Consider the following 230686-nt stretch of genomic DNA (forward strand, 5'->3'; position numbering starts at 1 on the left):
TTTAGATTTTGTGTATTCGTGGCTGTTTTAGATTGATTGGCACTTGGCGCATGTACGAAAAGGACTACAGACCACTGCCATTCGACGAGGCTTTCAACTGCAACGTCCTGCAACAGCCGTCCCGTCTTCCTTCCGAGATCACCGTGTTGCCCGACATACCTGCGCGGCGACGCTTGGCATCCTTTTGCGTCTGTTTTCAACAATGCGGAAGATCCGATGAGCCAGCTGAAACCTGCCGACACGCAAGACCCGAAAATCGATTCGTTGCTGGGGGAGTTGGGCGAACTGATTCGCCAGGCGCGGCAAAAAGTGCTGCGTGCCGTCGACACGATTCAAGTCCAGACCTGCTGGCAGATTGGCCGACATATTGTCGAATTCGAACAGCAAGGCGCGCAGCGGGCAGGCTATGGCAAGCAGTTGCTGGCCCTGTTGGCGAAGGATCTGACGGCGCAGTTCGGGAAGGGCTTTGATGATCGAAATCTGCGCTATATGCGCAGCTTTTATCAGTTGTTTCCAATTTGGAACACAGTGCGTTCCGAATTGAGCTGGAGCCACTATCGGCGGCTGTTACGGGTTGCAAACGAAAAAGCGCGCCATTGGTACATGGAAGAATGCGCCAACCTCAACTGGTCCAGCCGCGCCCTCGATCGCCAGATCCTCACGCTCTACTACGAGCGGCTTCTCATGAGTCCGGACAAGGCCGATGTGATTGAAGAAGACAGCACCCACATCGCAGCAATGAAATGCACACCACGGGAATTCATTCGTGATCCGGTCATGCTCGAGTTTCTCGGTCTGCCCTCGGCGGGCAAGGTCAGGGAAAGTGGTCTTGAACAAGCCCTGATCGACCACCTGCAAGGCTTTCTTCTGGAGCTGGGCAAAGGCTTTTCCTTTGTCGCTCGCCAGCAACGCATCAGTACCGATGGCGTCGATCTGTATATCGACCTGGTGTTCTACAACTACCTGCTCAAATGCTTTGTGATCATCGACCTCAAACGCGGCAAGCTCAGCGCCCGCGATGTCGGACAGATGGACATGTATGTGCGCATGTACGACGAGCTCAAGCGCAGCGAGGGTGACAAGCCGACCGTCGGGATTATTCTGTGTGCCGAAAGCAGCGACTCCGTGGCGCGCTATTCAATGCTCAAGGGCAATGAGCAACTGTTCGCCAGCAGTTACAAGACGATACTGCCGAGTGAGGAAGAGTTACGCGCCGAACTCAATCGCGAACAGGCTTTGATCGAAGAACGCATGCTCACTCAATCCACTGAATAGAATTGTTCCCGCACGCTGTGCGGACTATCGTTGGCAACTTACCCGCCAAGGTCGAGCGTCATGAGCTGTCAGGACACGCCCGCGAGGCAACACAGTCAGTCAACGTCGCCGACTTCGACGGCAGTGCAAGGTGAGCCCTTCAAGGAAGCCGCCGCCGACGGCTTTGTACTTGGCGGTTTCACATGGCGTCAGGCGTTGCCTGATATCCAGCGCCCGGCGGTCATCATCAACGCAGCCACTTCGGTGCGCTGTCGCCACTACTCACGCTTCGCAGCCTATTTGTTCGGCAATGGGTTCGACGTGATCATCTACGACTACCGCGGCATCGGCGAATCACGGCCCGACTCGCTAAAAGGGCTGCAGGCGTCGTGGACCGATTGGGGCGCACTGGATTTCGAAGCGATGCTCATGCGTGCGCAACGGGAATTCCCCGGGCAGCCAATCGACGTGGTCGGCCACAGTTTTGGCGGTTGCGCGGCGGGGCTGGGCGAATCCGGGCAGGTCATTCGTCGGTTGGTGACGGTCGGCGCGCAGTTCGCTTACTGGCGTGACTATGCGCCCGAGCAGCGTTGGCGGATGTTCGGCAAATGGCATCTGTTGATGCCGCTGATGACGCGGATCTGTGGTTACTTTCCCGGCAAACGCCTCGGCTGGCTGGAAGACACGCCCGCCGGTGTCGTGCACGACTGGAGCACGCCCACCGCACGATATGAGCGGCGTCCAAGCGGTCGGGCGCTGATCAAGAAAACCGGCAGCCTGCCCTTCGCCAACGTTCGCGCCCAGACCCTGGCAATCAGCATCAGCGATGATCCTTACGGCACCATTGCAGCCATCGAACGCCTGCTCGCCTGCTTCAGCAACGCACCGAAAACCCACCTGCGCATCGAACCGCAGGACATCGGCGAACAACAAGTCGGACATTTCGCCTTTTTTCGCAGCGCATACCAAGCCACACTATGGCCCATCGCTCTGACCTGGCTGCACACCGGCGCACTGGCCCCCGACACACCCGGGCGGACTGTGCCGCGCAGCTGAGCCCTTTCAACGCACGACGGAACACACCATGGCCTCCGCCAACAAACAGCAAAAACGCGCCGCCCGGGCCAAGACCAAGGCCAAGCAGAACCGCACCAAACGCGCCGAAGCGCCGGTGGAACTGGACCCGAACGACGATCGCATCGACTTCGAATCGGTGGACCTGACCGAGCTGTTCAAGAAAATGATCGACGCCGAGAAGATCAGCCAGCAAGCCCTGTGCACCGCGTTCCTCGAAGACCCGTTGCTGGAGCTGGTCTTTGAGCAGGAAGGCGAAGAAGGCGCGATGGACTTCATCCTCGCCGCGCTGATCGAGTACCGCCAGTGGTCGCAAGAAACCGATGAAGCCGGCGCGCTGGCGTGGATCGAATCCCCGGCCTTCCAGGCCGACTATGTGGCGGCGTCCGACGCGATCGCCGCGCAAACCCAACAGAAGAACTGAGTTCCCATGGCATCCCTGAACAAGCAACAGAAACGCGCCAAACGCGCCAAGGCCAAAGCCAAGCACATCCGCATGGTCGGGCGTAAGCCACTGGAGCAGGACGACGATCTCGGCCACCTCGCCGAGCCGATCCCGGATTACACCCTGGCAATGTTCAGCAAAATGCGCGACGCCGAAGCCGTCAGCCGCAACGAGATGCTGCTGACGCTGCTGCGTGAACTGGCGTTCATCATCGTTGACCATCCAGAACTGCTGGACATGGAAAACGCTGAAAACGAAGGCATGGCCGCCACCCACCTGGCCGCCGACATGCTGATCGACTACCGCATGTGGGCCGACGGCATGGACATCGAAACCGCCCAGGCCTGGCTGAACGAGCCGCAGTTCATCACCGATTTCGGGGTTGCGCTGGATACTTATGGCAAGTCGATGGACACGCAGGAAGACAAGAGCGAATAAACCCCGCTGCCAAACAAAAACGGCCGCTCGTCATCACTGACAGCGGCCGTTTTGCATTACGCGCTACGGATCAGTTGAGCACCACCGCACCACGTTTTTCCAGCTTGCGACGGCGGGCCACCAGCAGGCCGGCAGCCACCACTAACAGGCTCAGCAGGCCGGTCGCAAGGATTTCCACGCGGTGCGCTTCCTGGAACAGCATGATGGTCAGGGCCGCGACGATGAAGATGATCACCGCGTAGGTCAGGCCCGGGAACAGCCACATGCTGAAGACGATTTTCTCGCCACGGGCCATGCGCTGTTTGCGCATACGCAGTTGCGAGAACGCGATCACTAGGTACACCAGCAGCGCAATGGCGCCGGAGCTGGCCAGCAGGAACTCGAACACCGCAGCCGGTGCCACATAGTTGGCGAAGGTGCACAGGAACGCTGCGCCAGTGGACAGCATGACCGCCCAGTAAGGCGTACCGCTTTTATTGGTGCGGGTCGACATGGCCGGGGCGTCGCCACGCTTGCCGAGGGAGAACAGCATCCGCGACGAGGTGTACAGCGCCGAGTTCAGGCAACTGGTTACAGCAACCAGCACCACGATGTCGACGATCATCTTGGCGTTCGGGATGCCCATGCGCTCAAGCACGGTCTGGTAGGAGCCCAGGTTAGCCAGCGTAGGATCGTTCCACGGCACCAGGGCCACGACGATGAAGATCGACACGAGGTAGAACAGACCGATCCGCCAGATCACCGAGTTGGTGGCCTTGGAGATCTGCTTGCCCGGGTTCTTCGACTCCGCGGCCGCGATGGTCACGATTTCGGTACCCATGAACGAGAACATGGTAGTCAGGATCGCGCCCAGTACCGCGCCCATGCCGTTGGGCAGGAAGCCGCCGGAGTCGAACAGATGCGAAACACCGCTGACCTGGCTGTTCGGCAGAAAGCCGAAGATCGCCGCAAGGCCGAGGATGATGAAGCCGATGATTGCCAGCACTTTGATCAGTGCGAACCAGAATTCGAACTCGCCGTAATTCTTTACGCTGAACAGGTTGGTGACGGTCAACAACAGGGTGATGACCAGCGCGAACGCCCAGATGCCGACATCAGGGAACCACGCGTGCAGGATGGTTGCGGCGGCGTTGGCTTCCAGTGGAATCACCAAGACCCAGAACCACCAGTACAGCCAGCCGATGGTGAAACCGGCCCAGTGCCCGATGGCACGGTCGGCGTACGTCGAGAAGGAGCCAGTGTCCGGCGAGGCAACGGCCATTTCGCCGAGCATGCGCATCACTAAAACCACCAGGGTGCCGGCGGCGGCGTAGGCCAGCAGCACGGCAGGGCCGGCGGCAGCGATGGCGTGGCCGGAGCCAACGAACAGACCGGCGCCGATTACACCGGCGATCGACAACATGGTCACATGACGCGGTTTGAGCCCCTGTTCGAGGCTATTGGAGCTTGGGGTACTGCTCATCGAAACTACCTTTGCAAGGAAAGCGATTGCGTCCGGCCCGTCTGGCATTTTCTTTCTCGTAAAAAGAAACCAACGGGGCGTTCCTTATTCTGCACGCAAGTTTTGCGCCAAAATGTTTCAAACTCTTCTGTGCTGCGGCTTTGCGCGCGACCGGACAGTCATCGCAAGTCCTTGGATTTAATGGCAATCCGCCAGAGCGTTACCCTGCGACTCACTTTTCAAACGAAACAGCGCACCAGAAACACACTGAAAAAGTGTGGGATGCACAATAAAAGGGCAATTGAGGAACGTTCGGCCGGATAGCGCTTCCAACACCCCGCCAAAGCTGGCAACATCGCGCCTTTTTTTACGCGACGCCCAAAGGTTTGCACGATCAAACACCCGTTCGGTTGTTGATGGGGCGACAGTCTGCTGTGCCGATGCGACAACCTGCCACACGCCATCCGCTTACCGCTCGTAGCGCTGTTGGCTGCCATTGAAACGCTATGCTAGCTTGGCCGCCTCGCCAGGAAGGCCCGCCAACAGCAGGAGCGCAAAATATATGAGGAACGCACATGGCTGAGGCCACGCCCGCGCTTGAAATCCGCAACTTGCACAAACGCTACGGACAGCTTGAGGTGCTCAAAGGCATCTCGCTGACCGCCCGCGACGGCGATGTGATCTCGATCCTCGGTTCCTCCGGTTCCGGCAAGTCCACGTTCCTGCGTTGCATCAACCTGTTGGAAAACCCGCACCAGGGCCAGATTCTGGTGGCGGGTGAAGAACTCAAGCTCAAGCCCGCCAAAAATGGCGAACTGGTTGCCGCTGATGGCAAGCAGATCAATCGCCTGCGTTCCGAGATTGGTTTTGTGTTTCAAAACTTTAATCTGTGGCCGCACATGAGCGTGCTCGACAACATCATCGAAGCCCCGCGCCGCGTACTCGGCCAGAGCAAGGCCGAAGCGATCGAAGTCGCCGAAGCACTGCTGGCCAAGGTCGGCATCGCCGACAAGCGCCACGCGTATCCGTCGCAGCTGTCCGGTGGTCAGCAGCAACGCGCGGCCATCGCCCGCACCCTGGCGATGCAGCCGAAGGTGATTCTGTTCGACGAGCCCACCTCCGCCCTTGACCCGGAAATGGTTCAGGAAGTACTTAGTGTCATCCGCGCACTGGCCGAAGAAGGCCGCACCATGCTGCTCGTGACCCACGAAATGGGTTTCGCCCGTCAGGTCTCCAGCGAAGTGGTGTTCCTTCATCAGGGCCTTATAGAAGAGCAAGGATCGCCTCAGCAGGTGTTCGAAAACCCGCTTTCGGCGCGCTGCAAACAATTCATGTCCAGCAACCGCTAACGGAGCAACATGCATGCAGAATTTTAAAAAGGTCTTCCTGGCCGCCGCCGTCACCCTCGCGTTCAGCGCCGGTGCCATGGCCGAGACCCTGAAGATGGGCATCGAAGCGGCTTACCCGCCGTTCAACAACAAAGACGCCAGCGGCAACGTGGTCGGCTTCGACAAAGACATCGGCGACGCCCTGTGCGCGAAGATGAAAGTCGAGTGCACCGTAGTCACTTCCGACTGGGACGGCATCATCCCGGCCCTGAACGCGAAGAAGTTCGACTTCCTGATCTCCTCGCTGTCGATCACCGACGAGCGCAAGGGCGCGGTGGATTTCACCGACCCGTACTACTCGAACAAGCTGCAGTTCATTGCACCGAAAAACGTCGACTTCAAAACCGACAAGGACTCGCTGAAGGGCAAGTCCATCGGTACCCAGCGCGCCACGCTGGCCGGCACCTGGCTGGAAGACAACTACGGCAGCGATCTCAACGTCAAACTCTATGACACCCAGGAAAACGCCTACCTCGACCTGACCTCCGGTCGTGTCGACGCGATCCTCGCCGACAAGTACGCCAACTACGACTGGCTGAAAACCGATGCTGGCAAAGCCTACGAGTTCAAGGGCGACCCGGTCGTGGAAAGCGACAAGATCGGCATCGCTGTACGTAAAGGCGATCCGCTGCGTGAGAAGCTGAACGCCGCCCTGAAGGAAATCGTCGCCGACGGTACCTACAAGAAGATCAACGACAAGTACTTCCCGTTCAGCATCTACTGATCTGACCTGCGGGACCGGCGCCGTGATTCGACGGCGCCGACTCCCGGCCTTGCCTGCCGCGATTTGAAAAGAAATCCATGATTATCGACCTCTACGGATTCGGCCCGGCCCTCGCCGCCGGTGCGCTGATGACCGTCAAACTGGCGCTGACGGCCCTGTGCCTGGGACTGGTACTCGGTCTGCTCGGCGCCTTGGCCAAGACATCCCCGTACAAGCCGCTGCAGTGGCTTGGCGGCACGTATTCGACCCTGGTGCGTGGCGTCCCGGAACTGCTTTGGGTTCTGCTGATCTACTTCGGTACGGTCAACCTGATGCGCAGCCTCGGTGAATTTTTCGGCAACCCCGACCTGCAACTCAGCGCCTTCGCCGCTGGTGTTATTGCTTTGGGCCTGTGCTTCGGCGCGTATGCCACGGAAGTGTTTCGCGGCGCGATCCTCGCCATTCCCAAGGGCCACCGTGAGGCCGGCGTGGCCCTGGGCCTGTCGAAATGGCGGATCTTCACCAAACTGATCATGCCGCAGATGTGGCGTATCGCCCTGCCGGGCCTGGGCAACCTGTTCATGATCCTGATGAAGGACACCGCGCTGGTGTCGGTCATCGGCCTGGAAGAAATCATGCGCCACGCGCAGATCGGCGTGACCGTGTCGAAACAGCCGTTCACCTTCTATCTGGTGGCCGCGGTCATGTACCTGGGCCTCACCGTGCTGGCGATGACCGGCATGCACTTCCTGGAAAAACGCGCCGCTCGCGGCTTTGCGAGGAGCACTTCATGAACTGGGAAGTGATCATCAAGTGGCTGCCGAAACTGGCGCAGGGCGCGACCCTGACCTTGGAACTGGTAGCGATTGCGGTAATTGCCGGTCTGTTACTGGCCATTCCGCTGGGCATCGCTCGCTCCTCGAAGCTGTGGTACGTGCGCGCTTTACCCTACGCCTACATCTTCTTTTTCCGTGGCACGCCGTTGCTGGTGCAACTGTTCCTCGTCTATTACGGCCTGGCGCAGTTCGACGCGGTCCGTAGCAGCGCGCTGTGGCCGTACCTGCGCGATCCATTCTGGTGTACCACCGCGACCATGACCCTGCACACCGCGGCGTACATCGCCGAGATCCTGCGCGGTGCGATCCAGGCGATTCCCCCCGGAGAAATCGAAGCGGCGCGGGCGCTGGGCATGTCCAAACCCAAGGCGATGTTCTACATCATGCTGCCGCGTGCGGCGCGCATCGGCCTGCCGGCCTACAGCAACGAAGTGATCCTGATGCTCAAGGCCAGCGCGCTGGCGAGCACCGTGACCCTGCTGGAGCTGACCGGCATGGCCCGCACGATCATCGCCCGTACCTACCTGCCGGTGGAAATCTTCTTCGCCGCCGGTGTGTTCTATCTGCTGATGTCCTACGTGCTGGTGCGCGGCTTCAAGCTGCTGGAGCGCTGGCTGCGCGTCGATGCCTGCCAGGGGCGCTGAAACTTCCCACGTGCTGACGGGCGAGGCGCTACTCGCCCGCTTCACGGCGCTGGATAGCTTTCTTACGGCGCAACAGGCGCTGTGGAAACCCCGACCGTTCACTCATCTGCAGCTTCCCTGGGAATCCTCCTACCCCGAACTGGCCGCATGGCTACGCGGGCGTTCACTGGAAGAGGCGGAAAACGCTCACAACTTCCCCGCTGATCTCCTCGGTGCACCAGAGCCTTTCGCTTCACTGGCGGTGTTGTCAGCTCAATTAAGTGCCGTCGGCGAGTTACCGGGCCATGCGCTGGAAGCGGCAGGTCACCGCTTGAACGTCGATGTGCCGGGGCGCAAGTGGCAGCAGATCGAGGCGTTTGCCAGCCGATTGTCCTTCGCTTCAACCCCCACGCATTGGCTGGACTGGTGTTCGGGCAAGGGGCATCTGGGGCGGCGCTTGCTCAGCGAAGGACAAGACCTGACGTGTGTTGAGTACGATCCGTTGCTGGTCGCCAGCGGTCAGGCATTGAGTCAGCGCCATCATCTGAACGCCTTGCATGTCGAGCAGGATGTCATGACAGCGGACGCAGCAGCGCTATTGGATGCCACCCACACCCCCGTCGCCCTCCACGCATGTGGCGATCTGCACGTGCGATTGATGCAGTTGGCCAGCACCACCGGTTGCCGACAACTGGCAATCGCGCCGTGTTGCTACAACCGCATCCGCCATCACGAATATCAGCCGTTGTCCGCAGCGGGGTCGGGATCGCTCCTCCAGCTCTCGCTGGAAGATCTGGCACTGCCGTTGAGCGAAACCGTCACCGCCGGTGCACGCGTCCGACGTCAGCGCGACAAATCTATGGCCCGACGGCTGGCTTTCGACCTGCTGCAACGGCAACTGCGCGGAGTCGACGAATACCTGCCCACGCCATCACTTCCAAGCGCCTGGCTGGACAAGCCGCTCGCTGACTACTGCCGCGATCTGGCGGCCCTCAAAGAGTTATCCCCAGTCGGCTCGCCAGATTGGTCGGCACTGGAAGCTGCCGCCTGGCAGCGTCTGGCCGAGGTGCGCAACCTGGAATTGCTGCGCGGACTGTTCCGGCGGCCGCTGGAGCTTTGGCTCAATCTCGATCGCGCACTGTTCCTCGTCCAACAGGGATATGCCGTGCGCCTTGGCACCTTTTGCAATAGCCCATTGACCCCGCGCAATTTGATGCTGCTCGCTGAGCGCCTTTAAACTTTACAGCCTGTGGATAAGTCTGTTGATGGATTTGCTACGGATCCAATATTTACGGCCGTCGCAGCCCCTTAACCGGCTTGGTCATTTTTTGTTCACATAAATAAAAAACCTGTAAAACAGGGATTTGCGAACAAAATGAGAACGCGTCCACAAAATCCCCGCCACACCGCGCTACGCTGCTTCCCGTTGTGCATAAGCCTCAGATCGAAATGACATAACCGCCGAATCACGGACCGTTTCAGCGGGAAATTGCGCCTGCCCTTCACCCTTGTTATACAGGCTCACACCGTGCAGGCAGCACACAGACGAACAAGAACAATCCGACCAGCAGGGAGTGACCGTGACTTTCATTTCATACGCACAGAACTTCGAGGATATTCGCCTGTGGCGTGCGTTCAAATTCTTTGAAAACGGCTTCTATATCGATGTCGGCGCCAATGATCCGGTTCACGACTCGGTGACCAAAGCCTTCTATGACCGCGGCTGGAGCGGCGTCAACATCGAGCCGATGCAAAACTACCACGATGCCCTGTGCCAACAGCGCCCGCGCGACACAACCCTGCAATGCATTGCCAGTGATGCGCCCGGCGAAGTGACGTTCTACGCCATCCCTGACACCGGCCTGTCCACCGCCGACCCGCTGGTCGCTCAGGAGCGCAAGGATGCCGGCCTCGAAGTACAGAGCCTGACGGTAAAAGCCCGCACCCTGACATCAATCTGCGAAGAACACGCCGCCGACCGGGACATCCACTTCCTGAAAATCGACGTCGAAGGCCACGAAGAAACCGTGCTGCGCGGCATGGACTTCAGCCGCTTCCGCCCGTGGATCCTCATCATCGAAACCCCGTTCGAGCGCGACCACACCTGGGAACACCTGGTCACTGATGCCGGCTATCAATCGTTCCTGTTCGATGGCCTCAACACGTGGTTCCTCGCCGAAGAACACCTGAACCTCAAGCCCGCCTTCGACCTCCCACCCTGCAACCTCGACAACTTCCAGCTGTGCTTCGGCCACCTCTTCGCCCACCCCGTCAGCCCCGGCGAAGCCGACGCCCGTAAACAAATCAACGCCGCCATACAACGCGCCGAACGCGCCGAAGCCCAGCTTCTCGCCATGCAGAACAGCCGCACCTGGCGCGCCCTGCACACGCTACGCAACGTCCTGCGCCGGGCCTGATCCGACCCGGCGCAAAAATAGTCTGAATTCAGGGGTTTACAGAACCAACCCAATCGCTATAATCGTCGCCCACACGCCGGTATAGCTCAGTTGGTAGAGCAACTGACTTGTAATCAGTAGGTCCCGGGTTCGACTCCTGGTGCCGGCACCATACAAAACAAAGCCCCTGCAGAAATGCAGGGGCTTTGTTGTTTCTGGCGTTTGGGACTCCCTGGAAGCTTCCACATTGCTGCGACAAGACCAGCGACGCCTTATCTCAATCAACAGACCGAACTCTACCCCCCGCGCCTCGAGCCGTTACAACTTCACATCAGTCCAACATTGACGGGCTCTTGCACCTACCTATAATGCACCCCAACACACCCGCCAAGCCTAGGTTGACCCGGTCAGCAAGCTCAAATCGTGCGGGTTTTTTTTGCCCGGAGAAAACTACATGAGGCCCTTCGACAAGCCGGCCCTCAGCGTAGAACAGCAATTGGAACTGCTAAAGCAACGAGGCCTGCAAGTCGCAAACGACGACCGCGCCCTGCGTTTCCTGGAAGTGGTCACGCTGTTTCGCCTGAGCCCCTACATGCGCCCTTTTCAGGAAACAAACCCTGAACACACCTTCAAGCCTGGTAGCACTCTGAAAGCAGTCGTCGACATCTACCGTTTCGACGGTTCGTTGCGACGCATAACCATGGATGCTATCGAACGTGTCGAAGTCGCCATACGAGCGACTATCAGCAATCACATGTGCCCTAAGTACGGGCCTGACTGGATAGCTGATGCGTCAATCTTCTCTTCGTCATATTCACATTCTGATTTATTGCGGCCCCTGCGAGATCAACTGAGCAAGGAACGTAACAAACTTGGACGTGAGATTGATCGTATAAAAAAGAGCAGCCGAGCTGATCAGGTCCAGCAGCAGCGAATTGAAAATCGCACGCGCGATAACTATTTTCGATTCTACGGATCAACCTATTCCCATCCCGAGTTGCCGCCCGCCTGGGCTGTTCTGGAAGAACTTAGCCTTGGAACGGTGTCCACCCTGTTCAATGCCATAGGCAAAAGCGTCGACAAGAAAGCGATCGCGAGCAGATTCAATCTCCCCTTCGAAGTGCTGGCCTCCTGGCTCCACACTCTGACCTTCATTCGAAACTGCTGCGCCCACCACTCACGACTATGGAACAGAGAGCTCTCGATTCGACCATCCTTACCTAAAGAATGGATCATCCAAAATGCTCCTGGCGACCGGCCTCAACCCAAACAGCGGCTATATATAGTGCTAACGATGCTGGCGTATCTAACCGATTTGATCAGCCCAGACAGTCAGTGGAAACTTCACCTGGCCGAAATGATGGACCAAAGGGAATCGGTTTTTTTGAAACTCATGGGATTTCCAGATGACTGGAAAAGCCAACCGCAATGGTGTTTGGGGTAAGGGAAGCCAGAAGTCTTGTTTTTTGCCATTGCGCCCGGAGAAGTATCAGGAGCGAACGCTTGCCTAAAGCAAATGTGGTGCGTAAAGCCCAGATTGCCAACGGTGGGTAATTTCATGCAAAGCCGCAGAACTCCCAAAAACTCGAACCCTGATCCGAATTATCCACAGGCGTAGAAAAGATCGGGGAAAGCGCTGTCGTCGACAGCAACCCAGATAGCCAGAACCTTTAAGGCTACGCCACACCGTGGTGGTTCTCCCAAAGTGCGATTAGCGTCCGGCGGCTCGCACAGTCACAGCGATGTGATGGATGCCTACTTTTATCAGTGCGCCCACTGCGGCAACTCATCCCCTTTCATAGCTGCCCTGCAGCAACCTATCCGCTCGGCCATTTCATTGCGCCAACCTGCGCCCGTCTCTTTCTCCCGGAAAGAGACAGGCGCTCGTACCACTGCTGCAGCCCAGCTCGTACAAGGCTTTGCGGCATTCCCCCTAGTGACAATCGGCGTGACAAACACCGAAGTCGCCAGCAACAGTGATGCAGATGATGGTGCCGCAGCCCAAGGAATGGACTGCACCTGACTGACAGTCAGGCATGCCCCGGTCATCGCATTACTGCCTTCACCCGACTCAGGATCTCGCGGCGTTAGTCTCGTCAGCCTGTGCAGCCTCCACCCGCGCACCTCTTCGGAGGTGTTCAGGAGGCCAGATCATGAGATGCCCAAGCTCCCGGTCGTAAAGAGACGCCAGTCCTGCGTTAGTGGACAACCCTCACAGGTCGCAGGGGCCTTGATCCCTGATAACACTCAACATTCTTGGTGGGATGACGTGGGGACAGCTTGATCAGGAGATTGTGCAAGGATATGTCGGCTCCCAGGCAAAACGCATTCTAACGGTTTGAGAGATGGAAATAGCCCTACATATTGCAACCCAAGGTGGAGACCTCTATTTACTAAAATCATGGCAACCGCTAAATTGTCATAGTGGCAATATGCCAAGCGGGCCGTTTTATGCAAAACGAATCATCCAAACGGATGCAGCCAACCATTGAAAACGCTGTTATGGGCACGAAAAAACAAAAACTTAACAGTATGATTTTATAAAAGAGAGCAATCACTTTGAACTGGGAAAATGCAATTAAAGTAGGTGGGCCGTCAGTTATAGCTACGTTTGTTTTCCAGCACCTAATTACCACCTATTTAGACAAGTCAGAAATATTTAAAAATAGCCTGACATTAAACTTAGTTCTAATCGCTACAATATTTGCATTCTGCATAGCAATGGGCTGGATTTGGGTAAAATCCGACCAGAAAAAAAGCACCAACAGCAAGTCAATTGCCAAAAACACGATAGAAGAAAACAAAGTAGATGGCAACTTCAAAATCGGAAACTCATCGGATATTACAGATAACAAAATCAATAAAAATAAAGTTAAAGGCGACTTCAGCATTGGCGGCAAAGATTAACAACGCCGTGCGCGAGCAAGGGAGTCGTGAAATGGTGTCAGTTTCTGGAAATGAGATCCATAGCAATGAGATCCAAGGCGATCTTAATATTGGGTCAACCGTAATAAAGATTCCCTCTTTTGACGTTACGGTAGGTGCAGAAGCCTTAAAAAAGCTTATAGCTCAGCACGAATTACTTAAAGAAAGCGACCCTATCTATCAGATGGTATTAGAGGAGCTAGAGAGCAAAATCAAAAGCTCTCCTTCGAGGACTGTCATTGGATTAGAAGCGAAATTAGAGATTGCAGGACGAGAGGTATATCTCAACCAAGCGCTCATCTCTAGCCAGAAAGCTGCGAAGATGATATCTAAGCTTCAACATGTAAAGTCTTATCAGATTATATTTAACCATCTCTTGGGACTCATACTAACAAGATTTAACGCCCACATCCTACCAATGCTTAAAAACGGCCAAGGCGACATCACGATTCGCTCTGCAATTAACGCCACCATCATAGAACCACTCTATCATGAAGTTACGTTGGCTGGCGGCTTTGTAACCAGCGATCTTGTCGAAGGAATGCTGTATTTCTTAACCGAAAAATGTCACGTGGAGTGGACGTGATGGTAATTTATCACCCAGGTTATGATGTAAACCACTGTGTTTATCGAATATTGAATATCTTAAATTCAATAGATAATCATGAAACTCAGAAAGACGCATTACGCCTTATAGATTTTTATTATCTGTATCCTCATCTTTTAAAGTCAGTCAACCTGCCTCGACCGCTCAATCGATACAAAGATATAATTTCTAGCACGCCCGACCCATTTGAAGTAACACCAAACCCCAGAAGTTTATTCTATGAGCTTTCTCGCATTCAAGATTCGGCGATGCTCGCCCTACAACAAAAATCAATCATAAAGCTAACAGCGAGCACCATTACATTACTTTCTGACTCTCTACCAGACGACTTAATAAAGACTTTCAACAACGATTCCTTTTCAAAAAGCGAATTATTTAAAGGCCTGATTTCCGCATTACCGAAAGTCAAGCTCGAAGGAAAAACAGGCTTTAAATTCAAAAGCGGATTAATGGAATATCGCTATGATTAAATCGACACTTTCTATTGAGCGCTTCATAGTAAAGAAATCCGGATTTAGCGTTTACGATGAAAAATTCCACACAGGAATAAATGTAATTCGCGGCGATCACTCTGTCGGAAAAACCACTATTCTTGAATTGATCTTTTATATCTTAGGGGGAGAGATCAAGGATAATCAATGGTTATACCCAGCAGACAAATGTGACTATGTGTGCTGCCAAGTCAATATAAATGGAAATTCTTTTACTATAAAAAGAAATATTGAGAAAGGAAAGATACCTCCAATCTCAATACGCTCTGGCAGTTATGATGAAGAAACTAGTGATGTAGAGGCTTGGGGCAATTACGGCCCACGTCGAAGTGACGAAAAAATGTCCTTCTCTCAGAAATTTTTTGAGCTTCTTGGATGGGGAGGTCACAAGACAGAAGATTACGCCAATCTTACAATGCATCAGATTCTAAGATTTTTGTATGTTGACCAAGAAACTGCTTCTACAAAAATTTTTAGAGCAGAGGACAACCCACGTGCAGACAGCGAAGGTACTCGCTTGGCAATTGCTGAGTTCCTCTTAGGGCTCGACAACTTAGATACACATCAACTACGCCAAGAGCTTTTGATAGCTGAAAGAGAGTACGAACGCGTCGCTTCAGATCTTGCCGCAATGTATAAAATATTGGGGGAGGACTCTGCTGTCACGCTGCAGACACTGCAACTCAATATCGCATCAAATATTGCTGAAATAATTAAATTAAGAAGTACTCCACCAGAAACGATTGTCAGCTCAAATGCTGATCAAACCAGAATTTTAGAATTTCAACGTATAAAATCTTACATAGACACCTACATCAGACAGCTGCAAAGCTTTCAATCAGATCTATTTTTGGTAAATGGTGAAATTGTAGATTGTCAGCTATTCGAAAAATCGCTCCAATTTAGAAAAAAATCTTTACTAGAGTCCAAGGCAGCATATGAAACAGTTGGACTCCTTAAATACTCACAATGCCCATGCTGCCTAAATGAAGTCGTGACATCAGACCTCTCCGAAACCTCTGCAAATTGCCATCTTTGCAAGTCCCCGATTGAAGGAGACAAGCACAACTCTAACTATATGGAACTTCTTAACGAGCTAGACTTCCAACTACTCAGCAACAAGAAAGTTTTACAGGACCATATCGAACATAAAATTGGCTTGGAATCCTCCATTGAAATTTGTAAATTGAATTTGGCGAATGCACAAAGCAAAATTTCTGAATTCACTGGATTGTTCGACCCTGCGTCTCATGCCGCACTGGAGCGAGCACAAAAAATTGGATTCTTAGAGTCTGAAAATATAAACCATGAGAAAAAAGTTAGAATCATCACTGATTTGGATGCACACAAACTAAAAAAGCTAGACTTAATCGCCGACATATCAAAAATTAAAGAACTTATTCAAAGCGCATCTGCTGCAAATAAAAAAAGGCGCGAAACCGTATACCATGGAATTGCAGAAAACGTCGTAAGCATTCTACAACCTGAGCGCCGGGTCAATGGTGAACCTTATGAGGAGGAATTCGCTGAATCCAGCACTGGAGAGGTGGAGATCGACTTCGCAAAGGACCGAATGCTCATAAATGGAAGGGTGAAGTTCTCTGGCAGTTCCAATTACATCAAAAAAAACTCGCTCCACATTTCAGCGCTTTTAGAGTCACTGGATGATCCAAATTATCGACTACCGCGCTTTTTGCTGGTTGATGCAATTGAAAATGGAGGCATGAAAGAATATCGCAGTCACAACTTTCAGCGAGCCCTAATAAACTGCTTCAAGGATCGTTCTGATTTCCAGCTTATTTTTTGCACCTCTATGGTTCTAGATGAACTTAATAACGAAAAATTTGGGGTTGGGCCATTCTATTCCGGAAACGTTCTTAATATATAAACACACTAAGGCCCTGAGATCTGTCTGATCGACATCTAGAAGGCTAGCGAAATGCCCCTAAAAGGATACTTTTAGGGGTAGTCGAAAAAAATTTGTATTAGTTCTTGATCTCCACCAATAGGTTAGCTGTGATTTCGACTCCTGGTGCCGGCACCATATTCAAAGCCCCGCAATGCGGGGCTTTGTCGTTTCTGGACCAAAAAAACACTTCACGTCAAATCGTGAAAACGTCCACAAAGTGTCCACACGTGGAAAATTTCAGCCTGCGGTAACTTGTCACTTAGGCGTCGGTGGTTTCTTCGGATCCGTGAGCGAATGGCCGATTTCCAGAGCCATCGCAAGCAGATCGGCAGTTTCCTTGTACTCTTCAGAGCTGTCAGTTCCACTGGCCAAGCCACCTCCGGCAGTAACATCAATCCGGACGCTGTCGGCTAACTGATGAAAACGAACAATCTGTTTCGCCTCATCAGCGGTCAGCACTCCCAACTTTGAAACGTTGGCTTGATAGACACGGTTAAAGTGACTGTCGATACGAACTTCGAACGATTCCGGATCTCTCCTAAAAGCTGCTGCGGCGGAACTACTCCGAAAAGCGAGCAACCGCTGCTTTTCCCGTAGAGCAGGCAAAAAACCCCGACGTTCAACAATTTCCACAAGTGCCGCGACTTCAGCCAACAGTCCAGCTCTAACACTCGAGCTTTCTCGTTTCGATTGTCTGTACCAAAGAAATAATGGGCCAACTATCGCCGCAACACCCGGTATCACCGGAACCAAGATGGCGGTCCAATTGGCCTGGGCAAGCGCGTCAATCACTGGCCCCCAATCATTTACTCCAGTCATGTCTCATCCTCCCTCCCAACCAAACCAAACCAAACGAAAGCGGGATTCAAATTCACAACCTCCGCCAAATGCCCAGCGGGAAATAAGAGCCAGACCACGTTTTCAACTGAATCAGTGGTCTGGCCCTATTTTTCCACCACCCTATTTTTCTCGTGTTTCTACGGAGCTTACGTAGGCGAAACGCGTTGAGAAACACCGGCCTTCCTTTGTTCTTCAGTAGCCGCCGAGAGCGGCACTTGCGTTACGCGCGCGGCCTTTCCAGCCTTCATATGACGTACAGATTCCAGCAAGTCCGTCTGAAATCGCTCTAGTTCATCTGCTATGCCTTTCTTCGCCTTCAGCTACTTTCTCCAACGCTCGCTTGCTGAACTTATGCAGCTTCCACCGAAAGCGAAATCCGCCGTCCAAGCTGTTGCAACGCACGCTCAACGTTCTCGATCTTGGAGTGATGCAGGAAATCAACCAGGCGATCTACCTGAGGCCGTTGCACGCCGAGACGCCGTGCCAGCTCTGCTTTGCTCACACCAGACTCCAGAAGCGTATTCCACAGCGCAACCTTCGCAGCAGTCAGCGCAGGTAAACGCAGTACGACGTCACTCTTCTGTTCTCCTGCCTGACCGGTCGGAATCAACCGGCGATCATCAACGTATATCGAGAGCGCCGTCTCGATTGCATCAATGGCGGTGTCCAACGCTTGCTCAAGGGTGTCGCCAGCGGCGTGCATCTCAGGAATTTCTGCGCAGGACAACCAGACACTGTCTGGCTCTTCATGAACTTCCAACGCATATTCGAACATCACGATTCCTCTCATGGGGTACAACTGAGCCTCAATCCTTGAGGCCCAGCTGTTTGATTATCGATTTTCTCAACCCTTCGCCCATTTCCTTGGCTCCATGGTCGGGAAACACAGTTGATTTGCCATTCAAGGAAACCTTGAAGTGGCTGCCCTTGCCGTTTTGAAACTCAACGCCTTGGGCTTTCAACCATCGCCGAAACTCGCTGTACTTCATGTGCATCACTCGCCGTTTCGGTAAAGCGAATGTGCAACATATTTGCTACGCATGCAACATAAGTGTTGCACCATAAAAAAACACCAACAGCCACCACCTGGCCACGATTGCGCATCCGTCCTCCCCAAGCTAACGTCAAACCCGTCGCTGCCAACTCAGCGACCGGGCCTGAGAACCCGCGTAAGATACAGGCGCACCAGCGCCCCAAATCACGATTGCCGGCGCTTTTTTGTGCCCGCATCAAAGTGTAATGGCGGCTGTGCGTGGGAGACCTTCGGGTCTGCCGGGTTCCTGTATCTCCGGTTTCTCAGCCTGCGCATAGCTGCCACCCTTTCGCCTGAGAACGAAAATGGCGGCTCTCATTTGATACAGGGAGTTCACAAATGAATGCCATTGATCCATCAGCAATTCACAGAGTTGCAGAAACGGTCACCTCACGACACTTCCTTACGGCAGGTGAAGCGAAATGACCGACTACCTCGATTTGAAAACCCCAGGCCTCACGCACTTTTCCTTCCAGGCCAATCAAGCGCTGTTCCGCACCAATCGTGGCGTTCCAGTGATCGCCGCTCTCTCGCACGCCTCACGTTTGCTTCACATCTCCAAGCTACTGACCGCAGATTCCACAGTCTCGCGTGATCCTGATCTTCACGCTTATGCCTCGCAGTATTTGCAGGAGTTAAGTAAAGCGTTGATCGATGATGTCGTGAAAGTAATGGATGCGCCGCCGGACAAGCCGTTGATGTAAACACCGGTGTAAGGCCCTCGCTGATGCGAGGGCTTTGGCGTTTCAAACCTGACTGATCTCAAACACAAACGAAATCCTGCGCTGGCTCGCACTCCACACATAGCGCAGATGCTTGCCCTGCTTTGGAATCGAAACCGCCGGCGGCCGGAACGCGGCGACACATTCGTGGCCCGGCAGACGGACGCTGTTGTAGAGCAGGCCCCAGGACTCAGAATCGCGCAGTTGACGGGCAAACGCCTGGGACGGGCCATAGGCGTCTGGATCAGGTTGATGCAAATGCGGGAAGTCGTGACGAACATCATGCAGTGGCTTGACCACTCGATTGACGTAAGTACGCAGGGTCAACTCAAGATCCGCTTCGTGGGTGGCCGCGAGAAACCGTTCCTGGTGATAGCAGGTTTCGGCGATGGCGGCGGCCTGGCTGCTGGCGGCGTAGTAGACGCCGAAGGTGCCGTCGGTGAAACGGCTGCTTTTGCCGATGTGGGTAAACGCCGCCATCACCGGGGTTGAACCGGGGCCGGAGAGTCGGTCTTCGGGGCGCACGCGGGCGAGGACGCCGGCCTGTTCGATCAGGCGATCGTTGGTCAGCGCTTCCAGCGCGTAGGCGATTTCCAGGTCTTCGGGATCGAGCACATCTTCAAACAGCGCAATCGGCGGGAAGCTGCTGTTGACGATCCGATAAGCCTTGGGCCATTGCGGCTCGGCCAGCGGCGGGGCCTTCAACCGCGCACCCCGTCGAGGTAACGGCGCACGTCGGCGATGTCGACCACCCTGCCCGCCAGCATGTAATCCAGCGCCGTTCGGCCATTGAATGGCGCAGCCGTATTTGGGCTGCTGACCCACGTGTAGGCGCGCTCGCGGCTGTTGCTGAAGATGATGCTCAACGCCTTGTGAATGCCCATCAGGTACGAGATACGCTCCAGCGTGTCGTGTGGCAGGCGAATGTTCGGCGGCAGGTGTTTGTACTTGTAGAACGTGGTGTTGCCGACGCCGCCCAGCAACGTGCGCTGTTGCTCGGCGTTGCAGCCCCAGCGCTCCATGAGGTTGAAAAAGAACTTCAACGCAACACGCCCGGCTTCGGGGACGTCGAGTTGTTCACGCGGGGTTAGGGCTGGGGATGAGGTAGGCATCTTCGTCCTTCTTAGCTGGTCCGCAAATTGAGCTTAGTACACATCTGAATATTTCCAATAAATTTATTCGTATACGAACAAAAACCCTCAAACCTCAGGTTGACACTTCAATGTTCCGTGGCAGAGAATCTTGCTCAAGAGCGCGAAACCGACTGCCTTCAGGTGGCGATAGTCGGCGTTAGGAACCCCGTTGATGACCTGAAAATCAGCGCTCGGGTGAGACCTCTTCTCCCCTGCTTGAGGGAGCACAATATCAAGCACATTCACGTGAAGGGCAGCCTGAGAAGGTTGCCTTTTTTTGTTTGAGCTATCGGTAACGTCGATATAACAGATCACCATGCCGATGCTTGTTCAGGCCTTTCTTTTCACAGTTCATAAAATTCCAGAGTACGTTGCCGTGCTCAACATGAATCACCACCAGCATCTGATATCTCGCGTTGTAAGCACCGATGAAGGAAAGTCTAAACGAGGCATCATCGTAGGAAACCCGCCATATCTCTAACGGCTTCGTCAGGGTATCTCGGGCAAATTCGGTGAATCGTTCACGGGCATTCGAGCGCTTTTCCACCGTGTGACGCAAATGTTCACGCTTCACTAAAATCGGCGCATAAGGTGTTTCGATCAGAACAGCGTCATGACCGGGATCAAGTCCGAAGCCGTTGGCAACTTGCTCCCACGCTGCATTGAGGCTCGACGCACCTGGAAGCTCTCTGACCGCAGAAGTCAGAAGCCTGGGGTCAATATCGCGAATATCCGGTAACCCCAGATCTTTCCAGTTTTGTTGGTCGGGTAACGCCCTGCTCCCCTGCAAACTCATGGCATCGACTCGCTAGCTTCGCGGATGCCGGCATTGCCTGGATATCCATGGCCTCGGACTAAACGTCCCGAAAATAACTGCCCGATATTTCAGCTACTTGTGGTTTGGAGGTAAATCAGCCCGTTCGCTCTGTTCTATAGGAGGCTTCCGACAACGGTGAAAAATAGTGGCGTTTCGGCGTGGGAAACAACTCGAAATGCTGTAGTCCGGAGGCATAAACATCTGCCCGACTCTTCCAAGTAGGGCACTTTTCTTGACCCCAATCACCCCCATGTCACCAAAAATCCCGATCCTGTGTCAGCTTCCAGCCATCGGCAGGGACATCAATTCGCTACTAAATCCGCGACAACTATGCTCAGGTACAGGAATATAGCCGGCATATGGCGCCGGATCGGCAGTCTCGTAAACAACAATACCCAGCCCACTTCAGAGGGCATTACCCATGGATAGCAGAACCTTACGCAACCTCATGCGCATCGTGCAGACCGGCTCCTTGTCGGCCGCAGCCGAGCATTCGTGCCTGACTGTGCAGGCGTTGGCCGCGCAGTTGAACAAGGTCGAAGAGCAGTTCGGTTTCCGCTTGTTTCGACGTTCCAACAAAGGTCTTACGCTGACGCCGCAAGGCACCGAGCTCACGCCGTATATGGACAGAGTGCTGATCGCCACGCGACAGATGGAAGAAAAAGTCGAGGCACTCAAGGTGCCAGGCCAGCGCCCCTTGAAGGTCGCGTTGAACAACACGTTATCGGCTGACTTCAACCGGCGCATGATCGGACGCCTGATCGAAGTATTTCCCGATTACCAGATGGAATTCAGCTACGCCGAGTCGATGGAAAACCTCAGCAAGCTGAAGAATGAGGACTTCGATCTGGCGGTGTTGATCGGCCCGCAGCGCCCGGGGTTGCCGAGCATCGTCCTGCCGGATGTGCAGGTGCAGGTGGTCGGTGCGCATTGCGGCCAGGAAAACGATCCACTGACGTTACTGGGCAACAAGTTTCAGGTACGTCCCGCGGAGGATTGTCCGTATTCCCACAGTTTTTTGCGTTTTCTCGACGCCGGTCTGGGCAATCACGAGAACGGCCAGCGCATGGTCTATTCGTGCAGCGAAACCCTGACGTTGTCGCTGATCACGCAAATGGATGCGGTCGGCATGGTCTCGCGCGAGGCCGCGCAAAAGAACGGCCTGACGATTTTCCCCGGGTTCGAGGATTTCCTCGAAGTGCGCCTGGCGGTGAACAATCCGGAGTTGTCGAGCCAGGCACTCAACGATGTCGTCGATCTGCCGCTACATGAACGAGCCGAGCGCAATGTACGCAGCCGTCCCAACCGCCACACTGAGAAAGAGGTTTTTGCTGAAATACGCACATAACAGCGTCGGAATCGCGGCATAAAATTCCGGGCGATCGAGCTGTATGTGCTGATCCTTGATCAACAGGGGTGTCAGGCTGATCGCAGCGACGATCGCCACCGGCAAGTATTCCAGCGCCCGCGCCACGAAGGGTGGCCAGTGCTCGGTGTTGACTTGCAGCGGCAAGGCGCGCGGCAGAAAGGTCACGGCCATCATCAGCGCGACCACCAGAATCAGGAACGTTTGGTCAGGCATACACCCACTCCGCAGCCCACAAACGTGGCGATAAACACATTGAACGGCGAACTGCCGACCAGGCTCAGCGCGCCCATGCAGACGACGGCAGCCGCGGCGGCGATGAGTTTGTTGCGGGTGTTGCACAGCGACACCAGCACGTAGAGCATCATCGCGGTCAGTGCGTAGTCGAGCTGGTATTTGATCAGGTGCGACGCATATTGCGCACACACCGCACCCAACAGCCCACCCAGCACCCACGAGGTGTGGCAGAACAGGTTGAAGCCGATCAGGTAACGGATGTTGACCGGCGCGCCAGTGCCGAGTTTGACGCTGTGAAACGCAAAAGACTCGTCAGTGAGGCCACCAGCGTAAGCCCAGCGCTCCATGCGGCTCAAACCGAGGGCGCGCAGGGCCTTGGCCATGTACACCGACATCAGCATGTGTCGCGCGTTGATCAGGAAGGTGGTCAGCACGATGGTGGTCAGCGAGGCGCCGCTGGAGATCAGTGCCAGCGCCGCGAATTGCGAAGCACCGGCGTAGACGAACAAGCACATCGCCACCGGTAGCCACATCGGCAGGCCAGCGTTGACGGCCATCAGTCCGAACACGAACGACACCGTGAAGTATCCGGCAACCACGGGGCTGGCTTCGGCAAACGTGCGCGACGGCTGAGGGGTGACCATCAGCGGCGCACTGCCGGACGTTTCATTCATAGATCCCTCTCAAATGTCCGCTCGCCGTGAGGTTCGCAAAAACCCTGGGCTGCCCAGAATCGCTTGCCCGCGAGGTTAGCATCATCGACGAACAGGAACATCCGCAGCACACCGACCCGCTTCATGTCGGAAGACGCCGCTTCAACCAGACGCTGACCGACACCCTGACTGCGGTAGCGCGGGCTGACGGCCAGATGGTTGATTGTGCCGCGACTGCCGAGCATGCCGCCCAACACCGCCCCGACGATTTCGCCGGCGACGTCGAAGGCCAGATAGGCCGTGGTGGTTTTCTGGATCAACACGCCGCGCAGGCACTTGGCGTCCTGCCATTCGCAAAAGGACACTTCGTCGAACTGGCGGAAGAAGCGCTCCATGCGCTGCGCATCCTTGGCCGTGGCGCGTCGCAGCACCACCGGCGTCGAGCATTCAACGCCGTCGATTGGGGTGATCTGATTAGCGAACAATGTCGAAAGCGGTCCCGGGCCGCGAGAAGGAGATCGCCAGAATCTGCCGGTACGCCATGGCATGGGTGTGGGTGTTGCGGGCCGGCGTGACGTAGTGGCGCATGTCGCGATCGAGGAAGTAGGTGGTGTCGAGAATTTCCTTGTAGGTCGTCGACGCCAATTGATTCTCATGGATGTCGTACAAACGACTTTCCGCGCCCTCGACATTGTTGCGACCCCAGAAGTGCACACCGCTGAACGGATAACCGTCGCAGTGAATCCCTTCCGGCGTAATCTCAAGTTGCTTGCCGGGTTTGATTTCGATGCGGATCTGATGAATCTGGCATTGCCAGATTTCATCGTGCAGCTCTTCCGGCAGCACACTTTTGTACACTTCGAAATCGGTGTCGATCAGGCTGCGCATCACCGGCGAAGTAATCACTTCATCGGAGAAGTCCTGGAAGTGGCGAACCACGCCGCCAACGTAGGCGTTGTTTTCTTTGGACTGCACGTAGGCGCGATGCTCGAGTTGCTTCAGCTCGCGGGTTTTCGGGTTGTACTCAAAGTCGCTGTAACGACGGTAACGCATGCCGGCTTCGGCCTGACCGTAGTAACTGTCAGGCTCCATGTTTTCCCAACTTTTGGTCAGTCTGACGAAGTCGGCGAAATGACCGTAGAGATTGAAGTCACCACCCTGGACGTTGACATATTTGTCGCGCCGTAGCGATTCGCCCACTTCTCTGTTCAAAACGATCATTACCAAAATCTCCGCTGCATTGAGCGGCCTAATCTATTAGGTGGAGATTTTGCGTCCATGAGAAAGAATTTCAGGCATTTAAAGCGCTGATTGAAACGGCGTTTGAAGCGACTTAAAAACAACTTTTACATGACAAAAACACGGGTTTTTCCTGCTTTTCAGCGAAAAACCGCTCAAAAAAAACCCCGAGCCAGTCGGGGTTTTTCTCATGTGTGTTACACCGTAGCGAACATCAGAAGATGTTGATCGGGTAGTCCACGAACACACGCACTTCGTTGCCGCCTACGTTGTATTCGCTGGATTTCTGCGACACACGCAGGATCGAGCTGCGCAACTTCACGCTCAGGTCTTTGGCCGGACCGCTTTGCACGACGTACTTGAACTGGTTGAAGATTTCGCGCTCGGTGCCGCCTTCGCTGGTGGACGTGGTGATGTTGTCGCCACGCACGTAAGCGAAGTTGTAGCTCAGACCCGGTACGCCGAATGCGCCGAAGTCCAGGCCGTAGCCCAGTTGCCAGCTGCGTTCGTCTTCAGCGTTGAAGTCGGACCAGTAGGAGTTGGCCAGGTAGATGGTGTTGCCACCGTCACCAACACGGTTTTGATCTTTCTGGTAGCCGCCGTAGGCGTAGCCCAGGTTGCTGTCGCCGGTGGAGCGCTGGTGCGCCACGGTGAACGAGTGCGGACCGGTGGCGAAAGTGGCTGCCAGGCTCCAGATCTTGTTGTCGTCGCCGGTAGCGCCACTTTCGCGGACGTAGGAATCGTCCAGCTTGGTGCGATAGCCGTTGAAGTCCAGGGTCAGCGACTGATCCTTGTCGATCGGGAACACGTAGTTGGCGTTCACGTATTGCTTCTTCAGCACGTCTTCGACGTCGGACGCGTACAGCGCCGCCTTGAACTGCTCGGTGAACTGGTAGCTACCGCCCAACACGTTGATCGACTTCAGGCCACCGCTGTCACGGCCTTCATCGCTCTTGCGCGATTCGGCGGTGAAACGACCGGCGTTCAGTTCCAGGCCTTTGATCTCTTTGGAAGTGATCAGGGTCCCGGTGTAGCTTTCCGGCAGCAGACGCGAATTGTCGTAGTTCAGCACCGGCAGGGCCGGCATCTGGTCACCGTAGGTCAGCACGGTATTGGAGATACGGAACTTCACCGCAGCGCCGCCCTTGGCCAGATCGTCAGCCGGGTTGCCGCTGTTGTCTTGCTTGAAGAAGTCGATGCCACCGGCGCCGCTGCGGCCCTTGCCACCGTCCAGGCGCAGTGCGTACAGACCGAACGCGTCAACACCCACACCAACGGTGCCTTGGGTGAAACCGGACGAGAACGTACCGATGGCCGCTTGACCCCATTCGGCCTTGTCTTTGTTACCGTCTTTGTAATCACGATTGATGTAGGCATTGCGCAGCAGCACTTTCAGGCTGCTGTCTTCAACAAAACCCTTGGACTCGGCCTGGTCGTTAGCCATGGCCTGTGTAGCACTCAACATCCCCAGTGCGATCAGACTGATCCGCTTGTTCAACATTTTGTTTTCCTTATTACGGGTTGAAACGCGCTGTGTCGAACGGCTGAAACGGCGCTTTTGCACTCTTGTATTCACCCCGAAACAAAAAGACCCGCCCACAACCAAGTCATGGCGGGCCTGCTCCTTATTTTGAGTCATGGCGGTTGGCCACAGGCGTTGGGGCCGAATCGTAGCCGCGCCCTGAACAATGTGTCAATTTCAAGAATCGTCTTTAAATAGGCAGAAAACGTCTAAAAAACGTAAATTTTGCGCTGAGTCCTTGCACGGAAACGCCGCCAGCCAGTGAATCAATACTCGATCAGGCGCAACCGTCGAGGCCGCAGGACAACGAGGACTCGCCCGTGCCATCGACCGCGACCGCCTGCCCCAACCATTCGGCAAACGCCTGCGGCTTGCCCAACCAGGGACTGATGTCGAGCAACGTGAATTGGCCGTCCTGTTCCAGGGCAAACGTTGGAAAGCCCTGCCCGCCCACCTGAGCGAGCAACTGGCGCGTGGCTTTTATATGGGCTTCGGTGGCCACGGACTTTGATGCTGCGCGGAAGTCTTCCGCGTCATAACCAAGCTCGACCGCCAACGCCGAAAGCACCGACGCATCGGCAATCCGCCGCCCCTCTACATAGTGTGCTGTCTGCAAGCGGCCAAGCATCTGCAGACCGCGCCCGTCGATGGCCTCGGACGCCAGCACGGCAGCGATCGGCGGGGTCGAATCGAAGACAGCCGAGTGATCGCGCAGCAAGCCTTCGAAATATGCCTCGCCGAAAGGCTGCCCGGTATATTCGGCGATGCGCCGGTCATGGGGCATCACGTAATTGCGCAACTGCGGCGAAACGTTCTGGCGGTTGGCGCCGCTCATCATGCCGCCCGCATGGGCCATCACTGGCAGCACCTGCTGCGCCGCTTGCACCAGAGGCTTGGCGCCGTAGCACCAGCCGCATAAGGGGTCGTAAATGTAGTGAAGAATCATCGGTAAGCTCCGCTAAATCAGAAAAAGTCGATGCCGGCAGATTAATTCCCGGGACGTTGCGGAAAAACGCCGGAACAGCTTTCAGTCTGTTGCGCCAATCGGTCGAATCGGTCGAGCGTTCCGCGTGTATCGACGCAGACACAAATAGAAACAATCAGACAAGGGAACTTATAAAGAATAATTAACGAGAGCAAATGCAAAGCATTACCATTCGCGCACTCGAATTCTTCCACCCTTCCGGATGCGCTTTTCAATGCCTGCCCCGTTCCGTCTTACGCCCGTCACGCTTGGGCTTTCTGCCTTTCTGTCCAGCGGTTTCGCCTGTGCGGCAACCGAATTACCCGCCACCGCGATCAGCGCCGAAGCACTGGCCGATGACCCGCGCGTGAAGATCAGCAGCACCGCGACTCGCACCTCGACCCCGCTGCGCTACGTGCCCCAGGCCATTGATTCGATCAAGACGTCGAACGTCGCCAACTACGGCACCAATGACATCGGCGACGCCTTGAGCGGCATGCCCAACGTCAGCAGCAGCGCCGATACGCGCTTCGACAGCCTGCGCATTCGCGGTTTCGACGCCAGCAACGACTTCTACCTGGACGGCATCCGCGACGACAGCCAGTACAAACGCGATTTGCATAACATCGAGCGCGTCGAAGTGCTCAAGGGCCCGGCCGCAGTGCTGTATGGCCGCGGCAGTCAGGGCGGGATCGTCAACCGCGTCAGCAAGATGCCGGAATTCGGTCGCCGCTCGACCCTCGAGGCCCAGCTCGGCAGTGAAGACCTGCGCAGCCTGTACGCCGATCTCAGCACCGATCCTAGCGAAAACCTCAGCCTGCGCCTGAACATGGGCAACATGGATGAAAACAGTTTCCGCGATGGCGTCAGCGGCAACCGCCAACTGTTCGCGCCGTCGATGAGCTGGCAACTGACGCCCGACCTGAACTGGCTGGTGCAGTACGAATACAGCCGCTACAACCGCACCCCGGATCGCGGTATCCCCGGCATCAACGGCCGCCCGGCCGATGTCGGTCGCGACACGACTTACGGCAACGGCCACGACTTCATCGACGACAAGTCCCAATCGCTGCGCTCAAAACTCACCTACGCAATCAACGACAACTGGCAACTGCGCCAGACCCTCGGCGTGTTCAAGCTCGACAGCGATTTCGACAACACCTACCTCACCGGTTTCGACAAGAAAACCAACAAGGTCACGCGCCAGCACTGGCAGCAGGACCTGACCACCCGCAATGTCTATAACAACGTCGAACTGGAAGGTGGATTCGATACGTTCGGGCTCGAGCATCGCCTGCTGACCGGGATCGAGATCGGCAACCAGCGTCGCGATCCGACGCTGTATAACGCCGCTACGTCCGGCCCCGGCAGTTCCGCAGTGCCGGCACTCGACCTGAACAACCCCGACCGCAATCTGCGCCACACCGGTCGCATGCAGGTGTCCAGCGACAGCCACACCGAGGTCGAAAGCCGCGCGGTGTACGTGCAGGATCAACTGCGCCTCAACGATCAATGGCAACTGCTCGCCGGCTTGCGCTACGACACTTTCGATATCGAATCGACCAACAAGCTGCGCAACATTTCCGAAGACCGTGACAGCCACAGCACCAGCCCGCGCGTGGGCCTGGTCTGGACGCCGCTGCAGAATCACTCCTTCTACGCGTCCTGGTCCAAGACCTTCTCGCCGGTGGGCGGTGGTCTGATCGGCATCACCCCGGGCGCGGCCGGCAACAGCAATGACCTGAGCCCGGAGTTGACCAGACAGAAAGAGATCGGCGTGAAGAGTGACTGGCTCGATGATCGCCTCAGTACCACGCTGGCAATCTATGACCTGGAGCTCTACAACCGCCGCACGACGGATCCGAACGATCCGACCCTGACCATCATGACCGGCGTTCAGCGTTCACGGGGTATCGAGTTGACCGCCACCGGCAACATCGTCGGCCACTGGTACATGCGCGGCGGCGTCGGTATGCAGGACGCGAAGATCGAGAAGGACAACAACGGTCTTGAGGGCAAGCGCATCAACAACGTTGCCAAACACAACGCCAGCCTGTTCCTGACCTGGAAGCCGGAAATGGGCTGGTACGGTGAAACCGGTCTGACCCTGGTCGGCCAGCGCTACGCCGACAATGCCAACACCACGGTGCTGCCGGGTTACGGCCGCTGGGATGCCTTGGCCGGTTATCGCTTCAAGGATTGGGATGTACGTGCGGCGTTGAACAACATCACCGATCGCGAGTATTACGATTCGGCGACCAGCCAGTATCAGATCCAGCCTGGTGCACCGCGCAGCGTCGTGATGACCGGCACGTATTCCTTCTGATTCAACGCAACACCTGCAGGCTCACTCCTACAATATTTTTGTACCGTGCATAAAAAAGCGCTGCCATCCCGGCAGCGCTTTTACCAATCCCTGTTGTTTTTCTTATCCTTCCAGTACAGCCCACAACGCATCCAGCTCGGCCTCGCTGAACAGACCAGCGGGGTAACGCTCGATCATCATCCGGCGCGGATCAGGTTCCCTGATCTGACGCGTTCCATTGGATTTCAACCAGTGCGCGACAATCTGGAGCGATTCGCTGTTTACGGCCATGGGATGCAAAGTCCGCTCGCTGACTACGTTCACTTCGGCGTTCATTTCAGCGCTCTCTCCCCGTTCGTGAGCGGCTACGTTATCCAAGGTTTATGACAGAACTGTTGAAGTTCTCCCCCCTCCCTAGTGTCCTTTGTCGGATACAAGAGCTATGCCAAGGTTTCTGATCTGTCGACAAGCGGATACAAAAAAGCCCGCAGTCCAATCGGGCTGCGGGCTTGTGCAAGTGCATAGCGAGCTAATCGTTTTCCGGCTGATTTGCTAATCAACTCAAGCTGTTACGACTCAACTCACTCTTTGTGCGGCGCGGGTTGCTGTTGGGTAAGGCAGTGGATATTGCCGCCCCCCAGTAACAGTTCGCGGCCCGGCACCATCACCACTTCATGCTGCGGAAACAGGTTCTGCAGAATTTCCCGGGCCGGGGCGTCCATCGGGTCGTCGAAACTCGGCGCGATGATGCCGCCGTTGACGATCAGGAAGTTCACGTAGGAACCGGCCAGACGCACGGACGGGTTACGCTCCTGCGTACCGTCCACCGGATCGACCCCGGCGCACTCTTCTTCGGTCGCATACAGCGGGCCCGGAATCGGCATTTTGTGCACCGTGAACGAGCGCCCCTTGGCATCGGTGCTGTTTTGCAGCACGTTCATCGCCGCCTGGCAGCGCGGGTAGTTCGGATCCTGCGGATCGTCGGTCCACGCCAGCAATACTTCGCCCGGACGCACATAGCAGCAGAAGTTATCCACATGGCCGTCGGTTTCATCGTTGAACAGACCGTCCGGCAGCCAGATGATCTTATCCACAGCCAGGTTGGCGCTCAGCACCGCTTCGATTTCTTCGCGGCCCAGATGCGGATTGCGATTGCGGTTGAGCAGGCATTCTTCGGTGGTGATCAGCGTGCCTTCGCCGTCGACGTGAATCGAACCGCCTTCGAGCACAAAACCTTCAGTGCGGTAACGCGGGCTGCGTTCGATCTCGAGGATCTTGCCACCGACCTGCGAATCACGGTTCCACGGCGAGTACAGGCCACCGTCGAAACCGCCCCAGGCATTGAAGTCCCAGTTCACACCGCGCACTTCACCGCTGTTGTTGATGACGAAGGTCGGACCGCTGTCGCGCACCCAGGCGTCATCGCTGGACATCTCGACCACGCGGATGTTGGGCACGTCGAGGCGGGCGCGGGCGTTTTCATACTGGCCGGCGGAAACGGCAACGGTCACCGGTTCGAAACGGGCAATGGCTTTGGCCACGGCTGCGTGTGCGGCTTGCGCCGGCTTGCCGCCCAGACGCCAGTTGTCCGGGCGCTCGGGCCAGATCATCCAGGTTTGCGTTTGCGGCGCCCACTCGGCCGGCATGTAGAAGCCATCGGCGCGCGGGGTACTTTTCAAGGTGGTCATCGGGATCAGGACTCCAGGGAACCGTCGAGGGTTTTCAACGCGCCGTACAGATTCGGCCGGCGGTCACGGAACGAACCCCACGCGCTGCGAATATGTTCGAGCTCGTCGAGGTTGAAAGTGTGCACAAGAATACCTTCTTCGGTTTTATTCAGCTCCTGCACTTTTTCGCCGAACTGGTTGGCGATGAACGAAGAGCCATAGAACGTGATGTCGTAGCCGTCCTGTTCTTCGTTGCCGATGCGGTTACTGGCGATCAACGGCATCAGGTTGGCACCGGCATGCCCCTGCTGCACACGCTGCCAGTGATCACGCGACGAAATGGTTTTGTCGTGCGGTTCACTACCAATAGCCGTTGGATAGAAGAGGATTTCCGCACCTTGCAGCGCCATGCTGCGCGCAGCCTCTGGAAACCACTGATCCCAGCAGATGCCCACGCCGATCTTCGCGTAGCGGGTGTTCCACACCTTGAAACCGGTGTCGCCCGGGTTGAAGTAATACTTCTCGTGGTAACCCGGGCCGTCCGGAATGTGGCTTTTGCGATAAATCCCGAGGTTGCTGCCGTCGGCATCGAGGATCGCAATGCTGTTGAAACGCGCACGGCCGGCACGCTCGTAGAAGCTGATCGGCAATACCACTTGCAGCTCTTTGGCGACCTTCTGGAAATGCTTGATCGCAACGTTCTCTTCTACGGTCGTGGCCAGTTGCAGATAGTCCGGATTCGGCTTCTGGCAGAAGTACGGCGCCTCGAACAGCTCCTGGATCAGGATGATCTGCGCGCCTTTGGCGGCGGCTTCGCGCACCAGTTTTTCGGCGGTTTCGAGGTTGGCTTCCAGATCCCACGAACAGGCCATCTGCGTGGCGGCGACGGTAACGATACGGCTCATGAATCCTCTCCGGGCAAGTGCTTTGACGGTCGAGAATTCGACCGAAAGAAAAAACGCGCGCACCGGAATGAGATCGCATGCCGGAGCAATGGCGACTTTATAACCGATAAATATCGACTTTAGAAGCCAATAGAATGCCGCTCATCGACATTTACGCAATTAAAGTCGATATAAATCGAATTTAAGCCTGAAATAAATGTGGGAGCGGGCTTGCCCGCGAAAGCACTGGATCAGTCACCAAACAGGCCGACTGACACACCGCGTTCGCGAGCAATCCCGCTCCCACAGGGAGGATCTGCAGCGTTTACAAGCCTTCAGCGAGGACCCGATCAAGCATGTCGACGAAGAAATCCACGCTCTGACGTGAAGTCACCATCGGCGGTTTGATCTTGAGGACGTTGAGGTAGTCGCCGGTCGGTTGCATGAAAATCCCCAGTTCACGCAGGCGATCACACAGCCGCGCGGTTTCCTCGGTTGCCGGTTCCAGCGTCTCGCGGTGACGGACCAACTCCAGCCCCAGATAAAACCCGGAACCATGCACCGCGCCCACCAGCGGATGTTTATCGATCAACGCTTCGAGCCGTGCCTTGAAATGGCCACCGACCGTCCGGGCGTTTTCCCAGAGTTTTTCTTCTTCCATTACATCGAGCACTGCCATGCCGATCTGGCAACTCACCGGGCTGCCACCGGCCGAGGAGAAGAAATAACCTTCCGCTTCCAGCGCTTCAGCGATGTCCCGACGCGTGATCACCGCGCCCAGTGGCTGGCCGTTACCCATGCCCTTGGCCATGCAGATGATGTCCGGCACGACGCCCTGTTCTTCGAAGCCCCAGAAGAAATGGCCCATGCGCCCGTAACCGACCTGCACCTCATCGGCGATGCACACTCCACCACGGGCTCGCACCAGTGCATAGACCTGTTTCAGATAACCCGGTGGCAGCGAGATACCGCCGGCATTGCCGTACACCGGCTCGCAGATGAACCCGGCCAATTGGCGTTGTTGCCCGGCAATTTTCTCAAGCTGATGTTCGACGCTGCGCACGTAGTCAGGGGCTGAATCGAGGCCGCGGAATTCACCGCGATAGACGTTCGGCGCGGTCACCGGATGAACCCAGTCCGGACGACTTTCCAGGGCCTTCGGGTTGTCGGCAATCGAGGTCGACACGGCATCGGCACCGACCGTCCAGCCGTGGTAACCCTCCAGCACGCTGAGTATGTCGCGCCCACCGCTGTAGGCCCACGCCAGACGAATCGCGAGGTCATTGGCCTCGCTGCCGCTGTTGACCAGAAACACCCGATCCATGCCCTCCGGTGCCAGTTTCAGCAAGCGCTCGGAAAACTCGGCGACCGCCGCGTAGTTGAACCGGGAGTTGGTATTGAGCAGCGACCATTGCCGGCTCGCCACCGCCGCCATGCGCGGATGGCCATGCCCCAGCACCGCGACATTATTGAGCATGTCGAGGTAAGAGCGGCCCTGCATGTCGATCAGGTGATTGCGCCAGCCGCGCTCGATGCGCGGCGGGTCGACGTAATAGTGTTTTTGCGTGCGGGCGAAACTGGCGTCACGCCGCGCCAGCAGGGTTTTCGCATCCAGCTCCGGCTCGGCATCACAGGCCAGCCCGAGCAACGCGGCCGGCGACGGACACAATGCCTGCCACGCCGCCGCCCGGGCCGGCGTGCAGAACAGCGGGGCCGCCAGCTGCGCACCGCGACACAACTGCACGAGCAACGGGCCACTGACCGCGCCCAGCACCTGCCCCTTGACCAGCGCTGCGCCGCTTTGCAGCGAGGGCGTGACACCCCACAAGCGCACGCTGAGTTGCGGGCCGTCCAGCTGCAGTGCTCCCCCGGCCGTTTGATGCAACACACCGGCAAACGGCGATTCCACCGCAGTGCCGTTCGGTACACGCAACTCGACATGCAACGGGAAAGTGTCCGGTTCGTCGGCACTGTCAGGGCGGGTGCGCGACAAACGGTATTGCCCGTAACGGCTTGCCGCCAGGCCATGGGCCGTCGCCGCTTCCGTCAGCAACCGCTGGTCAATACCGTCCTGTTCCCAGTTACCCGCTTCGAAATGCGGGCTCAGCACTCCCAGATCGATCAGCGCGAATTCCCGCCCGACCAGGCCCGGCAACAACGGCGCAAAACCTTCACTGTCGATAACCGGCAAGGCCTGGCCGACGGCGCTGAGGATCGCCGCCTCCATCAGCGCCAGCGGTACCGAAGTGGCGACGTGGAAGATTTCCCACTCATGGACAAGGTTGTCGCGGCTGTAATGGTTGCCGGGGTCGATGCTGACCTGCTGTTCGCCACTGAGCACCAGCACCGCCGCGCGGGCCACGATCAAGGGCCACAACGCCTGAAGTTCTTCGTGTTGCAGCGGATTGACCGCGTGATAGGCCTGAACCGCCGGCAAGATGACAAAAGGATCGCCACCGGCGTGATGCAATAGCGCGGCGCAGGTCACCGACAGATCGGTGATGCGCCAGGTGCGCACCAGATCGCCGAAGTCGATCACCCCCTGCAATTGCCAGTGCCGCTGCGCATCGCGCTGCCAGACGGCGTTGTCGTCAGTGATGTCCATGTGGATCGCCTGCACCGGCAGCTTGTCCTGCAATGGCTGCAGTCGGCGTTCGGCCTGTTCGGCGGCGTCGGCGATCAGGGCACGCTGCGATTCGTCCTTGATCACCGGCAACAAATGACTGATCAACGCACTGGCGTGGCGGGCGTCCCATTGCAGCGTGCGCGCCAGCCCCGGATGGTCGAACCCGGCCAGCGCCAGATCCATCTCGCCGCAGAGCCGGCCAAACCCGGCCACCACGTCCTGCCCCAAATGATCGAGATGGGTCAGCGGCTGGCCTTCGATGTAGTCCAGCAGGCGCACATGGACCGCTTCGCCACCGGCTTCCAGCGTCAGCAGATCCTGACCGTCATTGGCTGCAATCACCCGTGGCACATTCACCGCAGAATGCGCCGCGAGGTAGTTGAGGCCGGCATGCTGCGCCTGCAACTCCACGAGGGCGTAATCGCCCCGGCAGATTTTCAGGACGAAGCGCCCGCGCGCGCTGTCCACACGAAAATTAAGATCCTGCTGGCTACCGAGGGGGTGCAGCGTACCGCTGAGCCCGTAATGGTCTGCCAGCCATTGTCGGGCCTGCTCCTGAGAAACCTGCGGGCTGGGCAGACTGGCGCGATGGATCAACGTGGCGAGCGGCATGAAACGACCCCTGAAATTTTATTAGACGCCTATATCGCCATTGCTTCGGCAGATGCGCAACCCCCGCCCTTGCGGCAAGACACAAGTACTTGCGCGGGAACACTCGCGCCCTTTGGCACTTTGCGCAAGAATGGCGCCCATTCACCCCTTTCACTGGAAAACTTCATGAATGTAATCACCACCGAACTGCCCGGTGTTCTGATCATCGAACCCAAGGTATTTGGTGACGAGCGCGGCTTTTTTTACGAGAGCTTCAATGCCAGGGCTTTCCAGGAACTGACCGGGCTGACCCCGCACTTCGTTCAGGACAACCATTCGCGCTCGGAGAAAGGTGTCCTGCGGGGCCTGCATTACCAACTGGAAAACACTCAGGGCAAACTGGTGCGGGTCACGGCTGGTGAGGTACTGGATGTTGCCGTGGACATCCGTCGCAGCTCACCGCACTTCGGCCAGTGGGTGGCGGTTCGTCTGTCTGCCGCCAACCACCGTCAGATGTGGGTCCCGGAAGGTTTTGCGCATGGCTTCGTGGTCCTGAGCGAGTTCGCCGAATTCCTCTACAAGACCACCGACTTCTACACGCCTGCAGCCGAACGAAGCATTCGCTGGGACGACCCGGACCTGGCCATCGACTGGCAACTCGACGAAGCGCCGAAACTGTCGGTAAAGGATCAGGCAGCGGTGTTCTTCAAGGACGCTGACGTCTTTTCCTGAGCGTGGGCATAATGCGCCTGTCATTACAGGCGCATCCGGCACATGAAACCATCTCTCCCCCGCAGACCCCGCTGGCGCAGCCTCGCCCTGCTGGCCCTGTGCCTGGCGCCGCTGCTGTGGCCGCTGGAGCATCTGGCCGAGCGTTATTACCGCAGCGAACTCGCCGGACAAAACCGCCAGACCCTCGATCTCTACGTCGCCAACCTGCTGGGCACCCTGCACCGCTATGAAGTGCTGCCGCAGATTCTCGGCGACCTGCCGGCCCTGCGCGCCGTACTCGGAGCGCCGGACGACGGCGTCACCCAGGGCAATGCCAATCGCCTGCTGAAAAACATCGCCGCCCAGACCGGCGCCGAAGTCATGTACCTGATGGACACCAGCGGCCAGACACTGGCGGCGTCGAACTGGGACAAGCACGACAGTTTCGTCGGGCGCAATTTCTCGTTTCGTCCGTATTTCAGCGAAGCCATGGCCGGGCGTCTGGGGCGTTTCTTCGGCCTCGGCACGACCTCGGCCAAACGTGGTTACTTCTTCGCCGCCGCCGTGCGCAACGGCGAAAAGATCATCGGCGTACTGGTGATCAAGGTCGACCTCGACCACACCGAAAGCCTCTGGGGCAAAACCCCGGAACAACTGCTGGTAACCGACCATAACGGGGTAGTCATCCTGACCTCGCGTCCTGAATGGCGCTTTCGCTCCACGCGCGTCCTGAGCGATACCGAGCGCTCGGCTATCACGGCCATTCAACCGTACCCGACCCGCGAGCCGCGCCCGCTGAATCTCAGCCCTGACGCGTGGCTGACGCAAACCCATGACATCGCCGAAACCGGCTGGAGCGTGAGCATTCTCGCCCCGCGCACGCTGATCGACCGCCCGGTGCGCACGGTGGTCGCCATCGGGGGGGCGACGCTGTTGGTGGTGATGCTGTTGCTCGGTTTGATGATGCAACGCCGCCGGCATTATCTGGAACGCATCGCCTTCGAAGCCAAGGCCCGCCGCGAACTGGAAGGCCGGGTCGCCGAGCGCACCAGCGATCTGGAAGGCCTCAACCGCCGCCTGAAGCAGGAAGTGCTCGAGCGCGAACAGGCGCAACAGGAATTGGTGCGTGCGCAGGACGATCTGGTCCAGGCCGGCAAACTGTCGGCGCTGGGCACGATGTCGGCGAGTATCAGCCACGAACTCAATCAACCGCTGGCGGCGATCCGCAGCTACGCCGAGAACGCCGAAGTGCTGCTCGATCATCAGCGCACCGACGATGCTCGCGGCAATCTCAAACTGATCAGCGAACTGACCGGACGCATGGCCTCGATCATCGCCCACCTGCGCGCCTTCGCCCGCCGCGACCGGCATGCCCCGGAAAGCGTGGCGCTGCAACCGGCACTGGACGATGCACTGGCGCTACTCGCCAAACGCCGCCGAAGCATGGAAGTCGAACTGATCCGCGACCTGCCCGCCGCCACCCTGTGGGTCGAAGCCGGGGAAACCCGCCTGCGCCAGGTGCTCGGCAACCTGCTGGCCAACGCCCTCGATGCGCTGACCGAAAAAGGCCCGCCGCGCAAACTGTGGCTGAGTGCCGAATCCACCGCCGACGGCGTCAATCTGTACATTCGCGACAACGGCCCGGGGTTCTGCATGGAAGCCCTCGGTCGCGCCAGCGAGCCCTTCTACACCACCAAGACCCGCACCCAGGGCCTTGGGCTGGGGCTGGCGATCTGTGAAACCCTGATGCGCGCCTTCGGTGGTGAACTGTCGTTCGCCAACCACAAGCAAGGTGGCGCCTTGATTACCCTGCGACTGCGCGCCGGCGCACCCGGGGTCAGCCTGCAACCGTCCGAGGATCGAAGTGCATGACCATCGACAATCGCATTCAGGTGGTGTTGATCGACGACGATCCGCACTTGCGTCAGGCCCTTGGCCAGACACTGGATCTGGCCGGCCTGAAAATCCTGCCACTGGCCGAAGCCAAAGGCCTGGCCGGGCAGCTTGAACGCGACTGGCCAGGCGTGGTGGTCAGCGACATTCGCATGCCCGGCATGGACGGCCTGGAACTGTTGAGCGAGCTGCACGCGCAGGACCCTGAGTTACCCGTGCTGTTGATCACCGGCCACGGCGACGTGCCGTTGGCGGTGCAGGCGATGCGCGCCGGTGCCTATGATTTCCTGGAAAAACCGTTCGCCAGCGATGCGCTGCTCGACAGCGTGCGCCGCGCCCTGGCCCTGCGCCGCCTGGTGCTGGACAACCGCAGCCTGCGCCTGGCCCTCAGCGACCGCAATGAACTGAGCGCACGACTGGTCGGCCACTCGGCCCCCATGTTGCGCCTGCGCGAACAGATCGGCGCACTGGCCGCAACCAAGGCCGACGTGCTGATTCTCGGCGAAACCGGCGCCGGCAAAGAAGTCGTCGCCCGTGCGTTGCACGACCTGTCGAGCCGGCGCAACGGCCCGTTCGTGGCGATCAATGCCGGGGCACTGGCCGAGTCGGTGGTCGAGAGCGAACTGTTCGGCCACGAACCCGGTGCGTTCACTGGCGCGCAGAAACGCCGGATCGGCAAATTCGAATTCGCCAACGGCGGCACGCTGTTCCTCGATGAAATCGAAAGCATGAGCATGGATGTGCAGGTGAAGTTACTGCGCATGCTGCAAGAGCGCGTGGTCGAACGCCTGGGCGGCAATCAGCTGATCCCGCTGGACATCCGCGTCATCGCCGCGACCAAGGAAGACCTGCGCCAGGCCGCTGATCAGGGTCGATTCCGTGCCGACTTGTATTACCGCCTCAACGTCGCACCGCTGCGCATTCCGCCGTTGCGCGAACGCGGTGAAGACGCGCTGGTGCTGTTCCAGCATTACGCCGATGAAGCCAGCGCCCGCCACGGTCTGCCCCCCCACGAACTGCAGCCGGCACAACGTGCCTTGCTGCTGCGGCACACCTGGCCGGGCAACGTCCGTGAATTGCAGAACGCTGCCGAACGTTTCGCCCTCGGCCTGGAGCTGGCGCTGGACAACGGTGGCACCGATGGCGGTGGCAGCGCCGTGGAGGTCATCAGCGGCGGCCTGAGCGAGCAAGTGGAAAACTTCGAGAAATCGTTGATCGCCGCTGAGCTGGCCCGCGCTCACAGTTCGGTGCGCAGCCTCGCCGAAGCCCTGGGCATTCCGCGCAAGACCCTGCACGACAAACTGCGCAAGCACGGGTTGAATTTCGCCGACAGTAATGCCCACGGAGACGAAGCCGAATGAACCGCGACAGCCGCTATCTGGAATCGGTGCTGCATCACGACATTCCGCTGACCCGCGAGATGGGACTCAAGGTACTCGACTGGCGCGAGCAACAGTTGAGTCTGCACTTGCCGCTGGAGCCGAACGTCAATCACAAGAGCACCATGTTCGGCGGCAGCCTCTACTGCGGCGCGGTGCTGGCGGGCTGGGGCTGGCTGCATTTGCGCCTGAAGGAGGAAGGCATCGAAGACGGGCACATCGTGATTCAGGAAGGCCAGATCAGTTATCCAGTGCCGGTCACCGGTGATGCCACGGCGATTTGCCCGGCACCGGAAGCGCTGGTCTGGAAGAAGTTTTTGGCGATGTATCAGCGCTATGGGCGCGCACGGTTGACGCTCAATACGCGGATCGTCAACGCGGGAAGTGATGAGGATGCTGTGACATTTACCGGGCAGTACGTTTTGCACCGTTAAAGATCAAAGTCCCCTCACCCTGGCCCTCTCCCGGAGGGAGAGGGGACTGACCGAGAGGTCTTGCGTCAGACATCGACCTGAAAGATCGGCAGCGATTATGGATTCAGTAAAGCTGGCTCAAGCCGGTGAATCTCTCCAACATCCCCCAATCGGCCCCCTCTCCCTCCGGGAGAGGGCTGGGGTGAGGTGCCTTGCGTCAGACATCGACCTGAAAGATCGGCAGCGATTATGGATTCAGTAAAGCCGGCTCAAGTCGGTGAATCTCTCCAGCATCCCCCAATCGGCCACCTCTCCCTCCGGGAGAGGGCTGGGGTGAGGTGTCTTGCGTCAGACATCGACCTGAAAGATCGGCAGCGATTATGGATTCAGTAAAACTGGCTCAAGCTGGTGAACCTCTCCAACATCCCCCAATCGGCCCCCTCTCCCTCCGGGAGAGGGCTGGGGTGAGGTGTCTTGCGTCAGACATCGACCTGAAAGATCGGCAGCGATTATGGATTCAGTAAAGCTGGCTCAAGCCGGTGAATCTCTCCAGCATCCACCAATCGGCCCCCTCTCCCTCCGGGAGAGGGCTGGGGTGAGGGGAATCGAGAGTCCGCCCACTTACCCCCGAGCCAGCTCCAGCAATCTGGAACGCCACGCCGCTTTCGCCGGCAGCGCAAGAAAGAATTCATTGAGCAGCGATTCCCGCGCGGGATAACAGAACGCTTCGCCCTGCAGATCCAGCACCTCGCCGCCGGCACCCTCAAGCACGCCCTGTGCCGCTGCGGTGTCCCATTGCGACGTCGGCGCCAGGCGCGGGTAGCAATCCGCCGCGCCTTCGGCCAGCAGGCAAAACTTCAACGAACTGCCGATATTCGCCAGTTGCAGCTCGCCCAGGCTCGCACTCAACCCGGCCAGCAACCGCTCTTGCTCAGGGCTCGAATGCCGACGACTGGCGACCACCGTAAAGGCCTCGCCCGGCCCTGGTACATCGCGCACCTGAATCGACACCGGCGTCCCATCCTTGTCGCAACGCCAGGCACCCAGCCCGGCGCCGCCGACGTAGAAGCGACCATTGGTCGGCATCGACACCACGCCAAACACCACGCGACCGTTTTCGATCAGCGCGATGTTGACGGTGAATTCTTCGCTGCCGCTGATGAACTCCTTGGTCCCATCCAGCGGATCGACCAGCCACCAGCGCTGCCATCCGGCGCGCACGGCTTGCGGAATATCGGCGTCCTCTTCGGACAACACCGGAATGTCCGGATCGAGCGCCGTCAGCCCGGCGACGATCAGATGATGCGCCGCCAGATCCGCAGCGGTCACCGGCGAATCATCGGACTTGGCACTGACTTCAACGCCGACGCGCCAGAACGGCAAAATCGCCTCGCCGGCCTGCAAGGCGAGTTCGACCACCGGCGCCATCAATGGATGGGGAAAATTCATCGACACCTCACTCATGACGTAAAGTACCCGCGCTGCGTCAACAGATCACGGGTCAGATAAAGCGCGGCCAGCGCGCGGCCTTCGGAGAATTGCGGGTTTTGCGCCAGCGCCGACAGTTCACGCAGATTGATCTTGTCGACGCGCATCGGCTCGGGCTCATCACCCTCCAGACGCTCTTCGTACAGATCGGTGGCAAGCACCACCTGGATTTTCTGGCTCATGTAACCGGGCGACAATGACAGCTCGGTCAGGTGCTCCAGTTGGCGTGCGCCGAAACCGGCCTCTTCCTTGAGCTCACGCTCGGCCGCCGCCAGCACATCCTCACCCGGTTCGATCAAGCCTTTGGGCAGCGACAATTCGTATTCGTCAGTGCCGCCGCAATATTCTTCGACCAGCACCGCGTGTTCGGCATCGAGCATCGCCACAATCATCACCGCGCCGTAGCCCGCACCTTTGCCGACCAAACGCTCGTAGGTACGCTCCACACCATTGGAGAAACGCAGCTTCAGTTCTTCGACACAAAACAGGCGACTGGTGGCGACGATCTCGCGGGCAAGTACGGTGGGTTTCTGGCGCATGCAAAGCTCCTTGGCGTGAACGCGCTACTATAACGCGGCTTTCCCGATTGTTTATGTCGGATATCTTTCTACCGCTCGAGACGTTGCCATGCCTTCTTTACCGTGGTCTGACATTGATACCGTTCTGCTGGACATGGACGGTACGTTGCTGGATCTGCACTTCGACAATCATTTCTGGCTGGAACACCTGCCCCAGCGTTACGCCGACCTGCACGGGGTGAGCCGGACGATGGCCGAGATGGAATTGCAGCCGCTGTTCGAACGCCACGCCGGCCAGTTGCAATGGTATTGCCTGGATTTCTGGAGTGCCGAGCTGAAACTATCGGTGCGTGAACTGAAGTTGGAAACCGCGCATTTGATCGCGTTGCGCCCGGATGCCGACACCTTTCTGCAAGCGATCAAAAACGCTGGCAAGCGGGTGATCATGATCACCAACGCCCACCGTGATTCGCTGTCGCTGAAACTGGAACGGATCGAGCTGGCGCCGTATTTCGAACGGCTGATCAGCTCCCACGATTACGGTTTCCCCAAGGAAAATCCGCAGTTCTGGGATGCCTTGCAGGCAGATATCGACTTTGATCCGGCACGCAGCCTGTTTATCGACGATACGTTGCCGATTCTGCGCAGTGCGCGGCGTTTTGGCGTGGCGCATCTGCTGGCGGTCAAGGAGCCGGACAGCCGCAAAGGGCCGAAGGACACCGCCGAGTTTGCGGCGGTCGAGGATTACCGCGACCTGATCTCAGGCTTGTAAATCCATTGTGGCGATGAAGCTTGCTCCCTCTGGGGGCCGTTGCGCGGCCCAACGGGAGCAAGCGTCCTCGCCACAAAGGTTTGGCTTTACTTCGGAATACGAAGCTTCTGTCCTGGATAAATCTTGTTCACATCCTTGAGCATCGGTTTGTTGGCTTCGAAGATTTTCTGGTATTGGTTGGCGTTGCCGTAAACCCGCAACGAGATCGCACTGAGCGTGTCACCGGCCTTCACTTCGACAAACTCGGCGGCCACGACCACCGGCCCGGTCACGGTGATCTGGTCCTCCACACTGCCGATACCGGCAATGTTACCCACGGCCAGCAAAATCTTTTCCTTTTCCTCCTGGCTCGCCACTTCACCGGTGACCGTGACCTTGTCACCGTCGACGGTGGCCTGCACATTCGGATTGCCCAGCCCGACCTTGCTGATGTGTTCCTTCAACTGCTCGCTGGCATTGGCATTACCCGGGGTCAGCAGATCAATCAGCTTCTCGCCGGCTTCTTTCACAAAGCTCAACAGACTCATAGCGCACACTCCTTGATTGGGGATCCAGACGTTCAAGCCTAGACCACATCAGCCACACCCGGTTCCAGGCCGACCAATGACCCTGGCCCCGCGCAAGCGCTAGAATCGCCACCCCTGCCAACACTCACCGGAGCGAAGATGGACATCAAACAGCTGAAATTCCTCATCGCCCTCGACGAAACCCGCCACTTCGGCCAGGCCGCCGCCCGCTGCCACATCACGCAACCGACGTTGTCGATGCGTCTACGCAGCCTTGAAGAAGAGCTCGACCTGCCGCTGGTCAATCGCGGTCAGCGCTTTGAGGGTTTTACCGCGCCGGGCGAGCGAGTGCTGGCGTGGGCGCGTTCCGTGATGGCGGCTTACGACGGACTGCAGGCGGAAGCGGCGGCGTGTCGCGGCAACCTCATCGGCACGTTGCGGCTGGGTGTCGTGCCGCTGTCGAGTTTTGATCCGCTGCCACTGATGCAACGTTTGCATGCGGCGCACCCGAACCTGCGTTTCGAAATGTCGGCGCTGAGTTCCGAGCAGATCCTCGAACACCTGGCGAACAACCGCATCGACCTCGGTGTGTCCTACCTCGATCGCCTGGATCATGAACGTTTCGAATCACTGGCTTTCAGCGAGACCCGCATGGGGCTGCTGTATGACCAGCGCAGTTTTTCCTTCGGCGAGGCAGCGTTGAGTTGGGAAGCGTTGATCGAACTGCCGCTGGGCATGCTGACCAGCGGGATGCATTTTCGTCAGTCCATCGACCACAATTTCCACAGCCGTGGCCTGACCCCGCAGCCACTGTTACAAACCGATGCCGTCCATCAATTGTTACAGGCTGTGCACGGCGGCTTTTGCTGCGCGATCATGCCGCTGGACGGTGGCCTGGAAAAACTCACCGATCACCTGCGCCTGCAACCGATTGAAAACGCCCAGACCCTCGCCCCAATGGGCCTGATCATGCGCCGTGGCGCCCCGCGTTCAGCGCTGGCCGAGGCCTGTTTCGCGCTGTATCAGAAATCACCGGCAAGCACTTGATCGACGACATCTATCAATAGATCGACAGTAGCGATTAGACGCGACAAGTTGCCGCGCCTAGTCTTAACGTTGATCAATCCGTTGGTGATGCCATGAACGCCAAGCGCCCAGCCTGCGCGGCGCCTGCTCTCGAAACGCCCGCGCCCGCCGCCAGCCAGACGTACAGTTACAGCGATCTACCCCTTGTGGAATCGGCCAGCACCGCGCTGGCCGAGGAAGTCGCGTTGGCGATCGCCTACAACGGCATCAGCCAGGCGGTGATGCTGGTGACACCGACGGATCTGGAAGACTTCATCGTCGGCTTCAGCCTCGGCAGCGGCATCATCGAGGACGCCAGCGATATCTATGACCTGCAACTGAGCGGCGCCGGCTCGGCGCAATATGCGCAAGTGACCATTGCCAACCGCGCCTTCTGGAACCTCAAGCAACAGCGTCGGCAACTGGCCGGTACCAGCGGTTGCGGGCTCTGCGGCGTTGAAGCGGTCGAGCAGGCCTTGCCCGACCTGAAGGTGCTACCCGGTGCACCGCTGCCACCCATTGAATGGCTCGACGGCTTGCGTCAGCGCATCAGTGCGTTTCAACCGTTGGGCCAGCACTGCGGCGCCGTGCACGCGGCGGTGTTCATGAATGCCCGCGGCGAATTGCTGCTCGGCCGCGAAGACATCGGCCGGCACAACGCCCTCGACAAATTGATCGGCGGCTTGATCCGCCAGAAGTTATCCACAGACGGCGGCCTGGCGATCGTCACCAGCCGTTGCAGCCTCGAATTGATCCAGAAAGTTTTGCGCGCCGGCATCCAGACCCTGGTCAGCCTGTCCGCACCCACGGGCCTCGCCGTGCAATGGGCCCGTCGACATAACCTCAATCTCATCCACCTGCCGCAGAAAAGTGCGCCGCGGGTGTATAGCCCCGCGATGGAGAATCAAGCGTGAGCCAACATCATCAAGCCGACCAGAAACCTGTCCCGCGCTACAAGCCTTATAAAGGTGCCGCCGGCGGCTGGGGTGCCCTGATCAGTGTGGCCCAGGCCTGGTTGACCAGCGACAACGCGCTGAAAAACCTGCGCATGATGCTCAAAACCAACCAGAACGGCGGTTTCGACTGCCCGGGCTGCGCCTGGGGCGATTCGCCGGAAAGCGGCATGGTCAAGTTCTGCGAGAACGGCGCCAAAGCGGTGAACTGGGAAGCAACCAAGCGTCGCGTGGATGCGAAATTCTTCGCCAAACACAGCGTGACCTCGTTGCTGGAACAGAGTGACTACTGGCTGGAGTATCAGGGTCGCCTGACCGAACCGATGGTCTACGACGCCGAGACCGATCGCTACAAGCCGATCAGTTGGGACGACGCCTACGCGCTGATTGCCAAACACCTGCAAGGCTTGCCGAGCCCGGATCTGGCCGAGTTCTACACCTCCGGTCGCGCCAGCAACGAAGCGGCGTATCTGTACCAGCTGTTCGTGCGCGCCTACGGCACCAACAACTTCCCCGACTGTTCGAACATGTGCCACGAGGCCAGCGGTGTGGCACTGGCGCAAAGCGTTGGCGTCGGTAAGGGCACCGTGACCTTCGACGACTTCGAACACGCCGACGCGATTTTCGTCTGGGGCCAGAACCCCGGCACCAACCACCCGCGAATGCTCGAACCGCTGCGTGAAGCGGTGAAACGGGGCGCACAGGTGGTCTGCATCAATCCGCTGAAAGAGCGCGGTCTGGAGCGTTTCCAGCACCCGCAGCATCCGCTCGAAATGCTCACCAACGGCGACAAGCCGACCAACACCGCGTATTTCCGTCCGGCGCTGGGCGGTGACATGGCGGTCCTGCGCGGCATGGCCAAATTCCTCCTGCAGTGGGAACGCGACGCACAGAAAACCGGCGCACCGGCGGTGTTCGACCATGACTTCCTCAACGCCCACAGTGCCAACGTGCTGGAGTATCTCGGGGTCGTCGATGACACACCATGGGAACAGATCGTCGCGCAATCCGGCCTGACCCTGGTCGAGATCGAGCAAGCCGCACGCATGTATGCCAAAGGCAAGAACGTGATCATGTGCTGGGCAATGGGTATCACCCAGCATCGCCATTCGGTGCCGACCATCCAGGAAATCGCCAACCTGATGCTGCTGCGCGGCAACATCGGCAAGCCGGGCGCCGGCCTGTGCCCGGTGCGTGGCCACAGCAACGTGCAGGGCGACCGCACGATGGGTATCAATGAACGGCCACCGGTGGCGTTCCTCGATTCACTGGAGCGGCGTTTCCAGTTCAAGGTGCCGCGCCACAACGGGCACAACGTGGTCGAGGCGATCCATGCGATGGCCGAAGGCCGCGCGAAAGTCTTCATCGGTCTGGGCGGCAACTTTGCCCAAGCGACGCCGGACAGCCCGCGCACGTTCCAGGCGCTGAGCAATTGCGACCTGACCGTGCAGATCAGCACCAAACTCAATCGCAGCCACCTGGCCCACGGCAAGGACGCGCTGATCCTGCCGTGCCTCGGTCGTACCGACATCGACATCCAGACCGAAGGGCCGCAAGCGGTCACCGTGGAAGACTCATTCAGCATGGTCCACGCCTCCAATGGCCAGTTGCAGCCGCTGTCGAACCAGATGCGTTCGGAGCCGGCGATCATTGCCGGCATTGCCGCCGCCACACTGGGCAGCAAACCGGTGGACTGGCACTGGCTGGCGGCCGACTACGGGCGTATTCGCGAGCTGATCGCCGACACCATCCCGAACTTCAAAGACTTCAATGAGAAGATCAAGAACCCGGGGGGGTTCTACCTTGGCAACAGCGCCGGCGCGCGCAAGTGGAACACACCGTCGGGCCGCGCCAACTTCCGCGCGAACCTGCTGCCGAAAGACCTTGTCCACGAACGCACGCGTGCCACCGGGCAACTGCCGGACCTGATCCTGCAGTCGATGCGCTCTCACGACCAGTACAACACCACGATTTATGGTCTCGACGACCGTTATCGCGGGGTCAAAGGCCAGCGTGATGTGCTGTTCGTCAACGAGGCCGACATCATTCGCCTGGGCTTCCGTCCGGGGCAGAAAGCCGACATCGTCTCGCTGTGGGACGACGGTCGCGAGCGCCGGGTGAAGGGCTTCACCTTACTGGCGTTTGATATTCCTGCAGGTCAGGCGGCGGCTTACTATCCGGAAGTGAATCCGCTGGTGCCGCTGGAAAGCACCGGGGATGGCAGCCATACACCGACGTCGAAATTCATTGCGATCCGGCTGGAAGCGGCGAGTGAGAGCGGGTTGATCATGGCCAAGTCCGCTTGATGCGGGGTCAGCACCATTGCTATCGCGAGCAGGCTCACTCCTACAGTTGAACGTGTTCCATCTCTAGGAACTCGGTCACCGCAGGAGTGAGCCTGCTCGCGATAGCGGTCGCCGATTCAATGCAATTCTTTGTACTGTGCACTTTTCAAACGCCCACAAAAAAGGCCGCTTTTTCACAAAAGCGGCCTGTCCGAAGTAGCTAAAGACCGGCAAAAATCGCTTAAGTTCCGCATACAAAACAGCAACTTGCATAATTGTATACAAGTCGTGTTATTCGTCGGATTTCGATTGTCAGCCTTGTTACACAGCCTCAGGATCGGCGCCGTCATCCCTTTGAGGCTCCTCTATGAAGTTCTCCTCGATTCTCTTGTTGTCCCTTGGCCTGGTCAGTGGCTTCGCTTCTGCCGGAGGCACCACCGAAGCAGGTGTGGGCGGCGCATTGGGCGGGGTTCTTGGCTCGGTCGTCGGTCAGTCTTTAGGCGGCAGCACAGGTTCAACCATTGGCGCAGCCCTGGGCGGCGCGGGTGGCAGTGCGGTCGGCGCCGACAAACGCAGCCGTGGCGAAGCCGCCATTGGCGGTGCGTTGGGCGCGGCCGGCGGTAACGTGGTCGGCCGCAGCATGGGCGGCACCACCGGCAGCCTGATCGGCGCCGCAGCAGGTGGCGGCGCCGGTGGCGCGCTGGGCAACTACATGGGCAACAAGAGCGATGACGACGATCGTCGTTACGACCGTCGCCATGATGATCGTCGCTACTATCGTGACGACCACCGTGGTCGCGGCCATGCCTACGGCCACCGCAAGCATCACAAGTACTATCGCCACCGTTAAGGCGAATGCTTGAACAAAAATCGCAGCCCGAGGGCTGCGATTTTTTTTGCCGTTTACACCACCAGATATTCCAGTGCCTGCCGCAGTTCAGCAGGAATCGGCACAGGCTGGTTGCTCGAACGGTCGACGAACACATGCACGAAGCGCCCGGCCGCGCAGGCCTCGCTTTCGCCGACCTTGAACACTGCCAGCTCGTATTGCACCGAACTGTTGCCCAGCTTGCCGACTCGCAGACCGACTTCGATCAGATCGGGAAACGCGATCGAGGCAAAGTAATCACACGCCGAACTGACCACAAACCCCACCACCTCGCCATCATGAATATCCAGACCACCGACCTGAATCAGGTAGGTGTTCACGGCTGTGTCGAAGAAGCTGTAGTAGGTCACGTTGTTGACGTGACCGTAAGCGTCGTTGTCGTGCCAGCGTGTGGTGATGGGCTGGAAGTGTGGGTAGTCGCTGCGTTGAGGGGTGGACATGGTTGGGCTGACTCTCCTGTTTTTTCAGTGAGGCCGCTTGCCCTCACCCTAGCCCTCTCCCAGAGGGAGAGGGGACTGACCGAGGTGTTTTCTCGAAATACACCGACCTGAACTGTCGAGTCGAACTCGAATGCTGAAACCCACGCAGATCGGCTCCCTTCACCCTCGCCTCCCTTGGGGGAGAGGGCTGGGGTGAAGGAGACCGATTTTCGCCGTAACACTAAGCTTGAGCAAACCCCTTGCCCTGCGCGGCCAACTCGCCAATCAACCGCGCCGGTTTCCACTGATCGCCCTGACGCGTCTCCAGCGCCGAGGTATTGCTCGCCAACAATGCTTCGGGTTTCAACAAGCCATCGAGTTCGCGAAAGATCTTCTGCTTGAGCTCAAGGTTCTCGTACACCGCTTCAATCACCAGATCGACATTACGGATCGCCGCGTAATCCGCCGCTGCACTGACCCGGGCGAGGCGTGCATCGGCTTCAGCCTGATCAATCCGCCCCTGCCGCACGTTGTGTGCGTAAGTGTCGGCTACTGCGGCCAGTGCCTGCTCAAGCATCTGTGGATTGTTATCCACCCATTGCACTGCAACGCCGGCATTGGCCAGGCACATGACAATGCCGCGCCCCATAGTGCCCGCGCCGATCACGGCAGCCTGCTGAATATCGAAGGATGTCTGGCTCATGTTGTTCTCTTGTTGGCGATCCGAAGACAGCCTTCACCATAGTCAGCCAATCACGCTTTTTGAAGTTTATTACCGTGATGATCGACATTCAGCGGATGGATAAACCCCACTCGCGCCAGCGCCTACACAACGATCAGAGGTGTTCCTCAACCCAGCGGCGCACGTCGGCGTAGGGATATTCCTCGAGCGCCGCATACCCGGAGATCGTCCGCGCCTTGAGCCTGGTAAACAGTGGCACACTGATCCCGCACAGAAACCGTGTCAGCCGCTCCGCCGTCGGAACACTGCCTGCGTGTTGTTCATGCTTGTGGATAAAATCACCGCACAGCGCCGGGAAACTTTTATCCACAAGCGATGGCAACTGCGGTGGCGCCGGCAGACGCGCGATGTGGCCATGACACACTGAACAATGCCCGCACCGCTCGGGCGCCTGGTGATCACCGAAGTACTCGGCCAGGCGATACCCCAGGCAACGCTCGGTCGAGAACAGTTCCAGCATCGCGTGTATCCGCGCCACTTCGGCTTGTTCGTGGCGAGTGAAGTAAGCATGCAGCTCACCGCTCAAAACAGCGCTGTCGAAGTCACTCTGCAGCACGCTGTAGACTTCGGTCATCTGCTTGCTTTCAAGTTCGATCCAGCCCTTTTCCTGAAAGTAATCCAGGGCCTTCACCACCCGACTGCGCTCAGCGGAATACTGCGTGTACATTGCCTCGAAATTCACGGTCGCCCAGGTACGTGCACGGCTTGAGGTGTGGATGATCGCCGCGACAAAGTCCCTGCGCTCGCCCTCAAAGCGCTCGAGCAATGCCTCAGGCTCCAGCAGGTATTTGAAACGGTACTCGGCGTAATAGGCGTAGCGCGGAGCGATCAACCCACGCAGCTCCAGCTGCACCAGCAAAGTCTTGAGCGGCAACGCGCGGATGTTGCTCTGATCCGCCAGCGGTCCGAGCAGAAATTCCCACTGCCCCTCAGGCACCGATGCGTGCAATTCATCGAGCACATACCGAATACCCTCACGCTCCGGCGTGTCGCCGTAAACGAAGTTTTCCAGCACGTTGAGGCTGTCGCGATTGGCCAGCACCAGACAATCCGAGGGCTGCCCGTCGCGCCCTGCCCGACCGATTTCCTGGCTGTAGTTTTCGATGGATTTGGGCAAGTCGAAATGCACCACCTGGCGGATGTCGCTCTTGTCGATGCCCATGCCGAACGCAATGGTCGCGACAATGCAATTGGACTGCCCGGCCATGAAGCGTTTCTGGATGGCTTCACGCTGATCATTGGGCAACCCGGCGTGATAGGCCTCGGCCTGTATGCCATTTCGTACAAGGTGTTCGGCGACGTGCTCGGCGGTTTTCTGCAGGGTGACGTAGACGATGCCCGGCTGCCCCTGCCGCTCGGTCATCCATTCCACCAGGCGCCGGCGCTTGTCCTGAGCGCGCACCGGTTCCACCAGCAGGTTGAGATTGGGCCGATAGAAACCGGTGGTCACCACGTCCTCGGCGGCAATGGCGAATCTGGCCTGCATGTCGGCGATGACTTTCGGCGTAGCGGTGGCCGTCAGCAGCAGGGCTTGGGGAATGTTGAACTGGCGCTGATAGTCCGGCAGCTTGAGGTAGTCGGGACGGAAATTGTGGCCCCATTCCGAGATGCAGTGCGCCTCGTCCACCACCAGCAACGAGATCGGCACCTGCTGCAGGAAGTTGCGAAATCGCTCGTTTTTCAGGCGCTCGACCGAGACCATCAGAATCTTCAGCTCACCGGAGCGAGCACGAGCCATGACGTCATTGGCGTCGTCGCGGCTCTGTGCCGAATCGATGCTGCCTGCCGGGATGCCGTGGCGTTGCAGGAACGCCAGTTGATCCTGCATCAGCGCCAGCAACGGTGAAACCACCAGCGTCAGATGCGGCAGCAGCACTGCCGACACTTGATAACACAGGGATTTGCCCGAGCCGGTGGGGAAAATCGCCGCCGCCGAGCGCCCGGCCAATACAGCGCTGATGGCCTGCTCCTGACCGGGTCGAAACTGTGGATAACCGAAAACCTGTTCCAGGGTGTTGTGCATTCGCTGTCACTCCTTTGACCGCTGCCATGCCAACAGCCTAGCGGGCGATCGCAGCGAGTCGAGAAAAGGTCGGGGGGCAAACCAATACGGAATGATACAGCCCCGGACGCCCGGTCACAGACTGAAACAAACGGCCCGATTTGTTTATCGCGGTGTTTTCCGGCACCGCGCTAACGTGCCCGCTTCACTCTCCACATAACGCCAGGACGGCGATATGTACGCAACCTCACAAAGGAATGACCATGTCGAACACACTGAAATTGCCCCTCGCCCTCTTCATCGCGTCGCTGTTGCTGAGCGGATGCATGCCGTTTCCCGGTGACGCTCCGGAACTCGCCATTTTCGTGGCAAAGGATGGCGCGTCCCTGGGCTGATTGAGTCAGGGCCGCAACACCGCCACACGCAACTGCTCGTTCAGGATCTGCTCATGCACACGCTGGCTGTTGCTCACCCACAGTGTATGGGCAGGGCTGATATCGCCGGTGAACGCTGCCGCCAGTTGCCGCAAGTCCGCGACGCTGCGCACCCTTGGACAAAACACTTGCTCGTCGCAATCGAGGCTGGCAGTGCGATAGGTACTCAGCAAGCGATCCCACAAGTTGTCGCGCACCCGTCTGATCGATTTGAGCTGCACCTGCGCCACACCCAGCCGCTGCTTGAGCCCTGACTCGTCCAGAGCCTCGCTGGCCAGCAACGCCTTGCCAAACATCAGCACTTCGGCACGCGAGGCTGTGTCGACATTCGCCTGACTGGTGAGAGCATCCGGCCAACCGGTTCGATCCAGCTGACTCGACACTGGAGAATTGCCCAACTCAGCGGCAATCACCAAGTGAAAACCACTGACCCACAGCCATACGATCGAGGCCACTCGTAGCCACTGCATACCTAATTCCCTTTAAGCGCGTATCGGACGTTTGGAAATGTCCTACAGATTCTGGCGCGCACCTTACAGCGCTTTTTGGCGAAGTGCCTGAGAAAACCGTAGGAAAATTCTCGCCTAAGGGTTTTGCCTTGAGAACCCCATGAAAATGCGTAGGGCAAATGCCCAAACCTCGGAAAAACCCCTACGAAACCTGTCCATTTTGGCCGTCTTGTTTCGCTCTAGGGCGCCCTTCTATAGTGGTCACAGAGGCTGAAGCTACCGATCGGCCGACCTGAGCGAGCCTGTTCAAATATCAGGCGAAGCAACGGTGAAAAGCCTGTCAACGCTTCATCCGGTTCCTGCAAAACACAACGCTATGTCGCCTTTCGCACCAGGGTTGCTCATACCTATAGTCGTGACGGTCGCTGCCAAATCAGCGGCTCGGGCCTGGTCACTCGAATGGAACGTGCATAAGCGTCCGCTGTATGTCGCCGGTATTCAATTGCCTGCAGTTTTTATGGCGGCTTTGTTTGGGACACCTTCATTTGAGGATCAAGAACATTGAAAACATGGAATCAATTCACGACCGATCGCTACCGTCCGCTCGAATCCAACCTCACCGACACCAAGCCTCTGGTCATCGACACAGCCGCCAATCCACAAGACATCCTCGAATGCGCCGTGCAGCGCCTGCGTGCTTCAAGCGACCTGCTACGCACCCTCTACTGCCTCAACTTCAAACAGGCCGATGTCGAAGACATCCCGCACATCACCCACGCTCTATATCTGCTGACGCAGGATGGCTGTGACCTGCTGCAGGTTGCGCAACAGCAAATGCTCAACTGGAAGGCTCCGGCCTGATAACAGGCATTAGTCAGGCTCCCCCCTGAAGCAGCAACTGATCTCGACGAGTTGTTCGAATCAAAGGGAAATTCGCCGCCAACGACCGCCCCTGTACAGAAGAGGCAGAATCGAAATAACACGAGGAATGGCTGCGGCCTCCGACTACAGCATCGTCCAAGCGATCAAAGACCGATGCGTAGAAGTGCTGCGAATAATCCAGGCCCGGCAGCAATAGGCCGTGAAAGCTGGGGGTACTGAGAATGCCCCGCCACTCAAGTGGCTTTATTCTGGCTGTTCAGCTCGAATTCTGCGGGAATAATGGCAGTCCACCTGTGAGCACTTTCCACTCGCCCACAAAAAAGCCGCCCCAAGAGGCGGCTTTCTCATCGCTGCAAACCGATCTTACAACTTAGGACCGGCAGCCTTGATCGCGTCGCTCACTTCGAACTTCTTGAAGTTCTCGATGAACAGACCGGCCAGTGCTTTGGCAGCCTCGTCGTACGCAGCCTTGTCAGCCCAGGTGTTGCGTGGGTTGAGCAGGTTGGTTTCAACGCCCGGTACGGCCAATGGCACGTCGAGGTTGATGGTGTCCAGGTGCTCGGTGGCTGCACCGATCAGCGCGCCGCTCTGGATCGCGGCGATCACTGCGCGAGTGGTCGGGATGTTGAAGCGTTTGCCGACGCCGTAGCCACCGCCGGTCCAGCCGGTGTTGACCAGGTAGACCTTGGAGCCGAAGCCGCGGATACGTTTGATCAGCAGCTCGGCGTATTCGCCAGCCGGACGCGGGAAGAACGGCGCGCCGAAGCAGGTGGAGAAGGTCGACTTGATGCCGCTGCCCGAACCCATTTCAGTCGAGCCCACCAGAGCGGTGTAGCCGGACAGGAAGTGGTAGGCCGCTTGTTCTTCGTTGAGGATCGACACTGGCGGCAGGACGCCGGTCAGGTCGCAGGTCAGGAAGATCACAGCGTTTGGCTCGCCGCCCAGGTTCTTCTCGGAACGCTTGGCAACGTGCTCCAGCGGGTAGGCCGCGCGGCTGTTCTGGGTCAGGCTGACATCGGCGTAGTCGGCGTGCTTGGCGTCGTCGATAACAACGTTTTCCAGCACAGCGCCGTGCTTGATAGCTTTCCAGATGACCGGCTCGTTCTTCTCGGACAGGTCGATGCACTTGGCATAGCAGCCGCCTTCGATGTTGAAGACAACGCCTTCACCCCAACCGTGTTCGTCGTCACCGATCAGGTAACGGCTTTCGTCGGCCGACAGGGTGGTTTTACCAGTGCCCGACAGACCGAAGAACAGGGTCACGTCGCCTTCTTCGCCGATGTTGGCAGCGCAGTGCATTGGCAGCACGTCAGCGGCCGGCAGCAGGAAGTTCTGCACGGAGAACATGGCTTTCTTCATCTCACCGGCGTAACGCATGCCGGCGATCAGCACTTTCTTCTGTGCGAAGTTGAGGATCACGCAACCGTCGGAGTTGGTGCCGTCACGCTCAGGCACGCACTCGAAGTTGGCCACGTTGAGCACTTGCCACTCTTCACGACCGGCCGGGTTGTACTGCGCCGGGTTGATGAACAGGCAACGACCGAACAGGTTCTGCCAGGCAGTCTGAGTGGTCATTTTCACGGCCAGGTAGTGATCTTCGGCCGCGCCTACATGCACGTGGGAAACGAAATGCTCTTGCGCGTTGTTGAATGCTTCTACGCGAGCCCACAGCGCGTCGAACTTGTCGGCCGGGAACTTGCGGTTGATCGGGCCCCAGGCGATAGCGGCCTGGGTGGAAGGCTCTTCAACGATGAAACGGTCAACCGGCGAACGACCGGTGCGGTGACCAGTGCGAACAACCAGAGCGCCGGTATCGGCAAGCTCGCCCTCACCGCGGTTCAGGGCTTCTTTAACCAGATCATCAACACTCAGATCGGTGTACACGGCGTTATTGGCTTGCGTCATGAGGTTCCCCGTCGGCCAGTGGCCGAGTGTGCTCCAAACGTTTTGTAGTAGAAAGTCGTGCACTACTACCGCGAAAAAAGTGGGCCGGATTATGCCAGAAAAGCCCAAAAAGAGTAGGGTCCTCCCGTCGTAACGGCGAAATTCCGTCGTTACGCAGTGAATTTACCTGCGCTGAACCGTTTTAGTGCCGGGTATCTGACGGCGTGTCGACGCCTGCGCCAGCGAACAATTGAGCGATATCGGCTGCGTCGAACAGGTACTGCTGATTGCAGAACTGGCAATCGATCTCGATATTGCCGCCGTTCTCTTGAACCAACTGCTGCGCATCCTCAAGACCCAGACTGACCAGCGCGTTGCCCGAACGCTCGCGTGAGCAGGTGCAACGGAAGCGCAGTTTCTGCACATCGAACAGGCGCACCTGCTCTTCATGGTAGAGGCGATGCAACACGGTTTCGTTGTCCAGGCTCAACAATTCATCGGCGGTCAGCGTGCTCGCCAGTGCGGTGATGTGCTGCCAGCTGGCGGCGCGCTCTTCTTCGTCTTTCAGACGGTCGGCCGGCAGCTGTTGCAGCAGCATCCCGCGCGCACGACGGCCGTCGGCGAACAGCTTGAAGCGCGTGCCGACCTGTTGCGACATGACGAAATAATTGGTGAAGCACTCAGACAAGTTGTCGCCGTCAAGGTCGACGATGCCTTGGTAACGCTGGCCGATCGTCGGGTCGACGGTCAGGGTCAGGTCGCCGCCCGGCATCAGGTCGGCAAGGGTGGCGTCCGGCGCGATCTGCTCGGCGTTGTAACGCGCCAAGCCACGGATCTCGCGCTCGCTGGAGCATTCGATCATCAGTAGCGGAATCGGCCCTTCGGAACGCGCCTGCAGAATCAGCAAGCCGTCGAATTTCAGGGTGCCCACCAGCAACGAGGCGGCCGCCATCAATTCGCCAAGCAGCTGCGCCACCGGCTCCGGGTACGGGTGCTTGGCGAGGACTTCGGCGTAGCTGCGTTCCAGCGCAACCAGTTCGCCGCGCGTGTCGCTGTCATCGAAGATGAAGCGTTGGGTGTAATCGGTATCCGGTAGGTCGGTCATAGGTCTGGGTATCTGAATGTGATGACAAAATGGTTACAAAACGTGAAAATTTCGTTTCTTGGCACTTTTTTTGGTGCCGATGCTTAGCCATGGGAGGCATTTTATGAACAATCCGGGTTTGTTCCAATCAAGGTGGAACCTCGGCCGGCTGGTTCTGTGTAACGTGGTGCCATTGGCACTACTGGCTTTCTGGTTATGGCCTACGGGCCAGATGCTGTGTGTGATTTTCGACGAGTGGCTGTTCCGCTCGCTCAATGCACCGCTGGCCAGCAACCCGATATGGCTCCACATCTGGGCAATTGCAAGCCTGCGCCCGTTTGACATCGTCGTCGGGATCATTCTGCTGACGTTGTTGATCAAGGGTGACTGGGTATTCAAGGCGATTGACGTGCGTCGCGCGTTCTTTGGTTTTTTCTCGATCCTGCTGCTGATGGTGCTCATCCGCGCGCTGTTTTCCAAGTTTGCCGACCACATGGACTGGCAGCACAGCAGCCCGTCGATGGTGCTTGAAGGCGCAGTGCACATCAGCGACTACTTTCCGCATATGGAAAAAACCTGGGAGCTGAAGGACCGTTCGAGCCAGAGCTTTCCCGGTGACCATGCTTCGGTACTGTTGATCTGGGCCCTGTTCATGGGCGTGTTCAGTCGTACGGTTGGCCAGTTCCTGAGCATCTGGGGCCTGGCGCTGTTGTTCATGCTGCCACGCCTGGTGGCAGGCGCGCATTGGGGCCAGGACGATTACATCGGCGGTTTACTGCTGGCGGTGTGGGCATTGGGCTGGGGTTATTACACGCCGTTTGCCTGGCACGCGTCGAATTTCTGGCTGAAGGTGACAGCGCCGATCTTCGCGCTGCTGGGCAAGTTGCCGATGGTTTCGCGGATGAGTGTGGTCTCTTCAGCAAACTGACAGTTTTGCGCACTGCCTTGGGCGAGGGAGGAAGCTTGCTCCCTCGCCACAATCATGCGTCGTTACTGTTCCCACGAAATTTAAACAGGTCTCGCCGCTGCTTCTTGCTCGGCTTGCCGTCGGTGCTCACACCCAGAGAACCGGCCTTGCGCATCGCCGCCGCGGCTTCGCGCTTGGCACTACTCGCCTCGGTCTCTGCGTACAGCGTCTGCGCTTCCGGCGCGCCACGACGCACGATCGACAACGCTTCGACCCGAACCGTGCGCACTTCGAACCCGGTGCGGATCTCGAACTCATCGCCGATTCGCGGCTCCTTGCCCGGTTTGCACCGCTCGCCCCGACAATGCACCTTGCCACTCTCGATCGCCGCTTTGGCCAAGGCACGGGTTTTGTAAAACCGCGCGGCCCACAACCATTTATCGAGACGGACCTTGTCGTCCTCTTCCTGTTTTTGCGCCATATGAATTCCTCGTTCAGCCAGTAGTCGGAACTGTACTACCGATTCTGTCGGGCGCAAGAACCCAGCCCTCCAGATAAACTGAGATCCTGGCCGGTTGACCGGCATGGAGTGATCAAGTGACCAGACTCCCGTCTTCGTTGACCTCGCCCAAAGCGGGTTGCCAGGGTTGCCGGCACAGCGAGCCGCTGGGCTTCGATTTTGCCTTCGCCTATCAGCCCATCGTGGACCTGCGCGAACAGGCGGTCTTCGCCCACGAGGCGCTGGTCCGAGGGACGGCCGGTGAAGGCGCGTTGACGGTGTTAGATCAAGTTACAGAAGACAACCGTTACCGTTTCGATCAGCTCTGCCGGACCCGCGCCATCGAAGGTGCGGCCAGTCTTAATATGCAGACACACTTGTCGATCAACTTCATGCCCAACGCCGTCTATCGTCCAGAGTCATGCATACGCAGCACGCTGGAAGCGGCAAAGAAACACAATTTCCCGATCGACCGGCTGATTTTCGAAACCCTGGAAAGCGAGCACGTAGATAACTATCGCCATTTGACCAATATTCTGCGTGAATACCGCGAATTCGGCTTCAAGACGGCCATCGACGATTTCGGTGCCGGTTTTTCGGGGCTGAATCTGCTGGCTGATTTTCAACCGGATCTGATCAAGCTCGACATGGCGCTGATTCGCGATGTCGATCAAGACCGTGTCCGTCAGGCTATCGTTCGGGGGATTGTCACAATCTGTGCGGAGTTGGACGTTACAGTCATTGCCGAAGGCATAGAGCGCGCCGGCGAACGGGACTTCCTGGCGGATTGCGGAATATTTCTGATGCAGGGGTTCTGGTTCGCCAAGCCTGCATTCAAAGCGTTGGCCCAGGTATCACCTGAGGCGTGGACGCGTTAATTGTTGGTTTTTTCCATTGAAGACATTTGACCATTTGACCGTTGTCGGTCTGCGCGAGTGGGTGGCGCTCCCGGATCTGGGAGTTGCGGGCCTGCGCGCAAAAATCGACACCGGTGCCAGCACCTCCAGCCTGCACGCCACCGACATCGAACCGTTCGAACGCGACGGCGAGAAGTGGGTGCGCTTCACCGCGCACCTCGGCACGGTGGTGCAGTTGCGTCACCGGCGTTGCGAAGCACCGCTGGTCACGCGCAAAACCATTAAAAGCTCCAATGGCCATGCCCAGGTGCGCTACGTGATCAGCACCACCCTGGCCTTGGGCGATCGGGTCTGGCCGGTCGAGTTCACCCTCGCCTGCCGCAAGTCCATGCGCTATCGCCTGTTGCTCGGTTCCAAAGCCCTGATCGATGGCCAGCTGGTGGTCAATCCGGGCATCAAATATGTACAAGACAAGCCGGTGTTCCCGGTATCTACCTCCTCCACAGGTGTTGCATGAAGATCGCTGTGCTGTCGCGGAACCCGCGTCTGTATTCCACCCGCCGTCTGGTCGAAGCCGGAACCGAGCGCGGGCATGAAATGGTCGTGATCGACACCTTGCGCGCCTATATGAACATCGCCAGTCACAAGCCGCAGATCCACTATCGCGGCAAACCGCTGGAAGGCTTCGATGCGGTGATTCCGCGGATCGGGGCGTCGGTGACTTTTTATGGTTGTGCGGTGTTGCGCCAGTTCGAAATGATGGGCGTGTTCCCGCTGAACGAGTCGGTGGCCATCGCCCGTTCGCGGGACAAACTGCGCTCGCTGCAACTGCTGTCACGGCGAGGCATCGGCTTGCCGGTGACCGGGTTTGCTCACTCGCCGGATGACATTCCCGACCTGATCGACATGGTCAACGGCGCGCCACTGGTGATCAAGGTGCTGGAAGGCACCCAAGGCATCGGCGTGGTGCTGTGCGAAACCGCGACGGCGGCGGAGTCGGTGATCGAAGCATTCATGGGCCTGAAGCAGAACATCATGGTCCAGGAATACATCAAGGAAGCCGGCGGTGCGGACATCCGCTGCTTCGTGGTCGGCGACAAGGTGATCGCGGCCATGAAGCGTCAGGCCAAGCCGGGGGAGTTCCGCTCCAACCTGCATCGCGGCGGCAGCGCCAGCCTGATCAAGATCACTCCGGAAGAACGCATGACCGCCTTGCGTGCAGCCAAGGTCATGGGCCTGGCGGTGGCGGGTGTGGATATTCTGCGTTCCAATCACGGGCCGCTGGTGATGGAGGTGAACTCGTCGCCGGGGCTGGAAGGGATCGAGACCACCACGGGCAAGAACGTGGCGGGGATCATCATCGAGCACCTTGAGAAGAACGGCGGGCCGAACATGACCCGCACCAAAGGCAAGGGCTGAAAAGCAGCTTCGAGCGGCGAGTTTCAAGCGACAAGTAAAAAAACACTTTTGCTTGCCGCTTGAAACTCGCCGCTGCTCCTATACCGCATCCCGAGGAAGCATCAACCCCAACGGCAAGCGTACTCGCGCTTCCAGTCCTCCCCCGGAGCGATTGCGCAGCTCGACATTGCCGCCATGCATCGAAGCAATCCGCTTCACAATCGCCAGGCCCAGCCCGGTGCCTTTGCCGCCACGGGCGCGGTCGCCACGGGTGAACGGGTTAAAGATGGCTTCAAGCTCCGCAGGGTCGATGCCCGCGCCACGATCCATCACGCTCAGGACCACGTACGGCGCGCTGGTGTCGCCGGACACATACGCCGCCACCTCAACACTGCCGCCCGCATGGTTCAAGGCGTTGCCGATCAGGTTGTTCAGCAGGCGCTTCATCGAAACCCGCCGCAACGGGAATGGCTGGATCGGCTCCAGACGCAAACGCACCTTCTCTTCATTCTGGTTGTAAGGTGCTGCCACCTCACGCACCAGATCGCTGAGATCCACCTCCTCCACTGACTCATCGCGGCCATCACGAATGAACGCAAGGAACTGGTCGAGAATCGCGTCCATGTCTTCGATGTCGCGCACCATGTCGTCGGTCAGGTCGTTATGATCCCCCATCAACTCCAGCGACAGGCGCAGGCGCGTCAGCGGCGTGCGCAAGTCGTGAGAGACACCGGCCAGCATCAGTTCACGCTCACGTCCCGCCTGTTCGACGTCTTCGGCCATCTGGTTGAAGGCGCGATACACCTCAGTCATTTCACTCGGCGTGTCGCTGATCGGCAGACGTACGCTGCGACCCTGGCCCAGTTGCCGGGCGGCGTACACCAGGCGTTTCAACGGCTGGTTGAGCTGGCTGACGAAAATCCACGCCGAGGCGGTCGACAACAAACCGATGGCAAGGAACCAGCCGAGCACGTTCCAGATTTTCTGACCACGCAGCGGGTGTGGATACAACGGCACTTTCAGCCAGCCATCACCGAGGCTCGGTGCACGCACCCACAGCGCTGGCGGCGAGTGCATGCGTAAACGCACTTCGGTGTCGGCACCGAGCTCAGCCTGCATCTGGCGCTGGTAGATCTCGCTGTACGGCCAGTGCTGTTCGCCTTCCGGCACACCGGCACCGACCACCCGGATCAAGGTCGCGGCATCGGCGATTTTTGCGCGGTTTTCCTCGTCAGCCGCCCAATAGGCGCGCAGCGTCAGGGCGACGCCGTGGCTGTATTGGCGATCCACCAGCACGTCCTCGTTCATCAGCAGATAAACCAGGGTCAGCGCCTTGGAAAACAGCACGACGATGAGCACCAGCCAAAGGGTGCGGGAGAAGAAACTTTGGGGGAACCAGACAGGGGTTTTCATCAATAACCGCTACACACTTGCAGGAGCGAGCAATGCTCGCATATTGCGGATTGCGAGTCTGCGGGAATGGCCGTTCGACCCGCCCCCGGCAGACCCGCTCCTACAAATCACCGATCACTTGGTGGCGGCACCATCCGGCACAAACACGTAACCCACGCCCCAGACAGTCTGGATGTAGCGAGGCTTGGACGGATCGGGTTCGATCATCCGGCGCAGGCGGGAGATCTGCACGTCGATGGAACGCTCCAGCGCATCCCACTCGCGGCCACGGGCCAGGTTCATCAGTTTGTCGCGGGTCAGTGGCTGACGTGCGTTCATCACCAGCGCCTTGAGTACCGCAAACTCACCGGTGGTGAGCATGTGCACTTCATCGCCGCGTTTCAGTTCGCGGGTAGCCAGCGACAACACGTAATCACCGAAGGTGACATTTTCATCTTCGCTGCCCGGTGCGCCCGGGACCGGTGCGGCCTGGCGGCGCAACACCGCTTTGACGCGCGCCATCAGCTCGTCCGGGTTGAACGGCTTGGCCAGGTAATCGTCGGCGCCCAGTTCCAGGCCCTTGATACGGCTCATTTCATCGCCCTTGGCGGTGAGCATGATGATCGGAATCTGGTTGTTCGCGGCCCGCAGACGGCGGCACGCGGTCAGGCCGTCTTCGCCCGGCAGCATCAGGTCGAGGACCACCAGATTGAAGACTTCACGCGACAGCAGACGATCCATCTGCTCGGTGTTCGGTACGGTACGGGCGCGGTAGCCCTTGCTGACGAAAAAACGTTCCAGCAGGCTGCTCAGACCCGGATCGTCGTCAACAATAAGAATTTTTTCGCCTTCAGCATTATTTACAGTGCTGCTCATTGGATGCTCCTTTTAGCTCGGCGCGCATTATGGCGTAGCTGCCGTTATACGCACCGTGTGCATTGTTAGCAGATTTTTCCTTCACTGCCAGAAAACCGGGGTTTATGCCTACAGACTGCTACACCCCCGAATGACAGAACGCTGGTTATAATGCGCGGCGTTTTGTGCCAGGCAACGTCTGAATCGTTACCGCAGGTGGCCGCGATTTTTTCCGGACCGGCGCAGTAATTGTTCGATTTCACGGGTCAATGGGGAGCCTTTTGACCCAGGCAGCGGCAATTTTCTAGCCGCTCAACCAGACTCCGGGCCTTTATTTCCGTGCCTGCGAGCCTGCTTTCACACTATGTCAGGTGGTTTTATGGACAGCATCAACAGCCGCATCGCCGAGGAACTCGGCGTACGCCCGCAACAGGTCGAAGCGGCCGTCGCGCTACTCGATGAAGGCTCTACCGTTCCCTTCATCGCCCGTTACCGGAAAGAAGTCACCGGCAGCCTCGATGACACCCAGCTGCGTCATCTGGAAGAGCGTCTGCGCTACCTGCGAGAACTCGACGAACGGCGCATCAGCATCCTCGCCAGCATCGAGGAGCAAGGCAAACTCACCCCGGCCCTCGAACGCGATATCAAACTCGCCGACACCAAGACCCGCCTCGAAGACTTGTACCTGCCGTACAAGCAAAAGCGCCGCACCAAGGGCCAGATCGCCCTGGAAGCCGGCCTCGGCGAGCTGGCCGACGGCCTGTTCAACGACCCGAATCTGTCCCCGGAAGCCGAAGCCGCACGTTTTGTCGATGCCGAAAAAGGCGTGGCCGATGTGAAGGCAGCGCTCGAAGGCGCCAAGTACATCCTGATGGAGCGCTTCGCCGAAGACGCCAGCCTGCTGGAAAAACTGCGCAACTACCTCAAGCAGGAAGCGACCATCAGCGCTCGCGTGATTGCCGGCAAGGAAGAGGAAGGCGCCAAGTTCCGCGACTACTTCGAGCACGACGAACCGCTGAAAAGCATGCCGTCGCACCGTGCACTGGCGATTTTCCGTGGCCGCAACGAAGGCATTCTCAGCTCCGCGCTGAAAGTCGGCGACGAACTGCCGGGCACCATGCACCCGTGCGAGGGCATGATCGGCCAGCAATTCGGTATCCAGAACCAGAACCGCCCGGCCGACAAATGGCTCGGTGAAGTGGTGCGCTGGACCTGGAAGGTCAAGCTCTACACCCACCTGGAAACCGACCTGCTCGGCGAGCTGCGCGACGGTGCCGAAACCGAGGCGATCAACGTCTTCGCCCACAACCTGCACGACCTGCTGCTGGCCGCGCCGGCCGGTCCGCGCGCCACGCTGGGCCTCGACCCGGGCCTGCGTACCGGTTGCAAGGTCGCCGTGGTCGACTCCACCGGCAAGCTGCTCGATCACGCCACGGTTTACCCGCACGTGCCGCACAACAAGTGGGATCAGACCATCGCCATTCTGGCCGCGCTGTGCGCCAAGCACTCGGTTGACCTGATCGCCATCGGCAACGGCACCGCCAGCCGCGAAACCGACAAGCTGGCCATCGAGCTGATCAAAAAATATCCAGCCATGAAGATGACCAAGGTCATGGTCTCCGAGGCCGGCGCATCGGTGTACTCGGCGTCGGAACTGGCGGCCAAGGAATTCCCGGATCTCGACGTGTCGATCCGTGGTGCAGTATCCATCGCCCGCCGTCTCCAGGATCCACTGGCAGAGCTGGTGAAGATCGACCCGAAATCCATCGGTGTCGGCCAATACCAGCACGACGTCTCGCAGCTGAAACTGGCGCGCGGGCTGGATGCGGTGGTCGAGGACTGCGTGAACGCCGTTGGTGTCGACGTGAACACCGCCTCGGTGGCACTGTTGGCGCGGATCTCCGGCCTCAACGCGACCCTGGCGCAGAACATCGTTGCCCACCGTGACGAACACGGCGCATTCAAAACCCGCGCGGCACTGAAGAAAGTCGCACGTCTGGGCGAAAAAACCTTCGAACAGGCGGCCGGCTTCCTGCGCGTGATGAACGGTGACAACCCGCTGGATTCCTCGGCGGTTCACCCGGAAGCCTATCCGCTGGTGCAACGCATTGCCGCTGAAACCGACCGCGACATTCGCTCGCTGATTGGCGATGCCGCGTTCCTCAAGCGTCTGGATCCGAAGAAATTCACCGACGAAACCTTCGGTCTGCCAACCGTCACCGACATCCTGCAAGAACTGGAAAAACCGGGTCGCGACCCGCGTCCGGAATTCAAGACTGCCGAGTTCCAGGAAGGCGTCGAAGACCTGAAAGACCTGCAACTGGGGATGATCCTCGAGGGCGTCGTGACCAACGTGACCGCGTTCGGCGCATTCGTCGACATCGGCGTGCATCAGGACGGTCTGGTGCACATCTCGGCTCTGTCGGAGAAATTCATCAAGGACCCACGCGAAGCGGTGAAGGCCGGTGACGTGGTGAAAGTGAAGGTCATGGAAGTCGACATCCCGCGCAAACGCGTCGGCCTGTCGATGCGCATGAGCGACACCCCGGGCGAGAAGATCGACGGTGCCCGTGGTTCGCGTCCGGGCTCGGCGCCGCGCCAGTCTTCGGGCAACGCGCCACGCAAGGAATCCGCTCCTGCCGCGCCGGTGAACAATGCGATGGCCTCGCTGTTCGCCAACGCCAAGCAGTTGAAGAAACGCTGATGGAGATTCCGGCCGGGCTCGTCGAGAGCGCGTTTTTCAAGCTGTTGGGCTGCCGCCTGCACAGCCTGGAAACCGGGGTGGCGCAAGTCGCCCTGGTGCTGGAACCGGAACTGCGCAACCGTGGCGGCAAGTTGCACGGTGGCGCGCTGTTCAGTCTGGTCGACATTGCCATGGGGCTGGCCTGTTCCAGCACCCACGGCTTCGATCAGCAGAGCGCGACCATCGAGTGCAAGATCAACTACATCCGCGCCGTATCCGACGGCGAGGTGCTGTGCACGGCCCGGGTGATCCACCCGGGTCGCCGCACATTGGTGGTCGAAGCCGACGTGATGCAGGGCGACAAACTGGTCGCAAAAGCGCAAGGCACGTTCGCTGTCCTGTAGCTACTGGTCATCAATTTGAGTTAATTTCGGCGCTGTGTCTGCGGCGTCGAACTTTTCCGCACGCGCAATAGCCAGATTCAAGGAGTGAAGTTGGCGATCGGCACGGGCCTTTACGGCTCAAAAACCAGGCGAAAACGCCAGTTTCAACTTCACCCTTGTAGACCGTCCTGCCCACCCCCATATTGGGGCGACTGACGCGTGAAGGAATCCAAATTGAGCGAACTTCTCAACCGCCGCCTGGCTCTGCTCGGCGAGCGCGCCAACCTCTCTCTGCTCGAACAGTGCCTTCACGGTATCGAACGTGAATGCCTGCGCGTGACCAGCGAAGGTCGACTGGCGCAAACGCCGCACCCGGAAGCCTTGGGTTCCGCGCTGACCAATGAACAGATCACCACCGACTACTCCGAGTCGCTGCTGGAATTCATCACGCCCGCCCTGCCCGACCCGGCAGACACCCTGGCGAGCCTGGACAAGATTCATCGCTTTGCCTACAGCAAGCTCGGCAACGAGTACCTGTGGAGTCCGTCGATGCCGTGCCCGTTGCCGGCCGAGGAAGACATCCCGATCGCCTATTACGGCACCTCCAACATCGGGCAGCTCAAGTACGTTTATCGCAAGGGCCTGGCCCTGCGCTACGGCAAGACCATGCAGTGCATTGCCGGGATCCACTACAACTTTTCCCTGCCGGAAAAGCTCTGGCCGCTACTGCGCGAAGCCGAAGGTTTCGTCGGCACCGACCGCGATTTCCAGTCATCGTCCTACATCGCGCTGATCCGCAACTTCCGTCGCTACAGCTGGCTGCTGATGTACCTGTTCGGTGCCTCGCCGGCGCTGGATGCAGGTTTCCTGCGCGGTCGTTCGCACCAGTTGGAACAACTGGACCCGGACACCCTGTACCTGCCGTACGCCACCAGCCTGCGCATGAGCGACCTCGGTTACCAGAGCAACGCCCAGGCCGGCCTGACGCCGTGCTACAACGATCTGTCGAGCTACACCGACAGCCTGCGCAAGGCCGTGGCCACGCCGTACCCGCCGTACGTTGAAGTCGGCACGCACAAGGATGGCGAGTGGGTGCAGCTCAACACCAACATCCTGCAGATCGAAAACGAGTACTACTCCAACATCCGCCCGAAACGCGTGACCTACACCGGCGAACGGCCGATCCAGGCGCTGATGGCGCGTGGCATCCAGTACGTCGAAGTGCGTTGCCTGGACATCAACCCGTTCCTGCCGATGGGCATCGACGTCACCGAGTCGCGCTTCCTCGACGCGTTCCTGCTGTACTGCGCGCTGAACGACAGCCCGTTGCTGACCAACACCTCGTGCGGCAATGCCACTTCGAACTTCCTCAGCGTGGTCAAGGAAGGTCGCCGACCGGGCCTGCAATTGCAGCGCGACGGACAGCCGGTCGAGCTGAAGACCTGGGCCGCCGAGTTGCTGGAACAGATCGCGCCGCTGGCCGCCCTGCTCGATCAGAGCCACGGCGGCGATGCGCACAGCAAGGCACTGGATGCGCAACTGGCCAAGGTCAGCGACCCGTCCCTGACCCCGTCGGCGCAAGTGCTGGCGGCGATGGCCGAGCACAAGGAAAGCTTCGCGCAGTTCTCCCTGCGTCAGAGCCAGGCCCATGCCGAGTTCTTCCGCAGCGAGCCGTTGGCGGCGGAAGATCAAGCGAAGTTTGAGGAGCTGGCGCGTTCGTCGCTGGCGGCGCAGGCTGAGCTGGAGCAGAACGAGGTTGGGGATTTCGACGTGTTCGTCGGTTCGTATCAGGCGAGCATTCTGGCGATCAGCAATTAAAAGCCCCTCACCCTAGCCCTCTCCCAGAGGGAGAGGGGACTGACCGGGTTGTTGATGCGAAATACGCCGACCTACGATACCGAGTCGAACTCAGGTCTTGAACATCCCCCAATCTGCTCCCTTTCCCCTCGCCCCTCTGGGGGAGAGGGGACTGACCGGGTTGTTGATGCGAAATGCGCCGACCTACGATACCGAGCCGAACTCAGGTCTTGAACATCCCCCAATCTGCTCCCTTTCCCCTCGCCCGTCTGGGGGAGAGGGGACTGACCGGGTTGTTGATGCGAAGTGCGCCGACCTACGATACCGAGCCGAACTCAGGTCTTGAACATCCCCCAATCTGCTCCCTTTCCCCTCGCCCCCTTGGGGGAGAGGGCTGGGGTGAGGGGGCAAAGATCTAATGTCGAACGAATAACTCCGAAACGCCCACAAACTCCCCCGCTCTTAGATTTTTCCGCTCATAAGCTCATTCTAAAAAGTTATTTATTTTTAGATTCTTAGATCATTTAGTCTCCTTTCACGCCGAACCTCGGTAGCCTGATATGGAGCACTCCCCATGAAACTGAATTTCCCGCTGCGCCTGCTGGCCGTGGCCTCTCTGGCTGCCGCGAGCTTTCTGGCGCAGGCTGCCGACCTCACCGTCGCCTACCAGACCACCGTTGACCCGGCAAAAGTTGCCCAGGCCGACGGTGCTTACGAGAAGGCCACCAAGGCCGACATCAGCTGGCGCAAGTTCGACAACGGCGCCGACATCATCGCCGCCATCGCCTCCGGTGACGTGCAGATCGGTTACCTCGGTTCCAGCCCGCTGACTGCAGCGATCACCCGCAAGGTCCCGGTGGAAACCTTCCTCATCGCCACCCAGATCGGCGCCGCCGAAGCGCTGGTCGCCCGCGACGGTTCCGGCATCAAGAGCCCGCAGGATCTGGTCGGCAAGAAAATCGCCGTGCCGTTCGTGTCCACCGGTCACTACAGCCTGCTCGCGGCGCTCAAGCACTGGAACATCGACCCGTCGAAAGTCACCGTACTCAACCTCGCGCCACCAGCGATCATTGCTGCGTGGAAACGCGGTGACATTGACGCCACTTACGTTTGGGACCCGGCACTCGGCGTCGCCAAGGAAAACGGCAAGGTGCTGATCACCTCCGGCGAACTGGCCAAGTTTGGCGCGCCGACCTTCGATGCGTGGATCGTGCGCAAAGACTTCGCCGAGAAGCACCCGGAAATCGTCAGCGCATTCGCCAAGGTCACCCTCGACGCCTACGCCGACTACCGCAAGGATCCGCAAGCCTGGCTCGCCAACCAGAGCAATGTCGACAAACTGGTGAAGCTCTCCGGCGCCAAGGCCAGCGACATTCCGCTGCTGCTGCAAGGCAACGTCTACCCGCTGGCGGCGGATCAGGTGATCACCCTCGGCGCGCCGACCACCAAGGCCATCACCGACACCGCCGCGTTCCTCAAGGAGCAAGGCAAGGTTGAAGCCGTGCTGCCGGACTACGCGCCGTACGTCAGCGCCAAATACATCACCAACTGATCGGGAGTTAACTGCAATGGCCTTGCTACAGCTGGAGCGCATCAGCGCACAGTATCCCGGCAGCCCGGACCCGGTGCTGGCGGACATTTCCCTGACCCTCGGGCCTCAGCAGTTGCTGGTCGCCCTCGGCCCGTCCGGCAGTGGCAAGACTTCGCTGTTGAACCTGATTGCCGGTTTCGTCGAGCCCAGCGCCGGGCGCATCACCCTCGACGGCGTGCCGGTCAAAGGCCCGAGCGCCGAACGCGGCGTGGTGTTCCAGGACGACGCCCTGCTGCCCTGGCAGGACGTGTTGGCCAACGTCGCTTTTGGTCTGGAACTGGCCGGTGTCGCCAGGGACAAACGCGAAAAGATTGCCCGTGAAATGCTGACGCTGGTCGATCTCACAGGGTTTGATAGCCGCCGTATCTGGCAACTCTCCGGCGGACAGAAACAGCGCGTCGGCCTGGCCCGCGCCCTCGCTGCTGACCCGCGTGTGTTGCTGATGGACGAACCCTTCGGTGCCCTCGACGCCTTCACCCGCGAACAGATGCAGGAGCTGTTGCTGCAAGTCTGGCAGCGCACCGCCAAACCGGTATTCCTGATTACCCACGACATCGAAGAAGCGGTGTTCCTCGCCACTGACCTGATTCTGCTCGCGCCGAATCCGGGGCAGATCGTCGAACGTCTGCACCTGGATTTCGGCCAGCGTTACGCCGCTGGTGAGTCCGCCCGAGCGATCAAGTCCGACCCGCGTTTTATCGAAACCCGCGAGCACGTGCTGAGCAAAGTGTTCTCGCAACGCAGCGCCGTTCAGCGGCAGGAGCGCGCATGAGCAGTTACGACGTTTCCGCTGCGGCGGTGAAACCCCCTTCGGTGGCGATTCCCGTGCGGCGCAGCCTCAGCACGCGCTGGATCAGCCTGCTGACCTTGTTCGCCTTGCTGGTGCTCTGGTGGGCGGTGACCGCCAGCGGTTTGATCGAACCGCTGTTCCTCCCACCACCGTCCGCCGTGCTGCAAAAAGGCTGGCTGCTGGCGACCACCGGCTACATGGATTCAACCCTGTGGCAGCACTTGGGCGCGAGCCTGAGCCGCATTGGCCTGGGCCTCGGTTTTGCGATTCTGACCGCAGTGCCGGTGGGCATTGCCATCGGCGCCAACCGTATCGCCCGTGGCGTGCTCGATCCGCTGATCGAGTTCTACCGACCGATTCCGCCACTGGCTTATCTGCCGCTGATCGTGATCTGGTGCGGCATTGGCGAGTTGTCGAAAGTGCTGCTGATCTACCTGGCGATTTTCGCCCCGATTGCCATCGCGACTGCGACCGGCGTGCGCACTGTAGACCCGGCGAAACTGCGTGCCGCACAGTCGCTCGGCGCCACTCGCGCACAACTGATTCGCCACGTGATTTTGCCCAGCGCCCTGCCGGACATTCTTACCGGTGTGCGCATCGGTCTGGGCGTCGGCTGGTCGACACTGGTCGCCGCCGAATTGATCGCCGCCACCAGTGGTTTGGGCTTCATGGTGCAGTCTGCTGCGCAATTCCTGGTCACCGATGTGGTGGTGCTGGGGATTCTGGTGATTGCCCTGATCGCGTTCGCCATGGAAATGAGCCTGCGCGCCCTGCAACGCCAACTGGTGCCGTGGCACGGCCAGGCGCACTGAAGTCGCCCTTTTAAATCCTTGCAGGAGTGAGCCTGCTCGCGAATGCGGAGTGTCAGGCTATGGCTGTTGTGTATGACAAACCGCTATCGCGAGCAGGCTGGCTCCTACAAAAAGCTCTATCCCCCGAATTCGAAGAGTAAGACCATGAGCAGCCTGACCATCACTCCCTTAAGCTCGGCCCTCGGCGCACAGATCAGCGGCGTCGATGTCAGCCAGCCGTTGAACCTGGAACAGCGCGACGCCATCGAGCAGGCGCTGCTCCAGTATCAAGTGCTGTTCTTCCGCAACCAGCCGATCGAGCCGCCGCAGCAGGCACGCTTCGCCGCGTACTTCGGTGATCTGCACATTCATCCGATCTACCCGAACGTGCCGGAACAGCCGGAAGTGCTGATCCTCGACACCGCCGTCACCGACGTGCGCGACAACGCGATCTGGCACACCGACGTAACCTTCCTGCCGACCCCGGCGATGGGCGCGGTACTCAGCGCCAAGCTGTTGCCGGCGTTTGGCGGCGACACCTTGTGGGCCAGCGGAATTGCCGCGTACGAAGCACTCTCGGCGCCGATGAAAAGCCTGCTAGAAGGGCTGACCGCCACTCACGACTTCACCCGTTCGTTTCCGCTGGAGCGCTACGGCAACACGCCGCAAGCGCTGGCGCAGTGGGAAGAGGCACGCCGCAAGAACCCGCCGCTGTCGCACCCGGTGATCCGCACCCATCCGGTGAGTGGACGCCGTTCGTTGTTCGTCAACGAAGGCTTCACCTCGAAGATCAACGAGCTGTCGGAAACCGAGAGCGAGGCGATTCTGAAGTTCCTGTTCGCCCACGCGACGCGGCCGGAGTTCACCATTCGCTGGCGCTGGCAGAAGGACGACATTGCGTTCTGGGACAACCGCGTGACGCAGCATTACGCGGTAGACGATTACCGCCCGGCGCGGCGGGTGATGCAGCGGGCGACGGTGTTGGGGGATGTGCCGTTTTTTCGCTGAACACTACAGAGGCAACCATCCATCAGTTTGGCTGTATAAAAAAACAGTCATTGCTTCCATAACGAAGAAAAATGGCGTAAAAATCCGCTTACCGATTAGTGAGTGGTAAAACGCATGGTCACAAAAGAAGAAATTCAAAGTTTCATTCGTGCACAAGTGGACAAAGAATTTTTTGATGAGCTTGGGGTTTTGATTCCTCAAACCTTTCAAAAAGCGTTAAAAGAGGTCGAAGATCTCTTAATCCATACTCCTCATGAAGACCTGCGAGGTCACTTGCGCCATTCACTGGTTCAAGAGGCCTTGGCAGGAATGAAACGTTGGAGCCCACTGATAAAATCGACCGATCCCAAGGGGCACAACTATGTCCTGCTTGAGATGGGGAGTCTGCGGATCACCTCAGTCGTGTTGCCTTGGCAGAAAGAAATTCGTACAGCAAAACACCGAACTGAACTGAAAACGCTCAACGAGTCTTTGGCTTCCCCCCAGATGGATTGGATTGACGGCCTCACTCAAACTGTCAACGAACAGTTGATTCATGCGCTTGTCGTAGTCCATGCCCCCCCGCCGCGCTCACAGGATCAATCAGAGCCTTTGGCAATCACAATGGCAGTGCCATATTTCAGTGGCAGAGGCTTCCATATGGATTGCACACTCGAAGACCTTCTTCAGAGCTACTCTGATAATCCGGCCACTGATCAAAAACGAGTTGAACTGGTGACATTGCGAGATAAGATGCGCCGCGCAGAAAAAACTGAAGACCAAATTGATGATGAGCAGAAGTCCGAGAGGTGAAGCATGAGAACTGGAGTCGCAGGCTTCCAATCAGCGCGTCTCAAGCAGTTACGGCTCACGTTTGGTATTACCCAGACCGCTTTGGCTGAAATGGTTGGGCGCGCCTCTGGAAACATCTCTAAATGGGAGAACGGGGTTCAGGTTCCTGAAGCCGATGCTTTCCAACGACTATGTGAGGTATTCGGCGTCAGTGAGAATTGGCTGCTTGAAGAACAAATCGTAACGAGCGAGCGTACACCGTTCTTTTTTCGTTCTCAGGTAAGCGCCACGGCAAACGCCAGGGAAATAGCGGAAGTACGCTTGGAATGGCTTCAAGACGTTTCCTACAAGCTGCAAGAAAGCCTGGAGTTCGTGGCAGTAAATGTTCCTCATCTGGAAGAAAGTAACTGCTTACTGATTTCGGACGAAGAAATCGAGAGAATGGCCAGCGAATGCCGCCAAGCCTGGGGACTTGGGACTGCCCCCATCCCCAATGTCATTCAGACCCTCGAAAACGCAGGTATCGTCTGCACTCGGACCACACTGGGCCATTTGAAAATGGACGGTGTTTCAAATTGGTACGAGTTGGATCAGCGGCCTTACGTCCTCCTTGTAGCTGACAAGGCGAACGGCATACGAAACCGATTCGATGCTGCACATGAATTGGGGCATATCGTTCTACATCGTCATGTATCGAAGGAGCAGTACGAATCGAACTACGATCTGCTTGAGTCGCAGGCTCATCGATTCGCCAGCGCATTCCTGATGCCAGCAGAGAGCTTCCTGAGAGAAATTCGATGGCCTACCTTGGATACTTTGCTAGCGCTGAAACCACGCTGGAAAGTCTCTGTAGGAGCGATGGTTCGTAGATGCCAGGATCTGGAAATAATCAACGAAACCACTACTACGAGACTGTGGAAGGCCAGGTCTGCAAGAGGATGGGTCAAAGGTGAGCCGATGGACGCTGACTTCGACTTTGAAAGGCCTCAGTTGATTGCACGAGGCGTAAAAATGCTCGTGGAAAATAAAGTCCTTTCTCGATCTCAACTCAGACAGTTGCTCGGACTACCGCTACCTACACTGGAAAGCCTATGCAGTTTGGACAAGGGGTACTTCACCCTGCCAGATCAGTCACAGGTGATCGACATGCAACTGAGAAAACGAACCGCAAGAGATTCCTTTTTCAGCGAGGCCGCAGAAGTACTCGGGTTCCCGAGCAAAAAGTAAAACTACAAAAAATTACGGAGAAGCCTCGTCCAGTGAGGTTTCTCCGTAACGACGCGTCAAGTCTTCGAAACCACCTATTCTGCCGTCGAAGGCTTCTCCCAAAGATTGATCCCGCCCTCCTGGGCAAACCGGTCAATCTCCGCCAGCTCTTCAGCACTGAAGCTCAGGTTCTTCAACGCCCCGACGTTCTCGATGATCTGCTCTGGCCGGCTCGCGCCGATCAGTGCCGAGGTCACCCGCGGATCACGCAGGGTCCACGCCAGCGCCAGTTGCGCCAGGCTCTGACCGCGACGCTTGGCAATCTCGTTCAGTGCGCGCACGTGCGCGATGTTCGCCTCGGACAAGTGCGAGGCCTGCAGCGAACCACCACCCGGCCGATTGACCCGCGCATCTTCCGGCACGCCGTTGAGGTACTTGTCGGTCAGCAGACCTTGGGCCAGCGGGGTGAAAGCGATCACGCCGGTACCCAGTTCGTCGGTGGTGTCGAGCAGATCCTTTTCGACCCAGCGATTAAGCAGGTTGTACGCCGGCTGATGAATCAGCAGCGGTACTTTCCACTCTTTGAGCAGCGCGGCGATCTCGCGGGTTTTCACCCCCGAGTACGACGAGATGCCGATGTACAACGCCTTGCCCTGCTGCACGGCAGTGGCGAGGGCGCTGGCGGTTTCTTCCAGCGGGGTGTCCGGGTCGAAACGGTGCGAATAGAAGATATCCACATAATCCAGGCCCAGGCGCTGCAGGCTCTGATCGAGGCTGGCCAGCACGTATTTGCGCGAACCGCCGCCCTGACCATATGGCCCTGGCCACATGTCCCAACCGGCCTTGCTGGAGATGATCAGCTCGTCGCGGTACTGCTTGAAATCTTCACGCAGCAGGCGCCCGAAATTGATCTCGGCGCTACCGTACGGCGGGCCGTAGTTGTTGGCGAGGTCGAAGTGGTTGATCCCCAGGTCGAACGCGGTGCGCAGCAAGGCGCGCTGGGTGTCGATCGGCGTGCTGTCGCCAAAGTTGTGCCACAGGCCCAGCGACAACGCCGGCAGCACCAGACCGCTGCGGCCGACGCGGCGGTAAGGGATGGAGTCATAGCGGTTTTCGGCAGCGGTGTAAGTCATCGAATCCTCTCTTGTCTGTCTTGAATGGGTGTCGACTTCTTCGCGAGCAAGCTCGCTCCCACAGGTAAATGCATTCCAGATGTGGGAGCGAGCTTGCTCGCGAAGGGTGCTACACAAATCTATTGCCGGGTCGGGCAAGGCCCAGGTTCTGGCGCAAGGTCCGGCCCTCATACTCGGTTCTGAACAGGCCACGCCGCTGCAGTTCCGGAACCACGCCATGGGCAAAGTCTTCCAGCCCGCCCGGCAGGTGCGGCACCAGCACATTGAAGCCATCCGCCGCGCCCTGCTCGAACCATTCCTGCAAGCGGTCGGCAATCTGCGCCGGCGTGCCCACCAGGCTGTAATGCCCGCGCCCGCCAGCAATTTTGCGACCGAGTTCGGCGAGGCTCAGGTTCTCCCGACCTGCCAGTTCAGTGAGCAATTTCTGCCGGCTCTGCTGACCGCTTTCCGTCAGTGGCAATTCCGGCAGCGGACCGTCCAACGGGTACTTCGACAAATCGAAGTTGCCCAGCATACGCCCAAGCAAGGCGACGCCAACCTCCGGTTCGACCAATTGCTGAAACGTTTCACATTTTTCCTGCGCCTCGGCTTCCGTTTGCCCGACGACGACAAAGACCCCCGGCATGATTTTCAGCGAATCGGCACTGCGCCCGTACTTCGCCAAGCGGCCTTTGAGGTCGGCGTAAAACGCCTGCGCGCCGGCCAGCGAGGTCTGCGCGGTGAACACCACCTCAGCGGTCTGTGCCGCCAGTTCACGCCCGGTCTCGGAAGAGCCGGCCTGCACGATCACCGGTTGCCCCTGTGGCGAGCGCGCCACGTTCAGCGGGCCTTTGACCCGAAAGTGCTCGCCGACGTGCTCCAGCACATGCAGCTTCGCAGGGTCGTAATACTCACCGCTGGCCTTGTCGCGGTGAAAGGCGTCGTCCTCCCAACTGTCCCAAAGCCCGGTGACCACTTGATGAAATTCCCGCGCGCGGCTGTAGCGCTCGGCGTGGCCGATGTGTGCGTCACGCCCGAAGTTCAGCGCTTCGGCGGCGTTGTCCGAGGTCACCAGATTCCACCCCGCACGTCCGCCGGACAGGTGATCGAGCGAAGCGAATTTACGCGCCACGTGGTACGGCTCGTTGTAGCTGGTGGTCGCTGTGGCGATCAGGCCGATGTGTTCGGTCACCGCACTGAGGGCCGAGAGCAGTGTCAGCGGTTCAAAGTGATCGGAGCGGGCCATGCGACTGGCGATGTTTTGAGTCGGCGCGGCAACGCTGTCGGCAACGAACAACGTGTCGAATCTGGCCGCCTCGGCAATCTGCGCCAGACGCTTGTAGTGAGCGAAATCCAGACCGGCATTGGCCGGCACCTGCGGGTGACGCCACGCGGCGACGTGGTGCCCGGTGGCCATGAGAAACGCGCCGAGTTTCAACTGTCTGCTCATCTCAGAAATCCTTGCGCAGTTGCACGCCGAAGTAGCGCTCGTCATCCCTTGGCACAGCGCGATAGATGTAGCTGCCGCCGCTGGCCAGCAGCGGTGAGTAGGACTTGTCGGCGAGGTTCTTGCCCAGCAGCGCCACGCGCCAGCCATTGCTGTAATCGGCCAGCGCCACGCTGGCGTTCCAGAGGCCGTAGGCGCCCTGTTTGGTGTCGGCGTTCTGGCTGATGTCGTACTGCACCTCGCTCTGCCAGCTGTAGTCGGTGCCGAGTTCGATATCCAGACCGTTTTCCAGTGGAATGGTGTAATCGGCGCGCACGTAACTTTTCCAGTCGGGGCTGAATGGCAGCGGCTTGCCATTGACGTTGCAAGTTGCTGCCGCACCGGCCGGGCAGCTGAACTGGTCGATGCGCGCGCGGGTGTACGCCAGTGCCCCGGAGAACTTCAGTTGCTGGGTTGCCTGTAAGGCGTAATCGAGTTCGACGCCTTCGGTGCTGACGCTGCCGGCATTGATCAGACGCGTCACCACTTGCCCGGCAACGGTGTCGAAAAAGTTCGCCTGGTAGTTGTCGTAGTCGCTGTGGAACACGGCGAGGTTGGTGGTCAGGCGGTTGTTCCAGCTCGTGGCTTTGATACCCGCCTCCCAGGTGTTCGAGGTTTCCGGTTTCAGTGCCTCGGTGTCACGCGGCTGCATGTTGAAGAACACGTTGTACGCCGGGCCTTTGTAGCCGCGCGAGTAGGTCAGGTAGGTGGTGACGGCATCGCTGAGGTCGTACTGCACGCCAAGCCGACCGGACCAGCCGTCCTCATCCACCGAACCTGAACTGCGGGTGGCCGGTTGAATGCCGCTGACCGTGGTCGCCGAGGTGGAGACGCGGCGGTGAGCGTATTCCAGCTCATCGTGGGTGTAGCGCAGGCCGGCGATGCCACGGAAGTCGGAAGTGAAGTTCAGCGTGGTTTCGCCGAACGCGGCGTAGCTGTCGCTGGTGGTGCTGTAGTCGGCAACGCCTCGGTCGGTGCGCGTGGTGGTGGTCAGTGTGCGCTGATAGGTCTCGTCATCCTTGCCATGCATGTAGAACAGGCCGCCGACGTATTCGAGGAATTCGCCCTTCGGCGAGGCCAGGCGCAACTCCTGCGAGTACTGATCGAAGGCCAGGTCGCCCTTGTCGGCGGTGCCGGGAAACGCTGCGGTGATCGTGCTCAGCCGATCGCCGTCCTGATACTGGGTGTTGTCCCAGCCGCGCCACGCGGTGATCGACGTCAGGGTGTAATCGCCCAGTTGCCAGTCGAGCTGGCCGGACAGGCCTTTGTTGGTGTCCTCGACGTGGCTGCGGGTGTCGGTGTTGATGTCACGGTTATGATTGCTGGCCTCGACCGGGCGCAGTGCATTGGCGAACGCCGGGGTCAGCGACTTGCTGACCACGCCGTTGGGGCCGTCGTCGTGGGCCTGCATGTAGTCGGCGATCAGGGTGAAGGTGACGTCATCGTTCGGGGTGAATTCGAGTTTGCCGCGCACCCCGCGATGGTTGTACCCATTGACCTCCTGCCCGTTGTGCTGGTTGTCGACGTTGCCGTCGTAAGTCCCGAACAAGGTGCTGATCGAGCCTTTGAGCGTGTCCGGAATCAGGCTGCCGCCAATGCCGAAACGGGTGCGGCTTTCGTTGCCGCTGTAGTAGGACTGGTCGATGTAGCCGTGAGTCTCGCTGGTCGGCGCCTTGCTGGTGATGTTGAGCACGCCGGCCGAGGCATTCTTGCCGAACAGCGTGCCCTGCGGGCCGCGTAGCACTTCGACGCGTTCCAGATCCAGCAGATCAAGGGTCGATTGACCAGGACGCGCATAGACCACGCCGTCGATCACCGTGGCCACCGTTGGCTCGACGCCGGGCGAGGTGGAAATCGTGCCCACCCCGCGCACGAACAGCGAGGTGTCCTTGTTCGACGCGCCGGTGCGGAAATTCAGCGACGGCACTTGCTGGACGATGCTCGCCACACCGTTGCGGTTATCGCGCTCCAGCTGTTCGCCGTCGATCACCGAGACCGCTACCGGGACCTTTTGCAGCGATTCTTCGCGGCGAGTGGCGGTGACCGTCACCGACTTGAGGGTTGGCTCTTGATCGCTGTCTGCAGCCAGCGCATCGGCCAGCGGCAACGCCGCCAACCCGGTGAAAATCCAGCCTGCAGCGCGAACATATTGCGCCAGTGTGTGTGTCGCCCCAGGAATGTTGTGCATGGTTGCCCGCTCGAAATTAGCCCTGAACCGCTGCCGTTCTGCGACGACAGCGCCTGAATCGGTGTCTTGGGCATTCGCTCGAGCGAGTAGCAGACAGCGCGCCTTGTTAGCGCTACCATCGCCAGTATTGGCAAGCCACACATAGAGCGTCCAATACTGAAAAATTACTTTTATATGCGTTTTGGTTTTTAAGAGGGATCGAGCCTTGAACCAGGAAAAGCCCCGCAAACGCCGTGGCGCCGGACGCGTGACCCTCAATGCAGTGGCACGTGAGGCCGGTGTGTCGGCGATCACCGTGTCGCGCTATTTCAATCAACCGGAATCGGTCTCGCCCGAGCGCCGCGAACGGATTGCGGCGGTGGTTGCCGAGTTGGGTTATGTGCCGAACCTGGTGGCCGGCGGGTTGGCTTCAGCGCGGGGGAAAATCGTCGGCATGGTGATCCCGAACATCTCCGGGCCGATCTTTGCCAACACCATTCAGGGCTTCAGCGACACCCTCAGCCGCCATGGTTATCAGTTGTTGCTGGCGTCGAGTTACTTCAGCACCGAACAGGAAGAAAACGCAGTGCGCGCGTTTCTCGGCTGGTCGCCGGCGGCGTTGGTGCTGACCAGTCACTTCCATAGTGCGGGCACTGAAAAGATGATCGCCGAGGCGGACATTCCGGTGATCGAAACCTGGGATTACCAGCCGGATCGCGAACCGATGCAGATCGGCTTTTCGCATTTTGAAGTCGGAGTGACCGCAGCTCGTTATCTGCACGACAAAGGCTATCGCCGCATTGCCTTCGTGCAGAACAGCGCCCCCGGTGACCTCAGCGCACTGGAACGCCGCGACGGTTACGCCGCCACCGTGCGCGAGTCCGGCCTGGAACCCTGGGTATTCGCCCCCGACGCCGACCGCACGCCGTTCGAGGCCGGCAAACAGGCAATGGAGGCACTGATGAACGCCGCTCCCCGCCCCGACGCCATCATTTTCGCCAATGACAACCTCGCTGCCGGCGGCCTGCTCGCCGGGCAACGCGCCGGCCTCAAGATCCCCGAAGACTGCGCTGTACTCGGCTTCGGTGATTACCCGTTCGCCGAGATGCTGTTGCCGAGCCTGAGCACGATCAAACCGCCGGCACTGGAAATCGGCGTGCTGGCGGCAACGCGGGTTCTGGAAAGCCTGGGGGTGTTGCCGAGTGATGATGTGCAGCGCCTGAATTTATTGCAGTGCAAGGTGATCGAGCGCGAGAGCACCTGATGAAGTTGGCGGGGGCTGGATTGGCTATGCTCTAAAGGGCACCGAGGTGGCCCTGTCGCGACCAGGCTCACTCCTACAAGGAATGCGGTTGGCCAGAGGATTTGTGCGCAGCCGCGTTCACTGCAGGAGTGAGCCTGCTCGCGATAGAGGTCCATCAGGCGATATCCATCTACCAGGCAGAACCCGCCATGCACACCGCCATCATCATTTTCTTCGGCCTGGTCCTGCTCGCCCTGATGCTCTACATCGGCGAGCGTGTTGGCTTCAGTCGGCAGACCATGGCCTACGGCTTCGCCGCGCTGTGGCTGGCGTTGACGGTGATCAATGGCGCAGTGGGGGTGGTGCATGCCGGGCAGTCGCCGGGGTCGGAAATAGCGATTGGCAGTGCGGTGTTCGGGGTGCCGATGGCGGCGATGGTGTTGTTCATGGTGCTGAGCGCCGGGTCGTAAAACGTCCCGGCGCTCGGCTCACGATCAACGCACCAGATGCAGGAACTGCATGTGGCGTTCGTACTGGTCGAGGATGTCGTTGATGATCTGCTCCTTGGTGTAACCCACCAGATCATAGTCCTGACTGCCCTCGCTCAGGTGCACTTCAGCGCGGTAGTAGCGGCGGTTGTTGAGTTGCTTGGACCCCATGCCACCGCGCGCAAACGACGGCGTGAAATAGCCGCGCATCTGCACTTGATAGATGAACGGATGCAACTCGCCATGGCCGATTTCCAGGCTGACGTTGTCATGCGCCGGATCTGGCTGAGTGACCACGTTCAGGCCTTTTTCGACGAACACCGCCGTCACCTCCTCAATCGCCGGGCGCACCGTGGTGTCCATGAAACGGTACACCTCGTCGCGTGACGGGAAGTGCACAGCCTGGCTCAGGCGCTGACGCCAGCCACCCTTGCCACGCCGCGAACCGGACACCGGGGCTAGCGAATGCAGTTGCGCGATCTGTTTCTGCGACTCCAGATAGAACGCCTTGTGCAGGCCCCACATCATCAGCAGCAGGATCAACGAGAACGGCAACGAGGTCAGCACCACCGCCGACTTCAGCGCATCAATGCTGCCGGAGAACAGCAGCGCACTGGTGATCAGCGCTGTCATCGCGCCCCAGAACACCCGCAGCCATTTCGGCCCGTCTTCATCGGGGTTACCGCCCTTGGCCGACAGGGTCGAGAGCACCACAGTGCCGGAGTCGGCCGAAGTGACGAAGAACACAAAGCTGATGAACACCGTCACGGCGATGACGGTCTTGCTCCACGGGTAGGTTTCCAGCAGCAGGTACAGGGTCATCGACGGGTTGTCGATGGCCGACATGCCCAGCGCACTCATGCCGTGATTAAGCACCTGATCCAGCGCGCTGTTGCCGAAGATCGACATCCACGCCAGGGTGAAACCGAGCGGAATCAGCAGCACGCCGAAGACGAATTCACGGATGGTCCGGCCACGGGAAATCCGCGCAATGAACAGGCCCACGAACGGCGACCACGCGATCCACCAGGCCCAGTAGAACACGGTCCAGCCGCCGAGCCAGTCGCTTGGCTTGTCGTAGGCGTAGAGGTCGAAACTCTTCATCGGCAAGGCGCCGAGGTAATCGCCGAGGTTCTGGATCAGGGTGTTGAGCAGGTGCTGGGTAGGGCCGGCGAACAACACGAACAGCAGCAGCGCACAGGCCAGCAGCATGTTGATGTCGGACATGACCCGCACGCCTTTATCGACACCGGAAACGGCAACGATGATCGCCGCGCCCATCATCAGTGTGATCAGGCCGACCTGAATCCACTGGGTATGGGCGATGCCGAACAGGTAGTCCAGTCCGGAGTTGAGGTGCAGCACACCAAAACCCATGTCGGCACCCAGGCCGAACACCGTGGCGATGATGCCGAAGCCATCCACCGCATAGCCGATGGGGCCGTTGATGCGTTTGCCGATCAGCGGGTACAACGCCGAGCGCAGCGCCAGCGGCAGGTTATGCCGGTAGGCAAAGTAAGCCAGGGCCATGCCGACGAAGGCAAACACGCCCCAGCCGTGCAGGCCCCAGTGCAGAAACAGAATCTGCATCGCCTGCCGCGCCGCTTCGGCGGTGCCGGCCTCGCCTTGTGGCGGTTGCAGCATGTGGGTCAGCGGTTCGGAGACGCAAAAGAAAAACAGCGTGATGCTGATCCCGGCAGCGAACAGCATGCCGGCCCAGGACAGGTAACTGAATTCGGGCTCGTCGTGGTCGGCACCGAGTTTGATCTTGCCGTAGCCGGATAACGCGGTGACCACCACGAAGACCAGATACAGCGTCATCGCGAGCATGTAATACCAGCCGACCGTATTGGCCGCCCAGTTTTGTGCCGCCAGCAACCAGGCTCCAGCCTGCTCCGGCATGGCAATGACAACGAGACCAAACAGCAGAATGACCGTCGCGGCGAAGTAGAACACCGGCGGATTCATGCGTACCAGACCGCTGGCGGGGGTGGACGATGCACTCATGAACGGTGCACCTCGAGGGGTTGAAACGTGGCTGAAATGATCGGACTCAGCAAAGGCAAGCCTCCTGTTGTGAGCGGGCAGCGAACCACCGGTTTAACTTGAATGAACGTTCAAGTTAAACATGGATAGGGCGCTAAGGACTAATCGCACGGCCAAGCGGTAGTTTTCCTACGCTAGCTCAAGGAGGGGTATGACGCTGGTTTGAGGGGATTGGTTCACTGGAGAATTGGCTGAATGCCATTATCCCGATTCGGTCTGAAAACCATTCGCGAGCAAGCTCGCTCCCACATTCGAATTGCATTCCATTGTGGGAGCGAGCTTGCTCGCGAAGAGCTCAGCAACCGCGAAGCAAATTCCAGAAGCCTACTTCTGCGTCCCGTCATCATGCTGCAGATTGGCCTGGGTCAGATTGCACCCCGCCGGCACACTGCGGGTCAGCCAGACGTTGCCGCCGATGGTCGAGCCCTTGCCAATGGTGATCCGCCCGAGAATCGTCGCCCCGGCGTAAATCACCACGTCGTCCTCGACAATCGGATGGCGTGGATGGCCCTTCTGCAACTGCCCGTCTTCATCTGCCGGGAAGCGCTTGGCGCCCAGGGTTACCGCCTGATAGATCCGCACGCGTTCGCCAATGATCGCGGTCTCGCCGATCACCACACCCGTGCCGTGGTCGATGAAGAAACTGCGGCCAATCTGCGCGCCCGGGTGAATGTCGATACCCGTCGCTGAATGCGCGATTTCCGCACTGATCCGCGCCAGCAGCGGCAGCCCGGCGCGATACAAATGGTGCGCCAGACGATGGTGGATCACCGCCAGAATTCCCGGATAGCACAGCAGCACTTCATCGACGCTGCGCGCCGCCGGGTCGCCGTGATAGGCCGCCAATACGTCGGTGTCGAGCAACGCGCGCAGGTCCGGCAAGGCCAGGGCGAAGTCCTGAATAATGCGGATCGCCTGCTGCTCCACGTCGCGGTCATCCTGCGCGCTGTGCCGGGCGACGTAGCGCAACTCCAGCCGGGCTTGCGCCAACAGCGCATTCAGCGCCGTGTCGAGGGTGTGACCGACGTAGAAGTCTTCACTCTCCTCACGCAAATCCACCGGCCCCAGGCGCATCGGGAACAATGCGCCACACAGCGCCTCAAGAATCTCCGCCATCGCCGCGCGGGACGGCAACTCGCGGCCACCTTGCTCGCCGGAGGCCCGGCCATTTTGTGCACGCCACTGATCCCGCGCACTGCGCAGTTGGCTGACGATGGTCTGCAGTTGCCAATGGCTGGAACGCTCGCTCACGGTAAAGACTCCTCACGGGCGGCCGGACGGTCTGGCCGCGTTGACGGCGACTACTTTACGGCAAGGCCACGATGACGAATTAAGAACCGATAGTGCTGGCCTAAGCACGTTTGGCTATAAGCGATTGACGGTTGCCCCGGTAAAACCGCGTGCCTATAGTCCTTCCATCTTCCTCCGCCAGTACGGAACCATGTCCACACAACCGATCAAACACCAGCTGGAACGCTTCAACCGCCTCGACCTGCTCGGTCAACCGACCCCACTGGAAAAACTCGAACGCCTGTCCGCCTGGCTCGGGCGCGACGTGTACATCAAGCGCGATGATTTGACGCCGCTGGCCATGGGCGGCAACAAGCTGCGCAAACTCGAATACCTCGCCGCCGATGCCCTCGCCCAAGGCGCCGACACGCTGATCACCGCGGGCGCCCTGCAATCGAACCACGTGCGCCAGACTGCGGCACTGGCGGCGAAACTCGGCCTCGGTTGCGTGGCCCTGCTGGAAAATCCGCTGGGCACCGACGACGGCAACTACACCGGTAATGGCAATCGCCTGCTGCTGGATCTGTTCGACACCAAGGTCGAGCTGGTCGACAACCTCGACAACGCCGACGAACAACTGGCCGCCCTCGCGGTGCGCCTGCGCAGCAACGGCAAGAAACCATATCTGGTGCCAATCGGCGGCTCCAATGCCCTCGGTGCGCTGGGCTACGTGCGGGCCGGCCTGGAACTGGCCGAACAGATCAAAGACACCGGCCTCGATTTCGCCGCCGTGGTGCTGGCCTCGGGCAGCGCCGGAACTCATAGCGGGCTGGCGCTGGCATTGAGCGAAGCCTTGCCGCAACTACCGGTAATCGGCGTGACCGTTTCGCGCAGCGAAGAAGATCAACGCCCGAAAGTGCAGGGGCTGGCCGAGCGCACGGCGGACCTGTTAGGCGTGAAATTGCCAGAGAACTTCAAGGTCGAGTTGTGGGACGAATACTTCGGCCCGCGTTATGGCGAGCCAAACGCCGGGACCTTGTCGGCGGTGAAGCTGCTGGCAAGCCAGGAAGGCCTGCTGCTCGACCCGGTATACACCGGCAAAGCCATGGCCGGTTTACTGGACGGCATCGGCCGCCAGCGTTTCAACGATGGCCCGATCATATTCCTGCACACCGGCGGCGCCCCGGCATTGTTTGCCTATAAGGATTTTCTGTAACGGAAAGATCAAAAGATCGCAGCCACAGCAGCTCCGAAAGAAATAAGCCCCCCACAAGGACCAAACCAACCAATAGGCCGAGTGTCAGCTCGCCTGCTCTTGATCTTGATCTTCAGGCCCCTTCGGCAGGCTGAGTGGAGGGATTCATCCGGGGGGCAGGCGCGCAGCGCCGTGCGGCGAAGCCGCATACATCGAGAGGAGGTGCAGCGAAGCAAACCGGAGGCGATGCCCCCGGATGGATCCCGGAGCGAAGGAACCCCGAGCCTTAGCGAGCGGGCCGAACGCTGGGGCAAGCCTTTTTTTGCTTACTTTTTTGAGGCGTTTGTCAAAAAAGTGAGTCGCCGTAAGGGCGAAACCGCCAGCCGCCCCCCCAAAAAAAACGGATATACACCCAAACCCCAAAAACATGGTCGGCCCAGAGGCCGCCAAGCCCCAAAACCAATATTCGATTAAGGAATAACAATTTATAGATTAAGTATTTTCAAGTCTAAACAAACCATCATATAGTCTCGCCGCAGGCGAATTTCGCCAGAGACGCATAAGCTGCTTTAGGGCACGATACCGCAGTCGCTCGAATCACAAATTCGCCAACTTTCCTTAAGCGTCTTCCATAAGAAAACACAGGGGCTTGTCATGAATTTTTCCGCACTACGTCGCAATCTGCTGGTAGGTTCGCTGGGCCTTGCACTGAGCGCCGGCCTGATCAGCCAGGCAACAGCCGGTGAACAGCTGCAGCAGATCAAGGACAAAGGCGTTATCAACGTCGGCCTGGAAGGCACTTACCCACCGTTCAGCTTCGTCGACGAGAACGGCAAGCTCTCCGGTTTCGAAGTCGAACTCTCCGAGGCACTGGCGCAGAAGCTGGGCGTCAAAGCCAAGATTCAACCGACCAAGTGGGACGGCATCCTTGCCGCACTGGAGTCCAAGCGCCTGGACGTAGTGGTCAACCAAGTGACCATCTCCGACGAGCGCAAGAAGAAGTATGACTTCTCCGAGCCGTACACCGTTTCCGGGATTCAGGCATTGGTCCTGAAGGACAAGGAAGCTGCACTGAACATCAAGACCGCCGCCGACCTGAAAGGCAAAAAAGTCGGCGTCGGCCTGGGCACCAACTATGAACAGTGGGTCCGCGCCAACGTGCCGGGCGCTGATGTGCGCACCTATGACGATGATCCGACCAAGTTCGCCGACCTGAACAACGGTCGCACCGACGCCATCCTGATCGACCGTCTGGCCGCACTGGAATACGCCAAGAAAGCCCCGAAAACCGTCGCCGCAGGTGAAGCCTTCTCCCGTCAGGAGTCCGGCATTGCCCTGCGCAAAGGCGAGCCGGAACTGCTGGCAGCGGTGAACAAGGCCCTCGACGATCTGCGTGCCGACGGCACTCTGAAGAAACTGTCCGAGAAATACTTCAACGCTGACGTCACGAAATAATGGAAGAAGCTTTCCAACTCGCACTGGATTCCGCGCCCTTCCTGCTCAAGGGCGCGTACTACACAGTCATCCTCAGCCTGGGCGGCATGTTCTTCGGCCTGCTGCTGGGCTTTGGCCTGGCGTTGATGCGCCTGTCGCGCTTCAAACTGGTGAGCTGGATTGCCCGCATCTACGTGTCGTTCTTTCGTGGCACGCCGTTGCTGGTGCAATTGTTCGTGATCTATTACGGCTTGCCGCAAATGGGTCTGGAACTGGATCCGCTGCCGGCGGCCCTGATCGGCTTCTCGCTGAACATGGCCGCTTACGCCTGTGAAATCCTGCGCGCCGCGATCGGTTCGATCGAACGCGGCCAATGGGAAGCGGCTGCGAGCATCGGCATGACCCGTGCGCAGACCCTGCGCCGGGCCATCCTGCCGCAAGCGATGCGCACGGCCTTGCCGCCGCTGGGCAACAGCTTTATTTCACTGGTCAAGGACACGGCACTGGCCGCCACCATTCAGGTGCCGGAGCTGTTCCGTCAGGCGCAGCTGATTACCGCCCGGACGTTCGAAGTCTTCACCATGTATCTTGCCGCCGCGCTGATCTACTGGATTCTGGCCACGGTGCTGTCGCACCTGCAGAACAAGCTGGAAGAGCGGGCCAATCGGCACGACCAGGAGTCCTGACCCCATGATTGTCGTAGAAAAACTGACAAAGCAGTTCAAGGGTCAAGAGGTGCTCAAGGGCATCGATCTTGAGGTCAAGGAAGGCGAAGTCGTGGCCATCATCGGCCCCAGCGGTTCGGGGAAAACCACGTTTCTGCGCTGCCTGAACTTCCTTGAGGAACCCACCAGCGGCCGGATCAAGGTCGGCGCTATCGAAATCGATACCAGCCGCCCACTGAGCCAGCAGCAAAGCCTGGTGCGCACTCTGCGCCAGCACGTGGGCTTCGTGTTCCAGAACTTCAACCTGTTCCCCCATCGCACCGCTCTGGAAAACGTCATCGAAGGGCCGATCGTGGTCAAGAAGATGTCGCGCGAGCAAGCCATTGCCCTGGGCATGAATCTGCTGGCCAAGGTCGGTCTCTCCGGTAAGGAAGACGCTTACCCGCGTCGTCTGTCCGGCGGCCAGCAACAGCGCGTGGCAATTGCCCGGGCGCTGGCGATGGAGCCGGAAGTGATCCTGTTCGACGAGCCGACCTCGGCCCTCGATCCGGAACTGGTCGGTGAAGTACTGGCGACCATCCGCGGCCTTGCCGAGGAGAAACGCACCATGGTGATTGTCACCCATGAAATGGGCTTCGCCCGTGATGTGGCCAACCGTGTGGTGTTTTTCGACAAGGGTGTGATCGTCGAACAGGGTGAAGCCAAAGCGCTGTTTGCCAACCCGAAAGAACAACGCACCCAACAATTCCTCAGCAAGTTCCTCAATCACGCCTGATAACTTTCAACGCATGATTCTTAAACTTCCACGGATGGAAGTTACCTTTACCCCGCCCTCGACAACTTCAAAAAATCTTATAAATCCCGCCTGCCATATGCAGCCTGTTTATATGTTCTGCAAACATTATTGTTCGCGTTCACGCCATTCTTCGCCGAAGGACAACGTTCGAATAAACCTGCGGCAAAACCGGCAGAAACTCCTTGGTTCTGTGGCCCTATTCACTATCGAACCTAGGCATAGGGATTCGTCAGCGTAGGAAATTTCTGAATAATCGGTAATTCACGAATTAACTAACTCACTCTATTGACACCCCCTCCAGCACGTTCTTATCTAGTCACCAACCAGCCTCACTTAGTTAAATAACCCCGTATTCAAACTGAACAAAAGCGCACCGCTTTATTGCCAGTTGATTCACGCTTTTTTGTTCTTTCAGAAACGGACTTCGCTGCAGAATTTCAAGGAGAGAAAACGATGACCCGCACTTCGCATACCCCCGAACTGGCAGCCCCGATTCTGGCGCCAGCGCAAAAAACCGGCATCAATCTGGCCGCAGCGGCCCACCTGCTGGTCAATGTGTCGCCCTACCCCGACATGGATTGCGGCGATCTGATCGAGTTGTTCTGGAACAAATGCTATGTCGCCTCGAAGGTGCTGACCGGCGAAGACGTCGGTGCCGTGGTCAGCCTGCGGGTGCCGGAGAGTTTCATTGCCAATGGCATCGCACGCATTCACTACCGGGTAATGCAGGTCGGCCAGGGGCCGGCGTTGTCGGCGCCGACCCGGGTGCAGGTCAAGCTCGACTGCCCGGGCGGCGAGCCTTCGACGCTGTGCGGCGACGAAAACCAGCAACTGGCACCGGTGACGATCCCCGACACCATTCGCCGCCAGGGCGTGAACCCGAATCAGATCAAACGCGGTGTGCCGCTGACCATCGAGCCTTACCTGAACATGGCCGAGGACGATGCCATCACCTTGCGCTGGGGGGATGTGCGCATGGATCTGGCACCGATTACCACAGCGGATGTCGGGCTGCCGATTCAGGTCTGGGTGCCGCCGGCGGTGATCGTTGAAGCCGGGGAAGATCTGCGGCTGGATGTGACGTATTGCATCCTTGACCGGGTCGGCAACAACTCACGTTGGGCGCCGCCACGGACGTTAAAGATCGGCTGCGTGAATCCTTATCTGAAGGTGCCTCTCAACCCGGAACTCAAGGTCGCCGAATCGCGCACAGACTGAACACACAGCCCTTGTGGCGAGGGCGCTTGTTCCCGCTCGGCTGCGCAGCAGGCGCAAAACCGACACGACGGTTTAGCTGAAGGGAACAGCTGTGCAGGTTTCAGGGGCGCTTCGCAGCCCAGCGCGAGCAAGCTCCCCTGCCACAGAATCGCTCAGCCTCGAAAACCCGTTAACCAATCCGACCATCACCCCTTCTATGCATATTCCTAAAAGTTAGTTTATTTAATATTTATACACGCTTAGGGTATATGAACCGGACCACCGGACATTCTTTCGTTCGCCGCACTTTTGCGGCGTTTTTCATGAGATGTGAGGTAGGTAGTATGGTCCGGAACACAATCACCCCAGTGCAGATCGCCAGGGCATTGCGTGCAGCCAAGGAGCGGCACTGATGTCCAGTCTGGCAGACGCAAACGTCCAGTCGGATCTGGACATCGCCCCGTTGTTGTTGCCCGCGCAGGTCTTGCGCAACGACGCCCAAGCCATCAAGGCCGCCCATGAGCTGGCGCAAGTCGCCCGTGTGCAGGCCGCCAGGCGCGACCGCCAGCGCAAGCTGCCGTGGTCGGAAATCGAACAGTTCACCCGCAGCGGCCTGGGCAGCATCGCCATCCCGCGTGAGTACGGTGGCCCGCAAGTTTCGTTCGTTACCCTGGCCGAAGTGTTCGCGATCATTTCCGCCGCCGATCCGGCGCTGGGACAGATTCCGCAGAACCAGTTCGGCATCCTCAACCTGGTGCTCGGCAGCGCCACTGAGGCGCAGAAAAAGCAGCTGTTCCAGAGTGTTCTGGAAGGTTGGCGCATCGGCAATGCTGGCCCTGAGCGCGGTACGAAAAACACCCTGGAATTGAAGGCGCGCATCACCGCCGATGGCGATGACTACGTGATCAACGGCCAGAAGTTCTATTCCACTGGCGCGCTGTTCGCGCACTGGGTCGCCGTCAAGGCACTCAACGATGACGGCAAGCAAGTGCTGGCCTTCGTCCGTCGTGGCACGCCGGGATTGCGCATCGTTGATGACTGGTCGGGCTTCGGTCAGCGCACCACCGCCAGCGGCACGATCCTGCTGAACAACGTGCGTGTCGAGTCGAGCCTGGTGGTCGACAACTGGAAGATCAACGAAACCCCGAATACTCAAGGCGCCGTCTCGCAGCTCATTCAGGCGGCCATCGACGCCGGCATCGCCCGTGGTGCCATCGACGACGCCATCGAGTTTGTCAAAACCCGTGCCCGGCCGTGGATCGACGCCAAGGTCGAGCGCGCCAGCGATGACCTCTACGTGATCGCCGACATCGGCAAACTGAAAATCGAACTGCACGCCGCCGAAGCGCTGCTGCGCAAGGCCGGGCAGGTACTCGATCAGGTGCACGCTGCGCCACTGACCGCCGAGTCCGCCGCCCGCGCCTCGATTGCCGTGGCCGAAGCCAAAGTGCTGACCACCGAGATCTCGCTGCTGGCCAGTGAAAAACTTTTCGAACTGGCCGGCAGCCGCGCGACCCTCGCCGAATTCAACCTCGACCGCCACTGGCGCAACGCCCGGGTGCACACCCTGCATGACCCGGTGCGCTGGAAGTATCACGCGGTCGGCGCCTATCGCCTGAACGGTACTTTGCCGGCTCGTCACTCCTGGATTTAACGACCGCACACTTTTGACCAGATCTCTGGAGAAACACATGACTTATTCTCACTCCGTCGCGGTCATCACCAGCGATGAGCAAGCCCTGATCGTCGCCAGCGACCTGGCCGAAGATTTCAAACGCGACAGCGCCGTGCGCGACCGTGAACGGCGTCTGCCGCTGCCGGAACTCGACGTGTTTTCCCGCTCCGGCCTCTGGGGCATCAGCGTGCCCAAGGAATACGGCGGCGCCGGCGTATCCAACGTGACCCTGGCCAAAGTCATCGCCCTGATCGCTCAGGCTGACGGCTCGCTCGGGCAGATTCCGCAGAATCATTTCTACGCACTCGAAGTGCTGCGGGTGAACGGCAGTCACGCGCAGAAACAACGGCTGTACGCCGAAGTGCTCGCCGGCCAGCGCTTCGGTAACGCACTGGCGGAACTGGGCACCAAAACCGCCCACGACCGCGTCACCAGCCTCAAGCGCGACGGTGACGGCTATCGCATCAATGGCCGCAAGTTCTACTCGACCGGGGCGATTTACGCCCAGCGTATTCCGACTTCCGTGGTCGATGAAAACGGTGTGCAGCAACTGGCGTTCGTCCCGCGTGACAGCCAGGGCCTGAGCGTGATCGACGACTGGAGCGGCTTCGGCCAGCGCACCACCGGCAGCGGTTCGGTGGTGTTCGAAGACGTCTACGTCGCCGCCGAAGACGTGATCCCGTTCCAGAGTGCCTTCGAGCGTCCGACCACGGTCGGCCCGCTGGCGCAGATCCTTCACGCCGCCATCGACACCGGCATCGCCCGTGCCGCGTATGAGGACGCGCTGCACTTCGTGCGCAGCAAAACTCGTCCGTGGATCGACTCCGGCAACGACAAGGCTACCGAAGACCCGCTGACCCTCAAGAGTTTCGGCCACTTGAGTATTCGCCTGCACGCCACCGAAGCCTTGCTCGAACGCTCCGGCGAATTCCTCGACATCGCGCAGGCAGAGACCACCGCCGAGACCGTCGCGGCGGCGTCGATCGCCGTTGCAGAAGCACGCGCCATCAGCACCGAGATCTCCCTGGCCGCCGGCAGCACCCTGTTCGAACTGGCCGGCAGTCAGGCCACCCTGATCGAGCACGGCCTCGACCGCCACTGGCGCAACGCTCGGGTGCACACCCTGCACGACCCGGTGCGCTGGAAGTATCACGCAGTGGGTAATTACTACCTCAACGATGAAAAGCCGCCGCTGCGGGGCACTATCTGATGAGCAAGAAAAAGATCCTGCTCAACGCGTTCAACATGAACTGCATCGGCCACATCAACCACGGCTTGTGGACGCATCCGCGCGACACCTCGACCCGGTTCAACAGCATTGAATACTGGACCGAACTGGCGCAGTTGCTGGAACGCGGGCTGTTCGACGGGTTGTTCATCGCCGACATCGTCGGGGTGTACGACGTCTATCAGAACTCGGTGAACGTCACGCTCAAAGAGTCGATCCAGCTACCGGTCAACGATCCGCTGCTGCTGGTCTCGGCCATGGCTGCTGTCACCAAAAACCTCGGTTTCGGCCTGACCGCCAACCTCACCTACGAACCGCCGTACCTGTTCGCCCGGCGCATGTCGACGCTCGATCATTTGAGCCGTGGTCGCGTGGGTTGGAACATCGTCACCGGTTACCTCGACAGCGCCGCCAAGGCCATGGGCCTGCGCGAGCAGGTCGAGCATGACCGGCGCTACGACCAGGCCGACGAGTACCTGGAGGTGCTCTACAAACTCTGGGAAGGCAGTTGGGAAAACGGCGCGGTGCTCAATGACCGTGCGCAGCGGATCTACGCCAACCCGGAAAAAGTGCACAAGGTCGAGCACAAGGGCGAGTTCTATCAGGTCGAGGGTTATCACCTCTGCGAGCCATCGCCGCAGCGCACACCGGTGCTGTTCCAGGCTGGAAGTTCCGATCGCGGCTTGCTGTTCGCCGGGCGTCACGCCGAGTGCGTGTTCATCAGCGGCCAGAACAAGCCGTCGACCAAGGTGCAAGTCGACAAGGTCCGCGCCAGCGCGGTCGAGGCCGGGCGCAATCCCGAGGACATCAAGGTGTTCATGGGCCTCAACGTGATTGTCGGCGCCACCGAAGAAGCCGCTTGGGCCAAGCACGCCGAGTACCTGAGTTATGCCAGTGCCGAGGCTGGCGTGGCGCACTTTTCAGCGTCTACCGGCATCGACTTTTCCCAGTACGAAATCGACGAACCGATCCAGTACGTGAAAAGCAACGCCATCCAGTCCGCGACCAAGAACCTGCAGAACAACGACTGGACCCGGCGCAAATTGCTCGACCAGCACGCCCTCGGTGGCCGCTACATCACCGTGGTCGGCTCGCCCGAGCAAGTGGCGGATGAACTGGAGTCGTGGATCGCCGAAACCGGCCTCGACGGCTTCAACCTGACCCGCATCGTCACCCCGGAAAGCTATGTCGATTTCATCGAGCTGGTGATTCCGGAGTTGCAGCGGCGTGGGTCGTACAAGACTGCGTATGACAGCGGCAGCCTGCGCGAGAAGTTGTTTCACGGCGAGGCGCAACTCCCCGAGCAACACACCGCTGCTGCGTACCGGCATTAAAAGCTTCGCGAGCAAGCTCGCTCCCCCATTTGGAATGCATTTCCCTGTGGGAGCGAGCTTGCTCGCGAAGAGGCCCGACCCAACACCACATAATCAATGCACTGACTGGAAAACCATCATGACCAAGAAACGCCTGACCCACCCAGTCAAAGCACTGGCCCTGGCCTTCGGCCTGTTCAGTTCGGCGGTGTTCGCTGCCGACGCTCCACTGAAAATCGGCACCACCGCCGCCTTCGCCATCCCGCTGGAAGCCGCCGTCGAAGAGGCTTCCAGGCAAGGCCTGAAAGTCGAGCTGGTGGAGTTCACCGACTGGATCGCGCCGAACGTCAGCCTCGCCGCCGGCGACATCGACGTGAACTACTTCCAGCACATCCCGTTCCTCGAAAACGCCAAGGCCGCTTCCGGTTTTGACCTGGTGCCGTTCGCCCCGGGGATCATCAACAACGTTGGCCTCTACTCGAAGAAATACAAAAGCTTCGACGAGTTGCCCGAGGGCGCCAGCGTCGCCATCGCCAACGACCCGATCAACAGCGGGCGCGGCCTGCAACTGCTGGCCAAGGCCGGGTTGATCAGCCTGAAACCGGGCGTCGGCTACAAGGCCACCGAAGACGACATCGTCGCCAACCCGAAGAAGATCAAAATCCTCCAGGTCGAAGCCGTGCAACTGGTGCGTGCCTATGACGACGCCGATCTGGTCCAGGGCTACCCTGCCTACATCCGTCTGGCGAAGACCTTCGATGCCGGTTCCGCGCTGCTGTTCGACGGCCTCGACCACAAGGAATACGTGATCCAGTTCGTGATCCAGCCGAAGAGCAAAGATGATCCGCGCCTGATCAAGTTCGTCGATATCTACCAGCACTCGCCGGCCGTGCGCGCCGCGCTGGATAAGGCTCACGGCAAGTTGTACCAGGCCGGTTGGGAAAGCTGAGCATGACGGCCGCGATCCAACGGCGACTGGAAACTCCAGAGCCCAAACATGCTGAAAGAACCGAACTGCACCCCGAGCTGAACCGCGCCCACGTACGCTTCATCGGCCTGGGTAAAACCTACGACGGCCGGCAAGGCCCGGTCGCTGCGCTGCAGGGCATTGATCTGGCGATTCAGCGCGGTGAAGTGTTTGGCATCATCGGCCGCAGCGGCGCCGGCAAGTCATCGTTGATCCGCACGATCAATCGTCTGGAGCAGCCGACGTCGGGGCGGGTACTGATCGACCAGGTCGATATCGGCGAGTTCGATGAGGATCGCCTGGTCAACCTGCGCCGACGCATCGGCATGATCTTCCAGCACTTCAACCTGATGTCGGCCAAGACCGTCTGGCAGAACATCGAACTGCCGCTGAAAGTCGCTGGCGTGCCAAAAGCACAGCGCGAGCAGAAAGTCCGCGAATTGCTTGAACTGGTCGGCCTGCAAGCCAAGCACAAGAGCTACCCGGCGCAGCTGTCCGGCGGACAGAAACAGCGTGTCGGCATCGCCCGGGCATTGGTGCATGACCCGGATATTCTGCTCTGCGACGAAGCCACTTCCGCGCTCGATCCGGAGACCACCCAGTCGATCCTCGGCCTGCTGCGCGAGATCAACCAGCGCCTGGGCCTGACCATCGTATTGATCACCCACGAAATGGCAGTGATCCGCGAAATCTGCGACCGCGTGGTGGTGCTGGAGCACGGGCGCGTCGTCGAACAAGGCCCGGTCTGGGAAGTGTTCGGCAATCCGCAGCACGAGGTCAGCCAGACCTTGCTCGCGCCGCTGCAACACGCCTTGCCGGAAGAACTGCAAAGCCGTCTGCATGCCTCGCCACCCTCTGGCGACGCGGCAGTGGTGCTGCGCCTGCAATTGACCGGCGCTGCCCGCGACGAGCCGGATCTGGCGGCGTTGTTCGCCGCGCTCGGTGGTCGGGTGAAGTTGTTGCAGGGCGGCGTGGAGCGGATTCAGGGCCATGCGCTGGGGCAATTGCTGCTGGCCGTCAGCAGTTCCGCGGCGAGCGCCGAGCAATTGCGCGAACGTGCCGGGCAATGGGCGCAACGGGTGGAGGTGCTGGGTTATGTGGTTTGATCGCTTGCTGCAGGGTTTTATCGACACCTTCCTGATGGTCGGCGTGTCGTCGCTGATCGCGCTGCTGGTGGGGATTCCCATGGCGGTGATTCTGGTCACCAGCGACAAGGGCGGGATTTACGAAGCACCGGTGTTGAATCGCGCACTCGGGGCGTTTGTGAACCTGTTTCGCTCGATTCCGTTTCTGATTCTGATGGTCGCACTGATTCCATTCACCCGGCTGATCGTCGGCACCACCTACGGTGTGTGGGCGGCCGTGGTGCCGCTGACCATTGCCGCGACGCCGTTCTTTGCGCGGATTGCCGAGGTGAGTCTGCGCGAGGTTGATCATGGTTTGATCGAAGCGGCGCAGGCGATGGGATGCCGGCGCTGGCATATCGTCTGGCATGTGCTGTTGCCCGAAGCGCTGCCGGGGATTGTCGGCGGTTTCACCATTACCCTGGTAACGATGATCAACTCGTCAGCCATGGCCGGGGCGATTGGTGCCGGCGGCTTGGGGGACATCGCCTATCGCTACGGCTATCAGCGCTTTGACAGCCAGATCATGTTGACGGTGATTGTGTTGCTGGTGGCGTTGGTGGCGGTGATTCAGTTGGGTGGAGACCGCTTGGCGCGGGGATTGAACAAGCGCTGAGTCTGGCCGGGCTCATGCAGCGACTTCACAAACGCTATCGCGAGCAGGCTCACGCCTACAGGGGAATGCATTTCAAATGCAGGAGTGAGCCTGCTCGCGATGGGCTGCGCAGCCGCCCCGCTTCATGGCGTATATTCGGCGAATCCCAACTGCCCGCGTATCCCGACCATGAAGCAGACCCCCAGCGATCTCGAACAGATCACCGCCACCACCCTCGGCCATTACAACTCGGTGGCCGAAGACTTCCGCGAAGGCACCCGCGATCACGACGTCAGCCAGAACATCAATGCGTTGCTGCGGCATATTCAAGGCACGGCGCCGTTCACGGTTCTGGACTTTGGCTGTGGCCCGGGACGGGATTTGCAGACGTTCACCCGCATGGGTCACATCGCCGTCGGGCTGGATGGTTCGCAAGAGTTTGCGCGAATGGCCCGCGAGGACAGTGGCTGTGAAGTGTTGCAGCAGGACTTTCTGAAGCTCGATCTGCCGGCTGAACGCTTCGACGGGATCTTTGCCAATGCGGTGCTTTTTCATGTGCCGTTGCAGGAGTTGCCACGGGTATTGAAGCAATTGCACGGCGCGTTGAAACCGGGTGGCGTGTTGTTCAGCTCCAATCCGCGCGGGGATAACCAGGAGGGCTGGAACGGGCCGCGGTATGGCTCGTATCACGATCTTGAGGCGTGGCAAGGGTTGCTGACGGCGGCGGGGTTTATCGAGCTTGAGCATTACTACCGCCCGGCGGGATTACCGCGTGAGCAGCAGCCTTGGTTAGCAAGCGTTTGGCGTAAGGCTTGAGTTGAGTCAGGCCCCCCCTCACCCTGACCCTCTCCCTTTGGGAGAGGGTCAGGGTGAGGGTCGCTGTTGACTCAATCCTTCTTCGGTTCGCGGATCTTGTACCAGGCCACATACAGCGCCGGCAGGAACAGCAGCGTCAGCAGCGTCGCCACCACAATCCCGCCGATCATCGCGTACGCCATCGGCCCCCAGAACACTTCCCGGGCAATCGGGATCATGCCCATGCTCGCCGCCGCTGCAGTCAGCAGGATCGGCCGGCGCCGGTGCTCGGTCGCTTCCACCACCGCATCCCACGGCGCAGAACCGTTTCGCTCGAACTCGTCGATCTGCGTTACCAGGATCACCGAGTTACGGATGATGATGCCGATCAGCGCCAGAATCCCCAGGATCGCCACGAAGCCCATCGGCGTGCCCGTCGGCACCAGCGCCAGCACCACGCCGATCAGCCCCAGCGGCGCGACACTCGCCACCAGGAACATCTTCTGCACGCTGTGCAACTGGATCATCAGGAAGGTCGCCATCAGGAACAGCATCAATGGCAGCACCTTGGCGATCGGCCCCTGAGCCTTGCCGCTCTCCTCGACCGTACCGCCGGTGGCGACTTTGTAACCGACCGGCAGTTTTTCCGCGAAGGCATCAATCGACGGCTTGAGGAGTTTCACCAGGTCGGTCGGCTGGATCTCGTCGCGCACCGATGCCTTGATGGTGATGGTCGGCAAGCGGTCGCGGCGCCATACCAGCGGCTGTTCCAGCTCATAACGCACGGTGGCGAACGCGAGTAGCGGAATCGACGTGCCGTTCGGTGTGACGATCTGCAAATTCTGCAGGGTTTCCGGCGTGCCGCGTTCCGAGCTCACCGCACGGCCGACCACGTTGATCAAGTAAATATCGTCGTTGACCTGGGTCAGCGGCGCGCCACTGACAATGCTGTTCATCAAGTTCGCCACATCTTCGGACGACAGCCCAAGCTGGCGTGCCTTGTCCTGGGCGATGTCGATGCGCAGGACTTTGCCCGGCTCGTTCCAGTCGTAAATGATCTCGCCGATGTGCGGGTTCTTGTCCAGTTCGGTGGCCAGGTCGATGGCGTGCCTGCGCACCTGATCAATGTCCTTGCCGCTGATCCGGTACTGGATCGGCCGCCCCACCGGCGGGCCCATTTCCAGCGCCTGCACGTAACTGCCGATGCCGACGAAATCCTTGTGCAGGCGTTCGCGCAGGCGCTGACTCAGCGCTTCGCGGGCCTCGAAGTCTTTGCTGACGATGACCAGTTGCGCGTAGTACGGGTTCTGCAATTGCTGGTCGAGCGGCAGGTAGAAACGGATTGCACCCTGACCGATGTAGGTGCTCCAGCGCACAATGTCCGGGTCGCCCTTGAGCGTGGCTTCGAGTTTGTCGACGGCCTTGCGGGTTTCGTCGATGGAGGCGTTTTGTGGCAAGTTCAAGTCGACCAGAATTTCCGGGCGATCCGAGGACGGGAAAAACTGGTTCTGCACGAAGCGCATGCAGAACACGGCCAGCACAAACAGCAGCACGGTGATGCCGATCGCCCACCAGCGATTGCGCATGCACCAGAGCAAACCGCCATTGAAGGCCCGACCGACGCGACCCGGCTCGGCTTCATGGGGTTTCACATTGGTGCTGAGAATGTGCACACCGATCACCGGGGCAAAGAACACCGCCACCACCCACGACACGATCATCGCCACGGCAATCACGGCGAACAGGGTGAAGGTGTACTCACCCGCAGAACTGGCGTTGAGGCCGATGGGCACGAAACCGGCCACCGTCACCAGCGTACCGGTGAGCATCGGAAACGCCGTGGAGGTGTAGGCGAACGTGGCCGCCTGCTCCTTGCTTTCGCCCATTTCCAGGCGCGTGACCATCATTTCCACCGTGATCATCGCATCGTCCACCAACAGGCCGAGGGCAATGATCAACGCGCCGAGGGAAATCCGCTGCATGGTGATGCCGCTGTATTCCATGAACACAAACACCATCGCCAGCACCAGCGGGATCGAGCACGCCACCACCAGCCCGGCGCGCACGCCGAGGCTGATGAAGCTCACCACCAGTACGATGATCACCGCCTCGAACAGCGCGCTGGTGAAGCCACCGACGGCCTCTTCCACCACCACCGCCTGATCGGACACGGTGTGCACGCCGACGCCGACCGGCAGATCGGCCGTCAGCTCGTCGATGCGCTGGTGCAGGGCCTTGCCGAACTCCTGAACGTTGCCGCCCTTCTGCATGGCAATCGCCAGACCGATCGCCGGTTTGCCGTCAAAGCGAAATTCAGGCGTGGCCGGATCGACATAACCCCGGCTGATGTCGGCGATGTCGGCCAGGCGATAGAAACGGTCGTTGAGCTTGAGATTGACCTCGGCCAGATCTTTCTCCGAAGCGAACTGCCCCGAGGTGCGCACGGATATGCGCTCCGGCCCGGCCTCGATGACACCGGCCGGGGTCACGGCGTTCTGCGATTGCAGGCTCTGCACCACCTGACGCTGATCGATGCCTAACGCTGCGAGTTTGCGGGTGGAGAAATTCAGGTAAATCACTTCGTCCTGCTGGCCGATCATTTCGATCTTGCCCAGCCCCGGCACATTGCGGATCTCGGCTCGCGCCTGTTCCACGTAGTCGCGTAACTGGCGCATGGTCAGGCCGTCGGCGGTGAACGCATACACCGAACCGAACACATCACCGAATTCGTCGTTGAACCCCGGCCCTTGAATGCCCTTGGGAAACTGCCCGCGAATGTCATCTATTTTCTTGCGCACCTGGTACCAGATTTCCGGGATGTCCTTGGCGCTGGTGGTGTCGCGCAAGTACACGTACACCGTCGATTCGCCGGGGCGCGTGTAGCTTTTCACGTAGTCGAGGGAGTCGAGTTCTTCGAGTTTTTTCTCGATGCGGTCGGTGACCTGCTTGAGGGTTTCCTCCTGGGTCGCACCCGGCCATTTGGTCTGGATCACCATGGTCTTGATGGTGAACGACGGGTCTTCCTCGCGCCCCAGATTGAAGTACGAGAACACCCCCATCAACAACGCGACGAACATCAGATACCAGACGAAAGACTGATGCTTGAGGGCCCATTCGGAGAGGTTGAAAGAGCCTTTCATTGACTGTCCTCGTCAAGTTTCACGGATTGTCCGGGTTTGAGACTGTTGACGCCGGCGCTGACCACGCGCTCACCGTTCTTCACGCCGCCCGCGAGCACCACGCTGCCGTCGGTGCGGCTGATCACGCTGACGTCGCGCGGGCTGACGGTTTTGCTTTGGGTGTCGATGACCCAGATACGGGATTTGCCATCGACTTCCTGCAACGCGGTGGCGGGCAATTCGATGCGCGGTTTGATCGCCGAACTGAGGGTCACGCTGATCGCCGTGCCGAGACGAAAACCGTCCGGGGTGTCGGCCAGGGTCAGCCGTGCGCGACGGGTGCGGGTGGCGCTTTGTGCCTGCGGCTCGATCTCGCGTAGGGTCGCCGTGGTGTTGATGCTCGGGTCGAGTTGCCCGGCCACCAGAAACACCACATCGGAAGGGATCTCATCGACCAGGGTGTCCGGCAGGTCGATCACCGCTTCCTTGATATCCGGTTGCGCCAGGGTCACCACTTGCTGCCCCGCCGTCACCACCTGCCCGGCCTCGGCGTTCCACGCGGTGACCACCGCTTTGTGGTCTGAACGCAGTTCGGTGTAGCTGAGCTGGTCCTTGCTTTGATTGACCGCCGCGCGCGCCTGATCCAGTGAGGCCTGGGTGGTTTTCAGGTCGGTGGTGGCAATGTCCAGCTGCGCCTGCGCGCCCACGCCGCGATCAAACAGCGCCTGCTGCCGGCGGGCGTTGGCCTGGGCGTTGATCAGTTGTGCCTGGACCTTGGCCAGATCGCCCTGGGCCGAACGCAACTGGTTCTGCTGATCGGACGGGTCGAGAGTGGCGAGCAGCGTGCCCTTTTGCACCTCGGCACCGACATCGACGTTACGGCTGGCGATACGGCCGCCCACGCGAAAGCCAGTGTTGCTCTCGTAACGCGCCTGAATGCTGCCGGCGAAACGGCCGAGGGTTTCCTCGTTCAGCGCCTGCACCTTGATCGACAGCACCGGCCGCACCGGCTCCGGTGGCGGCTCGTGTTTCGAACAGGCGGCCAGCAATACGCCGATGGATAACAGCCCCAGTCGCTTCATGGCTGTGCTCCCGGCTGCAGACTTTTGTAGGTGTTTTCGGCAATCTCGACTTTCATCCCCGGATGCAACAACTGGCCACCGGCGACAATGACTTTTTCCCCACCCTTGAGGCCATCGCTGATGACGACCTTGCCGATCAGGTAGCGGCCAACCGTCACGCTGTGCAACTGCGCCTCACCTTTTTCGTCGACCATCCACACCGCCGGATCGCTGATGTTTTTGGTCAGCGCCGACCACGGCAATTCCACCGCCGACTTGCCGCTGCCCTTGGCGGTGGCGCTGACCACCGAGCCCAGTTGCATGCCCTGTGGCAGGCTGTCGAGGGAGACTTTGACTTGCACCGTGCCGGACTGCGCCGACACCGCCGGGGTGATTTCACGCACCGTGCCGGTGGTCTTGATCGCGGGGTTGTCGAGCAGGCTGACGACAATCGAACGGTCCGCCGGGCGCTCGGCCAGCAGCGATTCGTAGACATTGAATACCGCATCGCGGGCGCCGTCGCGGGCCAGCGAGAAAATCGGCGCGGTGGCCTGCACCACTTGCCCGACTTCAGCCTGACGTTCGGTGATCACTCCCGGTGCATCGGCGATCAGCGCGGTATAACTCAACTGATCTTTGGCGTTAGCCAATTGCGCCTGCGCCGCGCTCAATGCGCTCTGGCTGCTGCGCAACGCCGCCTGGGCGGAATCGTATTCGCTCTGGCTGGTGTAACCCTTGGGCAGAAGTTTTTGCTGGCGCACGAACGCCGCCGCGCTCTGCTTGACCCGCGCCTGCTCGGCGATGACCTGGGCTTGCGCGGAATCGACGTTGGTCTGCAGGTCCTTGGGATCGAGTTTAGCCAACACCTGTTTGGCGCTGACCCGGTCGCCCACATCCACCATGCGCTGGATGATCTTGCCGCCGACCCGGAACGACAGTTCGGTCTGCACCCGGGCCTGAACGTCGCCGGTGAGGGTCACGGCTGGCGCGTAGTCAGCGGGTTTCACTTCTTGCACAAAGACCCGCGGCAGGTACTGCGCCGGGGCTTCTTCTTTGCCGCAAGCGGTCAGCAACGTAAGCAGGCTCAGCACGACAACTGTTTTCAATCCGGGACTCGCCATGCAGACTCCTTCCTGTGTACGAACGTGCAAGTGACGATACGACTGTGAGCTTAGAACAGGGTTCAACGTTCGCTCGCGGGAACAACGCATTTTCAAAATGATTTTTGCGGCGAGGGGGCTGGCTCCCGCTCGACTGCGCAACAGTGGCAAAACCGCTCGAATCGTGAGTTGGGCCAGCTTCGCAGCCCGGCGGGCTCAAGCTCCCTCGCCACAGGGCTGCAGGCACGGCACACTAACGGTTCCGGCAAAGGAAACGCCCATGCTCAAAACCCTGGCGGTGGCCAATTACCGCTCGATCAATAAACTGGTGATTCCGCTGGGCCGGCTGAACCTGATCACCGGCCCCAACGGCAGTGGCAAGTCCAACCTGTACCGCGCGCTGCGCCTGCTGGCGGAGACCGCTCAGGGCGGCGTGGTCAATGCGCTGGCGCGTGAAGGCGGGCTGGAGTCGACGTTCTGGGCCGGACCGGAAACCCTCACCCGGCGCATGCACAACGGCGATGTGGCGATCGAGGGCAGCGTGCGCCAGTCGCCGATGCGCCTGCGCATGGGATTTGCCGGGGAGGAGTTCAGTTATTCGATCGCCTTGGGTCTGCCCGCCCCGACCCGCTCGTTCTTTTCCCTCGACCCAGAGATCAAGCGCGAATGCATCTGGGCCGGGCCACTGTATCGCCCCGCCAGTCTGCTGGTGGACCGCAATGGTCCGATGATCCGCGCTCGCGAGGGTCGAGGCTGGGACGTGCTGGCGCAGCACACGCCGAACTTCGACAGCCTGTTCGATCAGGTCGGCAGCCTGCGTAGCTCGCCAGAAGTGTTCCAGATGCGCGAGTTCATCCGCCGCTGGCGCTTCTACGATCACTTTCGCAGCGATGCCGACGCCCCGGTGCGCCAACCGCAACTGGGCACCCGCACGCCAGTGCTGCATCACGATGGCCGTGACCTGGCGGCAGCCTTGCAGACCATCATCGAAATCGGCGATCCGGAAGCATTGCACGCAGCAATCAGCGATGCGTTCCCTGGCGCCCGCCTGAATGTCACCCCCGCCGGCGGTGGACGCTTTGCCATCGAGTTTTATCAGGAAGGCTTGCTGCGGCCACTGTCGGCGGCAGAGCTGTCGGACGGAACATTGCGTTATCTGCTGCTGATCGCCGCGTTGCTGACGCCACGACCACCGTCGTTGATGGTGCTGAACGAACCGGAAACCAGCCTGCATCCGGACCTGTTGCCGGCGCTGGCGCGATTGATCATCCGTGCATCGCAGCAGTGTCAGGTGTGGGTCGTGTCCCATGCGCGACGGTTGATTTCGGCGCTGCAGGAAGACCCGGAGTGCAATTGCATTGTGCTGGAGAAAACCCTGGGGCAGACCGGGATTGTCGGGCAGCGAGTGCTGGATGAACCGGCGTGGAACTGGCCGGATTAAAAGCCCCTCACCCTAACCCTCTCCCGGAGGGAGAGGGGACTGATTGGGGGATGCTGGTGAATTGCGCCAACCTGAAAATGCTTCTGTGAATCCATAATCGACTCGGTTTGTCAGGTCGATGTCTAAGCAGGACACCTCGGTCGGCTCCCTCTCCCGGAGCGAGAGGGACTGATTGGGGGATGCTGGTGAATTGCGCCGATCTGAAAATGCTTCTGTGAATCCATAATCGACCCGGTTTGTCAGGTCGATCTCTAATGCAGGACACCTCGGTCGGCTCCCTCTCCCTCCGGGAGAGGGCTGGGGTGAGGGGCGGGCCTCACCACCGATTCAACAGACAATCACCCCTGCCACTTGCCACCCTCGACAATCACGCTCTCAGGCTTGGTGTCATCGCTCAGTTCCTTACGCACATATTGGTCGTACAGTTTGAGCAGATACTTCTCCTCGCCCAGCTTAGTCAGCTCGCTATTCACCCAGTCACGCAGCTCGATATTGCCCTTCTTCACCGCCGGCGCAATCGGGGCTTCTGCACCGAGTTTTTCGTCCAGCACGCGGTAGCCCGGGTTCTGCTTGGCCCAGCTGAACAGCACCAGATTGTCCTGCGCATACGCATCGCCACGGCCATTGGCCAGGGCTTGCAGCGACTCGGTGTTTTTCTCGAACTTGAGCAGTTTCCAGTCCGGATGATTTTTGGTCAGCCAGATGTCCGCCGTGGTGCCGGTGGTCACGATGGTGGTGCGGGTGGCCAGGTCATCGAGGCTTTTCACCGAACTGCTTTGCGGCACCAGCGCCTGCACCGCGACCTTGAGGTTCGGGTTGGTGAATTCCACCGCGTCCTTGCGCTCCGGGGTCACGGTCATGTTGGCGAGGATCAGGTCGACCTTGTCGCTTTGCAGGAACGGAATGCGGCTCGCCGGCTCCACGGCAACGAACTCGACCTTGTTCTCGTCACCGAGCAGATCCTTGGCGAAACGCCGACCGATGTCGGTGTCGAAGCCGACGTAGCGTCCGGCCTCATCGACGAAACCGAACGGTGGCTTGTCGGTGAAGACGCCGACGATCAGTTTGTCGCGGGCCTTGATCTTGTCCAGATAACCGGCCGGCGCGGTGCTTTCGCTGGCGACTTTCGGCTTCGGCGGTTCTTCGGTTTTGCTGCAACCGGCAAGTAAGGCGAGGCTCAGCAGGGGCAGTAAAAAAGCGGCAGTTTTCATAACGGTTCCAGTTCCTTTGTCGGATTCGTTTTTGGCAGTGTTGCAACGAAGGAGAACTTCTCCAGAAACTGCTGCGCGCGTGCGGTTTGCGGGTTCGTAAAGAAAATCTCGGGCGGGTTCTGTTCAAGGATGCGCCCGGCATCCATGAACACGATGCGGTCGGCCACCGCGCGGGCGAAGGCCATTTCGTGGGTGACGATCAGCAGGGTCATGCCCTCGCGGGCCAGGCCCTGAATCACTTGCAGCACTTCCTTGACCATTTCCGGGTCGAGGGCCGCGGTGACTTCATCGAAGAGCATGACCCGCGGGTTCATGCACAACGAACGGACGATGGCGATGCGTTGCTGCTGGCCGCCGGAGAGCTGGCGTGGAAACGCATCGCGCTTGTCCGCCAGGCCCACCCGTTCGAGCAGGGCTTCGGCCTGCTGCTGCGCTTCGCGGCGCTGACGTTTCTGCACCTTGAGCGGGCCGAGCAGCAAATTGTCGAGCACGCTCATGTGCGGGAACAGGTGATAACTCTGGAACACCATGCCGATCTGCTGACGGATTTCACGCCAGTCAGTGGCCTTGTCCAGCAGCTCGCGGCCGACAAATTTCAGGCTGCCGCTGTGGGCCTGTTCCAGACCATTGAGACAACGCAGCAAGGTGCTTTTGCCGCAGCCGCTGGGGCCGAGGATGACGATCACTTCGCCGCTGCGCACTTGCAGGTCGATTCCGTTGAGCACCTGCTGCTCGCCGTAGAATTTGTTGAAGCCGTGAAACTCGATCAATGCGCTCATGCTTGCGTCCAGCGCCGCTCCAGCACGCGCGAGGCGGCCGACAGCGGGTAGCAGATGAAAAAGAAAAACAGGAACAGCGCGCCGTAGATCAACACCGATTCGTAGGTGCGCTCGATGATCTGCTGGCCGACCTTGATGACGTCGACCACGCCGATCAGCACCGCCAGCGAACTGGTCTTGATGATCCGCGTGTAGACGTTGATGGTCGGCGGCGTCATGCGTTTCAGCGCTTGCGGCAACAGCACGTAGCCGTAGAGCTGCGCAGCGTTCAGGCCGATCGACAGCCCTGCTTCACGCTGCCCGCGCGGTAACGACTGCAGCGCCCCACGCGCCACCTCGCCGACCTCGCTGGCGCCCCACAGCGACAGCACCAGCACCGCGCACCAGAAGCTCGGCAGGCTCAGGCCGAAGAAAATCGGCAGGCCGAAAAACAGCAGGTACAACCAGACCAGCACCGGGATCGCCCGGAACAGCTCCAGATACACTCGCAGGATTGCGTTCAGCCACGTCACGTTGAGCGTGCGCAACACGCCGTAGAGCACACCGCCGACGGTGCTGATGGCAATGCTCAGGAACGAGATCGACAAGGTTTGCCCGGCGCCTTTTGCCAGTTGTGGCAACGACACCCAGAGCAGTTCAAGACCCGAACTGGCCATGCTGGAGCCTCCTTTCCAGACGGCTGAGCAGCAGCGACAGCGGCAAGAACAGCAGCACGCAAATCAGCGTCAACACGGCGAGCATTTCGTAGGTTTTGTAGTAGAGCGCGATGTAGCTCTTGGTGGTGTAGAGGATTTCCGGCACGGCCACCGCCGAGACCACGGTGGTTTCCTTGAGCAGGAAAATGAAATTGGCGAACAGCGACGGCAGGCTGAGAATCCCCGCTTGCGGCAGGATCACGTAGCGCAGCAACTGGCCGTGGGACAGGCCGATGGAGCGCCCCGATTCCAGCTGCGCCTGCGGTACGGCATCGACGCCGGCACGCAGCACTTCGGTGAGGTAGGCGCCACCGAGAAACGTCATGGTGATGATCGCGGCAGTGAAACCGGACACCTTGATGCCGATGGCCGGCAAGGCGAAGTAGACGAAGAACAGCTGAATCAGCAGCGGCGTGTTGCGCGCCAGTTCCACGTACAGGCCGACGGCGCGCTGCAGGTAAGGCGTGCGGAACACCAGAATCGTCGCATTGAGCAACGCCACCAGCAGCGAGGTGCCGATGGCGATGAAACCGACCTGCAGCGTCACGCCCACGGCTTTGAGAAACGCCGGCAGCGTGCTGAGGATGAACGCGTAATCGAGAGTCATGAAACGTCCTGTACGCCGCTTGATAAGCGACGGTGGTGCAGTCCATGGGCAGCGGGTGGCTGTCCGGCAGGAGGTGACTTTATAGGTATAAAAAAGAGAATTTAAATACCGTTAAAGCATATTGATATCACCCAAAAAACTATCTTGTGGGTTTGCCGGGAAGGAATAAGAAGGCTATTTTCCTTTGCGCTGTAGGAAGGATCTTTTTTGCACGAAAGCCCTCCAAGGACGAACAGCTTTTGGCCAGACTCCCCCGGCCAAACCCTTACAAGGAAGACAACATGGACGTAAAAGTGCCGCAGCGACTGGATCCGCAGGACATTGTGAAATTGCTCGTGGCGTTGAGGCGGGCGTTGAAGGCTGCAGCGTAAGTCAAAAGCCCCTCACCCCAGCCCTCTCCCCGAGGGAGAGGGGGCTGACCGAGGTGTCTGGCGTCATACATCGACCTGAAAGACCAAGTCGATTATGGATTCAGCAGAGATCTTTCACGTCGGCGTATTGCGTCAATATCCCCCATTCAGTCCCCTCTACCTCTGGGAGAGGGTTAGGGTGAGGGCCGCTTTCCGCACGCACACAAAAACGCCGATGCCCATCACTGGCCATCGGCGTTTTCACACCTTGAAGGGGTTCACTCAAGCGTCAGATCAGAACGCCGGCAATACCGCGCCGTTGTACTTCTTCTCGATAAACGCTTTGACTTCCGGGCTGGTCAGGGCAGCGGCCAGTTTCTTGATGGCGTCGCTGTTCTTGTTGTCCTCACGGGCCACCAGGAAGTTCACGTAAGGCGAATCGGCGCCTTCGATCACCAACGCATCCTTGGTCGGATTCAGCTTGGCTTCCAGCGCGTAGTTGGTGTTGATCATGTCCAGATCAACTTCCTTCAGCACACGTGGCAGCAGGGCCGATTCCAGTTCCTTGAACTTGAAGTTGTGCGGGTTCTTGGCGATGTCTTTCGGGGTCGCCAGGGCGTTTTTCGGATCTTTCAGCTCGATCAGGCCAGCCTTTTGCAGCAGGATCAGGGCGCGACCGCTGTTGCTGCCTTCGTTAGGGATCGCGATGGTCGCGCCGTCAGGCAGTTCAGCCAGGGTCTTGTACTTGCTCGAGTAGCCACCGAACGGTTCAACGTGCACGCCTTGCACGGTGACCAGGTACTTGGACTTGTCATCCTTGTATTTGCCAGCGTTGAAGCTGTCCAGGTACGGCTTGGTCTGGAAGTAGTTGGCGTCCAGGCGCTTTTCGCCCACTTGCACGTTCGGCTGCACGTAGTCGGTGAAGACTTTGATTTCCAGATCCACGCCTTCTTTGGCCAGGGTCGGCTTGATCAGCTCGAGGATTTCGGCGTGCGGCACCGGGGTCGCCGCGACCACCAGTTTCTCGCCAGCGTTGGCCAGGGAAGCAGTCAGAGCAGCCGCCAGTGCGGTAAACAACAGAACCTTTTTCATGCAGTGTCCTTATCGAAAATCACGGTCGCAGAGGGCGACGGCTATTTAATACGTGTGCCAGTGAAGTGCTATCTCTGGCGTGAAGCGGACAATACCGGGATTTTTTATTCCCGGACAATAACGTTTATTCACTTTGATATTCCATTTTGCTCATACAGGACAAAACGGTCACAAGCGCTGACTCAAACCAATCAGCAAATCTTTCAACGCCTTACGCTCGTCAACGCTGCCGCCGATGTTGATCTGCGTGACCAGTCGTTCGATCTGCAGGTGCGGGCCAGAAGCGTCGGGCAGGTTCAGGTGTTCCGGGAGAATTTCCTCCCCAGTGCTGACCAACAACGCAAAGTGAATGACGTTTTCCAGCTCGCGGGTGTTGCCCGGCCAGCTGTGGCGCTCCAGCAGATGTTGCGCCGCTTCGCTGATCAACGGCACCGGCAGGTCGAGACGCTGGCTGTAGATGCCGAGAAAATATTCGGCCAATGACAGGATGTCGCCGATTCGCTCGCGCAGCGCCGGCAGTTCCAGTTGCCCTTCGCTGAGGTAGTGATAGAGCCGTTCGTGGAATTTCCCCGCGTCCACCGCTTGCGCCAAGTCGATGCTGGTCGCCGCCACCAGGCGCACGTCCACCGGACTCGGCTGATGGGCGCCGACGCGGGTGACTTCGTGGTTTTCCAGAGCGGCGAGCAATTTGATCTGGATCGGCAGCGGCAGGTCGCCGATTTCATCCAGGTACAAGGTGCCGCCATTGGCCGAACCGAACCAGCCGGCACGGCTGCTGGCCGAACCGGCGTAACTGCCGGCGGCATAGCCGAACAGCTCGGCATCGGCGTAGGTCGGGCTGATCGCGCCGCAATTGACCGAAACGAACAGACCGCTGCGATCACTGGCGCGGTGGATGTGGCGGGCGAGCAGTTCTTTACCCGTACCGGTCTCACCGCGAATCAGCACCGAGATCGAACGCGGGGCCAGTTGCTCCAGCTCTTCACGCAACTGACGCGAGCGCGGATCGACAAACACCAGCGCCTTGGCGCGGATGCTCAGGGGACTTTTTTCCGCATCGGGAAAGGTCAGCAACGGCTGACCGAACGTTTCAAAACTCATGGCAGACTCCCGCCCACAACCGCCGGCAGACGGGGGCGATCAAAAAGAAAATGTACGACTCAGGCGCGACGCCGCGCGTGATGTTCCAGGCGGTTTTGCAGGCGATAGAGGTAGGCGAAACCCTGCTCCCAGCGCTGATGCCCGGACTTGACGTTGATATGCCCGGCCCCGGAAAGAATCCCCGCTTCGGCGCCCCAGTTACGCGCCAGCTCCAGCGCACGCGGAGCGCTGACAGCGGCGTCGTTGTCGGAGGCGACCACCTGGCTCGGAAACGGCAATAAATCCATCGGGATCGGCGCGAAATTGCGCAGCGCCGGCGCACAGGTCGGGCGCTCGACATCCGCCGGCGCAACGAGCAAGGCACCGCGGACCTGACGCAGGTACTGCAAAGGCGCAGTGGCCGCCCAATGCGCAACGGTGACGCAGCCCAGGCTATGAGCGATGAGGATCACCGGGGTGCTGTCGGCGGCAATGGCTTCGGCCAGTGCGGCAACCCAGTCTTCCCGGCGCGGCGTCAGCCAATCGGCCTGCTCGACCCGCGCGCTGTTCGGCAGGCTGTTCTGCCAGTGGGTTTGCCAATGATCTTCTGGCGATCCTTGCCAGCCCGGCACAATCAGGTAGCGGATTGATTCGTTGCGCATGGGGAGCTCTCCTGCGGCGTGTCTGTTCCTGATCGAGTATAGGGAGGGGATTTATATTCGTTAAGGAATAAGAAGCTATTTATTAAGACCTGAAATGAATATGCGATGTGTGCATGGCTTGAAATCTTTTCCCCCTCACCCCAACCCTCTGCCCAAGGAGGCGAGGGGGAAGGGAGCCGATCTTCATGCCGTTCAAATCTTGAGTTCGGCTCGAAATATCAGGTCGGCGTACCTCGAACAATTACCTCGGTCAGTCCCCTCTCCCTCTGGGAGAGGGCTAGGGTGAGGGTTCTGCTTTTAATGCCAGGAATAAAAAAAGGGCCGCACCCTGCCAAGGAGACGGCCCCGGAAAAACGTTGAATCTGTTACCGCGCGGTGATCACCGACAATTTGGTAATTCCCGCCCGCTCGATCGAAGCCATGGCTCGCGCCACTTCGCCGTAGTTCACCCCGTCGTCGGCCTGCAGTTGCACGCGCACTTGCGGGTCTTTCGCCTTGGCCGACTTGAGGTTGAATTCCAGCACGTCCGGCTGAATCTCATCCTTGTTGATAAACAGCTTGCCGGCGCCGTCGATGCTCACCACCAGCGGGTCTTTCTGCTCGACCGGCGCCACCGCCTCGGTCTTCGGCAGGTTGATCGGAATCGCGTTGGTCAGCAGTGGCGCGGTCACGATGAACACCACCAGCAGCACCAGCATTACGTCCACCAGCGGCGTCACGTTGATCTCGCTGAGCACCTCGTCACTGTCTTGCGTGGAGAAGGCCATATCAGGACGCCTCCTTCACTTTTGCCGCACTGCCCGGGGCTGCAACCTTGTGCGCGGTCGGGTGAATCAGGACGCGGAACGCACTCTTCTGCGCCAGGCTGTAGAAGTCGTGGGCGAAGTCATCCAGATCCGCGGCGGTCAGTTTCAGACGCCGCAAAAAGTAGTTGTAAACCAGCACCGCCGGCACCGCGACGGCGATTCCCACCCCGGTGGCGACCAGTGCCGCGCCAATCGGGCCGGCCACGGTTTCCAGGCTGGCGGAACCGGCGGCGCTGATACCTTTCAACGCTTCCATGATTCCCCACACCGTGCCGAACAAACCAATGAACGGCGAGGTGCTGCCGATACTCGCGAGCACCGCCAGACCGGTTTCCAGCGAACGGCGCTCACGGACGATCTGCTGACGCAATGCACGTTCGAGTCGATCCTGATGGTTGATCGCCTGGCTCAGGTCATTGGCCTGCGGCGCCTCGCCCACCTGAATCGCCGCGTAACCCGCCTGGGCTACCCGAGCGGCGGCGCCGGGTTGGGTCTCGCTCAACTCGGCGGCAGCATCCAGACTCGACGCCGCCCAGAAGCGCTTATGAAACTTGCGATCCTGCGCCTTCAGACGACCGAACTGCACAGCCTTGAGCAGCGCCAGCCCCCAGGTCGCGACGGAAAAAACCACCAGCAGCCAGATCACCGCGCTTTCGATGGATTCCAGTGGAGATGCCAGTAACGTCATGATGTGTTCCCTCGTGTAAACATTTCGCGCGAATTTGGTTTCGGTTTAGTGAATCTTGAAGTCGATGGGCACGCTGACCCAGCCGTCCTGGGCGACATCCCCCTGCTTGGCCGGGACGAAACTCCAACGTTTCACCGCGTTCAACGCGGCGTCGTCGAGTGGTTGCCGGCCACTGCTTTTCTGAATCTGGATCTCACCCGGTTTGCCGCTGGCCAACACATGCACGCGCAGCAATACAGTGCCCTCCCAACCGCGACGCTGAGCCAGCGACGGATATTCCGGCGCCGGGTTCTTCAGGTACGCGGCGTTCGCTGATGCCGGCGTTACCGGGGCCGGTGCGGGTGGAGCCAGTGGTGCAGGCGCTGCCACCGGTGCTGCCGGTTGTGGTGGCGCGGGCGGTTGCGCGACGGCTTTGGGCGCGGGCTTCGGCGCGGGTTTCACCACCGGCCTGGGTTTGGGGACCGGTTTCGGTGGCGGCGGTTTAACGGCCAGCTCGTCCTCCACCGGCGGCGGTGGCTCGACTACCGGCGCCGGTGGCGGCGGCTCGACCACTGGCGGCGCGGGAGGCGCCGGGCGCGAAAACTCGATGGTCATCGGCGGAATTTCCGGCGGCACAATCGGCAATGCCGGTGTCGGATGCTGATTGATCCAGTAGATCACCGCGCCATGCGCCAGCAGCGCCAGCACACCGAGCAGAAGCTTTTCGCGCCGGCTCGGGATGCCCTTGGGCGCACGCTGCAAACGCAACTGCCCCAACGGCACGCGATGGGGCCGGCCGAGATCGACCAGTTCACCACTCGGCGTCTGACGCCACAGCAATTCCTGTGCGCTCGCGGCGGTCTGGACATTGCCCATTGATTCACTCCCTGCGGTCTTTTTGCGTGCTCTACAAAAATGGCCGACCCACCGTTTATTGAACCCCCACGGTGAATCGCTGGGTGAATCATTGGGCCTGGTGCTTATCTCCGAAAGTAATCTTTAATGTTATGGATAGGCTTTTATGGAATATCGAAACTGATCAATTTCGCCAAAGCCCCGCGCCATAAGGGCTGCAGCGATGCAGCAAAAAACGCATGCCTTTCAGGCATTGAAAGTATTCCTGCAACGCATCAAATTCAGTTGACGTGGTTTCACGGGACAACTCATACAAAGTAGAGCGTTGATTATTAATATTCCCCAAAACAAAAAAGGCCGATGCACTTTCGTGCACCGGCCTTTTAATCAAATCAACCATTATTGCTTGATAAACTCTCCTGCCAGCCCCACAACGTCGCCATCAAAGTTGTTACGTGAACCCACCGCACGAACTTTAGAGTAGTTGTGATCCGGTGAGAACAGTGTCCACGACTGATAGCCTGTACCGTCATTCAGTGCGGTGAACGTGATGATCGTCGGCTGCCCGGTGCTGTTCTGAAAATGATAATGCCCGTAAGCGATGTCGTAATTCACGCCATTCTGGCTGAACTTGCCGCTGAAGGTACCGTTGGAGTCGTTGCCATCGGTAATCGTCAGTTTGGCGCCAGCGTTAGCGTTTACATAACTGCCATTAATGCTCGACATAACGAGATTTCCTTTATCGTTGGATAAGTGTCTTCCGATGAGAGCAAGTTTCCTCCTGGAAACTCACGACAGTCAGAATGGTTCGACATTCGTATATTGTCCAAGCCACTGACTAATGAATTTGCAATAAGCCCCCCTCATTAAGCTCATAACTTATCGCCATTCCGTCGAGCATTAATTCCATTTCTACTAACGGCTCGCGCTGGCTTGTTGCACGCCAATGGCAGGGGCAATCACTGCAGTCTCGGAACGTGGCGTTCCAAGCGGCACCCAGTCATAACTCACAGGCAGCGCCCGATACACCCAGTTGCTGATCGCATCGCTGCCCGGCGCCTTGCCCAGGTACGGGCTGACGTATTCCCAGACGTTTTCACCGCTCGCCGTGACCTGGAAAAACCGCCCGTTCATGCCTTCGTCGATCAGCGTATTGCCGTTGGGCAGACGTCGCGCACTGCTGATGAACGAACTGTAGAACGCCCATCCCGGCTGCTTCGAATTGGCCGCACTGTACTGCCAGACGATTTCGTTTTTCTGCGGATCAATTTCCAGCACCCGCGAGCCGGAAATCAGCCCGAGGGGGACGTTCGGATATCCCGCCGAACCCTGATTGTCGAATACCAGCAGGTTGCCGGCACCAGGCAGCCCGGCCGGGATGATGTGCGCGTCATGCTGGCCGACAAACTGGTCCACCGGGCGCGGCAGTTTTTGCGCGGTTTTTGGGTTGATCAGCGGCAAGTTCGGGCCGAGGCGCCAGACCACTTTGCCGGTCTTTTTGTCGATGATTGCAATGAAGTTGGCGTTGCGCGAATCGAGCAGCAGATTGTCCGGATTGAAGCGCTTGTCACCGGCATCGAACCACTTGTTTGGCCCGACCACACTGAGGTTGTTGATATGCAGGTAATCCGGGTTGTCGCTGGCGCGCACCTGTTTCAATTGCTCGTGGGTGAAGCCGAATTCGTTGAGGTGCTCTGAGGCCAGCCACTGCCATTTCACCTCACCGCCGGGGCTGACTTCATAGATCGCATCATCAATCACCTCGGGCGCTTTGAAGCCTTTGATCGTGTGCACCTTGTTCGCCAGCACCACCGTGTTGCCGTTGCTCAAACGGCGCTGATCATGGTGCTGTTGCGCCGCGCCACCGGGCGCCTTGTCGCCCCACTGCCAGACCACTTTGCCGTTCCAGTCGAGCTCGCCAACACTCTGGTTGCCCAGCCCGTTGCCGGCCGAACCGAGTTTGCCCGGCTCCTTCGCACTCAGTTGCAGCAGCACATGCCCGCGCTCACCACCAACCAGTTTCGGGTCGATGATGGCCGACGGAAAACCTTCCTGGGGCCAGGTTTTCACCTCATTGCCATTCATGTCGATCAGGTGCGTCTGCCTGTCGGCGCCACTGAAGATCACGTACTGATTGAACGCCTTGTCCGGGTCGTACCGGGTCACTCCGGTCGGGTACACGCTGGGCGCGGCGAACGCGCCGGCACTGAAGACCGCGCCTGACAGCAATACCGGTAAAGCGGTTTTGATGCGCAACATTGTGCAGCTCCTTGAATGACGGATCAGAAGTCGTAGCGACCGGTAACCCCAAGGGTGCGCGGTGTGCCGAGCAAGCCTTCATAGCCGCCGTTGCCGCCGGTCCACAGGGTTGTGTAATAGGTCTTGTCGAAGGCGTTTTTCAGCCACAGCGAAACGTCCCACTGGCCCTGGTTGAAGTCGCCGCGCAGACCGGTGGAAAAGTTGACCACCGCGTAGCTCGGGATCTGCCCGTAGTCGGAATCCTCGACCGTGCCCACCGCTTTGGAGCGGAACGCGTAGCTGGCAGTGACGTAGGGTTCGAAACCGTTAGCCAGGTTCCACTTATATTCGCCGTTGGCGTTGCCGATCCATTTCGACGCGCCGACCACTTGATGCCCGGTAAGGTCGCAGGAGGCCGGAGCGCCCGGTGCGAGACTGACTTCCGGCGGGCACGGCGCATCTTTGTAGGAGAGATAGCTGACGTCGTTGTACGAGCCGTTGATGTTCAGGGTCAGGCCGCGCAGCGGGATCACGGTGCTTTCGAATTCGACGCCGCGCGACCGGACCGAGCCGGCGTTGGTCAGGTATTGCACGCGGTTGTCGGGGTCATAGGCGTTGGTCTGGTAAGCGTTGACCTGGGTCCAGAATATGTTGGCGTTGAGCTGCAAACGGTGATCCCACAGTGTGCTCTTGAACCCGAGTTCGGCGTTGTTCGCGCGTTCGGTGCCAATCAGCAACGACTCGGCCCCGGCCGTTGGCGCCGAGCCCACCGCCAGGTTGACCCCGCCGGATTTCTCGCCGTGGGAGAGCGTGGCATAGCCCAGCACGTCGTCGGTGATGCGGTAACTGAGGTTGAGCAGACCGGACGGGCTGGAGCTGTACTGGTTTAAATCGCCGGAATCGTAGGCCCCGGCTCGCCCGCGACGCGCCGTGGCCGCCGCGCCGGTCACAGCGGCCCCACCGAGCGGTGCATCACGGGTGACCCAGGCGGATTTCTCTTCGTAAGTGCCGCGTACCCCGGCGGTGAAATCCAGGCGCTCGGTCAGATGCCAGGTGCCTTGGGCAAACAGCGCAAAACTGTCGGTCTTGATATGGCCGTTGCCGATGCTGGTGACATTGGCCAGCGCTCCGCGCGGCGTGCCATTCCAGATGTCGGCCTGAGGGCCGTAATAGGCGAAGGATTTGTTGTCCAGATCCGAGCCAAAGTAATAAGCCCCGACCACGTAATCGAAGAACTCGCCCTTGGGCGAGGCCAGACGAAATTCCTGCGAATACTGTTTGTCTTCCACCGAAACCCCGGCGTTGTAACTCGCCGGCACGTTGAGGCCATCGTCGTTACGCGGGGTGAAATTCCAGAAGCGATAGGCGCTGATCGAGGTCAGCGTGAAGTCGCTCGGCAAGGTCCAGTTGGCTTCAACCGAGGTGCCGCCCTGATGCACGGTGACGTGCTGATCGTTGTCCAGATTCACCTTGCGGTGCGCACCGTTGACCAGCGTCGCGCCCGCCGCATTGGCCCGCGCCTGATAGAGATTGACGCCGTTGATGGTCGGCCCGGTGTTGTACAACACGCGGGTGCCGGCGCTGGAATCCTCTTCGTTGTAGTCACCGATCCAGCGCAGGTTGAAATCGTCATTGGGCTTGAACAGCAACTGTGCACGGAAGCCGTCGCGCGAGCCGCCATTCAGATCATGGCCGTCGTATTCGTTCTTGATATCGCCGTCGCTGCGCGTGCGGTAGGCCGAAAAGCGTCCGGCCAGTTGATCGTTGAGCGGCCCGGAAATCGTGCCCTTGGTCTGGAAATAACCGTCCTCGCCCACCGAGGTTTCGATGCTGCGCTCCGGCGTGAACGTCGGGGCGCGGGTGCTGATATTGATCACCCCGGCGGTGGTGTTTTTGCCGAACAGCGTGCCCTGCGGTCCGCGCAGGACTTCCAGCTGTTCGATGTCCATCAAATCGAACACCGCCATCCCCGGACGCCCCAGATAAACGTTGTCGATGTACAGCCCGACGCTGCCTTCCAGGCCGTCACTGGCCGGGTTGTTGCCCAGGCCCCGAATCGACACGCTGGACTGGCGTGCGTGCATGTAGGCGACGTTGACGCTGGGCACCAGTTGCTGCAAATCCTGAATCCGGTAGACCCGCTGTGTCTCCAGATTCTGGCCGCTGACCACGCTCATCGGCGTCGGCACATCCTGCGAGCTTTCTTCGCGGCGGCGAGTGGTGACGGTCACGGTTTCCAGCTGCGAACTGTTGACGACCGGCTTGTCGGCCGGAGCCGGCGACGGGGTTTGCGTCTCGGCGGCGTAACCATGAGTCCAGCTCGCACTCCCTGCCAGCAGCAGGGCCAGAGGCAGGCGTTTGAGCCGTCGTGGTGTTAAGGGTGACGCAAGGTTCAACGGACTCATGGCGCGGCTCCTGGTCAAAAAACACACAGACATCTTCAGCGCTGCATATTCTTTTAAGTTATTTATTTATGGATTTACAAATATTTACTGCATAAGAGATTGCCTTTATAAGGAGTCGACCTAATGCATATCCAATGCATTTCCCGGATATTTTTTATGTGAAAAATGCATATCGACTTGCGCCAGCTCCGCCACTTCATCGCCCTCGCCGAACAACGCAGCTTTGTCGCTGGCGCGCAGGCGGTGAACCTGTCGCAGTCGGCGTTCAGCCGCAGCATTCAGGCGCTGGAACACAGCGTTGGCTGCCAGTTGGTTGATCGCGGGCGCAAGGATCTGCCACCAACCAAACAGGGCCAGGTGCTGCTCGAACATGCGCGGCGACTGGTCAGCGGCGCGCAGCAGATGGCCAACGAGATCAGTCAGTTCAATGGGCTGGAGGCGGGGGAATTGCGCTTCGGTTGCGGGCCGGCGCCGGCAGCCGGATTGATCCCGCGCGCGATCGGCGCATTCATCGGGCGCTACCCGAAGGCGCGAGTACAGTTTCAGGTCGATGACTGGCAGAGCCTGAGCAAACGCCTGCTCAGCGAGGAGTTCGAATTCTTCGTCGCCGACACCCGGCACTTCGAGGCCGACCCGGATTACCTCACCTACCGATTGCGTCCGCGCAAATGGCATTTCTGTTGTCGTGCGGGGCATCCGCTGGCCGCTTTGGAACGGGTCACGGCCGAGCAACTGATGAGTTATCCACTGGCAGTGAGCATCCGCCCGCCAAACCTGCGCAAGGTCATCGTCGACCTCAGCGGTCGCCCGGATTTCACGCCGAATGTGGAGTGTGAAAACAGTGCGAGCCTGTTGAGCGTGGTGTTGCGTTCGGAGGCGATCGGGATTGTCGGCGCGTACTCTGATGCGCTGCATCAGGCCAAGGGTGAACTGGTGTGTTTGCGCATTGAAGGCTTGGCCGATGATCTTGAAGAGTTGTACACACGCTACGGGATTGTCAGCCGCGCGGGGTATCGGTTGTCGCCGCTGGCGGAGGCGATGATTGAGCAGATCAAGGCGGTTGATGCGGTGGATGAGGAGGTGTGTTCGCTGGATCGACTCGCTGTCTGATCCACCGCTATCGCTGGCAAGCCAGCTCCCACACGTTCCGGGTGTTCACATCATTTGTATCTGGCGCAAATCCTGTGGGAGCTGGCTTGCCAGCGATAGCGTCGCCACTCGCACCGATGCATCCACTGCATAAAACCCATTCCCCAAATGCACTTGCCGAACACCCCCACCGAAAGCGACAACCCTTGCCTGTCTCTCTGACCGGTGAACCCCATGCCCAAGCCGCAAAACCCCGTGCGCAACGTGCTGTACATCATGTGCGATCAACTGCGCCGCGATTACCTGTCCTGCTACGGCCACCCGCATCTGCACACGCCGAACATTGATCGACTGGCCACTGCCGGCGTGCGTTTCAGCCGCGCCTACACCCAAGGCACGATCTGCGGTCCGTCGAGAATGTCGGCCTACACCGGGCGTTACGTCAGCAGCCATCAAGTGGCGTGGAACGCGGTGCCGCTGCCGCTGGAGGAACTGACCATCGGCGACTACCTGCGCCCCCACGGCATCCGTACCGCGCTGGTCGGCAAGACCCACGCCACGGCCAATGTCGATGCCTTGCAGCGTCTGGCGATCAACCCCGACAGTGCGCAGGCCGAGGCGCTCAACGAGGTCGGCTTCGAACCGTACTTTCGCCACGACGGGATCTTCCCCGACGACCCGCTGTTCGACGACAAACGCGAATCCGCGCCTTACACCCATTACCTGCGCGAGCAGGGTTTCGACGGGCGCAACCCCTGGCACGACTGGGCCAATGCCGCCGAAGGCGAGCACGGCGAAATCCTCAGCGGCTGGAAAATGCGTCATGCGAATTTGCCAGCACGAATTCCCGAGCAACACTCAGAGACTGTCTACACTACAAATCGAGCGATCGACTTCATCACCGAACAAGGTGAGAAATCGTGGTGTTTACACCTCTCCTACATCAAACCGCACTGGCCCTATATCGTACCGGCGCCATACCACGCTTTGTACAGTACGAAATCGGTTCTCGACGCGGTCCGCGCGACGCCCTCCGAAGCCAGCAAACACCCCGTATACACGGCGTTCCGCCAGCATGAGGAAAGCCTCAACTTCTCTCGCGATTCAGTACGATTGACTGTAATCCCCACCTACATGGGCCTGATCAAGCAAGTGGATGATCAGCTCGGGCGGCTGTTTGATTTCCTGCAGAGCAATGGACGTTGGGATGACACCTTGATCGTGTTCACCAGCGATCACGGCGACTTTCTCGGCGATCACTGGCTGGGCGAGAAGGAGTTTTTGCTGGAACAAGCGGTGGGCGTGCCACTGATCGTGCGCGACCCGCGCGCGGCGGCAGATGCCACGCGGGGTACGGTGGAGGAGCGACTGGCGGAAACCATCGACGCATTGCCGACGTTTTTGCAGGCACTGGGCTTGCCGGGGGCCGAGCATCGGCTCGAAGGACGCTCGCTGATCCCGTTGTTGCACGGTGAAAATCCTGAGTGGCGCCGCTATGCCATCAGCGAATACGACTACGCCTTCCAGGCGCCGGCGCGCGAGCGTCTCGGCCAGCCGATCGACCGCTGCCGCATGACCATGGTGCGCAGCGAGCGCTGGAAATACCTGGCGTACGACGGCTTCCGGCCACAGTTGTTTGATCTGCTGAACGATCCGCAGGAGCTGCGTGATTTGGGTGAAGATCCGGCATTCGCGGCGGTGCGCGAGGAGCATGCGGGGTATTTGTTTGAGTGGGTGCGGGGGTTGAAGCGGCGGACCACGATCAGTCATCAGGAGATTGATTGGCGCGGGCAGCGGTTTCGCTATGGCGAGCCGGAGACAGAGAAGGTTGTTCAGATTGGGGTTTGGTAGCTTTAAGAGCCCCTCACCTTAACCCTCTCCCAGAGGGAGAGGGGACTGACCGAGTCGTTTTTTAGCTCTACGCCGACCTGAAATATCAAGGTTGAACTCAGGCCGAAAAGCCCCCAATCGGCGCCCTCTCCTTCTGGGAGAGGGCTGGGCGGGCGGCGTTCCGATGAGGGGTTTTTGATCTTCAATCACGACCCTTGATGGTCTGGCTACGCTGCCCAGAAGCCCCAATCGGCACCTCACCTTTCAACGTCACCCGCCGCACCACCCGATCCTGAGTCCCGTAATCATCAATCGCATAATGCTGCGTCGAGCGGTTATCCCAGATCGCCACATCGCCGGCCTTCCAGCGCCAGCGCACGGTGTTTTCCTGACGGATCACATGGCTCTGCAACAGGCCGAACAGATGCGCCGAATCCGCCTGCGAGTAACCCTTGATGCGCTTGACGAAATGCCCCAGCAGCAAGCTCTTCTCGCCGCTGATCGGGTGCACACGCACCACCGGGTGCTCGGTCTCGTAGACCGTCGAGGTGAAAACCTTGCGATAGCGCTCGAGCTTCTCCGCCGAGACGTCAGGCTTGGCCCCGGCGTAGTCGTATTCGTTGCTGTGCACGGCGACCAGTTTGTCCGCCAGCTCACGCAGCTCGGTGGGCAGTTCGTTGTACGCGGTCGCGGTGTTGGCCCACAGGGTGTCGCCACCGAAGGCCGGGGCCACCACCGAACGCAGGATCGAGGCTTTCGGGTAGGCGTCGACGAAGGTCACGTCGGTGTGCCAGGAGTTGGCGCGCTGACCCTCGGCACCGTCCAGTTCCAGCAGGTAACGCGTGCCCTCACGCACCGGCACGGTCGGGTGCGCCACGGGTTCGCCGAGCAGATGGGCGAAGGCTTCCTGGCGCTGATCGTCGAGTTGGGTCTGCTCGCGGAAGAACACGACCTTGTACTGGATCAGCGCCTGCTGAATGGCTTCGATCGTGGCAGCGTCCAGTTCACCGGACAGGTGCACGCCGCGAATTTCGGCGCCGATACGACCGGCCACCGGATGGATTTCCAGCGCGTGGACAGCGGGTTTAACAGCGAGTGCGGCATTGCTCATGGGTAGACCCTCATCGACTGCTTGCGGTTGGGCGGCAGCGAAACATCGCTCTATCTATATTCCATTTACATCTAATAGATATTCACGTGCTTCGTTGACGGAATAAGAGCTTGCATTTAAAACCTCAAGCAACCCTCGTCGCAAATGCCTTCGAGCTATTTTTAGGATGCCGGAAAAGCATATGGATCTTCGCCAGTTGCGCTACTTCATCGCCCTCAACGAACACCGCAGTTTTGTCCGTGCGGCGGATGCGATGGGCATCACCCAACCAGCGTTCAGCCGCAGCATTCAAGGGCTGGAGCAGGAGTTCGGCTGCGTGCTGGTGGATCGCGGCAACAAGGATCTGCGCCCCACGCCCGAAGGTCAGGTGGTGCTGCAACACGCCCTGAGCCTGGTGCAAGGTGCGGCGCTGCTCAGCGCCGAAGTGACGCAGATGACCAAGCTTGATGCCGGTGAAGTGCACTTCGGTTGCGGCCCGGCGCCGGCGGTGAAACTGGTGCCGGATGCGGTGGCGCAATTCATCAACGCGCACCCGAAAGTGCGCACCTGTTTTCAGGTGGACAACTGGGAAAAACTCAGCCGTGCGCTGAGCCGCGAGGAGATCGAATTCTTTATCGCCGACATCCGTCATTTCGAAGCCGATCCGAACTTCCAGACCCAGGCCCTGACGCCCAAGCGCGGGGTGTTTTTCTGCCGGCCGGGGCACCCGTTGCTGGCCAAGGAAAGCCTGTCGACCAACGACATGTTCGACTACCCGCTGGCGACCACACTGATCCCGCCGGGGATCCGCAAACTGCTGGCGAACCTCAGCGGCCGGATCGATTTTTCCCCGACCATCGAGACCGAGCATTTTCCGGCACTGGTGAAAGTGGTGCTGCAATCGAATGCGATTGGCGTAGGCACGGAAGAGGCGTTCGTCGAGGACATCGCCAAGGGTTCGCTGGTGTTATTGCAGTGGCGCAATCTGCCGCAAAACCTGGAGAGCATGAATGCGCGCTGCGGGATTGTCAGTCGCACCGGGTTCCGGTTGTCGCCGGCAGCAAGAGCGATGATCGAAACGTTGGTGGCGGTGGATAAACAGCAGATCAGCGTCGCGGTTTGAGGGTCATTCCCACGCTCTGCGCGGGAATGACCGCATGACTCAGAGCTTCGCGGCCGCCAGCTCAGGCGCCACCCACTCGTTCACCTTGAACGGCTTGCGAATCAGCTTCTGCTGCGCCGCCAGATCCACCTTGCCCTGCAGGTTTTCGAGGAACAGCGGATCCAGTGTCGACGGGAACACTTCGCTCAGATTCTGATCCTTCAGATCCTGGGTCAGGATCACCGGCGGATAGCTCGCGAGCCCCGAAACCAGTTGCACGTAAGCGTCCTTGTTGCTGTCCTGAGTCAGCCACTCCACTGCCTGCTGCTGCGCCTTGAGCAGCTTCGCCACGGTTTCCGGATGTCCGTCGACAAACTTGCCGGTGCCCACCAGCACCGACTGCACACTGCCTGCGCCACCGAGGTCCTTGGTGTTCAATGGCAGCTCAGCCAGGCCTTTAGCCTGCAATGCAGTCAGCCCGGAGCTGCCCCACGACGCATCGATCTGCTTCGCCGCCAGCGCCGCAACCGCTGCGTTGAAATCGAGGTTGATCACCTTCACGTCCTTCTCGCTCAGGCCCACGCTGGCCAGCGCCGCATCGAACGACAACTGGGTCGCAGTGCCCCGGAAGATCGCCACGCGCTTGCCTTTGAGATCCTGCAGCGTCTTGATCCCCGAACCCGGCACCACGCCCAGGTATTGCTTCACACCCCGGGCGCTGGCGCTGAGCAGGCGCGTATCCAGTCCGTTGGATTTGCCGATGATGGCCGCCAGGTCTCCGAGATAGGCCAGGTCCACTTGGCCATTGGCGAACGCCTCGTTGATCACAGGTCCGGCGCCCTTGAAGAAGCTCCACTGAATCTTGATGCCCTGATCGGCGAAGGCCTTTTCGAAGATCTGCTGATCGCGCAGCACGTCCACGATGCCCCCGCCGCTGTGCTGGGTGCCGGCGCTCAGATCAGGCACGGCAATCCTGATTTCCTTGAGCTCGTCGGCCTGGGCAGCGAACGCCAGCAGACCCGCCAGTGCCGGCGCGGCAAACAGACTGATGACACGTTTAAAGGGAAGGTTCATGGGTGCGGCTCCTGATCACGACGGCATTGAGGAGCCGAAAGTAGGCGCAATCCGCATCAGCGCTTAAATACTTAAAAAGCACATTTTTATAATTTTTCACGCTAAGCCAGCAAAGTCGGGACATGCAGAGCGGTATGCATGGAGAGCATCGAAAATATTCTTCGAATGCATTGGATGCGTGCAGGGCTGGAGGCCTTAAATGGCGCTGCTTATCTCCAAAATGATTATTTTCCAACTCGCTTATAACTATTGGTTTTTAGCTAATTCCGCTGACTCGATCCAACCCGACAACGGAGGTCACCATGGCCCGTGAATCCCTGCTCAGCCTGCCACTGGCCGCACCGCCGTTGAAAAGCCGGCGTACCTGGCCAAGCCTGAGCCACCGTGTTTTACCCTGGATATTACCGCTCGGACTGTTCGCCCTGTGGTGGCTGGCGGCGCGCAATCAATGGATGAGCGAACAGATTCTGCCGGCACCATCGCTGGTGTGGAACAGCGCGATCGAGTTGTCCCAGGGCGAGTTATGGAGCCATTTGTGGATCAGTCTGCAACGGTTGTTCTGGGGCCTGCTGGCGGGCGTTACCGCCGGCGCGGTACTCGGTGCGGCGCTGGGTTTCAGCCGTCGTCTCGAACGCCTGGTCTTTCCGACATTCGCCGGCCTGGCACAGGTGCCGACACTGGCGTGGATTCCGCTGTTCATGGTGTTTTTCGGCATCGGCGAAGTACTGAAACTGGTGGTGCTGATCAAGGCCATCGTGGTCCCCGTGACCCTGCACACACTGGTGGGCGTGCGTGATGCGCAACCGAAACTGCGCGAAGCCGCCGCCGTCTTGCGCCTGCCGCCGTACCTGCTGATCCAGCGCCTGGTGCTGCCCGCTGCACTGCCGGCGTTCATGGCCGGTGTGCGTCTGGCCCTGGCCGCTGGCTGGACTTCCTTGCTGGCAGTGGAGTTGCTGGCCTCCAGCGAAGGCATCGGCTATCTGATGGTCTGGGCGCGGCAACTGTTCATGCTCGACATCGTGTTCGTCTGCATTGTGGTCATCGGGGTGCTCGGGGTTGCGATGGATCGCGGTATCGGCTGGCTCGACCGCAAACTGGTGCACTGGCCGCACCCGGCTACCGCCGAAATCCGCCGTGGCCCACGTTATGAAGGCTGGCAGCGGCTGCAACCGTGGCTGTTGCCGCTGGGCCTGATCGGCTTGTGGCAAGTGGCGAGCGATCAGCAATGGGTCGATGCGAATATTCTGGTCAGCCCGTTGGCGGTGCTGGAAACGACCAGAAACGGTCTGTTCGACGGCACGCTGATCAGCGGCATGGCCTTGAGTCTCTGCCGCACCGTGGGCGGTTTGTTGTTGGGTGGCGGACTGGGTTTCGCCCTCGGCCTGCTGTTGGGCCTGTCGCGCACCAGCGAACGGCTGCTCGGCCCGACCCTCGCCGCCATTCGCCAGATCGCGATTTTCGCCTGGGTGCCGCTGCTCACCGCCTGGTTCGGTCTGGGCGAACTGGCGAAGTCGGTGTTCGTCGCCCTCGCCGCATTCTTTCCGTTGTTTGTCGCAACCCACCGCAGCGTCGCCAACCTCTCGCCACAACTCAACGAAGCCGCGCAAGTACTGCGTTTGAGCCTCGGCCAGCGCCTGCGCCGCCTGGTATTGCCGGGCGCAGCACCGGGGATATTCGCCGGGCTCAGGCTGAGCCTGATCTACGCCTGGCTCGGCACCATCGGCGCCGAATATTTCATGCCGTCGAACGGTGGCATCGGCAGCCAGATGATCGGCGCGCAACAGTTGCTGCGCATGGACCTGATCATGGCCGGGATGCTGCTGGTCGGCCTCACCGGCGCCCTGCTCAACCTCATCGGCCAACGCCTGGAAATTCGCGCCACTCGCTGGAGACACGCATGAACGCACCGATTGTCAGCTTCACCCACGTAGGCAAATCCTTCGACGTCGACGGTTTCGAACTGGAGGCGATTCGTGAATTCAACCTGGACATCGCCGAGGGCGAGTTTGTCGCTATCGTCGGTTCCAGCGGCTGCGGCAAATCCACCTTGCTGCGCTTGCTGGTCGGCCTCGACACGCAATTTCGCGGGCAGATTACGGTGGATGGCAAAGCCGTCAGCGGCATCGGCGGCGAACGCGGCATCGTCTTTCAGGAGCACCGTTTGTTTCCGTGGCTGACGGTGGCCGACAACATCGCACTCGGCCTGGTCAACGAACCCTTGGGCGCCGCCGAAAAGCAGCAGCGCATCAACGATTTCATCGAGCTGGTCGGCCTGCGCGACTTTACTCGCGCCTATCCGCACCAGCTCTCCGGCGGCATGGCCCAGCGCGTGGCGATTGCTCGCGGGTTGGTTGCCAGCCCACGGATTCTGCTGCTCGACGAGCCTTTCGGCGCCCTCGATGCACTGACTCGCCAACAGATGCAGGACGAGCTGCTGGCGATTCGTGACCGGGCGAAAATCACCACGATTCTGGTCACCCACGACGTCGAGGAAGCGATCTTTCTCGCCGACCGCGTGGTGGTGATGGAACCGCGCCCGGGACGGATCAAGCAAGTGGTCGACATTGCCCTGCCGCATCCGCGCCAGCGCAGCAGTTTCGACTTCCATCAGTTGCGTGAAGAGCTGCTGCACGAACTGACCAGTGACGACCATTACCAACCGAGCCTGCCGGTGCAGATCCGCGATCTGCCGCTGTCGTTCATTGCCTGCTGAGAGGAGCTTTTCGATGCCGCAACGCCCCAACTTTCTGGTGATCCTGGCCGACGATCTCGGCTTCTCCGACCTCGGCGCCTTCGGTGGCGAAATCGCCACGCCGAACCTCGATGCCCTGGCCAACAACGGCCTGCGTCTGACCGACTTCCACACCGCACCGACCTGCTCGCCAACGCGTTCGATGCTGTTGACCGGCACCGATCACCACATCGCCGGCATCGGCACCATGGCCGAGACCCTGACCCCGGAGCTGATCGGCAAACCGGGTTACGAGGGCTACTTGAATGACCGCGTCGTCGCCCTGCCCGAGTTGCTGCGCGAGGCCGGTTACCAGACGTTGATGAGCGGTAAATGGCACCTGGGCCTGAAGGCTGAGCAAGCACCGCAGGCGCGGGGTTTCGAGCGGTCGTTCTCGCTGTTGCCGGGAGCGGCCAACCACTATGGTTTCGAGCCGACTTACGACGAGCACACCCCGGGCCTGCTGAAGTCGACCCCGGCGCTGTACATCGAGGACGACACCTTCCTCGACGAATTGCCCAAGGATTTCTATTCGTCCGATGCCTTCGGCGACAAGCTGCTGCAGTACCTCAAGGAGCGCGATCAGAGCCGGCCGTTCTTCGCTTATCTACCGTTTTCCGCGCCGCACTGGCCGTTGCAGGCGCCGGCTGACATCGTCGAAAAATACCGTGGGCGTTACGATGCCGGTCCCGAGGTGCTGCGTCTGGAACGCCTGGAAAAACTCAAGGCACTGGGCCTGATCGAACCCGACGTTGAACCACACCCGCTGATCCAGCTGAGCGCGCAGTGGGCTGCACTGAGCGATGAGCAACGACAGATTTCCGCACGGGCGATGGAGGTCTATGCGGCAATGGTCGAGCGCATGGACTGGAACATCGGCCGGGTGGTCGATTACCTGCGCCAGCAGGGGCAACTCGACAATACCTTCATCCTGTTCATGTCCGACAACGGTGCCGAAGGGGCGCTGCTGGAAGCCTTCCCCAAGTTCGGCCCGGAGTTGATGACCTATCTGAACCAGCACTACGACAACAGCCTCGACAATATTGGCCGGGCCAATTCCTACGTCTGGTACGGGCCGAACTGGGCGCAGGTGGCGACGGCGCCGTCGCGACTGTTCAAGGCCTTTACCACCGAGGGCGGGATTCGTGTGCCGGCGCTGCTGCACTACCCGCAACTGCCGATCAAAGGGCAGATCAGCCATGGCTTTGGCACGGTGATGGACATCACCCCGACCATTCTCGATCTGGCTGGCGTACGTCATCCGGGCAAGCAATGGCACGGCAAACCGGTGGCGCCGTTGCGGGGTAAATCGTGGCTGGGCTTTTTGTCCGGCGAGACGGCGCAGGTGCATGACGAACACACCGTCACCGGTTGGGAATTGTTCGGGCGGCGGGCGATTCGCCAGGGGTCGTGGAAGGCGGTGTGGATCCCCGGTCCGGTGGGGCCGGCCACCTGGCAGTTGTATGATCTGGCCAGTGATCCGGGGGAGATTCATGATCTGGCGTTGAGTCAGCCGGACAAGCTCAGCGCGTTGATCGGGCATTGGCAGCAGTATGTGGAGGAGACCGGGGTGATCTTGAGTGCTTCGCCGTTTCAGCCGGATTGAGGGGAAGATCAAAAACCCCTCATCGGAACGCCGCCCGCCCAGCCCTCTCCCAGAGGGAGAGGGCGCTGACCGAGGTGTCTTACGTTAAATATCGACCTGTGAAAATGGGTCGATTATGGATTCAACGAAGCACTTTCACGTCAGCGTAACTCTTCGATATCCCCCAATCGGTCCCCTCTCCCTCTGGGAGAGGGTTAGGGTGAGGGCAGCTTGTCAGGCCTCCACCGCCTCCCCAGACACGGCGATTTCATCTCGACGAACAAACCGGTTCGCCCGCCCGAACGTGCCGAAATCATTGAACCGCACCCCCATCTCGCGCATCACTTTGTGCGCCACCGGCACGGTCATCTGGCGAATGTAGAACGGCTCTTTCACCACAAAATGGTGGATCCCGTGACTGCTGCCGAAGTTGAAGCAGAACGCCTGCAACGGCCACAGCCACCACGGGTTCAACACCTGGCATTGCTGCAGCACATTGCCCGGCTCGACATCACCGTAGTAATGCATGTTCGAACTGATGAAGTGCAGGCAAAACGTGCGCAGCACGTTCGGGCCGATGATCACCACGGCCGCGATGTCGATCACCTGCATCACCGACAGCGTGGTCGCCGACCACTCGATCGGCGCCCCCATGAGATAGGCGACGCCATTCGCCGCGTGGAAGCCGAGAAACACGTACCACGCGCCCCAATGCACCAGCGCCAGCGGCGCGTAGACCTTCAACGAGCGTTTGATGATGCTGATTTTGTGCGCCCGGGTTTTCGCCCGCAGCATACGAATGAACGCCGACATTACGTTGTCGCCGACCATCAGCAGCCGCGCGAAACCCCACGGTTCGCCGTTGGCGATCGCGCGTTCTTCCATGTCGGTTTCGGTGCCGGACACCTTGTGATGGTTGAGGTGAAGATGACGGCGAATCCACGGGTTGATGGTGCTCGGCCGCGCCAGCCACACCAGGCCCATCATCAGGTTGTGCGGCACGCGTTGTTTGCGAAAGTACATGCTGTGGATCAGGTCGTGTTCCAGTTCATGGGTCAAGGACGCCAAAAACGCGTTGAGCAGCAGGCACACCCACCACGCCATGTGACCCGTGATGTACAGCGCCGCCGAGCCGATCATCCCCGCCAGAGCAAAGGCCAGAATGCCAGCGCCGAGGGCGTCCTGATGCCGGAGAATCGGGTAGCGCTCACGCAGTTCGACGCCTTTGGCCAGCACCACTTCGCGAATATGCGCTGATCGCTGGGCAGCATTGTGTCGCTGGGGACTTGCAGAAGTACGGTCCATGCTTCCATCCTCTGGTTATTGATGTTCGCATCCTGCCCTGCGCGGTTGCAGAACACGCTAGCCGAGAACGCCAACCTGTTGACCGGAAGCGCCAATCAGCATGAAGGAACCGACCTCCCTCGCCAGTTGGACCCGTGCCCTGCGCAAGCAACTCGATGCGCTGGGCCTGGACAGCATTGCCCTGTGCCAGCAGGCCGGCCTCGATCCGCAACTGATGGACGACCCGAATGCGCGTTATCCGCTGTCCGGCACCACGCGCCTGTGGGAGCTGGCGGTGCAGGCCAGCGGCGATCCGGCGATTGGTCTGCGGGTGTCGCGCTTCGTCAGCCCGACCACCTTTCATGCGCTCGGTTATGCGCTGGTGGCCAGCGGCAGCCTGCGCGAGGTATTCGAGCGCATCGTGCGTTATCACCCGGTGGTCAGCGATGCACTGGAGCTGGAACTGAGCCGCAGCGACGAGCGTTATCTGTTCCGTCTGAAGATTCCGTCAGGCAATCCGGCGCCGGCCTTCGAAGCCATTGATGCGTTTGCCGCGATTTACGTGCGCACCTGCCGCAATCGCCTGGGCCGCGACTACGCACCGCTTGCGGTGTATCTGCGCCGTCCGGAACCGGTCGACGCGCACCGGTGGCACAAGGTGTTCCGCGCCCCGGTGCACTTCTCCTGCGCCGAGGATCGCCTGGAGTTCGCCCTCGCCGACTTCGACAGCCACCTCGACGATGCCAACCCGGAACTGGCCGAACACAACGAAGCGGTACTCGAGCGCACCCTGGCCCAGCTCAAGCCGCTGACCTGGGAGCGCAAGGTGCGCGACGCCATCGAAGAACAACTGCCCGAAGGCGAACCCGGCGCCGAACGCATCGCCCAGGCCTTGCACCTGAGCCTGCGCAGCCTGCAACGGCATCTGGCGGATGAAGGCTGTCGCTTCGACACGCTGCTTAACGAGAGCCGCGAGAATCTCGCGCTGCTGCACCTGCGCGATCCACAGTGTTCGTTGAGTGAAGTGAGTTATCTGTTGGGGTTTGCCGACACCAGCAGTTTCAGCCGGGCGTTCAAGCGCTGGACGGGGATGACGCCGGGGCAGTTTCGTGATCAGTTGCGCTGATTGATCCGAAATGTGGGGTGAATCGACTGGCCTCTTCGCGAGCAAGCTCGCTCCCACAGTGATCAAGGTGTGACACAGCTTTTTGTACACCCCAAACCCTGTGGGAGCGAGCTTGCTCGCGAAGAGGCCTGTCAGATCAACTCAAAGCCCAACTCAAACACTGTGCCGGTGGCATCACTGCTCACCCGCACCCGCCCGCCATGCAACTGCATGATCGACTGCACGATCGCCAGCCCCAGCCCACCCGAATCCCCCGGCTCCGCCCGTGACGGATCGACGCGATAAAAGCGATCAAACAATTTGCCCAGATGCTGCGGCGCAATGGCCGGGCCGTGGTTATGCACCTGCAACCAGCATACGCCCGGCTCATCGCAGCGCCGCAGGCTGATCAGCGTGCCTGTATCGGCGTGGCGCACCGCGTTGGCCAGCAGATTACCGAGGGCGCGCTGCAACAATTGCTGGTCGGCGAACAGTTCGCCGTGCAGCTGGTTTTCCAGGCGCAACTGACGATCATCGGCCAAGGCTTCAAAGTAATCGCACAGCTCGCCGCCGAGGCTATGCAGATCCAGCGTCTGCAAGTCGAGCGCCCGCTCCGCCTGCTCGGCGCGAGCGAGGAACATCAGATTTTCGGCCATGCGCTTGAGGCGTTCGAACTCTTCCATGTTCGACGCCAGCAACTCCTGATACTCCGCCGTGCTGCGCGGGTGATTCAGCGCTTGCCCGTTGCTCGCCAGCAAGGTGTGCAGTGGCGTGCGGATTTCGTGCGCGAGGTCGGCGGAAAACTGCGACAGCCGCTGCACGCTGTCGTCCAGCCGCGCGAGCATGCCGTTGAGCGCCTGCACCGGTTCGAGCAGCTCGGCCGGCGTACCGCTCGCGGACAACCGTTGATCGAGGCTGCGCAGGTCGATTCCGCGCACCGCTTCGCTCAATTGGCGCAACGGTTGCAGGCCACGGCGCAGCAACACCAGGCCCAACGCGAACGCCAGCAATGCGCCGAGCCCGACTGCCAGATACAGACGCATGCGATAACGGCCGAGCATCTGCTCGCGCTCATTGAGCACCTTGCCGGCGATCACTGTCAGCGGTTCGCCGTTCGGCCCTCGGGCTTCACCGGACAACAGCGCCAGTTCGGCACCGTCCGGTGCCTGCCAGGTCAGCACGTCGCGGCGCTGCGGCGTCTGCTCGCGGGGGATCGCCTTGAGCGGCGGCAATGCGCGCTGCCGAGGGTTGATGCCGATCACGCTCGATCCGTCGGCGCGCCGCACCAGCAACAGGCTGTCGAGGTTACCGAGCATGTTTTGATAGAGCCGCGGCCGCGCCTGCAAGGCGTCGAGGCTGTCGCTGTCCGCGAGCAACGCGCGCACCTGCTCGAGTCGACCGAGCAAGGCCAGGTCATCGCGGTAAGCGATCTCCGACGCCAGCGAGCGGTAGAGAAACACGCCAATCGCACTGAGCACCAACGCGCAGACCACAGCGAACGCCAGCGCCAGCCGCCAGGCGATCGACCTAGCGCGCATCGTCGGGCGCTTCCAGCTGATAGCCGACGCCGCGCACGGTGTGGATCAGTTTCGGCATGTACGGGTCATCGACCTTGGCCCGCAAGCGACGCACCGCGACTTCGACCATGTTGGTGTCGCTGTCGAAATTCAGGTTCCACACCTGCGAGGCGATCAGTGTGCGTGACAGCACCTCGCCCTGATGGCTGGCGAGCAGTTGCAGCAGGGCAAATTCCTTGTTGGTCAGGGCAATGCGCTGGCCGCCGCGACTGACCCGGCGGCGCAGCACATCAATTTCGAGGTCGGCGATGCTGTAGGACTCGGCCTCGCGCATCGGCCCGCGTCGCAGCAGCGTGCGCACCCGCGCGAGCAATTCGGCGAACGCGAAGGGCTTGAGCAAGTAATCGTCGGCGCCCAGTTCAAGGCCGCGCACGCGGTCTTCGATGGCATCCTTGGCGGTGAGGAACAACACCGGCGTGGCGCCGCGCTGGCGGATAAGTTGCAGCAGTTGCCAGCCATTGAGGCCCGGCAGCATCACGTCGAGGATGATCAGGTCGTACTCCTGCTGCTCGATGAAGTAGCGCCCGTCGAGGCCATTGAGTGCCACGTCCACAGCAAAACCCGATTCACCCAGGCCTTTGGCCAGGAAATTCGCGGTTTTGGCTTCATCTTCTACGACCAGCAAACGCATGGCACACCTCGATTGATCAGGCACACAGGCTAGGCGCCTTCGGCGCGATTGCCCATTACAAACTTGTAATCCGACTGACGGGGTTCTGACGAAGACCGGCGGCTAAGGTGAGGTCCTTCGCTTTCGGAGCCTGCTCATGACCTTCAAATACCTTGCCGCGAGCCTCGCCATCGGCCTGAGCGCCAGCGCCTTCGCTGGCCCTGACCTGCCGCGTCACGCCGACCTTGATCTGAAAACCGCACGCCTGCTGGCCGATACGGCAATGAGTAACTGCACAGGCACGGTGTCGGTGCTCGACCGTGGCGGCAACCTGCTGGTGACCTTGCGCGGCGATGGCATCGGCCCGCACAACACCGCCGCCAGCCAGCGTAAGGCGTACACCGCGCTGTCGACGAAAACCCCGACCCGGCTGTTCGCCGAGCGCGCCCGCAGCAACCCGGACACCGCCAACCTCAACACTCTCGACGAGCTGCTGTTGCTCGGCGGCGGCATCCCGTTATTTGCCGGCAGTGAACTGGTCGGCGCCATGGGCGTCGCCGGTTCCGGTGGCGGTGAGCAAGACGAAAGCTGTGCCATCAAGGCCGCCGAACAGGCCGGCCTGACCCTCACCCGTTCCCAATAAGGAGTCTGACCATGACCACCCTGCGCATGACCTTCGCCGCACTCGGCCTGAGCGCCGTTTCCAGCCTGGCGCTGGCCGCCGGCAATCCACTGAGCGTGCACGTGCTCAATCTGGAAAACGGCCTGCCGTCCCCAGGCATCAACGTGACCCTGGAAAAACACGTCGGCCAGAACTGGCAGCCGCTGGCTCAGGGCACCACCAACGAACAGGGGCGCATCGCCGAACTGTTCCCGGCCAAACAGCCTTTCGAGGCGGGCGAGTACCGGGTGGTGTTCAAGACTGGCGAGTATTTCGAAAAGGCCAAACGCGAGACGTTTTTCCCAGAGATTCCGGTGATTTTCCAGGTTAAGCAGACTGACCAGCACTACCACATCCCGTTGCTGCTCAGCCCGTATGGTTTCTCGACCTATCGCGGTTCATAAGCCACGCACGTTGCCCCTTTAGAAGTGAGCCTGCTCGCGATAACGGTGTATCAGTCCATGATGTGTTGGCTGACAACGCTATCGCGAGCAGGCTCACTCCTACAATGGATCGGTGCCAGATTTTAGAGTGTGGCCAGTGCCCGCAATCGCGCGGCATCGAGGATCTCGATCTCGCCGTAACCCAGTCCGATAATCCCCTGAGCCTGCAAATCCTTAAGGATCTGGTTGGTGGTCTGCCGTGACAGCGACAGCATCGACGCCAGTTGTTCCTGCGGCAGTTGCAGCATCCGCCGGGGCGGGTCGAGTTCGCCGTAGCCTTCGGCGATCAGCAGCAGACGATGGGCCAGACGCGCCGGAGCCGGGAGCAGGCTCAGCTGTTCGAGGTTAATGAAGGTCAGGCGCAATTTCTGGCTCATCAGCAGCGCCAGATGCCGCCAGTACAGCGGGTGCTCGTCGAGAATTTTCAGCAAAGTGGTCTGTGGAATGTTCACCAGGATGCACGGCCCGACGGCGTAAGCATCATGGGTGCGCGGCTGACCGTCGAACAGGCAGATTTCGCCGAACCAGTGCGGCGCTTCCACCAGGCTCAGCAACGCCTCCTTGCCCTGCTCGCTGACCGCGCCGATGCGGATCGCGCCGTCGAGCACCGCGTACAACCCGCACGGCGCATCGCCGCGCTGGAACAGGCGCTGCCCCGCCGTCAGCCGCCGCTCCCGGGCTGCCGCCAGCAGACTATCCTGAAAGGATGCCGGCAGATGACTGAACCATTGCCCGGTCATCAACTGTGAACGCTTATCCATGATCACTCCCAATTGTCGCCTGCCTGACAGAGCGAACGCCGAACCCGGGGCATGCTGCGCTCACCCTACAGGAGGAACAACAATGAAAAGCCTCGTCGATCATCTGAGTCAATACGCCGCGTACCACCGTGACCCACGCAACATCGCCAGCCACTTTATCGGCATTCCGCTGATTGTGGTGGCGGTGGCGGTGCTGTTGTCGCGACCGGCGTGGTCACTGGGCGGCTTGTGGCTATCGCCGGCGGTGCTGCTGGCACTGGCTTCGGCGTGGTTCTACCTGCGCCTGGAACTGAAGCTTGGCGCTCTGATGACGCTGTTGATGGGCCTGTCGGTCTGGGCCGGACACGCGCTGGCGCAGCAGAGCACCATGGTCTGGCTCAGCAGCGGGCTGGCGATGTTTGTGATCGGCTGGGTGATCCAGTTTGTCGGCCATCACTATGAAGGGCGCAAACCGGCGTTTGTCGATGACGTCAGCGGGCTGATTGTCGGGCCGTTGTTTGTCGTCGCCGAACTGGCGTTCATGCTTGGGATGCGGCATGAATTGAAAGAGCAGATCGAAGCGCGGGCGGGGGTGGTGCGGGTCAATCCGAATCGTGCGGCTGTGTAGATCCCTTTCGCGAGCAAGCTCGCTCCCACAGTGGACGGGTGCTGAACACAAACTTCATGTCCGACCGAGTTCCCTGTGGGAGCGAGCTTGCTCGCGAAGCTTTTGATCTTAGAGGTTGGCGACTTTCTGCCAGACCTTCGGTTTGAAGAACAGGGTTTCACCCTTGGCCAGGCCGATCAGGCTGTCATGGTCTTTCACCACTTCGGCCTCGATCAGATCCGTCTGCCCTTCCACCTTCAACGTCACCCGCGTGGTCGCGCCCAACGGGCGGATATCGCGCACTTCAGCGGCATGGTGATCTTCCAGCTCATGTTTGGACAACGACACTTCGTGCGGGCGGAACAGCACGTGGTTGTCGTCGCTGAGCAGCAAGCGGTTCGAATCGCCGAGGAAGTGATAAACGAAGTCGCTGGCCGGGTTTTCGTAAACGTCACCCGGTGAGCCGATCTGCTCGATCACGCCCTTGTTCATCACCACGATACGGTCGGCGACTTCCATCGCTTCTTCCTGATCGTGGGTCACGAAAACCGAAGTGAGGTTGATGTCTTCGTGCAAACGCGCGAGCCAGCGGCGCAGCTCTTTGCGCACCTTGGCGTCGAGGGCGCCGAACGGTTCATCCAGCAACAACACTTTCGGCTCCACCGCCAAGGCACGAGCCAGGGCGATACGTTGACGCTGACCACCGGACAGTTGCTCCGGGTAGCGATCCGCCAACCAGTCGAGTTGCACCATGTTCAGCAGCTCGTGGACCTTGGTCGCGATCTGGCTTTCGCTCGGGCGCTGGTTTTTCGGTTTCATGCGCAGGCCGAACGCGACGTTGTCGAACACCGTCATGTGGCGGAACAAAGCGTAGTGCTGGAACACGAAACCGACGTTGCGATCACGCACGTCGTGGCCAGAGACGTCTTCACCGTGAAAGACGATGTTGCCCTGATCCGGGGTTTCCAGGCCGGCGATGATCCGCAGCAGCGTGGTCTTGCCGCAGCCCGACGGACCGAGCAGCGCGACCAGCTCACCGCTGTGGATGTCCAGGCTGATGTTGTCCAGCGCCTTGAACGCGTTGAAATTCTTGCTGACGTTACGCACTTCGATCGACATGAATTATTCCTCCGCGGCGCTGGCGCGCAGGCGGTTGATACGGTTTTCGCTCCACTGCTTGAGCAGCAGGATGAAGAGCGCCAGGATCAGCAACAGGCTCGCCACGGCGAACGCGGCCACGTGGTTGTATTCGTTGTAGAGGATCTCGACGTGCAGCGGCAAGGTGTTGGTCACCCCGCGAATGTGCCCGGAGACCACCGACACCGCACCGAACTCACCCATGGCCCGCGCGGTACACAGAACCACGCCATAGATCAGGCCCCATTTGATGTTGGGCACGGTGACATGCCAGAACATTTGCCAGCCGTTGGCGCCGAGCAGCCGCGCAGCCTCCTCTTCCTGAGTGCCTTGTTCCTGCATCAGCGGGATCAGCTCACGGGCCACGAACGGCACGGTGACGAAGATCGTCGCCAGCACGATGCCCGGCAGGGCGAACACGATCTGGATGTCGTGATCCTGCAGCCACGGCCCGAACAGGCCCTGAGCGCCGAACATCAACACGTAGACCAGACCGGCGATCACCGGCGATACCGAGAACGGCAGGTCGATCAGCGTCACCAGCATGCTCTTGCCACGGAAAGAATATTTGCTCACGCACCACGCGGCACTGACGCCGAACACCAGGTTCAGCGGCACCGAAATCAGAACGGCGATCACCGTGAGTTTCAGCGCCGACAAGGCGTCCGGTTCAAAGATCGCGGTGAAGAATGCGCCGAGGCCGTTCTTCAGACCCTGCGACACCACGATGAACAGCGGCAACACCAGAAACAGGAAAAAGATCAGCCAGCCTAGACCGATCAGGATTCTGCGCGAAGTGGCACTGCCACGGCGCGCAGCGTTGGCCGAGGACGCGGCCACAATAGACGATTGGGACATGGTTCGCGCCTCCTTATGGGGTTTCGATGCGCCGCTGCAGCAAGTTGATCAGCAGCAACAGGACGAAGGAAACCACCAGCATCAGCACGCCGATGGAGGTGGCGCCGGTGTAATCGTATTGGTCGAGCTTGACCATGATCAGCAGTGGCAGGATCTCGGTTTTCATCGGCATGTTACCGGCAATGAAAATCACCGAACCGTACTCGCCGACACCACGGGCGAAGGCCAGGGCAAAACCGGTCAGCCAGGCGGGCAACAGCGCTGGCAGGAGGATGTGACGGAACACTTGCAGCGGTTTCGCGCCGAGGCAGGCAGCAGCTTCTTCGACTTCACGGGGAATATCGGCGAGCACCGGCTGCACCGTGCGCACCACGAACGGCAGGGTCACGAAGGTCAGCGCGAGGGTGATGCCCAGCGGCGTGTAGGCGATCTTGAAACCGAGGTCAGCGGCGAACTGCCCGACCAGTCCGGTCGGGGTGTACAACGCAGTCAGGGCGATACCGGCCACGGCCGTCGGCAGGGCGAACGGCAGGTCGATCATCGCGTCGATCACCTTGCGCCCCGGGAAGGTGTAGCGCACCAGCACCCAGGCCAGCAGCGTACCGATGATGCCGTTGATGATCGCCGCACACAGGGCGGTGCCGAAGCTCAGCTTCAGAGCGGCCAGCACGCGCGGGGCGGAGATGATCGTCCAGAACTGATCCCAGGTGAGTTGGGCGGCGTGGACGAACATCGCCGCCAGCGGGATGAGCACAATCAGGCTGAGGTACACCAAGGTGTAACCCAGCGTCAGCCCGAAGCCGGGTATGACGGGGGAGATACGACGCGACATAAAAGTCCTTGGTTAAAAACGCATCAATGTGGGAGCGGGCTCTGTGGCGAGGGGATTTATCCCCGATGGGCAGCGTAGCTGCCCCAAAACCATCGCATGCGGTGTGCCTGGTTTCCCGCATTTGCCGATTTCGGGGCTACTGCGTAGCCCGACGGGGATGAATCCCCTCGCCACAAAAGCCCGCTCCCACATGGTTTCGTGCCTGAGCATCAGGCTCATTGTGGGTCAGATTACTGCGCCTGATAGATCTGGTCGAACACGCCACCGTCATTGAAGAATTTCGGTTGCGCGGTTTTCCAGCCGCCGAAGTCCTTGTCGATGGTCACCAGTTCCAGTTTCGGGAACTGCTGGGCGTACTTCGCCGCCACGTCCTTGTCACGCGGACGGTAGAAGTTTTTCGCGGCGATCTCCTGACCGGCCGGGCTGTACAGGTGTTTCAAATAGGCTTCGGCGATCTGCTCGTTGCCTTTCTTCTCGGCGTTCTTGTCGACCACCGCCACCGGCGGTTCGGCGAGAATCGACAGCGACGGCACGACGATGTCGAACTTGTCCGCGCCGCCGTCTTCTTTCAGCGCCAGGAACGCTTCGTTTTCCCAGGCCAGCAACACGTCACCCTGACCGTTGTTGACAAAAGTGATGGTCGAACCGCGAGCACCGGTATCGAGTATGGGCACGTGCTTGAACAGGGTCTGTACGTACTCTTTGGCTTTTTCTTCACTGCCGCCGTTGGCTTTCAGGCCGTAGGCCCACGCGGCGAGGAAGTTCCAGCGCGCACCGCCGGAGGTTTTCGGGTTCGGGGTGATCACCGAGACGTCGCTCTTGATCAGGTCGCCCCAGTCCTTGATGCCCTTCGGGTTGCCCTTGCGCACCAGGAACACGATGGTCGAGGTGTACGGGGTGCTGGCGTCCGGCAGACGCTTCTGCCAGTCGGCCGGCAAGGACTTGCCGAGCTTGGCGATTTCGTCGATGTCGCCGGCCAAGGCCAGGGTCACAACGTCGGCGCGCAGACCATCGATCACCGCACGGCCCTGCTTGCCCGAACCGCCGTGGGATTGCTGGATTTTAACGGTGTCGCCGGCATGGTCCTTCTGCCAGAACTTGATGAATTCAGCGTTGTAGTCCTGATACAGCTCGCGCGTCGGGTCATACGACACGTTGAGCAGTTCGTAATCCTTGGCAACGGCGGAACCGGCAAACACAGCGCTGGCCAGGGCGGCCAAAGCGTAACGGCGAATCGACGACATGGTGAAAGCTCCTGGAATTCTCGGTGGTGGCTTTTTCTTATGTATTTCGGAAAGCGTGGTGCCGGTTCAAAAGATCGCAGCCTTCGGCAGCGTCTGCGCACAATCCCCGGCAGGCGCTGCCGCAGGCTGCGATCCTTGGCTCTTCAAATCAGCCCGGTTGTTTACCGGGTTGCTGCAAGCGGAATTTCTCTTTGCGCTCGATCTGCACGACCTGGGCGTTGTGCACAGTGATCTCCACCGCGCCGAACCGCAGATCGCGCAGGGCGCTCTGGATTTCACGCAAGATGGTGGTTTCGTCCTGACCGTCAACGCTGCGAAGGGATGCGCTCATGGTGCTGCTCCTTTGAATGGGATATGCCTGGCAGTGGGCGGCACTGCGTTCGGCGTGGGAGCAATATAAGAGAGGCGCAGATATTCTTAAAAAGACTATTTAAGAATGTTTATATAACTGAAAAACATTATCTGACGGGACAAGGGTTTGCGCGCTTTCCCGGTACTCAAGAACACCGCAACCCCTGTGGCGAGGGAGCTTGCTCGCGCCGGGCTGCGCAGCAGACCCAAAAAACCGAGCGCTTCGTGCTCGGGCGGGAGCAAGCTCCTCCCCCGCCACAAGATCGGATTCAACCGATAACAGGCGCGCGCGCCCAATCAATCTCCGCCGCCGGCACCGGCCGCCCAAACCAGTAGCCCTGGCCCAGGTCACACTCCTGCGCCAGCAGAAACGCCGCCTGCTCGACCTGCTCGATGCCCTCGGCATGCACTTGCATCCCCATGCTGCGAGCCAGCGCGATGATCACCCGGGCAATCGCCGCATCGTCCTCGTCCCACGGCAGACCGGCGACGAAACCCTGATCAATCTTCAACTTCTGCACCGGCAAACGTTTGAGCCGCAACAGCGACGAATAGCCAGTGCCAAAGTCATCAATGGCCAGGCGAATGCCCAGCTCACGCAAACGGTGCATCTGTTCCAGCGCGACTTCCGGGTCGTCCATCACCGCACTTTCGGTGACTTCCAGCTCCAGACAAGCCGGATTCAGCCCGGTGTCGTGCAGCACTTGCGCCACCTGTTGATACAACTCGCGACGGGCAAACAGCCGCGACGACACGTTCACCGCGACAAACGACAACACCACGCCCGCCTGCTGCCACTCGCACATCTGCCGGCACGCCTGCTGCATCACCCAGTCGTCGATTTCGGCGATCAGGCCGGTGCGTTCGGCAATCGGAATGAACTCCGCCGGCGACACCAGGCCACGCTGCGGATGCTGCCAGCGCACCAGCGCTTCGACGCCGATCAGGCGACCGGTTTTCAGGTCATGCACCGGCTGGTAGTAAACCCGCAACTCCTGCTGCTCCAGGGCGCGGCGCAACTCGAACGCGATTTCGACCCGTTGCTGGGCGTGGGCGGTGAGTTCTTCGGTATACAGGGCATAACCGTTGCGGCCGCTGCTCTTGGCCTTGAACAACGCGGCATCGGCGTTGCGCAACAATTGGTCGGCGCTCAACGCATCGCTGGGAAACAGGCTGATGCCGATGCTGATGTTGATGAACAACTCGTGGCTTTCAAGGCGAAACGGCTCCTTGAGCGCGTCGAGAATACGTTGGGCCAATGCCGCCGCCTGCCCCGGTTGTGGACAACTTTCCACCAGCACGGCGAATTCGTCGCCCCCCAGTCGCGCCAGGGTGATGCCGGGGCCGAACAGCGCCTGCAAGCGCGCCGACACCGCTTTGAGCAAGCGATCGCCGACGTTATGGCCGAGGCTGTCATTGATCATCTTGAAATGATCCAGATCGAGCATCAGCAACGCGCAACCGCGCTTGTGCGCCTGCGCCGACGCCAGCGCCTGCTCGGCACGGTCGCTGAACAGCAGACGGTTGGGCAGATCCGTGAGCGGATCGTGGTGCGCGAGGTGTTTGAGTTCGTGCTCGGAATCCTTGATCGCACTGATGTCGGAAAACACCGCGACGTAATGGCTGAGCCGGCTCTGGTCATCATGAATGACGCGGATGGTTTGCCACTGTGGATAAATCTCGCCGCTTTTACGACGGTTCCAGATCTCGCCACTCCACTCGCCTTTGGCCTCCAGCGTGGCGAACATCGCCTGATAGAAGCCCGGCGGATGATGACCGGACTTGAACAGACTGGGCTGCTGACCGATGACTTCTTCGCGCTGATATCCGGTGATCTCGATGAACGCCCGGTTGACGTGCACGATCAGGCCCTGGCGATCAGTGACCAACACGCCTTCGCGCGTGCAGTCGAATACGGCCGCCGCCTGCCGCAGGCGCTCGCGATCGGCATGGCGTTCACGCAAGCGCGCACCGATACCGAGAAACTCGCACAAACGCGCCCTCGCCAGAAAAATCAGCCCGGCACTGACTGCCGCAAAGACGTAACCGTTGATCAGTTGCCAATGGGCAAGATCGACGGCGTTATCGAAGAAACTGTTTAATAAATGATCAGTGCCCAGCAGCCAGAGGACGGCAAGCACGAGATAGAGCAGCGCTGCACGCAAAGCATCGCGATAAATGGCAGGCATTCGGCTATCCATGTCCCTACAAAAAAGGTTGGAATTATAGGTCAAGAAACATCCAGCGACTCTTATCTAAAAGGGCGACTGGTTTTATCTGTGTGCTTGGTGATAATGCAACGGCTGTTTTTATCTTTATCGAGGGCCCTATAGCCTATGTGGTACGAAGGTTTTCTTGGCTTGTCGGCCTGGTCACTGGTCGCAGTCACCCTGCTGATGACCCACGTGACGATTGTTGCCGTCACGGTCTATCTGCACCGATATTCGGCCCATCGCTCGCTTGAGCTGCATGCCGGCCTGAAACACTTTTTCCGCTTCTGGCTGTGGCTGACCACGGCGCAGAACACCCGCGAGTGGACGGCCATCCACCGTAAACACCACGCCAAATGCGAAACCGAAGACGACCCGCACAGTCCGGTCGTCAAGGGGTTGTCCACCGTACTGCGCAAAGGCGCCGAACTGTATCGCGCCGAAGCCGAGAATCCGGAGACCCTGCGCATCTACGGCAAGAACTGCCCCGAAGACTGGATCGAACGCAACCTCTACAGCCGCTACCCGCTGTTGGGCGTGGCGATCATGGGCGTCATCGACCTGCTGCTGTTCGGCACCATCGGCATCACCATCTGGGCGATCCAGATGATGTGGATCCCGGTATGGGCCGCCGGTGTGGTCAATGGCCTGGGCCATGCCATCGGCTACCGCAACTTCGAATGCCGTGACGCGGCGACCAATCTGGTGCCGTGGGGCATCCTGATCGGCGGCGAAGAGCTGCACAATAACCATCACACCTACCCTAACTCGGCCAAGCTGTCGGTGAAGAAGTGGGAGTTCGACCTCGGCTGGGCGTGGATCAAGGTCTTCTGCTTCCTGCGTCTGGCCAAGGTCCAGCGTGTGGCACCGATCGCCCACCGGGTCGAAGGCAAGGGCAATCTGGACATGGACACCGCCATGGCGATCCTCAACAACCGCTTCCAGATCATGGCCCAGTACCGCAAGTTGGTGATCGGTCCGCTGGTCAAGCAGGAGCTGGCCAAGGTCGATCATTCGGTACGCCACCAGTTCCACCGCGCCAAACGCTTGCTGTCGCGGGAAACCAGTCTGCTGGAAGAGCGTCATCACTTGCGCATCCAGAACATGCTCGAGCACAGCCAGGCGCTGAAGGTAATTTACGAAAAACGTCTGGCCCTGCAGCAGATCTGGGTCAAGACCAGCGCAAATGGCCACGACATGCTCGCCGCCATCAAGGACTGGATTCACGAGGCCGAGGCCAGCGGCATTCAGTCCCTGCGCGAATTTGCCGACCAGTTGAAAACCTACTCGTTGCGCCCTGCAGCGGTCTGATTTTGGTGAATGATCCCCTGTGGCGAGGGGATTCATCCCTGATCGGTAGCGAAACGAGCGAAAACCTGACGACGCGTTCTCATTGATGAAACGCGTCGCCACGACCGCCCGGCGGGAGCAACCTCCCTCGCCACAAATGCGCGGAACTTAGCACCAAAAGCCCTATCTCAAAGACACTTCGCCACCCCGGCGGGCTGTACTGTGGCCGCTGTCGAAATGCGGCACGCCCTTTGAGATCTGTGCCGATGGTCAACAACAACCAAAAAGACTCATCCTTCCCGCAATGGCCCGAGGCCGCGCAAACCCTGATGGCGTTGATGCACGCCCAAGGCGAAGTCGCCCGGCTGAGCGAACGCGAACAGCTGTTCAGCTCGCTGCTGGTAAGCGTCAACGCCGTGCTCTGGGCCTTCAACTGGGAAACCCGACAGGTGCTGTACGTCAGTCCCGCCTATGAACGGATTTTCGGCCGCTCGGCCGGTTTGCTGCTGGCCGACTACAACCAGTGGCGCGACAGCATCTATCCCGACGATCTGGAATACGCCGAACGCAGCCTCGCCGAAGTCCTGCACAAAGGCGCCGTGGAAGATCGCGAGTACCGGATCATTGCGGCCGACGGCTCGGTGCGCTGGCTCAGCGACAAATGCTTTATCAACCGTCAGGACGAACCCGGGCAACCGGTGATCATCGTCGGCATCGCCGAGGACATCACCGACAAGAAGCAGATGGAAACCGAGCTGCAACGCCTGGCCACCACCGACGTGCTGACCCAAAGCAGCAACCGCCGCCATTTCTTCGAATGCGCCAACCGCGAATTCAGCGCGGCACGCCTGCAAGGCTCGCAGATGGGGTTTCTGTTGCTGGATATTGATGACTTCAAAGTGATCAACGATACCTACGGCCACCCTGAAGGCGACAACGTATTGCAACGCATTGCCGAGTGCGGGCGAGGGTCGTTACGTCGGGGGGATCTGTTCGGACGGATTGGTGGAGAAGAGTTTGCGGCAGTATTTCCGGGCTGTGCGCCGGACATGGCCATGCAAGTGGCCCAGCGTCTGCAACAGGAAATTCAGCGCTTGAGCTTCAGCCATGACGGTCAGAGCTTCGGCATCACCGTCAGTCAGGGCCTGACCAGTCTCACGGAGAACGACGACAGCCTCGACAGCCTCTTCGCCCGGGCGGATGCGGCGATGTACGAAGCCAAGCGCCAGGGCAAGAACCGCATCATCTCTGCATAGCCGCTGTTTGAATTCACCAAAAAACCTGTGGGAGCGGGCTGGCCAGCGCATCCAGCAAAGATGTTGTCTGCGCCGACGCCATCGCCGGCCAGCACGCGCCCACAGCGATTGGCAGTAAGCCAGGTTATTTACGCATCCGCATCAACTCCGGCAGCCCGATCTTCAGCAACCGCGCCGTACGACTCTTGGCCAGTTCCTCGACGCCCTCATGTTCGGTCAGGCGGGCCATCTGCGCGGCCATGTTCATCACCAGCGCCTCACGGGAGTAAACCCCGCCACCGAGCTGGTAGGCCGACGCAATCAACTCACGCAGCTCCAGCGGCAAGCGCCAGCGGGTGCGCAACGCCGAACCGTAAGCCGCGCCAAACGCCTCGAGCGCGTCGCCCACCTCCGTCCACTCATCCAGTTCGCCGCCGGCCTGCTTCCACTCCTGCAAACAACGCAACAACGCCAGATCGCCGAGGCGATGCAACATGCCTGCGCAATAGCAGCGCTCCTGATCCAGGTCGAGCAGGCGCGCCAGCGTGCGAGCGTATTCAGCCGTGTGCAGCGACAGCCCCCAATAACGCTCGGCGTAATCGGCCAGACACGGATCACTGAGTCTGGCGCTGCGCTTGAGCGCCAGGCCGAGAATCAGGTTCATGCTCTGCCCGGTACCCAGCCTATGCAGCGCTTGCGCCAGGGTCTGCACGGGCGCGCCATAGTGCTGCGCCGCGCTGTTGGCCGCCGCAATCAACACTGCGGTGATCTGCGGATCGGTTTTGATCTCTTCTTCCAGCAACTTCAGATCGAGGCCGTTCGGGTTCAGGCTGCGTTTGACTGCCACCTGCACATCCGTCATCAATGGCGCGCCATCGGCCTGCTCGCGGCGGCGCTCGAGGAACACCGACAAGGTCATGCCCGGCGCCAGGACGGGCACTTCACAGAACACTTCTTCCCCGGCATTGAGCAGCAAGCCCTGCAGACGCTCGGTCAGGCTTTCCATGTTCAGGGGTTTGGTCAGGTAGGCCGTGGGGGCCAGCGGTAACGCTTCGCGCACACTGGCGCTGTCGTTGCGGCTGCTCATCAGAATGAACGGCAACGGCGGATTGCGTTTGCGCTGGCGCACGCTGCGCAACACGTTCAAACCGTCGACACCGGGCAACTCCCAATCGACGATCGCCAGGTCGTACGGCACCTCGCTGAGCAATGAAATGGCTTGCTGGCCGTCGGCACACAGGTCCAGCCGTGCATCACAACGGACGTTGAGCAGCACTTGTTTAAGCAGGTCCCGGGACCACGGATCGGCCTCGGCAATCAGCACTCGGGGTACGGCGGGTAAATCAACGGCAGTCATGCGCGCTCTCCCTTGCAATGCCTGAACCTTAGCCAATGCTGGCCATTCGATACAGTGCAAAAGCGATAGATCTGTTTCAGGGGCGTAAAAAAACCCGCCGAAGCGGGTTTTTTGTCGAGCTGATCACACAGTGCCAGGGCTTAAAGCTCCGAGAAGCACTCTTCGATGATCGCCAGACCTTTGTCCAGTTGCTCGTCCGGCGAAGTCAGCGGTACCAGGACGCGCAGAACGTTGCCGTAGGTGCCGCAGGACAGCAGGATCAGGCCCTTGTCACGCGCCTTGGCCACGACAGCCGCAACAGCCGTCGGGTTTGGCTTGTGGCTGTCGCCGTTTTCGAACAGCTCGACCGCGATCATCGCGCCCAGGGCACGCACTTCGCCGATCACCGGGTATTTGGCCTGGATGGCCTTCAGGCCGGTAACCAGACGTTCGCCGACTGCCTTGCAGCGGTCCAGCAGGTGCTCTTCTTCGAACACTTCCATCACGGCCAGGGCCGCGGCGCAAGCAATCGGACTACCGGCGTAGGTGCCGCCCAGACCGCCTGGGGCAATGGCGTCCATGTATTCGGCCTTGCCGCAGACACCGGCCAGCGGGAAACCGCCGGCGATGGATTTGGCGAAAGTGGTCAGGTCGGCCGCAACGCCCATCTGTTCCATGGCGAAGAAAGTGCCGGTACGGCCAGCGCCCGTCTGTACTTCGTCAGCGATCAGCAGGATGCCGTGCTGGTCGCACAGCGCGCGCAGACGCTTCATGAATTCTTTCGGCGCGACGTAGAAACCACCTTCGCCCTGCACAGGCTCGATGATGATCGCAGCGATGTCTTTCGGCTCGGCGTCGTTCTTGAAGATGCGCTCGATGGAAGCGATCGAGTCGTCGATGCTCACGCCATGCAGTTCGTTCGGGTACAGCGCGCGGAAGATGCCGCCTGGCATCAGGCCCATGCCGGCCGAGTAAGGCACGACTTTACCGGTCAGGCCCAGGGTCATCATGGTGCGACCGTGGTAGGCGCCGGTGAAGGCGATCACGCCGGCACGGCCAGTGGCGGCACGGGCGATTTTCACGGCGTTTTCCACCGCTTCGGAACCGGTGGTCACCAGCAGGGTTTTCTTGGCGAAATCACCTGGCACCTTGGCGTTGATCTTTTCGCACAGCTCAACGTACGGCTCGTAGGCCAGTACCTGGAAGCAGGTGTGAGTCAGCTTGTTCAGCTGTTCGGTCACCGCAGCGATGATTTTCGGGTGCACGTGGCCGGTGTTCAGTACAGCGATACCGCCGGCGAAGTCGATGAACTCACGACCTTCAACGTCAGTCACGGTCGCGTTCTTCGCCGACTCAGCGAAGATCGGGTGAATCTGGCCAACACCACGTGGAACAGCTGCGGTACGGCGGGCCATCAGTTCAGCGTTAGTCTTGCTCATTACAGTCCTCATTCGCCGCTCATCGGGCGGCGTGGTTCAAGGATTAAGCGGGAGAAATCGACGGTGGCAGCATGCGATGATCGACTGCCACGGCGTTCCTGGCCGCAGAGAAAATTCCGGTTTGAAACGACGCAAAGGGACAGCGCTCTCGTGCCCTTTGCGTTTGCAGCGATCCCTTTCTCGGCTTAGATGCCCAGGCAGAGGTATTTGATTTCCAGGTAATCTTCGATGCCGTACTTGGAGCCTTCACGGCCCAGGCCCGAGGCCTTGATGCCGCCGAATGGCGCGACTTCGTTGGAGATCAGCCCGGTGTTGACGCCGACCATGCCGTATTCCAGCGCTTCAGCCACACGGAACACACGACCCAGGTCGCGAGCGTAAAAGTAGGAAGCCAGACCGAACTCGGTGTCGTTGGACATCGCGATCACTTCGGCTTCGTCTTTGAAGCGGAACAGCGGCGCCAACGGGCCGAAGGTTTCTTCCTTGGCCACGGCAGCGTCTTTCGGCACGTTGGTCAGGATGGTCGGCTCGAAGAAGTTGCCTTGCATCGGCTTGCCACCGGCCAGCACCGTGGCGCCTTTGGCTACGGCGTCAGCAATGTGCTCTTGCACCTTGGCCACGGCTTTTTCGTCGATCAGCGGACCAGTGGTGGTGCCGTCTTCCAGACCGTTGCCGATCTTCAGCTTGGCGACTGCGACTTTCAGCTTCTCGGCGAACGCGTCGTACACCGAATCCTGAATGTACAGACGGTTGGCGCAGACGCAGGTCTGGCCGTTGTTGCGGTACTTGGAAATGATCGCGCCTTCGACGGCCTTATCCAGGTCCGCGTCGTCGAACACGATGAACGGCGCGTTACCGCCCAGTTCCAGCGAGACTTTCTTGATGTCCTTGGCGCATTCCGACATCAGCTGACGACCGATTTCAGTCGAGCCGGTGAAGGACAGTTTGCGCACGATCGGGTTGCTGGTCAGCTCGCTGCCGATATCGCCGGCGCTGCCGGAGACCACGCTGAACACGCCTTTTGGAATGCCGGCACGCTGGGCCAGTTCAGCCAGAGCGAACGCGGAGAACGGGGTTTGCGACGCCGGCTTGAGCACCATGGTGCAACCGGCGGCCAGTGCCGGGCCGGCCTTACGGGTGATCATCGCGGCCGGGAAGTTCCACGGGGTGATGGCGGCGGTGACGCCGATCGGTTGCTTGATCACGATCAGGCGCTTGTCCGGCTGGTGGCCCGGAATCACGTCACCATAGATGCGCTTGGCTTCTTCGGCGAACCACTCGATGAACGAAGCGGCGTAAACGATTTCGCCCTTGGCTTCGGCCAGCGGCTTGCCCTGCTCGAGGGTCATCAGGCGCGCGAGGTCGTCCTGGTTCTCGATCATCAGTTCGAACCAGCGACGCAGCTTGCCTGCACGCTCCTTGGCGGTCAGTGCACGCCAGGCCGGCAGCGCTTTGTCAGCGGCTTCGATCGCGCGGCGGGTTTCAGCTGCGCCCATCTTCGGCACGGTGCCGAGGATTTCGCCGGTGGCCGGGTTGTTGACCTTGATCGTCTGACCGTTGTCCGCATCGACCCAAGCGCCATCAATGAAGGCTTGCTGGCGGAACAACAGGGTGTCTTTAAGCTGCATGTCGGCTTTCCTTAACAGCACCGCGGCCTGCGCGGAGCAAAATTATGATTGTAGAAAGGCGCCTCGCAAGGCTGCCGTCAGGGAAATCAGAGACCGGGCGTGGCGCATCAACAGTGCTCGATTCGAACCACCTGCGCTGCAACACCCTGTCCAAAGAGCGTTTGAAATCTCAAACGGATCGTAGGATCAAAGGGGTTAAAGGACAATAGGTCGTTCGAAAAAAAGAACAAAAACGCCGCTTTTGTTGGATTTTTCAGATCAACGCGCCAAAACCCCAGCCGCAGCAAAACCATAGAACAGTCCTGCCAAAGCGCCAAGCGAGCCTTTTGCAGGACGTTACAGCTTTAAGGAATGCAGCGATTTCAACGGACATGCGCCCTGACAAAACCCGCAAAATCCCGGCATGGACGCCCCGAGCCGACCTAGGTATGATGTCGCCCGCTGCACCAGTAGCTCAGCTGGATAGAGTACTGCCCTCCGAAGGCAGGGGTCGTGGGTTCGAATCCCGCCTGGTGCGCCATTGATTCAAACGAGAAAGCCCCGGACTGTGATGGTCCGAGGCTTTTTTGTGGGCGCGATACTGACTTAAGGCGACGGTCACTCCGTCGTCCAGTCAAACTCATCGTAATCGTCGTCATCCTCTTCTTCCCCAATCTCCTCAAAAACCTCGTCTTCTTCCACGACGTCTTCTTCCGACTGGTTCAGCAGAAACTCCTTGCGAGCTTCGGTAATCGCGCGCCGCATCTCCTCACCCTTCTGTGGGCAGTTGAGGAGTTGGGCGATGCGGTCGATTTTTGGTGCCACGGTGTTTCTCCAGCGCTTCAGCTATGGCCCGATAGTGCGCGTTTTTGCGGGTCGATGCCAAATGGCTGAGAGAACACGCGGTCAGTTCTTGCGGATTTGTTCGAGGCGGAGGTCGAGATCCACGTCGGGATAACGTTTGTGCAGGTTGTTGTACAGCGCATCGGCGGCTTGGGATTGACCGGATTCGCGCAGGCGCAGGACTTCGCGCAGCTGCGCGTCCAGACCATTGGCCGGGGCGGTGGTGCGCTTGCTGGTGCTGGCTTCGTCGGCGCTGATCGCTTCGCTTTGCATCGGTGCGGCCATTTCCATCATCGGTGCCGGCGCTGGTGCGGCCATGCCGCCAGCGGGGGCAGACAAGATTTGCGGGGCTTGCTTGCGAGCAAGAGGCGCAGCGGATTTGGCGGGTGGAGCAAAGTCGAATGATGGCTGCGGGTCGGGCGCACGCTGGACCAGGGACAGCATCAAAGCCACGCCAACGAGGCTGGCGAACGCGACTTGCCAGCGCGGCTTGCGGCAGGCGTCGAGCCAGCGTTGCCACAGGCTTGTTTTCGGTACCGGGGCGTTGTGGCGGGCAGCCGAGAGAATCGACGAATCGAGGTGCGCCGGTGGTTCGGCGTCGTGTTGCTCGCGATAGTGCTTGAGCAGTTGCTCTTCGGGTGTCTGGCGGGCGTCAGTCATGTCAGTACCTCCTCGGCCAGCAGCCGACGCAGTTTTTGCTGGGCGTAGCGCAAGCGGCTTTTAACGGTTTCCAGCGGTGTGTCGGTGAGGCTGGCGATTTGCGCCAGGTCGAGGTCGCCGTGGGCGCGCAGCAGGAACACTTCCCGCTGGTCGGCGGGCAAGGCTTGCAGGGCGCTTTCCAGGCGCTGGCTGTCGCGGCTGAGGTTCAACAATTGTTCGGGATCGTTGGTCCCGTCGCCAACCGCATGCAGCTGTTCGTCGTAGCTGTCGTGCAGCGGCTGGTGAGCGCCGTGTTTGCGCCAGTGGTCGATCAAGCGATTGCGCGCGATCTGGAACAGCCACGTACGAAAGGTCGCCCGGCCTTGTGGCTGACTGGCGCTGCGGATCAGGCTCAGCCAGGTCTCCTGAAAGACTTCGTCAGCCAGTTCCGGTTTACCGCTCAAGCCGAGCAGAAACCGATACAAACCCTGGCGATGGCGGGCGTACAGGATTTCGAACGCCGCGCCGTCGCCCTCGCGGTAACGCGCCAGCAGCGCGTCATCGCTGCTGGCGCTTGAACGGTCTGGCGCAGCAAACAGCTGACTGATGAAGCCTTTCAGACGACTCACTATTCAATCCGTCGCTCAGTGGCCAGCGTATTGGATGCGGTCGAGGTGCGCAGGCTTTGCGCCAGTTCGACCAGTTGCACAAACTCGCTACGCAGGCCGAAGCGGTCGTCACCCCGTGCGCCACGGGCCAGGGCTTCGGTGTCTTTGAGGCTGAAATCGCCGGTGTAGCGGCCGTCCTTGAGTTGCTGGGAAAACGCCGCAACCGCAGCGGCAAACCGCAGGTCTTCACTGGCCGGTGCGACCTGATTGGCAATCGGCCGCTCGATCAGCAGACTTTTCCCACCTTCGGGCGGTTGATAACGCACACGCAGCATCGCCAATTCCCCATTCTTCTCGGAAACCGCTGGCGCCGATTTAGCGTAACGCAACGGCTCGAGCCAGCCCTTCTCACCCGCCGGGACAATTTCATACAGCGCCGTCACGGTGTGTCCTGCGCCGATCTCGCCGGCATCGACCTTGTCATTGCTGAAGTCCTCACGCTTCAACGCGCGGTTTTCGTAGCCGAGCAGACGATACTCACTGACCTGCGCCGGGTTGAACTCCACCTGTAATTTGACGTTTTGCGCCACCACGGCGAGGGTCGAACTCAACTGATCCACCAACACCTTGCGCGCCTCGCGCAGGTTGTCGATGTAGGCGTAGTTACCGTCACCGGCGTCGGCCAGTTGCTCCATCAAGTGTTCATTGTAGTTATCCACACCAAAACCCAGGGTGGTCAGGGAAATCCCGGTCTTGCGTTTATCCACAGCCATTTGCTTGAGGCTGTCGAAGTCGCTGATGCCGACATTGAAGTCACCGTCGGTGGCCAACAGGATGCGATTGATGCCCTTGGGGATAAACGCCTGCTGCGCCATTTGATAGGCCAGTTCAATGCCCGACGCGCCAGCGGTGGAGCCGCCTGCGGTCAATTGCTCGATGGCTGTACGAATTTTCGCTTTCTCGCGTCCGGAAGTCGGCTCCAGCACCACTCTGGATTCGCCGGCATACACCACCAGTGACACCCGGTCCTGCTCGCGCAACTGATCGACCAACAACTTCAGCGTGCTTTTGACCAGCGGCAGGCCTTCGCGGCGATCCATCGAGCCGGACACGTCCACCAGAAACACCAGATTGGCCGGGGCCAGTTCCGCCACGGCATGGTCGGAGGCCTTGATGCCAATGCGCAGCAAACGCGTGTGCGGGTTCCACGGCGAGGCCGCCAGTTCAGTGGTCACACCGAAAGGCGAGCCATCGCTGGGCAACGCGTAGTCATAAGGGAAGTAATTGACCATTTCCTCCAGTCGCACCGCACCCTCCGGTGGCAGTCGGCCTTGATTGAGCAAGCGGCGGACATTGGCGTACGCCCCCGTGTCGACATCAGCGCTGAAGGTTGAAACCGGGGTTTCGGCGACACTGTGGATCGGGTTGTCGGCCAGCGCCTGATACTGCTCGCGCGACTCATCGCGATAGCCCTGTGGATAACTGTCTGCGCCGGGCATCGCGGCGAAACTGGCGATCGGCGCCGGCCGGGCCATACGCTTGGCCATCGCCCCACCCGCCATCGCGGCTTCCTGCTGAACCAGCACTTCAGGCTGTGCCGCCGGTGGCACTGCAGCGGAATCGGGTGTGGACGAAACACCGCAACCGGCGAGCGCCAGCAGCACACCGACCGCAACAGGACGCAAAAGAGAATGAGACATGGGGGCTGACCTCGGGATGAAAGTGATCATTCATCCCCTGAGACGGGCAGCCCGTTCAGTTCGGGTTAAACGCCGCAAAAAAATCTTCAGCGGTGATAACGCCGCACCGCACTGCTGTTGCGCAGCACATGGCCTTTGATTTTTTCCATCAGCTCGGCGCGGGTCAGACCGGCCGGCAGTGCATCCGGCGCCAGATCCAGGGCGTAGATCTGGATGATGTAGTGGTGCGCACTGTCGCCCACTGGCGGGCACGGCCCCATGTAATGGGTGTTGCCCTTGCTGTTGGTGCCGCCAACGCCTTCCAGCGCGGATTTGGCACCGACGCCTGCCGCAATCTGGTGCGTGGTGGACTTGATGCCGTAATGAATCCAGTGATCGACGCCCAGGCCTTTCTGGCCATCCGGATCGTGCATCACGATCGCATAGCTCTGGGTACCGGCAGGGCCGGCGTTCCAGCTCAGGGCTGGCGACTGGTTCTTGCCGCCGCAACCGGGCGCATCGCTGGCCGCCGCCGAGGTGAACAGCCGGTTATCGGAAACACCCGGGATGTTCAGGGTAAAGCGCTCCTGGGCCTGCGCCGGAAACTGCACGCAAAGGGTGACGGCGAGGGCCGCCAGCCATGGGTTGAGAGAGGTCAATCGGGTCATTCCGGGAGCACCTTGTGCAGTTGGGCCGTCGTCGGCCTGCAAACTATAGCTGTACCGTTCGTGCCGTGGCAGTAGCAAATGGCTGAACCTCGCACTGATGCGCAAACTCGTAAGAGAAATGCCTGCGAGGAAGCCGAACATGTCCCTGCACCGTGTCGCCCGTATCGCCGATATCCCTGAAGACCGTGGCCTGCCCGTCGAAATCGGCGACTGCAAGATCGTCCTGCTGCGCGCCAGCGGCCAGCTCCGCGCCTTTCAGGGCGAATGCCCGCATGCCGGGGCGCCGCTGGCTGACGGTGCGTTGTGTCACGGACGCCTGATCTGCCCGTGGCACAAGGCCGCTTTTCGCGCCGAGGACGGCGCGCTGTGCGAGCCGCCGGCGCTCGACAGCCTCAAACGTTATCCGCTGGAGGTGCGCGGCGACGAGGTGTGGGTCGATGACCAGCCGCTGGCAGATCCACACACGCCCCCGGCCGATGACCCGCGCCTGTTCGTGGTTGTCGGCGCAGGGGCCGCCGGCACAGCCTGTGCGGCGGCGCTGCGGGAGAAAGGCTTTGGTGGCCGGATCATCCTGATCGACCGCGAACCGGACGCCGGTTACGACCGTACGGTGCTGAGCAAGTTTGTCCTCGCCGGGGAAACGCCGGCAGCAGAAACCCCGGCGTTGCGCGATGAAGTTTTCTATAAAGAGCAGCGCATCGAACGCCTGCACAGCGAAATCACCGCACTGGATGCCCAGGCCAAAATCCTGCAGCTCAACGATGGCCAGACCCTGAACTATGACGCCGCCGTACTGGCCACGGGTGGCGAACCCAACCCGCTGAAGTTACCCGGTGCTGAACTGCCCCACGTGTTCGTCCTGCGCTCAAAAGCCCAGGCCGAACAGATCATGCGCACTGCCAGAGCGGATCAGCGCGTCGTCATCATCGGCGACAGCTTCATCGCTCTCGAATGCGCCTCGGCCTTGCGCCAGCACGGCCTCGACGTCACGGTACTCGCGCGCCACGCCATCCCTTTCGCGGCCCAGTTCGGCGAGACCGTAGGCCTGGCCATTCGCGCACTGCACGAACAGAACGGGGTGAAATTCATCACCGAGCACTCCGCCACCGAGATCATCGGCGATGGCAAGGTCGAAGCCGTATTGCTGGACAATGGCCTGCGTCTTTCGGCAGATCTGGTGCTGGCCGGGGTCGGCGTACACCCGGCCACCGAGGCGTTCGCGTCATTGCCGAAAGAAAAAGATCAGTCATTGCGCGTTGATGGCGGCATGCGCGTCAGCGAAGGGCTGTGGGCCATCGGCGACATCGCCACGTTTCCGCTGAACGGCCAGTTGCAACGCATCGAACACTGGCGCCTGGCCCAGCAACACGCACGCATCGCCGCTGCCAATATGCTCGGCGGTGAAGAGCATTACCTCGACGTGCCGTTTTTCTGGACCTGGCATTTCGGCAAGAATTACGACTACCTTGGCCACGCCGAACAGTGGGATGAGGTCGAGTTCATGGGCGAACCCGAACAGCCACCCTTTATCGGCCTGTTCGCAAAGAATGGCGTGGTGGTGGCGGCCGTGGCCTGCGAAAAAGAACGGGCGATGGCGCTACTGGCGGAGCGGATGAAGCAGCCGCTGCCCATTGCGGAGGCCTGGACCCTGATCGGCGATTAACCTCGTCAACGCTCCCTGCGTGGGACGATCACCCCCTTCGGCAGCGCCTAAAGGGGTATTTCCAGCTCAGGTCAGGCGGCTCACCGGTTCGCGATTATCGTCATCTTCAGCATGCAGAAAGATCACCCGCGGGTGCTCCAGCGGTGCCAGCGGCGGTGGCAAATCCTGCTGCTGAACCGGCCAGAAATGCGTCACCACATGGCTGATGTCCCCTTCCTGATCGTTATGGATGGTCATGACCCCAGGGGTACGCAGCTTCTGCAAGCGGTCATCGCACAGACGAAAACTCTTGGTCAGCCCTTCATCATCGACCACCGGCGCGGGCAAGCGGCGCTGGGCGAAGCTTCTGCTCTTGCGCTGCTGATAACGCGCCCAACCGATCAGAATCACCGCGTTGACCAGCGCCACCCACAGATAAATCTGCAAAGTGCCCAGCGCTTCGAACGCCGAATTGTCGATGCGTGGCCCACCCGCATGAGTTTCGATCAGCGGCCACAGTCCGCGTATCAGCAAGAACAGCAGCCCCACCCACGCCACCACGGTAAGAATCACATCGACCACGACCAGAAAAGGCCGCTGGCGGGTCCGGATGATTTTCATTTGATGACCTCCTCTTCGTCGTCCCCGATCGGTTTGATGCCGCGGTCAGGGCTGACCCAACGCGCCCGTTTCTGATGCTGGCCGAACAACACTTTGGGGAAGCTGACCAGCGTGGTCAGCAGGCTGACCAGCCAGAACGCGATCGGGTACCAGACTACCCAGAACATAGTCTTGCCCAACCCCGGCTCGTAGCGCCGGTCGATGATGATGCTGACCGCGAACTGCACCAGGCAGACGAACGCCAGCAACAGCCCGGTAAACGCCGGCGGCATCAGGTGATGCACGGCAATCGACTCTGGCATGACCACAAACTTGCCGACGCCCCAGAAAATCACCGACAACAGGAAGGTAAACGCCCAACCGGTCGACAGGCAGTATTCGAACAGCAGCGGCCACAGATAACGGTGACGGTACTGCCAGATGCCGCGGATGTTCTTGAACAGCACTTCGGCACCGCCCTGGGCCCAGCGCAGGCGCTGCTTCCACAGACCGCCGAGGGTTTCCGGCATGAGAATCCAGCACAGCGCGCGCGGCTCGTAGAAGATGCTCCAGTGATCGAGTTGCAGCTTCCAGCTGATGTCGATGTCTTCGGTGATCATGTCCGGGCTCCAGTAGCCCACCCGATTCAGCGCCGTACGGCGGAATGCGACGATCACCCCCGACACGGTAAAGATCCGTCCGAACACCCGTTGCGTACGTTTGATCAAGCCGATGATCGACGAGAACTCGCCGACCTGAACCCGCCCGACCAGCGTCGAGCGCGTACGAATTCGCGGGTTGCCGGTCACCGCGCCAAGGCGTGCGTTATCCAGCATCGGCGCGACCAGATAGGCCGCCGTATTCGGCGCCAGCAACGCATCACCGTCGATGCACACCAGATATTCACTGCGCGCGGCAATCGCGCCCATGCGCAGGGCGACCGCCTTGCCCTGGTTTTCCGCCAGATGCAGCACGCGCAGGCGTGGGTCTTCCTTGGCCTGGCGGTCGAGGACTTCGGCGGTGTTGTCCTTGGAGCCGTCGTTGATCGCGATGACTTCGATGTTCGGGTAATGCTGGGCCAGCGCCGCGTGGATCGTATCGGCGGCGTTGTCACCTTCGTTGTAGCAAGGGATCAGAATCGAGATCAGCGGTTCGCCCGCCAGGGGCGGTGGCAGGGTGTCGTCCTTCCACGGCCAGTGGCGTTCCCAGTGCAGCCAGAAATACAGGCCGCCGGCAATCCACAACCCGGACATGAACAACGGGTAGAAAAACACGAAGTCCATCAGGAACTGCCCGGTGACCAGGAAGATCAGTCCCAGCGGCACGCCGAGGACGAGCGCCAGAACAAGCAGGGCTAACAGTCTATCCAGCATGTCATGGGTTCCATTTGTTGGAGAGTGCAGGCCTTACGGTTTTCAGGTCCGGCAGGTTGTCGAGGAAGTTGTCCGGGTAGTAACCGAAACTGGTCGCGCCCTGACGCTTGAGGCGGCCCATCCAGTCGGCGAGGTGCGCGCCGTCGATGTCGGCCTGATCTTTTTTCGTCCAGTCGCGAGCCTGCAACTCGAACACCGTGCGGTTCAGGGCACCGGGGCGCTTGCTGACGGTTTGCACCAGGGTTTCCAGCCACGGGCCGGACTCGGCCTGGGTCTGTTTTTCCATCAATGGCATGGCCATCGGCGCGGTCCAGTCGTAGGTCTGCAAGAAGTCGTCGAGGTTCTGCGCGTACCAGGCTTCGCTGTCGGGATTGAGCATCGGCTCGGCGAAAATATTGCGCGCGGTCAGCACCTGCGGGCCCCGAATGGCGCGGACTTTGGCGGTCAGCTCGTTGGTGAAGTCGATCAGGTAGCGGCTCTTGAACCGCGTCCAGCGCTGCATTGCCGCCGGATCATCGCGCAGGGCGGCAATCGAACCTGGCAAACCGTGGGCGACGTAGGCTTTCAACGCCTCGGGGCCGGCATCCTCGAAGTCCGACAGAATCGCGTCGTCGTGATAGAGGATGCCGTTGACCGACGTCAGCCGTGCCACGTCTTCATAGATTTCGCCGATGATCCGTCGCACTTCAGGATCGAACGGCGACAAGCGTTGGTACTGATCCGGATCCACCGAGGTGATGCCGGTTTTCGGGTCCCACCGGGTCACGCGCGGCAGTTTCGAGTCGAGACCAAAACTCAGCACCGGCATCCACGCGAAGACCTTCACGTTAGCGCGGGTACGTAGTTGCCAGGCGACGCGGTTAAAAATATCCGCACGTACCGGCAAGTGACGGTTGGGGAAGTACAGCGAGTGCACCAGACCATCGCCCTTCGGGTCGGCAAAGGCTTGCAGGAACACCGTGTTGGCGCCCATGTCGGCCATGCGCTGCACCAGTTTGCCGAGGTTGATGTCCTGTTGTGCCGGGTCCGGGTCGTAGACGTTGTCCAGATCGACGTGCACCACACGCATGACGAAATCCGACTGCACGTCGACGATGCTATTGGAGAACACCTCGCCATCGGGATCGGAGGAAACCAGGAAGCGCGGGCTGCTCATCAGGTTGTCGAGGGCATCGAGACCGTCGTCGAGGGTCAGGGCCATTTCGTAGCCCTGGTCGCCGATCACCGCCAGCGAAGTACCGTCCGCCGCGCCGTAAGGCCAGACCCAGATGCGCGGCTTGTAGCCCGTGACCTTGCGAATCTTTTCCGAGATGGTCGCGACGTCGTTGCGGATCCGTGCACGGAAATCCTCTTCGGACTCGTAGCGTTTGGTCACCGGATCGTAGCGTCGGGTGGCCGCTGCCGGCTGCATGTTGCCCTGCGGGTTGGCGAGGATGCCTTTGTGACTGGCGTCGGTGTGGGCGGCGATTTCCACCAGACCGGATTGCGAGATTTCGCGGATCTGATCCCAGGTCAGGAAATCGGAACGCGCGCGCGGGGCGCCAGCGAAGTCCACCGGTTGATTGAGCGGCGTGTCGATCCAGACGCCGACGGGGGCCAGCAAGGCGTGCCAGTTGTAGGCGCGCAGCACCGGCAGCACGCGGGTATAAAAGCTCGAATAACCGTCGTCGAAACTGAGCAGGATCGCTTTCGCCGGCAGCTCCGGGCCGCCCTTGCGCGCGGCCATGATCTGGTCGACCGTCACCGGTTTGTAGCCGTTCTCGCGCAACCAGGCGAGCTGCTCGATCATGCGCTCGGTGCGCACCGCCACCACCGCCTGATCAGGGTCGCGGTCTTCGACGTCGTGATAAGCAATGCCGAGCACGTGATTTTTCGGCCACGGTTTTTCACTGGCCGCCAGCGGGCGTTCGGACGGCGGTGCGAAGGCCGGGGCTTGCTGGGCGCAGGCGCTGACCAGCAGCACTCCCAGCAGAAGGATGAAACGCGAAATCAAAGGCATCTTCAAACTCTTCTAGAAGCGGAAAGTGAGGTCGACGAGCAGACGCAGATCAGTTTCCCGATCACCGTCGTAGGGCCGGTTGATCACACTGAACAAGCCGCCCACCTCGAACACGTCGTTCCAGGCATAACGCTGGCCGTAACCGAGCAGCGCCATGCCGCCGGTGCCGTGATCACGCTGGCTGTACGTGCCCGCACCGGCCTGGAACTGCTGGCTCCAGGAGGTTTCGTAGCGGTGGTAGAGCACGTGATTGACGTTGACCAGCGGCATCACGCTGAAGTCGGATTTCGGGTTGAAGTACGGCACATCCTCGGAATTGGAGTTGTGGCTGGTGCCGACTTCCAGACCGGCGTCGACCTGCACGTTCGGTGCGCTGTAGACGCCCTCGCGCCCGGTGAGCAAGGCCTCGACGCGGTTGTTGCCGTCGCTGAAATGCGATGGACTCACCGACAGGCGCCACTCGCGGCTTTCGTTGGCGCGCCAGCGAATGAAACCGCTGCCACCGTTGGCCTTGATATCGCTGTTGAGCGCGCGCAGCGGTGTCTCGGCCGACAGGTATTCGAGGCTGCCGCCGTATTGCCAGTGGTCATTGATGTCGCGGGCGATCGCCAGTCGTGCGCCCTGCTTGTCACCAAAACCGTAGGAATGGTTGGAGACTTCCGCTTCGAGGGTCATATCGCGGGTACGCCGCTCCAGGCCCACACGCTGGAAACGGTGGTTGCCGGTGCCTTCGGCAAAATCGCCAGTGGCGTAGCCGACGCCGGCGAACACCCGCCAGTCTTCATCAATCGGTGGGCTGTACAGGGTGCTCTGAATGCCAAAATCGCGGCTGCCACTGACGGCTCCTGCGTCGCCACTGCCGCCACCGTTGGCCTTGCCGCCGTAGGCTTCGACGCGCAGTTCGGACATGTCATGCACTTCGCGCTCACGCGCCGCCCGCTGGACCTGACGGTTATCAGGGAATCGCGCGACCACGTCATCGGTCAGCGCATCCATCTGCCGCCATTCCTGCAGCGTCATCGCCGTGCGCGCCTGCGCGACTTCCAGGCCCATGTTGCGCGGCACCATGCTCTCGGTTTCCTTGAGCTGGATTTCCGCACGGCGCGGCCATTGCCGCGCCAGATACAGGTCGGCCTGGGCCAGACGCAGGCCGACATTGCCGGGGGCCTGATCGACCAGCGTCTGCAGGCGTTCTTCGCTGTGGGGCAAGTCGGAACCATAGGTGCCGGCCTGCGCGGCCAACTGCTGGGCGTCCATCCATTCATGGTTGGGGTTGCCGATCGGCAAGCCCTTGAGTTCGATGCGCGGACGCTGGGTCTTGGCCAAGTCTTCGGCGACCTTGCGGGCCTCTTCGGCGCGGTCGCTTTCCAGCAACGAGTAATACAGCGCGGTGGAATCTTCGAGGCGATCACCGACATCCGCGTCGGGTGCCGACAGCACTTGGCGATAGAGGTCGGTGGCGATTTCCGGCTCACGCTGGTCCAGATAGGCCGCCGCCACCCAGCGCAGGGCATAGGTCGGAATGTTCACGCCTTCGGCGTGCAGCTTTTGATATTCAGCAATGACGTCGGCGGTGCGCGCCCGGGCCTTGAGCGCGCCCATGCGGTCGATGCGCCAGCGGATCACGTCATCGTGTGCAGTCGCGTCGGGCGTCCAGGTGGCGAGGAGTTTGTCGTAGTCGGCCAGCGCCCGGTCGGCGATGACGTAGTGCTCTTTCTCACTGCGGGTGGCGAGCTCGGCGAGGCGCACGCGTTCGGCGGCCAGATCGCCTTCGAGGCGACGCAGGATGACCGGATCGATCAGCCCGGGGCGTTGATTGGCCAGGCGCAACGCCGGCTCCGGCAGACGCGCCTTTTGCAGGGCGACCACGTATTCTCGGGCAACTTCCGGCTTGCTGCCGGCGCGGATGAAGGCCTGATCGTATTCGAACAAAGCGTCGTAGGGTTTGTTGTCACGGGTCAGGGCGTACCCCAGTGCCAGACGACGCGCAGGGTCATCGGGTCTGGCCGCCACCAGCGCTTTGGCGCGGGTCACCGCTTCGTCGGGTTTGCCGGCGTCGGCCTGAGTCAAGGCCAGACCGAGTTGCAGATCAGCGTTATCCGGCTCCAGCGCCAGGGCCTTGTTATAGACCTGAGTGGCTTGATCCCAGCGCTTGAGGTTGCGGTAGGCGCGCGCCGTGGCGGTCAGCGCCTGAACCGGCAGGACGCGGTCGCGGCCCTGGGTCTCATAAACCTGCACCACTTCGGCATCAAGACCGGCCCAGCTGGCGATTTGCAGGTGATCGCTGACCTGCCCGGTCGTCGACTGGCCGGGAGGCACCTGACGCAATACCGTCAGTGCAGGCGTGTACTGCCCGGCACGGGCGTCGCGCACCATTTGATCGTAGGGTGTGTCGGCAAACGCCAGTGCCGGCCAGAGCAATTGGCTGCACAGCGCGACACGAAACAATGGGCGTAAACCACGATGTAATACGGGAACATCAATACGCGGCATTCGTCAGCATCCTTACATGGCTAGCCGGGTCGCAATGCCCTCCTTGCCCATTCGTAACGATGGCCGCGATCAACCATCCACGGCCAAGCTTAGTCAGGCAGTCTTGCACGCAAGCGTAGACCAGGATCCGCAACGCAATAATTGTTCAGAATCGTGCCGGCGATTCCATCGTGGCACCGCAACCCCGAACGCCAGACAGCAAAACGCCCGGCGTCTGCGCAATGCAGAGGCCGGGCGTTTTCATTTAGCGCGCAGTATTACTGCACTTGCGTGACGCCGGCGAATTTGCTCATCAGGAAGCCGACGAACTGCTCAACGGTCATTTTCTGGCCGTTGAACTCCACTTGATTGGCGGCGTAATGCAGCTTGGTCACGACGTTGGTGCCATCCAGGGTCGCCAACTGCGAACCGACGGCCATGCCGGCAAACATGTCGGCCGCCTCTTTGGACTGATCGACAATCGCTTTGGCGTCGGTCTGGCCATCCAGTTGCGCCTGCACGCTGAGCAGGTCGATCAGCATCGGCTTGGACACCTGGATATTCAGGTCCAGCAGGGCAATCAGTTGCTTGCCCAGCTGATCCGGCGGCAGGTCCATCGACTGCGGCTTGGTCAGGTCGACCACCAGATTGGCGCGGCTCTCACCGTTGGCGGTTTTCAGCGACAGGTTTTCCAGCGCCACTTGCGGCCCGGCGGCCAGCAGTTTCTGCAGGTCAGCTTTGACTTGCGCATTTTCCGCTTCGGTCAGATTCAGCTCGGGAGCCGGCAAGCCGGCTTCGGCAGCTTCGGCGGCGGCTTTTTCATACGGCTGCAGTTTGGTCTGGTAGATCTGCATCAGCGACATGGTCGACGGGATATCGAGGTTTTTCAGGCTCATGGCCATGGCGGCCGAACCGATTTTCTTGTCGTTGAGGCTGATTTCGCCAATCTTGTAATCGGCGCGGCCCGAGGCATTGCTGCCGCTTTCTTCGGTGAGGTTCTTCATTTCGAAGTTCTTCACGCCGAGCACCGACTGTTGGGTGCCGAAGGTGGTCTTGCTATTGGTCAGCTCCAGGGTGTTTTCGCCGGTGTAGTAGCCATAGCTGCTCTTGGCGAGGTTGCTGGCCAGGGTCAGACCGTTGAGCTCGACCTGCACGGGCGCCTGATCTTCGGCGACGGTGACCAGTTTCAGGTTGTCCATATAGCCGTCCGCCTTGACCTTCTGTGCCTGGGCACTGGCGGAGATGTTCAGGGTCAGGCCGGAGAACTTCAGGCTGGACTGTTCATCCAGCGCGGTTTCCAGCGGCAGCAGGTCGACGGTGCTGGTGGTGGATTCGTCGTAGCCGATGTTGGTCACGCCTTTGAGCGGTGCAGCGCCCTTGGCGGCGGCGAACCATTTTTCAGTGGCGGCGTTCTTTTCCAGCTCATAGTTGCTGGTGGCCATGACCGGCAGCCATTTCAGCGACACCAGGCGCGAGAACGGCAGCGGGCCGTGCTCGATGTGGTCGACAAACAGCAGCTCGACCGGTTTGTCACCGAACATCTCGCCTTCGCCCTTGAGGCGGTAGTGCGCGGTGCTGGTGAAGGTGTGACGCTCCAGCGACACCAGCTCCAGCGACGCGGTGCCATTGGAGCCGGCCATCGCGGTCTGCAGCTCTTTGTTGGCGTTGGTGACGGCGTTGTTCAGCACGCCTTCGATCTTGGTCCCGGTATACCAGGCCCCGCCGGCGCTGATGGCACCGATCGCAACAACAATCCCGAGTAGCACGCCTGCTGATTTATTCATGAATGACCTGATCGATTTCCGTGGCTGTGAGTGTGGTTGTCTTCCCTGAACCCGTGATCGGGTCGCGGCTCGACTGCGCTGAATTCAGCGGTGGAGATTAGCACCGGGCACGCGAGGAGGCCCAATGTTTAAAGGTTAAAGAGTGTCTATAGGAATTGTGGACAGTCGACAGGCGGGAAGAGTTTCGGTGTTTTTCAGTCCGCCTTCGCGAGCAAGCTCGCTCCCACAAGGACAACGCTGTACCTGTGGGAGCGAGCTTGCTCGCGAAGGGGCCAGATGATTCAGCAGAAAATCAGGAGTACTGAACCTCAATCTCATCGAGTTGATGATCAAAGCTCTTCAGCCGTGCGGTCCAGGTGTACACCAGCACTTCAAAATCCCGGTCGATCACCGCCCCGCCCGGCCCGTCGGCGCGGGGGTCGCAGAAGTCCAGTTGATAGCGCTCACGGGCCATGGCCGTGGCGACATCGGACAATTCCCGGGCGTTGTTCAACCAATGCCAGCCCTCGCCATCAATTTGCTTGTCGAGTTCCAGGCACTGCTTCTTCAGCGCTTCGAGGCTTTTTTCCAGTGGCGTGCCGGTGAGTTCGCCCATGACTTCGGCGAAGGTGCGACCCGGCTGCCAGTAGCTGCCCCAGAAATACCGGTCGAACACGGTTTCGACCCGACGCAGGGCGACTTTGGTGTCCCAGATCAGCACCAGGGTCCTGCCCTGTTCAAGCTGTCGTTTCTTGACCCGCTGCACCTGCACCGACGCCCACGCCACCACGACGATCGCCATGACCGCGATCAGCGCGGTCGCGCTGTCGAGGAACACCATCGCCTTGTCGATCTGGTGGGCCAGCATGATGCCGTAGAAATAGGTGGCCGAGAGCAGCACCAGCGCTGCGATGGCGCACCAGAAGCCGAGAGCGTAAGGGTTTTTCATTATTGGTTTCCCCTAGACCAGCGCTAGCAATGTGCGCTGAAGGGGCGCCTTGCTCGGGGCGCCCCTCCAACACTTCAAAGCATAGCAACGGCCTCAGGGTTTGCTGGCGGTTGTCGCTTGCGTTCGTCCGCTTTCCCAACCGCCGCCCAGGGCGAGGAACAAATCGATCTGGCTCATCGCGACCTGGGTGTTGGCCGCGGCCAGTTGCGCGGTGACGTCGGTGTAAGTACGGGTCGCTTGCAGGTCGGCGAGGAACGACTCGCGCCCGGCCTGGAAGAAGCGGTGGGTCTGGTCGGCGGCCAGTTTCGCCGACTGCTCGGCATCGGCCAGCGCATCGCGGCGTTGCAGCAACGCGCTGTACTGGGCCAGACCGGTCTGGGTCTCGCGGATGGCGTTGAGCACCACGCCGTCGAAATGCGCCAGCGCGCCTTGGGTCGAGGCTTCGGCTTCACGAATGCGCGCGCGGGCGCCGTTGGTCGGCACTTTCCAGCTCAACGACGGGCCGAAGCCCCAACGGTTGGTCGACGGATCGCCGAGGTCGGAAACAATGCCGACGGTGCCGATGGTCGCGCCGATGCTGATGTCCGGGTACAACTCGCCCGTGGCGATACCGATCCCGGCGGTCGCGGCGGCGAGACGACGTTCGGCCTGACGTACATCGGGACGGCGCTTGAGCAGCGCCGCACCGTCGCCGACCGGCACCCGTTGGGCGATTTTTGGCAATTCGGCGCAGGTGGCGGTGCCGGCCGGCAATTGCTCGACCGGTTTGGCCAGCAGCATCGACAAGCGGAACAAACCGGCCTGACGCGCCGCCTCATAGCGCGGCATGTCGGCGCGCAAGGATTTGAATTGGGTTTGCGAACGGGTGACCTGGGTTTCATCGCCACGCCCGGCATCGCGCAGGCGCTGAATCAGCGTGGTGCTCTGCGATTGCAGGTCGAGGGAATGCTGGGCGATTTCCCGCTCTTCATTGGCGGCGCAGACTTGCGTATAGGCGCGAACCACGTCCGCCACCAGGGTGATGCGCGCGGTGTCGGCCGCCGCTTGCGTGGCATCAGCGTTGGCTTGCGCCGCTTCGATGCCGCGTTGCAGCGTGCCCCACAGGTCGAACTGGTAAGAAGCACTGATGCCGATGTCAGCGACGTTGGCCACCGGCACTTTTTCTGGCAACAGGAACGCCTGACCGGATTCCTGCAAGCGCTGCGCGCCCATCTTCACGCCGCCGCTCCAGCCACCGGCCGCTTTGGCTTCATCGACCTGCGCACGGGCCCGCGACAGGTTGGCCGCAGCCACGCGCAAATCGGTATTGGAAGCCATGGCCTGCTGCACCAGTTGGTCCAGACGCGGGTCTCGATACAAACGCCACCAGTCCGCCGGCACCGGTACTGAAACCACCGGTTTGCCCTCCACGGCCAACTCGCCCTGAAAGTCCTTGCGCTGCACCGCCGCGTCAGCGGGCAGGTGATAGTCCGGCCCGACCATCTGACAGGCCGAGAGCATAACGCCCAACCCGGCGATCATCAGGGCCCTGTTCATTGCGCAGGCTCCTGCTTTTGCTCGTCGATGATCGACACGGTCGCGGTGCGGCCGGCGATCATGCGGAAGTCTTCCGGCACATCATCAAAGGCGATACGCACCGGAATCCGCTGCGCCAGGCGCACCCAGCTGAACGCCGGGTTGACGTTGGGCAGCAGGTTGCTGCCGCTGGTGCGGTCACGGTCTTCGATACCGGCGACGATGCTTTCGACATGCCCGCGCAGCTTCGCTTTGTCGCCGATCACACGGATGTCGACAGACTGGCCGACATGGATGCCGTCGAGTTTGGTTTCTTCAAAATAGCCGTCGATGTGGAACGAGTTGCTGTCGACCACCGACAGCACCGGCCGCCCGGCCGTGACGAACTCTTGCGGACGCGGTGCACGGTCGTTGACGTAGCCGTCCACCGGACTGCGGATCACCGAACGGTCGAGGTTGAGCTGGGCGCTGTCCACCGTCACCAGCGCTTCAGCCAGCGCCGATTGCGCACGGGCGACCTTCGACAGGCTTTCTTCCAGCTGTTCGGCCGGCACCAGATTGCCCAGGCCACGGTTACGCTTGGCCTCACGCTGGGCCTGGGCGAGGGTTTCTTCGCGATCGGCAACCGTTGCTTTCGCTTGACGCAGGGCCAGTTTGAAGCGGTCCTGGTCGATGCTGAACAGCACCTGGCCGCGTTTGATCAACTGGTTGTCCTTGACCTCGACCTGCTGGATCAGCCCGGACACGTCCGGGGCGATCTGGATGATGTCGGCACGGATATGGCCGTCGCGGGTCCACGGCGCAAACATGTAATACATCACCATGCGCCAGACGAGGACGACGGCGAAAGTCACGATCAGCAGGGTCAGGACCACGCGACCGATAGTCAGAAACGGTTTTTTCATGTCATCAGGTATCGACTGAGTGAGTCCACGCCGTACAACAGCACGGCGTAGAGAGCCACGTTGAACAATGCCCGGTGCCAGACCAGACGGTAAAAGTGCAGGCGTGTGAGCACGCCGTGCACCAGCAAAAACAACACATAGGTGATGCCCATCAGCACCAGCAGGGTCGGCAGGAAAATGCCGCTGATATCCAGATCACCGATCATAGGGGCGCTCCATCGGGCAGCGGTTCTTCGGCATCGCCGGTGCTGACAAATTCCACGCCGGGCAACAGCGCCAGGCGCAAACCGCTCAAGGCATGCAACAGGTTTAGCCGGGTTTCCTCGTCGCCGTGCCCTTTGAGCGCACGGCGCGCGCGGTCCATCGTCATCAATAAAGGACTCGGCGCCGGCAAGCGCTCGCCGGCCTTCAGACAGGCGCGGAAATACTCGCCGACCTCGGCCACCACTTGTTGCAGCAGGACCTGCGGCGCGCCGCTCACGCGTGGGGTGTAGGCCAGCAGATCGAGCAGGTTCAGGCCCACGCGCACTTCCCGCATGGCAATGCCGGTGTCCTGACCGGTCATGGCCAGGCGTGGCAAGTGCTGCATCAAGCGGTCGAGCAGTTGCACGCCCAAGTGCCGGTGTTCAGCGAGGTTGGCCGGCTCGGTCATGTGCACGATGTCCTTCCAGCTGAAGCGGGTCAGGCGTTTGGCAGCCAGTTCGACGCCGAACGGGCGGGCGATCAGGGTCCAGATAAACGCGAACAGCAAACCGATGGGGCCGGCCAGGTTGGCGTTCACAAAGGCAAAGAAGTCCGCGTCGTACGCGCCCTGAATGCTGATGAACGACGAGGTGTTGACCAGCGTCAGAAGCATGCCGAGGTAGAACCGCGGCTGTACCGTCAGGGTGCCGACACAGATGAACGGAACCGCAAACGCCAGCACCAGCATCGGAAAGTCGTGCAGGTTCGGCAGAATCAGAAACAGATAGAGGCTGGCGAACAATACCGACATCCCGGTCCAGAAAAAGAACCGGTAGATCTGCGGCGCCGGGTCGTCCATCGAGGCAAAGAAACTGCACGCCACCGCCGCCAGAATCACCGCACTGCCGCCATCCGGCCAGCCGAGCAGGATCCACAGTACCGAGGCGACGATGATCGCCAGAATGGTCGAGGCCACCGAATACAGCATCATTCCGCGATCGAGAAACGGCGTCAGACGCCCGAGGCGCCAGTGCCGGTAAACCGCACGCCAGCTGTCCTGCCGTTCGCAGAGAATCGCGTCCTGCAGGCTGCGGCAGTCCTGCCACAGATCGATGAATTCACCGAGGCGATAAATCGCGTTGGAAAACAGCAATTGCTGGCGGTCTTCCAGCGCCTCGCAGCTTGGCTGCAAGGCCTGAAGCTGATCCTTGAGCGCCTGCCAACGCGCCAGGTCGGCGTCGTTATGGCCGAGCCATTGCTGGGTCGCAGTCAGCAGCGGGGCAAACTTTTCCACCAGTTCCGGCGTGCGTCGTTCGAGGGCGTAGAGCGAGTCTTCGAGGGCGTCGATCACCGGCAACAGGTGGATCATCCGCCCGCGCAGCTCCTTGGTGTTGCGCACGGTTTGCGGCCTCGCGCCTTCGTGGGGCAACTGGCCGATCATCAATTCGAGGCTGTTGAAATTGGCGACCATGGCCATGCGCAAGGCCGTGATCTGCTCAGGCTGCACGTCGCGGCCGAGAAATTTCAGGCTGTACGTCGTGGCATCGGCGAACCACTTGCCGACGGCGTCGTTGAACACCGGCGCCAGACGGCGCGGCCAGAACATCGCGCCGATCACCGCAGCCACGGCGATGCCGAGGAAAATCTCTTCGGTGCGCGCTTCTGCCACGTCCCACACCGCCAGCGGGTTATCCACCGTCGGCAAGGCAATCAGCGGCAAGGTGTAACCGGCGAGCATCAGCGCGTAGTTATTGGCGGTACGCAGGTGCAGCGACAGGAACAGCAAAATCCCCGTCCACAAGGCAATGACCACCACCAGCACATACGGGCTCTGCACGAACATCGGCACGAACAGCACTGCCGCTGCGGCCCCGAGAAAGGTGCCGATGGCGCGGTACAGCGCCTTGGAGCTGGTCGGCCCGAGAAACGGACTGGAGACGATATACACCGTGGCCATCGCCCAATACGGACGTGGCATTTGCATAAGCAAGGCGATGTACAGCGCGATCATCGACGCTGCAAAGGTACGGACCCCGTAAAACCAGTCACGGGCCGGCGGAATGCCAGAGAAAAAACCGTTCAAGACTTGATCACCACAGGCGGATGGGCCACCTCAAAAGCGCGCAGTACCCGAAGCGCAGCCTCCAGATCACTCTGGTCGATGCCTTCGAGCACCTCATGACGCAGGCGCACCAGTTCGGCTTCCACCGCTTGCACCAGCTCGCGGCCGGTATCGGTCAGGCTCAGACATTTGGCCCGACGATCCTGGACATCTTCGGTGCGGCAGACGTAACCGGAATGGCACAACTGATCGAGCAGACGCACCAGCGACGGACTCTCCATCCCGGCCGCCTGCGCCACTTGCACCTGACGCACGCCCTCACCCAGCCGGCCGATCATCAAGAGCGGCACGGCGCAGGCTTCGGAGATGCCGTAGTTGACCAGCGTGGTCTGGCAGATTTTCCGCCAGTGCCTGGCGGCCACCACCATGGCACTGCTGATGTTCATCTGGAGAGCGTCGAGGGAATTCGGCACGGGGCAATGCACACTGTTAGTTTGCTAACTATCAATATCGCATTGACAGGGAATTTCAGTCAAGTTTTGAAACAAATGTTCCTTGAAGCGTTTCTGCACATCTCCTACGTATCGCGTCCCTTGCGCAACATCACATCCAGCTGATCTACCACTTCCGCCCAATCGGCATCATCGAGAATCTCGCCACGCAAAAAATCGGCCTGGCTCTTGCTCCAGAAAAACGCGTCCGCCAGGTGCAATTCCGGCTTGAGTGGTGAATGGGTGGCGATGAATTGCTCGATGCTGGTGGGGTCGCTGCGCAGTCCCAGTTGGTCGAACAGGCACGGCAGGCTGTGGATTGGCTGTTCCATGGAGGACTCCTTGAGAAAACAGGTGTGTGGAAGAGCAATCGCGGACAAGCCCGCTCCCACCGTGTTTTCGGGTGAACACACTATTGGTGAACAACCCGATACCTGTGGGAGCCTGGCTTGCCCGCGATAGCGCCAGCCCGAGCGCCGCCAACATTAATGGCTCAACTCTCGTACCTCGGCATGCGGCACCATCTTCAAAAACTCGGGCATGCTCATGTGCAGCAGATAGTTGTGGTTGCCGGCCTCCAGGTAGATGTCTTTCTGCCGGGTCAGCAGCGGGTCGATGACCATGTCCAGGCCATAGGAATCACCCAGCGGTGGCACCGCACCGCGCTCGCAGTCGTCGAAGATGTGCGCCAGATTGCTTTCGCGGGTCAGTTGCCATTCACCGCTGGTGCGCACCTTGCTCAAGTCCAGATGCCGGCTGGCCGGCAGCACGGCCATCAAATAGTGCCCGTGATGGTCATCGAGGATGACCGACTTCGCCACTCGCTCGGCAGGCACCCCGCTAACCCGCGCGGTCTCCAGGCTGCTGGACGAATGCCGGTGGGCGACGATGTCGTATTCGCAATGCGCCCGGGTCAGGCTGCTTTGCACCTTTCTTGCCATACGCATGATGCACCTCGGTGTTGCGCTGAACGGTTATTGCCGTGTTTTGAGTCTAGTCCGGCGGGCCGCTGGCAGCGGGAAATCCGCTCACTGGACAGCTGCGCACGCTGATCAACATTCGCCCCGCCCCACCCTCAACTAGACTGAAAGAACCAGCCCATGACGCTCGCGGAGGGTCACGTGAACAGCCGATGTTGTACGTTTGCCGTATTACTGCTGCTGAGCGGCTCAGCCCTCGCCGCCGATACGCCGTTGCCGGCCATGAGCCCGGTCGGCCTGTGGCTGATCACCCTCGGCATTGTCTTTCTGATCGCCGAAGCCGCGCTGCCCAACTACGGAGTGATCGGCCTGGGCGGGATCATCATGTTCGTGATCGGCGCGCTGATTCTGGGCAACGCCGAATTGCCAGTGCCGATGATCATCGGTCTCGGCCTGCTCAGTGCCCTGTTGCTGAGCGCATTGATCGTCCGCGCCCTGAAAACCCGGCCACGTCATGCCGTCAGTGGCGATGCCGGGCTGGTCGGCAGCGTGACGGCGGTGACCACCGTGCAAGCGGAAAACGCCCACAACGGCTGGGTGCAACTGCAGGGCGAACACTGGCAAGTGCGCAGCGCGACACCCCTGCACACCGGGCAATCGGTGCGCGTGGTCGGGCGTAGAGGCTTATTGCTGAAAGTTGCCGCGACTGACGCGGTGCGTCACGGAGAGTGATCATGGGTCTGCAAATCGGTTTTGTCGCGCTGCTGCTGTTGGTGATCGCCCTGGCCGGATCGACGTTCCGCATCCTGCGTGAATACGAACGCGGTGTGGTGTTCCAGCTCGGGCGCTTCTGGCAGGTCAAAGGGCCGGGGCTGATCCTGCTGATTCCGGTGGTGCAGCAAATGGTCCGGGTTGATCTGCGCACCGTTGTTCTCGATGTGCCGCCGCAGGACGTGATCACCCGCGATAACGTCTCGGTGAAGGTCAACGCGGTGTTGTATTTCCGCGTGCTCGACCCGCAGAAGGCGATCATTCAGGTCGAGGACTTTCTCTCCGCCACCAGCCAACTGGCCCAGACCACCCTGCGCGCAGTGCTCGGTAAACACGAACTCGATGAACTGCTGGCCGAGCGCGAACAGTTGAACATCGACATCCAGCAAGTGCTCGACGCGCAGACCGACGCGTGGGGCATCAAGGTCGCCAACGTCGAGATCAAGCATGTCGACCTCAACGAGTCGATGGTCCGCGCCATCGCCAAACAGGCCGAAGCCGAACGGGAACGGCGGGCCAAGGTGATCCACGCCGAAGGTGAGTTACAGGCGTCGGAAAAACTCATGCAGGCCGCCGAAATGCTCGGGCGCCAGCCTGGCGCCATGCAATTGCGCTACATGCAGACCTTGAGTTCGATTGCCGGCGACAAGAGCTCGACGATTGTCTTCCCGTTGCCGATCGAGTTGCTCAAGGGCATGGCGGATCTGTCGGGCAAATCATGAACAGCAACAGATCGCAGCTTTCGGCAGCGCCTGCAGAGCAGGCATTCCCCCGCAGGCTGCGATCCTTTAAACGCCGCGCATTTTCTCCAAAGCCGCATAGGGTGCACACGCGCAAGCCTGCAACCGCGCCCGCAACAGCGGCGACGCTTCACGCCGTTTGGCCTCGCCATCGGCCACAAAGGCCTGCGCGGGCTGCTTCGCGTGCTGCGCGGCGGCCAGCCATACCTGTTGGCGCTGTTCGGCCGTCAGCTTGAAAAACCGCGCCAAGCGCCCCGCCATCGCATCAGGCAGTTCGCTGTAGTTGACCAGCGCACCCGCCGAGTCACGGCAGTGCACCACACCGGCCTCGAGCAATCGTCCCAGGCGCCGGGCGATGAAGTCCTCGCGTCCCACGAACGGCAAACCGTCTTCGAGCACGCAATCCCCCAGCATGCCCGGCACCATGTGCATCCCGGGACGACGCAGGTGCGAAACGGCAATTTCCACAGGATCGCGATACAGAAACAGCCACGGCGTGTCGGGAAAACAGGCCTGCAACAGCGGCCATTCGCCGATACTCCAGGCATCGAGCTTGATCACCAGCCGTTGCTCGGTGCCACGACGCCGCTGTCCATAGGCCGAAAGCAATCCGCAGATGGCCGCGCGCCGTTCGCCGGCCGGCAGGTCGCTGCGCAACAGCGCATCCAGCGGTGGCGGTTCGGACACCACGATGTGATCGTCGAGCCGCGCGAGCATCTGGCTGATCAGCGTCGAACCACAGCGAGAGGCATGCAGAATGAACGCGCTCGGTGCCAGGCCCGGGCTTTGCGCCTGCCAATCGCTGAGCGCCGCCAACGGCGTCTGCCGGCGAAAGGCCTGATTGAACGGTAGCCGCAACGCATCCTCCACCGCCTCGCGGAAAAACGGCTGATGCAACGGCGTGTCCGCGAACCAGCACCAGTCCACCTGCCATTGCCCGGCGACCGGCCAGACGCGAATCGGCAACCAGCCGTCGAAGCTCAGCCGTGCCATTGTTCGTTCCACTGCCGGCGACCATTGCGCATTGCCGCGCGCAGTTCTTCACGGGTCAAGGCCAGACCCTGGGCAGCAGCCAGTTGCAGGGTGCGCTCGATGAACGTTTCCGGGTCGCCGATGGCCTGCAATGTCGCCGCCAGCTGCGCATCACCGTCGAGCACACGCTGCAATGGCTGCAGCGGCGAATCCGCTGTCTGTGCTGCCGGGGTATCGCGCAAGCCTTCGGCAATCTTTGCCAGGACCCAGGCCGTCGGGCGGCAATCGAGCACCAGATGAATCCTCGCCGAGGCGTCGCGGTTGTCCACGCGATGGGCTCGGGCAAGATCGAGAAACCAGCATTCCCCCACCGTCATCGGTACACGCCGGTCTTCCAGCCAGAAATCCACGGCGGGTGGGCTGAGCAGCGGAATGTGCAGCCGCAGATCCGCTTGCGGGCCATCGAGATCGTAGTCGCGGTGTTCGTGAATGCGCCCGCCAGGGCCCAGCCGTAACAGGCGCGCACTGACAATTTCCAGCGACAGCGCATGCAGCCCGCGTTGCCAGCGCTCATCCCGCAACCAGGGCGCACGAGGCACCGGCGCAGCCTGCCCGGGGGACAATTCGGTCAGCGCATCGGCTGACGAAATCAGCGCCACGCCGCTCCAGTCGCCGGTGAAATAGTCGCTGTTGAAATGTCCGCGCCAGGCCTGCTCATCAATCGCCGCCAGCGCTTGCAACAACAACGGCAAATCCACCGTCACCGGCAGGCGCGAACATGCCGGCCGGCTCACGAGCCCACCCGGCGCTTACCGGGCCGGCGCCGCAGCATGCGCCACCGGCACCGAAATATCACCGGCCGCCCAGGCCGATTCTCGATTGGCCAGTGCGGTGGCGATCGACTGCACTTCGGTCGATTGCACCTGATCCGGCAGTGGATCGAGGCCGGCACTGGCGAAGATCTGTCCGTACGCATTGCGCAGATCGGCGTAGGACAGGTCGCGGCGCAGGTCTGCTTGCAGGTTGTTCAACTCGCCCTGAATCAGTTCCAGTTCACCAATGCCCGCCGCCTGATGACGATTGCGCAACTGGCCGACGATTTGCCCGTCGATGTCCGACAGTTGCTGGCTGGTCTTGAACTGGCGCAAGGCCTCTTGATAGTTGGCGTTGGCCACGTAGAGCTGCGCCAGCACCGCAATCGACATGGCCTGACGCCGCGCGGTGGCCACTTCCTCGCCAGCCTTGGCGACATCAATGGCCGCCGGAGCGGAGATCACGTTGAACAGGTTCCAGGTGACTTTCACGCCATAGTCGGCCCAGCCCTGTTCGACCAGGAACGAGTTGCTGTCGTAATGCCCGCCGGCGGAAAACTCCAGGCCCGGCAACAGACGCAGCATGGCCTTGCGGGTTTCAGCGGCGCTGATGCGGGTCTGGTAATCCTGCTCACGCAGTTCCGGACGGCTGGTCAGCGCCTCCTGCTCCAGTTTCGCCAGATCGACCTTGAGTTCGGGAATCTGATAACCGTCATCGGTGGCCAAGGTCAGGTTGGTGCCCAGCGGCAGGTTGATCAGGGTCGCCAGTTCGGTTTTCGCCAAAGACAGGGCACGGCGCTGCTCTTCCAGTTGCCGGGTGGCTTCGATCAGCGAACGTTGGTAGCTGAGCGATTGCACCGGGTCGCCAATGCGCTGGTCGCTCATGCTCTGGCTGTTGCGCCGGGCGGTGTCGACACGGGCCATCAGGCTGTCGATCTGCTTGAGCAGACGTTCGGCGGCCATCGCTCGCCAATAGGCCGAGCGCACATCCTGAACGATGGTGTTGATCACCTTGCGGCGACGCTCCTGGACGATCAGGCGTTGGTCGCCCTGCTGTTTGGCGCTGATGTAACTGACGCCAAAGTCCAGAACGTTCCAGACCATGGTCAGGTCGGCGACTTCACGGTCGCGATCCTGCGAGGTCGACGGTTCCAGCGACTGAGTGCCGGTACGTACGCTCTGGCTGCTGGAGGCGTTGACGTTGTTGCGCCCGACGTAACCGGCGTCCAGCGCCATGCGCGGCAGCATGTCGAAACTGGCGAGGTCGAGCTGCCGCTTGGCCAGCGCCTCCTCCATGATCTTCAAGCGGCCTTCGAGGTTGTACTTCACCGCTCGAGCCATGGCCTGGTGCAGGGTCAGCGGGCCGCGCAGCGGTTCCTGATCCTTGTACATGCTTTGCAGGTCGCTCCTGGCCCGCTGTTCACTGACGTTGCGTTCAATCGGTTCACTGGTCACTGCACATCCGCTGATCGCCAGCGACAGCAGGCTGGCGCCGAACAACTTCTGACTTCTTTTCATCCCTGGATCGCCCCTAGGTCCCGCACAGTGTTGAGTAATGGTTGGTTCAGGCCGATATTTCGCTGATGCCGACCTGTTGCAGTGCCGCCGCCAGGTTGTCGACCCGGTGCTGTTCGTTGTCTTTGAGTTCTTGCAGTTGCTGCCCCAGCGTCGGCGCACCAAACACGCCGCGCAGGCCTTGAGAAACGTCGCCAGCCTTGAGTGACTGGCTGCCAAACGCATTCAACGAATCGCGGCCGGCGGCACTGTCTTGATTGAACAGGCTCGATAACGTGCTGGTACCGAATACGCCGCCATCACCGCCGCCAAAGCCGAGGAAGCCGTGACCGGATCCATCACCACCGTTGTCACTGCTGCTGAACACTTGCGCAATGAAGCTCGGGCTGAGGGCACCTTGATTGATGAAAATATCGCCCAGCGGGCGGATGCCGTTGCCAATCACCCGTTGTTCGAACAGCGGCGCAAAGGTCAGCGGTGAGCCGATATCGCCGGTGGGGGCAGTGAAAATGATCGGTTGCAGCGGGATGTTCGGCGGCGGTGGCGACACCACCGGATCGCTGCTGCGAATCAGTGGATCGGGAATCACCACGCTGGTTGGTGTCGTGGGTGGAACGACCGGCGGCACGGTATTGATCACGTAATTGTTCGAGCTGCTGACACCGCTGCCACTGTTGCCGGAGGCATCGCTGACACCCGCGCTGTTGACGCTGATCGCATTGCTGGCACTGTTGACGTTGGCATTCGGTGTCAGCGTCGCGGTCCAGGTCTTGCCGCCGTCGCTGCTGCTCAGGTTGGACAAGGTGCCGTTACCGACATTGATGTCTGTCAGATCGAAGCCGCTCACCGCCTCGTTGAAGGTGATGGTCACCGCCGATGTCTGGCCGATGCCCAGGTTCGGGTTGGCAATCACCACCGTCGCCGTTGGCCGTTCGCTGTCGAGACCATAGTTGTTCGACACCGCCACCGTGCTGCCGACGTTACCGGCCAGGTCAGTGACGTTGCTGGTGTCCAGCGCGATGAAGTTGCTCGGGTCGGTGACATTCGCGGTCGGGGTAAACGTCGCGGTCCAGGTCTTGCCGCCATCGCTGCTGCTCAGGTTACTCAGATCACCGTTGGTCACGCTCAGGTCGGACAGGTCGAAATTGCTCACCGCCTCGCTGAAGGTGAAGGTCACCGTGGTGGTCTGGCCGATCCCCAGATGCGGGTTGGCGACCACGATGTCCACCGTTGGCCGGGTCGCGTCGAGCGCGTAGTTGTTGGAAATGGCGATGCTCGCACCAAGGTTGCCGGCCAGATCCTGCACGCCGGCAGTGTCGACGATGATCAGGTTGGTCGCATCGTTGACGTTGGCGGTTGGTGTCAGCGTGGCGGTCCAGGTGATGCCGCCGTCGCTGCTGATCAGGTTCGACAAGGTGCCATTGGCGACGCTGATGTCCGACAGATCGAAACCGCTCACGGCTTCGCTGAAGGTGATGGTCACCGTGGTGGTTTCGCCAATGCCCAGGCGATTGTCGGCGACCACGATAGTGGCGGTCGGCAACGCGGTGTCGATGGCAAAGTTGTTGGAGTCGGTGGTGCCGACGCCACTGTTGCCAGAGGCGTTGGTGACCCCGCTGTTGTCCAGGGTGATCAGGTTGCTGGTGTCGGTGATGTTGGCGGTTGGCGTCAGCGTGGCGGTCCAGGTGATGCCGCCATCGCTGGAGCTGACGTTGCTCAGGGTGCCATTGGCGATGGTCAGGTCCGCATTGCTGAAACCGCTGACCGCCTCGCTGAAGGTGATCGTCACGATCGAGGTTTCCCCGGCCTTGAGCGAGCTGTCCGCAACGACGATGGTCGCGGTCGGCACTTCGGTTTGCACCGCGTAGTTGGCCGAGTTGGTGGTGCCGGTGCCAGTATTGCCGGCCAGATCGCTGATGCCGGTGTTGTTCAGAACAATCAGGTTGGTGGTATCGCTGATGCCGATGGTCGGAGTGAACGTCGCCGTCCAGGTGATGCCGCCGTCGCTGGACGAGACGTTGCTCAACGTGCCGTTGGCGACGCTCAGGTCGGCATTGTCGAAACCGGTGACCGCTTCGCTGAAGGTGATGGTCACGGTCGCTGTTTCACCAGGACGCAGGTCGTTGTCGCTCATGACAACCGTGGCGGTCGGACGCTGACTGTCGACCGCGTAGTTGTTCGAATCGGTGGTACCGCTGCCAGTGTTGCCGGCCCCGTCGACCACTCCAGTGTTGTCCAGGGTGATCAGGTTGCTGGTGTCGGTGACGCCGGTCGATGGGGTAAACGTCGCGGTGTAGGTGATGTTGTCCGAAGTGCTCAACGCGGAAAGTGTGCCGTTCTCGACGGTCAGGTCTGCCAGGGTGAAACCGGTCACCGCCTCGCTGAAGGTAATAGTGACCGTGGTGGTCTGACCAACGCCCAGCGCCGTGTCGGCCACCACAACGGTCGCGGTCGGGCGCTGGGTGTCGATGGCGTAATTGTTCGAATCAGTGGTGCCCACTCCCACGTTGCCGGACCCATTCTGCACCCCGGTATTGTCCAGGGTGATCAGGTTGGTCGCGTCGGTAATGTTGGCGGTCGGCGTGAAGCTTGCCGTCCAGGTGATGCCACCATCACTGCTGCTCACGGCGCTCAGCGTGCCGTTGGCGATGGTCAGGTCGGCGTTACTGAAACCGGTCACGGCTTCGGAGAAGGTGATGGTCACCGTGGTGGTTTCGCCGATGCTCAGGCTGTTGTCGGCAACCACGATAGTGGCGGTCGGAACCATGGTGTCGATCACGAAATTGCCGGAGTTGGTGACGCCGGTGCCGGCGTTACCGGCCAGGTCAGCGATGCCGGTGTTGTTCAGGCTGATCAGGTTGCTGGTGTCGTTGATCCCGAGAGTGGGCGTGTATGTCGCCGTCCAGGTGATGCCACCGTCGCTGCTGCTCACGGCGGTCAACGTGCCGTTGGGTATGTTCAGATCGGCGTTGGTGAAGCCCGTCACCGCCTCGGAGAAGGTAAAGGTCACCAACGAGGTTTCACCGGCGCTGAGGCTCGTGTCGGCGACCACGATGGTCGCTGTCGGACGTTGGGTGTCGATGCTGTAATTGTTCGAATCCGTAGTGCCGCTGCCAGCGTTGCCGGCCAGGTCAGCGATGCCGGTGTTGTCCAGCGTCACCAGATTGGTGGTGTCGCTGATGCTGGCGCCCGGAGTGAACGTTGCGGTCCAGGTAATACCTCCGTCACTGCTGCTGACTGCGCTCAAGGTGCCGTTGGCGATGGTCAGGTCGGCGTTGGTAAAACCGCTGACCGCTTCACTGAAGGTGATGGTCACCAGCGATGTGTCGCCGATTTTCAAGGCCGTGTCTGTGAACACAATGGTGGCCGTTGGGCGCTGGTTGTCGATGGCGTAGTTATTGGAGTCGGTGGTGCCGCTGCCCTGGTTGCCGTTGACGTCACTGACCCCGCTGTTGTCCAGGGTGATCAGGTTGGTGGCATCGGTAATGTTGGCGGTCGGCGTGAAGGTTGCTGTCCAGGTGATGCCACCATCACTGCTGCTCACGGCGCTCAGCGTGCCGTTGGCGATGGTCAGGTCGGCATTAGTGAAGCCGGTCACGGCTTCGGAGAAGGTGATGGTCACCAACGACGTTTCGCCGATTCTCAAGGCGTTGTCGGCAACCACAATAGTCGCCGTCGGGCGCTGCGTGTCGATGGCGTAATTGTTCGAGTCGGTGGTGCCGCTGCCGGTATTGCCGGACAAATCGGAGAGGCCGGTATTGGCCAGGGTGATCAGGTTGGTGGTATCGCTGATGTTGTTGGTTGGCGTGAGGGTGGCCGTCCAGGTGATCCCGCCGTCACTGCTGCTCAAACCGCTCACGCTGCCATTGGCCACGGACAGGTCGGCGGTGGTGAAACCGGTCACGGCCTCGCTGAACGTGATGGTCACCAGCGAGGTTTCCCCTGCCCTGAGCGCGGTGTCCGCGACGACAAGGGTGGCCGTCGGGCGCACGGTGTCGATGGCGTAGTTGTTGGAATCGGTTGTACCGCTGCCGGCGTTACCGGCCAGGTCAGCGATTCCGGTGTTATCCAGCGTCACCACGTTAGTGGTGTCGGTGACACTGCCACTCGGCGTAAACGTCGCCGTCCAGGTAATGCCTCCATCGCTGCTGCTCACGGCGGACAACGTGCCGTTGGCGATGGTCAGGTCGGCGTTGGTGAAACCGCTGACCGCTTCACTGAAAGTGATGGTCACCAGCGACGTTTCACCGATTTTCAGGGCCGTGTCAGCGACAACGATAGTGGCCGTCGGGCGCTGGGTATCGATCACATAATTGCTGGAATTGGTGGTACCGACACCCACGGTACCGTCAGAGACCGCCGCCACACCGGTGTTGTCCAGAGTGATGACGTTGGTGGTGTCGGTAATCCCGTTGGTCGGCGTAAAAGTCGCGGTCCAGGTGATCCCGCCATCGCTGCTGCTCACGGCCGTCAACGTGCCGTTGGCGATGGTCAGGTCGGCATTGGTGAAGCCAGTGACCGCCATGTTGAAGGTGATGGTCACCAGCGAGGTTTCGCCAATTTTCAGCGCACTGTCCGCCAGGACGATGGTCGCGGTCGGTGGTTCGACGTAATTGGTATTGAGCGTGCCGCCGATACTGTAAACCGTCGCAGTGGCACTCGGCGAGCTACCCGTCGCACCGCCGTTTGACGGGCCTCCGACACCACTGGCCGCAGCGTTGCCGGTGATCGCCGCGAAGTTGGCAGCGGTGATCAGTACCGAGCCGCCGTTGTTCCAGATGGCCCCGACACCACGGCCACCGTCACCGCCGTTGGCAATGTTGCCGCCGCTGCCACCACCGCCGCCGCCACCGCCCGCCGCGAGGTTATTGCTGATGACCGATGTGCCGATGACTTTCAAGGTGCCGGTCGAGGCGTTGTAGATACCGCCGGCCGCATTGCCACCGACGCCGCCAACCGAGTTCCAGCCCGAACCACCGCCGCCACCACCAATGGACAACGTGCCGTTGGTCGCTGAGCCGCCGTTGCCGCCCTGACTGTAACCGGCGGCGCCATTGCCGCCGAGGCCGCCAGTGCTGGTACCGCCGCGCCCGCCCATATCGTTCGAGGTGTAGCCGCCGCCATAACCACCGGTATTCGCTGTGCCGACCCCACCGGCATAGGTTGAGATGCCCGGGCCTGTCGAACCACCATGGCCACCGTTACCGCCGCCGATCCCGCCACCACCGCCGCCGCCGCCGCCGGAATAACCTCCGGCCACCCCACCGCCGCCACCACCACCGGAAGCGGCGTTGGCAGTCACCGTGACGTTATTGAGCGTAAGAATGCCGGCGTTGAAAATCCCGCCGCCCATGGCGCCTGCCGCCGCCGCGCCACCGTTGCCGCCATTGCCGGCCACCAATCCCTTGGTGATCACCAGCCCGTCCAGCGTCACGGTGGCGCCGGAAGTGATTTCTACCACACGGGTCTTGTATTGCCCGTCGAGGGTCACGTCGGCCACGCCGTCGTTGTTCAGATCGCCATCGACGGTGATGTTCTTGTTGATCAATAACTCGGAGTTGAGTTGCACGGTCATGCCGGCGTTGAACGTGACGATGTCGCCGTTTTGCGCAGACGCCAGAGTCGTACGCAACGAGCCGACGCCCGAGTCGAGGTTGTTAGTCGCGGTCCAGGTGGCAAGGCCCCATTGATATTCACTCATCGCCTTGGTCGACAAGACGTTGGCGCTCTCAATGGTGCCGGTGGCAATTTCCAGATCCCAGTCGCCGCCGACACCGGTGCGGTTGTTCGAAGCGGCTACATCACGGCCGGTCAACTGCGCCAGCGAGTCGACGAAACTCAAGCCGCGATCGCCCTCGGCGGTGTAGCAGCCGTAGATCAGGATGTCGCCGCCAGCGCTCATGTCCTTGCCGATTTCGCCGAGGATGGCGCTGCGTTGCGCGACGTTGTCCGCAGACAGATAACTGTTGCCCAACCACAGATCGCCAGCGTTGCCGTGGGCAATGATCTGCACTGAACTGACGCCATGATGTTGATCGAGGTAATCGGCGATCTGTTGCAAACCATCCTTGGTGGCGTCGAGTTTCACCACTTGGGTGCCAGGGGCAACGCCCTGAACCAGGCTGTCGGCATCTTTCACACGCGAATCGACGAACACCACGCTCTGGCCCGGCACCGCCACCGGGCTGGCGGCCGGTGTGGCATCGGCCTGACCATGGGTGTCCTTGCTGGCGACCGGGTGATCGGCGGTCGGCGCCTTGGCGGCATCCGCCGCAGGGTTGCTGTCAGCCTGGGCAGCCGTATCGGCCACGGTGGCAGCCACTGCGCCGTCGAACAGCATGCGCGGTTCCAGCGACATGATCATCGGCGATGCCAGCGAACGCTGACCCTCGGTTGTCCGTGACTTGACCTTCGCACTGCCAAAAAGAGACCACCACATGTTGCTCACCCGAACTCGAACGAATGTACGTGACGCATCAATAAAAAACGCCGCGATCAGTTGATCGCAGCGTCGGACTTCATACGAATGACATTGGCGGCGCTGGCTGAGCCATCGAGCCAAAAGGACAAATCGGCGTATTGCTTGAACAGGTCCGGCGGCAGGATCGTGCGCCGAGACTGCAAGGCGACCTTCGGCTTGACCTTGTGCAGGCCGGCCAGGCCCAGGCCCTGATCGAATTCTGGTGCGTCGTAGGCCAGGTGCTCGAAATCGTGCTCGAACCAGGGTTCGTCGATGAAGTCGTAAACCAGCCGCAGCACCCGCTCAGGCGCCTGAGTCAGCAAATCGTAATCAACGATCAGCAGCGAATCGGCGTGCTCGCCGTAATAGGCTTCCTTGAGCGCTGCCCAGGCAAAACCCACCAGCCGGTTACGCTGAGCCAGGGTTTCGCAGCGGCTGTAGACCGTGTTGCGCTCGACGGCGTCGCCGAACAGTTTGGTGTTTTCATAAGGATTGGCGCGGTACAGCCGCTCAAGGCTGTCCATCACCCACGCGACGTTGCGCACACAAGCGATGACTTTGGCTTTGGGAAACAGGTCATTGAGTGCCGGCAGCCGCGAGCTCCACTGCCGATTGGTGTCGAACACCACCGGTTTATCGACTTTGTCGGCGTAGTAGGAGTCGAACAGACCGCGCAGCAAACGGCGGCGCATGGGGGTGTCGATCACTGCGCCGAACTCGCTGCCGGCGCCGCATTGCTCAAGCACGCTGGAAAACAGGGCGCCAACCGGGCTGGTCATTCCGGCGTGAAAGCGCGGGTTCTGCAAAAGGATCGCAGAAAGCAGGGTCGAGCCCGAGCGCGGCAAGCCGGAAATAAAGTGGAACTGCTGCAATCCATTCACCGTAGTCGGAAGTCCTTTTGTCCGACAGAGCGTAGTCCAACAGTAACCTTGCGACTAGTAGTGTTTTGATATCAAGTCAGAGCAAAAAGGACTAACCAGTTAACTTTTTATCGCGATTTCATAGGTGAAACGATTGAGTCGTGACCGCGCTTAATCACTTGGCGATTTGAACGTGATCAACCGCGCTTGCGCGCCGCCGGCATGGACCTCACCCGCGATGCGCCAAGTGGCAGGCAACGGCAAAAATTCCTGCGGATCATCCAGCGTGCCAATAAGCCATACCCGGCCGTTAACGGGCAGTTCGGCAAGGCTGTCCAGATAGACATCGGCGGCCACCAGCGTGCCGAACCCGTAGTCATTGGGCCGCGTCGAACGGCCATCCGCTGCCGGTGGCGTATACAGGCGAACCCGTGCGCCGCTGCGATCGTAGTAGACGTAGCTCAAGTACCAGAGCATGTCGCTGGTGACGATCCGGTCGCCTGCCTGGAAATGCTGGTTGACGTAGTTCACCACGCGGTCGAACTGGTCATTGCGGTCCACCGTGGCGTTTGTGTTCACCCCGACCATTTCGACCCCGATCAGCGCCACCAGCACTGCCAGCGCCAACAGCCGCATGCGACTGTACAAGCGGTCGATGGCCATCCCGGCCAGCATCGGCAAACCCATTGCGTAAGCGGTCAGGTAGCGCTCGATGAACACCGGGGTGATAAACGACACTGCGAACACCAGCAGCAAGGGCAGGCCGGTGTACAACGCCAGCAGGACACTGCCACGGGACACGCTGCGATCACGCATCACGGCCACCGCAACCAACAGCAGCAACGCCATCGGCAAGGCGCTGAAGATCAACAGCGAGCGAGCATCGCCATCATCCTGGGTCAGCCACGCCCAGATCATCGAAGGCAGCGATGCCAGGGTGACCGGGTCTTCCCAGCCGACATCGCCGCCGGTCTTGAGCTGCTCCATATGTTGCAGCAGGTCGAACACGTTGGGCAGCCAGGGCAGGTACAACACAACGATGGCCAGATTGGCCAGCCACCAGTCGGCGCGCTGAATGTGGCGAAAACGGTAGCCGCGCTGCAGGCGGATCACCCCCAGATAAATCCAGTGGCACAGCGCCGCGAACACGGCGAAGTAGTGAGTGTAGAACGCCGCCGTCATCAACAACGCATACACCACCAGATAGCGATGCCGTTGCGGCCGCCTGATCCAGTAGATCAGCGCCAGCATGGCCGCGATCAGCAACAACCCGAGCAGTGAGTACATGCGCACTTCCTGGCTGTAGCGCACTGCCGTCGGCAACAGCGCCAGCAACACCCCGGCGAAGATCGCGGCGCGGCGCGTGGCCAGTTGATCCACCAGACGGATGCCCAGCCCCACTGCAGCAATGCCCGCCAGTGCGCTGAGACAGCGGATCGCGAAGATGCCGTCACCGAACAGCTCAATCCAGCCGTGCAGCAACATGAAGTACAGCGGCGGATGCACATCGCGCCCGGCGTGGTGCCAGATTTCGCCTAACGAGTAACGCGCCAGCAACAGGCTGGACCCTTCATCGCCCCAGATCGCCGCAGCGCTCAGATCGTAAAAACGCACGGCCGCCGCCAGCAGCAGGATGGGCAACAGCCAGTGTTCTCTGGCCCAGCGAAGCAGGCGCAAACGGCCGAACCATGAGCCCGGGGTTGCGTGTGGATCCTGCGTGTCACCCACCGGCGTTACTCTGTTGAGCGCCATTGCTGCCTCTCGCTGTACTGCGTCACCACGGATATGGGTGCCAAATCCTGCCCGTCACTTTAGGTCAGGCGCAGGAGAGCCGTCGATGCCGGCCGGCGTTTTCACGACATCCGGCAACCTTGCCAATCCCGGTCTACGCTCTGGCGTGGCGTGACCTGGCCACGAAGTGCCAAGGCAATTGCAGCAGCCTGAATTCACTTGCGGCCCGCCGACCACCAATCAGAAGGATGAGGACTTTATGGACGTTTACATGGGCACGGTTATGACGTTTGCCTTCAACTTTGCGCCCACCGGCTGGGCCTTGTGCAACGGTCAGATCATCGCAATCCAACAGAATCAGGCACTGTTCGCATTGCTGGGCACCACCTACGGAGGCAACGGCACCACCAACTTCGGCCTGCCCAACCTGCAGAGCCGCATGCCGGTCTGCCAAGGTTCCGGCGGGGGGCTGACAACACGGATCATGGGAGAAACCTCCGGCACCGAACAAGTCATCCCGACCCTCAGCAACCTGCCCGCTCATACCCACACCCTGGCCGGCCTCACCGCCACCACCACGGTGCAACTGGCCAACCCGGCCAGCAATCCGCTCGGCACCCCCAGCGCGACCAATGCCTATATCGGTGCATCGGGCACCGGGCCGGGTCTGGCGAATATCTTTTCCGATGCCCAGGGCGCCTCAGCCGTTCCTCTCAAAGGCGCCGCGACCACTATCACTGGCACCATCTCGCCGGCCGGTAACGGCTTGCCGCTGCCCATCATGAACCCGTATCTGGTGCTCAATTTCAGCATTGCGCTGAACGGCATCTTTCCTTCGCGTAACTGATCGACCGCCGGGGGATCACCTCCCCCGGTTTCCTACCTTGCCGGAGCACAACCATGCTGCAATCGGTTCAAAGCCAACATTTCCAGGCCTTGCTGGGGCGCATCGGCACCCTGCACCTGCCCGACGGCAACACCCTGCAAGTCCATATCGGGCAACTTGAGGAAAACCCCTCGGCAAAAATGCGCTACAGCGAACGCATGCCGTTCAGCGTCGAGCTGAACAGCGTGGAGCCAACCGAATTCGTCGATGGCCTGTGCGCGCTGGAGCTGCCGGAACTGGGGCGGGTACAGGGCATATTTGTCTCGCGGGTTCCGCCGATGGGGCGGGATCCGCAGTTGGCGTATTTCCACATCACCTTCAACTGAAAATCCTGGATTTCCGCGTGCCGGTTTAATGTGTAACTGCAATTTGGGAAGCGTCTGACATCAATTCTTCGGCGGCCTTGTTAGCGTTGCACGAAACTGGCTCCGGAACGTTCGTTGCGCGCAAGACCAAGGAAGGTCTGCGCGCAATCGTTGCATCGACGTCCGAGAGCCTGTGCCCCGTCACAGGACAAGGAATAAAGGATGTCGACCGCCCATGCCCGCTTCAGCCTCTCGCTCAACGACGTTAAACACGACCTGCAAGTCCTCTCCTTCAGCGGCCACGAATCGATCAGCCAGCCCTACACCTTCGAGGTCGAGCTGGTCAGCGAACGAGCGAATCTGCGCCTTGAAAGCCTCATGCACCAGCAGGCGTTCCTGGCGTTCGACCTCGAAGGCCATGGCATCCACGGCGTGATCAATCGCGTCGCCCGTGGCGACAGCGGCAAACGCCTGACGCGCTACAGCCTGACACTGGTTCCGCGCCTGGCGTATCTGCAGCATCGTTGCAATCAGCGAATATTCCAGCAGATGACCGTGCCACAGATCATCACCCGGATTCTCGCGGACAACGGTATTCAACGTGACCTGCACCGGTTTCATCTCGGTGCCGACTATCCGCCGCGCGAATACTGCGTGCAGACGGAGTCGGATCTGCACTTCATCCAGCGTCTGTGTCAGGAAGAAGGCATTCACTACCACTTCGAGCACAGCCGGGAGAAACACTTGCTGGTGCTGGGCGACGACCAGACGGTCTTCCCCCGTCTGGACCGCCCGACGCCCTACCGCCAGGACAACGGCATGGTTGCCGAAACGCCGGCAATCCAACAATGGCAGGTACGGGTGGAAACCCGCCCGACGGCGACCGTGCGCCGCGATCATGACTTTCGCAAGACGCGCTTTCTGCTGGAGGCGACCCATCGGCCCGACAGCAACACGGCGCGGCCGGCGCTTGAGGATTATCGCTATCCGGGGCGCTTCAGCGACGGCGCACGGGGCAAGCAACTGACCCACCGCGCCCTCGAAAGTCATCGCGCCGACTACTTGCAGGGCTGTGGCCACAGCGATCAGCCCAGCCTGGTGTCCGGCCATTTCCTGTCGATCACCGAGCATGCCTGCGAGGAAAACAATGGACTGTGGCTGCTGACCGCAGTCAACCACCGCGGAAAACAATCAGCGGTGCTGGAAGAAACGCTGGGCGAGGCCAGCGCCGGCGCTGCCGACGGCTTCGTTGAAGGCTACCGCAACGACTTTGTCGCCACGCCATGGGACGTGATCTACCGCCCGCCGCAATCATTCGTGAAGCCACGAATCTTCGGTAGCCAGACCGCTGTGGTCAGCGGCCCCGTCAACGAAGAGATTCATTGCGATGCGTATGGTCGGGTCAAGGTCCAGTTCTACTGGGATCGCGAAGGCAACCACGACGACCACAGCAGTTGCTGGCTGCGGCTGGCCTCTAACTGGGCCGGCAACGCCCATGGCAGCGTGATGCTGCCGCGGGTCGGCATGGAAGTGCTGGTCAGCTTTCTTGAGGGCGACCCGGACCACCCGGTCGTCAGCGGCTGCCTGATCAACAGCGCCAACCCCGCCCCCTATGAATTGCCGGAACACAAGACCCGCAGTGTGTTTCGCTCACGCAGTTCACCGGACAACGGCGGCTTCAATGAATTGCACGTGGAAGATCGTGCCGGCCGCGAACTGATTTACCTGCGCGCCCAGCGCGACCTCGAGCACAAGGTGGAAAACGACAGCCGTCTGGACGTCGGCAACGAGCGCCACGAGACCATCAAGGGCAACAGCATCAGCGTGTTGCATGCCGAAGAGCAGCGCACCGTGCACGGCGACCGCAAAACCCGGCTCCACGCCAGCGACCACTTGCACGTCAGCGGTGACAGCCACAGCCGGGTCGATCAGTTGCAGGCGATCGAGGCCGGTCGGCAAATCCACCTCAACGCCGGCGATCATCTGGTACTCAACGCCGGCAAAAGTATCAGCATCACCGTCGGCGGCGAGCACCTGGTGATCGGTCACGGCGGCATTTTCAGCAGCAGTGCCATCCAGGTCGGCGGCAGCCCCAAAGCGGTTGCGCCGGCGCGGGCCGCGATGCCCGATGGCGTCGACGACCTGGCGGCGCCAGCGCCATTGCCCGCCGTGCTGGCGTCCACGCAACGCGCGCTGATGAACGCCAGCCACGCCATGGGCGCGACCTTCTGCCCGCTGTGTGAAGCCTGCCGCGAGGGCATCTGCCAGCCAAGGGAGAACGCCGCATGAGCGAAGCCTTTGCGCGCCAGTGGATGACCCGCCAATTCGCTTCAGGGCATGGCCTGTATCTGCTGCTCGACTCACAACCACAGCAACGGGAAATCCGTCAGTGGTTACTGCAAACCAGCGACTTCGAGCACTACCGCATCCTCTACAAGGACACGCCCGTCGCCGAACTGGCGGATAACGGGCCGTTTGTTTTCGCCCTTGAACGGTATGACGACAAACGCATCGCGCCGCTGCTCGCCCGTCCGGAGGACAACTGGGGATGGCTGTTCAGCCTGCCTCAAGCCTGCCTGTGCGCTTGGGTCGAACACTGGCAGCAACGACTGATCATCGGCGCCCGCCCGCATCAGGCGCTGTACCGTTTTCACGACAACCGCGTGCTGAGCCGGACACTGGCGCATCTGCCCTTCGAAGCCATACCGGCCTACCTCGGCCCGACGCTCAGCGTGTGTTACTGGCAGGGCACGCAATGGGAGAGCAGCGACAACCCGACGCCCGGCCGCTACCCAGTGCCGGAGTCCCCGCCGTGGCTGCAAACACCCGCACCTGCGGAGCAAACCCGCGAGATTCGCCAGCTCAACGCTCACCGTTTCCTGCTGGCCGAACACGAACAGGCCTACGCCGACCTCGCGCGAACACAACCCCCGGAAACCTGGCTGCGTGAACGTCTCGAGCAGGCAGATGAGTGGGGTTGGCAGACACCGCAGCAGCTGGCGTTTCTGCTGATCCACAGCGTGCAAATGCCTGCTCATGGGGGCGATGCGCAGTGGCAAGTGCGTCCGGGGGAAACGCCGCTGGAGCATTTCGAACGGGTGAGCCATTGGGTGAACACGATGGGTGGAGGTGCAGCGCAGTGAAACGATTTTTTCGACAAGCCGGGTGGGTGGCCTGCATGGGGATGTTGTTCGGTTGTGTGGCGAGTCCGCCCGACAGCTTCACCTTCACGGCAGATCTGCCGCCGGGGTTCGCCTATGAAGCCATCGCCAAATACGTGCCCGCCAAAGGAGAAACCTGCACCGTCCCGGACGGACGAAATACTGCGGTTGGCTACAACCTGAAGTGGCGTGAGCACTACGAGCCGGTTTCAGAAATTGCGCTCCACCGGACGGTCAAAGGGTGTCCGTTGGTGATCTGGAAGATTGATATTGAGATTAGAGCTGCATACGGCAAGGGCTGGAGTGACATCAATGGTGACAGCGCAGTGGTCGCTGTACGCGAGGAACTGGAAGCCCGTTACAAGGGCGCCTTTAACGATGAGGCTGAAAGCAGCTTTTACGGCCAGTGTCAGTGGCTGTTCCGCACCTCGGGCAAGCCTCGCATCCTGCGAAAACTCCTCGACTGCAAAAAAACCGATGAGCTTGGCGCGCTCGCACGAGGTCGTCCGTTTGCCGCCTACACCCTCGACCAACTGCCGGGCAAAACCGTGCGGATGAAGATCGATTTGGCGGCGGAAGAACGGCCTGCCATCGGCAAGACCTGGGTCAAAGTACCTAACGGCTGGAAGCGCTGCCTGGGCGACAACTTCGAAGACCAGGATGCCTTCTGCTTCGGTAACCACACCGATTTCAGCACCTTCCAGATGGTCGATGGCCGCATCTGCACCATCTATCCCGGCTGCACGGAATAAGGAGTGTTCCACATGACGTCATTTGAAAAAGGGTTGCACAGCTACCTCACCGGGCCTCGCTTGCGATGCATGGCGGTGCTGGGGAGTTGCTTCGCTCTTATTGTTGGCTGCAAGAGCAGTCCGCCCGACAGCTTCACCTTCACGGCAGATCTGCCGCCGGGATTCGCCTATGAAGCCATCGCCAAATACGTGCCCGCCAAAGGAGAAACCTGCACCGTCCCGGACGGGCGAAATACTGCGGTTGGCTACAACCTGAAGTGGCGTGAGCACTACGAGCCGGTTTCAAAAATTGCGCTCCACCGGACGGTCAAAGGGTGTCCGTTGGTGATCTGGAAGATTGATATTGAGATTAGGGCTGCATATGGCAAAAGCCGAAGAGACTCCAGTGGTGACAGTGCCGTTATTGCTCTTCGCGATAACTTGGAGGCGAAGTACAAGGGTATTTTTGACCGATCTGGCGAAAGCACTTTCTTTGGCCAATGCCAATGGCTGTTTCGCACCATTGGCAAGCCACGCATCCTGCGAAAACTCCTCGACTGCAAAAAAACCGATGAGCTTGGCGCGCTCGCACGAGGTCGTCCGTTTGCCGCCTACACCCTCGACCAACTGCCGGGCAAAACCGTGCGGATGAAGATCGATTTGGCGGCGGAAGAGAGGCCTGCCATCGGCAAGACCTGGGTCAAAGTACCTAACGGCTGGAAGCGCTGCCTGGGCGACAACTTCGAAGATCAGGATGCCTTCTGCTTCGGTAACCACACCGATTTCAGCACCTTCCAGATGGTTGATGGCCGCATCTGCACCATCTATCCCGGCTGCACGGAATAAGGAATGTTCCACATGACGTCACTTGATAAGGACCTGCAATCACCGCTCAACAGCCGCCTGCTGAGCTGCCCGGCACAAGGCAACTGGAGCAGTTTTCAACTGGTCGATGAGTTTGGCTCTGGGGAAGCTTATGGAGGATTGGCCTATGTTGCGGTCGATTCGGAGGGCCAACTATTCAATGGATACCTTGATATCAACGGTGTTGGCAAAGTCGACAACTATTGCGCAGGCCCGATTGCGTTGCGTTTCGAACAGGCTTACGAGGGTCAGGAAAAAGTCTATCTACGCGTAATGGAACGCCCCCACTACCCCCTGAAAATCACCGAACTCCAGGTTCGCGCCGAACAAACCCGTTACCGCAATCCGGACGCCACCCGTAACCGCGACCAACCCGTTCCGGACGGCGACGAATACATCCAGGTGGAAGTGCGCCATCTGGTCCGGCATGTCGCTCATCTGCCGCCCGAGGTCTATCGCCACTACCCCGCCAACAGCGGCCTGTCAGCGATCATGGGCAAGCATGCACAGGTCGGCATCGCCCTGGCCTCGCGCAAACACTCGGTGCTGGAAGTGCGTGCATTGCGGGCCTTGCGCCCGATGCTGTCGACGGCGCCGGAGTTCTGCGCACTCAACCTTTACCAACTGGCATTGATGGCCACCCTGAGTTACTGCCCTTTTGGCCAGAAACCCGCCACCGCGCCGATCAAGGAACCCTGGGTGACCTTCCCCACACAACCCAGCGTGGGCAACTGGTTCGCCGATGCCCTGGCCAAGTCCGACGAGTTGTGGCGCGTCGACGCCGCGCAAAGCACAGCCTATTACCCCCTGTATGAAGACGTGGCGTACTCCAGAAGGCTGGAAATCGTGCCGTTCGATCCGGCGCTGTATGAGGTCAATGATCCGGCTCTTGGAGAGGATCAGGAGCACCCAGAGAAGATCCACTTTCTCGACGACAGACTCCTCGGGAAAGAAGCGACCGACACCCAGGCGTTCATCACTCACAATGACGAACTGATCCTGATTGCAGTGCGTGGAACCTTAGAGATCATTCCTGACGGGTTGCGCGATGCCGATGCATTACAAGTGCCGTTCGAAGAAGGAGAGGGTCAGGTCCACCGCGGTTTCTACCAAGCAGCAAAAAAAGCCGCAGCTTTCGCAATTAGCTATCTAGACCGATTCTACGCCGGCCAAAAACTACTCATCTGCGGCCACAGCCTCGGCGGTGCAATCACCCTGCTGCTCGCGGAAATGCTGCGCCGCAGGTCCGAAGACTACAACATCCAGCTCTACACCTACGGCGCCCCCCGCGCCGGCGACACCGTCTTCATCAAAGCCGCCGCCCCGCTGGTGCATTACCGCATGGTCAACCACAACGACCCGGTGCCCAGCGTGCCGGGCAGCTGGATGAACACCAAGACCGGGGTCTACGGGGCTGGCGCGGCGCTGATGTTTACCAATGTGCCGGTCGGTCTGTCGGTATTCGTCGCGGGCATTACCAACTGGACGGGGGAAGCCTATGCCCACCACGGCACCCTGCATCACGCCATGCCGGTGGAGTTCGGGCGTCAGCAGGTGTCTTCGATCCTGTGGGAGCCGGGCTGCGACACCATCACCCAGCACGCCGCGTGCACCGTCGCGCTGCAGCAGAAAAACGGCCTGCCGGATCGTCCGGGCTTGTTGCGGCAGATCTTCAACGCCGGGCATCACTCGATGGTCGGCGGCTATGTCCCGGCGTGCTGGGCAGCCTTGCGCCGCTGGCAGCAGGCCCATGAAGCGAATCGCACGCGGGTCACCGACCGCGAGTTCGAATGGGTGGACGAGGCGCTGCTGCGCATTACCCGGCAATTACGCGCCGCCCGCAATGATCTGCTGGCCCGGCCAGCGGCCTACGTGCGCACTCAGGAGCGCACGATCGAGGCGATCAGCCACGAAGTCAGCCGCATCGAGACCACCCATGCGCGCCTGAGCGCTCTGCGGTATAAACGGGTCAGGGCCACGGACGTCTATGGCCTGTTCGCCGCACAGCCGGAGTTGCTCGCCGAAAGCGTGCAACGCTGGCGCGCGCACCCGGAAAACCTCAAGGAAGAACAACTGGCGCAGGCACCGGACAACGCCAGCAACGACGCGCTGCTGACCTCACTTTACGGGCATACGATTGGCGCGCCGCATACGCTCGATATCGACTCGATCATCTAACGCAACCTCACCTTCAACTGACTGCACAGCCCCCTGTAGGAGCGAGCCCGCTCGCGAAAGCGTCCTGTCAGCCAACAACGATGCTGGATGAATCGTCGTCTTCGCGAGCAGGCTCGTTCCCACAGGGTTTGTGCAGGCCTAGCCCTGCGGATACCAGACCAGCCGCTCCGCCGCAGGATTGCTTTGCTCCACCGCGAAACCCAGGGCCAGGTAATGCCGGCGCGCATGCGGGTTGCTGGTCCAGACCACCGTCGCCACCGGGCAGCGGATCTGTTGCGCAGCCTTCTGCACGCCTTGCAGCACAGCGCGGCCAAAACCCTGGCCGCGGGCCTGCGGAACGAAGGCCAGGTACAGCACGCGAATCTCGTTGGGGCCGAAATCGGTGCTGAGGGCACCGATCGCCGTGCCGAGTTTTTCCACCACGTAGTGCATGGCGTTGGGGTAGTTGTCGCCCATGCCCTGTTCCTGCACCTGGAACTGCTGGGCGACCACTTGCTGCACCTGTTCCGGCTCGCCGTCGATCCACTGCAGATCCGGCCGCGCGGTCTGATACAGGCTTTGTAGAAACGGCCCGTCGGTTGGCCGCGAAGGTCGCACCACCAGTCCTTCTGCCGCCACTGCTGCGTTGTCCGCCATCGTGCTCTCCGTTAGAAACCGCTTTCCCTGACCCCCAGCGCCGCCATCCGGCGCCACGCCACACCGAGCAACGACTCACCGTTGCCCTGCACCACCACCACGCCGCGCAATGGCTGCACCGGCGTCGCTGGCGCATCGACAGCGCTCAGGCGCACGCCGTACTGCGCCTGCACCGGTTCTGCGCGTTGCTGTTGATCGCGGCGCACGGCGATCGGCCCGTGGTGATCGGAGGTCAGCGCCTCCTGATCGACATAGGCCACGCCGTTGCTGTCGATTTCGTTGAGTTGCACGGCGAGCGCCGGGTGCATTGGATCGTCTGCAATGAAGCGCCCGCTGGCTCCCGGTTTGACTCGCCACAATTCGGATTCGGCCAGATAACCGCGCAACCGTGTGCCGTCTTCAACCACTCGCGCCAGCGCATCATGGGTCGACAGCCAGCGCCCGGGCGTCAGGTTCGGCAGCAGATCACGCACACGACCGGCATGCGGGGCACGCAACAGCAGACGTTCACGCTGTGCGCTCAGACCGCGATATTGCGCCACCGCTTCCGCCAGTTTCTGCTCGATGATACTGGCGTCGGCGGCGGTTTCGCTGCGGCCGGCCTGACGGCGCATGAGCAATTGCTGGATCTGGATTTCCCGGCGGACGATGACCAGTTTCGAGTCGAGATCCGGGGATTCGAGCTCGATCAGCACATCGCCTTGGGCGACCGTTTGCCCGTCTGCAACCTTTACCGATTTCACCCGCGCCGACGCCGGTGCGTGCAGGGCACTGGCGCGCCCGGCCTCGAGCATCGTCGGCAATTCCACCGAACTGCGCCACGGCACAATCAGCACCAGCAACAGCCCGAGCACCGCGAGACTGCTGAGCAGCACCCGTGGACCGTGCGCCTGTTCGCGGCGGCTCCACCACTGGCGCCACTCACTCATGATCGGCAAGAAGATGAACCACACCAGTTCCACCAGCATCAGGAAGATCCCCAACACCTTGAAGAACAGGTGATAGACCGCCAGCGCGATCCCGAAAAACAACGCCGCACGCCACAGCCACGAGCCATACCCCCAGATCAGCAAACGCCGTTGCATCTTCGGCGACCATGGCTCCGGCGCCGGCGCGCCATAACCGAACAAAAATTCGCGCAAACGCCAGCGACATAAGGCAAAGGCCCGGCCCTGAAGGTTGTCGACCTCCCACAGGTCACTGAGCAGAAAATAGCCATCAAAGCGCATGAACGGATTGAGATTGACCACCAGCGTGGTGATCCACGTGGCGCTGGCGAGCATGAACGCCGCCGTGCGTCCCGGGCCGTCGGGCAACAGCGACCAGGCCAGCAGCGCGATACACGCCAGCAGCAGTTCCGCGAGCACCCCGCCAGCGCCGATCAGCAAGCGCGCGCGACGGTCATTGACCCGCCAGGCATCACTGACATCGGTGTAAAACATCGGCAGCAGCACCATGAACGCCACGCCCATGCTCTGCACCCGACACCCGGCGCGCTTGGCCATGAACGCATGGCCGAATTCGTGGCACAGCTTGGCGAAGAACAAGGCCACGCCAAACGCCAATGCACCGCCGAGGCTGAACAGGTGCGGGAAGGTGCCGACAAAACGCTGCCAGTCCCGCGACACCAGAAACACCCCAAGGCCGAGGGTCGCCGGCAAACCGTAGCGCAACAAACGCGGACCGAAGCGCTCCAGCCACGGCCAGGCACGGTTGAGAAACGCATCGGGGCGCCACAGCGGAATGCGGAAGAACAGGTATTGATGCAGCAGGACTTGCCACAGGCTCTGCTTCTGCGCCAGAGCCTTGAGCCGGTAGCTGGCGCGTTGCTGATCATCCATGGCGCTGATCAAATCGTGCCCACGGAGAAACCCCAGCAACTGCTCAAGCTCATCGCCGTCCAGCGGCAGGCCCGGCTCGCGATTGGCTGCGCGCAAGACTTGCTCGGCGTCGCCCAGCGACCAGTGCCGCAACAGACGCATCGCCGCCGTACCGAGCTTGAAATAGCGACCGCGCACCGGATCGGCGAGGGTCCAGCGCGGTGAACCGTCCAGGGCCGGCGCCGCGGGCGACAGTTGCAGATCGGCACGCAGGCTCGGCAGGTTCATTTACAGGCCCACGCTCTGGCGCAATCCGGCCAGGGGTCGGCGCAACAGATACAGGGCCAGCGGCGCACGATCGCCAAAGATTTTTGCCGTGCCGCGCAGGCCGATGCGCGGTGGCGCGTCAGCGAAACTGGCGTCGAGCCGATACGCCAGTTGCCCGCCCGCTGTCGGCTGCGCCTCATAGGCCGAGCGCTCCAGCGTGGCGAGATGGCGCTTGAGCGGATCGCTGTCGAGAAACAGTGAGACTTCAGCACCCGGCGCCAGCGCAATCGCATCACCCACTGCCAGTTCGATGCGCAGTTCAGCCTGATTCGGGTCGGCGATTTCCATCAGCCGTTCACCGGTCTGCACCGGCTTGCCGGTCAGGCGCTCGGCATCGGCGAACACCGCAATCCCGTCGCGTTCGGCACGCACTTCGCTGCGCGCCAGTAACTCGCGGGCGTAATCGCGCTCGGCACGTTTTTGCTCGGCACGGGCGGCGAGCAAATCGACCTTGGAGCTCGACTCGGCATCGGCAAACGAACGTTGTGAATTGGATTTCAACTCCGCTTCGGCCACGCCCAAGGCGCGCTCGGCGACATCGGCCTGGGCCTTGAGCGTGGTGCTTTCAAAACGCAGCAGCACGTCGCCGGTTTTCACCGCCTGATTGGGTTTGACCAGAAACTCGGCAATCACCCCATCCAGCGGCGCCGCCACCACACGGCCGCCCAGCGGCACCACTTCGGCCGGGGCCAGCACCGATTGACGCACCGGGATCAGCAAACCGAGCAGCAGCACCGCGAGCAGCGCCACCTGACGCTTGCGCGTCCAGCGCAGGCGCCACGGCTTGCGCGGTTGCAACGCCAGCCAGGCATGACTGTAGGTGTCGCCGAGTTGCGACAGCAGGACTTGTTCGGAAGGATTCCACGGCACATCGCGGGCCAGCCACAACCCGCCGAACACTTGTCCGTCGCGATCAATCAGCGGCAACCAGAACACTTGCGCGGCGGACAGGCTGCGCCAGTCAGCCTGAATGCTGTCGTTGAGCAGTTCAGGAGCAATCACCCGTGCCTGCTTCAGCACATCCTGTTTGAACAACTGCGCCACGGCCTGTTCGACAAATGCCACGAACGGCGCATTCGGCTCGACGGCGCTGACGCCGGTCACGGCCTGCACTTTGCCGGCGATCAACAGTGCCGCATGACGGAAGCCGAACAGCGACTGACCGTCATTGACCAGGCTGTAGGCCAGTTGCGAGGTATCGTGAGCGGCGCGGGTCTGGCGTTCGAGGTCGAGAAAGCGGGCGAACACCTGTTCGGCGCCGCCGCTCACCGGGGCGTTCACTTCAGCTCCGGGAAACGTGCGGTGCCGCTCATGCCGGCCAACAAGCCTTTCGCTTCCGGCAGTGTTGCTACCAGCAACAGTGTTTGACTGCCTTCGTCGATACGCGCGCCAAGGCGTTTGACCGTGGCAGCGATCGGCTGCCCGGTTTCATCGGGCACGAAACTGAAGGTCTGGCCGGGCTTGAGCTTCGCCATCCAGCGCGACGGCACCAGCAGATGAATTTCGAGGGTGCGGTTATCCACCACATCGAGCAGCGGCGCACCGGCCGACACGCTCTCAAAGCGCTGCACCTTGCGCTCGACCACCTGCCCGTCGAACGGCGCGATCACGCTGCAGCGTTTGACCTGCACCTGATACACCTGGGATTGCGCCTGGGTCTCGCTGACCTTGGCCTCGGCCCGCGCCACTTCGAAACGCCCGACGGAATTGAGTGCGGCCAGTTGCCTGTTATGCGCCAGTTCTTCACCGGCACCACGGCTGGCCGCCTGCGCCGCATTGAGTTGCGCCTGATAGGCCGAGCAATCGAAACGTGCCAGCGTGTCGCCCTTTTTGAACGACTCACCCTCGCTGAACGGCAACTCGACAATCCGCCCGGACAATTCGCTGGCCAGCACGGCCTGATCCCGTGCGCGCAACACACCGCGCGCCTCACTGCCGGAAGCCTGCGCAGGCGCTCCGTTATCCAACAGCGGATCGCCTGCACCGGGCGTTTGCGCCTGAACTGCACACGCCACCAAGGTCAATCCCACAACCCAACCACGAAAACGCCGCATAACCGCTACTCCCTGTCGGATGTGCGGAGTCTACGACAGCAGAGGTTAGCGTCAAGCAAAAGGCCAGCATTGCTCTGAAATGTGATGCTGCAAAAGAGCAGACCGGCTTGAGTTTGTTCTCACGCCGCAGGCTTGCGCCCTTGTCCTGCGAAACGTACAGACGCTTTCGCTCGCGCAGAAAAGAAAGGGACGGTAGACAAAAGCTCTCCAAGAATAAGGTGCGGCGTATTCTCCATCAGTTCCCGCTTCGCGTCCCCACCCCTGAAAAACCTGCGATCAAGCCGGATTATTGGTAGCGACTGCTGCCGGATACACCGACTCCCATCCCCCACCCAGCGCCTTGTACAACCCGACCATGGCCAGCGAAACGCCGGTCGAACTCTCGACCCACTGCTCCTGCGTCGCCAGCAACGCACCTTGCACGGTGAGGACATTGACGAAATCGACCACGCCTTCGACGTATTGCTGTTGCGCGGTGCGCAGGGCGATCTGGTTCTGGCGTACGGCTTCGGCGAGGCTGTCGCGGCGGCGTTGGCTGGCGTTGTAAGCCGTGAGTTGATCGTCGATTTCATGCCAGGCACGCAGCACGGTTTGCTGGTAGGCGATGGCCGCTTCCTGTTGTTGGGCTTCGCGCAGTTGCAGCATGCCGCGCAGGCGTCCGCCGTCGAACAGCGGCAGGCTGAACTGCGGGCCGATGCCGAACGCGCGTGAGCCCCAGGAGCCGAAATCACTCAGCTGCATGGCTTGCGAGCCGACGTTGCCGGACAGGGTGATACGCGGATAGAAATCGCCCTTGGCCACGCCGATGTTGGCGGTGGCCGCGTGCAGGCGCGCTTCGGCCTGGCGGATGTCCGGGCGACGTTCGGCAAGCTGTGACGGCAGGCCGATAGCGACTTGCAGCGGCGACTGCGGCACGGCGGCGTCTGTGGATAACGTCTTGGCCAAGGCTTGTGGCGGTTCGCCGATCAACAGGCTGATCGCATTGATCAGTTGCGACTGGCGCTGTTCAAGCGCGGGCAGACGCGACTCGATGGCCGCGACTTGCGCGGCGGCTTCGGCGACGTCCAGATCGGTCGCCACACCATCGTTCAGGCGCAGTTGCGAGAGTTTCAGGCTGTGCCGGGCGACATCGAGGTTCTGCTCGGTGACCGCGCGAGTGTTCTGCACGCCGCGCAGCTGGATGTAGTTCTGCGCGGTGTCGGCAAGGACCGCCAGCAACACACCGCGACGGTCGTTTTCGGCGACTTCGAGACTGGCGTCGGCGGCTTCGGTTTCGCGGCGCACGCGGCCCCAGACATCCAGTTCCCAGGCGGCGGAGAAACCGGCGTCCCACAGGTTGAAAGCGGAATCGCCGTTGTGCCCGGACGGATCACTCAAGCCTGCGCCGCTGTTGCGTTTGCGTGCGTAACTGCCGGTGGCGGCGGAGTTCGGATAGCGATCCGCAGTGATCACCTGGCGGGCAGCGCGGCTTTGTTGCAAGCGACTGCTGGCCAGTTGCAGGTCGAGGTTGCTCTTCATCGCCCGCTGCGTGAGGGCCGAGAGCTGCGCATCATGGAAAACGTCCCACCAGCGTTCGGTCAGCGGTTCACTGACGGCCTGGCTGGGGGCGGATCTGGCGGGTTTGGCCCAGTCGGCGATTTGTGTGGCTTCGGGCTTGTGGAAGTCCGGGCCGACGGTGCACGCGCTGAGGCTTACTGTGAGCAAGACACTCAAGCCGAGCTGCTGGCAAGCCTGCTCCCACAGAGATCTCTGTTTGAAGCGAGGATCCTGGACAGCTTGCACAATCCCTGTGGGAGCTGGCTTGCCAGCGATGGCGCCAGCCGATTCAACAACATTCATCGCTGAGTCACCTCGCGCTCCGCCGGCGCCGAACTGCGTGTATCAATGCTCGCCTCCACCGACATCCCCACCCGCAAGCGCTCGGCCAATGGCTGGCCCGGTTCCAGCAGGATTTTCACTGGAATCCGCTGCACGACCTTGGTGAAGTTACCCGTGGCGTTGTCCGGTTTAACCGCCGCAAAGGTCACGCCGGTGGCCGGCGCGATGCTCTCGACGCGTCCATTCAGCGCTTCGCCGCCAAGACTGTCGACGCGCACCTGCACGTCCTGCCCGGGCTGCACGTCGGTCAGTTGGGTTTCCTGAAAGTTGGCGACCACATACGCCTGCTTCAACGGCACCACTGCCAGCAACTTGCTGCCCGGCGTCACATAGGCGCCAACGCGCACCGCGCGCTCCCCGACCATGCCGTCCTGCGGGGCGGTGATGCGCGTGTAGGAGAGTTCGAAACTGGCAATTTCCAGCGCTGCCTGCGCATGTTTCAAACTGCCTTCGGCGGCATCGCGCTGCGCCGTCAGAATCTCCACCTGCTTGCGCTCGGCGGCCAGTTTCGCGCTGGCGGTATCGAGCCGTGCGCTCGCCTGATCAATACGCGTACGCGCCTGTTGCGCGTTCTGCACCGTGCCGGCGCCGACACCGGCCAGATGGTTGTAGCGATTGAGTTCCTGCTGCGCGAAAGCCATTTGCGCCTTGGCCGAGACCACCGAGGCCTGGGCCTGGGCGATCACCGAGGTCTGCCGTTCCAGCGTCGCCCTGGCGTTTTGCAATTGGGCGCGGGCGACCAGGGTCTGTGCGTCGGCGGCCTCGGCGGCGGCGCGCAAATCACGGTCATCGATCAACGCCAGCAACTGCCCGGCCTTGACCTGCTGGTTGTCTTCCACCAGCACGTCCTTGATGAACCCGGCCACGCGCGGCACCACCAGGGTGTAGTCGGCAGAGACGAACGCATCATTGGTGTTCTGCTGAGTACGTTTGCCGAACAGGCCTGGCATCGCCAGATACATCAGCACGCCGACCGCCAATGCGGCAGCCACGGCCACCGCGAGTTTCTGTTTTGCTTGAGTCGTCATAAAAACCTTCTGTTTCAGTACAGCCGTCAGGTCGGTGCGCGCGGCGGGAAGATCCGCGTCGGCAGCCAGAAAATCAGCAGGATCAGCGCCACTGCGACGCCCGCCATGCACACATAGAGGTCGGACGAAGTCAGCACCACGGCCTGTTCGTGCAGGCGATGGGCGAGCCCCGGATCGCTGCGATCAGCCAGAGGCGAATTGCCAAGGTTGTCGATCAACATGGTCGAGTGGAAATGCAGTCGCGCCGTGGTCAGCGCTTCGATCACACCGGTGGCGACCACCGCCGCCAGGCCTTTCACCGTGTTGAACCACGCGGAGGCGAACGGCCCGTCCTGCGGCTGGATGCTGCCGGTGGACAACATCAACAGCGGCAGCACCGACATCGGCTGACCGAAAATCTGCAACCACTGCAGGACGTAGAAGTTGTCGCGAATCCACTCCGAGGTCAGCAGCGAGCCGCCCAGGCAGGACAGCGTCAACAGGCTCAAGCCGATGCCAAGCACCCAGCGACAATCGACCCAGCGCAGGTTGCACAGCGCCGCCACCAGCGGCAGCGCGAGCAACTGCGGCAAGGCGGCGATCAGCATGATCGGCGCGGTCTGCACCGGGCGATAACCTTGTACCTGCGCGAGATAGCTCGACGGAATCAACACCACGGCCTGCAACACCACCAGCACCCCGGCGAGGGTCATCAGTGCGAACGACAGGTTGCGGATGCCGAGCATCTGCAGCTTGAAAAACGGAATCGGCTGCGACCACTCGTTGATCAGAAACGCCACCAGCAACAGCGAGCCGGCGCCAAGCAAGCCGCAGATCAGGTCCGACTCGAACCAGTCCAGCCGGTTGCCCTGGAGCAAGCCGATCACCAGCATGCAGATCGCCGGAAAACCTAGCAGCAGGCCCTTCCAGTTGAACGTCTTAAGGCGCTCCAGGCGCAGCGGGTCCTGCGGAATGCCCCAAGCGATCATGGCCATGGCAATCAGGCACGGCACGATGATTTGCCAGAACGTCCATTGCCAGCCGACGTATTCACTCCATAAGCCGGCCAGCGGCGTGCCGAGGCCCGGGCCGAATGTCGCCGTGAGCGCGTAGCCGGCCAGGCCATACAGTTTGAAATTGGCCGGCAAAAAGCGCAGGGCCACGGTCATCAGCATCGGCGGCAACGCGCCACCGGCCAGCCCTTGCAAGGTGCGCATCAACAACAGGCTTTCGTAGTTGGGGGCGAACGGACACAACAAGCCGAGCAACGTGAACAGACTGATCGCGCCGAGGGTGAAACGGCGCAGCGAAAAGGTCACCGAGCACCACGGTGCGAACGCCATCGCCGCCACCGAGGTCGCGGCGTAGCAGGCGACCAGCCAGGTGCCTTCGTCGTAGCCAATGTTCAGCGCGCCCCGGATATCGGCGAGCGCGACTTTGGTCACCATCTCGTTAAGACCCGAGACCAGCACCGCCAGCAGCACACCGACCAGACCGGTGATGATCCGCGCGCCGAACAGCGGGGGCGTGGCCGCCGTCGCCGGACTGGCCGCAGCGATGGGCGCCGGAGCCGTCAGGGAAGTCATGAATGCACACTCCGGAGGGAAAAATACCGGAGCATCTTAGTCGGGCTTACTACTGACGAAAATTGACTTATTGGCAGGATATAAGTGCGTCAGACACAACTATTTCGCTGTAGGAGCGAGCCTGCGCCGTTTCGGTCGATATTTTCGCCGACTGATACACCGCTGTCGCGAGCAGGCTCACGCCTACAGGGTTTGTGTGGTTTTCGGAATCAGGGCTGGGCGGCCAGCCAGGTTTCGTCGCAACAGGCCTTGAGCGTCTCGCGCAGCCAGCGGTGCGCCGGGTCCTTGTCGAAGCGCGGGTGCCAGGCCTGGGTCAGCATCAGCGTCGGCAACGGGACTGGCAGGTCGAATGAGCGCAGCTTCAGACCCAGTCGGCGCACGCTGAGCAGCGCTTCCTTGGGCACCGGCAGGATCAGGTCGGAATCAGGCAAGGCAAACATCGCCGCATGGAAGCTCGGCGCGATCACCGCCACCCGCCGCTCCAGCCCCAAGGCGTTCAGCGCGGTATCAATCGGGCCACGGGCAATGCCACGACGCGACATGCTGATGTGGGAGAAACCGGCATAACGCTCGGCGGTGATTTCGCCGTCGAGCAAAGGATGGTCCTCACGCACCAGACCGACAAAATGCGTGGAGAACAGGTTTTGCACTTTGACTTCCGGGGTCACCGGCCGGGTATTGCTGACACTCAGGTCGATCCGCCCTTCGCGCAACGCTTCATCGTCGCCGTCGCCTTCCGGGACAAAGCGTAATTCGCAATGCGGGGCCTGCTGGTCGAGGGTGTCGAACAGTTTTCCACCGTACACACCGACGAAAAAGTCGTTGGCGCGGATGCTGAAGCGGCGGCGCAGAGTGCCCAGTTCGACGGCGTCTGCCGAGCGGAACAGCAGCGCGGCGTGTTCGACCACATCGCGCACCTGATCGCGTAATTCCAGGGCTTTGGGTGTGGGCACCAGGCCACGGCCGGCGCGCACCAGGATCGGATCGCCGATGGCTTCGCGGATGCGCGTCAGCGTGCGGCTCATGGCCGCCGGGCTGAGGTTCATCCGCCGCGCGGCACCGACCACGCTGCCCTCGTCGAGCAAGGCGTCGAGGGCGACCAGCAGGTTCATGTCCGGCAGTTGCATACAGAGCACTCGTGGCTGATCAGGATTGATCTGCGCGCAATGCTAGCAAACATCGTTTAAGTAAGGAGGCGCCCGACAGGACGCCATCGCTGGCAAGCCAGCTCCCACATTGATTTAGAGGGAGCTCACAAAGTCTACGGCCACCGCAAAACCTGTGGGAGCTGGGTTGCCAGCGATAGGGCCAGCCGCAACGCCACAGAATTACCGCTGCATCCCCCACCGCTTAACGGTCACCCGCTCCAGCGTATCGAAAACCAGATTCTCAACGAGCAACCCGATCAAAATCACCACCGCCAACCCGGCAAACACCTTGTCGGTATACAGCTCATTGCGATTCTGAAAGATGTACCAGCCCAACCCACCCTTGCCACTGGTCGCACCAAACACCAGTTCTGCCGCGATCAATGTGCGCCAGGCAAACGCCCAGCCAATTTTCAGCCCGGCAAGAATCGACGGCAGCGCCGCCGGGATCAGAATAAACAGCACCAGTCGCAAACCCTTCAAACCGTAATTGCGCCCGGCCATGCGCAGAGTTTCCGAAACGCCGAGAAACCCGGCATAGGTGTTCAGCGCGAGCGCCCACAGCACCGAATGCACCAGCACGAAGATCAGGCTGTTCTGCCCCAGGCCAAACCACAGCAGCGCCAATGGCAATAAGGCAATCGCGGGCAACGGATTGAACATCGAGGTCATCGTGCTCAGTAGATCACGGCCCAACTGCGTCGATACCGCCAACGTGGTCAGGGCAAATGCCAGCACGATGCCGATCAGATAACCCTTGAGCAACACCACCAGCGATATCCACACCTTGGCCAGCAACTCGCCACTGAGCAAGCCGTCGAACAGCGCATGGCTGGTTTGCAGGAAACTCGGCAGCATCAAGTCATTGTTCTGAATCCGCGCGACCACTTCCCACACAACAGCGAGCACAATCAGGATCAGGCCTTTACGCAGCCAGCCCTGTTGCCACAGCTGCGTGCCGAGGGACAACTCACGCTCGACCGGCACTTCGGTCAGCGGCTCCAACTTAATTTCGAATTCTTCACGCACGGATGATGAATGGCTCATCGGGTAGTCCTCCTGGCCGCTCAATAAGCGATGCGAATGTCGTTGAAGTCGTGGTCACGCTCGGTTTCCGGCGACTGGCCTTCATCGAACAGCAAGCGATGAATGCGCCGCGCCGATTCCTGAAACGCCACGCCGCCAAGGCTTCGCAGATCGTATTGATGGCTGTGCACTTCAGCGCGCACCCGCCCCGGGTGGGGTGACAGCAGCAGGATGCGATTGCCGACCACCAGTGCCTCTTCGATCGAGTGCGTGACAAACAGCAAGGTGAAGCGCACTTCTTCCCAGAGCAGCAGCAATTCTTCCTGCATCTTGCGCCGGGTCAGTGCATCCAGCGCGGCGAACGGCTCGTCCATCAAGAGGATTTTCGGCTGCATCGCCAGCGCCCGGGCAATCGCCACCCGCGCCTTCATGCCGCCGGACAACGTGTGTGGATAAGCATCGGCGAACGCCGCCAGTCCGACCTTTTCCAGATAGTGCAGTGCACGTTCTTCGGCGGCTTTTTTGTTCAAGGTTCGTGAGGCGAGCAGCGGAAACATCACGTTCTGTTTGACGGTTTTCCACGGCGGTAGTTGATCGAATTCCTGAAACACCACGATCCGGTCCGGACCCGGCCCCTCGATCCGCTGACCTTGCAGGCGGATCTCGCCTTCACTCGGCGCAATGAAACCGGCGGCCGCTTTGAGCAACGTGGATTTGCCACAACCGGACGGGCCAAGCAGCACAAAGCGGTCCGCCGGATCGATTTCGAAACTGACCTGGTGAGTGGCGCGCACCACGCGTTGCGGCGTGCGGTATTCGAGGCTGACATGATCGACCGCCAGCAGCGCTTCGCTGCGGGCGAGCGGGTTGCTGGCCGCGTGGCCTTGCAAGGGAGCGTTCATTATTTGATCAATCTCCGGCGAATCAGAAAGGCGCATCGCCCTGGATGGTGGTGCGATACAGCTTGCGGCGCAGATGCGCGGGGCAGCCGGCGGCGAGGTGGATCAGCGAACGGTTGTCCCAGAACACCATGTCGTGGGGCTGCCACTGGTGGCGGTAGATGTTTTGCGGCAGCACGCTGTGGGCATAGAGCTCGGCGAGCAGCTGCTTGCTCTCGTCTTCCGGCAAACCGACGATGCGCGTGGTGAAACCTTCGCTGACAAACAGCGCCTTGCGGCCGTTTTCCGGGTGGGTACGGACGATCGGGTGCACGACTTCGGCGACCTGGGCCAGTTGCTCCGGGGTCAGCGTCGGACGCCAGTTACCTTCGAATTTGGTTTCGCTGTAGCGCGCCGTGTAGGAGTGCGCGGCCGAGCGACCTGCGACCGCTTTGCGCAGCGCTTCAGGCAGGTGGTCCCAGGCTTTGTGCATGTCGGCGAACAAGGTGTCGCCGCCCTCGGACGGCAGTTCTTGCGCGTGCAGCATCGAGCCAAGGCTCGGCAGCTCTTTATAGGAGAGGTCGGAGTGCCAGAACTTGCCGGCATCGCCGAGGCCGATGTTCTGGCCGTTTTCGACGATGTTGGAAACGATGAGGATTTCCGGGTGATCCGCCAGCAGGAACTGCTTGAGCACGTGGATCTGCAACACGCCGAAACGGCGGCTGAAGTCGATCTGCTGTTGCGGGGTGATGCGCTGGTCGCGGAACACCACAACGTGGTGATCCAGATGCGCGCGGTGAATGCGGGCGAAGTCCTGGTCGTTGACCGGGCGGGTCAGGTCCAGGCCGATGATTTCGGCACCGACGGCACCGCTGAACGGACGAATCTCGAAGGTTTGCGGCGCGGCAGTCGCGGCGCTTGGGGTGGCAGTAGCTGCGGACATCTTTCAATCTCCCACGCACGACGCGCTCACGGGCGCGCTCGTCGATCAGACACTCACGCTGGATTGCGTGTTGGTTCAGGTCGTGCGGCGCGCCGATTGGTCGGCAGGTACGCAGGTGGATGACTTTAAAGCTATAAGAACTGGAAATTAAATACCGTTAATGAATAACGATATGGCGGATGGTGAGGAATGGACTGGATGGTGAGTGACGATTAGTGTCACTTTTGGGCGTAATGCGGCGATTTATCGGACGCCATCGCTGGCAAGCCAGCTCCCACAGGTTCTGATGTCGATCACATGATCGTGTTCCAACCAAGAACTCTGTGGGAGCTGGCTTGCCAGCGATGAGGCCGGTCAGGCCACTAGAGAATCAACGTTCGTGCAACGCCTCGGCCCGCGCCCGAATGATCGGCTTGAGCAGGTAACTCAACACCGACTTCTTGCCGGTGATGATGTCCACCGACGCGACCATCCCCGGAATGATCAACAGCGGTTTCTCATCGGTACCCAAATGGCTGCGCTCGGTGCGCACCTTGATGATGTAGTAGGTGGTTTTCTTGTCTTCGTCGGTGATGGTGTCGGCACCGATCTGTTCCAGCTTGGCTTTCAACCCGCCATAGATGGTGTAGTCATAGGCGGTGAACTTGACGATCGCTTCCTGCCCCGGGTGCAGGAAGGCAATGTCCTGCGGACGGATCTTGGCTTCGACCAGCAAGGTGTCATCCAGCGGTACGATTTCGACCATGTCGCTGCCCGGCTGAATCACCCCGCCGATGGTGTTGACCAGCAACTTGTTGACGATGCCGCGCACGGGCGAGGTAACCAGCGTCCGGCTGACCCGATCCTCCAGCGCCTTGCCGGTGGCCTGTGCCTTGTTCAGGTCGGTGCGCGCTTCATTGAGCTGGGTGAGCGCATCGCTGCGGAATTTGCCGCGAGTTTCGTCGATCTTGCGCTGCACTTCCTTGATCGCCGATTCCGCACGCGGGATTGCCAGGGTGGTGGCGTCGAGCTGACCGCGGGTTTCCACCTCGGCACGCTTGAGGCGCAAGACTTCTACCGGGGACACCGCGCCCTGCGCCACCAGCGGCTCGGACATGTTGATTTCCTGACGTTGCAAGCCCAGTTGCTGACGATACTGCGCCTGCTTGGAGCTGAACTCGCGCAGCTCTTGCTGACGCTGGATCAACTGCTCCTGCAAACCACCGATCTCGTCGTGCAGTTGCTGGCGGCGGCTGATGTACAGCGACTCTTCGCTTTTCGCCTGGCCCGGCACGGCTTTGAGCACGTCTTCAGGGAAATTCAGCGGACGGTCATCGACCTCGGCACTCAGACGCTCGACGCGCAGCAGCATCGACAGCCGATCGGCCTCGGTTTCGCCGACGTTGGAGGCAAATCGCGTATCGTCGAGGCGAATCAGCGGTGCACCGGCTTCGACAATCTGGCCTTCCTTGACGAACAGCTCGGAGACGATCCCGCCCTCCAGGTTCTGGATTTTCTGGATCTTCGACGACGGAATCGCCTTGCCGTCGCCCTTGGTCACTTCGTCGATCACGGCGAAGTTGGCCCACAGCAGCAGGAAGATAAAGAAGCCGATGATCGCCCAGATGGTCAGACGCACGACGCGTGGGGCGTCTTCGATCAGCGCTTTGTTGACCTCTGGCAGCGGCTGGCCCTGCAACGAAGCAGAGCCCTTGAAGTAGCGACGGATCGAATCCTTGACACCCGACTTAAGCAACACTGATCTGCCCCTTCTTCAACGCTTCCATCACCGCCGCTTTCGGACCGTCAGCGAGAATCTGCCCACGGTCGACCACCAACAGGCGATCCACCAGCGACAGCAGCGACGCCCGGTGCGTCACCAGCACCACGGTCTTGTTTTCTATCACCGCCGCGAGGCGTTGCTTGAGGCGTTCTTCGCCAGTGTTGTCCATGGCGCTGGTGGGCTCGTCCATCAACAGGATCGGTGGATTGAGCAACAGTGCCCGCGCAAGGGCGACGTTCTGCCGCTGGCCGCCGGACAGGTTTTGTCCGCGCTCGCCGACTTGCAGTTCATAACCTTGCGGGTGCAGACGGGCGAACTCGTGGACACCGGCCAGTTCGGCGGCTTGCAGCACCAGTTCGTCCTCGACATAACGTGCGCCGGACACCAGGTTGTCGCGCAGGGTGCCGGACAGCAGCTGGATGTCCTGCGGCACGTAGCCGATGTTGTAGCGCAGTTCGCTGACGTCGATCTGGCGGATATCCACACCGTCGACCAGCAACGCACCGTCGTCCGGCTGATACAGACCCACCAGCAGTTTCGCCAGCGAACTCTTGCCCGAGCCGCTGCGGCCGATGATGCCGATCTTCTCGCCGGGACGGATCACCAGGTTGATGTTCTTCAGCGCCGGGTTCTGTTGTTCCGGGTAGGTGAAGTTGAGTTGGCGGCATTCGATCGCGCCCTGCAGGACCTTGCGGCTCAGCGGGCGTTCTTCGAAATTGCGCTCCTGTGGCAACTCCATCATCTGATCGACCGAGGTCATGGTCACCCGCGCCTGCTGGTAACGCGTCAGCAGGCCGGACAGCGAGGCCAGCGGGCTGAGGGCGCGGCCACTGAGCATGTAGCAGGCAATCAGACCGCCCATGCTCAGGTTGCCGGCGATGATCTGGTAGACGCCGAAGACGATCATGATCACCCCGGCCAGTTGCTGGATCAGCAGGGTGATGTTCATCGCCAGACCGGAGAGCATTTTCACTCGCAGCTCGAGGCGGCTGAGGGTGCCGATGGTCTGTTCCCACTGGTATTGGCGTTCGCTTTCGGCGTTGTTGACCTTGACCGCGTCGAGGCCGGCGAGGGTTTCGATCAGGCTCGACTGGCGCTCGGCACCGAGGGCCATGGTGCGCTCCATCGTCGCGACCAGCGGCTTCTGCAAGGCATAGCCGATCAGCAGGGCAATCGGGAACGCCAGCACCGGAATCCACACCAGGTGCCCGCCGAGAATGGCGATGACGATGAAGATCAGGATGGTAAACGGCAGGTCGATCAGGCTGGTCAGGGTCAGCGAAGCGAGGAAGTCGCGCAGGCTCTGAAACTCATGGATGTTCTGCGCAAAGCTGCCGACCCGCGCCGGGCGGTATTTCATCGCCATGCCGACAATGCGTTCGAACAGCGTGGCGGAGATGATCAGGTCGGTTTTCTTCCCGGCCAGGTCCAGGCACAGACTGCGCAGGCTCTTGAGGATCAGGTCGAAAATGTAGGCCCCGGTGATGCCCAGTGCGAGCACCCACAGGGTCGCTTCGGCCTGGTTCGGCACCACGCGGTCGTAGACGTTCATCACGAACAGCGGCGCGGCCATGGCGATGATGTTGATCAGGAAACTGGCGGCGATCGCATCGGCGTACAGCCAGCGCGAACGCTTGAGGGTATCGCGGAACCACGAGCGTGCACGCGGGATCAGCGTGCCGTGGTTGACGTCGAATTTGTGCTGCGGCTGGGCGAAGAAGACTTTGCCGGTGTAGTCGTCGGCCAGCAGTTCGCGGCTGACCACCGATTCGCCGCCGTCGCTTTCGCTGAGCAGCACCCGCGCTTCGTTGTCACCCTGCCAGCCGAGCAGGACAGCGCTGCGACCATCCTTGAGCAGCAGCAACGCCGGCATGGCGATCGCCGGAATTTCTTCCAGTTTGCGTTGCAGTACCCGGCCCTGGAGCCCGGCGCGAGCGGCGGCGCGGGGCAGCAACTCGACGCTCAGGCGTTGCTTGGGCAGCGGCAGGCCGGTGGTCAGCATCGCCGCGCTGGCGGGTTTCTGGTGCAGCATGCAAAGGGCGAGCAGACCGTCCAGTAACGGATCGTCGTGCAACGCGCGTGGATCATGACTGAGTTGAACTCGACTGACTTCTGATTCCACGCTCGACACTCTTTGCAGTTGAAAAGGGATAACTCAATTCATCCCAGGCAGCTGGACCTTGGGCTTCACGTCGTTCTGCACAACGGATGCCAATGGCGCGACCACTCCCTGGCTTCTGAGCAACTCGCCCATGGTCGCCTTGATTCGATACTGAGTAAATAACTGAATGTTTTTGATTTCAGCCAGACGCCGCGAAGCGGTGAACAACTCGTTTTCGCTGTCGAGCAAGTCAAGCAGAGTGCGCTCGCCGAGGCTGAACTGACGCTGGTAAGCGGTGCGCACCGAGGTGCTGTGGTCGACGTACTGCTGAGCGATCGGCACCTGAGCATTGGCGTTGTTCAAGGCGTTCCAGGCCAGACCGAGTTCTTCGTTCAACTGACGCAGGGCGTTGTTGCGGATGTCCAGCGCTTGGTTCGACAGGTACGACTTGGATTCCAGGTCGGCCTTGTTGCTGCCGCCCGAATAGAGGTTGAAGCGCATGCGCAGCATGGCCTGCCACTCGTTGTTGTGACCGTTCTGGCCGTCCAGATCGTTGTCGGCGGTGCGACCCAGCTCGGCGTCGAAACGCGGGTAGAAGGTCGACTTGGCGGTTTCGTACTGCTTCTCGGCGGCGGCGATGTCCGACTCGGCCGAACGCAGGATCGGGCTGTTCTCCAGCATCTGTGCGCGGGCCTCATTGAGGTTGGCCGGCATCATCGCCATGAACGGTGCCGGGCGCTCCAGTTGATCGGGCATCTGGCCGACGGCGCTGAGGAAGTTGGTCTCGGAGTCGGCGAGGTTGGTCTGTTCGGTGATCAGGTTGTTGCGCGCCTGGGCCATCCGCGCTTCGGCCTGATCGAGGTCGGCGCCGCTGCCGACGCCACGCTGGGTGCGCAACTGGATCTGGTCATAGATGCGCTGGTGGCTCTTGAGGTTTTCCTCGGCCAGACGCACGAATTCGCGACGGGTCAGCACGTCCAGATACACCAGGGCGACGGTCAGTGCGGTGCGCTCGGAAGTGCCGAGCAACGAGTAGGCGCGGGAGTTGACGGTGGCTTGTTGACGCCCGACTTCGCTGGATGTCGCAAAACCGTCGAAGACCATTTGCGAGAGACGTAAACTTGACTCGCTGCGGTTCAGGGTCTCCCAGTGATTGCCACCGCCGTTGGCGCGGGTGGTCACGCTGTCGGTGCCCTCACGACCATAACCGCCGAGCAGATCGACCTTGGGCAGGTATCCACCTTTTGCTGCCTTTAACTGATAATCCGCGGCCAAACGACTGTTGACCCCTGCCTGGATTTCCGGATGGACATCCAGTGCCTGCTGCATGGCTTCTGGTAAGGATTGTGCTTGTACAAACGAGGCGGCGAGAGCGAAGGGTACGGCGAAAAGCAGTGGCGAACGCATGATAGGAATTTCCCAGAACTTCTTGTCTTGAATCACAGCAAAACGTGGCGCTGCGTCGGATGATGGCAACCAGATTGACCGTATGTCGGAAAGTTCAAAACAGGAACTGGATCACACGCTAAAGGACAGGTCGCCGCGGAAATATCAATGTGACATTAGTGGGGCGATTGTTTAGGATGGCACCCATAAGGTCAATAGTTTGGCATAAAGTTAATCGCGAAAGAATATAGCCAAATTATTGACGAAAACATGCGTCAATCTTGATTCGCAAATTTTAAAAGTACGTCCAGACTGAATCGGCGCCCGAGCCATCAGGTGTATGGAAGTCAACTGAACGTGACACCCGGAGAGTCTTCAATGAGCAGTGTTGTTGCCGTCGTCAAAAGCATTGTCGGTCAGGTATTCGTGGTGTCCCCAGAGGGCGTACGCCGCGTACTCGTTGAAGGCGATCGACTGTTTGTCGGCGATCAGATTGACACTGGCCTCTCTGGCGCCGTGTCGCTGGAACTGGCTGATGGCCGCACCCTGGACCTGGGCCGCGAAACCCAGTGGAGCGCCAACGCGCCCGACTACAGCACTGACCTGGCCGAAGCCACCGCGCAGGCCGCACCCTCTGTAGCCGAGTTGCAGCAGGCCATCGCCGCCGGTGCCGACCCGACCACCGCCCTTGAAGCCACCGCTGCCGGCGCCACCGCCGCAGGCACTGGCGGTGCCGCTGGTGGCGGCCACAGTTTCGTGATGCTCGACGCCACCGCTGGCCGCGTCGACCCGACCATCGGCTTCCCGACGGCGGGCATCAATGCCGGCGCACAAGCGGCGCAGAACATCACCGGCGGCCAGACCACCGACACCACCACCAACGCCCTGCGTGAGTCGACCCTGAGCCTCAGCGCCACGCCGACCATCACCGAAGCCGGCGGCGTGCTGGTGTACACCGCGACCCTGACCCAGGCGCCGCTGACCGACCTGACCATTACCCTGTCCAACGGCTCGGTGATCGTGATTCCGGCCGGCTCTACCAGCGGCACCGTCAATGTGCCGCTGGCACCGAACGACACCGTTTATAACGACCCGACCCAGATCGACGTGACCGTCACCGGCACCACTGGCGGTAACGGCATCACTGTGACCCCGCCGACCACCCCGGCCACGACCCAGGTCACTGACACCATCGACACCACCACCGTCACGCTGACCGCTGGCAACAGCGTCACCGAAGGCGGCCAGATCACCTACACCGCGACGCTGACCAACCCGGCGCAGACGCCGGTGACCGTCACCCTGTCGAACGGTTCGACCATCACCATCGAAGCCGGCCAGACCACCGGCACCGTCAACGTGCCGACTCCGGCCAACGACGTCTATAACAACGGCAGCACCGTCACCACGACGATCACCGGCGCTACCGGCGGCAACTTCGAAAACCTGGTGCCGAACCCGACACCGGCGGTGACCACCATCACCGATTCGATCGACACCACCAACCTGACCCTGACCGCTACCGGTACCGTGGTCGAGGGTGGCCAGATCACCTACACCGCGACCCTGACCAACCCGGCGCAGACGCCGGTAACGGTCACCCTGTCGAACGGTTCGACCATCACCATTGAAGCCGGCCAGACTACCGGCACCGTCAACGTGCCGACCGCGCCGAACGACGTCTACAACAATGGCGGCACCGTCAGCACCACCATTACCGGCGCCACCGGCGGCAACTTTGAAAGCCTGGTGCCGAACACCACGCCGGCGACCACCACCGTTACCGACTCGATCGACACCACCAGCGTGAGCCTTACCGCCACTGGTACGGTCGTCGAAGGTGGCCAGATCACTTACACCGCGACGCTGACCAACGCCGCGCAAACCCCGGTGACGATCACCCTGTCGAACGGCTCGACCATCACCATTGACGCCGGCAAGACCACAGGATCGGTCAACGTGCCGACTGCGGCCAACGACGTTTACAACAATGGCAGTACCGTCAGCACCACCATCACCGGTGCTACCGGCGGCAATTTCGAAAACCTGGTGCCGAACACGACGCCAGCGACCACCACCATTACCGATTCGATCGACGACACCAACCTGTCGCTGACAGCCACCGGCACCGTGGCTGAAGGCAGTTCGATTGTTTACACCGCAACCCTGACCAACCCGGCCGGCACACCAGTCACTGTGACCCTGAGCAACGGCTCGGTAATCACCATCGAAGCCGGCAAGACCACCGGCACCGTGACCGTTCCGGCGCCAGCCGATGACGTCTATAAAGACGCCGGCAAAGTCGAAGTCACCATCAAGGACGCCACCGGCGGCAACTTCGAAAACCTGGTGCCGAGCACCACACCAGCCGTTACCGAAGTAACTGACACCATCGACACCTCGACCGTGAAACTCACGGCTGACACCACTGTGGCTGAAGGTGGCACCGTCACCTACACCGCCACCGTCGGCGCGCCGGTCACCGGCTCGCCTGTCATCGTGACCTTGGCCAACGGTCAGAGCATCACCATCGAAGTCGGCAAAACCAGCGGCACCGTGACCACCACCGCGCCTAACGATGCGCTGGCCGGCAATGCGCCGCTGACCAACTCGATCACCGGTGTTTCCGGTGGTAATTACGAAGATCTGGTCGCCGACAAGACCCCGGTTTCGACCACTGTTACCGACGTCGCCGATACCACCAACCTGTCGCTGAGCGCGACCGGTTCCGTGGCCGAGGGTGGTTCGATCGTTTACACCGCGACCCTGACCAATCCGGCCGGCACGCCAGTCACCGTGACCCTGTCGAATGGCTCGGTGATCACCATCGAGGCCGGCAAAACCACTGGCACCGTGACCGTTCCTGCGCCAGCCGATGACGTCTACAAGGACGCAGGCAAGGTCGAAGTCACTATCAAAGACGCCACCGGCGGCGACTTCGAGAATTTGGTGCCGAGCACTGTTCCGGCCGTCACCGAAGTGACTGACACCATCGACACCTCGACCGTGAAGCTGACGGCCGACACCATTGTGGCTGAAGGCGGCACCGTCACCTACACCGCTACTGTCGGCGCGCCGGTCACCGGTTCGCCGGTCGTGGTGACCCTGGCCAATGGTCAGAGCATTACCATCGAAGTCGGCAAAACCACCGGCACCGTGACCTTCACCGCGCCGAACGATGCGCTGACCGGTCAGGCGTCGCTGGGTAATTCGATCACGGGTGTAAGCGGCGGTAACTACGAAAACCTGGTGGCCGACAAGACCCCGGTTTCGACCACGGTCACTGACACCGTCGACACCACTGACCTCTCGCTCAGCGCCACCAACTCGGTCGCCGAGGGCGGTTCGATCATCTACACCGCGACGCTGACCAACCCGGCCGGCACCCCGGTGACCGTGACTCTGTCGAACGGGTCGGTAATCACCATCGAAGCGGGCAAAACCACCGGCACCGTGACCGTTCCTGCACCAGCCGATGACGTCTACAAGGACGCAGGCAAGGTCGAAGTCACTATCAAAGACGCCACCGGCGGCGACTTCGAGAATCTGGTACCGAGCACCGTGCCGGCTGTGACCGAAGTCACCGATACCGTCGACACCACCACCGTCAAACTGACCGCTACCGAATCGGCAGCTGAAGGTGGCACCGTTACTTACACTGCCACCGTTGGCGCACCCGTCACCGGTTCGCCTGTCGTCGTGACCTTGGCCAACGGCCAGAACATCACCATCGAAGTCGGCAAAACCACCGGCACCGTTACCACCATTGCGCCGAACGATGCGCTGACCGGCCATGCGCCGATCACCAACGCGATCACGGGCGTGAGCGGCGGTAACTACGAGAATCTGGTCGCCGACAAAACCCCGGTCAGCACCACCGTCACCGACACTACTGACACCACCGACCTGACGCTGAGCGCGACCGGCACCGTGGCTGAAGGCGGTTCGATCGTTTACACCGCAACGCTGACCAACCCGGCCGGCACCCCGGTGACTGTGACCCTGTCGAACGGTTCGGTAATCACCATCGAAGCCGGCAAAACCACTGGCACCGTGACCGTTCCTGCACCAGCCGATGACGTCTACAAGGACGCCGGCAAGGTCGAAGTCACTATCAAAGACGCCATCGGCGGCAACTTCGAGAATTTGGTGCCGAGCACTGTTCCGGCCGTCACCGAAGTGACTGACACCATCGACACCTCGACCGTGAAGCTGACGGCCGACACCACTGTGGCTGAAGGCGGCACCGTCACCTACACCGCTACTGTCGGCGCGCCCGTCACCGGTTCGCCTGTCGTCGTGACCCTGGCCAACGGCCAGAACATCACCATCGAAGTCGGTAAAACCAGCGGCACCGTGACCACCATTGCGCCGAACGATGCGTTGACTGGCCATGCTCCGCTGACCAATGCGATCACGGGTGTAAGCGGCGGTAACTACGAAAACCTGGTGGCCGACAAGACCCCGGTTTCGACCACGGTCACTGACACCGTCGACACCACTGACCTCTCGCTCAGCGCCACCAACTCGGTCGCCGAGGGCGGTTCGATCGTTTACACCGCGACCCTGACCAATCCGGCTGGCTCGCCAGTCACCGTGACCCTGTCGAACGGTTCGGTAATCACCATCGAAGCGGGCAAAACCACTGGCACCGTGACCGTTCCGGCACCAGCCGATGACGTCTACAAGGACGCAGGCAAGGTCGAAGTCACTATCAAAGACGCCACCGGCGGCGACTTCGAGAATTTGGTGCCGAGCACTGTTCCGGCCGTCACCGAAGTGACTGACACCATCGACACCTCGACCGTGAAGCTGACGGCCGACACCATTGTGGCTGAAGGCGGCACCGTCACCTACACCGCTACTGTCGGCGCGCCGGTCACCGGTTCGCCGGTCGTGGTGACCCTGGCCAATGGTCAGAGCATTACCATCGAAGTCGGCAAAACCACCGGCACCGTGACCTTCACCGCGCCGAACGATGCGCTGACCGGTCAGGCGTCGCTGGGTAATTCGATCACGGGTGTAAGCGGCGGTAACTACGAAAACCTGGTGGCCGACAAGACCCCGGTTTCGACCACGGTCACTGACACCGTCGACACCACTGACCTCTCGCTCAGCGCCACCAACTCGGTCGCCGAGGGCGGTTCGATCATCTACACCGCGACGCTGACCAACCCGGCCGGCACCCCGGTGACCGTGACTCTGTCGAACGGGTCGGTAATCACCATCGAAGCGGGCAAAACCACCGGCACCGTGACCGTTCCTGCACCAGCCGATGACGTCTACAAGGACGCAGGCAAGGTCGAAGTCACTATCAAAGACGCCACCGGCGGCGACTTCGAGAATCTGGTACCGAGCACCGTGCCGGCTGTGACCGAAGTCACCGATACCGTCGACACCACCACCGTCAAACTGACCGCTACCGAATCGGCAGCTGAAGGTGGCACCGTTACTACACTGCCACCGTTGGCGCACCCGTCACCGGTTCGCCTGTCGTCGTGACCTTGGCCAACGGCCAGAACATCACCATCGAAGTCGGCAAAACCACCGGCACCGTTACCACCATTGCGCCGAACGATGCGCTGACCGGCCATGCGCCGATCACCAACGCGATCACGGGCGTGAGCGGCGGTAACTACGAGAATCTGGTCGCCGACAAAACCCCGGTCAGCACCACCGTCACCGACACTACTGACACCACCGACCTGACGCTGAGCGCGACCGGCACCGTGGCTGAAGGCGGTTCGATCGTTTACACCGCAACGCTGACCAACCCGGCCGGCACCCCGGTGACTGTGACCCTGTCGAACGGTTCGGTAATCACCATCGAAGCCGGCAAAACCACTGGCACCGTGACCGTTCCTGCACCAGCCGATGACGTCTACAAGGACGCCGGCAAGGTCGAAGTCACTATCAAAGACGCCATCGGCGGCAACTTCGAGAATTTGGTGCCGAGCACTGTTCCGGCCGTCACCGAAGTGACTGACACCATCGACACCTCGACCGTGAAGCTGACGGCCGACACCACTGTGGCTGAAGGCGGCACCGTCACCTACACCGCTACTGTCGGCGCGCCCGTCACCGGTTCGCCTGTCGTCGTGACCCTGGCCAACGGCCAGAACATCACCATCGAAGTCGGTAAAACCAGCGGCACCGTGACCACCATTGCGCCGAACGATGCGTTGACTGGCCATGCTCCGCTGACCAATGCGATCACGGGTGTAAGCGGCGGTAACTACGAAAACCTGGTGGCCGACAAGACCCCGGTTTCGACCACGGTCACTGACACCGTCGACACCACTGACCTCTCGCTCAGCGCCACCAACTCGGTCGCCGAGGGCGGTTCGATCATCTACACCGCGACGCTGACCAACCCGGCTGGCTCGCCAGTCACCGTGACCCTGTCGAACGGTTCGGTAATCACCATCGAAGCGGGCAAAACCACTGGCACCGTGACCGTTCCGGCACCAGCCGATGACGTCTACAAGGACGCAGGCAAGGTCGAAGTCACTATCAAAGACGCCACCGGCGGCGACTTCGAGAATTTGGTGCCGAGCACTGTTCCGGCCGTCACCGAAGTGACTGACACCATCGACACCTCGACCGTGAAGCTGACGGCCGACACCATTGTGGCTGAAGGCGGCACCGTCACCTACACCGCTACTGTCGGCGCGCCGGTCACCGGTTCGCCGGTCGTGGTGACCCTGGCCAATGGTCAGAGCATTACCATCGAAGTCGGCAAAACCACCGGCACCGTGACCTTCACCGCGCCGAACGATGCGCTGACCGGTCAGGCGTCGCTGGGTAATTCGATCACGGGTGTAAGCGGCGGTAACTACGAAAACCTGGTGGCCGACAAGACCCCGGTTTCGACCACGGTCACTGACACCGTCGACACCACTGACCTCTCGCTCAGCGCCACCAACTCGGTCGCCGAGGGCGGTTCGATCATCTACACCGCGACGCTGACCAACCCGGCCGGCACCCCGGTGACCGTGACTCTGTCGAACGGGTCGGTAATCACCATCGAAGCGGGCAAAACCACCGGCACCGTGACCGTTCCTGCACCAGCCGATGACGTCTACAAGGACGCAGGCAAGGTCGAAGTCACTATCAAAGACGCCACCGGCGGCGACTTCGAGAATCTGGTACCGAGCACCGTGCCGGCTGTGACCGAAGTCACCGATACCGTCGACACCACCACCGTCAAACTGACCGCTACCGAATCGGCAGCTGAAGGTGGCACCGTTACTTACACTGCCACCGTTGGCGCACCCGTCACCGGTTCGCCTGTCGTCGTGACCTTGGCCAACGGCCAGAACATCACCATCGAAGTCGGCAAAACCACCGGCACCGTTACCACCATTGCGCCGAACGATGCGCTGACCGGCCACACCCCGCTGACCAATGCGATCACTGACGTAAGCGGCGGCAACTACGAGAATCTGGTCGCCGACAAAACCCCGGTTTCGACCACGGTCACTGACACTGTCGACACTACCAACCTGTCGCTCACTGCGACCGGCACCGTGGCTGAAGGCGGGTCGATCGTTTACACCGCGACCCTGACCAATCCGGCCGGCACCCCGGTAACCGTGACTCTGTCGAACGGTTCGGTAATCACCATCGAAGCCGGCAAAACCACTGGCACCGTGACCGCTCCTGCGCCTGCCGATGACGTCTATAAAGACGCCGGCAAAGTGGAAGTGACGATCAAGGACGCGACTGGCGGCAACTTCGAGAACCTCGTTCCGAGCACCGTTCCAGCCGTCACCGACGTGACCGATACCGTCGACACCACCACCGTCAAACTGACCGCCACCGAGTCGGCCGCTGAAGGTGGCACCGTCACCTACACCGCTACTGTTGGCGCACCGGTCACCGGTTCGCCGGTGGTCGTGACCCTGGCCAACGGCCAGAACATCACCATCGAAGTCGGCAAAACCACCGGCACTGTGACCACCACCGCGCCGAACGATGCGCTGACTGGCCACGCGCCGCTGACCAACGCGATCACCGACGTTTCCGGCGGCAATTACGAAAACCTCGTGGCCGACAAAACCCCGGTCAGCACCACCGTCACCGACACGGTCGACACCACCAACCTGTCGCTGAGCGCCACCGGTTCGGTGAACGAAGGCGGCCAGATCACCTACACCGCGACCCTGACCAATGCTGCTGGCTCGCCGGTCACCGTGACTCTGTCGAATGGTGCCGTGATCACCATCGACGCCGGCAAAACCACCGGCACCGTCACCGTCGACGCACCGAAAGACGACGTCTACAAAGATGCCGGCACGGTTGAAGCAACTATCAAAGGCGCGACTGGCGGCGACTTCGAAAACCTGGTCACCAGCACAGCGCCAGCGGTCACTACCGTCAACGACACTATCGACACCTCCACCGTGTCGCTGACCGCCACGGCGAACGTCGCTGAAGGCGAAACCGTGGTCTACACCGCAACCGTGACCGCGCCAGTGACTGGCTCGCCGGTTGTCGTGACCCTGTCCAACGGCCAGACCATCACCATCGCTGTCGGTGAAACCACCGGCTCGGTGAACTTCGTTGCACCGAACAGCCCTCTGGCCGGCGGCAGCTCGCTGAGCGTGACCATCGACGGCGCCACTGGCGGCAATTTCGAAAAACTGGCGGTCGACGGCAAGTCCGCCGACACCAAGGTTTCGGACACCACCGACACCACCAACCTGAACCTGACCGCGACCGATTCGGTGGCTGAAGGCGGGTCGATCGTTTACACCGCGACGCTGACCAACCCGGCCGGCACCCCGGTAACCGTGACTCTGTCGAACGGTTCGGTGATCACCATCGAAGCGGGCAAAACCAGCGGCACCGTGACTGTTCCTGCGCCAGCCGACGACGTTTACAAAGACGCCGGTAAAGTCGAAGTCACGATCAAGGAGGCAACGGGCGGCAACTTCGAGAATCTGGTGCCAAGCACCGTGCCGGCCGTGACCAACGTCACCGATACCATCGACACCACCACCGTCAAACTCACCGCGACCGAGTCGGCGGCTGAGGGCGGCACCGTAACCTACACCGCGACCGTGGGCGCGCCTGTGACCGGTTCGCCAGTTGTCGTGACTTTGGCCAATGGTCAAACCATCACCATCGGTGTCGGCCAGACCACCGGCACCGCGACCACCACCGCACCGAACGATGCGTTGACTGGCCATGCTCCGCTGACCAACTCGATCACCGACGTTTCCGGCGGCAATTACGAAAACCTCGTGGCCGACAAAACCCCGGTCAGCACCACCGTCACTGACACTGTCGACACTACCAATCTGTCGCTCAGCGCGACCGGCTCGGTGGCTGAAGGTGGCTCGATCGTCTACACCGCAACCCTGACCAACGCTGCTGGCTCGCCAGTGACCGTGACCCTGTCCAACGGCGCCGTGATCACCATCGAAGCCGGCAAAACCACTGGCACCGTGACCGTCCCGGCCCCGGCTGATGACGTTTACAAAGACGCAGGCAAAGTCGAAGCGACGATTTCGACCGCCACCGGTGGCAACTTCGAGAACCTGGTACCGAGCACTGTTCCAGCCGTCACCGAAGTCACCGACACCATCGACACCTCGACCGTCAAACTGACGGCCGATACCTCCGTGGCTGAAGGCGGTACCGTTACTTACACCGCCACTGTTGGCGCTCCAGTAACCGGCTCGCCTGTCACTGTGACCTTGGCCAACGGTCAGAACATCACTATCGAAGTCGGTAAAACCACCGGCACCGTGACCTTTACAGCTCCGAACGATGCGTTGACCGGCCAGGCGCCGCTGACCAATTCGATCACCGGCGTGACCGGCGGCAATTACGAAAATCTCGTGGCCGACAAAACCCCGGTCAGCACCACCGTGACCGACACCGTCGACACCACTAACCTGTCGCTCAGCGCGACCGACTCGGTGGCTGAAGGTGGCTCGATCGTCTACACCGCAACCTTGACCAACGCTGCTGGCTCGCCAGTCACCGTGACCCTGTCGAATGGCGCGGTAATCACTATCGAAGCCGGTAAAACCACCGGCACCGTGACTGTTCCTGCGCCAGCCGACGACGTTTACAAAGACGCCGGTAAAGTCGAAGTCACGATCAAGGAGGCAACGGGCGGCAACTTCGAGAATCTGGTGCCAAGCACCGTGCCGGCCGTGACCAACGTCACCGATACCATCGACACCACCACCGTCAAACTCACCGCGACCGAGTCGGCGGCTGAGGGCGGCACCGTAACCTACACCGCGACCGTGGGCGCGCCTGTGACCGGTTCGCCAGTTGTCGTGACTTTGGCCAATGGTCAAACCATCACCATCGGTGTCGGCCAGACCACCGGCACCGCGACCACCACCGCACCGAACGATGCGTTGACTGGCCATGCTCCGCTGACCAACTCGATCACCGACGTTTCCGGCGGCAATTACGAAAACCTCGTGGCCGACAAAACCCCGGTCAGCACCACCGTCACTGACACTGTCGACACTACCAATCTGTCGCTCAGCGCGACCGGCTCGGTGGCTGAAGGTGGCTCGATCGTCTACACCGCAACCCTGACCAACGCTGCTGGCTCGCCAGTGACCGTGACCCTGTCCAACGGCGCCGTGATCACCATCGAAGCCGGCAAAACCACTGGCACCGTGACCGTCCCGGCCCCGGCTGATGACGTTTACAAAGACGCAGGCAAAGTCGAAGCGACGATTTCGACCGCCACCGGTGGCAACTTCGAGAACCTGGTACCGAGCACTGTTCCAGCCGTCACCGAAGTCACCGACACCATCGACACCTCGACCGTCAAACTGACGGCCGATACCTCCGTGGCTGAAGGCGGTACCGTTACTTACACCGCCACTGTTGGCGCTCCAGTAACCGGCTCGCCTGTCACTGTGACCTTGGCCAACGGTCAGAACATCACTATCGAAGTCGGTAAAACCACCGGCACCGTGACCTTTACAGCTCCGAACGATGCGTTGACCGGCCAGGCGCCGCTGACCAATTCGATCACCGGCGTGACCGGCGGCAATTACGAAAATCTCGTGGCCGACAAAACCCCGGTCAGCACCACCGTGACCGACACCGTCGACACCACTAACCTGTCGCTCAGCGCGACCGACTCGGTGGCTGAAGGTGGCTCGATCGTCTACACCGCAACCTTGACCAACGCTGCTGGCTCGCCAGTCACCGTGACCCTGTCGAATGGCGCGGTAATCACCATCGAAGCCGGTAAAACCACCGGCACCGTGACCGTCCCGGCACCGGCTGATGACGTTTACAAAGACTCCGGCACCGTGCAGGCGACCATCAGCACCGCCACCGGTGGCAACTTCGAGAACCTGGTGCCAAGCACTGTTCCGGCCGTCACCGAAGTCACCGACACCATCGACACCTCGACCGTCAAACTGACGGCCGATACCTCCGTGGCTGAAGGCGGCACCGTCACTTACACCGCGACTGTTGGCGCTCCAGTAACCGGCTCGCCGGTCACCGTGACCCTGGCCAACGGTCAGAACATCACCATTGAAGTCGGCAAAACCACCGGCACCGTGACCTTCACCGCTCCGAACGATGCGTTGACCGGCCACGCGCCGCTGACCAACTCGATCACCGGCGTGACCGGCGGCAACTACGAAAATCTCGTGGCCGACAAAACACCGGTCAGCACCACCGTGACCGATACCGTCGACACCACTAACCTGTCGCTCAGCGCTACCAATTCGGTCGCTGAAGGCGGTTCGATTGTTTACACCGCGACCTTGACCAATGCCGCTGGCTCGCCAGTCACCGTGACCCTGTCGAACGGCGCGGTAATCACCATCGACGCCGGCAAAACCACCGGCACAGTGACCGTCCCGGCACCGGCTGATGACGTTTACAAAGACGCCGGCACCGTACAGGCGACCATCAGCACCGCCACCGGTGGCAACTTCGAGAACCTGGTGCCGAGCACTGTTCCGGCCGTCACCGAAGTCACCGACACCATCGACACCACCACCGTCAAACTCACCGCGACCGAGTCGGCGGCTGAGGGCGGCACCGTAACCTACACCGCGACCGTGGGCGCGCCTGTGACCGGTTCGCCAGTTGTCGTGACTTTGGCCAATGGTCAAACCATCACCATCGGTGTCGGCCAGACCACCGGCACCGCGACCACCACCGCACCGAACGATGCGTTGACTGGCCATGCTCCGCTGACCAACTCGATCACCGACGTTTCCGGCGGCAATTACGAAAACCTCGTGGCCGACAAAACCCCGGTCAGCACCACCGTCACTGACACTGTCGACACTACCAATCTGTCGCTCAGCGCGACCGGCTCGGTGGCTGAAGGTGGCTCGATCGTCTACACCGCAACCCTGACCAACGCTGCTGGCTCGCCAGTGACCGTGACCCTGTCCAACGGCGCCGTGATCACCATCGAAGCCGGCAAAACCACTGGCACCGTGACCGTCCCGGCCCCGGCTGATGACGTTTACAAAGACGCAGGCAAAGTCGAAGCGACGATTTCGACCGCCACCGGTGGCAACTTCGAGAACCTGGTACCGAGCACTGTTCCAGCCGTCACCGAAGTCACCGACACCATCGACACCTCGACCGTCAAACTGACGGCCGATACCTCCGTGGCTGAAGGCGGTACCGTCACTTACACCGCGACTGTTGGCGCACCGGTAACCGGCTCGCCAGTTGTCGTGACTTTGGCCAACGGCCAGACCATCACCATCGGCGTCGGTCAGACCACCGGTACCGCGACCACCACCGCACCGAACGATGCGTTGACTGGCCATGCTCCGCTGACCAATGCGATCACTGACGTAACAGGTGGCAACTTCGAGAACCTGGTGGCCGACAAGACCCCGGTATCGACCACCGTCACGGATACCGTCGACACCACCAACCTGTCGCTGTCCGCGACCGGCACCGTAGCCGAGGGCGGTTCGATTGTTTACACCGCAACCTTGACCAACGCTGCTGGCTCGCCAGTGACCGTGACCCTGTCGAACGGCGCGGTAATCACCATCGAAGCCGGTAAAACCACTGGCACCGTGACCGTTCCTGCGCCAGCCGACGACGTTTACAAAGACGCCGGCAAAGTCGAAGCAACCATTTCGACTGCCACCGGTGGCAACTTCGAAAACCTGGTGCCGAGCACCGTACCGGCAGTGACCAACGTCACCGACACCATCGACACCACCACCGTCAAACTGACAGCGACAGAGTCGACTGCTGAGGGTGGCAATGTCACCTACACCGCTACTGTCGGCGCACCGGTAACCGGCTCGCCAGTTGTCGTGACTTTGGCCAACGGTCAGACGATCACCATTGGAGTTGGCCAGACCACCGGTACCGCGACCACCACCGCACCGAACGATGCGTTGACCGGCCATGCGCCACTGACCAATTCGATCACCAACGTGAGCGGTGGTAACTACGAAAACCTCGTGGCGGACAAGACGCCGGTCAGCACTACGGTGACCGACACTGTCGACACGACCAATCTGTCGCTCAGCGCTACCAATTCGGTCGCTGAGGGCGGTTCGATTGTTTACACCGCGACCCTGACCAACGCCGCTGGCTCGCCAGTCACCGTGACCCTGTCCAACGGCGCGGTAATCACCATCGAAGCCGGTAAAACCACCGGCACCGTGACCGTCCCGGCACCGGCTGACGATGTCTACAAAGACGCCGGCACCGTGCAGGCGACCATCAGCACCGCCACCGGTGGCAACTTCGAAAACCTGGTGCCGAGCACTGTTCCAGCCGTCACCAGCGTTACCGATACCATCGACACCACCACGGTGAAACTGACCGCGACCGCCACGGCGGCAGAGGGCGGCAACGTCGTCTACACCGCAACCGTCGGCGCACCAGTAACCGGTTCGCCAGTCGTGGTAACCCTGGCCAACGGCCAGACCATCACCATCGGCGTCGGTCAGACCACCGGTACCGCGACCACCACCGCACCGAACGATGCGTTGACTGGCCATGCTCCGCTGACCAACGCGATCACCAACGTCAGCGGCGGTAACTACGAAAACCTCGTGGCGGACAAGACGCCGGTCAGCACTACGGTGACCGACACTGTCGACACGACCAATCTGTCGCTCAGCGCTACCAATTCGGTCGCTGAGGGCGGTTCGATTGTTTACACCGCGACCCTGACCAACGCCGCTGGCTCGCCAGTGACCGTGACGCTGTCCAACGGCGCCGTGATCACCATCGACGCCGGTAAAACCACTGGCACCGTGACTGTTCCTGCGCCAGCCGACGACGTTTACAAAGACGCCGGCACCGTGCAGGCGACCATCAGCACCGCCACCGGCGGCAGCTTCGAAAACCTGGTCACCAGCACAGCTCCGGCCGTCACCAGCGTCACCGACACCATCGACACCACCACGGTGAAACTGACCGCGACCGGTACAGCGGCTGAAGGCGGCAACGTCGTCTACACCGCCACCGTCGGTGCTCCAGTAACCGGTTCGCCAGTTGTGGTAACCCTGGCCAACGGTCAGACCATCACCATTGGCGTTGGCCAGACCACCGGCACCGCAACCACTACCGCACCGAACGATGTGTTGACCGGCCATGCGCCGCTGACCAATTCGATCACCAACGTGAGCGGTGGTAACTACGAAAATCTGGTCGCCGACAAAACCCCGGTCAGCACTACCGTGACCGACACTGTCGACACCACTAACCTGTCGCTGAGCGCGACCCCGGCGGTGAACGAAGGTGGCCAGATCACCTACACCGCAACCCTGAGCAACGCCGCCGGCTCGCCGGTGACCGTGACCCTGAGCAACGGCTCGGTGATCACCATCGACGCTGGCAAAACCACCGGCACCGTGACCGTCCCGGCACCGGCTGACGACGTCTACAAAGACGCCGGCACCGTGCAGGCGACCATCACCGGTACCAGCGGCGGCGGCTTTGAAAACCTGGTCACCAGCACGACACCGGCCGTGACCAGCGTCGCCGACACCATCGACACCACCACCGTCAGCATCACCGGCAGCAGTTCGGTGACCGAAGGCCAGACCGCCAGCTACACGGTCAGCCTGAACCACCCGGCGCAAACCGAAGTGACCCTGAAAATCGTCTACAGCGGCACCGCCGCCGACGGTTCGGACTTCACTGGCGTGTACACCGTGAAGATCCCGGCGGGCGCCAGCAGCGCGCAGTTCAACGTCGCGACCATTGATGACAAGATCACCGAAGGCACCGAAAACTTCGTGGTCAAGATCGACTCGGCCACCGGCGGTAACTTCGAGAACCTGGCCGTCAGCAGCACCAACGGCAGCGTCAGCACCTCGATCATCGACAACGATGCGCCACCGGTCATCGACCTCGACGCCAACAACTCCAGCGGCGCCACCGGTGCCGACTACAAGGTGACGTTCACCGAAAACACCCCGGGCGCCGGCGTGTCGATTGCCGACACTGACCTGACCATCACCGACCCGGACAGCACCATGCTCACTGGCGCGACCATCGTGCTGACCAACCGTCAGGACGGCGATGCGCTGAACCTGGGCAACAGCGTCAATGGCATCACCATCAATGCCAACAGCACCAACGGCACGGTGACCCTGACCCTGTCGGGTAATGCGACGCTCGCCGACTACATGCAGGCGATCAAGAACATCAGCTTCACCAACGGCAGTGAAAACCCGAGCACCGTGCCGCGGATCATTACCGTGACCGTGACCGATGGCGGCAACTACTCCAACACGGCGACCACCACGGTCAACGTGGTGGCGGTCAACGATGCGCCGGTCGCAGCCCCGGTCAACGTCACCGGCACCGAAGACACGCCGCTGATCCTCGGCTGGTCGACCTTCGGTGTGACCGACGTCGACAGCCCGGCCAGCAGCCTCGGCATCAAAATCACCCAACTGCCGGGCGAAGGCAAACTGCAGTATCTGGACGGTTCGACCTGGAAAGACGTCGCCAACAACCAGACCTTCAGCAAGGCTGACATCGACGCCGGCAAACTGCGCTTCATGCCGGATGCCAACGAATCGGGCGTCAATGGTTACGGCGGCACCGGCGTGGGCAACAACCAGGCCGACTACGCGCAGATCAAGTTCCAGCCAACCGACGGCCAACTGCTGGGCAACACCGGCACCGTGAAGATCGACATCACGCCTGTGGCCGATGCCCCGACCGTGAGCGTGGCCGACAACAGCGTGAATTCCACCGGGCTGGTCAAGGAAGTCTGGACCGGCCTGTCGGGTCTGGGCACCAGCGGCGCAGGCGCGGACTCGACCACGTTGAAAACCGTCATCGACGGCGCTGGCACCCCGAACTCCAGCGGCACCGTGACCAACGTGCAGTCGGACGGCAGCGTGACCGCCGGCACCGCGTCGAAAACTTCGGGCCTGATCTACCTGGAAGCCGGCAAGACCTACAGCTTCAGCGGTGTGGCCGACGACAGCCTGCTGATCACCATCGGCGGCAAGAGCGTGGCGTCGGGTACTTGGGGGGCGGGTGGTGCGATCAGCGGTTCGTTCACCCCGACCACCAGCGGTTACTACACCCTGGACATCTACCACCACAACCAGAGCGGCCCGGGCAGCTATGACGTGAACCTGTCGGTCAACGGCAGCACGCCAATCGACCTGAGCAGCGCCGGCGTGCCGATCTACACCGGCGTGCAGGATCTGGTGAACGCCGGCGTGACCGTCTCCGATCTGCACGGCACTAACGGCGAAGGTTATTACGACGGCTACAAGCTCAACACCGGCGCTGAAGGCACCACGGTGAAACTGTCGGCGATCAACACCGCCCTGACCGACACCGACGGCTCGGAAACCCTGAGCGTGAAGATCAGCGGTGCGCCGGTCGGCTCGGTGCTCTCCGACGGTAACGGCCACAGCTTCACCGTCACCGCGAGCAACGGCGAAGCCAACGTCACCGGCTGGAACCTGGGCAGCCTGACCGTAACCCCGCCGACCTACTACAACGGCCAGTTCAACCTGACCGTGACCTCGACCTCCACCGAGATGGTCGGCGGTTCGGCCAGCAGCACCGCGACCATTCCGGTCACCGTAGTGCCGGCGGTCTATAACGCGGCGGTCGCCACCTCCGGTGATGACACCTTCAATGGCACCGATGGCAACGACATCATGGTCGCCGACATCGGCGGTCTGACCGTGGTGCCGGGCACCAACTACAACATCGCGTTCATGGTCGACAGCTCGGGCAGCATGAGCACCTCGTCGATCAACGCTGCCAAGGACTCTCTGACCTCGGTATTCAACACCCTCAAGCAGAGCCTGGGCGGCAGCAACTCGGGGACGGTGAACATCTTCCTGGTGGACTTCGATACCCAGGTCAACAAGTCGGTGTCGGTGAACCTCAACGATCCGAACGCACTGACCAAGCTCAAAGCCGTGCTCGACTCGATGTCGTCCGGCGGCGGCACCAACTACGAAGACGTGTTCAAGACCACGGCCAACTTCTTCCAGAGCGCGGAAGCCGTGGCCAACACCGGGGCGAAGAACCTTACGTACTTCATCACTGATGGCCAGCCGACCTACTACCAGAGCGGCGAGCAGACCAACCCGACGCTGTACGGCAACGTGAAGTTCGACAGTGTGGTAACGACCAGCAACTACAAGCTGGGCGATACTTTCAGCATCTACATCGACAACACGCATTACCTGAGCATCAGTGCCAACGGCAGTGTGCAGCTGCAGGTCTACACCAGCCGTTACGGCTGGACCGCGACCAACCTGGGCACCGTTCATGCCCAAGGCGACGGGACCTACGAGTTGTCGAGCCTGGCGGGTACCGGTAACAGCACCACATCGGCTACCACCGATAACTCCAGCAGCAGCTTCACCTTGCTCAGCGGTCTGTCGAACGTCGAAGCCATCGGTATCAACAGTGGTGTCAGCCTCAACGACCTGAAACCGTATGACTCGGATCACTCGCCGCAAACCAACATCGACCCGAAAGACCTGGCCAACTCAATCATCGGCCATACCGAAGCGACGCTGCCGGGCAACGACACCGTCAGCGGTGGCGACGGCAACGACATCCTGTTCGGCGATCTGGTGAGCTTCAACGGCATCGCCGGTGAGGGTTATCAGGCGATGCAGGCGTTCGTAGCGCAGCAGACCGGCGTCGACGTCAGCAAGGTCACCACCAGCAACGTGCACCAGTACATCACCGAGCACTATCAGGCGTTCGATGTGTCTGGCGCGCATGACGGCAACGACACCCTGTTGGGTGGCGCGGGCAATGACATCCTGTTCGGCTCGGGCGGCAACGACCTGCTCGATGGCGGCAAGGGCAATGACATTCTGCTCGGCGGCACCGGCAACGACACGCTGATCGGCGGTCAGGGCAACGACATCCTGATCGGTGGTTCCGGCGCCGACACCTTCGTCTGGAAGGCTGGCGACACCGGCAACGACGTGATCAAGGACTTCAATGCCAATGAAGGCGACCGCATCGACCTGCGCGATCTGCTGCAGGGCGAGACCGGCAGCACCATCGACAACTTCCTGAAAATCACCACGGTCGACGGCGTGTCGTCGCTGCAAGTCAGCTCGGCGGGCAAGTTCAACTCGGCCGATGCCGCCGCCGCGACACCGGACGTGACGATCAAACTGGAAGGCAACAACTGGTCGAGCGCCAACATCCATAACCTGATTGCCGGCAGCGACCCGACCATCAAGGTCGACCACAACAACAGCTGATGCGTGAACAAAACGGCCGCCCTCAGGGGCGGCCGTCGCGTTTACCTGCACCGTACCGGTGACGATCTCGTCGTCGCACCGCATACTTGCCCGCAGTTGGCTATGCTGCTGACAGCATGACGCTGGTTCATTTCCGAGGGATGCTCAATGTTTTACGTGCAACGCGATGCGCAAGGTCAGTTGATTCGCGTGGAAGCCGCGGCCTACGCCGAGGCCACGGAAACGCTGCCGGCCGACCACCATGAAATCCAGGCGTGGTACGCCAACGAAGCGGTGGAAAACAGCCTCAAACAGCTCAAGCAGAGCGACTTTGAAATGATTCGGGTACTCGACGACCTGATTCAGGTGCTGACCCAGAAAGGCGTGATCCGCGTCACCGACCTGCCGCCGGCAGCCCAGGCCAAACTGATGGACCGGACCCAGGCGCGTGAAGCATTGGGCGGGTTGAGTCAGTTGATCGATGAGGATGAGGGCGGGTTGATCTGATCCCCCCGTAATCAAAAGCCTACCCTCACCCCGAGGGAGAGGGGCCGACCAAGGTTTCAGGCGTATACATCGACCTGAGAAATCGAGTCGATTACCGATTCAGCGGACACCGTTCACGTCGGCGTCTCCCCCAATCAGTCCCCTCTCACTCTGGGAGAGGGCTAGGCTGAGGGCGGGTTTGCAATGACTCACCGCCAAGGCTTCGGCTCACCCAACAACTGTCCCTGCACCCCATACAAGCCCATCTCGCGAATCACCGACAACTCCCCTTCAGTCTCCACCCGCTCGGCAATCAACGGCAGGTCGATGCTGTGCGCCGCGCTCTGGATCGCCTCGATAAACAGGCGCTTGTCGCTCTCCTGATCGATCGCGCGAATGTAACTGCCATCAATCTTCAGGTACGCCAGCCCCAGCCGCGCCAGGTTGCCGATCATGCTGAAGCGCCCGCCGAAACGTTGCAGGCTCAGGGAGAAGCCGAGTTCCCGCAGACGTCGGGTCAACTGTTCCAGCACGGCTTGTTCCGGCAACTGTTCTTCACCGATTTCCAGGGTCAGCCGCTCGCCCAGATTGGAATGTGCGCGCAGAATCTCGAACACCTTATTCAAGGCCTGCGGGTCGCCCAGGGTCGCTGAAGACAGGTTCAGTGCCAGCGAGTCTTCATGCGCCTTCATCTGCTCGAGCACGCGCTCAAGCATCAAGCGGTCCAGCCGCGCCGTCCAGCCGAAGCGCTCAAGCCAGGGCAGAAAGCGACCGGCGGGGATAGTCTGGCCCTGGTCATCGAGCAGGCGCGACAGCACCTTGTAATGCAACACCAGTTGCGTGTCCTGCGCGGCCACCACCGGTTGGAAATACAGTTCGAAGCGCTGCTGACTCAAGGCCTGATCGAGCAAGCGATGCCAGGCGTGGTGATCGTCGCCGACATCCGCCACCAGGCTCTGGTCGATACACGCCCAGTTCTGCTCGCCCTGCCCTTCGGCCTGCGCCAGCGCCTGATCGCCGAGGGTCAGCACCGCTTGCGGTGAATCGCCGTGAGCGAACGGGGCGAGGCCGATAGAGGCCACGGCCGGCACATCGGTGGCGCCAGTGGCGTGCAGGCTGCTCAAGGCACTGTCGAGGTTCTGCGCCAGTTGCAGCGCTTCTTCGCGCACCAGCCCCGGTGCCAGCACGGCGAATTCGCCACCGCGAATGCGAGTGACGAGGTTCTGGGTTTCCGGGTATCTGGCGCACTCGCGGGACAGCTGTTCGCCAACGGCTTTCAACAGTTCATCGGTGCGCTGCCCGCCCAGTCGCTGGTTGAGTCCGGCCAGATCCTTGACCCGCAACAACAGCAGATAACCGGAACTGGCCTGCTCCGGGTTGCTCACCCGGTTATGCAGCTGCATCTCGAAATAACGTCGGTTGGCCAGCCCCGTGAGGTTGTCCTGATACGACTCGGCGCGCAGCTTTTCACTGCGTTCGGCCTGCTCCTGGAACAGTGCTTTAAGCTTCTCGACCATCTGGTTCATCGCCTGCACCACCCGTCGCAGTTCAGGGGTGCGCGGCAGTTCCGGCAGGCTGAGGAATTCGCGGCGGGCAATGGCGTGGGACTGCTGGACCATGTAATCCAGCGGTTTCAATTGCCGGCGCAGCAGCAACGCGCCGAGCACCGCACTCACCGCGCCACAGATCAGCAGCCAACCCAGACTGCCCAGCGCGCTCTGCCACAGCTTGGCCACGGCGAACATCGGGTGGCTGACCACCTCGACCCGCGCCGCCTGCTCCCAGCCACGGCTGACCAGCGCATCGCCACCGGCCGGTTCAAGGCCGATCAGTTTGACGAACCAGTCCGGCACATTGGTAACGGCCGGTATGCCACTGCGCTCGACGATGGTCTTGTCGGTCTTCAGATCAACCACGCGGATGCTCGCGTAGTAACCGCTGTCGAAAATCGAGCTGACCAGCAGCTCGACCATCGCCGGGTCGTCGATATTCGGTGTCAGCGACAACGCCAGCGCCGTGGCGGCGTCCTGGGCGTGGGAGCGCAACTGATTGACGTACTGGGTGCGCGAGCTCTCCAGACTGACCATGAAGCTGCCGGTGAAGGCGACCACCAGGAACAGACAGATAGCGATCAACAGCTGTTTGAACAAAGACATCTGAGCGCGTGCTCCTAGTTAGTCGTCTCGACCGGAAAACCTTCGGCCTGCATTTTCTTCAGCACATCCTGCCAGCGCGACAGGCGTTTGGTGTCACCCACCTTCTTGTTGCCCTTGGCGCCCGGCAGGTACAGACCTTCGGCATTGAAAGAGTAGACCGGCAACAGGTCGGTTCGCTGGGACGCCGGCTGGATCGGATCGATCAAGCTGTCGAGCACCAGCGGCATGGCGTCGGGGGTGGCATAGTACGTCAGCACCATGTGCGCGCGATTCTGGCGCAGTGCCTTGACGTAGGTGATGCGCAGCTTGTCACTGGAAACGCCGAGATGGCGCAGGCTGAAATACTTGGCGATCGCATAGTCTTCGCAGTCGCCGGCGCCCTTCCATAAGGCTTCGATCGGTGTCTCCCAATAATCGACCTCGTGCCACAGGTCGATGTCTTCTACATAACGCACCTGTTTGTTGAAAAACAGGTTCACCACCTTGAGCTTTTCCATCTCGCTGACCTGTTTCTGCGTGGCCAGCAGGTTTTGCCAGGCGTCGATCCGCTGCTGTCCGGCGCCCAGCGGCCCGTACAGCGCCGTGGCTTTGCGGCTGATCGCGGAAAAATCCCAATCGGCATGCAGGCCGCCCAGCATGACGCCAGCCAGCAGCAGTGCGCAGCCTAGCCAGCGCAGTGTCCGG

Annotated in this window: 185 protein-coding genes, 2 tRNA genes and 3 pseudogenes (1 of these 190 running past the window's edge); 83 read left to right on the forward strand and 107 right to left on the reverse strand. The window is 60.5% G+C overall.

Annotated features, from left to right (window positions below):
• Positions 1-216 precede the first annotated feature (216 nt).
• From K5Y35_RS05755 to K5Y35_RS05770, 4 genes are read left to right on the forward strand one after another with little or no spacing between them, the layout of a single operon-like run.
• The gene (locus tag K5Y35_RS05755; protein ID WP_222833859.1) at positions 217-1275 is read left to right on the forward strand and encodes a YhcG family protein; all 1059 of its coding nucleotides are present in this window, start codon (positions 217-219) and stop codon (positions 1273-1275) included.
• Between the two features lie 60 nt (positions 1276-1335).
• A complete protein-coding gene (locus K5Y35_RS05760) occupies positions 1336-2310 on the forward strand; it encodes an alpha/beta fold hydrolase (protein ID WP_222833860.1) in 975 nt (324 codons plus the stop codon).
• A 28-nt stretch (positions 2311-2338) separates the two neighbouring features.
• The gene (locus K5Y35_RS05765; protein ID WP_123470626.1) at positions 2339-2752 is read left to right on the forward strand and encodes a hypothetical protein; all 414 of its coding nucleotides are present in this window, start codon (positions 2339-2341) and stop codon (positions 2750-2752) included.
• Between the two features lie 6 nt (positions 2753-2758).
• On the forward strand, positions 2759-3211 hold the full coding sequence (locus tag K5Y35_RS05770; RefSeq protein ID WP_222833861.1) for a hypothetical protein: 453 nt from the start codon (positions 2759-2761) through the stop codon (positions 3209-3211).
• A 70-nt stretch (positions 3212-3281) separates the two neighbouring features.
• Here K5Y35_RS05770 and gabP read toward each other — a convergent pair whose 3' ends face one another.
• The gene (gabP, locus tag K5Y35_RS05775; RefSeq protein ID WP_222833862.1) at positions 3282-4673 is read right to left on the reverse strand and encodes a GABA permease; all 1392 of its coding nucleotides are present in this window, start codon (positions 4671-4673) and stop codon (positions 3282-3284) included.
• Positions 4674-5227: 554 nt separating this feature from the next.
• On the opposite strand from gabP, the gene K5Y35_RS05780 reads away from it, so the two are divergent.
• The 12 genes from K5Y35_RS05780 (at position 5228) to K5Y35_RS05835 (ending at position 16509) form a co-directional block, all read left to right on the forward strand.
• Positions 5228-6001 carry an ABC transporter ATP-binding protein gene (locus tag K5Y35_RS05780; protein ID WP_128614608.1) on the forward strand — a complete coding sequence of 258 codons (774 nt, stop codon included), beginning with the start codon at positions 5228-5230 and terminating at the stop codon, positions 5999-6001.
• Between the two features lie 13 nt (positions 6002-6014).
• Entirely contained in the window at positions 6015-6764 is a 750-nt protein-coding gene (locus K5Y35_RS05785) for an ABC transporter substrate-binding protein (RefSeq protein ID WP_123470618.1), read from the forward strand.
• A gap of 77 nt (positions 6765-6841) precedes the next feature.
• Entirely contained in the window at positions 6842-7537 is a 696-nt protein-coding gene (locus K5Y35_RS05790) for an ABC transporter permease (RefSeq protein WP_186748402.1), read from the forward strand.
• Entirely contained in the window at positions 7534-8223 is a 690-nt protein-coding gene (locus K5Y35_RS05795) for an ABC transporter permease (RefSeq protein ID WP_003220713.1), read from the forward strand. Before K5Y35_RS05790 ends, K5Y35_RS05795 begins: the two co-directional genes overlap by 4 nt.
• Positions 8204-9439, forward strand: a complete 1236-nt coding sequence (locus K5Y35_RS05800) for a methyltransferase (protein WP_222833863.1) — start codon at positions 8204-8206, stop codon at positions 9437-9439. Before K5Y35_RS05795 ends, K5Y35_RS05800 begins: the two co-directional genes overlap by 20 nt.
• A 343-nt stretch (positions 9440-9782) precedes the next feature.
• On the forward strand, positions 9783-10619 hold the full coding sequence (locus tag K5Y35_RS05805; protein ID WP_222833864.1) for an FkbM family methyltransferase: 837 nt from the start codon (positions 9783-9785) through the stop codon (positions 10617-10619).
• A 75-nt stretch (positions 10620-10694) separates the two neighbouring features.
• A tRNA-Thr gene (locus K5Y35_RS05810) sits at positions 10695-10770 on the forward strand.
• Positions 10771-11052: 282 nt separating this feature from the next.
• A complete protein-coding gene (locus tag K5Y35_RS05815; RefSeq protein WP_222833865.1) occupies positions 11053-12042 on the forward strand; it encodes an Abi family protein in 990 nt (329 codons plus the stop codon).
• A gap of 1115 nt (positions 12043-13157) precedes the next feature.
• Complete coding sequence (locus K5Y35_RS05820) at positions 13158-13505, forward strand: hypothetical protein (protein WP_222833866.1); 348 nt, start codon at positions 13158-13160, stop codon at positions 13503-13505.
• Complete coding sequence (locus tag K5Y35_RS05825) at positions 13489-14109, forward strand: ABC-three component system protein (RefSeq protein ID WP_202864005.1); 621 nt, start codon at positions 13489-13491, stop codon at positions 14107-14109. Before K5Y35_RS05820 ends, K5Y35_RS05825 begins: the two co-directional genes overlap by 17 nt.
• The gene (locus K5Y35_RS05830) at positions 14109-14600 is read left to right on the forward strand and encodes an ABC-three component system middle component 5 (RefSeq protein ID WP_315985728.1); all 492 of its coding nucleotides are present in this window, start codon (positions 14109-14111) and stop codon (positions 14598-14600) included. The genes K5Y35_RS05825 and K5Y35_RS05830 overlap by 1 nt, the downstream gene beginning before the upstream one ends.
• A complete protein-coding gene (locus K5Y35_RS05835) occupies positions 14593-16509 on the forward strand; it encodes a hypothetical protein (protein ID WP_222833868.1) in 1917 nt (638 codons plus the stop codon). The genes K5Y35_RS05830 and K5Y35_RS05835 overlap by 8 nt, the downstream gene beginning before the upstream one ends.
• Positions 16510-16785: 276 nt before the next feature.
• On the opposite strand, the gene K5Y35_RS05840 is transcribed toward K5Y35_RS05835, so the two are convergent.
• The 4 genes and pseudogenes from K5Y35_RS05840 to K5Y35_RS05850 all read right to left on the reverse strand — a co-directional run bounded on the left by K5Y35_RS05840 (position 16786) and on the right by K5Y35_RS05850 (position 18359).
• Positions 16786-17349 carry a hypothetical protein gene (locus K5Y35_RS05840; RefSeq protein WP_222833869.1) on the reverse strand — a complete coding sequence of 188 codons (564 nt, stop codon included), beginning with the start codon at positions 17347-17349 and terminating at the stop codon, positions 16786-16788.
• Positions 17350-17534: 185 nt separating this feature from the next.
• Positions 17535-17672, reverse strand: a pseudogene (locus K5Y35_RS27795) (transcriptional regulator); the annotation flags it as partial.
• 47 nt (positions 17673-17719) lie between these two features.
• The gene (locus K5Y35_RS05845) at positions 17720-18145 is read right to left on the reverse strand and encodes a type II toxin-antitoxin system HicB family antitoxin (protein ID WP_222833870.1); all 426 of its coding nucleotides are present in this window, start codon (positions 18143-18145) and stop codon (positions 17720-17722) included.
• A gap of 31 nt (positions 18146-18176) precedes the next feature.
• Positions 18177-18359 carry a type II toxin-antitoxin system HicA family toxin gene (locus K5Y35_RS05850; RefSeq protein ID WP_095190108.1) on the reverse strand — a complete coding sequence of 61 codons (183 nt, stop codon included), beginning with the start codon at positions 18357-18359 and terminating at the stop codon, positions 18177-18179.
• Positions 18360-18825: 466 nt separating this feature from the next.
• On the opposite strand from K5Y35_RS05850, the gene K5Y35_RS05855 reads away from it, so the two are divergent.
• Positions 18826-19107: a DUF3077 domain-containing protein gene (locus K5Y35_RS05855; protein ID WP_222833871.1), complete on the forward strand. Its 282-nt coding sequence runs from the start codon at positions 18826-18828 to the stop codon at positions 19105-19107.
• 42 nt (positions 19108-19149) lie between these two features.
• Here K5Y35_RS05855 and K5Y35_RS05860 read toward each other — a convergent pair whose 3' ends face one another.
• The 3 genes from K5Y35_RS05860 to K5Y35_RS05870 all read right to left on the reverse strand — a co-directional run bounded on the left by K5Y35_RS05860 (position 19150) and on the right by K5Y35_RS05870 (position 21054).
• On the reverse strand, positions 19150-19830 hold the full coding sequence (locus K5Y35_RS05860) for an RES family NAD+ phosphorylase (protein WP_123470604.1): 681 nt from the start codon (positions 19828-19830) through the stop codon (positions 19150-19152).
• The gene (locus tag K5Y35_RS05865; protein WP_007961687.1) at positions 19827-20237 is read right to left on the reverse strand and encodes an MbcA/ParS/Xre antitoxin family protein; all 411 of its coding nucleotides are present in this window, start codon (positions 20235-20237) and stop codon (positions 19827-19829) included. Before K5Y35_RS05865 ends, K5Y35_RS05860 begins: the two co-directional genes overlap by 4 nt.
• A gap of 307 nt (positions 20238-20544) precedes the next feature.
• Positions 20545-21054 (reverse strand): PBECR2 nuclease fold domain-containing protein, encoded by a 510-nt coding sequence (locus K5Y35_RS05870; protein ID WP_222833872.1) that lies wholly within the window; start codon positions 21052-21054, stop codon positions 20545-20547.
• 442 nt (positions 21055-21496) lie between these two features.
• Here K5Y35_RS05870 and K5Y35_RS05875 point away from each other — a divergent pair, with 442 nt between their 5' ends.
• Positions 21497-22423 carry a LysR family transcriptional regulator gene (locus K5Y35_RS05875; protein WP_123470603.1) on the forward strand — a complete coding sequence of 309 codons (927 nt, stop codon included), beginning with the start codon at positions 21497-21499 and terminating at the stop codon, positions 22421-22423.
• Here K5Y35_RS05875 and K5Y35_RS05880 read toward each other — a convergent pair.
• From K5Y35_RS05880 to K5Y35_RS05905, 6 genes are all read right to left on the reverse strand, one after another.
• Positions 22340-22657, reverse strand: a complete 318-nt coding sequence (locus tag K5Y35_RS05880; protein ID WP_007952614.1) for an AzlD domain-containing protein — start codon at positions 22655-22657, stop codon at positions 22340-22342. The two genes, K5Y35_RS05875 and K5Y35_RS05880, sit on opposite strands and share 84 nt — an antisense overlap.
• Entirely contained in the window at positions 22636-23352 is a 717-nt protein-coding gene (locus tag K5Y35_RS05885; protein WP_123470601.1) for an AzlC family ABC transporter permease, read from the reverse strand. Before K5Y35_RS05885 ends, K5Y35_RS05880 begins: the two co-directional genes overlap by 22 nt.
• Positions 23349-23726: a GNAT family N-acetyltransferase gene (locus K5Y35_RS05890; protein ID WP_016986309.1), complete on the reverse strand. Its 378-nt coding sequence runs from the start codon at positions 23724-23726 to the stop codon at positions 23349-23351. The genes K5Y35_RS05885 and K5Y35_RS05890 overlap by 4 nt, the downstream gene beginning before the upstream one ends.
• Positions 23727-23805: 79 nt before the next feature.
• Positions 23806-24552, reverse strand: coding sequence for a 2OG-Fe dioxygenase family protein (locus K5Y35_RS05895; protein ID WP_123470600.1), 747 nt, complete (start codon positions 24550-24552; stop codon positions 23806-23808).
• A gap of 232 nt (positions 24553-24784) precedes the next feature.
• Positions 24785-26071 carry an OprD family porin gene (locus tag K5Y35_RS05900; RefSeq protein WP_222833873.1) on the reverse strand — a complete coding sequence of 429 codons (1287 nt, stop codon included), beginning with the start codon at positions 26069-26071 and terminating at the stop codon, positions 24785-24787.
• A 298-nt stretch (positions 26072-26369) separates the two neighbouring features.
• The gene (locus K5Y35_RS05905) at positions 26370-27038 is read right to left on the reverse strand and encodes a DsbA family protein (RefSeq protein ID WP_222833874.1); all 669 of its coding nucleotides are present in this window, start codon (positions 27036-27038) and stop codon (positions 26370-26372) included.
• Positions 27039-27291: 253 nt separating this feature from the next.
• On the opposite strand from K5Y35_RS05905, the gene K5Y35_RS05910 reads away from it, so the two are divergent.
• On the forward strand, positions 27292-29382 hold the full coding sequence (locus tag K5Y35_RS05910) for a TonB-dependent receptor (RefSeq protein WP_222833875.1): 2091 nt from the start codon (positions 27292-27294) through the stop codon (positions 29380-29382).
• A 102-nt stretch (positions 29383-29484) separates the two neighbouring features.
• On the opposite strand, the gene K5Y35_RS05915 is transcribed toward K5Y35_RS05910, so the two are convergent.
• From K5Y35_RS05915 to K5Y35_RS05930, 4 genes are all read right to left on the reverse strand, one after another.
• Positions 29485-29697, reverse strand: coding sequence for a hypothetical protein (locus tag K5Y35_RS05915; RefSeq protein WP_123470593.1), 213 nt, complete (start codon positions 29695-29697; stop codon positions 29485-29487).
• A 245-nt stretch (positions 29698-29942) separates the two neighbouring features.
• A complete protein-coding gene (gene aguA / locus K5Y35_RS05920; RefSeq protein ID WP_123470591.1) occupies positions 29943-31049 on the reverse strand; it encodes an agmatine deiminase in 1107 nt (368 codons plus the stop codon).
• Positions 31050-31054: 5 nt separating this feature from the next.
• Positions 31055-31933, reverse strand: a complete 879-nt coding sequence (aguB, locus tag K5Y35_RS05925) for an N-carbamoylputrescine amidase (protein WP_128615437.1) — start codon at positions 31931-31933, stop codon at positions 31055-31057.
• Positions 31934-32237: 304 nt separating this feature from the next.
• Positions 32238-35150, reverse strand: a complete 2913-nt coding sequence (locus tag K5Y35_RS05930) for an aminotransferase (protein ID WP_186748410.1) — start codon at positions 35148-35150, stop codon at positions 32238-32240.
• Between the two features lie 165 nt (positions 35151-35315).
• Between K5Y35_RS05930 and rfbC the strand changes: the two genes are divergently transcribed.
• Genes rfbC through K5Y35_RS05950 form a run of 4 tightly spaced genes read left to right on the forward strand, consistent with a single transcriptional unit; the run spans position 35316 to position 39546 of the window.
• Positions 35316-35861 (forward strand): dTDP-4-dehydrorhamnose 3,5-epimerase, encoded by a 546-nt coding sequence (gene rfbC, locus K5Y35_RS05935; protein WP_222833876.1) that lies wholly within the window; start codon positions 35316-35318, stop codon positions 35859-35861.
• Between the two features lie 42 nt (positions 35862-35903).
• Positions 35904-37712 (forward strand): ATP-binding protein, encoded by a 1809-nt coding sequence (locus K5Y35_RS05940; RefSeq protein ID WP_128614180.1) that lies wholly within the window; start codon positions 35904-35906, stop codon positions 37710-37712.
• Positions 37709-39094 carry a sigma-54-dependent transcriptional regulator gene (locus K5Y35_RS05945; protein ID WP_123470582.1) on the forward strand — a complete coding sequence of 462 codons (1386 nt, stop codon included), beginning with the start codon at positions 37709-37711 and terminating at the stop codon, positions 39092-39094. The genes K5Y35_RS05940 and K5Y35_RS05945 overlap by 4 nt, the downstream gene beginning before the upstream one ends.
• Positions 39091-39546 (forward strand): thioesterase domain-containing protein, encoded by a 456-nt coding sequence (locus K5Y35_RS05950; RefSeq protein ID WP_222833877.1) that lies wholly within the window; start codon positions 39091-39093, stop codon positions 39544-39546. Before K5Y35_RS05945 ends, K5Y35_RS05950 begins: the two co-directional genes overlap by 4 nt.
• Before the next feature lie 600 nt (positions 39547-40146).
• On the opposite strand, the gene cysQ is transcribed toward K5Y35_RS05950, so the two are convergent.
• On the reverse strand, positions 40147-40974 hold the full coding sequence (gene cysQ, locus K5Y35_RS05955) for a 3'(2'),5'-bisphosphate nucleotidase CysQ (RefSeq protein WP_123470579.1): 828 nt from the start codon (positions 40972-40974) through the stop codon (positions 40147-40149).
• Between the two features lie 11 nt (positions 40975-40985).
• The gene (nudE, locus tag K5Y35_RS05960) at positions 40986-41552 is read right to left on the reverse strand and encodes an ADP compounds hydrolase NudE (RefSeq protein WP_123470577.1); all 567 of its coding nucleotides are present in this window, start codon (positions 41550-41552) and stop codon (positions 40986-40988) included.
• 88 nt (positions 41553-41640) lie between these two features.
• Here nudE and yrfG point away from each other — a divergent pair, with 88 nt between their 5' ends.
• The gene (gene yrfG / locus K5Y35_RS05965; protein WP_186748414.1) at positions 41641-42303 is read left to right on the forward strand and encodes a GMP/IMP nucleotidase; all 663 of its coding nucleotides are present in this window, start codon (positions 41641-41643) and stop codon (positions 42301-42303) included.
• Between the two features lie 86 nt (positions 42304-42389).
• Here the strand turns inward: yrfG and lysM are convergent, their stop codons facing one another.
• A complete protein-coding gene (gene lysM, locus K5Y35_RS05970; RefSeq protein WP_186748416.1) occupies positions 42390-42830 on the reverse strand; it encodes a peptidoglycan-binding protein LysM in 441 nt (146 codons plus the stop codon).
• Between the two features lie 138 nt (positions 42831-42968).
• Here lysM and K5Y35_RS05975 point away from each other — a divergent pair, with 138 nt between their 5' ends.
• The 4 genes from K5Y35_RS05975 (at position 42969) to K5Y35_RS05990 (ending at position 47962) form a co-directional block, all read left to right on the forward strand.
• Positions 42969-43856: a LysR family transcriptional regulator gene (locus K5Y35_RS05975; protein ID WP_123470571.1), complete on the forward strand. Its 888-nt coding sequence runs from the start codon at positions 42969-42971 to the stop codon at positions 43854-43856.
• A gap of 92 nt (positions 43857-43948) precedes the next feature.
• Complete coding sequence (fdhD, locus tag K5Y35_RS05980; RefSeq protein ID WP_123470569.1) at positions 43949-44788, forward strand: formate dehydrogenase accessory sulfurtransferase FdhD; 840 nt, start codon at positions 43949-43951, stop codon at positions 44786-44788.
• Positions 44785-47133: an FdhF/YdeP family oxidoreductase gene (locus K5Y35_RS05985; protein WP_222833878.1), complete on the forward strand. Its 2349-nt coding sequence runs from the start codon at positions 44785-44787 to the stop codon at positions 47131-47133. Before fdhD ends, K5Y35_RS05985 begins: the two co-directional genes overlap by 4 nt.
• Positions 47134-47479: 346 nt before the next feature.
• Positions 47480-47962: a YMGG-like glycine zipper-containing protein gene (locus K5Y35_RS05990; RefSeq protein ID WP_007952660.1), complete on the forward strand. Its 483-nt coding sequence runs from the start codon at positions 47480-47482 to the stop codon at positions 47960-47962.
• A gap of 53 nt (positions 47963-48015) precedes the next feature.
• Here the strand turns inward: K5Y35_RS05990 and K5Y35_RS05995 are convergent, their stop codons facing one another.
• From K5Y35_RS05995 to K5Y35_RS06005, 3 genes and pseudogenes are all read right to left on the reverse strand, one after another.
• Positions 48016-48441, reverse strand: a complete 426-nt coding sequence (locus K5Y35_RS05995; protein WP_222833879.1) for an acyl-CoA thioesterase — start codon at positions 48439-48441, stop codon at positions 48016-48018.
• 301 nt (positions 48442-48742) lie between these two features.
• Positions 48743-49123: pseudogene (locus K5Y35_RS06000) on the reverse strand (3-hydroxyacyl-CoA dehydrogenase family protein); the annotation flags it as partial.
• Between the two features lie 133 nt (positions 49124-49256).
• Entirely contained in the window at positions 49257-51185 is a 1929-nt protein-coding gene (locus K5Y35_RS06005; RefSeq protein WP_222833880.1) for an ATP-dependent DNA helicase RecQ, read from the reverse strand.
• Between the two features lie 242 nt (positions 51186-51427).
• Here K5Y35_RS06005 and K5Y35_RS27800 point away from each other — a divergent pair, with 242 nt between their 5' ends.
• The gene (locus K5Y35_RS27800; protein ID WP_259741356.1) at positions 51428-51559 is read left to right on the forward strand and encodes a hypothetical protein; all 132 of its coding nucleotides are present in this window, start codon (positions 51428-51430) and stop codon (positions 51557-51559) included.
• Between the two features lie 5 nt (positions 51560-51564).
• Here the strand turns inward: K5Y35_RS27800 and K5Y35_RS06010 are convergent, their stop codons facing one another.
• Complete coding sequence (locus K5Y35_RS06010) at positions 51565-52068, reverse strand: polysaccharide deacetylase (protein WP_123470561.1); 504 nt, start codon at positions 52066-52068, stop codon at positions 51565-51567.
• A 540-nt stretch (positions 52069-52608) separates the two neighbouring features.
• On the opposite strand from K5Y35_RS06010, the gene K5Y35_RS06015 reads away from it, so the two are divergent.
• On the forward strand, positions 52609-52908 hold the full coding sequence (locus K5Y35_RS06015; protein ID WP_186748676.1) for a hypothetical protein: 300 nt from the start codon (positions 52609-52611) through the stop codon (positions 52906-52908).
• 384 nt (positions 52909-53292) lie between these two features.
• Here K5Y35_RS06015 and K5Y35_RS06020 read toward each other — a convergent pair whose 3' ends face one another.
• Both K5Y35_RS06020 and hslO read right to left on the reverse strand, forming a co-directional pair.
• Complete coding sequence (locus K5Y35_RS06020) at positions 53293-54834, reverse strand: phosphoenolpyruvate carboxykinase (RefSeq protein ID WP_025110978.1); 1542 nt, start codon at positions 54832-54834, stop codon at positions 53293-53295.
• 181 nt (positions 54835-55015) lie between these two features.
• Positions 55016-55918 carry an Hsp33 family molecular chaperone HslO gene (hslO, locus tag K5Y35_RS06025; RefSeq protein ID WP_123470558.1) on the reverse strand — a complete coding sequence of 301 codons (903 nt, stop codon included), beginning with the start codon at positions 55916-55918 and terminating at the stop codon, positions 55016-55018.
• A gap of 103 nt (positions 55919-56021) precedes the next feature.
• On the opposite strand from hslO, the gene K5Y35_RS06030 reads away from it, so the two are divergent.
• Complete coding sequence (locus K5Y35_RS06030; RefSeq protein WP_222833881.1) at positions 56022-56825, forward strand: phosphatase PAP2 family protein; 804 nt, start codon at positions 56022-56024, stop codon at positions 56823-56825.
• A gap of 52 nt (positions 56826-56877) precedes the next feature.
• On the opposite strand, the gene K5Y35_RS06035 is transcribed toward K5Y35_RS06030, so the two are convergent.
• Positions 56878-57285 (reverse strand): RNA-binding S4 domain-containing protein, encoded by a 408-nt coding sequence (locus K5Y35_RS06035; protein ID WP_123470555.1) that lies wholly within the window; start codon positions 57283-57285, stop codon positions 56878-56880.
• A gap of 116 nt (positions 57286-57401) precedes the next feature.
• Here K5Y35_RS06035 and K5Y35_RS06040 point away from each other — a divergent pair, with 116 nt between their 5' ends.
• The 3 genes from K5Y35_RS06040 to rimK all read left to right on the forward strand — a co-directional run bounded on the left by K5Y35_RS06040 (position 57402) and on the right by rimK (position 59579).
• A complete protein-coding gene (locus K5Y35_RS06040; RefSeq protein WP_128614928.1) occupies positions 57402-58181 on the forward strand; it encodes an EAL domain-containing protein in 780 nt (259 codons plus the stop codon).
• 76 nt (positions 58182-58257) lie between these two features.
• Positions 58258-58677, forward strand: a complete 420-nt coding sequence (locus tag K5Y35_RS06045) for an ATP-dependent zinc protease (RefSeq protein WP_231982547.1) — start codon at positions 58258-58260, stop codon at positions 58675-58677.
• Entirely contained in the window at positions 58674-59579 is a 906-nt protein-coding gene (rimK, locus tag K5Y35_RS06050; protein WP_007949201.1) for a 30S ribosomal protein S6--L-glutamate ligase, read from the forward strand. The genes K5Y35_RS06045 and rimK overlap by 4 nt, the downstream gene beginning before the upstream one ends.
• A 78-nt stretch (positions 59580-59657) precedes the next feature.
• Here rimK and K5Y35_RS06055 read toward each other — a convergent pair whose 3' ends face one another.
• Together K5Y35_RS06055 and ompR are read right to left on the reverse strand one after the other, a co-directional pair.
• Complete coding sequence (locus K5Y35_RS06055) at positions 59658-60971, reverse strand: ATP-binding protein (RefSeq protein WP_123470551.1); 1314 nt, start codon at positions 60969-60971, stop codon at positions 59658-59660.
• Positions 60972-61085: 114 nt separating this feature from the next.
• Positions 61086-61826 carry a two-component system response regulator OmpR gene (ompR, locus tag K5Y35_RS06060; RefSeq protein ID WP_123470549.1) on the reverse strand — a complete coding sequence of 247 codons (741 nt, stop codon included), beginning with the start codon at positions 61824-61826 and terminating at the stop codon, positions 61086-61088.
• Positions 61827-62184: 358 nt separating this feature from the next.
• Between ompR and K5Y35_RS06065 the strand changes: the two genes are divergently transcribed.
• The 9 genes from K5Y35_RS06065 (at position 62185) to K5Y35_RS06105 (ending at position 72846) form a co-directional block, all read left to right on the forward strand.
• Positions 62185-64509 carry a Tex family protein gene (locus K5Y35_RS06065; RefSeq protein WP_123470548.1) on the forward strand — a complete coding sequence of 775 codons (2325 nt, stop codon included), beginning with the start codon at positions 62185-62187 and terminating at the stop codon, positions 64507-64509.
• Positions 64509-64892 (forward strand): PaaI family thioesterase, encoded by a 384-nt coding sequence (locus K5Y35_RS06070; protein ID WP_007917925.1) that lies wholly within the window; start codon positions 64509-64511, stop codon positions 64890-64892. The genes K5Y35_RS06065 and K5Y35_RS06070 overlap by 1 nt, the downstream gene beginning before the upstream one ends.
• A gap of 213 nt (positions 64893-65105) precedes the next feature.
• Positions 65106-66689 (forward strand): glutamate--cysteine ligase, encoded by a 1584-nt coding sequence (gene gshA / locus K5Y35_RS06075; RefSeq protein ID WP_186748679.1) that lies wholly within the window; start codon positions 65106-65108, stop codon positions 66687-66689.
• A 553-nt stretch (positions 66690-67242) separates the two neighbouring features.
• Positions 67243-68220: a taurine ABC transporter substrate-binding protein gene (gene tauA / locus K5Y35_RS06080; RefSeq protein ID WP_123470544.1), complete on the forward strand. Its 978-nt coding sequence runs from the start codon at positions 67243-67245 to the stop codon at positions 68218-68220.
• Positions 68221-68236: 16 nt separating this feature from the next.
• Positions 68237-69031: a taurine ABC transporter ATP-binding subunit gene (tauB, locus tag K5Y35_RS06085; RefSeq protein WP_123470543.1), complete on the forward strand. Its 795-nt coding sequence runs from the start codon at positions 68237-68239 to the stop codon at positions 69029-69031.
• A complete protein-coding gene (tauC, locus tag K5Y35_RS06090; protein WP_222833882.1) occupies positions 69028-69861 on the forward strand; it encodes a taurine ABC transporter permease TauC in 834 nt (277 codons plus the stop codon). The genes tauB and tauC overlap by 4 nt, the downstream gene beginning before the upstream one ends.
• A 144-nt stretch (positions 69862-70005) precedes the next feature.
• Positions 70006-70848 carry a taurine dioxygenase gene (tauD, locus tag K5Y35_RS06095; RefSeq protein ID WP_123470539.1) on the forward strand — a complete coding sequence of 281 codons (843 nt, stop codon included), beginning with the start codon at positions 70006-70008 and terminating at the stop codon, positions 70846-70848.
• A 114-nt stretch (positions 70849-70962) separates the two neighbouring features.
• The gene (locus K5Y35_RS06100) at positions 70963-71640 is read left to right on the forward strand and encodes a hypothetical protein (RefSeq protein ID WP_222833883.1); all 678 of its coding nucleotides are present in this window, start codon (positions 70963-70965) and stop codon (positions 71638-71640) included.
• A gap of 3 nt (positions 71641-71643) precedes the next feature.
• Positions 71644-72846, forward strand: coding sequence for a helix-turn-helix domain-containing protein (locus K5Y35_RS06105; RefSeq protein WP_222833884.1), 1203 nt, complete (start codon positions 71644-71646; stop codon positions 72844-72846).
• 74 nt (positions 72847-72920) lie between these two features.
• Here the strand turns inward: K5Y35_RS06105 and mgrA are convergent, their stop codons facing one another.
• The 3 genes from mgrA to K5Y35_RS06120 form a co-directional block, all read right to left on the reverse strand.
• Positions 72921-73958, reverse strand: coding sequence for an L-glyceraldehyde 3-phosphate reductase (gene mgrA, locus K5Y35_RS06110; RefSeq protein ID WP_222833885.1), 1038 nt, complete (start codon positions 73956-73958; stop codon positions 72921-72923).
• 109 nt (positions 73959-74067) lie between these two features.
• Positions 74068-75387, reverse strand: coding sequence for an LLM class flavin-dependent oxidoreductase (locus K5Y35_RS06115; protein WP_123470538.1), 1320 nt, complete (start codon positions 75385-75387; stop codon positions 74068-74070).
• Between the two features lies 1 nt (position 75388).
• Positions 75389-77611: a TonB-dependent receptor gene (locus K5Y35_RS06120; protein ID WP_222833886.1), complete on the reverse strand. Its 2223-nt coding sequence runs from the start codon at positions 77609-77611 to the stop codon at positions 75389-75391.
• 205 nt (positions 77612-77816) lie between these two features.
• Here K5Y35_RS06120 and K5Y35_RS06125 point away from each other — a divergent pair, with 205 nt between their 5' ends.
• Both K5Y35_RS06125 and K5Y35_RS06130 read left to right on the forward strand, forming a co-directional pair.
• A complete protein-coding gene (locus tag K5Y35_RS06125; RefSeq protein ID WP_222833887.1) occupies positions 77817-78854 on the forward strand; it encodes a LacI family DNA-binding transcriptional regulator in 1038 nt (345 codons plus the stop codon).
• Between the two features lie 188 nt (positions 78855-79042).
• On the forward strand, positions 79043-79303 hold the full coding sequence (locus tag K5Y35_RS06130; RefSeq protein ID WP_123470533.1) for a hypothetical protein: 261 nt from the start codon (positions 79043-79045) through the stop codon (positions 79301-79303).
• Between the two features lie 24 nt (positions 79304-79327).
• Here the strand turns inward: K5Y35_RS06130 and betT are convergent, their stop codons facing one another.
• Both betT and epsC read right to left on the reverse strand, forming a co-directional pair.
• The gene (betT, locus tag K5Y35_RS06135; protein ID WP_177490504.1) at positions 79328-81289 is read right to left on the reverse strand and encodes a choline transporter BetT; all 1962 of its coding nucleotides are present in this window, start codon (positions 81287-81289) and stop codon (positions 79328-79330) included.
• Positions 81290-81691: 402 nt separating this feature from the next.
• Entirely contained in the window at positions 81692-82618 is a 927-nt protein-coding gene (gene epsC / locus K5Y35_RS06140) for a serine O-acetyltransferase EpsC (RefSeq protein WP_123470529.1), read from the reverse strand.
• A 190-nt stretch (positions 82619-82808) separates the two neighbouring features.
• Between epsC and K5Y35_RS06145 the strand changes: the two genes are divergently transcribed.
• The 12 genes from K5Y35_RS06145 (at position 82809) to K5Y35_RS06200 (ending at position 95602) form a co-directional block, all read left to right on the forward strand.
• Positions 82809-83813, forward strand: a complete 1005-nt coding sequence (locus K5Y35_RS06145; protein ID WP_128614679.1) for a D-cysteine desulfhydrase — start codon at positions 82809-82811, stop codon at positions 83811-83813.
• A 633-nt stretch (positions 83814-84446) separates the two neighbouring features.
• On the forward strand, positions 84447-85247 hold the full coding sequence (tcyJ, locus tag K5Y35_RS06150) for a cystine ABC transporter substrate-binding protein (protein ID WP_186748048.1): 801 nt from the start codon (positions 84447-84449) through the stop codon (positions 85245-85247).
• Entirely contained in the window at positions 85247-85912 is a 666-nt protein-coding gene (tcyL, locus tag K5Y35_RS06155; protein ID WP_186748049.1) for a cystine ABC transporter permease, read from the forward strand. The genes tcyJ and tcyL overlap by 1 nt, the downstream gene beginning before the upstream one ends.
• 4 nt (positions 85913-85916) lie before the next feature.
• Positions 85917-86666, forward strand: coding sequence for an L-cystine ABC transporter ATP-binding protein TcyN (tcyN, locus tag K5Y35_RS06160; protein WP_222833888.1), 750 nt, complete (start codon positions 85917-85919; stop codon positions 86664-86666).
• 474 nt (positions 86667-87140) lie between these two features.
• Entirely contained in the window at positions 87141-87905 is a 765-nt protein-coding gene (locus K5Y35_RS06165; RefSeq protein WP_128615941.1) for a hypothetical protein, read from the forward strand.
• A gap of 391 nt (positions 87906-88296) precedes the next feature.
• Positions 88297-89538 (forward strand): SfnB family sulfur acquisition oxidoreductase, encoded by a 1242-nt coding sequence (locus tag K5Y35_RS06170; RefSeq protein ID WP_123470517.1) that lies wholly within the window; start codon positions 88297-88299, stop codon positions 89536-89538.
• Between the two features lie 37 nt (positions 89539-89575).
• Entirely contained in the window at positions 89576-90769 is a 1194-nt protein-coding gene (locus tag K5Y35_RS06175; RefSeq protein WP_222833889.1) for an SfnB family sulfur acquisition oxidoreductase, read from the forward strand.
• Positions 90769-92121, forward strand: coding sequence for an LLM class flavin-dependent oxidoreductase (locus K5Y35_RS06180; protein ID WP_222833890.1), 1353 nt, complete (start codon positions 90769-90771; stop codon positions 92119-92121). The genes K5Y35_RS06175 and K5Y35_RS06180 overlap by 1 nt, the downstream gene beginning before the upstream one ends.
• 118 nt (positions 92122-92239) lie before the next feature.
• Positions 92240-93049 carry a MetQ/NlpA family ABC transporter substrate-binding protein gene (locus tag K5Y35_RS06185; RefSeq protein WP_123470511.1) on the forward strand — a complete coding sequence of 270 codons (810 nt, stop codon included), beginning with the start codon at positions 92240-92242 and terminating at the stop codon, positions 93047-93049.
• 2 nt (positions 93050-93051) lie between these two features.
• The gene (locus K5Y35_RS06190) at positions 93052-94173 is read left to right on the forward strand and encodes a methionine ABC transporter ATP-binding protein (protein WP_222833891.1); all 1122 of its coding nucleotides are present in this window, start codon (positions 93052-93054) and stop codon (positions 94171-94173) included.
• The gene (locus tag K5Y35_RS06195) at positions 94163-94807 is read left to right on the forward strand and encodes a methionine ABC transporter permease (RefSeq protein ID WP_034151854.1); all 645 of its coding nucleotides are present in this window, start codon (positions 94163-94165) and stop codon (positions 94805-94807) included. The genes K5Y35_RS06190 and K5Y35_RS06195 overlap by 11 nt, the downstream gene beginning before the upstream one ends.
• 168 nt (positions 94808-94975) lie before the next feature.
• Positions 94976-95602 carry a class I SAM-dependent methyltransferase gene (locus tag K5Y35_RS06200; RefSeq protein WP_222833892.1) on the forward strand — a complete coding sequence of 209 codons (627 nt, stop codon included), beginning with the start codon at positions 94976-94978 and terminating at the stop codon, positions 95600-95602.
• A gap of 71 nt (positions 95603-95673) precedes the next feature.
• On the opposite strand, the gene K5Y35_RS06205 is transcribed toward K5Y35_RS06200, so the two are convergent.
• From K5Y35_RS06205 to K5Y35_RS06215, 3 genes are read right to left on the reverse strand one after another with little or no spacing between them, the layout of a single operon-like run.
• On the reverse strand, positions 95674-98721 hold the full coding sequence (locus K5Y35_RS06205) for an efflux RND transporter permease subunit (RefSeq protein ID WP_123470507.1): 3048 nt from the start codon (positions 98719-98721) through the stop codon (positions 95674-95676).
• The gene (locus tag K5Y35_RS06210) at positions 98718-99782 is read right to left on the reverse strand and encodes an efflux RND transporter periplasmic adaptor subunit (protein ID WP_222833893.1); all 1065 of its coding nucleotides are present in this window, start codon (positions 99780-99782) and stop codon (positions 98718-98720) included. The genes K5Y35_RS06205 and K5Y35_RS06210 overlap by 4 nt, the downstream gene beginning before the upstream one ends.
• A complete protein-coding gene (locus K5Y35_RS06215; protein ID WP_222833894.1) occupies positions 99779-100882 on the reverse strand; it encodes an efflux RND transporter periplasmic adaptor subunit in 1104 nt (367 codons plus the stop codon). Before K5Y35_RS06215 ends, K5Y35_RS06210 begins: the two co-directional genes overlap by 4 nt.
• 259 nt (positions 100883-101141) lie before the next feature.
• On the opposite strand from K5Y35_RS06215, the gene K5Y35_RS06220 reads away from it, so the two are divergent.
• Positions 101142-102302 carry an AAA family ATPase gene (locus tag K5Y35_RS06220; protein WP_222833895.1) on the forward strand — a complete coding sequence of 387 codons (1161 nt, stop codon included), beginning with the start codon at positions 101142-101144 and terminating at the stop codon, positions 102300-102302.
• Positions 102303-102640: 338 nt separating this feature from the next.
• On the opposite strand, the gene K5Y35_RS06225 is transcribed toward K5Y35_RS06220, so the two are convergent.
• The 14 genes from K5Y35_RS06225 to K5Y35_RS06290 all read right to left on the reverse strand — a co-directional run bounded on the left by K5Y35_RS06225 (position 102641) and on the right by K5Y35_RS06290 (position 115749).
• Complete coding sequence (locus K5Y35_RS06225) at positions 102641-103513, reverse strand: transporter substrate-binding domain-containing protein (protein WP_123470500.1); 873 nt, start codon at positions 103511-103513, stop codon at positions 102641-102643.
• Positions 103510-104292, reverse strand: a complete 783-nt coding sequence (locus K5Y35_RS06230) for an amino acid ABC transporter ATP-binding protein (RefSeq protein WP_123470498.1) — start codon at positions 104290-104292, stop codon at positions 103510-103512. The genes K5Y35_RS06225 and K5Y35_RS06230 overlap by 4 nt, the downstream gene beginning before the upstream one ends.
• Positions 104289-104948, reverse strand: a complete 660-nt coding sequence (locus K5Y35_RS06235) for an amino acid ABC transporter permease (protein WP_222833896.1) — start codon at positions 104946-104948, stop codon at positions 104289-104291. The genes K5Y35_RS06230 and K5Y35_RS06235 overlap by 4 nt, the downstream gene beginning before the upstream one ends.
• Positions 104929-105594, reverse strand: coding sequence for an amino acid ABC transporter permease (locus K5Y35_RS06240; RefSeq protein WP_123470496.1), 666 nt, complete (start codon positions 105592-105594; stop codon positions 104929-104931). Before K5Y35_RS06240 ends, K5Y35_RS06235 begins: the two co-directional genes overlap by 20 nt.
• A gap of 644 nt (positions 105595-106238) precedes the next feature.
• The gene (locus K5Y35_RS06245; RefSeq protein ID WP_123470494.1) at positions 106239-107036 is read right to left on the reverse strand and encodes a MetQ/NlpA family ABC transporter substrate-binding protein; all 798 of its coding nucleotides are present in this window, start codon (positions 107034-107036) and stop codon (positions 106239-106241) included.
• A gap of 168 nt (positions 107037-107204) precedes the next feature.
• The gene (locus K5Y35_RS06250) at positions 107205-108137 is read right to left on the reverse strand and encodes a sigma 54-interacting transcriptional regulator (RefSeq protein ID WP_222833897.1); all 933 of its coding nucleotides are present in this window, start codon (positions 108135-108137) and stop codon (positions 107205-107207) included.
• 59 nt (positions 108138-108196) lie between these two features.
• The gene (locus tag K5Y35_RS06255) at positions 108197-108778 is read right to left on the reverse strand and encodes an alpha/beta hydrolase (RefSeq protein WP_222833898.1); all 582 of its coding nucleotides are present in this window, start codon (positions 108776-108778) and stop codon (positions 108197-108199) included.
• Positions 108779-109143: 365 nt separating this feature from the next.
• Positions 109144-109545 carry an ExbD/TolR family protein gene (locus K5Y35_RS06260; RefSeq protein WP_123470489.1) on the reverse strand — a complete coding sequence of 134 codons (402 nt, stop codon included), beginning with the start codon at positions 109543-109545 and terminating at the stop codon, positions 109144-109146.
• Position 109546: 1 nt separating this feature from the next.
• Positions 109547-110272 carry a MotA/TolQ/ExbB proton channel family protein gene (locus tag K5Y35_RS06265; protein WP_222833899.1) on the reverse strand — a complete coding sequence of 242 codons (726 nt, stop codon included), beginning with the start codon at positions 110270-110272 and terminating at the stop codon, positions 109547-109549.
• Between the two features lie 45 nt (positions 110273-110317).
• On the reverse strand, positions 110318-111127 hold the full coding sequence (locus K5Y35_RS06270) for an energy transducer TonB (RefSeq protein ID WP_222833900.1): 810 nt from the start codon (positions 111125-111127) through the stop codon (positions 110318-110320).
• A gap of 163 nt (positions 111128-111290) precedes the next feature.
• Entirely contained in the window at positions 111291-111506 is a 216-nt protein-coding gene (locus K5Y35_RS06275; protein ID WP_222833901.1) for a hypothetical protein, read from the reverse strand.
• Positions 111506-111832, reverse strand: a complete 327-nt coding sequence (locus tag K5Y35_RS06280) for a hypothetical protein (RefSeq protein WP_123470484.1) — start codon at positions 111830-111832, stop codon at positions 111506-111508. Before K5Y35_RS06280 ends, K5Y35_RS06275 begins: the two co-directional genes overlap by 1 nt.
• Positions 111833-112021: 189 nt before the next feature.
• Positions 112022-113365: an aryl-sulfate sulfotransferase gene (locus K5Y35_RS06285; protein ID WP_222833902.1), complete on the reverse strand. Its 1344-nt coding sequence runs from the start codon at positions 113363-113365 to the stop codon at positions 112022-112024.
• A gap of 23 nt (positions 113366-113388) precedes the next feature.
• Positions 113389-115749, reverse strand: a complete 2361-nt coding sequence (locus K5Y35_RS06290) for a TonB-dependent receptor (protein ID WP_222833903.1) — start codon at positions 115747-115749, stop codon at positions 113389-113391.
• Positions 115750-115914: 165 nt separating this feature from the next.
• Between K5Y35_RS06290 and K5Y35_RS06295 the strand changes: the two genes are divergently transcribed.
• Positions 115915-116859, forward strand: coding sequence for a LysR family transcriptional regulator (locus tag K5Y35_RS06295; protein WP_123470479.1), 945 nt, complete (start codon positions 115915-115917; stop codon positions 116857-116859).
• Between the two features lie 213 nt (positions 116860-117072).
• A complete protein-coding gene (locus tag K5Y35_RS06300) occupies positions 117073-118689 on the forward strand; it encodes an alkaline phosphatase family protein (RefSeq protein ID WP_222833904.1) in 1617 nt (538 codons plus the stop codon).
• Between the two features lie 181 nt (positions 118690-118870).
• On the opposite strand, the gene K5Y35_RS06305 is transcribed toward K5Y35_RS06300, so the two are convergent.
• Entirely contained in the window at positions 118871-119779 is a 909-nt protein-coding gene (locus tag K5Y35_RS06305; protein ID WP_123470475.1) for a TauD/TfdA dioxygenase family protein, read from the reverse strand.
• 181 nt (positions 119780-119960) lie between these two features.
• Here K5Y35_RS06305 and K5Y35_RS06310 point away from each other — a divergent pair, with 181 nt between their 5' ends.
• Positions 119961-120881, forward strand: a complete 921-nt coding sequence (locus K5Y35_RS06310; protein WP_123470473.1) for a LysR family transcriptional regulator — start codon at positions 119961-119963, stop codon at positions 120879-120881.
• Positions 120882-120920: 39 nt separating this feature from the next.
• Here K5Y35_RS06310 and K5Y35_RS06315 read toward each other — a convergent pair whose 3' ends face one another.
• Positions 120921-121934, reverse strand: coding sequence for an ABC transporter substrate-binding protein (locus K5Y35_RS06315; protein WP_222833905.1), 1014 nt, complete (start codon positions 121932-121934; stop codon positions 120921-120923).
• 302 nt (positions 121935-122236) lie between these two features.
• Between K5Y35_RS06315 and K5Y35_RS06320 the strand changes: the two genes are divergently transcribed.
• The 3 genes from K5Y35_RS06320 to K5Y35_RS06330 are packed head-to-tail and all read left to right on the forward strand — an operon-like array spanning position 122237 to position 126271.
• Complete coding sequence (locus tag K5Y35_RS06320) at positions 122237-123835, forward strand: ABC transporter permease (protein WP_222833906.1); 1599 nt, start codon at positions 122237-122239, stop codon at positions 123833-123835.
• Entirely contained in the window at positions 123832-124647 is an 816-nt protein-coding gene (locus tag K5Y35_RS06325) for an ABC transporter ATP-binding protein (RefSeq protein ID WP_222833907.1), read from the forward strand. The genes K5Y35_RS06320 and K5Y35_RS06325 overlap by 4 nt, the downstream gene beginning before the upstream one ends.
• Positions 124648-124660: 13 nt before the next feature.
• The gene (locus tag K5Y35_RS06330; RefSeq protein WP_222833908.1) at positions 124661-126271 is read left to right on the forward strand and encodes an arylsulfatase; all 1611 of its coding nucleotides are present in this window, start codon (positions 124661-124663) and stop codon (positions 126269-126271) included.
• A 213-nt stretch (positions 126272-126484) separates the two neighbouring features.
• Here the strand turns inward: K5Y35_RS06330 and K5Y35_RS06335 are convergent, their stop codons facing one another.
• Positions 126485-127555: a fatty acid desaturase gene (locus K5Y35_RS06335; RefSeq protein ID WP_222833909.1), complete on the reverse strand. Its 1071-nt coding sequence runs from the start codon at positions 127553-127555 to the stop codon at positions 126485-126487.
• Between the two features lie 100 nt (positions 127556-127655).
• Here K5Y35_RS06335 and K5Y35_RS06340 point away from each other — a divergent pair, with 100 nt between their 5' ends.
• Positions 127656-128660 (forward strand): AraC family transcriptional regulator, encoded by a 1005-nt coding sequence (locus K5Y35_RS06340; protein ID WP_123470460.1) that lies wholly within the window; start codon positions 127656-127658, stop codon positions 128658-128660.
• 131 nt (positions 128661-128791) lie between these two features.
• Here the strand turns inward: K5Y35_RS06340 and K5Y35_RS06345 are convergent, their stop codons facing one another.
• Together K5Y35_RS06345 and K5Y35_RS06350 are read right to left on the reverse strand one after the other, a co-directional pair.
• Positions 128792-130177 (reverse strand): heavy metal sensor histidine kinase, encoded by a 1386-nt coding sequence (locus tag K5Y35_RS06345; RefSeq protein WP_222833910.1) that lies wholly within the window; start codon positions 130175-130177, stop codon positions 128792-128794.
• On the reverse strand, positions 130167-130847 hold the full coding sequence (locus K5Y35_RS06350; RefSeq protein ID WP_222833911.1) for a heavy metal response regulator transcription factor: 681 nt from the start codon (positions 130845-130847) through the stop codon (positions 130167-130169). The genes K5Y35_RS06345 and K5Y35_RS06350 overlap by 11 nt, the downstream gene beginning before the upstream one ends.
• A gap of 136 nt (positions 130848-130983) precedes the next feature.
• Between K5Y35_RS06350 and K5Y35_RS06355 the strand changes: the two genes are divergently transcribed.
• Both K5Y35_RS06355 and uraH read left to right on the forward strand, forming a co-directional pair.
• A complete protein-coding gene (locus K5Y35_RS06355; RefSeq protein ID WP_123470454.1) occupies positions 130984-131469 on the forward strand; it encodes a GlcG/HbpS family heme-binding protein in 486 nt (161 codons plus the stop codon).
• An 11-nt stretch (positions 131470-131480) separates the two neighbouring features.
• Positions 131481-131891, forward strand: a complete 411-nt coding sequence (uraH, locus tag K5Y35_RS06360; RefSeq protein WP_123470452.1) for a hydroxyisourate hydrolase — start codon at positions 131481-131483, stop codon at positions 131889-131891.
• 122 nt (positions 131892-132013) lie between these two features.
• On the opposite strand, the gene K5Y35_RS06365 is transcribed toward uraH, so the two are convergent.
• On the reverse strand, positions 132014-132691 hold the full coding sequence (locus tag K5Y35_RS06365; RefSeq protein ID WP_222833912.1) for a Crp/Fnr family transcriptional regulator: 678 nt from the start codon (positions 132689-132691) through the stop codon (positions 132014-132016).
• A gap of 82 nt (positions 132692-132773) precedes the next feature.
• Between K5Y35_RS06365 and K5Y35_RS06370 the strand changes: the two genes are divergently transcribed.
• Positions 132774-133298 carry a DUF962 domain-containing protein gene (locus K5Y35_RS06370; RefSeq protein WP_222833913.1) on the forward strand — a complete coding sequence of 175 codons (525 nt, stop codon included), beginning with the start codon at positions 132774-132776 and terminating at the stop codon, positions 133296-133298.
• Positions 133299-133406: 108 nt separating this feature from the next.
• Here K5Y35_RS06370 and K5Y35_RS06375 read toward each other — a convergent pair whose 3' ends face one another.
• The 6 genes from K5Y35_RS06375 to dibA all read right to left on the reverse strand — a co-directional run bounded on the left by K5Y35_RS06375 (position 133407) and on the right by dibA (position 139888).
• The gene (locus K5Y35_RS06375; RefSeq protein WP_123470446.1) at positions 133407-134396 is read right to left on the reverse strand and encodes a sulfate/molybdate ABC transporter ATP-binding protein; all 990 of its coding nucleotides are present in this window, start codon (positions 134394-134396) and stop codon (positions 133407-133409) included.
• A gap of 3 nt (positions 134397-134399) precedes the next feature.
• The gene (gene cysW / locus K5Y35_RS06380) at positions 134400-135272 is read right to left on the reverse strand and encodes a sulfate ABC transporter permease subunit CysW (protein WP_222833914.1); all 873 of its coding nucleotides are present in this window, start codon (positions 135270-135272) and stop codon (positions 134400-134402) included.
• A 13-nt stretch (positions 135273-135285) separates the two neighbouring features.
• Complete coding sequence (cysT, locus tag K5Y35_RS06385; RefSeq protein ID WP_007952818.1) at positions 135286-136104, reverse strand: sulfate ABC transporter permease subunit CysT; 819 nt, start codon at positions 136102-136104, stop codon at positions 135286-135288.
• A 230-nt stretch (positions 136105-136334) separates the two neighbouring features.
• Positions 136335-137348 carry a sulfate ABC transporter substrate-binding protein gene (locus K5Y35_RS06390; protein WP_222833915.1) on the reverse strand — a complete coding sequence of 338 codons (1014 nt, stop codon included), beginning with the start codon at positions 137346-137348 and terminating at the stop codon, positions 136335-136337.
• A 148-nt stretch (positions 137349-137496) separates the two neighbouring features.
• The gene (gene oscA, locus K5Y35_RS06395) at positions 137497-137679 is read right to left on the reverse strand and encodes a sulfur starvation response protein OscA (protein ID WP_034151822.1); all 183 of its coding nucleotides are present in this window, start codon (positions 137677-137679) and stop codon (positions 137497-137499) included.
• A gap of 289 nt (positions 137680-137968) precedes the next feature.
• Positions 137969-139888, reverse strand: a complete 1920-nt coding sequence (dibA, locus tag K5Y35_RS06400) for a phosphodiesterase DibA (protein ID WP_222833916.1) — start codon at positions 139886-139888, stop codon at positions 137969-137971.
• Between the two features lie 147 nt (positions 139889-140035).
• On the opposite strand from dibA, the gene desA reads away from it, so the two are divergent.
• Entirely contained in the window at positions 140036-141220 is a 1185-nt protein-coding gene (gene desA / locus K5Y35_RS06405; RefSeq protein ID WP_123470438.1) for a delta-9 fatty acid desaturase DesA, read from the forward strand.
• Positions 141221-141465: 245 nt separating this feature from the next.
• On the forward strand, positions 141466-142455 hold the full coding sequence (locus K5Y35_RS06410) for a GGDEF domain-containing protein (RefSeq protein WP_123470436.1): 990 nt from the start codon (positions 141466-141468) through the stop codon (positions 142453-142455).
• A 124-nt stretch (positions 142456-142579) separates the two neighbouring features.
• Here K5Y35_RS06410 and K5Y35_RS06415 read toward each other — a convergent pair whose 3' ends face one another.
• The 3 genes from K5Y35_RS06415 to gabD form a co-directional block, all read right to left on the reverse strand.
• Positions 142580-143791, reverse strand: coding sequence for a response regulator (locus K5Y35_RS06415; RefSeq protein ID WP_123470434.1), 1212 nt, complete (start codon positions 143789-143791; stop codon positions 142580-142582).
• Between the two features lie 140 nt (positions 143792-143931).
• The gene (gene gabT / locus K5Y35_RS06420) at positions 143932-145209 is read right to left on the reverse strand and encodes a 4-aminobutyrate--2-oxoglutarate transaminase (protein ID WP_123470432.1); all 1278 of its coding nucleotides are present in this window, start codon (positions 145207-145209) and stop codon (positions 143932-143934) included.
• A gap of 185 nt (positions 145210-145394) precedes the next feature.
• Positions 145395-146837 (reverse strand): NADP-dependent succinate-semialdehyde dehydrogenase, encoded by a 1443-nt coding sequence (gene gabD / locus K5Y35_RS06425; protein ID WP_123470430.1) that lies wholly within the window; start codon positions 146835-146837, stop codon positions 145395-145397.
• A gap of 443 nt (positions 146838-147280) precedes the next feature.
• Between gabD and K5Y35_RS06430 the strand changes: the two genes are divergently transcribed.
• A tRNA-Arg gene (locus K5Y35_RS06430) sits at positions 147281-147357 on the forward strand.
• 77 nt (positions 147358-147434) lie between these two features.
• Here K5Y35_RS06430 and K5Y35_RS06435 read toward each other — a convergent pair.
• The 5 genes from K5Y35_RS06435 to K5Y35_RS06455 form a co-directional block, all read right to left on the reverse strand.
• On the reverse strand, positions 147435-147641 hold the full coding sequence (locus K5Y35_RS06435; protein ID WP_123470426.1) for a hypothetical protein: 207 nt from the start codon (positions 147639-147641) through the stop codon (positions 147435-147437).
• Between the two features lie 81 nt (positions 147642-147722).
• Positions 147723-148319, reverse strand: a complete 597-nt coding sequence (locus tag K5Y35_RS06440; protein WP_222833917.1) for a hypothetical protein — start codon at positions 148317-148319, stop codon at positions 147723-147725.
• The gene (locus K5Y35_RS06445; protein WP_261991816.1) at positions 148316-148897 is read right to left on the reverse strand and encodes an RNA polymerase sigma factor; all 582 of its coding nucleotides are present in this window, start codon (positions 148895-148897) and stop codon (positions 148316-148318) included. The genes K5Y35_RS06440 and K5Y35_RS06445 overlap by 4 nt, the downstream gene beginning before the upstream one ends.
• Before the next feature lie 29 nt (positions 148898-148926).
• Positions 148927-150606 carry a vWA domain-containing protein gene (locus K5Y35_RS06450; RefSeq protein ID WP_222833919.1) on the reverse strand — a complete coding sequence of 560 codons (1680 nt, stop codon included), beginning with the start codon at positions 150604-150606 and terminating at the stop codon, positions 148927-148929.
• An 86-nt stretch (positions 150607-150692) separates the two neighbouring features.
• Complete coding sequence (locus tag K5Y35_RS06455) at positions 150693-151253, reverse strand: YbhB/YbcL family Raf kinase inhibitor-like protein (RefSeq protein ID WP_123470418.1); 561 nt, start codon at positions 151251-151253, stop codon at positions 150693-150695.
• Positions 151254-151392: 139 nt separating this feature from the next.
• Here K5Y35_RS06455 and K5Y35_RS06460 point away from each other — a divergent pair, with 139 nt between their 5' ends.
• Positions 151393-152916, forward strand: coding sequence for an apoptosis inducing factor family protein (locus K5Y35_RS06460; RefSeq protein ID WP_222833920.1), 1524 nt, complete (start codon positions 151393-151395; stop codon positions 152914-152916).
• A 66-nt stretch (positions 152917-152982) separates the two neighbouring features.
• Here K5Y35_RS06460 and pgaD read toward each other — a convergent pair whose 3' ends face one another.
• The 13 genes from pgaD to K5Y35_RS06525 all read right to left on the reverse strand — a co-directional run bounded on the left by pgaD (position 152983) and on the right by K5Y35_RS06525 (position 168154).
• Positions 152983-153516, reverse strand: a complete 534-nt coding sequence (gene pgaD, locus K5Y35_RS06465) for a poly-beta-1,6-N-acetyl-D-glucosamine biosynthesis protein PgaD (protein WP_123470414.1) — start codon at positions 153514-153516, stop codon at positions 152983-152985.
• A complete protein-coding gene (gene pgaC / locus K5Y35_RS06470; protein WP_222833921.1) occupies positions 153513-154868 on the reverse strand; it encodes a poly-beta-1,6-N-acetyl-D-glucosamine synthase in 1356 nt (451 codons plus the stop codon). Before pgaC ends, pgaD begins: the two co-directional genes overlap by 4 nt.
• 1 nt (position 154869) lies before the next feature.
• Positions 154870-156867: a poly-beta-1,6-N-acetyl-D-glucosamine N-deacetylase PgaB gene (pgaB, locus tag K5Y35_RS06475; protein WP_186748096.1), complete on the reverse strand. Its 1998-nt coding sequence runs from the start codon at positions 156865-156867 to the stop codon at positions 154870-154872.
• Positions 156868-156879: 12 nt separating this feature from the next.
• Positions 156880-159360, reverse strand: coding sequence for a poly-beta-1,6 N-acetyl-D-glucosamine export porin PgaA (gene pgaA / locus K5Y35_RS06480; RefSeq protein WP_222833922.1), 2481 nt, complete (start codon positions 159358-159360; stop codon positions 156880-156882).
• Between the two features lie 257 nt (positions 159361-159617).
• The gene (locus tag K5Y35_RS06485; RefSeq protein WP_123470406.1) at positions 159618-161123 is read right to left on the reverse strand and encodes a YdgA family protein; all 1506 of its coding nucleotides are present in this window, start codon (positions 161121-161123) and stop codon (positions 159618-159620) included.
• A gap of 292 nt (positions 161124-161415) precedes the next feature.
• A complete protein-coding gene (locus tag K5Y35_RS06490) occupies positions 161416-162051 on the reverse strand; it encodes an NADH:ubiquinone oxidoreductase subunit N (protein WP_123470404.1) in 636 nt (211 codons plus the stop codon).
• Positions 162052-162144: 93 nt separating this feature from the next.
• Positions 162145-163587, reverse strand: coding sequence for an efflux transporter outer membrane subunit (locus tag K5Y35_RS06495; RefSeq protein ID WP_222833923.1), 1443 nt, complete (start codon positions 163585-163587; stop codon positions 162145-162147).
• Positions 163584-164471, reverse strand: a complete 888-nt coding sequence (locus K5Y35_RS06500; RefSeq protein ID WP_222833924.1) for an HlyD family secretion protein — start codon at positions 164469-164471, stop codon at positions 163584-163586. Before K5Y35_RS06500 ends, K5Y35_RS06495 begins: the two co-directional genes overlap by 4 nt.
• Positions 164468-164677, reverse strand: a complete 210-nt coding sequence (locus K5Y35_RS06505) for a DUF1656 domain-containing protein (protein ID WP_027611129.1) — start codon at positions 164675-164677, stop codon at positions 164468-164470. The genes K5Y35_RS06500 and K5Y35_RS06505 overlap by 4 nt, the downstream gene beginning before the upstream one ends.
• Entirely contained in the window at positions 164674-166737 is a 2064-nt protein-coding gene (locus K5Y35_RS06510; RefSeq protein ID WP_123470397.1) for an FUSC family protein, read from the reverse strand. The genes K5Y35_RS06505 and K5Y35_RS06510 overlap by 4 nt, the downstream gene beginning before the upstream one ends.
• The gene (locus K5Y35_RS06515; RefSeq protein ID WP_177490613.1) at positions 166734-167162 is read right to left on the reverse strand and encodes a MarR family winged helix-turn-helix transcriptional regulator; all 429 of its coding nucleotides are present in this window, start codon (positions 167160-167162) and stop codon (positions 166734-166736) included. The genes K5Y35_RS06510 and K5Y35_RS06515 overlap by 4 nt, the downstream gene beginning before the upstream one ends.
• Before the next feature lie 131 nt (positions 167163-167293).
• Positions 167294-167539 (reverse strand): DUF2789 domain-containing protein, encoded by a 246-nt coding sequence (locus K5Y35_RS06520; protein ID WP_123470395.1) that lies wholly within the window; start codon positions 167537-167539, stop codon positions 167294-167296.
• Between the two features lie 153 nt (positions 167540-167692).
• The gene (locus tag K5Y35_RS06525; RefSeq protein ID WP_123470393.1) at positions 167693-168154 is read right to left on the reverse strand and encodes an aminoacyl-tRNA deacylase; all 462 of its coding nucleotides are present in this window, start codon (positions 168152-168154) and stop codon (positions 167693-167695) included.
• 153 nt (positions 168155-168307) lie between these two features.
• On the opposite strand from K5Y35_RS06525, the gene K5Y35_RS06530 reads away from it, so the two are divergent.
• The gene (locus K5Y35_RS06530; RefSeq protein WP_222833925.1) at positions 168308-168859 is read left to right on the forward strand and encodes an NfeD family protein; all 552 of its coding nucleotides are present in this window, start codon (positions 168308-168310) and stop codon (positions 168857-168859) included.
• Between the two features lie 2 nt (positions 168860-168861).
• Positions 168862-169620, forward strand: coding sequence for a slipin family protein (locus K5Y35_RS06535; protein ID WP_003220464.1), 759 nt, complete (start codon positions 168862-168864; stop codon positions 169618-169620).
• 66 nt (positions 169621-169686) lie between these two features.
• Here the strand turns inward: K5Y35_RS06535 and K5Y35_RS06540 are convergent, their stop codons facing one another.
• The 6 genes from K5Y35_RS06540 to K5Y35_RS06565 all read right to left on the reverse strand — a co-directional run bounded on the left by K5Y35_RS06540 (position 169687) and on the right by K5Y35_RS06565 (position 182009).
• Positions 169687-170631 (reverse strand): sulfotransferase family protein, encoded by a 945-nt coding sequence (locus K5Y35_RS06540; protein WP_222833926.1) that lies wholly within the window; start codon positions 170629-170631, stop codon positions 169687-169689.
• Positions 170619-171404 carry an aspartyl/asparaginyl beta-hydroxylase domain-containing protein gene (locus tag K5Y35_RS06545; protein ID WP_222833927.1) on the reverse strand — a complete coding sequence of 262 codons (786 nt, stop codon included), beginning with the start codon at positions 171402-171404 and terminating at the stop codon, positions 170619-170621. The genes K5Y35_RS06540 and K5Y35_RS06545 overlap by 13 nt, the downstream gene beginning before the upstream one ends.
• A gap of 15 nt (positions 171405-171419) precedes the next feature.
• On the reverse strand, positions 171420-172940 hold the full coding sequence (locus tag K5Y35_RS06550; RefSeq protein ID WP_186748091.1) for a TolC family protein: 1521 nt from the start codon (positions 172938-172940) through the stop codon (positions 171420-171422).
• A 46-nt stretch (positions 172941-172986) separates the two neighbouring features.
• The gene (locus K5Y35_RS06555; protein WP_222833928.1) at positions 172987-179376 is read right to left on the reverse strand and encodes an Ig-like domain-containing protein; all 6390 of its coding nucleotides are present in this window, start codon (positions 179374-179376) and stop codon (positions 172987-172989) included.
• Between the two features lie 56 nt (positions 179377-179432).
• Positions 179433-180278, reverse strand: coding sequence for a sulfotransferase family protein (locus K5Y35_RS06560; RefSeq protein ID WP_128614043.1), 846 nt, complete (start codon positions 180276-180278; stop codon positions 179433-179435).
• A gap of 150 nt (positions 180279-180428) precedes the next feature.
• Positions 180429-182009: a glycosyltransferase family 39 protein gene (locus K5Y35_RS06565; RefSeq protein ID WP_222833929.1), complete on the reverse strand. Its 1581-nt coding sequence runs from the start codon at positions 182007-182009 to the stop codon at positions 180429-180431.
• Positions 182010-182247: 238 nt separating this feature from the next.
• On the opposite strand from K5Y35_RS06565, the gene K5Y35_RS06570 reads away from it, so the two are divergent.
• The 7 genes from K5Y35_RS06570 to K5Y35_RS06600 all read left to right on the forward strand — a co-directional run bounded on the left by K5Y35_RS06570 (position 182248) and on the right by K5Y35_RS06600 (position 190113).
• Positions 182248-182835 carry a phage tail protein gene (locus K5Y35_RS06570; RefSeq protein ID WP_186748088.1) on the forward strand — a complete coding sequence of 196 codons (588 nt, stop codon included), beginning with the start codon at positions 182248-182250 and terminating at the stop codon, positions 182833-182835.
• A 53-nt stretch (positions 182836-182888) separates the two neighbouring features.
• Positions 182889-183200, forward strand: coding sequence for a DUF6916 family protein (locus K5Y35_RS06575; protein ID WP_222833930.1), 312 nt, complete (start codon positions 182889-182891; stop codon positions 183198-183200).
• A gap of 201 nt (positions 183201-183401) precedes the next feature.
• On the forward strand, positions 183402-185468 hold the full coding sequence (locus tag K5Y35_RS06580; protein WP_222833931.1) for a type VI secretion system tip protein VgrG: 2067 nt from the start codon (positions 183402-183404) through the stop codon (positions 185466-185468).
• A complete protein-coding gene (locus K5Y35_RS06585) occupies positions 185465-186322 on the forward strand; it encodes a DUF4123 domain-containing protein (protein WP_222833932.1) in 858 nt (285 codons plus the stop codon). The genes K5Y35_RS06580 and K5Y35_RS06585 overlap by 4 nt, the downstream gene beginning before the upstream one ends.
• Positions 186319-187092, forward strand: coding sequence for a hypothetical protein (locus K5Y35_RS06590; RefSeq protein WP_410055912.1), 774 nt, complete (start codon positions 186319-186321; stop codon positions 187090-187092). Before K5Y35_RS06585 ends, K5Y35_RS06590 begins: the two co-directional genes overlap by 4 nt.
• A 12-nt stretch (positions 187093-187104) precedes the next feature.
• On the forward strand, positions 187105-187917 hold the full coding sequence (locus tag K5Y35_RS06595) for a hypothetical protein (RefSeq protein WP_410055913.1): 813 nt from the start codon (positions 187105-187107) through the stop codon (positions 187915-187917).
• 12 nt (positions 187918-187929) lie between these two features.
• Complete coding sequence (locus K5Y35_RS06600) at positions 187930-190113, forward strand: lipase family protein (RefSeq protein ID WP_222833933.1); 2184 nt, start codon at positions 187930-187932, stop codon at positions 190111-190113.
• Positions 190114-190251: 138 nt separating this feature from the next.
• Here K5Y35_RS06600 and K5Y35_RS06605 read toward each other — a convergent pair whose 3' ends face one another.
• The 14 genes from K5Y35_RS06605 to K5Y35_RS06670 all read right to left on the reverse strand — a co-directional run bounded on the left by K5Y35_RS06605 (position 190252) and on the right by K5Y35_RS06670 (position 208686).
• Entirely contained in the window at positions 190252-190749 is a 498-nt protein-coding gene (locus tag K5Y35_RS06605) for a GNAT family N-acetyltransferase (RefSeq protein ID WP_123470361.1), read from the reverse strand.
• An 11-nt stretch (positions 190750-190760) separates the two neighbouring features.
• Positions 190761-192857 (reverse strand): efflux RND transporter periplasmic adaptor subunit, encoded by a 2097-nt coding sequence (locus tag K5Y35_RS06610; protein ID WP_186748083.1) that lies wholly within the window; start codon positions 192855-192857, stop codon positions 190761-190763.
• Positions 192858-194177, reverse strand: coding sequence for an efflux RND transporter periplasmic adaptor subunit (locus tag K5Y35_RS06615; protein WP_222833934.1), 1320 nt, complete (start codon positions 194175-194177; stop codon positions 192858-192860).
• Positions 194174-194950, reverse strand: a complete 777-nt coding sequence (locus K5Y35_RS06620) for an efflux RND transporter periplasmic adaptor subunit (protein ID WP_222833935.1) — start codon at positions 194948-194950, stop codon at positions 194174-194176. The genes K5Y35_RS06615 and K5Y35_RS06620 overlap by 4 nt, the downstream gene beginning before the upstream one ends.
• A 276-nt stretch (positions 194951-195226) precedes the next feature.
• Positions 195227-196789, reverse strand: coding sequence for an efflux transporter outer membrane subunit (locus tag K5Y35_RS06625; RefSeq protein WP_222833936.1), 1563 nt, complete (start codon positions 196787-196789; stop codon positions 195227-195229).
• Entirely contained in the window at positions 196786-197856 is a 1071-nt protein-coding gene (locus K5Y35_RS06630) for an HlyD family secretion protein (protein ID WP_222833937.1), read from the reverse strand. Before K5Y35_RS06630 ends, K5Y35_RS06625 begins: the two co-directional genes overlap by 4 nt.
• Positions 197857-197882: 26 nt before the next feature.
• Entirely contained in the window at positions 197883-199421 is a 1539-nt protein-coding gene (locus K5Y35_RS06635; protein WP_222833938.1) for an MFS transporter, read from the reverse strand.
• A 209-nt stretch (positions 199422-199630) separates the two neighbouring features.
• Positions 199631-200548, reverse strand: a complete 918-nt coding sequence (locus tag K5Y35_RS06640) for a LysR family transcriptional regulator (RefSeq protein WP_222833939.1) — start codon at positions 200546-200548, stop codon at positions 199631-199633.
• A 201-nt stretch (positions 200549-200749) separates the two neighbouring features.
• Positions 200750-201616, reverse strand: a complete 867-nt coding sequence (locus tag K5Y35_RS06645) for an ABC transporter permease (protein WP_128615455.1) — start codon at positions 201614-201616, stop codon at positions 200750-200752.
• Positions 201617-201636: 20 nt separating this feature from the next.
• Positions 201637-202497, reverse strand: coding sequence for an ABC transporter ATP-binding protein (locus K5Y35_RS06650; RefSeq protein ID WP_222833940.1), 861 nt, complete (start codon positions 202495-202497; stop codon positions 201637-201639).
• A gap of 22 nt (positions 202498-202519) precedes the next feature.
• Entirely contained in the window at positions 202520-203416 is an 897-nt protein-coding gene (locus tag K5Y35_RS06655; RefSeq protein ID WP_123470344.1) for a TauD/TfdA dioxygenase family protein, read from the reverse strand.
• A 370-nt stretch (positions 203417-203786) separates the two neighbouring features.
• The gene (locus K5Y35_RS06660) at positions 203787-205154 is read right to left on the reverse strand and encodes an HlyD family type I secretion periplasmic adaptor subunit (RefSeq protein WP_128615453.1); all 1368 of its coding nucleotides are present in this window, start codon (positions 205152-205154) and stop codon (positions 203787-203789) included.
• Positions 205144-207300: a type I secretion system permease/ATPase gene (locus K5Y35_RS06665; protein WP_222833941.1), complete on the reverse strand. Its 2157-nt coding sequence runs from the start codon at positions 207298-207300 to the stop codon at positions 205144-205146. The genes K5Y35_RS06660 and K5Y35_RS06665 overlap by 11 nt, the downstream gene beginning before the upstream one ends.
• Positions 207301-207333: 33 nt before the next feature.
• Positions 207334-208686: a TolC family outer membrane protein gene (locus K5Y35_RS06670; RefSeq protein ID WP_222833942.1), complete on the reverse strand. Its 1353-nt coding sequence runs from the start codon at positions 208684-208686 to the stop codon at positions 207334-207336.
• Positions 208687-209043: 357 nt separating this feature from the next.
• Between K5Y35_RS06670 and K5Y35_RS06675 the strand changes: the two are divergent.
• Both K5Y35_RS06675 and K5Y35_RS06680 read left to right on the forward strand, forming a co-directional pair.
• Positions 209044-227381: pseudogene (locus K5Y35_RS06675) on the forward strand (LapA family giant adhesin).
• Between the two features lie 147 nt (positions 227382-227528).
• Positions 227529-227867 carry a hypothetical protein gene (locus K5Y35_RS06680; protein WP_038369138.1) on the forward strand — a complete coding sequence of 113 codons (339 nt, stop codon included), beginning with the start codon at positions 227529-227531 and terminating at the stop codon, positions 227865-227867.
• Between the two features lie 188 nt (positions 227868-228055).
• On the opposite strand, the gene lapD is transcribed toward K5Y35_RS06680, so the two are convergent.
• A complete protein-coding gene (lapD, locus tag K5Y35_RS06685; RefSeq protein ID WP_222833943.1) occupies positions 228056-230002 on the reverse strand; it encodes a cyclic di-GMP receptor LapD in 1947 nt (648 codons plus the stop codon).
• A 14-nt stretch (positions 230003-230016) separates the two neighbouring features.
• A protein-coding gene (gene lapG / locus K5Y35_RS06690) for a cysteine protease LapG (RefSeq protein ID WP_064117407.1) crosses the window boundary here: on the reverse strand, positions 230017-230686 show its 3' portion. Its footprint extends 23 nt past the window's final position; only the last 670 of its 693 coding nucleotides appear in the window; its start codon lies beyond the right edge, outside the window; it ends in the stop codon at positions 230017-230019.

This window comes from Pseudomonas sp. SC3(2021), from assembly GCF_019856535.1.
In the GTDB taxonomy this organism is placed as follows: Bacteria; Pseudomonadota; Gammaproteobacteria; order Pseudomonadales; family Pseudomonadaceae; genus Aquipseudomonas; species Aquipseudomonas monsensis.

What these genes read in the sequence shown, in the direction of transcription:
- K5Y35_RS05755 (WP_222833859.1), top strand. Translation starts at nt 217, where the DNA reads ATGAGCCAGCTGAAACCTGCCGACACGCAAGACCCGAAAATCGATTCG.
- K5Y35_RS05760 (WP_222833860.1), top strand. Translation starts at nt 1,336, where the DNA reads ATGAGCTGTCAGGACACGCCCGCGAGGCAACACAGTCAGTCAACGTCG.
- K5Y35_RS05765 (WP_123470626.1), top strand. Translation starts at nt 2,339, where the DNA reads ATGGCCTCCGCCAACAAACAGCAAAAACGCGCCGCCCGGGCCAAGACC.
- K5Y35_RS05770 (WP_222833861.1), top strand. Translation starts at nt 2,759, where the DNA reads ATGGCATCCCTGAACAAGCAACAGAAACGCGCCAAACGCGCCAAGGCC.
- gabP (WP_222833862.1), bottom strand. Translation starts at nt 4,673, where the DNA reads ATGAGCAGTACCCCAAGCTCCAATAGCCTCGAACAGGGGCTCAAACCG.
- K5Y35_RS05780 (WP_128614608.1), top strand. Translation starts at nt 5,228, where the DNA reads ATGGCTGAGGCCACGCCCGCGCTTGAAATCCGCAACTTGCACAAACGC.
- K5Y35_RS05785 (WP_123470618.1), top strand. Translation starts at nt 6,015, where the DNA reads ATGCAGAATTTTAAAAAGGTCTTCCTGGCCGCCGCCGTCACCCTCGCG.
- K5Y35_RS05790 (WP_186748402.1), top strand. Translation starts at nt 6,842, where the DNA reads ATGATTATCGACCTCTACGGATTCGGCCCGGCCCTCGCCGCCGGTGCG.
- K5Y35_RS05795 (WP_003220713.1), top strand. Translation starts at nt 7,534, where the DNA reads ATGAACTGGGAAGTGATCATCAAGTGGCTGCCGAAACTGGCGCAGGGC.
- K5Y35_RS05800 (WP_222833863.1), top strand. Translation starts at nt 8,204, where the DNA reads ATGCCTGCCAGGGGCGCTGAAACTTCCCACGTGCTGACGGGCGAGGCG.
- K5Y35_RS05815 (WP_222833865.1), top strand. Translation starts at nt 11,053, where the DNA reads ATGAGGCCCTTCGACAAGCCGGCCCTCAGCGTAGAACAGCAATTGGAA.
- K5Y35_RS05830 (WP_315985728.1), top strand. Translation starts at nt 14,109, where the DNA reads ATGGTAATTTATCACCCAGGTTATGATGTAAACCACTGTGTTTATCGA.
- K5Y35_RS05835 (WP_222833868.1), top strand. Translation starts at nt 14,593, where the DNA reads ATGATTAAATCGACACTTTCTATTGAGCGCTTCATAGTAAAGAAATCC.
- K5Y35_RS05840 (WP_222833869.1), bottom strand. Translation starts at nt 17,349, where the DNA reads ATGACTGGAGTAAATGATTGGGGGCCAGTGATTGACGCGCTTGCCCAG.
- K5Y35_RS05845 (WP_222833870.1), bottom strand. Translation starts at nt 18,145, where the DNA reads ATGTTCGAATATGCGTTGGAAGTTCATGAAGAGCCAGACAGTGTCTGG.
- K5Y35_RS05850 (WP_095190108.1), bottom strand. Translation starts at nt 18,359, where the DNA reads ATGAAGTACAGCGAGTTTCGGCGATGGTTGAAAGCCCAAGGCGTTGAG.
- K5Y35_RS05855 (WP_222833871.1), top strand. Translation starts at nt 18,826, where the DNA reads ATGACCGACTACCTCGATTTGAAAACCCCAGGCCTCACGCACTTTTCC.
- K5Y35_RS05865 (WP_007961687.1), bottom strand. Translation starts at nt 20,237, where the DNA reads ATGCCTACCTCATCCCCAGCCCTAACCCCGCGTGAACAACTCGACGTC.
- K5Y35_RS05870 (WP_222833872.1), bottom strand. Translation starts at nt 21,054, where the DNA reads ATGAGTTTGCAGGGGAGCAGGGCGTTACCCGACCAACAAAACTGGAAA.
- K5Y35_RS05875 (WP_123470603.1), top strand. Translation starts at nt 21,497, where the DNA reads ATGGATAGCAGAACCTTACGCAACCTCATGCGCATCGTGCAGACCGGC.
- K5Y35_RS05880 (WP_007952614.1), bottom strand. Translation starts at nt 22,657, where the DNA reads ATGCCTGACCAAACGTTCCTGATTCTGGTGGTCGCGCTGATGATGGCC.
- K5Y35_RS05885 (WP_123470601.1), bottom strand. Translation starts at nt 23,352, where the DNA reads ATGAATGAAACGTCCGGCAGTGCGCCGCTGATGGTCACCCCTCAGCCG.
- K5Y35_RS05890 (WP_016986309.1), bottom strand. Translation starts at nt 23,726, where the DNA reads ATGGAGCGCTTCTTCCGCCAGTTCGACGAAGTGTCCTTTTGCGAATGG.
- K5Y35_RS05895 (WP_123470600.1), bottom strand. Translation starts at nt 24,552, where the DNA reads ATGATCGTTTTGAACAGAGAAGTGGGCGAATCGCTACGGCGCGACAAA.
- K5Y35_RS05900 (WP_222833873.1), bottom strand. Translation starts at nt 26,071, where the DNA reads ATGTTGAACAAGCGGATCAGTCTGATCGCACTGGGGATGTTGAGTGCT.
- K5Y35_RS05905 (WP_222833874.1), bottom strand. Translation starts at nt 27,038, where the DNA reads ATGATTCTTCACTACATTTACGACCCCTTATGCGGCTGGTGCTACGGC.
- K5Y35_RS05910 (WP_222833875.1), top strand. Translation starts at nt 27,292, where the DNA reads ATGCCTGCCCCGTTCCGTCTTACGCCCGTCACGCTTGGGCTTTCTGCC.
- K5Y35_RS05915 (WP_123470593.1), bottom strand. Translation starts at nt 29,697, where the DNA reads ATGAACGCCGAAGTGAACGTAGTCAGCGAGCGGACTTTGCATCCCATG.
- aguA (WP_123470591.1), bottom strand. Translation starts at nt 31,049, where the DNA reads ATGACCACCTTGAAAAGTACCCCGCGCGCCGATGGCTTCTACATGCCG.
- aguB (WP_128615437.1), bottom strand. Translation starts at nt 31,933, where the DNA reads ATGAGCCGTATCGTTACCGTCGCCGCCACGCAGATGGCCTGTTCGTGG.
- K5Y35_RS05930 (WP_186748410.1), bottom strand. Translation starts at nt 35,150, where the DNA reads ATGCCGCTCGCCACGTTGATCCATCGCGCCAGTCTGCCCAGCCCGCAG.
- rfbC (WP_222833876.1), top strand. Translation starts at nt 35,316, where the DNA reads ATGAATGTAATCACCACCGAACTGCCCGGTGTTCTGATCATCGAACCC.
- K5Y35_RS05940 (WP_128614180.1), top strand. Translation starts at nt 35,904, where the DNA reads ATGAAACCATCTCTCCCCCGCAGACCCCGCTGGCGCAGCCTCGCCCTG.
- K5Y35_RS05945 (WP_123470582.1), top strand. Translation starts at nt 37,709, where the DNA reads ATGACCATCGACAATCGCATTCAGGTGGTGTTGATCGACGACGATCCG.
- K5Y35_RS05950 (WP_222833877.1), top strand. Translation starts at nt 39,091, where the DNA reads ATGAACCGCGACAGCCGCTATCTGGAATCGGTGCTGCATCACGACATT.
- cysQ (WP_123470579.1), bottom strand. Translation starts at nt 40,974, where the DNA reads ATGAATTTTCCCCATCCATTGATGGCGCCGGTGGTCGAACTCGCCTTG.
- nudE (WP_123470577.1), bottom strand. Translation starts at nt 41,552, where the DNA reads ATGCGCCAGAAACCCACCGTACTTGCCCGCGAGATCGTCGCCACCAGT.
- yrfG (WP_186748414.1), top strand. Translation starts at nt 41,641, where the DNA reads ATGCCTTCTTTACCGTGGTCTGACATTGATACCGTTCTGCTGGACATG.
- lysM (WP_186748416.1), bottom strand. Translation starts at nt 42,830, where the DNA reads ATGAGTCTGTTGAGCTTTGTGAAAGAAGCCGGCGAGAAGCTGATTGAT.
- K5Y35_RS05975 (WP_123470571.1), top strand. Translation starts at nt 42,969, where the DNA reads ATGGACATCAAACAGCTGAAATTCCTCATCGCCCTCGACGAAACCCGC.
- fdhD (WP_123470569.1), top strand. Translation starts at nt 43,949, where the DNA reads ATGAACGCCAAGCGCCCAGCCTGCGCGGCGCCTGCTCTCGAAACGCCC.
- K5Y35_RS05990 (WP_007952660.1), top strand. Translation starts at nt 47,480, where the DNA reads ATGAAGTTCTCCTCGATTCTCTTGTTGTCCCTTGGCCTGGTCAGTGGC.
- K5Y35_RS05995 (WP_222833879.1), bottom strand. Translation starts at nt 48,441, where the DNA reads ATGTCCACCCCTCAACGCAGCGACTACCCACACTTCCAGCCCATCACC.
- K5Y35_RS06005 (WP_222833880.1), bottom strand. Translation starts at nt 51,185, where the DNA reads ATGCACAACACCCTGGAACAGGTTTTCGGTTATCCACAGTTTCGACCC.
- K5Y35_RS27800 (WP_259741356.1), top strand. Translation starts at nt 51,428, where the DNA reads ATGTCGAACACACTGAAATTGCCCCTCGCCCTCTTCATCGCGTCGCTG.
- K5Y35_RS06010 (WP_123470561.1), bottom strand. Translation starts at nt 52,068, where the DNA reads ATGCAGTGGCTACGAGTGGCCTCGATCGTATGGCTGTGGGTCAGTGGT.
- K5Y35_RS06020 (WP_025110978.1), bottom strand. Translation starts at nt 54,834, where the DNA reads ATGACGCAAGCCAATAACGCCGTGTACACCGATCTGAGTGTTGATGAT.
- hslO (WP_123470558.1), bottom strand. Translation starts at nt 55,918, where the DNA reads ATGACCGACCTACCGGATACCGATTACACCCAACGCTTCATCTTCGAT.
- K5Y35_RS06030 (WP_222833881.1), top strand. Translation starts at nt 56,022, where the DNA reads ATGAACAATCCGGGTTTGTTCCAATCAAGGTGGAACCTCGGCCGGCTG.
- K5Y35_RS06035 (WP_123470555.1), bottom strand. Translation starts at nt 57,285, where the DNA reads ATGGCGCAAAAACAGGAAGAGGACGACAAGGTCCGTCTCGATAAATGG.
- rimK (WP_007949201.1), top strand. Translation starts at nt 58,674, where the DNA reads ATGAAGATCGCTGTGCTGTCGCGGAACCCGCGTCTGTATTCCACCCGC.
- K5Y35_RS06055 (WP_123470551.1), bottom strand. Translation starts at nt 60,971, where the DNA reads ATGAAAACCCCTGTCTGGTTCCCCCAAAGTTTCTTCTCCCGCACCCTT.
- ompR (WP_123470549.1), bottom strand. Translation starts at nt 61,826, where the DNA reads ATGAGCAGCACTGTAAATAATGCTGAAGGCGAAAAAATTCTTATTGTT.
- K5Y35_RS06065 (WP_123470548.1), top strand. Translation starts at nt 62,185, where the DNA reads ATGGACAGCATCAACAGCCGCATCGCCGAGGAACTCGGCGTACGCCCG.
- K5Y35_RS06070 (WP_007917925.1), top strand. Translation starts at nt 64,509, where the DNA reads ATGGAGATTCCGGCCGGGCTCGTCGAGAGCGCGTTTTTCAAGCTGTTG.
- tauA (WP_123470544.1), top strand. Translation starts at nt 67,243, where the DNA reads ATGAAACTGAATTTCCCGCTGCGCCTGCTGGCCGTGGCCTCTCTGGCT.
- tauB (WP_123470543.1), top strand. Translation starts at nt 68,237, where the DNA reads ATGGCCTTGCTACAGCTGGAGCGCATCAGCGCACAGTATCCCGGCAGC.
- tauC (WP_222833882.1), top strand. Translation starts at nt 69,028, where the DNA reads ATGAGCAGTTACGACGTTTCCGCTGCGGCGGTGAAACCCCCTTCGGTG.
- tauD (WP_123470539.1), top strand. Translation starts at nt 70,006, where the DNA reads ATGAGCAGCCTGACCATCACTCCCTTAAGCTCGGCCCTCGGCGCACAG.
- K5Y35_RS06100 (WP_222833883.1), top strand. Translation starts at nt 70,963, where the DNA reads ATGGTCACAAAAGAAGAAATTCAAAGTTTCATTCGTGCACAAGTGGAC.
- K5Y35_RS06105 (WP_222833884.1), top strand. Translation starts at nt 71,644, where the DNA reads ATGAGAACTGGAGTCGCAGGCTTCCAATCAGCGCGTCTCAAGCAGTTA.
- mgrA (WP_222833885.1), bottom strand. Translation starts at nt 73,958, where the DNA reads ATGACTTACACCGCTGCCGAAAACCGCTATGACTCCATCCCTTACCGC.
- K5Y35_RS06115 (WP_123470538.1), bottom strand. Translation starts at nt 75,387, where the DNA reads ATGAGCAGACAGTTGAAACTCGGCGCGTTTCTCATGGCCACCGGGCAC.
- K5Y35_RS06120 (WP_222833886.1), bottom strand. Translation starts at nt 77,611, where the DNA reads ATGCACAACATTCCTGGGGCGACACACACACTGGCGCAATATGTTCGC.
- K5Y35_RS06130 (WP_123470533.1), top strand. Translation starts at nt 79,043, where the DNA reads ATGCACACCGCCATCATCATTTTCTTCGGCCTGGTCCTGCTCGCCCTG.
- betT (WP_177490504.1), bottom strand. Translation starts at nt 81,289, where the DNA reads ATGAATCCGCCGGTGTTCTACTTCGCCGCGACGGTCATTCTGCTGTTT.
- K5Y35_RS06145 (WP_128614679.1), top strand. Translation starts at nt 82,809, where the DNA reads ATGTCCACACAACCGATCAAACACCAGCTGGAACGCTTCAACCGCCTC.
- tcyJ (WP_186748048.1), top strand. Translation starts at nt 84,447, where the DNA reads ATGAATTTTTCCGCACTACGTCGCAATCTGCTGGTAGGTTCGCTGGGC.
- tcyL (WP_186748049.1), top strand. Translation starts at nt 85,247, where the DNA reads ATGGAAGAAGCTTTCCAACTCGCACTGGATTCCGCGCCCTTCCTGCTC.
- tcyN (WP_222833888.1), top strand. Translation starts at nt 85,917, where the DNA reads ATGATTGTCGTAGAAAAACTGACAAAGCAGTTCAAGGGTCAAGAGGTG.
- K5Y35_RS06165 (WP_128615941.1), top strand. Translation starts at nt 87,141, where the DNA reads ATGACCCGCACTTCGCATACCCCCGAACTGGCAGCCCCGATTCTGGCG.
- K5Y35_RS06170 (WP_123470517.1), top strand. Translation starts at nt 88,297, where the DNA reads ATGTCCAGTCTGGCAGACGCAAACGTCCAGTCGGATCTGGACATCGCC.
- K5Y35_RS06175 (WP_222833889.1), top strand. Translation starts at nt 89,576, where the DNA reads ATGACTTATTCTCACTCCGTCGCGGTCATCACCAGCGATGAGCAAGCC.
- K5Y35_RS06180 (WP_222833890.1), top strand. Translation starts at nt 90,769, where the DNA reads ATGAGCAAGAAAAAGATCCTGCTCAACGCGTTCAACATGAACTGCATC.
- K5Y35_RS06185 (WP_123470511.1), top strand. Translation starts at nt 92,240, where the DNA reads ATGACCAAGAAACGCCTGACCCACCCAGTCAAAGCACTGGCCCTGGCC.
- K5Y35_RS06190 (WP_222833891.1), top strand. Translation starts at nt 93,052, where the DNA reads ATGACGGCCGCGATCCAACGGCGACTGGAAACTCCAGAGCCCAAACAT.
- K5Y35_RS06195 (WP_034151854.1), top strand. Translation starts at nt 94,163, where the DNA reads ATGTGGTTTGATCGCTTGCTGCAGGGTTTTATCGACACCTTCCTGATG.
- K5Y35_RS06200 (WP_222833892.1), top strand. Translation starts at nt 94,976, where the DNA reads ATGAAGCAGACCCCCAGCGATCTCGAACAGATCACCGCCACCACCCTC.
- K5Y35_RS06205 (WP_123470507.1), bottom strand. Translation starts at nt 98,721, where the DNA reads ATGAAAGGCTCTTTCAACCTCTCCGAATGGGCCCTCAAGCATCAGTCT.
- K5Y35_RS06210 (WP_222833893.1), bottom strand. Translation starts at nt 99,782, where the DNA reads ATGAAGCGACTGGGGCTGTTATCCATCGGCGTATTGCTGGCCGCCTGT.
- K5Y35_RS06215 (WP_222833894.1), bottom strand. Translation starts at nt 100,882, where the DNA reads ATGGCGAGTCCCGGATTGAAAACAGTTGTCGTGCTGAGCCTGCTTACG.
- K5Y35_RS06220 (WP_222833895.1), top strand. Translation starts at nt 101,142, where the DNA reads ATGCTCAAAACCCTGGCGGTGGCCAATTACCGCTCGATCAATAAACTG.
- K5Y35_RS06225 (WP_123470500.1), bottom strand. Translation starts at nt 103,513, where the DNA reads ATGAAAACTGCCGCTTTTTTACTGCCCCTGCTGAGCCTCGCCTTACTT.
- K5Y35_RS06230 (WP_123470498.1), bottom strand. Translation starts at nt 104,292, where the DNA reads ATGAGCGCATTGATCGAGTTTCACGGCTTCAACAAATTCTACGGCGAG.
- K5Y35_RS06235 (WP_222833896.1), bottom strand. Translation starts at nt 104,948, where the DNA reads ATGGCCAGTTCGGGTCTTGAACTGCTCTGGGTGTCGTTGCCACAACTG.
- K5Y35_RS06240 (WP_123470496.1), bottom strand. Translation starts at nt 105,594, where the DNA reads ATGACTCTCGATTACGCGTTCATCCTCAGCACGCTGCCGGCGTTTCTC.
- K5Y35_RS06245 (WP_123470494.1), bottom strand. Translation starts at nt 107,036, where the DNA reads ATGAAAAAGGTTCTGTTGTTTACCGCACTGGCGGCTGCTCTGACTGCT.
- K5Y35_RS06250 (WP_222833897.1), bottom strand. Translation starts at nt 108,137, where the DNA reads ATGAGTTTTGAAACGTTCGGTCAGCCGTTGCTGACCTTTCCCGATGCG.
- K5Y35_RS06255 (WP_222833898.1), bottom strand. Translation starts at nt 108,778, where the DNA reads ATGCGCAACGAATCAATCCGCTACCTGATTGTGCCGGGCTGGCAAGGA.
- K5Y35_RS06260 (WP_123470489.1), bottom strand. Translation starts at nt 109,545, where the DNA reads ATGGCCTTCTCCACGCAAGACAGTGACGAGGTGCTCAGCGAGATCAAC.
- K5Y35_RS06265 (WP_222833899.1), bottom strand. Translation starts at nt 110,272, where the DNA reads ATGACGTTACTGGCATCTCCACTGGAATCCATCGAAAGCGCGGTGATC.
- K5Y35_RS06270 (WP_222833900.1), bottom strand. Translation starts at nt 111,127, where the DNA reads ATGGGCAATGTCCAGACCGCCGCGAGCGCACAGGAATTGCTGTGGCGT.
- K5Y35_RS06275 (WP_222833901.1), bottom strand. Translation starts at nt 111,506, where the DNA reads ATGGTTGATTTGATTAAAAGGCCGGTGCACGAAAGTGCATCGGCCTTT.
- K5Y35_RS06280 (WP_123470484.1), bottom strand. Translation starts at nt 111,832, where the DNA reads ATGTCGAGCATTAATGGCAGTTATGTAAACGCTAACGCTGGCGCCAAA.
- K5Y35_RS06285 (WP_222833902.1), bottom strand. Translation starts at nt 113,365, where the DNA reads ATGTTGCGCATCAAAACCGCTTTACCGGTATTGCTGTCAGGCGCGGTC.
- K5Y35_RS06290 (WP_222833903.1), bottom strand. Translation starts at nt 115,749, where the DNA reads ATGAGTCCGTTGAACCTTGCGTCACCCTTAACACCACGACGGCTCAAA.
- K5Y35_RS06295 (WP_123470479.1), top strand. Translation starts at nt 115,915, where the DNA reads ATGCATATCGACTTGCGCCAGCTCCGCCACTTCATCGCCCTCGCCGAA.
- K5Y35_RS06300 (WP_222833904.1), top strand. Translation starts at nt 117,073, where the DNA reads ATGCCCAAGCCGCAAAACCCCGTGCGCAACGTGCTGTACATCATGTGC.
- K5Y35_RS06305 (WP_123470475.1), bottom strand. Translation starts at nt 119,779, where the DNA reads ATGAGCAATGCCGCACTCGCTGTTAAACCCGCTGTCCACGCGCTGGAA.
- K5Y35_RS06310 (WP_123470473.1), top strand. Translation starts at nt 119,961, where the DNA reads ATGGATCTTCGCCAGTTGCGCTACTTCATCGCCCTCAACGAACACCGC.
- K5Y35_RS06315 (WP_222833905.1), bottom strand. Translation starts at nt 121,934, where the DNA reads ATGAACCTTCCCTTTAAACGTGTCATCAGTCTGTTTGCCGCGCCGGCA.
- K5Y35_RS06320 (WP_222833906.1), top strand. Translation starts at nt 122,237, where the DNA reads ATGGCCCGTGAATCCCTGCTCAGCCTGCCACTGGCCGCACCGCCGTTG.
- K5Y35_RS06325 (WP_222833907.1), top strand. Translation starts at nt 123,832, where the DNA reads ATGAACGCACCGATTGTCAGCTTCACCCACGTAGGCAAATCCTTCGAC.
- K5Y35_RS06330 (WP_222833908.1), top strand. Translation starts at nt 124,661, where the DNA reads ATGCCGCAACGCCCCAACTTTCTGGTGATCCTGGCCGACGATCTCGGC.
- K5Y35_RS06335 (WP_222833909.1), bottom strand. Translation starts at nt 127,555, where the DNA reads ATGGACCGTACTTCTGCAAGTCCCCAGCGACACAATGCTGCCCAGCGA.
- K5Y35_RS06340 (WP_123470460.1), top strand. Translation starts at nt 127,656, where the DNA reads ATGAAGGAACCGACCTCCCTCGCCAGTTGGACCCGTGCCCTGCGCAAG.
- K5Y35_RS06345 (WP_222833910.1), bottom strand. Translation starts at nt 130,177, where the DNA reads ATGCGCGCTAGGTCGATCGCCTGGCGGCTGGCGCTGGCGTTCGCTGTG.
- K5Y35_RS06350 (WP_222833911.1), bottom strand. Translation starts at nt 130,847, where the DNA reads ATGCGTTTGCTGGTCGTAGAAGATGAAGCCAAAACCGCGAATTTCCTG.
- K5Y35_RS06355 (WP_123470454.1), top strand. Translation starts at nt 130,984, where the DNA reads ATGACCTTCAAATACCTTGCCGCGAGCCTCGCCATCGGCCTGAGCGCC.
- uraH (WP_123470452.1), top strand. Translation starts at nt 131,481, where the DNA reads ATGACCACCCTGCGCATGACCTTCGCCGCACTCGGCCTGAGCGCCGTT.
- K5Y35_RS06365 (WP_222833912.1), bottom strand. Translation starts at nt 132,691, where the DNA reads ATGGATAAGCGTTCACAGTTGATGACCGGGCAATGGTTCAGTCATCTG.
- K5Y35_RS06370 (WP_222833913.1), top strand. Translation starts at nt 132,774, where the DNA reads ATGAAAAGCCTCGTCGATCATCTGAGTCAATACGCCGCGTACCACCGT.
- K5Y35_RS06375 (WP_123470446.1), bottom strand. Translation starts at nt 134,396, where the DNA reads ATGTCGATCGAAGTGCGTAACGTCAGCAAGAATTTCAACGCGTTCAAG.
- cysW (WP_222833914.1), bottom strand. Translation starts at nt 135,272, where the DNA reads ATGTCCCAATCGTCTATTGTGGCCGCGTCCTCGGCCAACGCTGCGCGC.
- cysT (WP_007952818.1), bottom strand. Translation starts at nt 136,104, where the DNA reads ATGTCGCGTCGTATCTCCCCCGTCATACCCGGCTTCGGGCTGACGCTG.
- K5Y35_RS06390 (WP_222833915.1), bottom strand. Translation starts at nt 137,348, where the DNA reads ATGTCGTCGATTCGCCGTTACGCTTTGGCCGCCCTGGCCAGCGCTGTG.
- oscA (WP_034151822.1), bottom strand. Translation starts at nt 137,679, where the DNA reads ATGAGCGCATCCCTTCGCAGCGTTGACGGTCAGGACGAAACCACCATC.
- dibA (WP_222833916.1), bottom strand. Translation starts at nt 139,888, where the DNA reads ATGCCTGCCATTTATCGCGATGCTTTGCGTGCAGCGCTGCTCTATCTC.
- desA (WP_123470438.1), top strand. Translation starts at nt 140,036, where the DNA reads ATGTGGTACGAAGGTTTTCTTGGCTTGTCGGCCTGGTCACTGGTCGCA.
- K5Y35_RS06410 (WP_123470436.1), top strand. Translation starts at nt 141,466, where the DNA reads ATGGTCAACAACAACCAAAAAGACTCATCCTTCCCGCAATGGCCCGAG.
- K5Y35_RS06415 (WP_123470434.1), bottom strand. Translation starts at nt 143,791, where the DNA reads ATGACTGCCGTTGATTTACCCGCCGTACCCCGAGTGCTGATTGCCGAG.
- gabT (WP_123470432.1), bottom strand. Translation starts at nt 145,209, where the DNA reads ATGAGCAAGACTAACGCTGAACTGATGGCCCGCCGTACCGCAGCTGTT.
- gabD (WP_123470430.1), bottom strand. Translation starts at nt 146,837, where the DNA reads ATGCAGCTTAAAGACACCCTGTTGTTCCGCCAGCAAGCCTTCATTGAT.
- K5Y35_RS06440 (WP_222833917.1), bottom strand. Translation starts at nt 148,319, where the DNA reads ATGACTGACGCCCGCCAGACACCCGAAGAGCAACTGCTCAAGCACTAT.
- K5Y35_RS06450 (WP_222833919.1), bottom strand. Translation starts at nt 150,606, where the DNA reads ATGTCTCATTCTCTTTTGCGTCCTGTTGCGGTCGGTGTGCTGCTGGCG.
- K5Y35_RS06455 (WP_123470418.1), bottom strand. Translation starts at nt 151,253, where the DNA reads ATGACCCGATTGACCTCTCTCAACCCATGGCTGGCGGCCCTCGCCGTC.
- K5Y35_RS06460 (WP_222833920.1), top strand. Translation starts at nt 151,393, where the DNA reads ATGTCCCTGCACCGTGTCGCCCGTATCGCCGATATCCCTGAAGACCGT.
- pgaD (WP_123470414.1), bottom strand. Translation starts at nt 153,516, where the DNA reads ATGAAAATCATCCGGACCCGCCAGCGGCCTTTTCTGGTCGTGGTCGAT.
- pgaC (WP_222833921.1), bottom strand. Translation starts at nt 154,868, where the DNA reads ATGCTGGATAGACTGTTAGCCCTGCTTGTTCTGGCGCTCGTCCTCGGC.
- pgaB (WP_186748096.1), bottom strand. Translation starts at nt 156,867, where the DNA reads ATGCCTTTGATTTCGCGTTTCATCCTTCTGCTGGGAGTGCTGCTGGTC.
- pgaA (WP_222833922.1), bottom strand. Translation starts at nt 159,360, where the DNA reads ATGCCGCGTATTGATGTTCCCGTATTACATCGTGGTTTACGCCCATTG.
- K5Y35_RS06485 (WP_123470406.1), bottom strand. Translation starts at nt 161,123, where the DNA reads ATGAATAAATCAGCAGGCGTGCTACTCGGGATTGTTGTTGCGATCGGT.
- K5Y35_RS06490 (WP_123470404.1), bottom strand. Translation starts at nt 162,051, where the DNA reads ATGAAAAACCCTTACGCTCTCGGCTTCTGGTGCGCCATCGCAGCGCTG.
- K5Y35_RS06495 (WP_222833923.1), bottom strand. Translation starts at nt 163,587, where the DNA reads ATGAACAGGGCCCTGATGATCGCCGGGTTGGGCGTTATGCTCTCGGCC.
- K5Y35_RS06500 (WP_222833924.1), bottom strand. Translation starts at nt 164,471, where the DNA reads ATGAAAAAACCGTTTCTGACTATCGGTCGCGTGGTCCTGACCCTGCTG.
- K5Y35_RS06505 (WP_027611129.1), bottom strand. Translation starts at nt 164,677, where the DNA reads ATGATCGGTGATCTGGATATCAGCGGCATTTTCCTGCCGACCCTGCTG.
- K5Y35_RS06515 (WP_177490613.1), bottom strand. Translation starts at nt 167,162, where the DNA reads ATGAACATCAGCAGTGCCATGGTGGTGGCCGCCAGGCACTGGCGGAAA.
- K5Y35_RS06520 (WP_123470395.1), bottom strand. Translation starts at nt 167,539, where the DNA reads ATGGAACAGCCAATCCACAGCCTGCCGTGCCTGTTCGACCAACTGGGA.
- K5Y35_RS06525 (WP_123470393.1), bottom strand. Translation starts at nt 168,154, where the DNA reads ATGCGTATGGCAAGAAAGGTGCAAAGCAGCCTGACCCGGGCGCATTGC.
- K5Y35_RS06530 (WP_222833925.1), top strand. Translation starts at nt 168,308, where the DNA reads ATGACGCTCGCGGAGGGTCACGTGAACAGCCGATGTTGTACGTTTGCC.
- K5Y35_RS06535 (WP_003220464.1), top strand. Translation starts at nt 168,862, where the DNA reads ATGGGTCTGCAAATCGGTTTTGTCGCGCTGCTGCTGTTGGTGATCGCC.
- K5Y35_RS06540 (WP_222833926.1), bottom strand. Translation starts at nt 170,631, where the DNA reads ATGGCACGGCTGAGCTTCGACGGCTGGTTGCCGATTCGCGTCTGGCCG.
- K5Y35_RS06550 (WP_186748091.1), bottom strand. Translation starts at nt 172,940, where the DNA reads ATGAAAAGAAGTCAGAAGTTGTTCGGCGCCAGCCTGCTGTCGCTGGCG.
- K5Y35_RS06555 (WP_222833928.1), bottom strand. Translation starts at nt 179,376, where the DNA reads ATGTGGTGGTCTCTTTTTGGCAGTGCGAAGGTCAAGTCACGGACAACC.
- K5Y35_RS06565 (WP_222833929.1), bottom strand. Translation starts at nt 182,009, where the DNA reads ATGGCGCTCAACAGAGTAACGCCGGTGGGTGACACGCAGGATCCACAC.
- K5Y35_RS06570 (WP_186748088.1), top strand. Translation starts at nt 182,248, where the DNA reads ATGGACGTTTACATGGGCACGGTTATGACGTTTGCCTTCAACTTTGCG.
- K5Y35_RS06575 (WP_222833930.1), top strand. Translation starts at nt 182,889, where the DNA reads ATGCTGCAATCGGTTCAAAGCCAACATTTCCAGGCCTTGCTGGGGCGC.
- K5Y35_RS06580 (WP_222833931.1), top strand. Translation starts at nt 183,402, where the DNA reads ATGTCGACCGCCCATGCCCGCTTCAGCCTCTCGCTCAACGACGTTAAA.
- K5Y35_RS06585 (WP_222833932.1), top strand. Translation starts at nt 185,465, where the DNA reads ATGAGCGAAGCCTTTGCGCGCCAGTGGATGACCCGCCAATTCGCTTCA.
- K5Y35_RS06595 (WP_410055913.1), top strand. Translation starts at nt 187,105, where the DNA reads ATGACGTCATTTGAAAAAGGGTTGCACAGCTACCTCACCGGGCCTCGC.
- K5Y35_RS06600 (WP_222833933.1), top strand. Translation starts at nt 187,930, where the DNA reads ATGACGTCACTTGATAAGGACCTGCAATCACCGCTCAACAGCCGCCTG.
- K5Y35_RS06605 (WP_123470361.1), bottom strand. Translation starts at nt 190,749, where the DNA reads ATGGCGGACAACGCAGCAGTGGCGGCAGAAGGACTGGTGGTGCGACCT.
- K5Y35_RS06610 (WP_186748083.1), bottom strand. Translation starts at nt 192,857, where the DNA reads ATGAACCTGCCGAGCCTGCGTGCCGATCTGCAACTGTCGCCCGCGGCG.
- K5Y35_RS06620 (WP_222833935.1), bottom strand. Translation starts at nt 194,950, where the DNA reads ATGCGGCGTTTTCGTGGTTGGGTTGTGGGATTGACCTTGGTGGCGTGT.
- K5Y35_RS06625 (WP_222833936.1), bottom strand. Translation starts at nt 196,789, where the DNA reads ATGAATGTTGTTGAATCGGCTGGCGCCATCGCTGGCAAGCCAGCTCCC.
- K5Y35_RS06630 (WP_222833937.1), bottom strand. Translation starts at nt 197,856, where the DNA reads ATGACGACTCAAGCAAAACAGAAACTCGCGGTGGCCGTGGCTGCCGCA.
- K5Y35_RS06635 (WP_222833938.1), bottom strand. Translation starts at nt 199,421, where the DNA reads ATGACTTCCCTGACGGCTCCGGCGCCCATCGCTGCGGCCAGTCCGGCG.
- K5Y35_RS06640 (WP_222833939.1), bottom strand. Translation starts at nt 200,548, where the DNA reads ATGCAACTGCCGGACATGAACCTGCTGGTCGCCCTCGACGCCTTGCTC.
- K5Y35_RS06645 (WP_128615455.1), bottom strand. Translation starts at nt 201,616, where the DNA reads ATGAGCCATTCATCATCCGTGCGTGAAGAATTCGAAATTAAGTTGGAG.
- K5Y35_RS06650 (WP_222833940.1), bottom strand. Translation starts at nt 202,497, where the DNA reads ATGAACGCTCCCTTGCAAGGCCACGCGGCCAGCAACCCGCTCGCCCGC.
- K5Y35_RS06655 (WP_123470344.1), bottom strand. Translation starts at nt 203,416, where the DNA reads ATGTCCGCAGCTACTGCCACCCCAAGCGCCGCGACTGCCGCGCCGCAA.
- K5Y35_RS06670 (WP_222833942.1), bottom strand. Translation starts at nt 208,686, where the DNA reads ATGCGTTCGCCACTGCTTTTCGCCGTACCCTTCGCTCTCGCCGCCTCG.
- K5Y35_RS06680 (WP_038369138.1), top strand. Translation starts at nt 227,529, where the DNA reads ATGTTTTACGTGCAACGCGATGCGCAAGGTCAGTTGATTCGCGTGGAA.
- lapD (WP_222833943.1), bottom strand. Translation starts at nt 230,002, where the DNA reads ATGTCTTTGTTCAAACAGCTGTTGATCGCTATCTGTCTGTTCCTGGTG.